We start from the raw sequence: 230,686 nt of genomic DNA, 5'->3' as shown, positions 1-230,686 counted from the left end.
GGCCGTTCCGGTTTCAGTATTCCGGATGACTTCGGCGTGCTGCACGGCAATATTTTCCGCCATTTTGTCAACTCAGAAACCTATAAATCCAACTTCCGCAAAGCGCCGGTAATTTGCCTCAGCGTCTCCAGCAAAAATATTTACCGTCGTACCGGTAACCAGCATCCGGTGCTGGGCATTGAGTATCAGCAAAATGAATCTTCATTGACCGATCTCTATTTCGCCAAAATGGGACTCAGGGCGCGTTATTTCATGCCGGCCAACAGCGTGGCGCCGTTCGCCTTCTATTTCGCCGGTGATTTGCTCAGTGATTACAGTAATCTGGAGCTGATCAGCACCATCAGTACCATGGAAACCTTCCAGAAGATTTACCGCCCGGAGATTTACAATGCGAATTCACCGGCGGGCATTGAATATCAGCCAGACCTGCATCATCAGGATCACTCGCTGACCAAAATTGTTTACGATCGCGAAGAGCGTACCCGCCTGGCGATTGAGCAGGGCAAATTTACCGAAGAGCAGTTTATTAAGCCTTACCACAGCATTCTGAAACAGTGGTCTGATCATTTCGCTCTTTGATTAACGAATAAATAAGGTTATTGATTAATGAAAACATTATTACCAACGTCAACGGCTGGCAGCTTACCAAAACCTTCCTGGCTGGCGCAGCCAGAGACATTATGGTCGCCGTGGAAATTGCAGGGCGATGAGCTGATTCAGGGCAAGCAGGACGCACTGCGTTTATGTCTGGACGACCAGCAGCAGGCCGGTATTGATATCGTCAGCGACGGTGAGCAAACGCGCCAGCACTTCGTCACCACCTTTATCGAACACCTTAACGGCGTTGACTTTGAAAACCGTAAAACGGTGCGCATCCGTAATCGCTATGATGCCAGCGTACCCGGCGTCGTGGGCGAAGTGAGCCGGCAGAAACCGGTCTTTGTCGATGATGCTAAATACCTGCGTCAGCTGACGCAGCGTCCAATCAAATGGGCGTTGCCTGGCCCGATGACCATGATCGACACGCTGTATGACGATCACTATAAAAGCCGTGAGAAGCTGGCCTGGGAATTCGCTAAAATTCTCAACCAGGAAGCGCGCGAATTAGAAGCCGCTGGCGTTGATATTATTCAGTTCGACGAGCCCGCGTTTAACGTCTTTTTCGACGAGGTGAATGACTGGGGCATTGCCGCTCTGGAAAGAGCCATTGAAGGCCTTAAATGTGAAACCGCAGTGCACATTTGCTACGGCTACGGCATCAAAGCCAACACCGACTGGAAAAAAACGCTGGGCACTGAATGGCGTCAGTATGAAGAGATCTTCCCGAAACTGCAGAGTTCCGGCATTGATATTGTATCGCTTGAGTGTCAGAACTCACGCGTGCCGATGGATTTGATTGAACTGATTCGTGGTAAAAAAGTCATGGTTGGCGCGATTGATGTCGCCACCAACACCATCGAAACACCGGAAGAAGTGGCTGCCACGCTGCGTAAAGCGCTGCAGTTTGTGGATGCCGATAAGCTTTATCCAAGCACCAACTGTGGCATGACGCCACTGTCGCGTCATGTGGCTTACGGTAAGCTGCAGGCATTAAGTGCCGGCGCAGAAATTGTGCGGAAAGAACTGCAGGGCTAACGCGTAACGCCTTATTTGTCTCTTACTCAGTCCGCAGGGTTTAAATATCCTGCGGCCTGAGCGTCGGTAATCAACATCCTTGCCGTGCCGCCTGTCTGGCCTCGCTAAATTATCCTTTATAAATACACGCTCCGACCATTACAAATTCCCCATTTTTATCTGATTCCTGCTCTGCATCTACTCCGGCGGGCAGCCTGAATATCATCGTCTATACTCAGCAACGCGAAGTGATATATGCCGCTGCTTTTCACGCTGCGCTGGCGTTAATTTGATTAGCCCGCGCGAACAACAGCCGCATTGACTCATCAGTACACGCTTTTTTCTGTGCTTTCATCCTTTAGGGACTTCCTGGTATGTTGCAATCTCAATCCTCCCGTTTGGGCAGTTTACTGCTGCTGCTGGCGGCACTCATCGGCTTTGCTGTCGCGTTGTATGCCTGGCTCACGCCACTCACCGGTGTTACCGGCACCATTGGCGCGCTGGGCGTCGCCATTGCCAGCGTCGTCCTGGCGGTGCTGACCTTTCTGCTGCGCGCGGCCACCGGCCGTGCCGGGCGCATTTTCCTGATCGTCATCACGCTGCTGCTGCTATGCGCGATCGGTTTTGCTGCCGCGCTGCTGCATCAGGGGATCATTACGCTGGCGATGGTCATCGGGCTGATGGGTCTGATTATGCTGGCGCGCAATCCGGCGCATCGCGTTCGCCACGCCACTGCACAAGGAGCTAACCGTGCATAATGAAAAATACATTCCGCTGCTCAAAGTCGGCATGACCGCCCTGGCGCTGCTGATGGCACCTGCCACGCTACGCGCCGAGGATAAAGCCGCTGAGGCGTCGATGGGTACGCAGGAGAAACTCAACGTGGATGCGGCCGATCAGCAGGCGCCCGGCACCACGCACGCCACTGATGATGTCTCCAGCGGCAAGCGCGACGGCGAGAAAGTGGCCTCTGCCAGCCAGCCGGCCACGCCGCTGGTGCCCTCCACGGCGACGTGGGACAGTTTTCACGGCCAGCTCAACGCGCAGAAATACAGCCCGCTGAAACAAATCACCGCTGACAACGTCAGCAAGCTGAAAAAAATCTGGGAGTTTCACACCGGTGACGTTTCGGATGGCAAGGGCGACACGCCGGCGACCGTCTGGTCCGCCACGCCAATTTTTGCCAACGATACGCTGTACATCGGCACGCCATTTGATCGGCTGATTGCGCTGGATCCGGGCACCGGCAAGGAGAAGTGGCACTACGATACTAAAGCGCCACGCCAGGCGCTGACGCAGCCGGTGCTGAAAAATCGTGGCGTCTCCTACTGGCAGGCGAAAAATCCGCAGGCAGGTCAGGCCTGCCAGAAAATCGTTTATATGGGCACCGTTGACGGCAAGCTGTATGCCCTGGATGCTGATTCCGGCAAGCCGTGCGAAAACTTTGCGGATAAAGGCGTGCTCAACGTCAACCAGTGGAATACGGTTAACGCTAAATTCCCGCTGTCTCTGCTCCAGCCGCCGACGGTGGTGGGTGAACACCTGATCGTTGGCTGGGCGGGCAAAGACTGGGCTTACGCAGAAGCGCCGCCGGGCACGGTGTTTTCAATCAACGCGCAGACCGGGGCACGCGAATGGACCTTTGACGCCATCCCGGCCAGCATTCGCCCGCGCACCGGCACGGCTAACGTCTGGACCCACATGTCGGCCGATGAAGCGCATGGCCTGGTTTATCTGCCGGTGTCATCACCTTCGCCAAACTACTGGGGCGGCAACCGCGTCGATCCAATTCCGCTCGGCACCTCCACGACTGCGCTGGATGTAAATACCGGCAAAGTGGTGTGGTCGCGACAGTGGGTGCATCATGATGTGTGGGATTACGACATCAACTCAGCACCGACGCTGATGGACATTACCGTGAACGGCAAGCAGATTCCGGCGCTGATTCAGGCCACCAAGCAGGGTTTCCTGTTTGTGGTCAATCGCCTGACCGGTGAAGATGTCTGGCCGATTGAGGAGCGTCCGGTGCCGCAGGGCGATGGTTCGGTGCAGGGCGAGAAACTGTCGCCGACCCAGCCGTTTCCGACCAAACCGGCACCGCTGCTGGATCAATCCAAAAAACCGGCGATCTGGAAACTGGCCGATATTGTTGGTGCCGGTCAGTGCTCACGCCTGTGGGATAAACTGAGCTATGACGGCATGTACACGCCGCCGACCACCAAAGGCGAAGGCGCACTGACCTATCCGGACAGCGCGGGCGGCGTGCAGTGGGGCGGCGTGGCGTTCGATCCGCAAAAACAGATCGCCATCGTGAATACCTCTCACATCGTGCAATACGTGAAGTTGTACAGCCGCGCCGATTACGACAAGGCCGATAACGGCTCGGGTAACGAGAGTGGTTTCGCCCCGCAGGAAGGTGCGCCTTACGGCCTGCGCCTGATGGTGGCGAATAACTGGCTCGGCATGCCGTGCTGGCAGCCGCCGTTTGGCGAGATCGTGGCGCTGGATATGCACACCGGTGATGTGAAATGGCGTCGTCCGGTCGGCGCGTCGCAGCAGTACGGCTTCTTCATGCCGGAAAGCTGGGGCTCGCCAACCATTGGCGGTCCGGCAGTCACCGCCGGCGGCGTGATCTTTATCGGTGCCTCAATGGATGCCAAAGTACGCGCCTATTCACTGGATAGCGGCGAAGAGCTGTGGTCCGATCAGGTCGAAGCGCCCGCGGTTGCCAACCCCTCGGTGTATGAATACAAAGGCCGGCAGTATGTTGCCTTTGTCGCCGGTGGTAACACCATCCTGAAGGATCAGGTGGGCGATCAGGTGGTGGTTTACGCACTGCCGGAATAACCCAGCGCAGTAAACCAACAAAGTGGGGCCACGGTGCCCCACTTTTTTTATGCCCGCAATAAAAACGGCGGCCATTGGCCGCCAAAACCTCAACAGGTGGTTGCCGTTGAGGAAGCAGTGGTACTGATGAATCTTTAACCTTTTACACCGCCTGCCGTCAGGCCGCTCACCAGCCAGCGCTGCGCCAGTAAAAACACCAGCGTGATGGGAATGGCGGACAGCACGGCCGCCGCGGCGAAATCGCCCCACAGATAGTTCTGCGGATTAAGATACTGCTGCATCCCGACCGCGAGGGTATAGCTGTTGACGTCGCGCAGCAGCAGCGAGGCGACCGGTACTTCGGTGACCGCAGCGATAAACGCCAGGATAAACACCACCGCGAGGATCGGCACCGAAAGCGGCAGCAACACCAGACGAAACGCCTGCCACGGCGTGGCACCATCCAGCGCCGCCGCTTCCTCCAGCGAACCATCAATGGTTTCGAAATAGCCCTTAATGGTCCAGACGTGCAGCGCGATGCCGCCCAGATAGGCGAAGATCACGCCGCCGTGGGTATTGAGGCCGAGAAACGGCAGATATTGCCCCAGCCGGTCAAACAGCGCATAGAGCGCCACCAGCGATAGTACCGCCGGGAACATCTGAAAAATCAGCATGCCCTTAAGCAAACTGGCGCGACCGGCGAAGCGCATGCGGGCAAACGCGTAGGCGCAGGTGGTCGAGAGCGCCACAATCCCCAGTGCAGTAATGGCGGCGATCTTCACCGAATTCCACAGCCACAGCAGCACCGGGAAGGGCGGCGGCGTCACGCGACCATCGGCATGGGTGACGCTGAACCCGAGCGCCAGCCGCCAGTGTTCCCATGAAATCTGTTCCGGGATCAGACTGCCGGTGGCGAAATTGCCGCTGCGTAGCGAGATGGCAATCACCATCAGCAGCGGGAACAGAATTGCCGCGATAAACAGCAGCAGCAGCAGATGCGTCAGTAGCAGACGCAGCTTCTGCGATTTCGGTTGTACCATGGCCATAACGCCTCCTTAATCAAACTTCATGCGTAGCGCTTTCAGGTTAATCACCGCCAGCGCACCGACCAGCAGGAAGATCAGCGTGGCGATGGCTGCCGCCAGGCCGAAGTCCTGACCGCCGCCGCCCTCAAAGGCGATGCGCCAGGTGTAGTTGACCAGCAGATCGGTGTAGCCCGCCGGCGTAGTGGTGCCGAGTCGATCGGGGCCACCATTAGTCAGCAGCTGCACCAGCACGAAGTTATTAAAGTTAAAAGCAAAGCTGGCGATCATCAGCGGCAGTAGCGGTTTCAGCAGCAGCGGCAGCGTAATCAAAAAGAAATTCTGCAGCGGCCCGGCGCCATCCATCGCGGACGCTTCATAAAGATCGTCCGGGATCGCCTTGAGCAAGCCCATGCACAGGATCATCATGTAGGGATAACCCAGCCAGGTATTGACGATCACCAGCATGGCGCGCGCCAGTGTCGGATCGCTGAACCACGCTGGCTTGAAGCCAAACAGCGCATTGAGCATGACGTTGATTTCGCCAAAACTCTGGTTAAACAGCCCCTTGAAAATCAGTATCGAAATGAATGCCGGTACCGCGTAGGGAAGAATCAGCAGCACACGATAGATGGCCTTGCCCCGCAGCGCTTCCCACTGCACCAGACACGCCAGCACCATACCCACCGCGACCGTCAGCAGCACGGTCAACAGCGAAAACAGCAGCGTCCAGCCAAATATCGCCAGGAACGGTTTCTGAATGCCTTCGTCGGTGAACACGCGGGCAAAGTTTTTCCAGCCCGCGCCAACGGTAAAGCCGGGGCTGAGCTGTTCGCTGGCCCAGCTGCCATCGGCGTTGATCTGCTGATAGAACCCCGTGTCCCGGTTGGCCTGATAGCGGGCGCCGTTTTGCTGATTTCTCAGCTGTCCCGGTGCGTCCAGCACATACAGCGGCCGCGTGCCGGAAAACTGGCGCAGCGAACTCATCACCAGCTCGCGACCGTCCGGCAGTCGGGCAGTTAACTGACTCAGCGCCTGACGGTTTTGGGTAATGATTTTTAAGCTGGCGCGCGCGGTGGTGGGCAGCGCGGCTGGCGTGAGGCTGAGCTGCTGTTCACCACCCAGCGTAAACGGCGCAGACAGGAAGCTGTTTTCGCCCGCGCTGAGCGCCAGCTGCCAGCGTTCGCCCTGCGGATAAAGCGCGAAGTTCATCGCGTTCCCGGCCTGATACTGGCGACTCAGCAGCACCTGCTGCGCGCGCGCCTCACTGAGCTGATTGGTGCTGCTGTAGTTAGTGAAGGCAATGGCGACGGTACAGGCCAGTGGAAACAGGACGAACAGCGTCATGCCGGCCAGTCCCGGATACACATAGCGCCAGGCATAGGCGCGCCGGTTGGTGTAAATCCACAGGCCTGCGGCGCTGACTACCAGCGTGACCAGCGCAAACAGGTATTCACCCTGAGCATACATCAGCACCAGAAGGTAGCCGACCAGCAGACAGCCGATCCCGACCAGCAGGCTGCGCAGCACCAGGCTGTGCCGTCTCTTTTGCGGTATTCCTGACATGATACTGTGTTCCTTAACAGCCAGTGGCGAGCCGACAGCCGTCGGCTCCGTAACAGCATTACTTATTGAGACGCGCCTGCGCATCCTTCAGCGCCGCATCGACGTTTTGACGACCACTCAGCGCATTCAGCGTCGCGGTGCGCATCGCATACCAGAAGGCCGCCATCTGCGGGATGTTAGGCATGATGTCGCCATTACGCGCATTGCTCATGGTGGCGGCGATGCGCGCGTCTTTCTCCAGCGTTTGCTGGAATGACTTCAGGGTGACCGCGCCCAGCGGCTTGTCCTTGTTAACCGCGTTGAGACCGGCGTCGGTCAGCAGATAATTTTCCAGAAACTCTTTGGCCAGCTCTTTATTAGGACTGGCCGCGTTGATGCCCGCACTCAGTACGCCGACAAAAGTTTTGGTTGGCTTGCCGTTCAGCGTCGGCAATAGCGTGACGCCGTAGTTGATGCCGCTTTTGTCGATATTGCTCCACGCCCACGGACCGTTAATGGTCATCGCGGTTTGTCCCTTATTGAAGGCCGCTTCGGCAATTGAATAGTCGGTATCGGCGATGAGGATTTTGGCTTTCACCTGATCGACGAGGAACTGCATGCCTGCTTTCGCGCCGGCGTTGTCGACGCCGGTATCTTTCACGTCATAGCCGCTATCGGTCTTTTTGAAAGCATAGGCGCCACCGGCGGCCAGCAGCGGCCAGGTGAAATAGGGTTCCTGCAGGTTAAACATGATGGCGCTCTTGCCTTTGGCGCGCAGCTGCTTATCCAGCGCCGCCATCTCTTCCCAGCTTTTCGGTGGGGTGGGCAGCAGATCTTTGTTGTAAATCAGCGACAGCGACTCCACAGAAACCGGATAGCCAATCAGCTTGCCGTTGAAGCGCACTGCATCCCAGGTAAACGGAAACAGTTTTTGCTGGAAGTTTTGATCCGGTGTGACTTCGGCCAGCAGTCCTGACTGGGCATAGCCGCCAAAGCGATCGTGCGCCCAGAAGATGATGTCCGGCCCGTCACCCGTCGCGGCGACCTGCGGATATTTCTCTTCCATTTTGTCAGGATGTTCAACCGTCACGCTGATACCGGTGTCCTGCTCGAATTTTTTGCCTACCTCGGCGAGGCCGTTATAGCCCTTATCACCGTTGATCCAGATGACCAGTTTACCTTCTTCAATTTTGGCCACGGCCGAAGCCGAAAACAGTACGGCCGTAAGGGCGGAAAGGGCCAGAACGCGTGCGCCGGTTTTCATTGTCATAACTCCATCCTGTTAGCGGAAGCGGAAATCATCAGTGGCATCATTGTGCGGCGTTATGCCATTTCCTCATCCTCCTGCGCTCTACGCCCAACAGCACTAAGCCGTGATCGCGCTTGCAAAACAGCGCCTTAATACGCGCTGGCGCACACTATTGATGCGTCAGCTCTGCGTGACAGCTCACAAAATTGCCGTGAACGTCGCACCGGCGCGGCTAGGGGGCGCGTACTCCTCCTCCCGCCTCATCCCCCAGTAAAAACCCACACGGTGGAGGATGTTGCGCCGTCTGCGCCTGCCCATAGTGGTCGCCGGAGTCTGCCTGCGGTGCTGCAGGCAAGCATGAGCCTGCGAAGAGGAAAGCATCATGGCGAGCGTTGCGTTACACCATGTCACCAAGGCCTGGGGTGATACCGAGGTATCAAAAGACATCAATCTGGAGATCGGCGAAGGGGAATTTGTGGTGTTCGTCGGTCCATCCGGCTGCGGCAAATCAACGCTGTTACGCATGATCGCCGGCCTGGACACCATCACTCGCGGCGATCTGCTGATTGGCGGTCAGCGTATGAACGATGTTCCGCCCGCTGAGCGCGGTATCGGCATGGTGTTTCAGTCTTACGCCCTTTATCCGCACCTTTCGGTGGCCGAAAACATGTCGTTTGGCCTGAAGCTGGCTGGCGTAAAGCGTGCTGAGATCCAGCAGCGCGTCAATCAGGTGGCGGAGGTGTTACAGCTGGCGCACCTGCTGGAACGGCGACCCAAAGCGCTATCGGGCGGACAGCGGCAGCGCGTGGCCATCGGGCGCACGCTGGTGGCCGAACCGCGTGTGTTTCTGCTCGACGAGCCATTGTCCAATCTTGATGCCGCGCTGCGCGTACAGATGCGCATTGAAATCTCACGCCTACATAAACGCCTGAAGCGCACCATGATTTACGTTACGCACGATCAAATCGAAGCGATGACGCTGGCCGACAAGATCGTGGTGCTGGACGCCGGTCGCATCGCCCAGGTCGGTAAGCCGCTCGAACTCTATCACTATCCCGCTAACCGCTTCGTTGCCGGCTTTATCGGCTCGCCGCGCATGAATTTTCTGCCCGTCAAAGTGACCGCCACCGCCATCGATCAGGTGCAGGTGCGCTTGCCCAACGATCAGCTTGTATGGCTGCCGGTGGAGAGCGCCGGCGTCCAGATCGGCAGCAACATGTCGCTGGGTATTCGTCCGGAACATCTGCTCTCCAGCGACATCGCCGATGTCACGCTGGAGGGCGAAGTGCAGGTGGTTGAGCAACTCGGCCACGAGACGCAGATCCATATCCAGATCCCCGCCATTCGTCAGAACCTGGTGTACCGCCAGGAGGACGTGGTGCTGGTAGAAGAGGGCGCCCTGATGGGTATTGGCCTGCCGCCGGAGCGTTGTCACCTGTTCCGCGAGGACGGGAGCGCCTGCCGCAGGCTGCATCAGGAACCCGGTGTTTAGCCCTGCAAAACAATAAAAGCAATGACCTCAGGAGATAGAAAATGTTAACTCTGCGCAAACTTCCCGTCGCGATTGCCATCGCAGCGGGTACGCTCTCCGCTCAAGCCATGGCGGTCGATTTTACGGGTTACGCCCGTTCGGGTATCGGCTGGACCGGCAGCGGCGGTGAGCAACAGTGCTTTCAGGCTACCGGCGCGCAAAGCAAATACCGTCTGGGCAACGAATGTGAAACCTATGCTGAACTGAAACTGGGTCAGGAAGTGTGGAAAGAGGGCGATAAAAGTTTCTATTTCGATACCAACGTCGCCTATTCCGTTTCCCAGCAGAATGACTGGGAAGCGACCTCACCGGCCTTCCGTGAAGCCAACGTTAAAGGTAAAAACCTGATCGATGCGCTGCCGGGTTCCACCATCTGGGCCGGTAAACGCTTTTATCAGCGTCATGATGTTCACATGATCGACTTCTACTACTGGGATATCTCCGGTCCGGGCGCCGGTCTGGAAGATGTCGATCTCGGGTTTGGTAAGCTCTCGTTCGCCGCGACACGCTCTTCCGAAGCGGGCGGCTCTTACACCTTCTCCAGTGACCAGATCCGTGATTACGCCACCAGTACCGCCAATGACGTTTTTGATGTGCGTCTCGCCGGCCTGGAAACTAACCCCAATGGCGTGCTGGAACTGGGTGTCGACTATGGCCGCGCCAACGCGCGTGACGGCTATCGCTTAGACGACGGCGCGTCGAAAGATGGCTGGATGTTCACCGCGGAACACACGCAGAGCATGCTGAAAGGCTACAACAAGTTTGTGCTGCAGTACGCCACTGATGCGCTGACCTCGCAGGGCAAAGGCCTGCCGCAGGGCAGCAACATCAATAACAACGGTAATATGTACCGCATCCTCGATCACGGTGCGATCTCGCTGGCCGATCGCTGGGATCTGATGTACGTGGCGATGTACCAGAACGTCGATCTGGATAACAACCGCGGAACCGAGTGGTACACCGTCGGCGTACGTCCTATGTACAAATGGACGCCGATCATGAGCACCCTGCTGGAAGTAGGCTATGACAACGTTAAGTCACAGCAGGTCAGCGAACGCAACGGCCAGTACAAAATTACCCTGGCGCAACAGTGGCAGGCTGGCGACAGCATCTGGTCACGTCCGGCGCTGCGCCTGTTCGCCACCTACGCCAAATGGGATGAGAAGTGGGGCTACAGCAAAGACGCCTCCGGCGATATCACGTCGCTGGCCGCGGCGGACAGCAGCGGCAACGGTCTGTTCACCAACAGCCGTGGCGACAACGATGAGTGGACCTTTGGCGCACAGATGGAAATCTGGTGGTAAGGCGCTACGCAGGTTAAGCAAACATCCGCCGTGCGCCAGACGCACGGCGTTTTCGGACAGCGGCGGCCATTGCCTGGCCTACGCCGCTGCCTGACAACTTGTTGGGATAACACAATGAAAAAACATCTTATCGCCTTCTGCCTGAGCAGCGCGCTGCTGACCGGCGTCATTATGCCAGTTCAGGCCGACATCAATCTGGTACCGCAGGATCTTTCCGCGGCACCCGCCATTCCCACCGCCCGGCTGCAGCAGCTCAGCTGGCAGCCGGTGGATGCAACGCGTGCACAAACCACCACGCTGACACAAAGCGCAACGCCGCTGGATGTACGTGGCTTAACAGGGGCCATCGCGGCTTACAGCCTGCCTGCCAATCAGGGCGAGCTGACGGTTACGCTAAGCAGCGAGGTGGTACACAATCAGGTCTTTGCGCCCAATGTGCTGGTACTGGATGAAAACCTGCAGCCGGCCGCGTGGTTTCCGAGCCGCTTCTTTAGCTATCAGCAGCCCGGCGTGATGAGCGCCGACCGGCTGGAAGGGGTGATGAAGCTGACGCCGGTGCCGGGCCAGCAGAAGATCTATTTGCTGGTGTTCACCACCGACCAGGATTTAACCCAGACCACGACGCTGCTGGATCCGGCCAAAGCTTATGCCAAAGGCACCGGCCATGCGGTACCGGATATTCCCGATCCGGTGGCGCGTCACAGTCGCGACGGCAAAATCAAACTGAAAGTAGCAACCAGTTCCGGCTCGTCGATTCTGGTTGGCCCGCTGTTTGGCTCAGCCGCGCCTGCCGCTGTCACCGTTGGCAGCACCCGGCCGGCCATGGCCGCCACGACGGCGCGCGCGCCAGCGCCTGAACCGGCACCGCTGGTGAATGAGACGGAAAGCTATTTCAATCAGAGCATTCGTCAGGCGGTGCAACAGGGCAATATCGATAAAGCGCTGAAGCTGCTGGATGAAGCAGAGCGTCTGGGATCGACATCGGCGCGGCAAACCTTTATCAGCAGTGTTAAAGGCAAGGGGTGAAACTGCCCCGACAGTGCTGAGTTGCCCCACCTGGTGCGCTTCGGCGCACCTTTTTTATGGCACTCCGACCTGCACGCAGCAGGTCGGTTTCGTGCTACTTACGCTGACGCTGACGTGATTGTACCGCCGTGAGCAACGCATCGATCCTGTCATCCTCCGCCATCGCTTCCAGCGTTACACTCAGTTTACGTCGCCAGTTGGGATACTGATCGACGGTGCCCGGCACGTTGACCGGCAGTGCCATATCCAGCCACTCTTCCGGCTGCAAACCGAGCAGCGCACATTGGCTGCGGGCCAGATAGCGATGGATCGCCTGACTAAGCTGATGACTCATGCGGACGCTGGCCCGCCGGAAGCGGCGGCGCGGCGGCAGGTCACCGCTGCGCAACAGCGTACGCAGCAACGCCTGTTTAGCCAGGCGCCGATCGCGATACAGGCCAGCGAGAATCGCCCGATCGGGGTAAAGCCCCAGCGCACTGCCCAGCCGCAAATCGTCACTTTGCCACCAGCCGCGCAGCGTCGGCATATCATGGGTGGTGGTAACGGCCATCGCCTGACGCGGCCACGTCGCTGGCGCGCGGAAGTGGCGCTGCGATTCCTGCTCAAAGTAGAGCACTTTGTAGGAGTACACCCCGGCGTCGCGCAGTTTATCAACGATGGCTTCCGGCACGGTGCCCAGATCCTCGCCAATCACCATGCAACGATGGCGCTGGCTCTCCAGTGCCAGAATCGCCAGCAAATCATCCACCGGATAGTGCACATAGGCACCGTGCGCCGCGCTTTCGTCCTTCGGTATCCACCATAAACGCAGCAGCGCCATCACATGGTCAATGCGCAGCGCGCCGCAGTCGCGCATGCTGGCGCGCAGCAGGGCGATCCACGGCTCGTAGCCGCGCGCGGCCATCACCTGCGGGTCCATCGGCGGCAATCCCCAGTTCTGACCGAGCGGACCGAGGATATCCGGCGGCGCGCCAATGCTGGCGTCCAGGCAGTAAAGCTGCCGATCGCGCCAGGTTTCCGCGCCATCCGCCGCCACGCCCACCGCCAGGTCGCGATACAGCCCGATCGCCATCTGCTGCTGCTGACACAGCTGCCAGCAGGCGGCGAATTGCTCTGCCGCCAGCCACTGCAGCCACATGTAGAAACGCACCTCGTCGCTGTGCTCGATGCGGAACGCCAGCACTGCCGCACTGTTCGCCTGCTGCCATTCGCCCGGCCAGTGTTGCCAGCCATAACCCGTGCCATCCTGGGCGCTGCGCGCCGCGTGCAGCGCATCAAACAGCCCCTGATGCAGCAGGCTGTCGCCCCCGGCACGCACAAACTCCGCAAACGCCTGCGCCTGTCCATCATCTGCCGTGCGCCGGCGAAACTGCTGCCAGGCAAGCCGTAGTCCCTGCAACTTAAGCCCGGTGACGGCAGTGTAATCCACCCACGCGGCGTCTCGCGCTGACCGGAGCGCCTGCTGCGTCTTCTCAGCTTGCCACCAGGCCTGCGCCGCGTCGCTGAGGCCAAAATCTGCCACGGCGCTTACGTCGATATAGAGGATGTTGAGCCAGCGCCGGGAAGAGGGACTGTAAGGGCTGGCGCTCTCCGGTGCGGCAGGAAACAGCGCGTGCAGCGGATTGAGCCCGACAAACGCGCCGCCGCGCCGCGCGGTTTCAGCGATCATCTGCCGCAGATCGCCGAAATCCCCGATGCCCCAGTTAGCCGCAGAGCGCAGCGTATACAGCTGAATACAGCTGCCCCACAGCGATTCGCCCGCCAGCAGTTCCGCAGGTTCGTAGCAGCGGCGGGGTGCCACTATAATCGGGCAATAGTGACACTGTAACTCCTGGGTCAATGTCAGCTGGTGATAACCGGCGGGCAACGCGGGCAACACCAACGCTTCACCCGGCTGGCAGCGCCCGGACCAGTTTTCGCCGCTTTCGCTCGTCAGCTGCCATTCCGCATCGGCGCTGAGCACCGGTGCCAGACTCAGTGGCTGTCCAACATAAAAAATCACCACCGGCGGCAGCGGTGCGGAGCCGTTCGCAGGGGCCTGCATCAGCGCAGCGAGACGCTGATGGGTAAGAGCAGAAATCTGCTGCGGTTTTCCGTGCGCATCAATATATTCCGCAGCAATAAGCGCGTCAGCACGGCGATCAAGAGCATCTTTGGGTTTCATGGCGTTCCTTAGCGGCTGGCCTGCCAGATACGTTGCTGATAGTCACGAATGGCGCGATCGGCACTGAACATGCCGCAACGCGCGGTATTGAGGATTGCGGCGCGCGTCCAGGCCTCAGGATCGGCCCACAGCGCTTCAACCTGCTGCTGCGCGTTGAGATAGTGGCGAAAATCAGCCAGTACCAGATAAGGATCGCCGCCTTGCGCGCCCAGGCTGTTGACCAGATCGCTGAACGCCGTGCGGTCGCCGTTACTGAAGGTGCCATCTTCCAGCGCGGTCAGCGCGCGATCCAGCTGCGCGTCCTTACTGCGCCAGTTCAATGGCGAGTAACCGGCCTGTTTCAGCGCGCTGACCTGCTCTACGGTATGGCCAAAGATGAAGATATTCTCTTCACCGACCTGCTGCGCGATTTCAACGTTGGCCCCATCCAGCGTACCGATGGTGAGTGCACCGTTCAGCGCCAGCTTCATATTGCCGGTACCGGATGCTTCTTTGCCCGCAGTAGAGATCTGTTCCGAGAGATCGGCGGCCGGGATCAGGCGCTCGGCAACCGACACGTTGTAATCAGGGATAAAGACAATTTTCAGCCGGTCGCCGACGCGCGCATCGTGGTTAATGGTCTCTGCTACTTTATTGATGGCGTAGATGATGTTTTTCGCCAGCGCATAACCCGGCGCCGCTTTGGCACCAAACAGCATCACGCGCGGAGCCAGATTGGCCTGCGGATCGCTGACCAGCGTTTGCCACAGCGCAATCATGTGCAGCAGCATCAGGTGCTGCCGTTTGTATTCGTGCAGCCGCTTGATTTGGACGTCAAACAGCGCATCAGGCTGCACCGCAATGCCGGTTCGGGCGGCGATCCACTCTGTCAGTGCCTGCTTGTTGTGCTGCTTAATGGCGCGATATTCGGCGCGGAAGGCGGCGTCATCGGCGAATGGCGTCAGATCCTGCAGCGCATCGAGATCGTTAAGCCACGGACGCTGCAGCGTTTTGTTGATCAGCGCCGCCAGCGCCGGATTGCACTGGTTGATCCAGCGACGCGGCGTGATGCCGTTGGTGACATTGTGAAACTTCTCCGGCCACAGCGCGTGATACTCGGGGAACAGGTCCTGTACCACCAGCCGCGAGTGCAGCGCCGCCACGCCGTTGACTGCAAAGCTGCCGACCACGCACAGATTTGCCATGCGCAGTTGCTGATCGTGCACCAGCGCCAGTTTTGACCAGATCGCCTGATTACCCGGCCAGCGCGCCTCAACCTGCTGTTTTAGCTGCGCATTGAGCGTATTGATGATCATCAGATGGCGCGGCAGCAGGCTGCGCACCAGGCGCAGGTTCCAGCACTCCAGCGCTTCCGGCATCAGCGTGTGGTTGGTATAGGCGAAGGTGCGCTGGGTAATGCGCCATGCGTCCTGCCAGCTGAGCCGGTGCTCATCCAGCAGCAGGCGCAACAGCTCCGGGATGGCCAGCGTCGGATGCGTATCGTTCAGCTGGATCACTTCATAATCCGCTAACGTTTCGATGGATCGTCCCGCCGCATGATGACGGCGCAGAATATCCGCCAGCGTACAGGCACACTGGAAATACTGCTGCATCAGACGCAGCTTTTTGCCTGCCTGATGGTTGTCATTCGGGTAGAGCACTTTGGTCAGTTTTTCCGCCTCAATGCCTTGCTGTTCTGCACGCAGAAAATCGCCGTTATTGAAACGCTGGAGATCAAACGGTCGGGCATGCTTTGCCTGCCACAGACGCAAGGGCTGCGTGATGCCGTTGCGGAAACCGACCACCGGCAGATCCCAGGCTTCACCCTGCACAACAAAAGCAGGCTGCCAGTGCGCCACGCCGTCAATGGTGGTCACGCTGCCGCCCAGTCCGACCTGCACGTCAAGCGCCGCGTTGTGGCGAAACCAGGGATAACGATCGCGCTGCCAGTCATCCGGCTGTTCGTGCTGCGCGCCCCCGACAAAATGCTGGCGAAACAGACCGTACTGGTAGTTCAGGCCATAGCCGAGCGCAGGCTGGCCGGTGGTCGCCATCGCATCGAGAAAACAGGCGGCCAGCCGTCCCAGACCGCCGTTGCCCAGTGCCGGATCGGTTTCACGCTCCAGCACGTCACTCAGCGTCACGCCTGCTGCGGCCAGCGTCGCTTTAACGCCGTCGTACCAGCCGAGATTCAGCAGATTGTTGCCGGTCAGCCTGCCCAGCAGAAACTCCATTGACAGATAATTAACGTGGCGCTGTCCGCCAGCGGCCGGCTGCACCGGTATATCCGCCAGCAGTTCGGCCAGCGCGCCGCTCAGCGCGTGCCACCACTGGTCGGGGCTCATTTCCTGCGCATCCGGCAGGCCAAAACGTTGCCACTGGCGCACCAGCGCGGCAGAAAAACGGTCAGGGTCAAATGTGGGCAGTGCCATAGGGAAACTCCAGTCGAATAAATAGGGTTACAGGCAGTGTGACGCTGCCGCCAGGCGGCTACCTCCTCCTGTAAAAAATTCCACGGGGAGGACAGGGAGGGTGGAGAGGCTGAGGTAAATCTGAAAGCGCGGCAGGAGTGTGATAACACTCGCTTTTGTAAAGCGTAACTAATCAGTTCGCTTGCATTCAGTAACCGAATCTCCGAACGTGTATGACTATTAATTACGAAGCGTAAAAAAATGATGCGCTGAACGTTAACGGAGAAGCGTGCGCCCATGTTGATACCCTCAAAACTGAGTCGTCCCGTTCGTCCTGAAAGCACGGTTACCCGCGATCGTCTGCTGCAAAAGCTCAGCGCAGCGGCGAATTACCGGCTGGTGCTGATTGCCAGCCCGGCGGGCTACGGCAAAACCACGCTGGTATCGCAGTGGGCGGCTGATAAAAGCGAGCTGGGCTGGTATTCATTAGACGAGGGCGACAATCAGCCGGAGCGCTTCGCCGATTACCTGATCGCCGCGCTGCAGCAGGCTACCCGCGGCGCATGCAGCCGCAGCGAGACGCTGGCGCAAAAGCGTCAGTACGTGAACCTCAATGCGCTGTTCGCCCAGCTGTTTAATGAGCTGGCCGCGTGGCAGCAGCCGCTGTGGCTGATCATCGATGATTATCATCACATCACCAATCCTGCCGTGCATGAAGCGATGCGCTTTTTCCTGCGCCATCAGCCGGATAACCTGACGCTGGTAGTGCTGTCCCGCAATCTGCCGCAGTTGGGTATTGCTAATCTGCGCGTGCGTGAACAACTGCTGGAGCTGGGCAGCCAGCAGCTGGCCTTCACCCATCAGGAGGCGAAACAGTTCTTCGACTGCCGCCTGAGTGCGCCGCTCGCGCCGGATGAGAGCAACCGTCTGTGTGATGATGTAGCAGGTTGGGCGACCGCGTTACAGCTGATCGCACTGTCCACCCGTCAGGGCGCGGCATCGGCGCAGGACTCCGCTCGCCGGCTCTCCGGTATTAATGCCAGCCACCTTTCCGATTATCTGGTCGAGGAAGTGCTGGATAACGTCGATGCCGCCACGCGCCATTTTTTGCTGAAAAGCGCGTTATTGCAGTCGATGAATGATGCGCTGGTCGCCTGCGTGACCGGTGAAGACAACGGGCGCATGCGGCTGGAAGAAATTGAACGTCAGGGGCTGTTTATTCAGCGCATGGATGATTCAGGGCAGTGGTTCAGCTATCACCCGCTGTTCGGCAGCTTTTTGCGTCAGCGCTGCGAATGGGAGCTGGCCAGCGAGCTACCGGCCATTCACCGCGCGGCCGCGCAAAGCTGGATGGCGCAAGGTTTTCCCGGCGAGGCGATTCATCATGCGCTGGCGTCCGGCGATACCGATATGCTGCGCGACGTGCTGCTGCAGCATGCGTGGACGCTGTTCAACCGCAGCGAACTGGCACTGCTGGAGCAGTCGCTGAATGCGCTGCCGTGGCGCACGCTGCTGGCCAGTCCGAAACTGGTACTGCTGCAGGCCTGGTTGATGCAGAGCCAGCATCGCTTTTCTGAAGTTAACCGGCTGCTGGCGCGCTTTGAGGAAGGCTGCGACTGCGAAATTGACGCCGCGCTGCAGGGCGAATTCAATGCGGTGCGCGCACAGGTGGCCATCAATCACGGCAACGCCGACGAAGCAGAGCGGCTGGCACGGCTGGCGCTGGAAACGCTGCCGGAAACGCGTCGCTACAGCCGCATTGTGGCCACCTCAGTGCACGGCGAAGTGATGCATTGCAAAGGTGACCTGACCAACTCGCTGGCGCTGATGCGGCAAACCGAACAGATGGCGCGCCGCGATGAAGCCTGGCACTACGCGCTGTGGAGTTTGATTCAGCAGAGCGAAATCCTGTTCGCGCAGGGCTTTTTACAGTCAGCGTGGGAGATTCAGGAAAAAGCGTTTGTGCTGGTGAGTGAACAGCATCTGGCGAACATCCCGCTGCACGAGTTTTTACTGCGCATCCGTGCGCAGCTGATGTGGGCGTGGGGCCGGCTGGATGAGGCCGAACACGCCGCGCGCGCAGGCATCAAAGTCCTGAAAGGCTATCCGCCCCAGCAGCAAATCCAGTGCCTTGGGCTATTGATTCAGTGCTCGCTGGCACGCGGCAATCTGGATAATGCGCGCAGCTATCTCAGCCGGCTGGAAAACCTGATGAATAACGGCGTGCTGCACAGCGACTGGATTGCCAACGCCGACAAAGTGCGGCTGATCTACTGGCAGATGACGGGCGATGCGCAGAGCGCCAGCCACTGGATGCGCCATACCGATAAACCCGCCTTTGCCAACAATCATTTTTTGCAGGGCCAGTGGCGCAATGTGGCGCGGGCGCAGATCCTGCTGGGCAACCTCAGCCAGGCCGAAGTGATCCTCGATGAGCTGAATGAGAATGCGCATGCGCTGCGGCTGATGAGTGATTTAAACCGTAACCTGCTGCTGCTTAATCAAATCTACTGGCAAACCGCGCGCAAAGCGGAGGCGCAGCAGGCGCTGCTCGAAGCGCTGAAGCTGGCACGCAGCACCGGCTTCGTCAGCCACTTCGTGATTGAGGGCGAAATGATGGCGCAGCAGCTGCGCCAGTTAATTCAGCTCAATACGCTGAGCGAACTCGATCAGCATCGGGCCCGGCGCATTCTCAGTGAGATCAACAAGTATCACCGGCATAAGTTTGCCCATTTCGATGAGGGCTTCGTCAGCCGGCTGTTGAACCACCCGGATGTGCCGGAGCTGATTCGCACCAGTCCGCTGACCCAGCGCGAATGGCAGGTGCTGGGGCTGATCTATTCCGGCTACAGCAACGATCAGATCGCCGGCGAGCTGGACGTCGCGGCAACCACCATCAAAACCCATATCCGTAATCTGTACCAGAAGCTGGGCGTCACCCATCGCGCCGAAGCGATGCACCAGGCGCAGTCAATGCTGAAACTGATGGGCTACGTTTAAGGCAGAAGTCGTGTGGCGGTGGATCTCATTACCTCGCAGAGCGCGTATAACGCTGGGCATGACTTGATATATGCATGAGGGAGTGAAATACTTGTAATGACATTTGTATGTACAAGAGGTGTAGGACATGGGCAGCATCAACCTGCGTATTGATGATGAACTCAAAGCACGTTCTTACGCTGCGCTTGAAAAAATGGGGGTGACTCCCTCTGAAGCGCTTCGTCTCATGCTTGAGTATATCGCCGAAAATGAACGTTTACCGTTCAAACAGACACTGCTGAGCGACGAAGATGCTGAGCTGGTCGAAATAGTGAAAGAGCGGCTTCGCAATCCTAAGCCAGTTCGTGTGACGCTGGATGACCTTTGATGGCCTATTTTCTGGATTTTGACGAGCGGGCACTAAAGGAATGGCGAAAGCTGGGCTCGACGGTACGTGAACAATTAAAAAAAAAGCTGGCTGAAGTACTTGAGGCACCCCGTATTGAAGCGAACAAGCTTCGCGGTATGCCTGACTGCTACAAAATAAAGCTCAGGTCTTCAGGTTATCGCCTTGTCTATCAGGTGATAGACGAGAAGGTGGTGGTTTTCGTGATTTCGGTTGGTAAAAGAGAACGCGCGGAGGTTTATAACGAGGCCGTGAAGCGCATTCTCTAAAACTAAGCCGGGTATTTCTGTTTCACCTTTAAAGTATCATTCTGCTTTAAGCTAACAGAGTCATCGTATTGCCACTGAATCTGCTCCAGACGCTCCCCGGCGTGCACTGAACCACAACTCAGCTTTGTGCCGCGAGCTGGCGCGTAAGCCACGCATCCAGCTCGCTTTCCGGCAGCGGGCGCGCATAGAAGTAACCCTGCGCCTGATCGCAGCCGTACTCCGCCAGCGCAGCAACGGTGTCGACATTCTCTACGCCTTCAGCCAGTACGGTGTAATCCAGCTGTTTCAGCATGGTAATGATGCTGCGCGCGATAATCCGCGACGCGGTATCTGAGGCGATTTCGCTGATCAGCGCGCGATCAAGCTTGATCACATCCAGCGGCATCCGTCGCAGGTAGCCGATATTGCTGTAGCCGGTGCCAAAGTCATCCAGCGAGATGCCAAACCCACGCAGCTTGAGCATCTCCAGCCCCTGTAGCGCGGCGGGACTGTTAATAATCTGCTCGGTCTCCAGACATTCAATGCCCAGCAGCGAGGTCGGCAGGCGGGCCTGCAGCATCTTCGTTTCCAGCGCATCGGCAAAACCGGGATCTGAGAAGTCGCGACTGCTGATATTGATGGTCACCGGCAGCTGGAGGGGGCTGTGCTGCAGGCGTTTTAACCTGGCGATCGCCTTGTCGGTCACCCAGCTGGTTAAGGTGCTGAGCAGCTCGGTCTGTTCCGCCAGCGGGATAAACAGATCGGGAGCGAGTTCGCCGCGCTGCGGATGCCGCCAGCGCACCAGTGCCTCCAGTCCAATGGGCCGGCCACTGTTCAGGCAGATCTTCGGCTGGAACGCCAGCCACAGGCCCTGATCCTGTTGCAATGCCGCAGCCAGATCGTTCATCAACAGAAAGTCCTGAGTGCGGCGCTGATCGGCTACCAGGCTGAAGCTCATGGCGGGCACCCGGTTGCCAATCGCCTCATGCAGGGCACTTACCGCCCGGCGCAGCACTTCCTGCGCGCGAAGTTCTGCTGGAATGAAAATGACTTCGCCGGTAAAGCAGGTGAGGGCGACAGAGATGCCCGCGTCCAAATCCGCGCTGATCCCTGCCAGGTTTTCTGCCACCGATGAGGCGGTCAGCGGGCTGTTGTCCATGGTGAGAATCGCAAAACGCCCGGTGGCGACGGTATAAATGATGTCGTCCGCACCGGGCTGCAGGCGCAAAGGCAGTAACGTGGTGACGTGCTTCAGCAGGCTTTCCACCGGCCCCATGCCCATGGAGCGCGCCAGCTCATAGGCACGCGGCATATCAATGCAGTCGATCAGGATCAGCCGCTGCGGCGTACGGTCCCCGATGGAGGCCAGCCGCTGCAGGTCGCGAATCAGGCGCTGGCGGTTAGGCAGTGCCGTGACCGGATCGGTGAAGCCGGCACAGTGCCACGCTTCGAGGAATGACATCACCAGATCGGCCAGCAGCTGTAATACCTTCACCTGATCAGCGCTGAACGGGTGTGGCGCGACGTCCGTGACGCACAGCGTGCCCAGCACATAGCCATCGCGATGTCTGAGCGGTACACCGGCGTAAAAGCGGATAAAAGGGGCACCGATGATCAGCGGATGGCGGGCAAAACGCGCATCCAGCAGGGTGTCGGGGATGACTACCGCGCCGTCACTGTCCACGGCGTGTCGGCACAGCGAATCCTCGCGGGACGAATGCTCCAGCGCAAAATTGTGGGCGGCGCAGATATGCTGATGTTCATCATCCAGAACGGAGACAAAGCTACCCGGAATACCCAGTGCCTGACTGGTCAGCCGGACAAAGTTTTGTAATACGTCGTCACGGCTTTCGTCGCGACTGCGCAGCGCCTTCAATGCCCGTGCGCGGCGATCGTCGTCACCGTTGAAATTCATCAGCATAATTTCCTCCGCGCCGGCCTGGTTCCGGTGCGAAATTTAACAGCAAAAAGTACAGTATGCGGCCTGCAACACACTGCCGCTGGCGTGGTTAATAAGCGTAAATATTATAATGGTCTTTCTCATGGTAGGCTTAACACTGGCATCTGTCATTTTTATTTTCTTTAACGAAATTTTTAAGCAGAGACGATTCTGATAATTTATCGTAATATATTTATCAGTCTGATTGATAACAGGTTACGCGTCCTTACTGCTAACTCTAATTAAGTAGAAGGTGCAGGCATTTGACATTGCCAATGAAGACGTTATTAATTTCTGGCAGGGATGAATCGGGTAATAATGCTGGTTTTTAGTGGTTGATGAGCAAAATAATAGTATCGCTGCGTATTATTATCCTGATAAAAAACGCACCTGTCGGTATATTTATCATACTGGCTAATGTTATATAAACGTATTGTTCAGTCTGCACTGTCACCGCAAACAGCAGATTTCCCTCTCAAATTATTCCCCGTTAATCAAACTCAGCAGGTGTAACACCGTTTTGGCCGGATGATTACGCCGCCAGGCGAAGGCAATGTCGGTGAACAGCGTATTATTTTCAATGTCACGAAATACCAGCTGTGGATTATTGACGCAGCACAGTGAAGCCGGCACCAGCGCAATCCCGCAGCCTGCGCCCACCATGCCGAGCGAGGAGGTAATCTGCGGAGCCTGCTGAAAGCGTGTTGCATCAAAGCCGGCGCGCAGACAGGCACTGACGATTAATTCGTACAGGCTGGGCGCAACCTCGCGCGGGAAAATAATCAGTGATTCTTCGGCCAGCTGCGTTAGCGCAACACTTTGCTGCTGGCTGAGCGCATGGCTGGCCGGCAGCGCCACTTTCATCTCCTCCGTGGCGATCACTTTCAGGTTAAACGCCTTACTGCTCTCACACGGCAGACGAATGAACGCCGCATCCAGCAAACCTTCCCCTAAGTCCTGCATCAGCAGCGCCATGTTCTCTTCCCGGGTGATGAGCTCCATCGCCGGGTAGCGCGTTTTGAAGGCGCGAATCAGATCAAACACCGGCGCGCCAAACGCCACCGAGCTGGCAAAACCCAGTGACATCTGGCCGCTCATGCCGCGCGCCACGCCGCGCGCCTTTTCCAGCGCCATATCGGCCAGCTGCACAATCGCTATCGCATCGGGCAGAAACGCGCGGCCCGCATCGGTCAGTTCCACGCCGCGCGTCAGGCGCTTCAGCAGCGGCGTGCCAATCTCGTGCTCCAGCCGCTGGATTTGCTGGCTGAGCGGTGGCTGCGACATGCCCAGCAACTCGGCGGCGCGGGTAAAGTGCTGCGTTTCAGCAACGGCAACGAAATAACGCAGGTGGCGAAGTTCCATATCAAAAACGTCTCGAAATTGGCAGTTTTCACTATTGGATTCTGTGAGCTATGTAGCCCACCATGATATTAACACGGCTTAACTATCTGATTGTGAGGCAGCAAATGTGTAACTTTGTATCTGATTGTTCATGCGAAGATCAGCTAAAGGCATCCGTCACTCAACTGGGACAGCAATCACCAGAAAAGGTTATCTATCAGACCTCCCTGATGAGTGCGCTGCTCAACGGCGTTTATGACGGTTCAACCACCGTCGCGCAGCTGTTACAGAAGGGCGATTTTGGCCTCGGCACGTTCAATCAGCTGGATGGAGAACTGGTGGCATTTGACCGGCAGGTTTATCAGCTGCGCGCCGATGGCAGCGCCAGCCCGGCACGGCCTGAACAACAAACCCCGTTCGCCGTGATGACCTTCTTCAAACCGGAACATCAGCACCGCTTTGCGCATACCGCCACGCGCGATGACGTCCATCAGGTGATTGATCGCATCATCACCTCCGATAACCATTTCTGCGCGCTGCGCCTGAGCGGTCGCTTTGCCTCGGTACAGACGCGCACCGTGCCCTGCCAGTGCCGCCCGTATCGCTCGATGCCGGAAGTGCTCGGCAATCAGCCCACCTTCGATTTTCGCCAGCGCGACGGTGAGCTGATTGGATTCCGCACGCCGCAATATATGCAGGGTATTAACGTCGCCGGCTATCACGAGCACTTCATCACCGACGATCGTCAGGGCGGCGGGCATATCCTCGATTATGTGCTGGAGCAGGGCACGCTGACGTTTGGTGCCATCAGCAAGCTGGTGGTCGACCTGCCGCAGGATCGCGAGTTTTTACAGGCCGATCTTAATCCTCAGGATCTGGATGCCGCGATCCGTTCCGTCGAAAGTTAATCGCAGAGGTGATCATGAAACAGCTTAAAACCCAGACGCTGTGGAACAGTGGCGCAGACCTGGTTGTCGCTCAGCTGGAAGCGCAGGGCGTAAACCATATTTTTGGCATTCCCGGTGCCAAAATCGACAAGGTGTTTGATTCGCTGGTGGATTCTTCCATTCAGCTGATTCCGGTGCGTCATGAGGCTAACGCGGCGTTTATGGCCGCGGCAATGGGCCGCCTGACCGGCCACGCTGGCGTAGCGCTGGTGACTTCCGGGCCCGGCTGCTCAAACCTGGTGACCGGCATGGCCACCGCCACCAGCGAAGGCGATCCGGTGGTGGCGATCGGCGGGGCGGTTAAGCGCTCCGACAGTGCCAAACAGGTGCATCAAAGCATGGACACGGTGGCGATGTTTCGCCCGGTGACCAAATTTGCCGTGGAAGTCACTGATGCCTCGGCGCTCGCGGAGTGCGTATCGAACGCGTTTCGCCATGCCGAAAACGGGCGCGGCGGCGCATCGTTCCTCAGTCTGCCACAGGACATTGTTGACCAGCCGGTGTCAGGCAGCCTGTTACAGCGTTCAGGACACATCACGCTGGGCGCTGCGCCCGACGCGCTGGTGAATGCCGTAAGCCGCGAGATTGCACGGGCGAAAAATCCGGTGATTCTGCTGGGCCTGATGGCCAGCCAGCCGGAGAACAGCGCGGCGATTCATGAACTGCTGAGCAAAAGCCGTATTCCGGTGACCAGCACCTATCAGGCGGCGGGCGCGGTGCGGCAGGAGCACTTCTCACGCTTTGCCGGCCGGGTTGGCCTGTTTAACAATCAGGCCGGTGACCGCCTGCTTCAGCAGGCGGATTTGATTATCACCATTGGTTACAGCCCGGTCGAGTATGAACCGGCTATGTGGAACAGCAGCAACGCCTTGCTGGTGCACATCGACGTGCTGCCCGCCGAGACCGATAACCACTATCAACCCGACGCCGAGCTGGTAGGCGATATCGCCGGGACGGTGCGCAAAATCGCCGCGCAAATCACGTCGCCGCTGCAGCTCAGCGACGCTGCCGCCACCATTCTGCAGGATCGGCAGCAACAGCGTCAGCTGCTAGCGATGCAGGGTGCCAGCCTCGATCAGTTCGCCCTGCATCCACTGCGTATCGTCCGGGCGATGCAGGATATCATTAACAGTGACGTCAGCCTGACGGTCGACATGGGCAGTTTTCATATCTGGATTGCCCGTTATCTTTACAGCTTCCGGGCACGGCAAATCATGATTTCCAACGGGCAGCAAACCATGGGCGTGGCGCTGCCGTGGGCGATTGGCGCCTGGCTGGTCGATCCGTCCCGTAAAGTGGTTTCGGTGTCGGGCGACGGCGGCTTTCTGCAATCCAGCATGGAGCTGGAAACTGCCGTCAGGTTAAAGGCCAATATTCTGCACATCATCTGGGTCGACAATGGCTATAACATGGTGGCGATTCAGGAAGAGAAGAAATACCAGCGTGTCTCCGGTGTGAACTTCGGGCCGGTGGATTTCAAAGCTTACGCGCAGGCGTTTGGTGCCGCTGGATTTTCGGTGAACAGCGCCGCTGAGCTGGAACCCACGTTGCGGCGGGCGATGGAGGTGGAAGGACCGGCTGTGGTGGCCATCCCGGTAGATTACAGCGATAACCCGCTGCTGATGGGGCAGCTGCACCTCAGCCAGCTGCTTTGATCGGCTCCAGTCCGGACCGGCCGTCATCGTCACGGCGGTCCGGAATAATGCGCTATTTAGCACCTGGCTTGCCGGATGGGGTTAAAAGCTCTGCCAGTCCGCGTCCATGCCGTGCCCGGCGGCCACGGGTACAGCTGCCGGACGTTTCAGCGCGGAGACCGTTTTCGGGCGCTCAGCAGGTCGCGCGGATGCGGCCAGTGAAAACTGATTCACCAGGCCGGACAGGGTTTGCGCCTGATCCTGCAATGACGCCGATGCGGCAGAGGCCTCCTCTACCAGCGCCGCATTCTGCTGCGTCACATCATCCATCTGATTGATCGCCAGGTGCACCTGCGAGATGCCGGTGTTTTGCTCTTCCGCAGCCGCCGCAATTTCGCTGACTAAATCATTCACCTGGCGGAACGCGGTTTTCAGTCCGGCCATGTTCTCTTCCACTGCTTCGGCCTGTACCGCACCCGATTCCACCAGGCTGTAAGAGGTATCGATCAGCTGTTTGATCTCTCTGGCCGCCTGGGTCGAACGCTGTGAGAGGTTGCGCACTTCACCCGCGACGACCGCAAAGCCCTTACCGTGTTCACCGGCGCGTGCCGCTTCGACAGCAGCGTTAAGCGCCAGGATATTGGTCTGGAAGGCAATGCCTTCGATCAGCGTGACAATTTCGGTGATTTTTTTCGAGCTGGAGCGGATCTCCGCCATGGTGCTGAGCATATTGCCCAGCGACACCGCGCTGGCGTCTGAAAGTTCTGTCGCGTTACCGGCCAGACGATTGGCCTGGCGGGTATTGTCGGCCGTCTGACGCACGGTTTCGCTCAGTTCCGCCATACTGGCCGCCGTCTGTTCCAGCGAGGCGGCCTGCTGTTCCGTCCGCGAGGAGAGATCCTCGTTGCCGGCGGCGATTTGTGCCGACGCCGAACTGACGGCGTGAGAAGCGGTACTGACCTGCGCCAGCGCGCTGCCAACCCGGTCAAGCAGCTGGTTAAAGGCGCGGGCCATGTTGCCGACTTCGTCTTTTTTGCTGTCATCGGCGGTGACGCTCAGGTCAAGGCTGCTGCCAACGTGATCCATCACCTGACCAATCGCTTTCAGGCTCTGACGAATGCGCACCAGAGTTAACGCGGTGAGCGTACCCAGTAACAGCAGTGTCACCGCGACGCCGGCACTCAAACCCCAGAATGTGCGGTGATAGATCTCCTGGTTGACCACACGCAAGCCGTCACCCAGCGACAAATTAAGCGCCATCTGCTGGCGATAATCATTTTTTAACTGGCTGATGGCGCCGCCAATACCGCTTTCGGCTTCCAGCATGCCGAGTGTGACGTCATCCTGATGAGCATGTGAAGCAGCAAGAAACGCCGGCAACCGCGACTCCACCAGCCGCAGCGTCGCCAGGCCTTTAATGGTGATCTGCTTGTCTTCGTCGCTGGAGATATCATTGGCTAAATAATATTCTGCCAGCGTTTTAATATCGGCCAGGCGCTGGGCGATCTCTTTCTCGACCGGCGGCATGCGCGCATTGTCAGTCTGGCTTTGATGCTTATACAGCGACAGAGAGAGTTTATTGCTGCGATCGATCAGCTCGGATAAATCGCGAATAGAAGGAATTGCGTTAGCCTGTACGTATTCAAAACGGTCCTGAAAACCGCCCAGCAGTCGCACAGAAATAATACCCGTCACCACCAGTGAAGCTGAGAGCAAAATGAAAGCCAGGGTAAGTCTTTGAGTAATATTCATCATCTGTTTACCTGGAAAAAAGTTTAAAAGGAAGAACACAACAACTCAGCGTTAATCGGCATCACATCACAAAAGGTTATTTCAAAAATTATGAATAAATTAACTTCTCAGGATCATTAATTTTGAAGTAATTAAATAACTTTCAAAATGCGTTGCGTATTATTTTGCGCTAATTACCTGCTTCTTACGGTGGGCTATCCACTCACGATACTGGGCCGGCGTCATCGCCATCACCTGATGGAAGGCTTTACGAAAGGCGGTGTCTTCGCTGTAACCGCACTGCAAGGCGGTCTGACGCACGCTGACGTCGGTGCTGGCCAGGATGGTACAGGCCAGTTCAATGCGGATGCGGGTAATAAACTCTTTTGGCGTTTCCTGCGACAGGGCTTTCATTCTGCGCTGCAGGGTGCGCCCGGTAACGTTCAGTGCGACTGCCAGCTGCGCGGCATTGATGGCGGGATTTTCCAGGCGGATGATCTCCTGCGCCCGCACCAGAAACGGCGTGCTGCTTTTCCCCGTACCCGGCGAGCCGGGAAGGTGGGTGTGCAGCACAGGGTTATCGGCCAGCGACATCTCCCGGGTAAGGTCCGCCACCGCCTTGCCGGCGCTTTTTTCAATGATATACAGGGCCAGCGATATCCACGAAAAACAGCCACCGCTGGTAATGACGCGATCGTCTTCCTCCAGCGTCTTGCCTTTCGCCAGTCGCGCCTGTGGATAGCGCGCCTGCAGCATATGGCTGACCCACCAGGTGGTGGTAAAGGAACGGTCATTCAGCAAACCCGCCTCGCCGAGGATCACGCCACCGGTGCCCGCAGCAGCCACCCAGACACCCTGCTGATAGAGTTTGTTAAACCAGCCAGCAGCCTGACGGATACTGTCGAGGTTGATCGGTTGCAGGTCGGGCCCCAGCAACATGCCGGGCGCAATCACCACATCAACCGCACCGGCCCCCTGAAATGAGCTGTCGATGTGAATCAGGCGGCCTTCCGTATCCCACACCGGATCCCCGTTGGCGCTGACAATCAGCGTTTCAAAAGCTTTATCGGGAAAGCGTGCGGCGTGCACGGGGGAAGAGGCAATCGCTTTATTGGTTATCCAGAAAAGGTCGGTCATTCCGGCAACGGCGGACAGTACGCTGCCTTCCAGGGCGAGTATGGCGATACGCATAAGGTTTTTCCTGTGTTCAGATTGTCGTGATTTGCGTGAAAAATGTGACATTTTCCGCCGCTGAAGCTTTGTGGCCTCAATAGCGGACTCTTAGTTTATCTGGCCCTGGCGGTTGTCATCGGAAAAGAAACCGGCAATGTGCGGATATCAGACCAGCAGGGAGGCGAAAAGGGCGCAGGGATGAGGCGATGGGATTGGGCAAAGTCGCGGTGTGTGACAGGCAACAGGGCGCATAGCCAGCGCCACCACCATCGTGGCGCTGGTCCTGACGTTAGCTGAATCTTTCCGGGCGGAAGGTCGCCAGCATCGGGTGTTTGACGCCGGTGAGCATCTCCTGCGTCAGTATCTCACCGAGGATCAACGCCAGCGTGGCGCCGGAATGGGTGAAGACAACAAAACAGCCGGGAACCTGCTGCAACTCACCGACCACCGGTTCGCCATCGCCGGGAATCGGCTTGAGACCGATTTTCCAGCTGCTGGCTTTCAGCGGCGCGCCGTCAGCGATCAGGTTACCCGCTTCCGCCATCAGCTGGTTAATGACTGCGGTATCAATGCTGTACTGCCCGTCGGCCTGCGCGACGATGTGCTCTTCATACCAGTCATGATCGATGGCGATGGTGTTGCCGGGATTAGGCCGGACCGCCGCGCGCGGCGTATTCATTACCACCTGCAGCCGGTGATCGCCGGGCTGGCTGGTTACCAGCATCGAGACCGGAGAACCGTTGGGGATGTGCACGCCGAGCGGGGCAACCACTTCCGGCGTCCACGGGCCACACGCTACCAGTACGCGATCGGCCAGCAGCTCACCGCGTTTTTCGCTGCGAATGCCGCTGGCCCGGCCGTCTTTGGTGATCACGCTGGCTTTACCGGCGTTCTCAACGATCTCTCCGCCCAGCGCGCGCAATGCCTGAACCAGATGCTCAACCAGATGCGGCAGGCTGACCCAGCCTTCACCGGGGTTGGCAATCGCCACCTGACTCAGACTGGCCGGATTCACCTGTGCATCGACATCACCGACCGTGGCGCGATTGATCAGCTTTGAGTCGTAGCCCTGCGCTTTTTCATAGTGATGACGCGCTTTGGTGCCCGCTTCATCGTCTGCGGCCCAGTAAATCGCGCCGTCGAAGCGCAGCCAGTCGAGCTGCGGATGACGGGCAAACAGCGTGCGATAGCGGTCAATGCCCGCCATGCGCAGCGCATGGTAAGGCTGCGAACGCTCGCCCGCGGAGTTGAGCCAGGAGAGGGATCGGCCGGTGGCGCCGGAGCAGAGTGCCGCTTCCGTCACCAGCGTGACCTGCGCGCCCGCCTGCGCCAGCTGCCAGGCGGTTGAGACGCCGAGGATGCCGCCACCCAGCACGATGACGGTTTTTGCCACGGTTTTGTCAGACATCATTCATTCCTTCTGTTAAAAAATGTTCGCCCTTCAGGCAATACGTACGCGATGCTGCCGATGGAGCTGCTCAATAAGCTGTAAAACGCCGAGCGCTTCACGCGCATCAACCGGCGGCGGCCCGCCATGTATCAGGGCGTTGGCTAACAGCTGATAGAAAGCGGGGTAATGACCACGTTCAATCGGCACCGTTGTGGTTGCCCCGACCGTGCCGGCCCGGGCAACGTTTTCTGCTGGCGTCACGCCGTACTGGCTGTCGCCGGGCGACATGCCAGCCGCCAGCTGCGGCTCCTGATTGTCCAGCCCCCAGTGGGTGAAGGCGCCTTTACTGCCCAGCAGGTGAAAGCGCGGCGCATTCAGTGCCGCCTGGCCATTCATCCACAACCGCGAGCGCACGCCGTTGTGGTGCAGCAATGAGACAAAACAGTCCTCGTCGCTGTCCGATTGCGGGCCGGAATGGCGCGCCAGCTCTGCCGTGGCATTGGCGACCGGGCCAAAGAGCTGGATGGCCTGGTCAATCAGATGGCTGCCGAGATCCAGCAGCAAACCACCGCCCTGCGCCAGCGTGACGCTGTCACGCCAATTGCCGAATCCCTGCGGTCGCCACCATTCGAAACGCGACTCAAAACTCCTTACGGTGCCGAAGGCTTCCTTGTGCACCAGGCGCTGTAATGTCAGAAAGTCACCGTCCCAGCGTCGGTTATGAAACACGGTGAGCAAGGTATTGGCCTGCTGCGCGGCAGCGATCATCATTTCTGCCGCCTGCACGTCTGGTGCGAACGGTTTATCCACCACCAGATGGATCGCGCGCTGGCTGGCCTGCACAGCCTGCTCCGCGTGTTGCGCCGGCGGCGTGGCCAGCACGATGAGATCGATGCCGATCTCGCCGCCATCAATGGCCTTAAGCAGCGCAGGCCAGTCCGGCAGCACGCGCGCCTGGGGGTAACGTTGCTGCGCGGTCGCTACGCGTTGGGCATCGCCTGTGACGATAACGTCGAGACGATAGTCGGAGTTATGGGCAAGCAGCGGTGCATGAAACACGCTGCCGGCGACGCCAAATCCCACCAGCGCCGTGCGGACTGGGCCGCTAACCTGAAGATGTGTCATTACAGCACCTCCGACAGAAAACGCTGCAGGCGCGCGGACTGCGGACGGTCAAAGATTTGTTCCGGCGTGCCGGCTTCCACGATTTCACCTTCATCCATAAACACCACCTGGTCGGCCACGCGCCGGGCGAAGCCCATCTCATGGGTCACGACCACCATGGTCATGCCGCGCTGGCACAAATCGGCCATTAACGTCAGAACGCCTTTCACCAGCTCAGGGTCGAGTGCCGAGGTGGCTTCATCGAACAGCATCACTTCCGGTTCCATCGCCAGCGCGCGCGCTATTGCCACGCGCTGCTGCTGGCCACCGGAGAGATCGCGCGGCCGGTGATCGGCTCGCTGAGCAAGTCCCACTTCGGCCAGCCGCTGACGGGCAATCTCCAGCGCTTCGGCTTTCGGGCGGCCTTTCACTTTCCACGGTGCCAGCGCCACGTTTTCCAGCGCGCTGTGATCGGGAAACAGGTTGAAATGCTGAAACACCATGCCAATTCTCAGCCGCAGCGCATCGGGCTTGTCCTTCAGCACAGAACGCCCGGCAAGTAAGACATCGCCGTTCTTCGGCTCATGCAGGCGATTGATGCCGCGCAGTAGGGTGGATTTTCCCGATCCCGAGGGACCGATGATGCAGGTGGTAGTGCCCGGTTCGATGCTCAGCGACACATTGCGCAGCACCTCAATCGGGCCGTACGCCAGCGTCAGATTGCGCAGCTCGAGGCTGGCGCCGTGAAATGCAGATGGCATGGCCATATTAATGTCCTCGCTCGCTGGTAAGGGAGACCGCCGGAACCACGTTGCGCTTTTGCTGCACTTCATCGAGCTCCTTCAGGCCGCTTTGTGGCGCGGTGGCGCGGCGACGTCCGGTACGGTAGCGGACGTCAATGTAGTTCACGGCGTGGGTGAGCGGCACGGTGATCACCAGATAGAACAGCCCGGCCAGCATCAGGGGTGACAGGTTGCCGCTCAGCACGGCGGCATCCTGGCCGACGCGGAACAGCTCACGCTGACCGGTCATCAGGCCCAGCAGATAAACCAGCGACGAGTCTTTGATGATGGCGATGAACTGATTGACTATCGCCGGCAACACGCGGCGGATGCCCTGCGGAATGATCACCAGGCGCATCGCCCGGCCATAGCTCATTCCCAGCGCCCGGCAGGCTTCCATCTGCCCCTGTTCCACGCTCTGGATACCGGAGCGGAAAATCTCGCCCATGTAAGCGCTGGCAATCAGGCTCAGGGCAAAAATGCCGAGCGGATACGGCGTCGGACCAAATAGCTGATAGCTAAAACGCGCCAGACCCTGACCAATCAACAGAATGGTGAGGATGGAAGGCAAGCCGCGAAACAGATCGGTATACAGCCGCGCGGGCACGCGCAGCCAGCGCGAGGGCGAGATGCCCATCAGCGCCAGTATCAGGCCGAATAACGTGCCCAGCACGGTGGCCGCCACGGAGATAATGATGGTGTTAACCAGTCCGGTTGCCAGCAGCTGTGGCAGGACGTCCATCATCGATGGAATATCAAAAAACGTACGGGAAAGAATAGTGATCAGATCCATAGCCGATTCTCGGTTGCGGGTGACGGACATGCGCCGTCACCGGATGCAGTCTCACGCATAACGATGCGCAGGGTTATTGGCCACCGGGCAGATACTGTTGCGGCATTGGCGAACCCGGGAACCACTTCTGGTACAGCTGTTTCCAGGTCCCATCCTGCATCGCCGCTTTGATGGCTTTATCCAGCGCCGCTTTGAACTCGGGCTTGCCTTTGGCGATGGCGACACCCGCAGGTGCGTCAAATGAAGGGATGTTCGCCGCCGTGACCAGCTTAAAGCGGGTGGCATAATCTTTGGCGGCTTCGTAGTCGAGGAACATGGCATCAAGCGTGCCGTTATTCAGCGCGGACACCGCTGCGTTGTTATCGGGGAAACGCACCAGATCGGTCTGTTTGAAGTGCTGCAGCGCATAGTTCTCCTGCAGCGTGCCCTGAATCACTCCGAGCCGTTTATGCGCCAGGGTTTCTACGTTTTTCACCCCGGAATCGCTGCGGGTCAGCACTGTCAGATAGCCCGCAAGATAGCCGGTGGAGAAATCGACGGTTTTTTCGCGCAGCGGCGTGATGCCAATCGCGGCGACGCCGGCATCATACTGGCCATTTGCCACCGCCGGCAAAATGGCGGAGAAGTCCTGACCGATAAAATCCACCTGATCGATGCCCATGCGATGCGCCACATTTTTGAAGAATTCGACGTCAAAGCCGGTGAAGTTGCCGTTTTTATCGGTGAAGGTGTAGGGCTTCGCGTCGCCGAGGCTGGCAACGCGGAGATGACCGGGTTCGATCAAACCCCAGGGATTACTGTCGCTGGCGGCATGGGCGCTCCAGCTGGCGGAAACCAGCATTGCCGTGCCGAACAGGGCGGCGGTCAGGTGATTGAAACGTTTGTGCGATGTCATAAGGCTCTTCCGTCTGTGCAGGTGAAACTTCAGAGTTCGCCAAGCCGGTTTATTGTTATTGAGACCGGTCTCAACGCGGGGCAAAATGAAACCGGCTCTGGTTGTGAGACCGGTCTCATTCGGATATACTGATATTAAGCACACGCTATCAGCAGCGTCAATTATGTTGTTATCAACTTGTGATTCGAAATAATTATGACCAATGAAAATGCTCGTTCACGCGGTCCGACCGTTGCCGACGTCGCCCGCGCCGCCAATGTTTCCAAAGCCCAGGCGGCACGCGCGCTGGGCGGGTATGGTTCCGTCAGTGAAGATGTGCAGACGCGGGTGAATCAGGCTGCTGAAGCGCTGGGATACCGACCGAACGAGCTGGCGCGCAGCATGAACACTGGCCGCTCCAATACTATCGGGGTGATTGTCGGCGACATTGAAAACCCGCACTTTGGCCTGGCGCTGCGCGGTATGGCGGATGTTGCGCGCCAGGCGGGCTTTCACCTGCTGCTGAGTAACAGCGATGAAACGCTGGAGGAGGAACGGGAAGCAGTGCGCGTGATGCTGGATAAGCGCGTCGATGGCATCATCGTCGCGCCGTGCAGCTCATTGTTTGAGGATAACGAGCATCTTCGCCAGGTGCTGGCAGAAGGGCGTTCATTAATGATGTTCGACCGGGCAGTGCAGGGGATGGAGGTGGAGACCATCCAGGCGAACTTTGTCGCAGTGGCCAAACAGGCGACGGAGTTATTACTGGCGGCCGGGCATCAGCGAATTGCTTATCTCTCCAGCATGCGCAGCGCTGCACCGTATTCGCCGGCAATCACGCTGGGCCCCACGCCGGTGGCGCAACGTGTTAGTGGAATGATTGATGCCTACCGGGCCGCAGGTAAGGAACTGGATCCGGCGCTGATTCGGCTTAATGCGCTCAGCGAAGCCATCATCGAGCAGATCCTGACTGAACTGCTGGCGCTCGCCGAACCACCCAGCGCGCTGATTGCCTCCGATAACCTGATTGCGATGGGCATCCTGCGCGGTCTGGCCAAACGCGGCCTGCGCGTACCCGAAGATATCTCTTTTGTGATGTACGACGATTTTCCCTGGACCGAGCTGATGTCACCGCCGCTAACCGTGGTCGCTCAGCCGGTGTATGAAATGGGTCGCGAAGCCGCGCGCCGGTTAATTTGCCACATCCGCCAGCAATCCGCCGGCGCCTTACCCGCGTTTGACAGCTGGATGGTGGTGCGCGGCTCAGTGGGGGCAAACCCGTCGGCCCGGTGATACAATGTGCCGCGGCGGGCTTGTGCTAATTACTGCCTGCTGTTTTTTTTGGTCGCCATAAATGGCGACCCTACAGAAAACGGCGCAGTTTTGTCCCTTCTTACGCACCAGTGAAGCATTGGTTTTACTGGTTACACCACTACTTCTCATGATGAAAAAATAGATCTGAAGGTGACTCTACTAAGGAAAAAATACCATTATGATTTCAAATGATAATGTTCTTAATGCATCATCCTTCATGTTGCTATTTTTGTTGTTGCTGTTGGATGTCTGTTTTTTTATCTTTGTTTATAAAAATCTTGGCAGCGCTAAGGTAGGTAAGGATTCTTTTCTTTATTTCAATTATATGTTTTTTAAACGTGATGCTTTATCAGACAGTGCATTGATTTTTCTTGTTCTTGGGTATGTGGCGGCGGCGATAGCTGAATATCGAAGAGGGTTTGATGATTTATCTTTAATATCTAATTTGTCTGGAGGAATGTCATTTCTTCTTTTCGCACTCTATGGGAAGTATTTTTACCAGGGGTTAATTGAAGATAAAAAGCCATTTTTCTTTATCAGGGTTTTCCTGACAAAATCAGACCTGTCTTTTGGTGCGATTTTTCTTTGGCTATCAAGGCTTGCGTATATAACATGGTTAACAATATTCATTAGCCATTAAATAACGGTTAAGAATATAACCGCAACTGCCACCTTATACAGTAATAATAAAGATCCATAAAAAGGGGTAACATGAGAGACTCAATTTCAAAGCTATTGTCAATTTGCAGCAATGAGTTAGCAAAGCCTTTCGATGATATTTATGGCACTCTTAAGCTCGAACCTTCATCAAAGTTTCCTGATTATGTTGCTCTGTTGAAAATGCGCAATGGGTTTTATGGTTTTGAATCAGCGCTACATGTCTTTCCAGGAACACACGAACAAGATGATTTTAATGTCTTTTCCTGGAATGAAGAAAAATTATGGCGCGAAAGCTATGGTGGTATGACAGATGGTCATTTCTTTTTTGCAGAAGATGCATTTGGTGGGCAATTTTCTTTAAAGGAGGATGGAATATACTCATTTGATCCCGAGACCGGTGAAAGCCAAAAAATGTGTGAAAATTTATCTCAGTGGTGCGATGCTATTCTAAATGATTATGACTTTCTGACAGGTCATTCGTTGATGCATCAATGGCAGATCACGCACGGAAAAATTAAGCAGAATCAGCGGTTAGTGCCTGTTATTCCTTTTGTTTTGGGTGGTGAGTTTTCAGTTAAGAATTTGCGTGCTCAGCAATCTGTAACAGCAATGCGAGCAAGGGGAAGTATTGCAGTTCAGATTAGAGATGTGCCAGATGGTGGAACTATAAAACTGAATGTTGATGACTGAGAAACGCTTAGATGCTTCTGAATGAATCCTGTGTAGTGGAAAGAAGAATTTCCCTAAGCGATGCTATTTTTTATTCAATGCCGTAAGCGATAGATGCAAGCATTGTTGAGCAGATGACAGCAACGCACATCGTCAGTATAAATATAACACCGTGGTGACAAACGGACCGGTGGGATAAGTTTTCACATAGGGTAGCCGTGGTGGAAGACGTTGTGAGCCTGGTAAGAGGCGTGAAGGGCGAAACTGAAGGATTGAAATACGCGATTAGATATCTGATTTAACATAATCATGATTATGCGCACTTAGGCCCGAAAGGTAAATCATTAGCATCCATACACAACTCCATTAGTTTAAGGCTGCCAGTTATGGCGCACTCACCATATTTAAACCCTCCGCGGCAATAATGGAAAACACTTCGTCCAGTTGTAGTTAGTCTTCGCCAGAATCAGTTCTCCCGCCACCTCAGCAAAATTGATATCCTGACGTTCATAAAAGAATTGACGCAAAACTGCGGGTAAAAACTCAGCGCTGTAGCGCAGTAACGTGCTGTGCCAGAATGGTGCCGGCAACGGGCTGTTGCCATGCCGCATCAGCAATTCATTTTTCCAGTCTGAATCCAGAATCTTGTCGCAGAATGACTGGCGCATGGCAATCGCAGGCGTATCAGGTATACCCGCAAGCAATAACTGACTGGGCAACGCCACTAAGCGCAGATCCCGGATAACGATTTTTTTCGCAACAAATTCCTGCCAGATTGTGGTCAGTTGCGCCACTTTCGCTGGTAAACGCTCATTGATGTTGTAAAGCGGCAAGGTCAGAGGCAAAAAAGTAAAATGAAGACCTTGCGCTGGCAAGGTATCGGCAAGCGGATCAGCCTGTGTGAGTCGTTGCAATTCATCAATCAGACGTAACACCGGTAAGGAAACTGACGGCTTTATCCCTGCGGCAAGCGCCAGTTTTACCGGATCGTAATAGTTCTCTTCACGGATGTTCCCGATGCCTGCATTTTTCGCCCACAGCGCAATGGTGTTCTCGTTTGCAGAACGGTACCGGGTTTGCAGACTGATTGGTTGCATGTCAGACCTTAGGGTATTTGGATGAGCGCAGATAATTAATTATGAAACGTTTTTTAGCAGATACTCCAGCCTGATTGTGGTGAAAACGCGTGATTATCTCATGCCTATTCAACCCCGCTTAAACGATGCGCGATTTGTCTTCGCTCTGACGGAGCAAAGCGTCTACAATGCCGGCGAAATTTTTACTGATGAGGATACACAATTGGACACCTGTCCCACACGATTACAATCGGTGCCGATGCTGAGATAGCCTCATCGCTGTCTTAGCCCTGCGTTAAGACGGTGGATTTCCCTCCCCCCTTTTTCCTGCGTTCTGTCTGGCCCCGCTGTAATCCATTCTTATAACCCTGAATATCCATTGCCCGGCGGTGATGGAGTGAGGTCTGACATGGACTGGAAAATCTTTTTATTGCGCGTCACGGTCGCGCTGATTCTGGGCGCGCTGATTGGCAGCGAGCGCCAGCTGCGTCAGCGCCTGACCGGGCTGCGCACCAATGCGCTGGTCAGCACCGGTGCCTGTTTGTTTGTGCTGATGACGCAAAGCGTACCGGGAATTGCCGCAGATGCCTCGCGCGTGGCGGCCTATGTGGTTTCCGGCATTGGCTTCCTCGGCGGTGGCGTCATCATGCGCGATGGCCTGAATGTGCGCGGCCTTAACACCGCCGCCACGCTGTGGTGTACCGCGGCGATTGGCGTGTTATGCAGCATGGGCTTGTTGCTGGAGGCAGGCATCGGTTGTGTGGTTATTCTGTGCGCCAACATCCTGCTACGCGAGATGGCACAGGGCATCAATCGGCAGAGCATCATTACTGCGGAAGACGCCAGCCAGTATTACAAAGTACAAATCATTTGCCTGGCGGCCGATGAGGTGCAAGTGCGCAGCCTGATGCTGCATAGCCTCGGAGGCAGCGGCCTGCGGCTGCAATCTCTGCACAGTGAAGATCTGGAACCGTCACACCGCATGGCGGTGAATGCGGAAGTGCTGGGTAAACCCAGCCTGACCGATCAGCTGGAAAATCTGGTCAGCCGTATCAGTCTGGAAAAAGGCGTCAGCTCGGTCAGATGGCAGGTATGTGAGCCAGAGAGCGATTGAGTCGGGGCTGCGCTACCTGCCAAAGCGCAGCCGCAGCGTTGCCGGCAGCACGGTGTGCAGGCTGCCGGGTTCATCGCCGTTAATCATGGTAGTCAGCAGCGTAAAACACTCCTGCGCCAGGCGCGGCACATCCTGCTCGACGGTATCAATCGGCAAAGTCAGCGAGTCATACAGATAGTGATCGTCAAAGCTGGCGACGCGGATATCGCTGTGCAGCAGGTGGTGCTGGCTCATGTAACGTAACACCCCTTCCAGCAGTCCGCAGGCAGCGGTAAAAATCGCTTTCGGCGGACGCCCCAGCCGGGCGCACAGCGCGGCGAACATCTCATAACCGCTGCTGGGATGATAATTGCCGTGAATAATCCACTCCGGGCGCGGCGTGATGCCCGCCCGCTCCAGCCCCTGCATAAAACCGGCCAGACGGTCTTTGGTGGGTGACAGACGCGGCTGACCGCCGAGAAAGTAAATTTCATCCGGATTGGCGCGCGCCAGCCGTTCCACCAGCTCGGCGGTCGGCGTGACCGAATCGGTCATCACCAGCGGCAGCTGCGTGTCATTAACGTAGCGGTCAAACAGCACAACTGGCAGTTGGTCACTCAGCTTCACGTAGTCACTATCGCTTAACATGCTGGACGCCACAATCAGTCCGTCCACCTGACGCGCCACCAGGTTATCTACTACCACCCGCTCCTGCCCGGCGTTTTCGTCAGTGCAGGAGATCAGCAGCTGCAAGCCAGCCTCGCGACACAGATTTTCCAGCGCGTGTGAGAACACCGCAAAGCCATAGTTGGTGATCTCCGGCACCACTAAACCCAGCGTATGGCTGCGATTATCACGCAGCGAGCGCGCGTGAATACTGGCCTGATAGTGATGCTCGCGCGCCAGCGTTAACACGCGTTCGCGCGTCTCTTTCGCCACGCGCAACTCTTTGCCACGGCCATTCAGCACCAGACTGGCGGTGGCTTTGGACACCCCCGCCAGCGCAGCAATATCCGCTATGGTAACGCGTTTGGTTTTTCTCACGTCAGTGCATCGGTTAAGGAAACAATGACTTATTCTACCATGCACGGGCGCAACGACCAGTAGCGCGCCGTCACTTCTGCGTGTCCGGTCAGGGTTAATTGCGCCGGATGCGCCGGGAAGTAGCGGCTGCTCATCACCCCTTCGCCTTCATTAATGAAAATCTCAACGCTGGAGTGATCGCACAGCAGCTGGAGCTGACTCACCGCGCCGCGCCAGTAACGGAACTGCCACTCGCCGTTTGCCAGACTGCGGCGTGCGAGCCGCAGCCCGTCAGCGCGCCATTCCAGCCGTAACTGGTCAGCAAAGTTCAGGGTGATGTCGCCCTGCCCGCTCAGCAGCAATTCCAGCCGCTGCGCATCGATTACCGGCGCATCGCCGGCTGGCCCCTGATAATGCTGTTCAGCGTTGCGCAGTGCCTGCAGTTCAGTGACCGGCCGCTGGAACAGCCGGCCATCACGCGTGCCCAGTTCGCGCACGCAGGTCATCTGATGGATCCAGCCATTGGCCACCGTAGGCTGCAGCATCTCCTCGCCATCCGGCACGCCCAACCAGCCCACCAGCAGCCGGCGTCCGTCGGCGGTTAGCGTGGTTTGCGGTGCGTAAAACTCGAAACCGGCGTCAAGCTCATGCAATTCGCCATGGCTAAAGCGGGCGTTAGCGTAATCAAGATCGCCGGACAGCCACGCGCTGGGATGCGCATTGAGAAAACGGTGCTGTTCCCGGGCAAGCCCCTGCGGGCAGCAAATCAGGAAGGTGGTATCGCCGAGGGTAAACATGTCGGGGCATTCCCACATATAACTGGCTGCCGCCAGCCCGTTCAGGCCGCTGCCGGCAATCTCGCCCAGATTGTGCCACTCACGCAGGTCCGCCGAGCGCAGCAGCAACACTTTGCCCTGCTTTTGTTGATCCTGCGCACCCAGCACCATGAACCAGTGTTCGCCATGCCGCCACACTTTCGGATCGCGCACGTGTCCGGTGTAGCCGTCGGGCAGCGCGATCACCGGCCCGAGCTTGTCAAAGCCGCCCTGAGGGTTTTGCACCGCCAGACATTGCCACGCGGTGCGCGCGCCATCGGCAAACTTCACGTTGCCGGTATAGATCAACGTCAGCGCGCCGTTATCATCGACGGCACTGCCCGAATAGCAGCCGCTGCGGTCATACTCTTCATCCGGCATTAGCGCTATGGGTTCATGCTGCCAGTGCAGCAGATCGGCGGAACTCCAGTGGCCCCAGCATTTATGCTGATGCTTACAGCCCAGCGCATTCCACTGATAAAACAGATGGTAACGCCCGGCGAAGTGGATAAAACCGTTCGGATCGTTAAGCAATCCGGTTACGGGTGCCAGATGCCAGCCCGGATAATGCGGGTCGCTCAGCGCGCGCGGCTGACCGCGCATCACCGCCTGCAAAATATCGGGTAACAATGTAGAAGCCGTCATTATTCCGCGTCCGTTTTGTATTTGAGCAGATAAGAGATCATAAATGCACTGCTGAACGCGATCACCATGCCAATCGCATAGTTAAGCAACGAACTGGCCTGCACAATCGCCATGCCAGGCAGACCGGTCAAACCGACAGCCGTCATATACACATGCACCGACACCACCCAGGCCCCGCCCAGCGCGCCGCCGATCAGGCCGGCGATAAAGGGTTTCATAAAGCGCAGGTTGATACCGAAAATCGCCGCCTCGGTAATACCCAGCAGCGCTGAAAAGCCGGACGGCAGCGAAATGGCTTTGATTTTTACATCTTTAGTTTTAAACCACACCGCCAGACAGGCACCGCCCTGCGCCACGTTAGCCATCGCCCAAATCGGCAGCAGAAAGTTGACGCCAATCGCCGGATTGCCCAGCAGCCCGGCTTCAATCGCATGGAAGCTATGGTGCACGCCGGTGATCACGATAACCGAGTAAAGCCCGCCAAACACCAGTCCGGCCAGCCAGCCGGCATGGGTAATCAGCGTGCTGAGGACGAATGAAATACCGTCGCCCAGCATCCGCCCTGCCGGACCAATCACCAGCAGCGCAACGAAGCCGGCGATAATCACCGTCAGGAACGGCGTCAGGATCAGATCCAGCGCGTCCGGAATTACCCGGCGCAGCTGCTTCTCCAGCACACTCATAAACCACACCGCCAGCAGCACCGGAAACACCGTGCCCTGGTAGCCGATCATCGCCACTTCGATACCGAAAAAGTTCATGGTATGGAAGCCGGCCGCCACCCCCCAGGCGTTGGTGAGCGCCGGATGCGTCAGGATGCCGCCGAGCGTGGCACCGAGGAACGGGTTACCGCCAAACTCACGTGCCGCAGTAAAGCCAATCAGGATTGGCAGGATGATAAAGGCCGCCGAGCTGCACATATCCAGCATGATATACAGCGCGTTGTCGGGGTTAACCCAGCCGTAGGTTTTAACCATGCCGAGCAGTCCCATCAGCAGGCCAGAGGCCACAATCGCCGGGATGATCGGTACAAAAATGTTCGACAGCAGACGCGCAATGCGCTGGAACGGATTGAGCTTGCGCGCAGCGATATCCGCCGCTTCCGACTTGCTGGTTTCACTGATGCCAGCTTCGCGGATAAACGCGGCATACACTTTATTCACCACGCCAGTACCAAAAATCACCTGCAGCTGTCCGGCATTGCGAAAACAGCCCTTCACGCCCTCCAGTTTGCCAATCGCTGCGGTGTCGGCTTTGGCGTCATCCACCAGCACCAGGCGCAAACGTGTGGCACAGTGCGCCGCACTGGCGATATTTTCCCGGCCTCCCAGCAGCGGCAGCAGCGACCGGGAAAGAGTAATAAAATCCATAGTAACCTCTGTTTTTGGTTGTTATGCCATCATGCGCTAAGCGGCCCGCACGCGGGCCGTTTCATCAGAACCAGGTTTCCATTTGCACGCCAAAGTTCCACTCGCCACCGGATTTAAAGCCGGTGCTGCCAAAGGCGTCATCGCTGGCGTAGTTATCCAGACGATGATCCCAGTCCATCCAGCTGGCGAACAGGCGGATTTCCGGACGCTTGAGGAATTCGCCCACATCGCTGGCTTTGAGCGTGGGGGCGACGGTGAGCTTGTAGAAATTGCCGCTGACGGCCTGGCGATTGTTATAGCCTTCAGGCCGCAGATCCATGTACTGATATGAGCCTTCATACTGCATCTCAAAGTTCTGCGTAAATTCCTGAATCAGGCGCAGGTTCACGGTGGCCCACTCATAGCTGTCGCCTTTGACATAGCGGTCTTTGCTGCTCTGCGCCAGCAGCGCCGGCGCGATGTGCCAGCCAGCGCCCAGCGGCGTCATCCCGTAGCTGGCGAGCCGCCAGGTATTCGCCTGCGGCAACAGCGCGCCGTCGGAACCGATGCTCTTCACTTCTGCGCCGAGGCCATGACCGTACAGCAGCGCGGTTTTCGCTGAACCTTCACCCAGGCCGTAGAAGCTGTCGTTGTGCAATCCGACCAGGGCGTGCACACCGTCACTGGCGGCATCACTTTTCACGCGATTGCCGTCAATATCGGTGCGCTGATCGTTATCTTTCGCGCGCATGCCGCTCACCATCAGCTGCAGTGGCCCGACGAAGTTATTCAGCGACAGAATGTAGTTTTGCGCGGTGTTGTCGTTATTTTCGATGTCCCCGAAGGTGCGGCCATAAATCGACAGGTTGCTGCGGGCGTCATCGCCCCACCTCATGTCGTAAATACCGGCCCCGGTTCCGGCAAGGAACACCACATCGGAATCGATCCAGTGGATGTCGAAGTTATCGCGGTCGAAACGCTTACCGGCCCACACCGTGGAGTCTTTGAACGCACCGGTGAAGGTCGGTAGCTGCCCCAGTTCGACAAACGCCTGACGCAGGTTGAGATCGCTGCTGGCGGCAGTCCAGTCGTTGTAGGTGCGCTGTCCGTCGGCCAGCATCGCCTTGAAGCGCGTGGTGGCACCGTTGGCCAGCGTTTGTTTATGTTCGAGGTTAAGTTCAACGTAGGTATCCGGCTCATTGCCGAGCCGCCCGACGTGACCGCCGGTCTCACCGGCTGGCGTGACGGTGGGCCCGCCCTGAGTTTTCGCAGCGGAGCTGTTCATCAACAGGCCGGAACGCGCGTAGCCATGAAACTCAAAGCCCTCTGACTCGCTGCTGGCGGCGGGCGCAACAGGCTGAGCGGCGCGCGGTTCGGTCTGTGCGACGGCAACTGGCGTCGGGTTCTGCTGCTGCACCGCAGCCAGCTTTTGCGCCTGCTGTTCCGCCGCCTGCGCGCGCTGCTCCGCCACGCTGGCACGCTGTTCAGCCGCGGCCAGCCGTTTTTCCATCGCCGCCAGACGCGCTTCAATACTGCTCATGTCGTCTGCCGCCCAGACTGAGCCTGAGCCTAATACGGTACTAAGGGTTATAGCGATTATGCTTTTTTTCACTGTTTTGCGTCCCTGAGGCAAGGCTATCATCAGATGTATTTTTTTGCTAAACCGGTTTAGGCACCGCATCATAGCGGTGCCATTTTTTAAAGCGCAATGGATTTTGCTAAACCGATTTAGTGGATGTGAGATACATCGCAAAACAGGGAAAACGGCGGGGTCAGATACTGTGCTGCTGTAGCTGTTGATGGTTGGGTAACGCGGTCATCGCGCCTTTGGCGGTAGTGGCCAGCGCCCCGCACGCCTGCGCCGTGCGCAGGCAGGCCGCCAGCTGCGCTTCATCCGCCGGCAAACCCCGCTGCGCCAGTTCCCACAGCAGTCCCGCCACGAAGGCATCGCCGGCACCGGTGGTATCCACGCTGATCACCGCGCGCGCGGGATAGTGAGTTTGCCGGCCATCAAAATAAGCACGCACGCCAGCGCTGCCCTGCGTGACTAATAACAATTTAAGAGAGAAGCGCTGCGCCAGTTGCACGATGCCGCTGTCAATGTTGGCGGTGTCCGTCATAAAGGCCAGTTCTTCCATAGAGAGCTTCACCACATCCGCCCGTTGCAGGGCCGCACTGAGGCATTGCAGCAACTCCGCCGCATCGGACCACAAATCGAGACGGATATTGGGATCGAAGCTGACAAAACCGCCCGCCTCGCGCACGCGCTGCATGGCGGTTAACGCCGCCGTGCGCGACGGCTCGGCGAGTAACGCAATCGAACAGCAGTGCAGCCACTCGCCACACTGAAACCGCGGCAAATCGTCTGGCGTGAGAAACAAGTCGGCGCTGGGGCGCACCATGAAGGTAAAGGTGCGCTCGCCCTGCTCATCCAGGGCCACGACCACCGTGGAGGTGCGCTGCTGCACATCTTTGCGCATATGGGAAACATCCACCTTTTCCTGCGCCAGCGTGCGACACAAAAACTGGCCAAAAGGATCGTCACCCACCCGTCCGATAAATCCGCTGTTACCCGCCAGCCGGGCGATACCCACTGCCACGTTGGCGGGCGCGCCGCCGGGACACTGCAACAAACGGCCCGCGTCATCAGGCAGCAAATCCACTACGGCATCACCCAGACACCAGATACGTTTCATCATAATTCAGTCTCATTTAATCGCTAAAACGGTTTAGCAAAGCATGCATATTAATCATGAACGCGGGTATTTGTCACCGTGAACAGTCCGGCAGGCTTCAGACTTGTCCGTTGCTGGGATCGGTTTCGCCCTGCCGCATGGTCGTCTGCGTATTGACGTCTATGCTTAAAGTTTTCCAAAACCTTATAAAAATCGGTGTCATTGAGATTTCATTTCGCCAATTGTCCGGAGGCAACGGCATGAGCAACCCACGCGATGAGAAGACGCAGCGGTATTCACCGCAGCAGGAAGAGACAGAGCGAGCCCGGCTGACAGCCGGTGCCGGTTCCGCCGCGCCGGCCCCCGTCACGGTGCCGGTCACGCTGCAGGTGAACGGCGAACCTCAGCAGCTTAACGTGGATACCCGTACCACGCTGCTGGACGCGCTGCGCGAACATTTACATCTGACCGGCACCAAAAAAGGCTGCGATCACGGTCAGTGCGGTGCCTGTACCGTGCTGGTCAATGGCCGGCGCATCAACGCCTGCCTCACTCTCGCGGTGATGCAGCAGGATGCCGAAGTGACCACCATCGAAGGCGTCGGCACGCCGGATGATCTGCATCCGCTGCAGTCCGCGTTTATCCGCCACGACGGCTATCAGTGCGGCTACTGCACGCCGGGGCAAATCTGCTCCTCGCTGGCGGTGCTGCAGGAAATTGCGGCGGGCATTCCCAGCCATGTCACGGGCGATCTGACCGCCGCGCCAGCGCTGAGCGATGAAGAAATTCGTGAGCGCATGAGCGGCAACATCTGCCGCTGCGGCGCTTATGCCAACATCCTTGCCGCCATTGAAGAGTACGCCGGAGGCCAGAAAGCATGAGAGCCTTTACCTTTGAACGGGCAGCGACGCCCGCACAGGCTGCCAGCAGCGCGATGCAGCATCCGGGCGCACGCTTTATTGCCGGCGGTACCAATCTGCTCGATTTGATGAAGCTGGAAATCGAAACCCCGTCGCACCTGATTGATGTTAACGGACTGGCGCTGGACAGCATTGAACCCACCGCCGGGGGCGGCTTACGTATCGGTGCGCTGGTGCGCAATACCGATCTGGCGGCAGATGCGCGCATCCGGCGCGATTATGCCGTGCTGACGCGCGCGCTGGTGGCAGGCGCTTCTGGCCAGCTGCGCAATCAGGCCACCACCGCCGGCAACCTGCTGCAGCGCACGCGCTGTCCCTATTTTTACGATGTTAATCAACCCTGTAACAAGCGTCAGCCGGGTACGGGCTGTGCCGCACGCGAGGGATTCAGCCGCCAGCATGCGGTGGTGGGTCTCAGCGAAGCCTGTATTGCCACCCATCCCAGCGATATGGCGGTGGCGATGCGACTGCTGGATGCGGTGATTGAAACCGTCAGCCCTGATGGCAGCCAGCGCGCCATTCCCATCGCTGAATTCTACTGCGCACCGGGCAACACGCCGCATATCGAAACCGTGCTGCAGCCGGGTGAGCTGATCGTCGCGGTCACCCTGCCTGCACCGCTGGGTGGCACGCACATTTACCATAAGGTGCGCGATCGCGCTTCGTACGCCTTTGCGCTGGTCTCGGTGGCAACGGTTATCCTGCCTGAGGGTAGCGGCCGGGTGGCCGTCGGCGGGGTGGCCCATCAGCCGTGGCGCAGCGCGGCGGCGGATGCTGAACTTCCTCACGGGGCGCAGGCGGTCTGCGATGTGCTGTTTGCTGATGCGCGTCCCACTGAAGCCAACCGATACAAACTGTTGCTGGCGCAGCGCACGCTCGCCTCAGCGATCGCGGAAGCGAGGAGCAACGCATGAAATTTGACACACCAGCAACCGCCAATCCTATCGACCAGCAGCGCGTCGTCGGCCAGCCGCTGGCACGCATCGACGGGCCGTTAAAAACCACCGGCTCGGCGCATTACGCCTATGAATGGCACGCTGAAGCACCGGATGCAGCCTACGGTTATGTGGTCGGCGCGCCAGTTGCCAAAGGCAATATTCTCTCGATTGACACCCACGCCGCAGCACAGGCACCGGGCGTGCTCGGCATCGTCACCGGAGCAACCGCCGGTAAGCTCAACAAGGCAGAGCGCAACACCGCGACGCTGCTGGCAAATAATAAAATCGAACACTACCACCAGGCCGTGGCGCTGGTGGTGGCGGAGACCTTTGAGCAGGCACGTGCAGCCGCGCAGCTGGTTAAGGTTAACTGCCAGGCTGAAACGGGAGCTTACGATCTTGAAGCGGCCCAGCCAGAGGTGACAACGTCACCCGAAGGTGAGCCGGATAAAACACTGGGCGATGTCGATGCTGCCCTGCACAACGCAGCCTTTACGCTGGACGCCACCTACACCACGCCCGATCAAAGCCATATGGCAATGGAACCGCACGCTTCCATGGCGCTGTGGCAGGATGATCACCTGACGGTCTGGACCTCGAATCAGATGATTAACTGGTGCCACACCGACCTGGCGCACACGCTCGACATGCCGATGGAAAAGGTGCGCGTGCTCTCTCCTTACGTCGGCGGTGGCTTCGGCAGCAAACTGTTTTTACGTAGCGATGCGCTGCTGGCGGCTCTGGGTGCGCGCGCCGTGGGACGCGCGGTGAAAGTGATGGTGCCGCGCCCGATGATCCCCAACAACACCACGCACCGGCCAGCAACGCGGCAGCGCATCCGATTAGCTACCGATGCACATGGCCATCTCACCGCCATTGCCCATGAAAGCTGGTCCGGTAACCTGCCGGGCGGAACGCCGGAAACTGCGGTGCAGCAGACTGAATTACTCTACGCCGCCGCCAATCGGCTTACCGGACTGCGCCTCGCCGAACTCGATCTGCCCGAGGGCAACGCAATGCGTGCGCCAGGTGAAGCGCCCGGTCTGATGGCGCTGGAGATTGCCATGGATGAAATGGCCGCCATCGCCGGTATCGACCCGGTTGAGTTTCGCATCATCAATGATACACAGGTCGATCCGCTGCATCCGGAGCGCTTCTTTTCACGCCGCCAGCTGGTGCAATGCCTGCGCACCGGCGCCAGCAAATTTGGCTGGGCGGAGCGCTGTGCTAAACCCGGGCAGCGGCGCGAGGGGCGCTGGCTGGTGGGCATGGGCGTGGCAGCCGGTTTCCGTAACAACCTGCTGGCACCCTCTGCCGCGCGCGTGCAGCTGGATGCGCAAGGCACAATCACTGTCGAAACCGACATGACCGATATCGGCACCGGCAGCTACACCATCATTGCCCAGACGGCAGCCGAGATGATGGGCGTGCCGATTGAGCAGGTCAGCGTACGGCTCGGCGATTCGGCGTTTCCTGTCTCGGCGGGTTCGGGTGGCCAGTGGGGAGCCAATACTTCCACGGCCGGGGTTTATGCGGCCTGCGTCCGGCTACGCGAGAAGGTTGCCGCACAGTTGGGTCTGGATGCGGAAAGCGCAGAGTTTGCCGATGGGCACATTCACGCCAACGGGCAGCGCCTGCCGCTCACTGCGGCGGGTCCGCTGATGGCGGAAGAGACCATGGAATTCGGCGATCTGGACAAAACCTTCCAGCAATCCACCTTTGCCGGTCATTTTGTCGAAGTGGCGGTCGATAGCGCCACCGGCGAAGTGCGCGTGCGGCGCATGCTGGCGGTATGTGCCGCGGGGCGCATTCTCAACCTTAAAACCGCGCGCAGTCAGGTGATCGGCGCGATGACCATGGGCCTCGGCGCCGCGCTGATGGAGGAGCTGGCGGTGGACACCCGGCTCGGCTACTTCGTCAATCACGACATGGCAGGCTATGAAGTGCCGGTACACGCCGATGTGCCTGAGCAGGAGGTGATTTTCCTCGATGACACCGATCCGGTCTCTTCGCCGATGAAAGCCAAAGGCGTCGGTGAACTGGGGCTGTGTGGCGTCGGTGCTGCGCTGGTTAATGCGGTCTACAATGCCACCGGCGTTCGGGTGAGAGACTATCCGGTGACGCTGGATAAGTTACTTGCCGCGCTGCCCGATCAGCCGTAATGCAGGTCCCCTCCGCCAGGGCATGCTGGCTGGCGGAGGGTGGAAAAGCGTAAGTGGCTGAGCCGTCAGGACTGGTTAACAGGTCATCAATCTGATAATATTGAGACCTGTTAACCAGTCTGGAGAGACGTATGCCAAACATCATTCTCAGCGATATGAGCGCCAGCGTCAGTGAATTAAAAAAGAATCCTATGGCGACCGTCAATGCGGGAGAAGGCTTGCCGGTGGCGATTCTCAATCGTAATCAGCCCGCCTTTTATTGTGTTCCCGCACAACTTTACGAGCAAATGCTGGAAGCGCTGGACGATCAGGAACTGGTTAAAAAGGTAACTGAACGCCACCAGCAGCCGCTGATTGAAGTGGATTTGGACAGCTTTCTGTGACATGGACAGTTAAGTTCAGGGAAGAAGCCCTGAAGGAGTGGCATAAGCTGGATAAAGCCATTCAGCAGCAGTTTGCCAAAAAGCTCAAAAAATGTTGTGAAAATCCTCATATCCCCTCAGCCAAATTGCGTGGCATTAAAGACTGCTACAAAATTAAACTCAGGGCTTCCGGGTTTCGCCTGGTTTATCAGGTGATTGATGACCAGTTGATCATCGCCGTGGTCGCGGTGGGTAAACGCGAGCGCAGCGACGTTTATCATCTTGCCAGTGACAGAATGCGCTAACGCGTGACGCCGGCCATCTGCGGCCAGCGTCACTGCGGTGGTTAATGCTCTCAGCGCCCCGCTTCCTGAGCGACTCCGCACCAGTGCACCAGCGTTAGCGCAATGGCTTTGGTACAGGCCACCAGATCGGCAATCGGCACATGTTCGTTAGGCTGATGCGACAGCGCCGGATCGCCGGGACCAAAGTTGACCGTCGGCGTCTGGCCCAGCGTGCTGGGCAGGCCAATGTCGCTGTGGGCACCAAAGCCGGCCAGCTGCGGGCTCAGTGCCGCGTCACTCACGCCCTGCTGAAAAGCGCTGACAAAAGGATGATCGGCCGGGATCTCGGCGCAGTCGGCGTCCAGTATCCACTCCACCCGCGCCGGATGCTTTGCCAGATAGGGATCCAGCGCGCACACCTTCGCCACGTGCGCCTCAATCTCCTGTTTTACCTTACCGCCCAGCCCCATCTCATCCTTTTCTGCCGGCAGATACTGCACGTCTATGACGATCTCGGCGCGGCCGGCAATCGACGCCGGATGCTCGCCCACTTTTAGCTGCGTCACGATAATCTGGTTGGGCAGATTCATGAGTGGATGGTTTTTGTCGGGCTGCGTCTGCCAGCGGCGGTTCAGCACATCGAGCCCGTCCAGCATCTGGCGACACAACATCACGGCATCAACCGGACCGCTGCTGTCCCAGCTGTTCGGCGTTAATTCCGCATGGCCGCCGATGCCATCCAGAATGATGCGCGCCCACAAAATGCCGTGGCAAATCGGCGCGATGCGGTTGGCAGTGGGCTCCGTCATGATACCGGCATCGGCTTTGAAGCCGCGATCCACCATTGCCAGCGAGCCCATGCCGCCGATCTCTTCATCCACTACCGTGGTGAACACCACGTCGCCGGCCAGCTGCACGTTGAGATCCTGCAGCAGCTCCACCGCCATCAGCATGCAGGCCACGCCACCTTTCATGTCCACCGCGCCGCGACCATACACTGCCTCGTTGCGGATCTCCGGCACAAAAGGATCGCTGTGCCAGTGCTCAGCCGGACCCGGTGGTACCACGTCAATATGGCCGGTAAGCATCAGCGACCTGCCGCCACCGGATCCGCTCAGGGTGCCGCCCAGATTCGGCCGGCCTTCGAAGGTGCGGCCTTTATTGGCGCCCGGGCGGCCCTGATACTTCTGGTATAGCGCCGGGCCATCCGGATCCCACAGATCGGTGTCCATGCCCAGCGCCATCAGCCGCTGCTGCAGATAGCGCTGGCAGTCGCGCTCGCCTGGCCCGGCCTCGCGCGGATCGACCTTTACCACCGAGGGAAACGCCAGCAGGTCGCATAATGTCTGCGCGATACGCTGCGCGCTGGCATCGACGTGTGCGCTAATTTTTTCAGTCAGACTCATGTGTTATCTCCGATAGATAAAAAGTCGTTGTGCCATTAACACCATGATTAACAGCATGCCCACCACGCCCAGTTGCCACACGCTGTTCAGCCCCAGCTGCAACATGCAGGTTTTGAGGGCGACCAGCATCAGCGCGGCGGCGAGAACGCCGATGACGCTGCCGCGCCCGCCAAAGATCGCCACGCCACCCAGCAGCGCGGCAGTCAGCGATTCCAGCTCAAGATTGACGCCAATTTCCGGGCGGGCGCTGCCGAGCCAGCACAGCGAAATAAAGCCGGCGCAGCCCGCCAGCGCGCCGCTCAGGCAGTAAACCAGCAGCCGCAGGCGATCGACTGGAATGCCCACCAGCCGCGTGGCGTGCTCGTTGAAGCCGCAGGCGTAGATCCATTTGCCCCACGCGCTATTGCTGAGGATCAGCCACGCCAGCAGAAACGCCGGGATGACACTGGTTAAGAAAGGCAACGGAACGGACAGCATGGCCGCCCGGCCCCACTGCGTCAGCAGCGGCGGCACGCCGGCCAGCGCCGCACCGCCGGTTAATGCCAGCGCCAAACCGGAGAACAGATAAAAACTGCCCAGCGTAACGATCAGCGGCCAGAGGCGTAAGCGCGCCACCAGCAGGCCGTTCAGCGCGCCAGCCAGGCTACCGCTCAGCAGGCAAATCAGCGGCAGCCAGCCGGGCGCAATGCCCTGATCGAGTGCCAGCATGCCGATGACCGCCGAGAGCGAAACGTTACCGCCAACCGACAAATCAATGCCGCCGCCGCCAGTCATCACCACCAGCGACTGCCCAAGCGCCACCAGCGACAGCAGCGTGGCAAACTGCAGGATGGAGGTCAGCGACCATGCCGCCAGCATCTGCGGCAGCACAATCGCGATGGCGCCCAGCAGCAACAGCCACAGCGCCAGCAGCAGCGTCAGGTCGGGGGCTTTGCGCCACAGTTTCATGCCAGCCTCCTTAGCGATAACAGCCGCCCACTGGCTGCTTCACTGCTCAGCACCAGCAACAGCACCGCCCCGGTGACCACGGTTTGCCACAGCGAGGGCACGCCAATCAGCAGCAGGCCATTTTGCAGAATGCGCAACAGCAGCACGCCGAGCAGCGTGCCGAGCAGACTGCAGGAGCCGCCGGTAATGCGCGTGCCGCCCAGCACCACCGCGGCAATCGCCTCCAGTGCCAGCGTGCCGCCGACGGTCATCTCCACGTTACGATAGGTGGCGATGTAGCAGGTGGCGGCCAGGCCGCACAGCACGCCGCTGAGGGCAAAGGTCGCAACACGCACCCGGGTCACCGGAATGCCCGCCAGCCGCGCTTTTTCTTCGGAGTTGCCGGCGGCCAGCAGCCATAACCCGTACGGCGTATGGCGCAGCGCCAGCCACACCAGCGCCCAGGCCGCGACAATCAGCCAGGCCATCAGCGGCAGTCCCAGCAGCGGCCGCATCAGCGCATGCGTCAGATCGCCTGGCAGACCGGAAAGCCACTGCCCGCCCAGCAGCACAAACAGCGCCGTGCGCCAGACGCCGAACAGCCCCAGCGTGCCAACAATCGCCGGAATGCGGCCAATCACCACTACCAGCGCGGTGATCAGCCCTGCCAGCAGGCCAATAAGCGGTCCGGCCAGCGCCGCCAGCAGCGGGGATTGCAGCATCAGCAGTTGTCCGACGCCCCACGCGGCCACGCCCATCACCACGCCCACCGACACATCGACGCCGCCCATGGCGATCACCAGCGTCATACCCAGCGCGATCAACAGCAGTTCGCTGCTGTTGCGCAGAATGGTTAGCAGGTTGTCAGCGGTAGCAAACCACGGCGAAAACAACGTAAAGCAGGCGCCAGCCAGCACGGCGATCGCCAGCAGGACGATTTCCCGCGAAGTCATATGCATCACAGGCCTCGTCAGAATTTGAACTGGTCGACGTTATCTTTGGTGAACACCGCCGGCTTGCCGAGCAGCAGCACACCGGTTTTGCTGTCAAAGGTCACCGGTTGGGCAAAGCCGGGAACGTGATTTTCGGCGGCAAACGCTTTCCCGTCGATCAGCTGTTTGCCCGCCCACACCGTCAGATAGCCAAGCTTTTCCGGGTCCCACAGCACGGTGTAGCCAAACGCCCCGCTTTTCAGGTAGGCGCGCGCGGTGTTCGGGCTGCAGAAACCGCTGCCAATCACCTTGCCGTTTTTGCCGGCGGTTTCGATGGCCTGCGCCACGCCCGGACAGGTTGTGGAGGCCATGGCAATCACCCCTTTCAGATCGGGGTTAGCGGACATCAAATCGGTGGTGATTTGCGCCGCGCGGCTGGCGGAGCCGCCGGCGTACTGGGGTTTGAGCAGCGTAATGTGCGGGTATTTGCTTTTCACCCGCTGCTGCATAAAGCCAATCCAGCTGTTGAGGTTGGACGCGGTAGCTTCGCCGGAGACGATGCCAATTTTGCCGCGCTCGCCGACGCGTTTGACCATCTCATCGATCACCGTATCGCCCAGTCCCTCATCGGTGGCCTGCGCCACATAGACCGGCCGCCCGCTGTCGGGTGCATCGCTGTCGCTGGTGAACAGATGCACATTACTCGCCTGCGCCTGCGCCATCACCGGCGCAATACTGGAGGCATCCAGCACGCTGATGCCAATCGCATTGACCTTCTGCGCAATCAGGTTCTGCACGATCTGCAGCTGATCCATCGGGTTGGTATCTACCGGACCGCTGTAGACAAACTCCACGCCGAGATCGTGCGCGGCGCGCTTGCCGCCCGCCTCCATCGCCTGAAAATAGGGAATACCGATGATTTGCGGCACGAAGGCCACCTTTTGTGCCGCGAAGGCGTAACCCGATACCAGCAACGACAGCGAACAAACAGCAGTAGCAATGCGATGCATGATGATTTCCCCTGGTGTGAGTGCTTAGGTGTTTTCGAAAATGCGCGCATCAGGATGCGCACCGGTAATGAGTGCAACGATTTCGTCTGGCGTGGTGTCCGCGTGACGGCGCTCGGCGATTTTGCGGCCGCGACGAAACACCACCATGCGATCGGCCACGGCAAACACATCGCTGATGTTGTGGCTGATCAGCACCACGGCGCAGCCGCGTTCCGCCAGGCGGCGCGTCAGCTGCAGGACTTTCTGCGTCTCCGCGACCGCCAGCGCGGCGGTGGGTTCATCCATGATCACCAGCTGCGCGTTGAGATTGAGTGCGCGGCAGATCGCCACCGCCTGGCGCTGGCCACCGGACAGACTGCCGACCGCCGCTTCGGCATCGGAAATGTGCGCATCGAGTTCGGTCAGCAGTTGATCCACCGTTTCGCGCATCGCGCGGCGGCGCAGAAAAGGAATGCCGAGCACGCGGCGCTTCAGCTCGCGGCCAAGAAACACGTTCTCGGCAATCGACAGATTCTCTGCCAGCGCCAGCTCCTGATAGATGGTGGCAATACCGTGCTCGGCGGCCTGGCGCGGCGAGGTGAATTTCACCGCCCTGCCGTCTACCCACAGCTCGCCGTCGCTGGCGCTGTACGCGCCGGATAACACTTTGGTAAAGGTCGATTTGCCCGCGCCGTTGTCACCCAGCAGCGCCAGCACTTCGCCGCGATGGATCGACAGATTGACCTGGCTGAGCGCCGTTAGCGCGCCGAAGCGTTTACCGATGTTGCGCGCTTCGATGAAACAACTAGTCATGGGCGCTCTCCGGGTAAGCCGCGCTGTGGAAATCGATCTCCCACTGCAGCACGCGGGCGTAAAGCTGCGACAGCTGCGCCTGTTGCGCCGCGCTGAGCGTCAGTGCGCACTGGTCCAGCTCGGTTTTCAGCCACTGCGCCTGCTGATGGAACTCGTCTTCGGCATGCATCTCTACCCAGCGGCGTACGTCAGCGTCCTGCTGCGATTGCGCGCTGACGCGCAGGCACCAGTGGTAATACATCCACTCGGCACCGAACATCAGGGTGATGATTTCCGCATAGCTGCCCTGCTGCGCGACTTTCAGCATGCCATCGCGGAATGCGCTGACGCCGGGCAGATCGTCCGGATAATCCGCTGGCCGAATGCCGCGCCGCGCCAGCACCGCCTCAAACCAGGCGATTTGCGTATCCACCAGCGCATTGAGCACGCCAATCAGCCAGCGCTGCTGACGAATGCCGGGCGCCTTGCTCACCGCCAGCGCAAAAATAGCGATGGCGGTGGCGACGAAGTTACCCTCAAACACCAGATAACGATTAAACACGCTGGCCGGCAGCCGATCGTGCTCAATGTCGACGACAAAGCGGTGCTGCTGCATCGCCTGCCACAGCGCCTGATGCTGCGTCAGCAGCCGATCGCTGAAGCTTTCCATCACGCCTCCTCCAGCGCAGCCTGCGCCACCGCCATGAAGTGCTTCACGCGCGCCAGTTCCACCGGGTTCCACCACACGCCATCGACTTTCAGCGTGCTGGCGACAATCACCCCCTGTGTGCGGCCAAGGATCTGGCAGACGTTGTCCGGCGTTACGCCTGAGCCCACCAGCAGCGGCAAGGCAGTTGCGGCGCGGATTTCGTCGATTTCACTCAGCGTGGCGCTGTCGCCGGTGCGCTGGCCGGTGGCGATCACCGCATCGGCTTCGAAGAAGTCGACGTCACGCGTTAGCTCCTGAATCGAGCGGTCGGCGACAATGGCGTGGCTGCCGTGTTTAACATGGCTATCGGCAAATACGCGGATATGATCGGCCCGCAGCTGATTGCGATAGCGCAGCGCTTTAGCGGCTGCCCCTTCGATAAAACCTTCATTGGCGATATAGGCATTGGCCCACTGGTTAACGCGCACAAAATCCGCCCCGCCGGCTAATGCCGTGGCAATCGCCGGGATTGCCGCATTGGCCAGCACGTTAATTCCCAGCGGTGCAGCAAAACGCTCGCGAATTTTATCGGTGATCACCGCCATAAATGCCGCCGTTTCCGGACCAATATCGTCGGGCTTGGCAAAGGGAATATCGCCATGATTCTCAACGATTAAACCGTGCACGCCGCCAGCCAGATAATTATCCGCATCGCGCAGGGCGCAATCGATAATTTCACTCACCGGTTTTCCGCGATATTTAGGCGAGCCGGGAAAAGCATCGCAGTGAATAACCCCAATCACCGCTTTACTGCGTGAAAAAATATCTTGTATCGCGTTACTTTTTTCTGCTGATATAGAAGCCATCTCTTTCACCTTATTAACGAGAAAACTATGCGTGTCTATGTTGCAGGCAATATTGTGGTGGATGAAACCTGGTCCATCGATCAACTCCCTGAAAAAGGCGCCTCAATTCATGGTAAAAAAATTGCGCAGGATATCGGTGGCAAAGGCGCCAATCAGGCAATCATACTTTCGCGTTGCGGCATCGACACGCGCTTAATTAGCGCCACTGGCGATGATATTAACGGCCAGTGGATCCGCGAACGCATCCGGCACGAGAAATTAACCCTACTGCCGTCTCAGTTTTTGTCTGCTCACAGTGACACCTCAATTATTTTTAATAGCAGCGATGGCGATAATGCCATTATTACTACCACCGCCGCGGCCGACGCGCTGGCAGCGGATATTATCCTGGCTCACTTAGCCGATGCCGCTGCCGGCGATATTCTGCTGCAGCAGGGCAATTTTTCTGCAGATAAAACCCGCCGGTTATTTAGCTGGGCAAAAGCGCACGGCTTAACCACGGTATTTAATCCTTCACCGGTCAATCCGGACTTCGCCGATCTCTGGCCACTGATTGACATCGCGGTGGTCAATCAACCGGAAGCCGATCTGCTGCAACCCGCCGGCGTTAACACGCTGGTGATTACCCAGGGTGCTGCCGGTGCGCTGCTGATACGCGGCAATCAGCGCGTGTTCTGCCCGGCGATTAACGTCGCGGCCGTCGATACCACCGGCGCCGGTGACACCTTCCTCGCCGTGCTGCTGGCATCTGCCCTGCTGCGCGGCGTCGCGCCCGACCTGCTGGCGCTGCAGCATGCCAGCGCGGCGGCGGCGATCACCGTCAGTCGCACTGGCACGCTGAACGCGTTTCCCTATGCTGATGAATTACAACGTATTCTGGCGCAGCGCTAAGCCTGGGCGCAGACGTTCGCGTCTGCGCCTGGCGGTTACTTAAACAGCGAACGGTAGCTGTCGACGTTGGCTTTGGTCACCACCGTGGCCGGAACCAGAATGGTTTTGCTCACGGTTTTGCCGGCCGTCAGGCTATTCAGCGCTTTCAGCGCTTCTTCACCCATTTTCTTTGGATCCTGCTGCAGCACGGCGGTAACGTAGCCACCGTCAATGCCGCTGATGGCTTTTGCCGTCAGATCCCAGCCGAATACTTTGATGTCCTTCTGCCGCCCCTGATTTTCCACTGCGGCAATGGCACCCAGCAGCGCCGGCTCGCCGGTGGCATAGATCGCGGTGAGATCCGGGTTGCCGGTAATCAGGTTTTCGGCGGCGGTCATGGCGTTGTCCTGAATATTCTGGCCATCGACCACATCGGCGACCGTTATCTGGCTGTTGCTTTTAATCGTCTCTTCAAAGCCTTTCTGGCGCTGGTTTTGGATGGCCGAATTGAGCGCGCCGACAATTCCCAGTCGCGCTTTGCCGCCCATCTCTTTCGCAACATAATCGACAAAGTATTTACCGAGGATTTTTCCACCTTCGAGGTTATCTACGCCCACCTGCGCTGCCTGCGGACCGGCAGGCAATACGGCATCAATCGCAATCACCGGAATATTCGCCGCTGCGGCTTCTTTTATCGCTGGCATAATACCGTTGACATCGATTGCATCCACCAGAATGCCTTTCACTCCCTGCTGAATATAGTTTTCAATCGCATCGTTTTGCGCCACGGGATTATCGTTGGCGTTATAAATCACCAGCTGTTTACCGCTGGCTTTGGCTGCTTCCTGCGCGCCCTGATTCATCAGATTGAAAAACAGCGCCTGCTGATTAATCTGGACTAACGCATAAGTGGGTGCGGCGTGAGCCTGAACGCATAATGAACCTGCGGCGAGTAAACCACTCGCAATGAACAGTGAACGCAGTTTTCCGCTGAAAGATGACATCATTGAGTTCCTCGTCGGGAATAATAATAACCAGCGCTTCTCAGCGACGTACCGCTGAGCGTTTTTTTTGGCAGGTAAATATCAGTTCAATGATTCTGAGCACGGCGATAATGCCGTGTTTTGATGCCGCCGGCGTTGTCTTTTTCGGCATCCCATCCACTGGGAGTGCGGGGTGAAAAAAACAATGTCGGGTTGGGAAGTTAATCCCGGTACTGCGGTAAACGCTTTATACAATTCGCCCGACGAATTTTTTTGTCAAGTGTTTATTTCTCCAGCAACGCAATCGGGAAAGCGCTGTATTAGTCGCGCTTAACTGTGTTACAGATAAGCCACCCCGGCAAACATGGCGAAATGGATGAGTACAAAACGCGTGTTGTTATCTGACGTGGCAAAGCTGGCTGGCCTGTCAAAAGCCACGGTGTCACGCTATCTGAATCACAGTATTGTGCTGCCGCAGGACACCGTTGACCGCATTGAAAGCGCGATCCGCACGCTGGACTATCGCGGTAATTCTCTTGCGCGGCGTTTAAGCAAAGGCGGCAGCGAAACCCTGGGCCTGGTGCTGCCGGATATCACTAACCCGTTTTTTGCCGAACTGGCGGATGCCGCCGAAGAAGCGGCGTCGGCACACGGTTACAGTCTGGTGCTGTGCATCACGCGCAACAACCCGGACAAAGAGGCGCAGTTTATCCGCTGGCTGGATACGCGCCAGGTAGATGGCCTGCTGTTCACCACCAACCGGCCGGACAACGGCCTGCTGCGCGACGAGATCCAGCGCCAGCGCCATGTGGTACTGCTGGATGAAGACATTCCCGGCAGTAACGTGCCGAAGGTCTTTGCAGATAACGTGCAGGGTGGCCGCATGGCCACCGAGCAGCTGATCGCCGCCGGGCACACGCAGATTGCTTTTATCGGCGGCCCGGAGCAGCTGATGAGCGTGCGCGAACGCTATCTTGGCTTTTGCACCGCGATGCAGCAGGCCGGTTTAACCGTACCGCCGCAATGGGTGATGTATGGCAACTACGAACGCGAATTTGGTCAGCAGGCGTTGCAGCACCTGTTCCGCTGCACGCCGCGCCCTAGCGCCGTGTTCGCCGCCAGTGACTATCTGGTGCTGGGACTGCTCGACGGTTTGCGCGCCATCGGCCTGCAGGCACCGGCGGCGCTGTCGCTGGTCGGCTTCGATGACGCCAACTACAGCGATCTGACCCAGCCGCGTATCTCCACCATCCGCCAGCCAGCGCGCCAGCTGGGCCACACGGCGGTAAGCATTATGCTGCGCCTGCTCAACAACGACAGCAGCATCCCGATGGAGACACGTTTACCGGTGGAATGGATTGGTCGCGATTCGGTGGGATTTGTTAGCGATGTCCCAAAATGAGGCAAAACTGCACAATCATGGCGCAAAAAGTGAGCGATTTTTTCCGTTAGCGGTATAGTGAGTAAACCGGTTTACTTGCTGATTACATAACATACGATGTATTACAACAAGTTAGCCGCGAGTGCAGTGCCTGTTATTCAGGCTGGCATGGATGCTGCAATGTCATACCTGGCGAGTAAATATCATTGTAGCGTTTACCCTGTTGCTGTGAATTAAGGTTTTATCTGACAGGTAAACCGGTTTACTAGATTGTAAATCGTGTCAGATAGCCTCTTTTCGCGACCGGCTAAACATTTCCCACAGGCGTTGATGGGAGTGATCCAATGCAGCAATTACCAGCTCTTCCGGCCCGGGTGGAGATGATTAACATCACCAAAACCTACGGCTCAATTCGTTCTCTGCGCGGCGTCAATCTGCAACTGGCCCCCGGTGAAGTGCTCGGTCTGGTGGGCGACAACGGCGCCGGCAAATCGACGCTGACCAAAGTGCTGTCCGGCGCGGTGATCCCTACCAGCGGCGCGATCCGCATTGATGGCGAGCAGCAGCACTTCAGCAATCCGGCGGATTCGCGCCGTTGCCATATCGAAATGGTTTATCAGGATCTGTCGCTGTGCGACACGGTCGACGTGGCCGGTAACCTGTTCATGGGCCGCGAACCGACCAGACGCATCCTCGGCGTGCCGTTTCTCGATCAGGCCACAATGCATGCGCAGGCGCGTGAGATGCTGAAAGGCCTCGGCATCTCGATTCCCGATACCCGTCTGCTGGTGCGTAACCTCTCCGGCGGGCAGCGTCAGGCCATTGCTATCGCCCGTGCCGCCGCGTTCGATCCTAAAGTGCTGATTATGGATGAACCCACTGCCGCGCTGGCGGTAGCGGAAGTCGAAGCGGTGCTGGAACTGATTCGCCGCGTGTCGGCGCGCGGCGTCAGCGTGATCCTCATCACCCATCGGCTGCAGGATCTGTTCCTGGTGTGCGATCGCATCATGGTGATGTACGAGGGCACCAACGTGGCCGACCGCCGTGTGGCGGACACCAGCCTGAGCGATATCGTCAACCTGATCGTAGGTGAGAAATTTACCGCGCAGTCCGCGGCAGCACACTGAGGTAACAGGATGAGCATCATGAATTTAGGCAGTTCACGCATGATCCAGCACTCTCTGCCGCGCCGCTTGTTGCATAACCATTCGGGTGTGGTGAGCATCGCGCTGTTTTTTGTCTTTTGCTGCGTGGTGTTTTCGCTGATCACCAGCAACTTTCTTACCAGTACCAACTGGCTGAATATCATCCGGCAAAGCGCGCCGCTGCTGATCGTCGCCACCGCGATGACGCTGGTGATTACTACCGGCGGCATCGATTTGTCAGTCGGCTCAACACTGGCGCTGGTGGGCGCGCTGTCGGCGATTGCGCTCAATAACTGGGGCCTGCCGTGGCCGGTGGTGCTGATTGGCGGGCTGCTGCTCGGCGCGCTGGTGGGCGCCATCAACGGCTTCTTTATCGCCTGGGAAGGGATACCGGCATTTATCGTCACGCTGGCCACGCTGGCAGTGGTGCGCGGCATCGCGCTGCTGGTGACGCAGGGCTATTCGATTCCGGTGCCGGCTGACAGCCTGTTCACCTTTATGGGGCGCGCCTGGGTGCTGGGGATTCCCATGCCGGCGCTGATCGGCATCGTGGTGTTGCTGGCCGGTCACATTGTGCTTAATCACCTGCGCTTTGGCCGCTACGTCACCGCCATCGGTGCCAACGCGGAAGGCGCACGCCGCAGCGGTATCAATACCAAAGCGGTGACCATGAAAGTGTACATTCTCAGCGGTATGGCGGCGGCGCTGGCTGGCATGATCATCACCGCGCGCCTCGGCAGCGGCTCCTCTAACCAGGGCGAAGGTTTTGAACTGCAGGTGATTGCCGCCGTGGTGCTGGGCAGCACCAGCCTGTTTGGCGGCTTTGGAACCGTGATCGGTACGCTGCTCGGCGCGCTGTCGATTGCCATTATCCAGAACGGCCTGATTTTATCGCATATCTCACCGTTTTATACCCAGATCGCCACTGGCACCATCATCCTGCTCGCCATCTGGCTCAACACCCGCATTCTCAACCCGAGCCGCGCGCCCGCCAAAGGATAGCCCATGAAAGGATCAATTTTTCGCCATGCGGATCCGTTGCCGCTCGGCGTCAGCAGCGGTCAGGTAATGACGGTACTCGGTCCGCTGCCGGTGGCGGAGATGGGCGTCACGCTGATGCACGAGCACATTTTACTGGATGCCTCCGGTAAATGGGTGCCGCCCTGCTGCTGTAGCGACCGCCACATTGCTGAAATGCCGGTGCGCATCGAGAACCTCGGCGAGCTGTCGCTTAACCCGCTGATGAGTCGCGACAACTGCCAGCTGTTTGACGTCGACACCGCAATTGACGAGCTGATGAAATACCGCGCGCTGGGCGGCGAAACGGTGATCGATCCGACCAATATCGGCATCGGCCGCGATGGTAAAGCGCTGCAGCGCATTGCTCGTCTCACCGGCCTGAATATTGTGATGGGTACCGGCCTGTATCTGGAGCCGTCGCATCCGGAGTGGGTAAAAACCATTAGCGTGGAACAGCTGACCGACAAGCTGATTTACGACCTCGGCGGACTGCCGGAGAAGCCGGAGGTGCTGGCCGGGCTGATCGGTGAAATCGGCATATCCAGCCGCTTCACGCCCGATGAAGAAAAATCGCTGCGTGCCGCCGGGCGCGCCAGCGCGGCCACCGGCGTGCCGATTCAGGTGCATCTGCCGGGCTGGGAGCGGCTCGGCCATAAGGTGCTGGATATTCTGGCGCAGGAAGGTGCCGATCTGCGCCACACCGTGCTGTGTCACATGAACCCCAGCTTTGCCGACAAAACCTACCAGCGCGAGCTGGCGGATCGCGGCGTGTTCCTCGAATACGACATGATCGGCATGAGCTACTACTACGCCGATGAATCGGCGCAGTCGCCGTCCGATGAGGAAAACGCGCGCGCCATTTGCGAGCTGATCGACGACGGTTATTTGCAGCAGATTTTGCTGTCCCAGGACGTATTCCTGAAGACCATGCTGACGCGCTACGGCGGTCACGGCTATGGCTACATCCTCAAACATTTTGTGCCGCGCCTGAAACGTCATGGCGTCAGCGGCGAACAACTCGAAACCCTGATGATCACTAATCCGCAGCGGGTGTTTGGCGGATAAACGGAGAAGTTGGCATGCAAAAGAACGTCTTGCTGGTCGGTGAATCCTGGACCAGTACCGCAACGCACGTAAAAGGCTTTGATCAGTTTGCTACCGCCACCTGGCACAGCGGTGCGGCGGATTTTCTTGCCGCGCTGCAGGAGAGCGCCTATGCCGTCACGCATATGCCGGCCCACGCCGCCGCCACTGATTTTCCGCAGACGCTGGAGGATTTGCAGCGCTGGGACGTGATTATTCTGTCCGATATCGGTGCCAATACCCTGCTGCTGCATCCGGACACCTGGCTGAAAAGCCGGCGCACGCCCAATCGCCTGACGCTGATACACGACTATGTTGCCGCGGGTGGCGCATTAATGATGGTGGGCGGCTATTACAGTTTTCAGGGGATTAACGGCGGCGCACGCTATCGCAATACGCTGGTGGAGAAAGTGCTGCCGGTGCGCTGTCTGGCCTGGGATGACCGTATCGAAACGCCGGAAGGCAGTTACGCTGAGGTGACAACGTCACATAAAGTGGTTGCCGGTCTTCCCGGCGACTGGCCGTGGCTGCTCGGTTACAACGAAGTGGAGATGCAGCCGGAAGGCACACTGCTAGCCACCGTGGCGGGCACCGGTCATCCGCTGCTGGCGGTGCGCGAATATCAGCAAGGCCGCTCGCTGGTGTGGACCAGTGACATGTCAGCCCACTGGCTGCCGGAAGAGTTCAGCCGCTGGTCGGGCTATCGCCAGCTGTGGATCAACTGTCTCGACTGGCTGACGGAGCGTGACTGATGGCACCGCGCTCACTGCCTCTGGCGCAGCAGCTGCTGAGCTTTGACACCATCAATCCGCCGGGCAATGAGCTGGCCTGTGTGCAATTCCTCGCCGCGTGGCTACAAGAGCAGGGCTTCGTTGTCGAACTGACGGGGTTTGGCGAGCAGCGCGCCAACCTGATCGCCCGCCTGCCGGGCCAGATGCCGGGCAAACCGCTGGCCTTTACCGGCCATCTGGACACCGTGCCGCTGGGTAATCAGCCGTGGCAGTTTGATCCCTTTGGTCACGATATTGATGGCGACCGGCTGTACGGGCGCGGCGCCAGCGATATGAAAGCGGCGGTAGCGGCGTTTGTGCTGGCCTGCGTGCAGCACAAAGCTGCGATTATGGCCGGGCGCGGCGTGGTGCTGCTGCTGACCGGCGGTGAAGAGACCGGCTGTCACGGTGCCCAGGCGCTGATCGCGGCCGGGCAGTTGCCCGAGGTCGGCGCACTGATCGTGGGCGAGCCGACTGCTAACCAGCCGGTGATCGGCCACAAAGGCGCGCTGTGGCTGCGCTGCGAAACGCGTGGCAAAACCGCGCACGGTGCCATGCCGGAGCTGGGCATCAACGCCATCTACCTGGCGGGTGATGCGCTGGGTAAGATTCGGCACTTTTCACCGGGCGCGCCGCATCCGCTGATGAAACAGCCGACGCTGAACGTCGGGCGCATTGAGGGCGGTCTTAACATTAATTCGGTGCCGGACCGCGCCGCGTTTGATGTGGATATCCGTAGCGCGCCCAACCTGCAACACGCGGTGATTCGCCAGCAGCTGGCGACCTTTCTCGGTGACAGTGTGCACATCAGCACGCTGGTCGATCTGCCGGCGGTGCTGAGCCCGGAGCGGCACCAGTGGATTCAGTCGGTGTACCGTGCCTGCGAAGCCGTGACGCAGCAACCTGCGGAAGCGCGCATCGTGCCCTATTTTACCGATGCCTCGCTGCTGCTGCCGGCGCTCGGCGATCCGCCCTGCATTATTCTCGGTCCCGGTGATCCGACGCAGGCGCACCAGACTGATGAATACTGTCTGGTGAGCCGTCTGAGCGAGGCAGAGCAGATTTACGGGCAGCTCATCGCTGACTGGATGCGCTGAGTGCCGGCTAAAAACGGATTTTTTCCCGCTGCGCCGCCGGAAACGCGCAGCAGCCTGTTACACTCGTCGGCTATAACAACTTTTTAACGTTAGCGGCGCATTGTGCTGGCGTTATTACGCAGGATAGTCGCGGTTATGCCCGTCAATTTTGACCTCAACGATCTCTACGCCTTCCGCGCGCTGGTGGAGTACGGCAACTTTCGTCTGGCGGCGGAGTCGATCTGCCTGTCGCAGTCAGCGCTCAGCCGCAGAATTGAGAAGCTGGAAGCGGCGCTCGGCACCCGGCTGTTTGACCGCACCACGCGGCGCGTCACGCTAACGCTGTATGGCCAGAACTTTGCTCAGCGCTCGGAGCAGTTGCTGGATAATGTCGAATCGATGCTGGCCGACGTCGAGCGCGCCAGCCAGGATCGCACCGGCCTGATCACCGTCGCTACCGTGCCTTCGGGCGCTTACTATTTTATGCCGGAGGTGATCCGCCGCTTTCAGGCGCGTTACCCGCGCGTGCGCATCAAGCTGATAGACAGCAGCGTCGGCAACGTGATGGATGCAGTCAGCAGCGGACAGGCCGATTTCGGTATCTGCTTTGCGCGCAATCTTCCGTCGGAGCTCACCTTCACGCCGCTGGTGGAAGATGTTTACGTCGCCGCCTGTCGCCACGATCATCCGCTGGCGACGCGCCAGCAGCTCAGCTGGCAGGAGTATTTTGCGCAGGATTATGTGGCGCTGGATAAGGTGTCAGGTAACCGCAATCTGCTGGACAACGCGCTGGCGCACATTACGCCCGCCCGGCAAAGCATCTGCGAAACGCGCCATGTCACGACGCTGCTGGGGATGGTAGAAGCGGGCATCGGCATTGCTGCCGTGCCCGCGATGTCGATGCCGGCGAACGGGCATCCGCTGCTGCGCCAGCTGGCGCTGACCGATCCGCAGGTCACCCGTTCGGTGGGATTAATTCGCCGCAGCGGACGTATGCAATCTTACGTCGCTGCGGAACTGGAAAAGCTGATTATCGAACAGTCTCATCACGCTTAACGCGCGGTTTGCAACGTCAGCGCGCGGCGGCGATACAGGTACAGCGTCGCCAGCAGCGCACAAATCGCCGCAAAGCTCATCCAGTAACCCGGTGACGCTTTGTCGCCGGTGTATTCGATCAGCGCGGTAGACACCACCGGCGTGAAGCCGCCAAACAGCGCCGTTGCCAGGCTGTAGGCCAGCGAGAAACCGGCGACGCGCACTTCTGCCGGCATCACTTCGGTCAGCGCCGGGATCATCGCACCGTTATACAGGCCGTAAATAAACGACAGCCACAGCAGCACGCTCAGCATCATGCTGAAGGTCGGCGTCTGCGCCAGCAGCGTCAGTGCCGGATAGGCGGTCGCCAGCGCCAGCAGCGTCATCGCCAGCAGCACCGGTTTACGCCCAAAGCGGTCCGACAGCGCACCGCCAATTGGCAGCCAGATAAAGTTGGAGATCGCCACCAGCAGCGTCACCAGCAGGCTGTCCGAGGCGCTCAGCATCAGCACTTTTTTGCCGAAGGTAGGTGCATAGACGGTAATGAGGTAGAACGCGGTGGTGGTCATCGCCACCATCAGCATCCCGGCAATCACCACCGGCCAGTTTTGTAACAGCGTGCTAAATACCTGACGCATATCCAGATGATGACGGCGCGCGCTGAACTCCTGCGTTTCCTCCAGACGGCGACGCAGAATAAAGATAAACGGCACGATCAGGCAGCCAAACAGGAATGGAATACGCCAGCCCCAGGCGCTGATGGCGCTCTGCTCCAGCGCAGCATTGAGCGCGAAGCCCATTGCGGCCGCGACCATGATGGCAACCTGCTGACTGCCGGATTGCCAGCTGGTGTAGAAACCTTTGCGCCCTGGCGTGGCAATCTCTGCCAGATAAACCGACACGCCACCCAGTTCTGCCCCGGCCGAGAAGCCCTGCAGCAAACGGCCAATCAGCACCAGCAGCGGCGCCCACAGGCCAATCGACTGGTACGACGGGATCAGCACGATCAGGAAGGTGCCCGCCGCCATGATCGACAGCGTGACGATCAGCCCTTTGCGCCGGCCAACCTTATCGATATAAGCGCCCAGCACAATCGCGCCAATCGGCCGCATCAGGAAGCCGGCACCGAACACCGCAAAGGTCATCATCAGCGACGCGAATTCGCTGCTGGCGGGGAAAAAGGTGTGCGCGATATAGGTGGCATAGAAACCGAACAGGAAGAAATCGAACTGTTCGAGGAAGTTGCCGGAGGTGACGCGGAAAATAGCGCCAACCCGGGCTCGGGTGGTCATCGGTAAGGCAGAGGAATGCATAAGTATCTCCAGTTTGTCCCTGGCGCTGTTATCAATCGCGCCTGCTTCGGAAGACTGGATCAGAACGTTAAGGTTAATAAGCGCAATAAACGCATGGCGTGATGCATCTGACGCATTAATCACTGCCGGCAATGGGCTGTCCTCAATATTAACAATGAGTTAACAAAGCCAGACCCGTTTTTACTTCGCTCAGGCCCGCCGGCACTACAATACAGATTTGTGACCAGCTTCAAGCCGCCCACCGTGCGCCTGGCGCATCACAGGATTAACACATCTCTTTTTTCGCATATGTAGTTGACTTCATCACGTCGCCGCACCACACTATCGGCTTTCCATCCAGGAGGTATTATGTCGCCGCTAACGCCACTGCAGCTGTTTAAAAACCTTTCCGACGAGACGCGTCTGACGCTGGTGCTGCTGCTGAAAGAACGCCAGGAGCTGTGCGTGTGCGAGCTGTCTGCCATCCTGCAACTACCGCAGCCGAAGATTTCCCGCCATCTGGCGCTGTTACGCAACAGCGGTTTGCTGAGCGATCGTCGTGACGGCAAGTGGATCCACTATCGCCTTTCGCCGCATATGCCGGTGTGGGCAGCGACGGTGATCGAACAGGCATGGCAATGTCAGCGCGATGCGATCCATGCCCTGCTGCTGCCGGTGCAGCGCGACCAGCTGACCACCGATGGCCGGGCGGTGTGTCTGTAAAAAATTTTACCCTTACATATTCGATTTACCATATATGATACGAACACAACCTGACTTTCCGGAGGAAACATGTTACTGGCAGGGACTATTTTCGCCATTACTTTACTGCTGGTGATCTGGCAACCGCGCGGGCTGGGCATTGGCTGGAGCGCCAGCGCCGGCGCGCTTCTGGCGCTGCTGACGGGCGTGGTGCATCCCGGCGATATCCCGGCGGTGTGGCAGATTGTCTGGAACGCCACCGCCACCTTTATTGCGGTGATCATCATTAGCCTACTGCTTGATGAGGCCGGCTTTTTTGCCTGGGCGGCGCTGCACGTGGCGCGCTGGGGCGGTGGCAGCGGTAAAAAATTGTTCTCCTTTATTATCCTGCTGGGTGCCGCAGTCGCCGCGCTGTTTGCCAATGACGGCGCCGCACTGATTCTGACGCCTATCGTGATCGCGATGCTGCTGGCGCTGGGTTTCAGCCGGGGGGCCACGCTGGCGTTTGTCATGGCGGCCGGGTTTATCGCCGATACCGCCAGTCTGCCGCTGGTGGTATCCAATCTGGTTAACATCGCCTCGGCCGACTATTTCCGGCTCGGCTTTGGCGATTACGCCTCAGTGATGGTGCCGGTCACGCTCGCGGCAGTACTGGCGACATTGCTGATGCTGCATCTGTTTTTCCGCAAAGAGCTACCGCTCAGCTATGATCGCGTCCGGCTGACGTCGCCTGCAGCGGCGATTCGGGATCGAGCTACTTTCCGCGCGGGATGGCTGGTGCTGCTCTTGTTGCTGGTCGGCTTTTTTGCCCTTGAGCCGCTGGGCGTGCCGGTGAGTGCCGTGGCCGCCGCAGGCGCACTGATACTGTGGCTGGTGGCGCGGCGGGGTCAGGTGATTGACACGCGTAAAGTGCTGCGCAGCGCTCCGTGGCAGATTGTGGTGTTTTCGCTCGGCATGTACCTGGTGGTGTATGGTTTGCGCAACGCCGGGCTGACCGTCTGGCTCACCGGCTTGCTCAACGATTTTTCTTCCACTGGCCTGTGGGGCGCAACGTTTGCCACCGGCTTCTTCAGCGCCCTGCTCTCCTCCATCATGAATAATATGCCGACGGTGCTGGTGGGCGCCCTGGCGATTGATGCCAGCACGGCGCAGGGCGTAGTGCGCGAGGCGATGATTTACGCCAACATTATCGGCTGCGATCTGGGTCCGAAAATCACTCCGATTGGCAGTCTGGCAACGCTGCTATGGCTGCACGTACTGGCGCAAAAAGAGATTCGCATCAGCTGGGGCTACTATTTTCGCGTCGGCATCACCCTGACGTTACCGGTGCTGGCCGTGACGCTGGCAGCTCTGGCGCTGCGCCTTTCCCTCTGACCGTGAAGAGACTGACAATGACTAATATTACGATCTATCACAACCCGGACTGCGGCACCTCGCGCAATACGCTGGCACTGATTCGCGACAGCGGCGTCGAGCCCACCATTGTGCTTTATCTGGTTACGCCACCCACGCGTGAAACGCTGCAGCAATTGATCGACGCCATGGGGATTGGTCTGCGCGCGCTGGTGCGTCAAAACACCGACGCCTGGCAGGCGCTGGGGCCCGTACGTGAAACGCTGAGCGATGAGCAACTGCTGGATGCCATGCTGGCGCAGCCGATTCTCATCAACCGCCCGATTGTGGTGACGCCACTGGGAACGCGTCTGTGCCGTCCTTCTGAGCAGGTGCTGGATATCCTGCCCGATGCGCAGCGCGGTCCGTTTACTAAAGAGGATGGTGAGGTGGTGATTGATGCGCAGGGCCGGCGCGTCAGTCTTTAGTCGGTCAGAAATCGTCCGGGATAATCTGCTTCAATCGCGTGTACCTGGTCATAACGGCCAAACAGGCGATAGCGATTGCGGGCAATCAGGTTGTAGATCAGGTTAGTGAGCCCGTCCGGCAGATAACGCAGAACGCCACAGGCGCGCCACGGCCAGGGCAGCGAGTACATAATGCGACAGATGGCCTGCGCGCGCAGCCAGTGCTGCCCATCGCGCAGTAACACGATAGTGCGGATGTTATCGTGCGGTAATCCGGCGCGCTGCAGCAGCTGTTTGCCGCGCTCGCTCTGGATCGCCGCAAAGTGATAATCGCGCGGCAAGCGGTGGCGCAGCAGAAAAATCACCCAGGCATTACACAGCTTGCATTGTCCATCATAAAGAATGATCGGCTGGCCGGACTCGGGTTGTACGGATGATGACACCTTACCTCCGCATTGCAGATACAAAAAAACCGGTGAGGCGACACGCCCCACCGGTTCTATTATATGTCACTTATCAGAAGCTGACTTTAACGCCCGCCACCGCGCTGGTGTCGCTGTAGCTGTGATTGCCCAGCTGCTGCGCCACGCCGCCCCACAGATTGACGTTCGCGTTCAGCCGCGCGTCCACGCCCAGCTTCACCTCGGCGGCGTTACGCGTGCCCGCCTGCTGGATGTTCACGCCGTTCAGCGCGGTGCCGAACGCCCTGCTGTTGTGCAGCCAGTTGGCCTCGGCGTACGGCTCGATGGCGCTCTGCGCCTGCGGGTCCAGCAGCGTGCGCAGCGAGGCGCGCACGCCGAGGCGGCTCTGCAGGTTGTCCTGGCCGGTGGCCTGCACGCGGCTGCCGTTCTGCTCTTTCACGTCGTCCGCCTTCACGCCCTGCCAGTTCAGCTGCGCCTGCGGACGCAGCCACAGGCTGGTGCTGTCGCTCAGCGTTGCCACTTCGGCGCGGTAGCCGCCGGCCAGCGACGCGCTGATGCCTTTGGATTTATACGACTGCTGGCCGATGTCGTCGCCCTTCACGCTGTTGTTAAACCAGCCGTAGCTCAGTGAGCTGTCGACGAACGCGCCGCTCTGCTCCGCTGCGTTCTGTAGCCAGCTGCCGTAAACGCCCAGGCTGTAGCCGTTCACCTGGCCTCTGGACTGGTAGCCGCTTACCGCCGAGCGCGATTTGCTCTGCGCGTTGCCGTAGCCGGCCATCGCGCCGAGGCGCAGGCTGTCGCTGCCGGTCAGCGTGCCACTCGCCACGTCGCCGCCCAGCTGGATGGCGTAGCGGTTGGTGTCGGACTTCAGCTGACCGCTGCTGTCTTTCACCCGGCTGTGGCCGGCGCTGTTGTGCAGCCACAGGCGCGTGCTCTGCCGCTGGCCGTTCACGTCGGTGTAGAAGGTTTCCGCCGGACGGTCGTCCATGCTGGTGGTAAACAGCGTGTTGGCCGCCGCCAGGTTGGCGCTGTAGCTCGCCGCTTCCGGACGCACGATCATGTTGTGCTGATTTACCGGTGGCTCGACGATCTGGCCGCCTTCGCCCTCGCCCGGCGTCACCACCGGATCGGGCTCGCTGCCGTTTTTGTCACTCACCAGATACCAGCCGTGCTGATCCGCGCCCTTCACCAGGTTGTAGTCATAGGCACCGGCGACAATACGCCCTTTCTGACGGAACTCGCCGTTGTTAGCGCCGTCCACCTGAATGATGTTCAGGCCCTGGATAGTCTGCGCGCCGCTGCCGCCGGCGTTGTTGACCACCACGTCGGTGCTGCCGCTGCTGTCGCCGAGGATGTGCAGTTTATCGCTGGCGGAGTGGTCGTCGCCCAGCGCCGCGTTCATCACCAGCGTGCTGTTGTCGCCGCTGTAGTTACCGTTGACCGTCAGGGTGCTGAAGCCGGCGCCGTCGTGGGTGAAGTTCAGCGTACTGTTGCTGGCGCTCAGCGCGTCGACGCTGCTGTTGCCGGTGATGTTCCACTGGCTGTTGTCGCTGAGCGTCAGCGTGTGCAGGCCGGATGACGCACCGGTCCACGCCGAGCTGCCGCTCAGGTTGATCTGGCTGTCGGTGGTCTGGCTGCGGTCAATGTCTACGTTGCCTTCAAACAGCGAGCGGTTGCTGCCGTTCAGTACCACCGAGCCGGCGGTTGAACCTTGTGCGGTGTTATAGCCGGTTTTCAGCAGCGTGCTGCCGCTCAGCACCGAGTTGTCGGCGTCGATGTTCATGCTGGTGCCGGTCAGCACGTTGACGGCGGTGCCGCCGGTGGCGGTGATAGCGGTATTCGCCAGTTTAATATCCGCCAGCGTGGCCTGCGTCGGGGAGAGAATACCTGTAGCATTCTCGCCGGAAACCCTGATATTTGAATTAGTTAATGACAAGGCATTGGTTAAATCAAAAATATAATTATTCTGCAAGCTGATAGCGGCGTTATACCTTTCGGCATCGATACCGCTTTTATTAATAGTGATGTTATTTCCCGTGAATGTGCTGCCATCCTGTACAAGGATGCCATAGCCACCGCCGCGAGCCACTACGGAAACATCGCTCGCATTGGTCGTGGCAGAAAATGCGGTAAGCAGCGCTGATTTACTAGCATCAGTAACAATCTCAACATTCCTGAGATTAGCAATGCTGCCGTACGTGACATAAGCTACATATCCGGCTTCATGCCCCATCTCAATGCGGCTGTCTGTCAGGTTCAGTTCTGTACCGTCTGCGGACGCAGAGATACCTGAGCCGCTGCCAGTGACTGTAATATTAGTGTTAGCGGCAGTAAGCGTTGATTTCCCATCAGCTTTAAGACCATTGGCTCCGCCACCACTGGCAGCTATGGTCGTGTTATCGATATTTAACTGCGAACCCTCACCGCTTACATAGACAGCATCAGCATTTTGGCCGGAGGTCGTGATTTCTGCTCCTGAAACATCAAGATGTGCGCCGCTCGCGGTATATACACCATAAGCATGGTCGCCATTGGTGCTAACCTGCACATTGCTGGCGTTTAAAGCTGAAGCGCTGCCGGCATACAGACCAATCGCGCTGGCTCCGGCGGTTGTGAACGTACTGTTCTCCAGGTTCACTTTAGTACCGGTATTGTTAGCGGTCACGCCATTCGACTGGTCACCGCTGGTTCTCACCCGTACGCCGCTGGCACTGAGCTTGCTGCCGGAACCCGCGGCCAGGCCGTAGGCTTTCATCCCGGTCGTGGTCACGTTGCCGCCCGTCATCGTCAGTTCACTACCTTTGTCAGCGACCATCACAGCATAAGACTGGTCGCCGCTGGTGTTCACCTGCACATCACTGGCATTGAGTAGGCCGCCAGATCCCGCCACCAGACCGTAGGCCCTGGTACCGTCGGTAGTAACGCTGCCGCCGGTTAAATCGATCAGCGAACCCGCCGCGCGCGAATAAGCACCATACGCGCCGTCGCCGTGAGTGACATAGTCGGTGTCAGTGCTGTTGATGATACCTGCTGAAGAGGCATACGCGGCGTGGGCGGTCTGGCCGGAAGTTTCCACCTTTGTGCCGTTGGTCTTCACAGCGCCGGTCAGGCTGGCCACGACGCCGTAGCCGCCGGTACCGGTAGTGGTCACGTTGCCGCGCGTCATCTCCGCAGAGGCAGCGCCGACGGTGGAAAACACACCGTAGCCGCTGGTGCCGGCATTCAGCACCGTCACGTCGGTGGCGCTTGCCTTGCCGCCATTCTGCACCAGTAGTCCATAAGCTTTGTCACCGGTCGCCTGCAGCGTCTGATTATTCAGTTCAACCGGCTGCGCCGGATCGCTGATGGTGGCACCGTTGGCCGCCAGCGCCGCCGGTGAACCGGCCAGCAGCAGCGCCGAGCCCAGCGCGCCGCCGATCAGTGCTGATTTATTCGCCGCTTTACCGGAGCAGGATGATTTGACTTTGCCGCGCGCCAGTTCCGAGGTGACGACATAACATTGCAGGGCATAATTCCAGATAACGCGATAGCTCTTGTTCATATTCTTTTCCTGATTCAGGTTAAAGCAATCCCTTCCGGCAATAAGCGGAATAAGCGGTTATTAACGGGCAGGCGCGGAATACACAGCCATCACGCTATTTACGGTGATGCGCTGTCTTACCGGCCTTAATTAATCTCTGCCAGAGCGGCTGATGGGAAAATATTCGCAAAATCGCGGAAGGGTGAATATGAGAGCACCGGCATACGGCTGTAGTCGCAGGACTACAAAAAGTAAGTCGCCGCGCTATGTTCCAGATCAATTAATTCTGTGTTAACACGTCAGGTGAGCAGTAAACAAAAGCGGAGAACGCGGGCGGGCATAAAAAAACGGCCCCCGTTGCGGGAGCCGTTGAGCATCAGAAGCTGACCTTCACGCCGGCGATGGCGCTGGTGTCGCTGTAGCTGTGGCTGCTCAGCTGCTGCGCTACGCCGCCCCACAGGTTGACGTTGGCATTCAGCGTGGCATCGACGCCCAGCTTCAGCTCACCGGCGTTGCGCGTGCCGGCCTGATGGATGGTAACGCCGTTCATTGAGGTGCCCAGCGCGCGGGTGTTGTGCACCCAGCTGGCCTCGACGTACGGCTCCACGCTGCGCCCCTGCTCCAGCCCGGAGCGCAGTGAGGCGCGCACGCCGACGTGGCTCTGCAGGTTATTTTCACCGGTGCCGCGTACGCGGGTGCCATTGCCTTCCGTCAGGTCATCGCCCTTCACGCCCTGCCAGTTCAGCATCGCCTGCGGACGCAGCCAGAAGCCGGTCGACTCGGAGAGCGTCGCCACTTCGGCGCTGTAGCCGCCGGCGAGCGACGCCAGGATGCCCTTCGACTTGTAGGACTCCTCGCCGATGTCCTCGCCCTTGATGCTGTTGTCGAACCAGCCGTAGCTCAGCGTGCTGTCGATAAACGCGCCGCTGCGCGCCGCCGCGTTCTGCTGCCAGGTGCCGTAAATGCCCAGGTTGTAGCCGTGCACCTGACCGCGCGACTGATAGCCGCTCACCGCCGAGCGCGATTTGCTCTGCGCGTTGCCGTAGCCGGCCATCGCGCCGAGGCGCAGGCTGTCCGCGCCGTGCAGCGTGCCGGTTGCCAGGTCACCGCCCAGCTGGATAGCGTAGCGGTTGGTGTCGGTTTTCAGCTGGCCGCTGCTGTCTTTCTGATGGTTGTGACCGCCGCTGTTGCGCAGCCACAGGCGGGTGTGCTGCTGCCGGCCGTTCGCGTCCGTGTACTGCGTGACGCCCGGGCGATCGTCCATGCTGGTGGCGAACAGCGTGTTGGCCGCCGCGAGGTTGGCGCTGTAGCTCGCCGCTTCCGGGCGCACGATCATATTGTGCAGCTCCGCCGGCGGCGCGATGATGTCACCGCCGGTGCCTTCGCCCGGTGCGGTCACCGGATCGGTGTTAACCGGATCGGTTTCGCTGCCGTTTTTGTCGCTCACCAGATACCAGCCGTGCTGATCCGCGCCTTTTACCAGGTTGTAGTCATAGGCACCGGCGACAATACGCCCTTTCTGACGGAATTCGCCGTTGGTCGCGCCGTCCACCTGAATCAGTTGCAGGCCCTGAATGGTCTGCGCGCCGCTGCCGCCGGCGTTGTTCACCACCACGTCGGTGTTGCCATTGACGTCGCCCAGCACGTGCAGCCGGTCGGTGGCCGAGGTGTCGCCGCCCAGCGCCGCGTTCATCACCAGCGTGGCATTGTCCGCCGTGTAGTTGCCGTTGACGGTCAGCACCGTGAAGTTCGCGGTATTGTGCGCCACGTTGATCACGCTGTTGTTCGCGGTCAGCGCATCCACGCTGCTGTTGTCCATGATGTTCCACTGGCTGTTGTCGTTCAGCGTCAGCGTATTGAGGCCGGATGACGCACCGGTCCACACCGAGCTGCCGCTCAGGTTGGTCTGGCTGTCCTGCGTCTGGCTGCGGTCGATGTCCACGTCACCGATGAACAGCGAGTGGTTGCTGCCGTTCAGTACCACTGACCCGGCGGTTGAACCTTCTGCTGTGTTATAGCCGGTTTTCAGCAGCGTGCTGCCGCTCAGCACCGAATTATTAGCGTCGATGTTCATGCTGGTGCCGGTCAGCACATTGACGGCGGTGCCGCCGGTGGCGGTGACGCGGGTATTGGCGAGTTTAGTGTCCGCCAGCATGGCCTGGCTCTGAGAAAGAATGCCGGTGGCATTTTCGCCTGTAATATTAATATTCGAATCAGCCAGATTAAGGTAATTGATTAGGTCCGGGTTATACACATTCTGGATGTTGAGCGCGGCGTTAAAGCCATCTTTATCGATACCACTTTTATCAATGGTGATATTCTGCCCGGTGAATGTACTTCCATCCTGCACCAGAATTCCGAAACCACCGCTGCGTGCCTGTACAGAAACATTTTCGGCATTGATATCGCCTGAAAATGCTGATAACAGCGCTGAATTGTTTGCATCAGTGACAATATCTACGTTCTTCAGATTTATAGTACTGTTGTCATAGCTAAACGCTGCATATCCGCCCTGCTGACCGACTTTTATCCGGCTGTCAGAGAGACTCAGCACCGTTCCGGAACCATTGGCGGCCACGCCTGAACCACTGCCGGTAACTTCTATTTCAGAGTTCGACGCATTCAGCGTCGATTTTGGATCTGCAAGCAGGCCATTAGCACCGGCGCCAGTAACCACAAATGTACTATTGTCCACGTTGAGCACAGAGCCCTCGCCGCTGGCGTAGCCGCCATGTGCATTCCGGCCAGAGGTGCTGACGTGGGCATCTGAGGCGGTCATCGTCCCCGAGCCAGCGACGTACAGACCGTGGGCATCCTGCCCGCTGGTCGCAACCTGCACGCCGCTGGCGTTGAGTTTGCCACCGGAAATCGCTGCCAGACCGTAGGCGTTGGTACCGCTGGTCGTCACTGCTCCACCTGCCAGCGTAACTTCTGTCCCGGCCAGGTTAGCAAAAACACCAAAGGACTGGTCGCCATGGGTGACCACATTTACGCCATCCGCAGTCAGGCTGCCGCCGGAACCCGCCACCAAACCATAAGCCTTGGTGCCACTGGTGGTGACGCTGCCGCCTGTGATATCGATCAGCGAACCCGCAGCGCGCGAATAAACACCATAGGCACTGTCGCCGTGCGTTATATAGTCTGCGTTCTGGCTGTTAATGATACCGGCCGAAGAAGCGTAGGCGCCGTAGGCGGTTTTTCCGGTGGTTTCCACGCGGGTGCCATCGAGTTTTAAAGTGCCAGTCCGGCTGGCGACCACACCGTAGCCGCCATCGCCCGTGGTTTGCACGCTGCCGCGTGTCATCTCAATCGCAGAAGACGCAAGGGTGGAGAATACACCGTAGCCGTTATTGCCACCATTGAGCACGATGACATCCGTGGCGCTGGCCTGCCCGCCATTCTGCACCAGCAGCCCATAACGATCGTTACCGGTCGCCTGCAGCGTCTGGTTGCTCAGTTCCAGCTTATCCTCAGGGCCGTTTACCATTGCGCCATGAGAAGAGGCCAGCGCCGCCGGTGAACCGGCCAGCAGCAGCGCCGAGCCCAGCGCGCCAATAATCAGTGATGATTTATTTGTCGCTGCACCAGAGCAGGAAGACTTCACTTTGCCGCGCGCCAGTTCCGAGGCCACGACATAACATTGCTGGGCATAATTCCAGATAACACGATAATTTTTGTTCATGCTTTTTCCTGATTCTGATTATGTCGAACCCGGACGGATACGACCTAACGGTTTAAACGGCGGCGATGCGATAAGAATTTTCTCCTCCACCTGATACCGCAAAATAATTAAAGCTACGGGATTGGGCTGAATTCTAACGTTGAGACAGGTCTTGACCTCTTTAAGACCTGTCTCAAAACCAATCGCCAGACAAATAAAAACCATCAGGTTACGCTGTAGGCTGAGGACTACAGGTTTGCTCACCTTGAAATTTAAATAACTCAAAAACAATGCTTCCGCGCAACCTGAGTGCGCAGAGAATAAACGCCACATCTCCCATTGCAACCCGCAATGCAGCATGGTTAATTCAGCGTTCATTCATTTACCCGAATTACTGCATGTCTGGTTTATCACCTAAATACAACAACAACGACTAATTTATTTATCAAATAATTCACCTGGCGCAGATCTCATAACTTACCCATAACATCAACCATTCAAAGAGTTACGGTAAACCACTGTTATTTAATAACTAATTTTTTTCGCCCTCAGATGCTATGTTAACTTTTTAAAAACTTACGAACCTTTAATCTTCAGCACTTAAGTTTAATAAACTCGCGCCGTTTATCCTTAGTGAATAATCTTTATGCTAAGCAGAAAAGTCGCAGGCGAGATTTTAATATTGTAAATAAGACAGTCAGTAATCAGCTGTAAGTTATGGACTACATTTAAAAATAAACACCTGCAAACAGAATGGTCTTGAGTTGATTAAGATGCCGTTATATAAGTGTGCTTTTGAACGAGCGTGCTCAGATTAATTAAGAGAAAGGCAGTGCGTATGGCTAACTTTGTTATTGTTGATGATCATCCTATTGTGCGCGTGGCGATACGGCTGGTGCTGGAAAATGCCGGACATCGTGTTTCAGCAGAGGCTGGCGACGGCGACAATATATTTAGCCTGGTCAAAGAACAGAGCGCTGATGCGGCAATTATTGATATTGATCTGCCCGGCATTGGCGGTATTGAAGCGGTTAAGAACCTTCGCACCGCCGGATCGTTAATCCCGGTGATTGTGATGAGCGGGAAAAACGCTGAGTTTTATGCTTATGAGAGCAAAAAAGCCGGTGCCAATGGCTTTATCAGTAAAAAGAACAATCTCAATGATCTGGCCCACGCCGTCGACGCGGTGCTTTCCGGCTACGGCTATTTTCCGCTGCGCCTGAGTCATCAGGCGGAGGGCGATCAGCTGGTCCAGGACAGCGACAAGCTGCTGCTGCTGTCGCACCGTGAATACGAAGTGCTGCGCTACCTCGGTGAAGGCACCGAGATCGTCAAAATCGCCAACCGCATGAAGCTCAGCAATAAAACGGTCAGCACCTATAAAGCCAGACTGATGGAGAAGTTATCGCTGAAAAATCAAAAGGATTTACTCGATTTCACCCGCCGGAACCAGATTAACTGATGCGACTTTTTTTCCTGTATGCGCTGTGCTGCGCGCTGCTGCTGGTCGCCCCACTGCGCGCGGCGGTGCAGCAGCTTAATTATCAGCCTAACGATTTGCCGACGATGCCCGCGCCGATGCTCAATGACAGCGACTGGCACTGGCTGGGGCAAAAGCGCGACAGCGTGATTGGCATCTATGGGCCGGATCGGCCACCGATGCTGCGCACCAATCCTGAAGGAAGAGTGTTTGGCTACATTCCCGATGCGGCTTACGCTGCGCTGCACAGCCTGGGTATCAGTTTTCGCGTCAAACATTACGACACCGCGCCCGAAGCCTTTGCCGCGCTGGCGCGCGAAGAGCTGGATATGATATTTGTGCCGGCCGGTGAGGCGGTGCCGGCGCATGTTAACGACACCATCAGCGTAACCGCGCTGAAAGCCAGTCCGGTTCGGGTGGTGCGCAGCAGCAGTAACCCGCTGGCCGGTCAGGAGTTTTTACCCGGCCCGGCGATAACATCTCCTTACAGCCAGCTGCCGCAGGTCGCGATGGGCACCCTGCCCTATGCCGATGTGCCGGCGGTGGAAGCCTATTACCTGATTGAACGCAACTATCTGAATACGCTAACCATCGATCACATTCTGCCCGATCTCAGTTCGCCGTATCGCTTTGTGGTCAACAGCAAAGAACACGTGCTGGCGCGGGCGATGCGCATTGCATTTGACGCCCTGCAGCGCCACGCGGCCGGTGAGATCATTGCCGCACGCTGGGATATCGCTAATATCACGCGTTTTGTCACCACGCCGCTGGCACTGACGCCCACCGAGCAGGCCTGGCTGCAGACGCACAACCAAATCAACATGGCGGTCACGGACCTGGTCGCACCATTCTTTATTAAAAACGCGCAGGGCGAAATCACCGGCATCGTGCCGGAGTTGCTCAACCTGATTGAAATGCGCACCGGACTGAGCTTCAACTTTGTTGAAATCAGCGACAGTCGCGATCTTACCGCGCGGATGAAACGCGGCGATGTCACGATTGCTGCACCGCTGATCTGGAGTCAGCAGCGCAGTCGTGAGTTTTTGATGACCACACCATTTATGTTCACGCCGGAAGTGCTGGTGACCAACACGGCCGCGCAGGATGCGCCGCCAAAACGCGCCGCGCTGGTGCGCGAGCAGGATGCCTCCCACTGGTTTCTGAGAAAATATCCTGATGTGTCAGTGGATTATGTTGGCAATCCCAGCCTGGCGATGCAGTGGGTGGCGGATGGGCAAACCGACGCCACCATTAATACGCTGGTGGGCGCGCGCTACCTCTCTGAAGGCCTGTATCCCGGCAAACTGCGCTTAACCGAGCTGAAACCGGCGCAGGAAGCAGCTATCGCTTTTGGCGTCAGCCGCAGCGAACCGGAACTGCAGGACATCATGAACAAAGCGCTGGCCGCGATTCCGGCCGGCATGATGACCGATGTATTAACCCACTGGCAGGCCACGCCCGCCGCGCATTTCGACACCTGGAAGCTGTACCGCAAAGAGTTTTATGTCGGCGCGCTGGGCGCAGCCACCATCATCGCCGTCACCTTTGTCTGGGCAGTGTTGCTGATGCGGCAGGTCAAACGCACGCGCCGCACCAAAGCGCTGCTGCGCCAGGAAATTCAGCTGCGCGATCGTCTGATCAATGGTCCGCCGCGGCCGTTTTATGTGGCGTCGCTGGATGGGATGATCGTGCACACCAATCCGGCGTTTACCCAGTTTTTCACCCCGGAAGAGCAAACCCATCTGGGTTATTCGCTGTATGACTGTCGCCATCCGCTGTATCACGTGTGGCAGCAGATCGACAAAAACATCCAGCCCGGCGACATTCCGGAAGAGGCGGAATTTGTTATTGATGACGGGCGGCAGAAGCGCCATATCCGCCACTGGATGACGTCGTACACCGGCGATGAAGTCGGCAGCGGCGGGCTGATTTGCGGCTGGCAGGATGTCACCGACTACCTGCAATTGCTGGAAGATCTTTCGCTGGCACGCGAAGCCACCGAGCTGGCCAGCCAGAGCAAAAGCGACTTCCTCGCCACCATGAGCCATGAAATTCGCACGCCGCTCAGCGCAGTGATTGGCCTGCTGGAACTGCAGACGCAGGAAGGCCGCGCCGATACCGAACTGATTCGCGTGGCGCACGAAGCGGCGGTCAGCCTGATGGATATCGTCGGCGACATTCTCGATATGGCGAAGATTGAGTCGGGACGCATGACGCTGCAGCCGCAGTGGGTTAGCCTGCATGCGCTGGTGCGCCCGGTGATCTGTGCCTTTGACGGCCTGGCGCGGCAGAAAGGCATCAACCTGAACCTGATGCTGCCGGTCGGCGATGACGATCTGTTTTGCGATGCCAGCCGCGTACGCCAGGTGCTGTCTAACCTGGTGGGTAACGCCGTCAAGTTCACCGATCAGGGTGAAGTGAAGGTTACGGTGGGTCTGACGCCGCTGGAGAGCCATACCGAGCTGCGAATTCAGGTGGCCGATACCGGACGCGGCATCGATAAAGCAGCGCAAAATGCGCTGTTCCGCCCGTTCGAACAGGCGGGCCTGTCGGATAACGCCGGCACCGGGCTAGGCCTGTTTATCTGCCAGGAGATCACCCGCCTGATGGGCGGCAGCATTTCTCTGGAGAGCGAACCCGGCGTCGGCACCGTGCTCAACGTCGCCGTGCCGGTCAGCGTGCGTGATATCGCTACCCCGCTGCCGTCTCCGGTCGCGGAACCGTTGCCCGCTGCGCCGCAGGTCGCGCTGAATGTGCTGATCATTGACGATCATCCGGCCAACCGCCTGCTGATTTCGCGTCAGCTGACGCTGTTAGGTCATAGTTTCCGCGAAGCGAACAACGGTGAAGAAGGCCTGGCGCAGTGGCGGCAGCAGAAGCCGGATGTGATCATTACCGATTGCAACATGCCGGTGATTAATGGCCTGGATATGACGCGCAACATCCGCCGGGAAGATAAGCACACCTACATCATCGGTATCACCGCCAACGCGCAGCAGTCGGAGCGTCAGCGCTGTCTCGAAGCGGGCATGAACGAATGCGTGTTCCGGCCGGTTAAGCTGGCGCAGTTAACCACGATTCTGAGCCAGATTCACAGCGCCAGCGCGTTGTCGGTCGGTGATGATTTTTCTGACTGGGTGGATATCGCCGAAATCGAGAAATATATGCCCAACAGCCCCGGCGCGATCGCGGATTTTCTCGACATCGTGATTAATGAAGCACGCACCGATCTGACGCAGGCGATTGACGTGGTGCAAAGCGGCGATCTCGCCACTGCCGCCAGCCTGTTTCATCGCATCACCGGATCGCTGCGCGTCACCGGCATCCGTCAGCTGACGGAGCAGTGCGAAATGCTGGAAGAGCTGGCGGAAATGCAGGAAGACAGGGAAATTATCCTGCTGCATTTGCGTGAAGCGCTAACGCTGGTGGACAGGATGGAAGCCTCGTTGCGTCAGCAAACCACACCCGCCCAGGCCGGCGCGCACTGATTGTGCGCCGTCAGGCGGTTTTGATCAGCTTATGCAGCAGCGGATGAGTAATCTGCTCAAACATCCCGGCATTATTAAATGCCCGCGCCGCCAGCATCGCGCCGTGCACGCTGGCCATCAGCGTTTTGGCTTCGTTTTCGGCGCTGTCGCTGAGCTGGAAAACGCCGCTGGCGACGCCTTTGCTCAGCTGGCGCGCTAACCAGCCGGAGAGATCGCTGAAGTGGCCGCTGACTTCCGTGGCAACATCCGGCGGCAGCGTGGGCATTTCCGCCGCCAGCATCGCGCAGATGCAGAAAGGTGAAGTTCCCTCTTTAATGCAGTGCGCCCAGTAATCGACGTAGGCTTTCACTTCGTTCAGCGGATCGTTGATCTGTTCATCCATCGCCTGCATGCCCGCCTGCGCCTCAGCACGATATTCCTCCACCACCGCTTTCACCAAATCGGCTTTGCCGGGAAAATGGTGGTGAATGCTGGCTTTGCGGATATCCACCTGGGCGGCAATATCGGCATAGCTAAAGCTTTTATAGCCGCCGGCGGTGAGCAACTGGCGGGTGCAGGCCATGATTTCGCGGGCTTTAGAGGAACGGGCAGTCATAACGCAATCCGGTAGAACAAAAGAGATCGGTCAACCTACTGGCAGGCAGAGAAGAAGTCAAGCCAGCGGCCTGGCGTGCAGCGCGCACTTTTTTTATTTTTTCAGCAATAATTTCATCGCTGATTCGTCTACCTCATCACCAACCCTGTTTGTCACCGTAATGAGGAACCCCAATGAGAGATTTTGACAGGCATCAGCATCCCCGTGGTCACCACTTTGGTCATCACCGCATGGCGAAACCGCTGCTGCTCGGCGTGGTGCTGTTTGCTGCCCTTGGCCTGCTGGTGATGTCGCTGTGGAATGCGCTGCTGCCGGAACTGACCGGCGTAAAAAGTATTGGCTTCTGGCAGGCGCTGGGACTGCTGGTGCTGTGTCGCATCCTGTTCGGCGGGCTGGGCTTCCATCCCGGTATGTTTGGCATGGCGCGTCGCCGCATGCATGAACGCTGGATGCAGATGACGCCGGAGCAGCGTGAAGCCTTTATGCAGCAGCGGCGCGAGCGGTTTGGCGGCCGTGGTCATCATGGCGGACGCTGTGACTGGCACGATCGCCGCAGCCAGCGTGACGATCCGCGCCCGCCCGCGGACGATGCGACCGCCAAATCCCCGGATGCAGAGTAAACGGCATGGCGCAGGATTCGCGGCTGCTGACGGCCCTCGCCGCCTGCCGCACTAAGCTCAGCGCCTTTATTCGCGGCCGCAGCGAGCGGCACGATGAGGCCGAAGATATTCTGCAGGAGATCAGCTGGAAACTGCTGCAGGTGGAACAGCCGGTGGAGAACGTCAGCGCCTGGCTGTTTCGCGCCGCGCGCAACGAGATCACCGATCGGTCACGAAAAAAACGCGAGCTCTCGCTGTTCAACGCCGCCGGAGACGAGGATTTTCCCGAGGATGAAATTGCCGAAACGCTGTTTGGCGTGGCGCAGACGCCGGAGGATGAGTATCTGAAGACGCTGCTGTGGGAAGAGCTGGACGATGCGCTCGCGGAACTGCCTGCTGCGCAGCGCGAGGTATTTGAAAAAACCGAGCTGCTCGGCTTCAGCTATCAGGATCTGGCCGCCGAAAGCGGCGACAGCGTACAGGCGCTGCTTTCGCGCAAACATAAAGCGGTTCTGTTTCTGCGCACCCGGCTGCGCAGCCTGTACGACGAACTCACGGCCTGACCTGCGCAACCCGATAGCCAAACGGCCATCGGGTTGCGTGCTTTACCACCAGGCCGCGGTGGGCTGCGGCTGTAACAGATCGACGCCCTCGCCCAGCATCGGCAGACACAGTGCAACCTGATGCTCCGCCGCCAGCTGGACGATTTGGGTAAACGGATCGTCCCAGCGGTGAAAAGCTAAATCAAAAGCCGCGTTGTGAATCGGAAACAGCCAGCGCGCGTTGAGGTCCTGAAACGCGCGCAGCGTGTCCTGCGGCAGCATATGAATGTCGGCCCAGCGCGCATCGTAAGCGCCGTTTTCCAGAAACGCCGCATCAAACGGACCGTATTTCCGGCCAATCGCTTTGAAACCGTCGAAGTAACCGGAGTCACCGCCAAAAAACAGGCGGAACTGGTCAGAAATCAGCGTCCACGAACACCACAACCGTTTGTTGCTGTCGAACAAGCCACGTCCGGAAAAGTGCTGCGACGGCGTCGCGACAAAATGGATGCCGCCGATATCCCGCGACTGCCACCAGTCGAGCTGGATGACTTTCTCTGGCGCAACGCCCCACTTAATCAGCAAATCGCCGACGCCGAGCGGCGTGAGGAAGTGCTTCACCCGATCTTTCAGCTGCATGATGGTGTGGTAATCGAGATGATCGTAATGGTCGTGCGACAAAATAATGCCTTCGATCGGCGGCAGATCGGCCACGGCAATCGGCGCTGGCTGAAAGCGCTTTGGTCCCAGTCGCTTAAAGGGCGAGGCGCGCTCGGCGAATACCGGATCGGTCAGCCAGAACTGGCCATTGAGCTTCAGCAACAGCGAAGAGTGGCCAAGGCGAAAGACGCTGTTGGGCGCGGCCTGTGCCAGCGCGGCGGCCGTGATGGGCTGCACCGGCAGCGCGGCAGGTGGCTGGGTGTCTTTCGGTTTATTGAACAGGAAATCCCACAGCATTTTGCGGTAGTCGCCAAAGCTTAGCGACTGACGCGGCTGGACATTGCGAAACTTTTTGCCATCAAACTGAGCGGAGTGCGGATACTCCCTGATTGCACCCCGGCAGAGGCTGGAACCCTTCAACATAGCGCGGATACCTCGAAAAAGAGAAAGCTGGCTGGCAGCAGCGGTAAACATCTGCGGCTACGTTAACCGTTTTAAGCCGCGCGCGTCCTCACATTACGAGCCATCGCACAGCCGGTAACGCAGAATTTCACTGCCGGTGTGGCCTTCCTTTGGCGGATGACAGGGCGGCAGCAGGCAGGTAAAGTAACGCTTTTGCATGATTTTACGAGGGAAAATGAACACGCTTTTCGTTTACGGCACGCTGCAGCCGGGCCAGTGCAATGCGCATATCCTGGAAAACATCGGCGGTGAGTGGCTGGCAGGGACGGTCGCCGGCACTTACTATGCTAACGGCTGGGGCGCGGCCGCCGATTTTCCCGGCATCGTACTTGATGAGCACGGCGCGCGCGTGCCAGGTTATCTGTTCATCTCGGAGCGGCTGGCGCTGCACTGGCCGATGCTGGATGAGTTTGAAGATGGCTACGACCGGGTGCCGGTTGAGGTCACCACGACCGACGGCCAGCAGCGGACGGCGTGGATTTATCAGCTGCAACCACAGCAGGACATCGCGCGCTAACCTCGTACCTTGCCTACACTGATCCTCACCAGACTGTGAGGAGAAGACATGATCACCATTTGTACCGCCTGCGGCACGTCTTATCAGCAGCAGCAACCTGCCCTTACGCAGTGTCGCATTTGTCAGGATGAACGCCAGTTTGTGCCGCACGGCGGGCAGCAGTGGATCGATCAGTCTGCGCTGCGCGCCTCGCATCAAAACCAGTGGCAACAGCTGGAGCCCGGGCTGCTCAGCCTGCAAACCGTACCGGATTTTGCCATCAACCAGCGCGCCTTTGTGCTGCAAACGCCGCACGGCAATATCCTGTGGGATTGCATCGCGCATCTGGATGACGCCACCGTCACGCTGCTGCGTGCGCTCGGCGGCCTGCACGCCATCGCCATCTCCCATCCCCACTATTACAGCACCATGCAGGACTGGGCCGACGCGTTCGACGCGCCGGTGTATTTGCACGCCAGCGACAGCGAGTGGATCATGCGCGCATCGCCCCGTCTGCAGCCCTGGCACGGCGACAGCTGTGATCTGCTGCCGGGCGTGCGGCTGTTACGTCTGGGCGGCCACTTTGCCGGCGGCACGGTGCTGCACTGGGAGCATGATGGCGGCGTGCTGCTGAGCGGCGATATTTTGCAGGTAACGCCCGGTGCCAGTGCAGTTTCGTTTATGTGGAGCTATCCCAATATGTTACCGCTGGCCGGCGCCACGGTGACGGCCATGCTGCAGCGGTTGCAGGGCGTGAAGTTTACGCGCCTGTACGGCGCGTTTGCCGGCCGCGAAATTCTCGCGCGTGCCGATGAGGCAGTACAGCAGTCGGGCCGTCGCTATCTGGCCTGTCTGCAACATCCACAGCCGTAGCGCTTACACAGCCGCGCTGGATAAATACCAGGCGATCGCACCGCGCACGGATGTACAGACGTCTGGACGTATACTATAGTCGGTTTCCTGCAAACATAAGGAAACCTGCAAACAATGAAAAAAACATGGCTTACCGCCCTGCTGGCGGCCTCTGTCACCCTGCTCAGCGCCTGTGACAACCACAACGACAACAAAATCAAAGTGGCGATCAATACCGGACCGGATGAGGCGCTGTGGCAGACCGTGAAGCAGGTGGCACACGATAAATATCAGCTCGATGTTGATGTGGTGGCGTTTAACGATTACGTACAGCCGAACGAAGCGCTGTTCAATAAAGATGTGGACGCCAATGCGTTCCAGAGCCTGCCTTATCTGGAGATGCAGTCCAAAGAGCGCGGATATAAATTTGCCGTCGTGACCAATACCTTCGTGTTCCCGATTGCCGGTTATTCACGCAAGATTAAATCACTGCAGGATCTGCCGGATGGCGCTACCGTGACCGTGTCTAACGAAGCGACCACTCTGGGGCGTAGCCTGCTGCTGTTGCAGGCGCAGGGCCTGCTGAAGGTGAAACCCGAAGCCGGTCTGCTGCCGACCACGCTGGACATTACCGATAACCCGAAAAAGCTGAAGATTGTGGAAGTGGATACGCCACAGCTGGCGCGCACGCTGGACGATCCGCAGGTTTATCTGTCGATCATTAATAATAACTTTGCCGCGCTGGTGAATTTATCCGCCTCGCGTGACGGGATGTTTATGGAAGGCAAAGCGTCGCCGTACGTGAATGCGATTGTGGCGCGCGAAGATAATAAAGACAGCCCGAACGTGCAGAAGCTGAAAGAAGCGTTCCAGTCCCAGCCGGTGCTGGATAAAGCCAACGAGATTTATAAAGGCGATATTATTAAGGGTTGGTAAGGATTACCTGCCTGTTGATGCAGGCAGGAACAGGATTACCGCACCCATCGTAGCGGCGCAATTTATTGCGCTACCTACAGCGGTGCGGTCATTTAAAACGCGCGATAAATCGCGCCGCTACTATGTGTGCAGGATGGTGGTGCCGAAATACAATGCCGCACGGATCGTAGCGGCGCAATTCATTGCGCATTCCGGCAACTGTGAAATGTTTAACTTAGCGCGATAAATCGCGCCGCTACATATTGTGCGGTCGGAGGGTACGGATATAATTTTTGGTACAAAGTCTTAGCATCGCTATTTCCTGCATTTTTAATCATCTCGCTATCTGCGCTCCCCCATCCCATTTTCTGCCAGCCAGCCCGCTTCTGCTGCTGTCTGAATCGTCTACACTTCAGGTTGAAAAAGCCGCAGCGGTGTAAAAATGGCGTAAAAATTTGGTCGATTGGTATAAAAATCGCGTACAAAAAAACGCCAACCCCTACCGATTACGCCGCTGAAACGCTATCTTCGCCAGCATAAAAGTGGGTGATTGCGACACGCCAGTGCGGTTGATGGCGCTCGCCCTTTCTCCCTGAAAAAACAGGAAATGTATGAGTCAATCAGAGAAACAGTCTCTGCCTGCTGGCATGCTGGCCGCCGCCGGCATCGTGTTTGGTGATATCGGTACCAGCCCGCTGTATACACTGAAAGAATGCCTGTCGATTTTGCCGGACGGCGCGCCGTCGGCGCTGGCGGTGATGGGCTTTCTGTCGCTGATCTTCTGGGCACTGACGCTCATCGTCACGCTGAAATATGTCTGCTTCGTGATGCGCGCCGACCACGACGGCGAAGGCGGTATTCTCACCCTGATGTCACTGGCACGCCGCAACGTTGGCCGCAAAGCCGGGCATATCATCGTGCTGGCCGGTCTGATTGGCGGCGCATTTTTCTACGGTGATGGCGTGATCACCCCGGCCATCTCGGTGCTGTCGGCCATTGAAGGGATTCAGGTCGTCTCGCCCGGGCTGGAAAAATATGTGGTGCCGCTGGCGCTCACCATTCTCGCGATGCTGTTCATTATTCAGAAACACGGCACGGAAAAGGTCAGCCGGGTGTTTGGCCCGGTGATGTTTGTCTGGTTTGTGGCCATCGGCGCACTTGGCATACGCGGTATTCTGCTCAACCCGGAAGTGCTGCACGCGCTCAGTCCGTCCTATGCGCTGACCTTCCTGCTCAGCCACAAAGCGCTCTCGCTCGCGGCGATGGGCATGGTGGTGCTGGCGGTGACCGGCGCGGAAGCGCTGTATGCGGATATGGGCCACCTGGGCAAAGCACCCATTCGTCTCGCCTGGCTGGTGATCGCCATGCCGGCGCTGATACTGAATTACTTCGGCCAGGGCGCGCTGGTGATCGCCGATGCGCAGGCGCTGAACAATCCGTTCTTTAATCTGGCTCCCGGCTGGGCGCAGATTCCACTCATTGTGCTGTCAACGCTGGCCACGGTCATCGCGGCGCAGGCGGTGATTTCCGGCGTCTATACCCTGACGCATCAGGCCATTCGCCAGGGCTTTTTACCGCCGATGCGCATCATTTTCACCTCGCATACCGAGTCCGGGCAGATTTACATTCCGGTGGTGAACTGGCTGCTGTTCACCGCCGTGATGCTGATTGTGCTGGCTTTCCGTCAGTCGTCCGCGTTGTCCTCGGCTTACGGCATTGTGGTGACCGGTACCATGGTAATCACCGCCTGCCTCGCGGGCGTGGTGGCACTGCGCAACTGGCGCTGGCCGCTGCCGCTGGCGCTGCTGTTCCTGCTGTGTATGCTGGTGGTCGACGTGCCGCTGTTCATCGCCAACCTGATGAAACTGCTGTCCGGCGGCTGGGTGCCGGTGCTGCTGGCGCTGACCATGATGGGATTGATGCTGATCTGGAGCAGCGAGCGTAACCGCCTGATTCGTCGTCTGAATAACGACCAGGATGGCCTGCTGGCACTGGTAAAATCGCTGGAGAGCAATCCGCCGAACCGCGTCGAGGGCACCGCCATCTTCCTCGCGCGTAAAGAGTTTGAAATTCCCCAGGCGCTGTTGCACAACCTCAAGCATAACCGCGTGCTGCACCGCCGCGTGGTGCTGTTGCATATCCGCACCACTGATACGCCGCGCGTCTATAACCAGCAGCGCATCAGCATTACGCAATTGTCGCCGTCGTTCTGGCAGGTCACTGCCGCTTACGGCTGGCGTGAAGTGCCGTCGATGGCCGAGATTCTGCATCTGTGTGGACTGGAAGGTTTTGGCTGCACGGTGAATGAAGCGTCATTTTTTACCGCGCACGATACGCTGGTGATGAAAAAACGCCGCGGTCTGGCGCGGGTGCGCGGCGGGATTTTTCACTTCTGCCAGCGCAACGCGCTGCGCGCCCATGAGCAATTTCATATTCCGCCCAACCGGGTGATCGAACTGGGCGGCCAGCGCGAATTTTAAGCTGCAGGGCCACGGATGGCTGGATTTGCCCGCATATGACGCACCGACTTTTTTGATGGCAAATGTAAGCAGATGAAAAAATATTAGCGAAACATTACCGGAGTTGTGGCGGAACTTTTCTTAACATCTGATTAGCAATTAAAGCTAAAACGCATAACCTCAAAAGGTGTTTATTAACCCTACCGGCATGATGATTCACCGTGCGCTTTGCCGGAATGTATAAACCAATAAACAACGATCTCAGGATCGGTTAATTCACTTCCGGCTCTGTTGTTATTTTTGAGGAGTAAGACCATGAAAGCGTTAATTAACGATGTGATTTCCATTTTTACGCCGCAAAATGTTAAACCGGTTTTAATTCGCGCCGATTTGACGCACCGCGAATTATCCTCAATCCATCCGGCGGGTGTCACCTCCGTAAGCTGGGCCACGTCAATGGAAGAGTTAACAGACGCCATTGTGAAAAAAGCCCAGGCGGCCGGCGCCGTCGGTTATCATATTACCGACGTTGAATCACATGAGCCGGGCCACGACGGCCAGCATGTGATGGCGGCCACTGCCACGCTGTATCACATCAATGACAAGGTGGCTTACGGCTGATGCCGGGATTAACGCGTTTTTCTGTTTATGGCCTGCCCGTCATTTCTGGCAGGCTTTTTTCATTAAAATAGGCGGCGAGAAAATCGAGAAAAACTTTAATACGCTGCGATTCTGCGGCGCGTTGCGTATACACCGCCCAGATATTGGCTTCCTGATACCACTGCGGTAATACCGCCACCAGCTCGCCCGTCGCCAGATACGGCGCCACATCCCACGCTGAACGCAGCGCAATACCATGCCCCTGCAACGCCCAGTGCAGAATCACCTTGCCGCTATTGGAAGAGTAATGGCTGTTCAGGCGACACAACACCTGCTGCTCGCCATTGGTCAGTGCCCAGTTACCAAATGAATTATCGCGCTCATTAATGATCAGACAGCTGTGATGAATTAACGCATCCAGCGAGGCTGGCATACCGGCGCGGGATAAATACGCCGGCGCGGCACATAAAATGCGCCGGTTAGCAATCAGCCGGCGGGCAATATAGGAAGGATTGAGATCATCGCCAACGCAGATTTCCACATCCGTGCCGCTCTGTAGCAGGTCGAATGCCCGATCGCTTAGCATCAGTTTAATATTCAGCGACGGATGCTGGTGAATAAATGCCGAAACCGCATCTGACAAATAGTCCTGACCGAAACCAAACGAGCAGCCGACGGTAATTTCCCCGGTCAGCTCGCCGCGCCACTGACGGAAATTATTGAGAAAGCCATCCATTTCCTGCACTACCTGCAGCGCGCCCTCAAGCGCTTTTTCACCTTCCGGCGTCAGGCGCATCACGCGGTTAGTGCGGAAAAACAGCCGCGTCTCCAGCTGTTTTTCCAGAATGGCGATGCGTTTACTGATGTAAGACGGTGACTGACCCAGCTCAATCGCCGCGCGGCCGAAACCGTCATGCCGCGCCACGCTGATAAACACGTACAGGTCTTCAATCGACGGCCAACCCTGTAACGGCTTCTGATAACTTTTTCCGGCAAGCAGTATTTTCATAACAGCACATGGTGAGTGAACGCCACGTGGTTATAACACAGATCCCAGGAAGCGCTGAAGCGAGTGCAGAAACCGCTCTGGCACCTCTTCCTGCGGTGAATGGCCGCACGGTAACGCCTCGCCCTGCACCTGCAGCGCCTTGTCCTGCCAGGTGTGCACCACATCATACAGCTGACCGACCGTGCCCTTTTCGCCCCACAGCAGTAACAGCGGGCAGGCAATGCGCCGGTCGCTGTCAGCGGCATCGTGTTGCAAATCAATGCTGGCGGCGGCGCGATAATCTTCACATACCGCGTGGATCATCGCCGGATCCTGATAGCAGCGCAGATAATCTTCGAATATCGCCGCTTCGGTCGCACCCGGCGTTTTCAGCTGGCCATCAATGTGTTTACGCAAAAAGAACGCCGGATCGTGACCAATCATGGTCTCCGGCAGCGGGTGCGGCTGAATCAGGAAGAACCACCAGAAATAGCGCGTGGCGAACGCCTGATCGGTCAGCGCGTACATGGTGGCAGTGGGTGCGATATCGACAAACACGCAGCAGCTGACTTTCTCCGGATGATCGAGCGCCAGCCGGTGCCCGACGCGCCCGCCGCGATCGTGGCCGACAAACGCCACGCGCTGCAGGCCAAGCGCGTCGATCAGCTGACTGATATCCTGTGCCATGCTGCGTTTGGCATACGGCAGATGTTCAGCATCGCTGGCGGGCTTGTTGCTGTCACCGTAGCCGCGCAAATCCGGCAGGATCACCTGATAATGCTGCGCCAGCTGTGGTGCGATTTTACGCCAGGCCAGATGATTTTGCGGATGGCCGTGCAGCATCAGCAAAGGCGTGCCCTTGCCGCCGCTGGCCACGCGCAGCGTAACGCCATTATCCAGCGTCACATCCTGCAGGGTAAAACCGGCGATAAACGGCGACGGGCCGCGATCGATAATCTTACTCATGGTTGCTCCCTGGTGCGCTGCAGCCACGGGCGCTGCGCAAAGTGCTGCGCTTCAAACTGGCGGATATCCGCTTCATATTGCAGCGTCCAGTCCACCGCGCTGCCGCCACCGATCAGCATTTCGCGCTTCAGGGCACTGACCGTAAAGTGAATCACTTCATCCGCGAACTGAATGGTTTGCTGCTCCAGCGACACGCTGATGGTGTTGCGCTGCGCATCGGCGGCCACCGCGCTCAGACGCTGATAATCCGCCTCGCTCAGGCTCAGCGTCAGCACGCCGTTACGCTGGCAGTTGTCGTCAAAAATGCCGGCGAAGCTGGTGCCGATAATCGCGCGGATGCCCAGCTGATTCAGCCCCCACACTGCATGTTCGCGGCTGGAGCCACAGCCAAAGTTGGCGCCGACCAGCAAAAACGTCGCGTTCTGCCAGCCCGGCTGATTGAGGATGAAATCAGGGTTTGGTGCACCGTCGGCCAGAAAGCGCAGGTCAAAGAACACGCCGCGGTCCAGCCCCTGCCGGTCAATGCCTTTGAGAAACTGCTTGGGCATAATCACATCGGTATCGATGTTAGCAGCCGGCAGCGGTGCCAGCTTGCCGGTGATGGTAGTGAAAGCTTGCATATTAAACCCCGGATTGCAGATAGTGACGAACATCAACCAGATGGCCCGCCAGCGCAGCGGCGGCGACCATCGCCGGACTCATTAAGTGAGTACGCGCGCCCGCGCCCTGACGGCCGGCAAAGTTACGATTGGTGCCCGATGCGCAGCGATCGCCCGGTGCCAGCACATCTTCGTTCATCGCCAGACACATCGAACAGCCCGACTGACGCCACTCGAAGCCAGCGTCGATAAAGATGGCCGCCAGCCCTTCCGCCTCCGCCTGCTGCCGCACCTGGGTTGAGCCCGGCACGATGATGCCGCGCACGTGCGGCGCGATTTTGCGGGTGCCAATCACCGCTGCCGCGGCGCGCAAATCTTCAATGCGCCCATTGGTACAGGAGCCGATAAACGCGTGGGTGATGGCAATGTTGGCCAGCGGCGTGCCGGCTTGCAGCCCCATGTAGTGCAACGCATTTTTCATCGCCTGCTGTTTCACCAGATCGGGTTCGTCAGCCGGATTAGGCACGTGGCCGCTGATGGCGCAGGCCTGATCCGGGCTGATGCCCCAGGTGACTTTCGGTTCCAGATCGCTGCAATCAATGGTCAGTTGCCGGTCAAATACCGCATCATCATCGCTGCGCAACGTGCGCCACTCGGCCAGCGCCTGCTGCCACAGTTCGCCCACCGGCATTTGCGGTTTGCCGGCAATGTAAGCGTAGACCTTGTCATCCGGCGCGATAATCGCCCCGCGCGCGCCGGCTTCCACTGCCATGTTACACAGCGTCATACGCCCTTCCATGCTCAGCGCATCGATCGCGCTGCCGGAAAACTCAATCGCATACCCCGTAGCGCCGGATGCGCCAATCTGTTCGATCAACGCCAGCACGATGTCTTTGGCGGCACAGCCAAACGGCAGCTCGCCGGTGACTTCAACGCGCATGGTTTTCAGCGTGCGATATATCAACGTCTGTGTCGCCAGCAGGTGCTCGATTTCCGAGGTGCCGATGCCGAACCCCAGCGCACCAAACGCCCCGTAAGTGGTGGTATGGCTGTCGCCGGCGGCAATCACCATGCCCGGCATCACCAGCCCCTGCTCGTGCGCCACCACATGTTCAATGCCCTGTCGCGGGTCAAGCACGTCAAACAGCTCGATGCCAAAGTGTTCAGCATTTTTGCGGAAGTAATCGACCTGCAGCTGACCGCCAGCGTCGGTCATCGCCGCATCGCGCACTGGCCGCGTCGGGTTCACGTGGTCAACGTTGAGTAGAATGGTGGCCGGATGGCGCACGCGCCGCGACCGGTCGCGCAGACCGCTAAACGCCTGCGGGCTGGTGTATTCATTGAGGATTGACCGGTCGATATAGAGCAGCACGTGCCCCTCATCGTCCAGGTGACGTACCACATGCTGTTCAATCAGCTTTTCATACAGGGTTTTGCCCGCCATGCTCATGTCCACGCGAAAGTTAAACAAGTCATCAGAGACCTTAGGGTAAACCCATTCGGCGTCAGATCATCAACACGCTCCGTGCAGTGATAGTGCATGATTTGTCATCGCGGCAGCGGATTTAATTTGACCTAAGTCGTGCCCGTCGTTATAAATAATAACCGCGCTCCGTTAGCGGATATATTGTTGCTTTTTCCCGCATTTCTGCTGTATTCCTGCCGTTTATTTCGCCATCCCGCTTTTATGAAAGTTAATTAATTGCCATCAATAGTTAATTAACTAAAAACAAGTTAATCTTTTCGTAACAATCTTTTAATTTGCCAACCGAATTTTTAACGTTCATCTGCAAAGAATAAACAGGACTGGCATGACTCAGACCAAAAAACTTGTGTCCGCGCTTTCGCTGACGGCACTGCTTGTCTCTTCAGCGGTTCACGCTGAGAACGCACCAGAAAAAACCGACGTGCTGCTGATTGGCGGCGGTATCATGAGCGCCTCGCTCGGTACCTGGCTGCAGGAGCTGCAACCGGGCTGGAAACAACTGATGGTTGAGCGTCTCGACGGCGTCGCGCTGGAATCCTCCAACGGCTGGAATAACGCCGGTACTGGCCACTCTGCCAACATGGAGCTGAACTACACGCCAGAGCGTGCAGACGGTTCCATCGATGTGAGTAAGGCGCTGGAAATCAATGAATCGTTCATGATTACCCGCCAGTTCCTGACCAGCCAGGTACAGCGTGGCGTGCTGCACGATCCGCGTTCGTTCATCAACTCCACCCCGCACATGAGCTTTGTCTGGGGCGACAAAAATGTCGAATACCTGACCAAACGCTATGCGGCGCTGCAGAAAACTACCCTGTTCCAGGGCATGAAGTTCTCTACCGATCACAAGCAGATCGAGCAGTGGGCACCGCTGGTGATGGAAGGTCGCGATCCGAATCAGAAAGTAGCCGCCACCTGGACGCCGGTGGGTACCGATGTGAACTACGGTGAAATTACCCGTCAGCTGATCGGCAGCCTGCAGAAAGATCAGAACTTCAAGCTGGAAACTTCCTCTGAAGTCACCGATTTCAAACGCAACAGCGACAACTCCTGGCACGTCACCATCAAAGACGTGAAGAGCGGCGCAAACCGTGAAGTGGATGCGAAATACGTATTCATCGGCGCGGGCGGTGCGGCGATCAAGCTGCTGCAAAAAACCGGTATTCCTGAAGCCGATAACTACGGCGGTTTCCCGGTGGGCGGTTCGTTCCTGATGACCGAAAACCCTGAAATCACCAGCCGTCACCTGCAGAAAGTGTATGGTCAGGCTTCCGTAGGCGCACCGCCAATGTCGGTACCGCACATCGATGCCCGTAACCTCGACGGTAAGAAAGTGGTGCTGTTTGGGCCGTTTGCCACGTTCTCGACCAAATACCTGAAGAACGGTTCGCTGTTTGATCTGCTGAGTGCCACCACCACCAGCAACTTCATGCCGATGACGCACGTGGGCATCGATAACTTTGACCTGGTGAAATACCTGATTGGTCAGGTGATGCTAAACGATGACGACCGCTTTGCCGCGCTGAAAGAGTACTACCCGAACGCGCGTAAAGAGGACTGGAAACTGATTCAGGCCGGCCAGCGTGTGCAGATCATCAAGAAAGATGCTGAGAAAGGCGGCGTGCTGAAGCTGGGTACCGAAATCGTGACCGATCAGCAAAAAACCGTGGCGGCCCTGCTGGGTGCTTCACCGGGTGCATCTACTGCGGCACCGATCACCCTGAACGTGATGCAGAAGCTGTTCCCGCAGCAGTTCGCGTCACCGGAGTGGCAGCAGAAGATCCGCGCTATCGTGCCAAGCTTCGGCCAGAAGCTGAACGGCAACACCGCGCTGACCCAGCAGGTATGGGATAACACCGCATCCGTGCTGCAGCTGACCAAACCGCCAGTGATTAACATGGACGATCAGCAGTCGGCACCTGCGCAGGCCAAACCGCGCGAAGAGTCCGCCAAGCAGGATATGGCGCTGTAATACGCCATCGCTGAGTCAATCGAACCGATGCCGGTGCGCGAGCAGTCGCCCACCGGCATTTTTTTGTCTGGAATCTGATGATTGCTATGTCAGGTTGCGCAATAAATTGCGCCGCTACGGTTTGTGCGCGCTGTGTTTTCTACACCTTGCAACCGCACCTGGTGTAGCGGCACGATTTATCGTGCTGGTTGTCCATCGCACTGCTGCCTGTTGCGCAATAAATTGCGCCGCTACGGTTTGTGCGCGTTGTGATTACTGCATCTTGCAACCGCACCTGGTGTAGCGGCACGATTTATCGTGCTAGTTGTCCGCTGCGCTGCTGCCCGATGCGCAATAAATTGCGCCGCTACGGTTTGTGCGCGTTGTGATTACTGCACCTTCCAGCCGCACCTGTTGTAGCGGCACGATTTATCGTGCTGGTTGTCCATCGCACTGCTGCCTGTTGCGCAATAAATTGCGCCGCTACGGTTTGTGCGCGTTGTGATTACTGCATCTTGCAACCGCACCTGGTGTAGCGGCACGATTTATCGTGCTGGTTGTCCGCTGCGCTGCTGCCCAATGCGCAATGAATTGCGCCGCTACGGTTTGTGCGCGCTGTGATTACTGCACCTTCCAGCCGCACCTGGTGTAGCGGCACGATTTATCGTGCTAATTCAAAGGTTGCAAGACAACAGTACGTGCGGGCGTTGTAGATCTTCCGTAGGGTGCGCATTCATGCGCACCTGGAAAATAATTACGACTTTACGTAATCCGAATAGGCATTTTGCAGCGCGATGTGGTCGGCAATATATTTCGCATCGTGCCACACGCCGTAAATAAACGACGACGCCCGGTTGACCAGATTGGGCAGGCCAAGGAAATAAATACCGCGCTCGGCAGAAATACCGCGCTTGTGGAATGGCAGGCCCTGTTCATCAAATGCATCCACCTGCAGCCAGCTGAAATCAAATTTAAACCCGGTAGCCCAGATAATGGTGCTGATGCCCACCGCCTGCACGTCCAGCTGCATCAGCGGATTTAACAGGCAGTCCGGATCCGGCAACAGCTCCCACGCCTGCGGCTCGGCCGGTAAATCCAGCCCGTTGCGCTCAATGTACGCATCCGCATCGCGCAGCACCTCGAAATAGGCTCTGTCACCTTCGGCGATATTCTCTGCCAGCCCCGGCGCAAAGCGCAGCACGCCGTTATCCCAGCGCTCGGTGATGCCGACCAGCGTAATGCCCATATGGGCCAGCCGGCGGAAATCCACGGTTTTACCGCCTTCATAGCCGCTGACGGCAAAGGCCACGTGCTGTTTCTTCGGCTTGATTTTGACCTCGTCCCACAGCCCCAGCGCGCCAAGCCACCAGCAGTAATCGCGAGCGCGATAGGCGCGTGGCGGGCGGTAGTGCTCGCCGACCGACAGAAACACCTCGCGGCCGGCCTGACGCAGCTCCTCGGCAATCTGGGTGCCGGACGCACCCGCACCCACCACCAGCACCGCACCGGGCGCCAGCTGCTGTGGATTCTTGTACGCCGATGAGTGGATCTGCTGCGGCACCGCGTCTTCAGGCACGATGGCCGGGAACGCGGGTTTCTGAAACGGCCCGGTGGCAGCCACCACATTATCCGCGTCGAATTCTCCCGCCGACGTCACCACCCGGAAGCCGCTGCGTCCGGGCAGCCGCGTCACCTGCTGTACTTCAACCCCGGTGCGCACCGGCGCGTTGAGCATCTTTGCGTAATCCTCGAAATACTGCGCCATGCGCTCTTTCGGCGGAAACGCCTCCGGTGAAATATTATCAAACTTCAGCGAAGGAAAGCGGTCGTGCCACGCCGGGCCGTTAGCCACCAGCGAGTCCCAGCGTTCGGAGCGCCAGCGCTCGGCAATGCGGCTGCGCTCCAGCACCACGTGCGGGATCTGCATCTGCGCCAGATGTTCGCTCATGGCGATACCCGCCTGGCCCGCTCCGACGATCACGGTATTGATTTTTTCTACTGACATAGGTCATCCCCGAATAGTTGGCATGCCACCAGCGCGGCGCAAATATTGCGCCGCTGGCGATTAACACCAGGTTGTCATGTTTAACGGCAGCTTAATGGCACAGCGAAATTAATGCCCGGCCTCAACGTTTAATATTTTTCCCAGCCCGAAAAACTTATTGGCGATAATTAACATCACGGCGGTCACCACAATATAAATAACCGACAGCGCCGCCAGCGTCGGGTCGGCAAATTCACGCACGTAGTTGTACATCGCCACCGGCAGCGTCTGCGTCGCCTGGGTGGTAATAAACAGCGAGGCGGTGAATTCATTGAATGAGAGAATCGCCGCGAACAGCCAGCCACCAAACAGGCCCGGCAGAATCAGCGGCACGGTAATGGTCCATACCACGCGCAACGGCGATGCGCCTAGGCTGGCCGCCGCCAGTTCGATCCGCTGCTCGAGATTTTTCAGCGATACATAGACGCTGCGCAGCACGAACGGCAGCACTAATACCACGTGGCAGAAAATCACCAGCGCATAGCCGCGTCCCAGATTGAGCTGCGACACCAGCATCAGCAGGCCGAGGCCAATGGTGAAATGCGGAATAAACAGCGGCGACAGCAGAATGCTCTCCAGCACCTGTTTGCAGGGAAAGCGATAGCGCTCAATGGCAATCGCCAGCGTGGCACCGATGATCACCGCCAGCGTTGACGCCCATGCTGTGACAATCAGTCCGGACCAGAAGCCGTGACGAAAATCGTCGTAGCTCAGCGCCCGCTCAAACCAGCGCAGCGACCAGCCTTTCGGCGGGAAGAACAGCACGGAGGTGCTGCTGAACGACGAGATAAACACCACGACGGTGGGCAGCATGACAAACGCCAGAATGGCGATCACCAGCAGTTTACCCAGCAGCGCAATCAGTTTGTCGTTGTGAGAACGGGTCATATCAGTGCCCTCCCATGGCGTGCAGGAAGCGCGTCATGCGCTTCAGCGCCAGCAGCAGCAGAATGGTCAGCAGCAGGCCAGCAATGCTCAGCGCTGCGGCAAACGGGAAGTTCATCGAGGAGAAACCCAGCTGATACACCAGCGTAGCCACGGTACTGACGCGCCCGCCGCCAATCAGTTGTGGCGTCGCGAAAGCGCTGAAGGTCCAGGCAAACGCGGTGGTCAGGCTGGCGATGATGCCAGGAATGGACAGCGGAATGGTCACCGTCAGCAGCGCGCGTACCGGCCCGGCACCAAGGCTGGTGGCGGCTTTTTCGTAGTCCGGATTGATGTGTGACAGCGCCGTCGCCAGCATCAGCACCATGATCGGCATGGTGACATGCACCAGCGCGACCACCACGCCGGTCTGGGTAAACATAAACTGGATTGGCTGGCTGATGATGCCCAGCGCCAGCAGCAGGCTATTAAGAAAGCCGCTGTTACCCAGCACGATAATCCACGAATAGGTGCGCACCACTTCCCCCAGAAACAGCGGAGTAATCGCGATGATCAGAATGGTGGATTTGATCCATGCAGTGCGGGTGCGCACCAGCGCATAGGCCAGCGGGTAACTCATCAGCAAACCAAATAAAGCCGTTTTGGCGCTGAGCAGCACGGTATTGAGAAACGCGTCGCCGTAGATGCGTTTGAACAGGCCACTGAAATTGGCCAGCGTAAAGCCGCCGACATCCAGCGAGCCGGGGATGTATGCACGCACGCTGAACTGCATCACCGCAAACATCGCGACGACCAGCCCCATCGCGGTCAGCGTGGCGGGAAGAATGAACCAGGGTAAAAATGTCGGTTTTTTCGTCATGGACGTTACTGCCTGCATAGGTGTTACCGGCTACGGCGAGGCACCCGCCCCGCCGCAGCACCAGGACAATCAGTGAGACATGATGTTTTCAGAGAACCACTGACGCCACTCGGCGGTTTTCTCCGCACGCAGTTGGGGATCGGTATTGATGGTGGCATTCCACTGCGCCGGCGTGGTCAGCATGCCTGGCAGCTTCGCCAGCTCCGGATCGATATGCGCGTTGGTCACCGTCGGGCTACCGCGATAGATCTTCGCCACCTGCTGCTGAATTTCCGGTTTCAGTGCGATGTTGATGAACTTGTACGCCAGATCGGCATGTTTGCTGCCTTTATTAATGCCGACGGTATCCACGCCGAGGATCGCGCCCTCTTTCGGTATCGCCAGCTTAATGTTGACCCCTTCCGCAATCATGCTGTAGGCGTTCATTGACAGCATCACCTGCACCGGCGTTTCTCCGGTGGAGATCAGCTGCTGGCTGTTGGCATCATCGGTGTAGAACGATTTGATGTTAGGAATCAGCGCTTTCAGCTTCGCCTGGCCCTGCTGCCAGTGCGCCGCATCGCTGCCGGAGAGTTTGGCGGCCACGGCGATGATGTGGCTCGGATCCCAGTCGGGCAGCGCCAGCGTGCCTTTCAGCTCCGGCTTCCACAGGTCGTTCCAGCTGGTGAAGGTTTCCCCTTTCGGCACCAAATCCGGACGGTAGCCAATGGTGTAGACGTAGCCCCACACGCCAAGATGATACGGGCTGACTTTCGCCTGCTGCACCAGGTTGACCGCGTTAGGGATTTTGCTCATGTCGAGCTTCTCGAACAGGCCGCTGTTGGCATACAGATAGCCGACGTGCGCGGTGGTAAAGGTCACGTCAGTTTCCGGCGAACCGCCCGCCAGTTTGGCTTTGTTGAGGCGATCGATGGTGCCGCCGGTGACGAACTGCACTTCGACTCCGGTCTCTTTGGTGAACTCTTTAGCGATGGTTTGATCGATCAGATCTTTAAAGCTGCCGCCCCAGGTGCTGACAATCAGCTTGTCGGCGGCCATGGCATTCCCTGCGCTCAGAATTCCCGTGGTTAACAACGTTAAGGCACACATCTTACGCAACATATTTTTGTCCCCAGTGAATGAAAAGGCTGTTATCGCTGCTCTGAACCACCGTTGATTCGCCACGGCGCGCTGCGCCAAAACAGTGCGAAAGTGAAAAGCAGGTGTCACAGCGATTCTGCCGCTGGCCGCTGCTGCGGTAAAACAGCCTTTTCCTCGCCGTTGCATCGGAATTTCTGACGCTAAAAAAGTCGCTGCTTTGCAACGGATTTTCTTAAGCCTTAGTGAGGCAGAAGCGAATGGGCGTGAAGGGTCAGGCAGGGGATTATGCTGCTATTCGCTGTCCGGCATGATAAATGCATGGAAACAGGGGTAAATAGAAAAGCCGGCGCGACAAGATCGCGCTGGCGACACCAGGAGAATCTGCATGCTCAGTCGCATCACCCAGCGCCAGCTGGAATACTTCGTCGCGTCCGGCGAAGCCGGCAGCATTATTGGCGCATCCGAACGTATTCACGTGTCGTCACCGTCGATCTCGGCCGCCATTACCCACATCGAATCCGAGCTGGGGGTGCAGCTGTTTGTGCGCCACCACGCGCAGGGCGTGTCGCTCACCGCCATTGGCCATCAGGTATTAAAAGAGGCGAAGCTGATTCTGGAACAGATGTCGAATCTGTATACCATCGCCTCAGAGTCGCTGAACAACGTGCGCGGCCCGCTGCGCGTCGGCTGTCTCGACACGCTGGCGCCGATGCTGACGCCGGAGCTGGTGTTTGGCTTTGGTCGTGCCTTCCCCGGCGTGCGCATCACGCTGGTGGAGGGCAATCATGAACAGCTGCTGAAACAGCTGCGCGCCGCCGATATCGATATCGCGCTGACCTACGATCTGGTGCCGGCCAGCGACATCGCGTTTCAGTCGCTGGCGCAGCTGCCGCCGTATGTGATGGTCGGCGAACATCACCCGTTTGCCAGTCAGTCTGCGGTGACCATTCAGGATCTCGCTACGGTGCCGATGGTGCTGCTGGATATGCCGTGGAGCCGCGAATATTTTCTCAGCCTGTTTAGCGAAGCGGGCGTCACGCCCAACATTGTGATGCGCTCCGGCAATATGGAAGTGGTACGCGCGATGGTGGCCAACGGCGTGGGATTTGGCATCGCCAATGTGCGGCCCAAAGCCAATCTGTCGCAGGATGGCAAACGGGTGATCCGCGTGCGCCTTGCCGGCGTGAACCGGCCGATGTTGCTGGGATACGCCACGGTGGCCCATGTGCAGCAATCGATGGTGGTCAACGCCTTCGCCGAACGCTGCCGCATGTTCATCTCCGATCAATACATTCCCGGCATGGCCGCGCCAAGCTACTTCGACCCGCAGGTGGTGCGCGTCGCCTGACGCGCTCAGTAACCCCGCGCGGGAAACACCTGGTTGAGCACCGGCTCGCCGCGCATCACCCGCTGGATGTTATCAGCCACCTGACGCGCGGCGCTGGCCGGGATCGCTACCGACGCCAGATGCGGGGTGATCAGCACATTTTCCATGCCCCACAGCGCATCGTCGGGCGGCAGCGGCTCGCGATCAAACACGTCTAATGTGGCGTGCCCGATCTGTCCGCTCTGCAGCGCCGCGGTCAGCGCGGGCTGATCGACAATCGCGCCGCGCGACACGTTGATCAGCGCGCAGCCCGGCGGCAATCGCGCCAGGCGCTGCGCATCCAGCAATCCGTGGGTTTCCAGCGTGAGCGGCAGCATCACCACCAGAATGTCGCTGCTGGCCAGAAACGCATCCAGCGCCTGCGCACCGCTGACGCAGTGAATGCCGTCCAGCGCTTTGGGCGACCGCGACCAGCCGCGTACGTCAAAGCCCTGACGCGCCAGTTCGCGCGCCGCATACGCACCCAGTTCGCCCAGCCCCAGCACGCCCACGCGAATCGACGCCGGCTCGCGCGGATGCAGATAGTGCCAGCGATGTTCACGCTGCGCGCGCTCAAATGCCGGTATGTCACGCGCGTAACGCAGCACGGCAAACAGCACGTAACCGGCCATCATGCGCGCCATATCCGGGTCCGATAGCCGGACGATCGGGATGTCAGGCAGGTCGTCGCGCCCCACCAGCGAGTCGACGCCCGCGCCCAGATTCACCAGCAATTTCAGCTGGCGATACGGGGCAAAAAAGCCGCGCGGCGGCTTCCACGCCAGCGCAAACTGCACGCTATCGGCATCCGCAACCTGATCGGCACGGCAGATAGTGACATCCGGTAATTGTGGTGCCAGCAGCGCCGACCACGCCTCGAAGCTGTCGAACTCGCTATAAAACACCAGCGTCGTCATGCGCTGGGCTCCTGTAGCAGCGTCGCCAGCGCATCGATAGCCAGTTCATAACCCAGCGCGCCCAGCCCGGCGATCACGCCAGTGGCGGCTTTCGACACCAGCGACTGATGACGAAACGGCTCGCGCTGCCAGATATTGCTCATGTGCGCTTCGATGATCGGGCCATCGAACATCAGCAGCGCATCCAGAATCGGTACCGAGCGATACGACAACCCGGCGGCATTGATGATCAGCCCGTCCGCCTGCTGGCGCGCTTCCTGAATCCAGTCCACCAGCACGCCTTCATGGTTGCTCTGACGAAACTGCAGCCTGAGGCCGTGTGCGTCGGCGCGCCGCTGACAGCGCTCGCCGATGCTGGCGAAACTGTCGCTGCCGTAGGTACCGTGGCGATCCATGCCATACAGATTGGCATTCGGCCCATTGAGAAAGAAAATCTGAGACATTGCGGCTCCGTTACAGGTGCGGGCGCGTCGCGGCCATTGCCGGGTGCGCGTCAAAAAGGGCAAACCAGGCGGCGCTCTGCGGATGCGTGGCGCGCCAGTTGAGTTCAGCAAAACGGAAGTCGAGGTAGCCCAATCCGCAGCCGATGGCGATCAGCCCGAGATCGTCAGGCGTGCGGCTGAACGCCTCCGCCTGCTGCTCAATGGCCGCCAGCGCAGCCGCCACTTTGGTCAGCTGCGCATCGCGCCACGCTGACCACTGCTTTTCCAGCGGGCGGGCGCTGGTTTCGTAGCGCGCCAGCAGCGCGGCGTCCAGCAGCCCATCACCCAGCGCCTGGCGCGTAAGGCACAGCCAGCGCGCCTCGCCGTCTGCCGGCAGCAACTGGCCCGCGGCGCGGTGGTTAAGGTATTCGCAGATCACACGGCTGTCGTATAAACATAGCCCCTGTTCAGTGCGCAGCGCTGGCACTTTGGCCAGCGGATTAAACGCGGCAATGCGCGCATCGCGCTCGACGGGGTGCGCCGCCGACGCCAGCAGGGTGATCTCCGGCGCCAGACCCAGCAGCCGGGCGCACACCATCACTTTTCGCACGTAAGCCGAGGTAGAAGCGTAATAAAGTTCCATCATGGCATGGCCTCCGCATCTGGCAGCAGCAGCACTTTGCCGATATTCGCATTGGCTTCAAGGATGCGGTGCGCCTGCGCGGCGGCCGTCAGTGGCAATCGCTGATGCACCTGCGGTGTGATGCGCCCGGCGGCCAGTAAAGGCAGCAGATGGGCGCGCACGCACTGCGCCAGACGCGCTTTTTCCGCCGCGCTTTTCGGTCGCAACGTGGAAGAGGTCAGGCTTAGGCCTTTGCGCATGATCAACTGTAAATCGATCTCCACCGTGGCCCGCTGCATAAAGGCGAGGCTGACGTGCCGCCCGCCCGCTGCCAGCACGCTGAGGTTGCGCGCAATGTAGTCGCCGCCGACGTTATCCAGCACCACATCCACGCCGCGTTCCCGGGTCAGCGTCTGAATCACCGCCACAAAATCTTCGCTATGGCGATCGATGGCGCGCCACACGCCCAGCTGCTGCAGCGCGGCAATTTTTTCCGCACCGCCGGCGGTGGCAATCACCCGCGCGCCACAAGCCTGGGCGCACTGGATCGCCAGCGTGCCCACGCCACTGGCCGCGCCGTGAATCAGCACGCTGTCGCCCGGCATCAGACGGCCCAGCTCAAACAGGTTGTGCCAGACGGTAAACGCGGCTTCGGGAAAGCCCGCCGCGTGGCTGAGCGGCAGCGTGTCCGGCACCGGCAGGCACAGGTCGGCGCGCGCCACGCAGTATTGTGCATAACCGCCGCCGCTCAGCAGCGCCATCACCGCCATGCCCGGCTGCAATTCGCTGACGCCTGCGCCGAGCGCAACGATGACGCCCGCCGCTTCCAGCCCGAGAATATCGCTGCAGCCTGGCGGCGGTGGCATGCCGTTGCGCTGCAGAATATCAGGCCGGTTAACCCCTGCGCTGACGACGCGCAGCAGCACTTCGCCCGGTCCCGGCTGCGGCACCGGACGCTGCACCGCAGTCAGCACCTCTGCACCACCCGACTGCGCGGCGATGATCGCCGTCATGGTTTCCGTTGCCATGCGTTAACCCTGTGCCTCGCTGGCGAAGGCGCAAACGCCCTCGTCATCAAACGTCAGCCCCACCACGCTGCCGACCGGCCAGCGCGTCAGCGACTCCAGTCCGGACTGGCGGGCAAACAGCGACGCACTGCCGAGCGCCGGAATATCAAGATGCACGTCAACGTGGTCGCCCTGAAACACATGCGTCAGCACCGTGGCGCTGAGCAGCGCCTGCGGACCGAGCGGCGCCAGCTGCACATTTTCCGGACGCACATACACATCGAGCCGGTCGCCGACGCTGGCCTGCACCCGTTTGGCCGGCAGGCGCAGCGTGTTGCCGCCCAGTTCCAGCAGCGCGCTGGTGTCACGGCCGGCGTAGCGGCCCGGCAGAATATTCACGTCACCGACGAAGCTGGCGACAAACGGATCCTGCGGGCGGCGATAGATCTCATCAGGCGGACCGATCTGGCGCACGTGCCCGGCCGACATCACTACCACGCGGTCGCTCATGCTCAGCGCTTCGCCCTGATCGTGGGTAACAAAGACCGTGGTCACGCCGAGTTTGCGCTGAATCGCTTTCAGCTCGACCTGCATGGATAAACGCAAATTTTTGTCCAGCGCGGAGAATGGCTCATCCAGCAGCAACACTTTCGGGCGAATCACCAGCGCGCGTGCCAGCGCCACGCGCTGCTGCTGCCCGCCAGACAATTCACGCGGCTTGCGCTGGCCGTAACCCGCCAGCTTCACCAGCGCCAGCGCCTGCCCGACCCGCTCGGCGATTTCCGCTTTCGGCACGCCGCGCATACGCAAGCCGTAGCCGACGTTTTTCTCCACCGTCATGTGCGGAAACAGCGCGTAGTTCTGAAACACGATGCCAATCTCGCGCTGATAGGGCGGGATTTCCGTTACCAGGTCGCCATCGATAAAAATCTCACCGCCGTCGGCTTCGGCAAAGCCGGCCATCAGGTTCAGCAACGTGGTTTTGCCGCAGCCGGACGGGCCGAGCAGCGTAATAAACTCACCTTCGTGGATGGTGAGAGAAATTTTATGCAGCGCGATGGCATCACCAAAGCGCTTCAGGACGCCATCCAGCTGCACCGCCACGTTGGCCTTATGCGGTGCCGATGACAGCGGCTGCGGAAACGGGGTTACTTCTACACTGACCATACAATCTCCGGATTCGGACGGGGTGGCTCGTCGCGGGTTCATTCGCACATCCAGGTCGCCAGCCGGCGTAACAGGCTGTCACAGGCGTCCAGCTGTGCGAGGGTGATAAATTCGTCGGGCTTATGGCCCTGCTCCATACTGCCGGGACCGCACACCACACAGGGGATGCCGGCGGCGGCAAACAGTCCGCCTTCAGTGCCAAACGCTACGGTGCCGAAGCTGTCGCTGTCGCTCAACCGGGCAATCAGCTGTGCCGCGGCACTGTGCGCGGCGGTATCCAGCCCTGGATAGGCGCTGAGCGGCGAGAAGCGGATGGCGCTGGCGGGCTGCACCGCGCGCATCTGCGGCTCCAGCGTCTGCTGCGCATACGTCACCAGCTCGTCTGCCACCTGCTGCGCATCCTCTTGCGGCAGCGTGCGTACTTCGAAATCAAAACTGCAGGCGTCAGGCACGATGTTCAGCGCGCGTCCGCCGTGGATCACCCCGGTTTGCACGGTGGTAAATGGCGGATCGAAGCGCGCATCCTGTCGTTCAGGCGCCGCCAGACGTTCACCGATGACGGTTAAGCGCTGGATCAGCTTCGCGGCGTATTCAATCGCATTGACGCCCTGCGGCGCGTACGCCGAGTGGCAGGCCGCGCCCTGCACTTCGCAGCGCATCGCCAGCTTGCCTTTGTGGCCCAGCACCGGACGCAGTTCTGTCGGCTCACCAATCAGGCAGATCGCCGGTCGATCGCTGCGCTGCGCCAGCGAATCCACCAGCGAGCGCACACCGAGGCAACCCACCTCTTCGTCATAGGAGATAGCCAGGTGCAGCGGCTGACGCAGCGGCTGGGCGAGAAAATGCGGCACGGCGGCCAGCATACAGGCGAGGAAGCCTTTCATGTCTGCCGTGCCGCGTCCGTACAGCTTGCCGTCGCGTTCGGTCAACGCAAACGGCGGCACCGTCCACGTCTGGCCATCAACCGGCACCACATCGCTGTGGCCCGATAGCATCACCCCGCCGCTGCCGGCTGGCCCGAGCCGCGCATAGAGATTGGCCTTGCTGCGTTCTGCGTTGTGCATCAGTTCACAGGTCACGCCGAGCCCGCTGAGGTAGCGCCAGCAGAAATCGATCAGCGCGAGATTGGATTCGCGGCTGGTGGTGTCGAAAGCCACCAGATGTTCGAGCAGGTTACGGCTGGTCAACATCGCGTCTCCTCACGCTTATTCATCGCCCGGCACGCCGTAACGGGGTGCCAGCGTGGGATTGAGCGCGCGCGTCAGGTAATCCTGCATCTGCGGCTGATAGGCCAGCCACAGCTGATGAAGTTCCGCGATGGGATCGCCCTCCGTCCAGTCAACGCGCAGATCAACCAGCGGCCACGACGGTTCGCCCACCACTGCCAGCGCCGCCGAATGAACCGGCCCGGCTTCGCCTCCGGCGGCCATCCCGGCCTGCATGGCCGCGATTAACCGTGCGGCCAGTTCGCCCGGCTGCTGCGTAAACGCGCTGACCATCGCCGCAATCACCTCGGGATTCGCCAGCAAATTACCGGCCGCTACGCAGTCGCTGCCGCACAGCGCGTGATTCACCCCCAGCGTGTGCGTTCCACTGAAGCAGGCACTGCTGCCGTCGGCCGCCAGCACCGTAAGCTGGCGATAATCAAAAAAGTCATCGCTGGCAAGGCCGCTCTGCAGCGCCTGCTGCGCCGTCTCGCCCTGACTCAGCCGATCAAGGATGCGCGGGCCCAGCGCCGGCAGCGTGATGTTCTGCGTGGAGACCGCGCCGACGCCGGCGCGCAACCACGGACAGCGTGCGCCGACCGCAATACTCGACGAGCTGACCGCGATGCCCAGCTGGCCGGTTTGCGCGCAGCGTCCAACAATCGATAACGTCATGATGCGGCGCTCCTTATTGCGGCTGCCAGTCGTCGGGGATCACCGCAATCACGTCGATCTCCATCAGCCACTGCGGCTGGCCCAGTCCCGAGATCACCAGGCCGGTGGAGATGGGAAACACGCCTTTGAGCCACTTGCCCACCACCTGATACACCGGCTCGCGATAGCGCGGGTCGATGATGTAGGTGGTGGTTTTCACGATGTGCGACAGGTCGCTGCCCGCTTCTTCGAGCAGTTGCTTCACGTTTTTCATCGCCTGCTCGGCCTGCGCTGCCGGATCGCCCAGCCCCACCAGGTTGCCTTCGAAGTCGGTGCCAATCTGACCACGCACGTAAACGGTGTTGCCGGCGCGCACGGCCTGACACAGGTCGTTGTCCAGCGACTGATTAGGATAGGTATCTTTGGTGTTGAATTTGCGGATGCGGGTATGGGTGCTCATGGTGCCTGCCAGCGTTTAATTGGTTTCCGCAAGGTATACCGGGCTTAGCGCAGCAGGGAAAACAGCATTAACTGAGGTGTTGCTTTAAAAAATCCGAAGGAGTGCGGCAGGCCAGCTGGCCCGCCGGTGAGTGATTAATGCGCAGCCTTATTTAGCCGCATAAACCGCATCACAAAATGCTTTGCGCGCGCCCAGTTTGGCTGACAGGCGTGCAGCCGCTTCGCGCATCAACACGCCTAACTCTTCATCTTTGCGATTCAGCGTCAGACGCGAAACCGGGCCGGTCAGCGCAAGCGCAGCGGTCAGCCGGTCATTTTCGGCGAATACCGGTACGGCAAAGGCCGCGATGTGCGGATCGCGCGCGCCCGAGCTGAATATTGGCAGCGACGGCAGCGCATCGAAGAGATTTTCATTCATGCCCCAGAAACGCAGCACCTTACTGATGGCTGAGTTATCGAGCGGAAAAATTGTCCCCGGCAGGCGCGTATGACGCAGGCCATCAGACGATTCAGCACGAAACAGGCACAGACGCTGGCCGTTATCCAGTACGTACCAGCTGGCGCTCTCGTTGGTCGCCGTTGCCAGTGCCTGCAATTCCGGCTGCACCACGCTGGCCAGATGGAATGATTGCTCATAAAGCTTGCCGAGGTATAACAGACGCGGGCCGAGCGTGTAGACCCCGCTGTCACTGCGCACCACATAGCCCATCCTTTCCAGCGAGTTCATCAGACGATAGACAGTGGTTTTGTGATAGCCGGAAAGCTGCGACAGCGCAGTCAGCGACAGGCTCTCTTCGCCCGGCTTAAAACAATCCAGCAGCGACAACGCCTTCTCCACCGCATTAACGCCTTCATTTCCCATTTTTTCCTCCTGATTTGTGCCGTCCTGAGTGTACCTGAAAACTGTGAGTCACATCGTGTTTACATCACAAACACCTTCGTAACACTGGCATGCGGCGTCAGATCGTCGATATAGTTGTTTTATATTGTACAACATTGTTGTACCAGGTAAAACAAACCACGAGGTGAATTATGTCTGTCTCTGCAAATAACCTGATCAACCGCAACATCGAGCGCGTCAGCGCCCTGTCCGTCAGCCAGGCCGCCGCATTCCAGGCGGCGATTCTGGCCGATGTCGCCGGTCGTCGCGGCACTCTGCATGGCCGCGTTAAGCCGCTGTCGCCGCAGATGAAAGTCGCCGGGCCGGCCATCACGGTGGAAGTGCGTCCGGGCGATAACCTGGCGATTCACGCAGCGCTGGCTATCGCCCAGCCGGGTGATGTGCTGGTGGTGGACGGCAAAGGCGACATCAGTTGCGCGCTGCTGGGTGAAATCATGGCTACCCAGGCCGAAGCGTCCGGCATCGCCGGCATCATCATTGATGGCGCGGTGCGTGATGCTGACGCCCTCGCGCAGGGCAGCTATCCGGTGTTTGCTGCCGGCCTCAACCCGAGCGGCCCCACCAAAAGTATTCCCGGACGCGTTAACCATCCGGTGTCGGTGGCCGGTGCGTCGATTGAGCCGGGCGACCTGGTGGTCGGCGATGCCGATGGCGTGGTGGTGATCGCTAAACAGGATGTGGAACGCATCATTGCCCTGGCGGCGAAGAAGCTGGACGCCGAAACGCGCCGCATCGCGGGTATTAAGCAGGGTGATTTGCGTCCGGGCTGGCTGGAAGATGCCCTGCGTGCGGCCGGTATGTTAGCAGAAGGAGAATCTCTGTAATGAGCAACGTAAAAACTATCCTCATCACCGGCAGCGACCTGGCTGCTGAAGCCGTCGAGCTGCTGCAGGACTATCAGCTGATTTATGCCGGACGCCAGCCGCATGAAGCCGATTTGATCGCGCTGTGTGAGCGCCATAATCCTCAGGCGATCATTGTGCGCTACGGCAAAATCAACGGGCGCATCATGGACGCCGCGCCGGCGCTGCGCGTGATCTCCAAGCACGGCAGCGGTATTGACGTTATCGATCAGCAGGCAGCGGCGGAACGCCAGATTGCGGTCCGCGCGGCAGTGGGTGCCAATGCCGCTGCCGTGTCGGAGCATGCCTGGGCGCTGATCCTCGCCTGTGCTAAATCCGTGCCGCAGCTGGACCGCCGGATGCGCGATGGACACTGGGATAAAGCGCAGCATAAATCGCTGGAGCTGGAAGGACGCACGCTCGGCCTGGTCGGTCTGGGCGCCATCGGCAGCCGCGTGGCGCGCATCGGCCAGGCCTTCGGTATGCAGGTGCTGGCCTACGATCCTTATGCGCAAACCTTGCCGGCTGGCTGTGAAGCGGTTGAATCACTGGATGAGCTGTACAGCCGTGCCGATGTGGTGTCGCTGCACTGTCCGCTGACGGACAGCAATCACCAGATGATCAACGCGGCCGCCCTCGCCCGTTTTAAGCCTGGCGCGATTCTGGTCAACACCGCGCGCGGCGGACTGATTGACGATCAGGCGGTGGCGACCGCGCTGCAAAACGGCACGCTGCGTGCCGCCGGGCTGGACAGCTTCACCAGCGAGCCGCTGACTGCACCGCATCTGTGGCAGTCGCTTAACAACGTGATTATTACGCCGCACATTGGCGGCGTGAGCGACAATGCTTACGTGCGCATGGGCACCGGTGCCGCGCGCAACGCGTTGCAGGTTCTGCAGGAGCAGGAGGCGGTATCATGACCGTGCTTACCGTACCGGAGGTGCGCGAGTTAACGCTGTTTTCGCGCCTGCCGGAAGCGTTCCGCCGGCCGGACGCCGGCAATGTCTGGGCTGCCGCCAATCGCGGCGGCCAGCTTACCGACTCCTTTCTTGAAGGCCCGGTGTGGCATCCCTCCGGCTGTCTGTATGTCACCGATATTCCCTATGGCCGCATCTTTCGCGTTGATATGAGCGGCAACTGGGAGCTGGTGGTGCAGTATGAAGGTGAGCCCAACGGCATGAAGCTGACCGATCCGGACACGCTGATCATCACAGATTACCGTAACGGCCTGATGAAGCTGTCAATCAGCAGCGCCACTATCACGCCGTGGCTGACGCGGCGTAACAGCGAAAGCTTTCGCGGCGTCAACGATTTAACGCCTGACAGTCGCGGCAATCTCTATTTCACCGATCAGGGCCAGACCGGGCTGCACGATGCCAGCGGACGCGTCTATCGGCTCAGTCCGGATGGCCGGCTGGATCTGCTGCTGGATAACTGCCCGAGCCCGAACGGCCTGGTGCTGTCGCCGGATGAGAAAATCCTCTACGTGGCGATGACGCGCGGCAACTGCGTGTGGCGCGTGCCGTTGCTGGCGGATGGTTCGGTGAGCAAAGTTGGACTGTTCTTTACCTCGCACGGACCCAGCGGGCCGGACGGGCTGACCATCAATCAGCGCGGCGAACTGCTGATCGCCAATCCCGGCCTGGGGCGCGTCTGGCGTCTTAACGATCTGGCTGAACCGGAAGAGATTCTGCTCAGTCCGCTGGGTCGCTCCACCACCAACCTGTGCTTCGGCGGGGCCGACCTTAACCAGCTGTTTATCACCGAATCGGTCAGCGGCAGCATCCTGACCTGTACCCAGAACACGCCAGGCCGCGCGTTGCCGGCCATCGATACCTCGTTTCTCTGACTACAACTCTGCGTCATCCGAACGCACCGGAGATTACTATGACCCTGCACTCAACATCCAGCCCTGCGCCGGCTCAGCCGGCTGCGGTGCCACCCCGCCATGAAACGCTCAGTGAACAGGATTTCCAGGACAGTGAGCAGGCGGCCGCCAAAGCCTTTCGTCGCATTCTGCCGTTTATCTTTATCTGCTATGTGGTCAGCTACCTTGACCGCACCAACGTCAGCTTTGCTGCGCTGGGCATGAACGCCGATCTCGGCATCACCGCCGAACAGTTTGGCTTTGGCGCGGGCATGTTTTTTATCGGCTATTTCCTGTTTGAAATTCCCAGCAACCTGATCATGCAAAAAGTGGGCGCGCGCATCTGGATCGCGCGCATCATGATTTCGTGGGGGTTGATTTCGATGGCGACCGCGTTCATCAGCGGCCCCGTCAGCTTTGCCATTGCGCGCTTCTGTCTCGGCGTAGCAGAGGCCGGCTTTACCCCCGGCATCTATCTGTTCTTTACCTACTGGTTCCCTGGCAGCTGGCGCGCCAAAATCACCGCCGCGTTCCTGGTCGGCATTCCGGTGGCCAATATCATCGGCTCACCGATTTCCGGCGCGCTGATGCAGATCACCGGCCATGAGCATATCCGCAACTGGCAGTGGCTGCTGTTGATTGAAGGCTTACCGGCGGTAATCCTCGGCGTTATGTGCCTGTTTGTGCTGAGCGACCGGCCGGAGAAAGCGCGCTGGCTGGCGCCGCGTGAACAGCAGTTGCTGAGCCGCCGGCTGGCCGATGAGCAGCAGCAAATCGCGGCAACGCACGGTTCCCAGATGCGCGACGCGCTGCGCAATCCGCTGCTGTATCTGCTGGCGTTTATTAACTTTTGCGGCATTGTGGGTTCGATCGGCGTGGGACTGTGGATGCCGCAGATCATCAAACAGCTCGGTGTGAGCCATACGGCAACCGGCTTTCTTGCCGCGCTGCCCTATGTCTGCGGTGCCGTGAGCATGCTGTTGTGGGCGCGCCGCGCTAATGCATCAGCGCACCGTATTCGCTGGATCAGCGGCGCGCTGGTGATCGCCGCCTTAGCCCTGATGTGCAGCGCGCTGAGCGATGCGCCGGTGATCAAAATGCTGGCGCTGTGCTGCACCGTCAGCGGTATTCTGGCGTTTCAGGCCTCGTTCTGGGCGCTGCCTTCCGGCTTTTTAACCGGCAATGCCGCGGCAGGCGGCTTAGCCATGATTGTCTCGATTGGTAATCTCGGCGGCTTCTTCGGCCCGTCGCTGATCGGCTATGTGCGTCAGTCTACCGGCGGCTTTATGTGGGCGCTGTTGGCGGTGGCGGCAGTCCTGATGATTGGCGCACTGGCGGTTGCCATGGTGAAAGATCCGTGGCGCCAGCGCAGCGCTGAGCAGAGATAATAACGCCGCGTTTCCCGGTGTGCCTGTGGCGCATCGGGAAACGGATGTTTTAAAGGATGAAAGCAGGATAACGTCAGACGTGATGAGCCAGATGCGTGCCCTCCCTGGCACAGGCTCATGAGATTATTTCCCGGTGCTGGCCACCGGCTGTTCCGCTTCAACGTGCAGCTTTTTGCTGCGTCCCATCAGCAATACCGCAATGCCGCCCGCCGCACACAGCAGCGCCAGAGGAATCATCGCCATCGCATGGCTGCCGGTTTTCTCATTGATGATGCCGTAAACGTTCACCATCAGCCCGCCACCAATCAGGTTGGCCATCGCGCCGATAGCAGCCAGACCGGCCGCTGCGGTGGTTGAGGACATCCAGCCCGAGGCCAGCGCCCAGAACGGCCCTTTCATCGAGTAAGCACCAATCAGCACCAGTGACAGAATCACCACGCTGCCCGCCACCGTATCGGTCAGGAACGCCGCCAGCAGTCCACCGGCAATCAGGAACAGCGTCAGCGCAGTGTGCCAGCGACGCTCACCGCTACGGTCAGAGCTGCGGCCCCAGACAATCATCAGAATCGATGCCAGACCATACGGGATCGCATTCATCAAACCGGTGGTGAAGTTATCCAGGCCAAATGATTTCAGCAGCTGCGGTGACCAGACGCTCAGCGTCGAACCCGCTGCCGACGCGCCGGCGTAAATCAGCGCCATCACCCAGATATGCTTGTGGCGCAGCAGCTGCCACAGCGTGATATGACCAATCGCTTTACGCTGTGCATTCTCTTCAGCCAGTTTGCCGCTCAGCCAGTTGCGCTGTTCGCTGGTCAGCCAGTGGGCATTTTCCGGACGGTTGCTGAGCAGGAAGAAAGCCAGCACACCCAGCACAATCGCCGGGAACCCTTCGATGATAAACAGCCAGTGCCAGCCGCGCAGGCCGAACCAGCCGTCCATCGTCAGGATTGCGCCCGAGATCGGCGAGCCAATAAAGTTGGCTGCCGGGATCGCCACCATAAAGGTCGCAATCACGCGCGCGCGATATTTCGCCGGAATCCAGTAAGTCAGATAAAGGATCACGCCGGGAAAGAAGCCGGCTTCGGCGGCGCCCAACAGAAAGCGCAGCACGTACAGCATTTCCGCACTGCTGACGAACGCGGTGCACACCGAGACAATGCCCCAGGTCACCATGATGCGCGAAATCCAGATTTTGGCGCCAATCTTCTGCATCGCTAGGTTGCTTGGCACCTCAAACAGAAAATAGCCAACAAAAAACAGGCTGCTTGCCAGGCCAAACACCGCTTTGCTCAGCCCGAGGTCTTCATTCATTTGCAGGGACGCCATGCCGATGTTGCCGCGATCGATAATGGCGATCAGATAGCAGACGATCAGGAACGGCAGAATGCGCCAGATGACGCGTTTTACGGTCTGCTGCTCAATATCGGGCACAGCGGCCGCGCGGGTTATCTTGTCAGACATAGAGTTCCTCACAGAGTCATGGCTTAACGCAAATCGGCCAGTGTTGTTGTTTTACTCTGTACAACATGCGTGTACATAGTAAAACTATTATGTTTGGCCGCGCGACCCTGCGCAGAAAAATGTGTCCGGGCTGCGTGATTTGTCACAAAAAGGTAGCCAGTTGATTATGGATATGTGATGCAGCTTTCAGTTTCTGCTGCAGCACGGGAAAATACCAGCATTCATTCTGCCAGGCGACAGTGGAATTAATTTGCAACATCTTGCCGTTTACCCGCGGCGTCATTCTGCGGTATACCCATTGCCTCACCGCGTAACGCGCTTATCAGGATGCAAAAATGTTCGTAAAGCACTATGACGTAGATGAAAGCCATATCGATTTTCAGGGCGTGGTCGACGGGCTGTACTACCCGTTTTACATGGAGTGGACGCGCCACGCTTACATGCGCGAGGCGCTGGGTATCGACATTGAAGAAGAGTTCAGTCAGGGCAAGATTTACATGGTGCTGGAGTACACGCTGCGCTTCCGCAAGAGCCTGGTGAAAGGCGATAAGGTGGAAGTCACCTGCGCGCTGGAGCAGAACGAGAAGCGCAATCGCGTGAACTTCGTGCAGCAAATCAAGGTCGACGGCGTGGTGTATGCCGAGGCCACGTTTGTTGCCACCTGTCTCGCCAATGGGCGTCCTTCAATGCCGGAAGCGGTAACGCGCGCGCTCGGCCTGTAACGTTACACACTATGTGGCAGCAGCCTGCTCTATGCCTGCTGCCACTCTGCAACCAGCGTCTCCACCAGCTGTGCCGCCGGCAGCGCGCGCACCCGCGCCACCCCCTGACCCGCCCACTGCGCACCGAAGCCGTCCTCGCCGTGCGCTGCTGCCGCTGCCGCCAGGGCTTTTCCCAGCGCATAGGTCAGCGGATAGTCGGGAATCTCCTCCGGCGTTACGTCATAGCACAATTCACAAAATGCGTTGCGCACGCAGCGCGCCTGACGCCCGGAGATCGCCGCCGTCATTACCGTGCCACGCTCGCCAGCTGCCAGCAGCGCGCGACGATAGGCCGCACTGGCCGCCGATTCGGGACACAGCACAAACGCCGTACCGAGCTGTACACCGCTGGCACCCAGTTTCATCATCGTCGTGATGCCGGCACCGTCCATCACGCCGCCCGCTGCCACCACCGGCAGCGTGGTGTGCTGACGAATCGCCTGCACCAGTGCAACGGTCGAAAGCTGCTGGTCTGGCGCGCCCGGATCAAAATGGCCGCGATGGCCACCGGCTTCATAGCCCTGCGCCACAATGATATCGATACCGCTGCGTGCAATTGCCCGCGCTTCCTGCGGACTGGTGGCGGTCGCCAGCGTGACAATGTCACGTTGCTTTAGCCGGGCGATGGCCGTGGCATCGGGAATGCCGAAATGGAAACTGACCGCCGCCGGCCGCGCCTGCTCCAGCACCGTCAGCATCGCCTCATTGTGCAAAAAGCTTTGATAGATCTCCGTTAGCGCCGGCGGCAGCGCCGTCTGGTACTGCGCAAACTGCGGACTGAACCGGCTGATCCACGCCGCCTCGCGCGCGGCATCCCGCCTTGCCGGCGCGTGACAAAATACGTTGACGTTGATCGGGCCACGCGTCAGTGCCTGGGTGTGGGCAATCATTTCTGCCGCCTGCTGCGGCGTCACCGCGCCGACGCTAATCGATCCCAGCGCTCCGGCATTGGATACCGCTGCGGCCAGCTGCGGCGTGGCGACACCGGCCATCGGTGCCTGAATCAGCGGATACTGCAGTTTTAACAGCTGGCACAGCGCGGTCGTCATGGTGGTTTTTCTCCAACCCGTCATCAGGCGTTGATTGCGTCACGTCTCGGGTATTAACATACATTTAACATGCATCTTTTAACAAGCCTGCCGGGCACTTTTCTTACCCGCACGCGCGGCGTTGATCACTTTTTTCTCACATTTTTAACGCCACGGTCGATAATCAAAGTTGCATAGCAAAATCAGCTTTCAGCTTGCGCTGTAACAACATCAGGCAGGTAACACCATTACACACCCCACCTGCGCACATCGGTGCGCAGCGAGACAGCAGCCTGTGCCTGTGGCACGGCTGTAATGGACAACCGGGGAAATCATGCGGTGCCGTCCACTGGACGCGCCGAATGCGTTAGCACGCGCGCATCTGCGCCTGCATTTCGTTCAACAGCATACCAAGCGCCTGAGGTCTCTCATGTTCGGGGTGAAAAAATCGAGCCTTTCTCTGCCATTTGCCAAAAGTGGCGACGTTGCTAAGGATATTGAAGCGATAAAGCAGCATGTTGCGTGGATTGAGTTTTCACCGGCCGGTGAAATCCTCAGCGCCAATGCACAATTTTTACAGGTCACCGGCTATCAGCTGCATGAAATTCAGGGACAGCATCACCGGATTTTCTGCAGCCCTGCTTATAGCCAGTCTTCCGACTATTACGCCTTCTGGCAAACGCTGGCAGCCGGCGAATCGGTGAACGGCATTTTTGAGCGTTTCAACAAGCAGCATCAGCGCTTCTGGCTCAGCGCGACCTATTTTCCGGTGAGCGATGAGCGCGGCAAAGTGTACAAAGTGATCAAGGTTGCGAGCGACATCACCGCGCGTCATCAGGAGCTGGAGCATAAAGAGGCGGTGATAACGGCGCTGGATCGTTCGATGGCGGTGATTGAATTCACGCCGGACGGTCACATCATTACCGCCAACGCCAACTTCCTCACCCACATGGGCTATACCCTGCCAGCCATCGCCGGCCAGCATCATCGCCTGTTCTGCTTCGACAATTTCTACCGCGAGAATCCGGACTTCTGGCGCAAAATCGGCAACGGTCAGCATTTTGTCGGTCGTTTTGAACGTAAGACTGCCAGCGGCGAGCGCATCTGGCTGGAGGCGAGCTACAACCCGGTATTTGACGGCGACGGTAAGGTCTACAAAGTGATTAAGATCGCCTCGGATATCACCGCGCGCGTCGAGGCGGCGAAGCGCGTGGCGGATATCGCGCTAACCACCTCTGAGCAGACCTCACAAATTACCGATAACGCTAATGAAGTGCTGGATGAAACGGTGCGTAACTCCGGGCTGGTGGCGCAGCAGGTGAATGCCGCCGCCGAAATTGGCGCGCAGCTCACCGCCTCGGCCAGGAGCATCAGCGACGTGGTGGAAACCATCAACCTGATTGCCTCACAGACCAACATTCTGGCACTGAATGCCGCCATTGAATCGGCACGCGCTGGCGAGGCCGGACGTGGCTTCAGCGTGGTGGCAGGTGAAGTGCGCCGCCTGGCGGCCTCGACCGCCAGCGCCACCAAACAGATTTCCGTAGTCGTGGAGCAAAATGCCGACCTGATCCAGCAGATGTATCAGCAGCTGGATGAGGTCAGGCAATTTGTGGTGACCGAACAGGAGAAGATCAGCGTGCTGTCGCGCAGCCTGCGGGAAATCAACAGTGGCGTACACGAGTTTGTGAACGTCATTCACCGGCTGGATGTGTGATAGCTTACGCGGGAGCGCAGGCTCCCGCGCGATTACAGCCCGCTGCCCGCCTGCGGCGCGGGCTGCCGCTTCCACTTCAGCGCATTACGCAGCGCCGGTTCGGCATATTTGCTGATCAGCCAGGCAACGTAATACAGTACGCTGGCCACCACCACCGGCAGCATCGTCATCACCGCCTCATTTTTGATATAGCCATTAAGCTTAATCAATATCGCGATCATTAAATTTTCATGAATCAGATACAGGGCGTAACTGACAAATCCGATGGCGGTGAAAAAGCGCAGGGAAAGCCAGCGCTCAATCTGTCTGGAATAAAAGCTGGCGATAAAAAACAGCATCACCAGTAGCAGCGGTATCACGGCGACCACGCCGCTGTTTTTAACGTAGTAGCTGAAATTAATCAGCAAGGCCAGCGCAGTCAGCGCGTAGTGATAACGTTTATCGCGCCCGTGCAGACGTTCATAAACCAGACAGCCGACCATAAACCAGGCGTAGTGAATAAAACCGAATTTTGAAATTACATCGATTAATAACGGATGGCCGAGTGATTTCAATACCGATGAGGCGGAAAGTAATAACATCGGCACAATCAGCGCCGGCAGACAATATTTACGTCCGAAGGTGAAATAAACCGCGCCAATAATCAGATAAAACAGCGCTTCAACATAGAGAGACCAGAACGATCCGGCCATGGAGCGGAATTCGATGCCGGTCAGTTGCGTCAGCGTTTCAGGATTAACAAAGATCAGGCCGGGCAGCAGGTTGCGGCTTTCCGGTGTCATCAGCGACCACTCCGGAAAAAAGCCGCCGGCAAGGTACAGCAGCAGACTGGCTATCAGCATTGCCGGAAACAGGCGCAGCCAGCGTTTTTTGAGAAAGCTGAGGTAGCCGGACGGTTTATCCAGCGTCATAAATATGACAAAGCCGGAGATCATAAAAAACAACTGCACGCCAACCCAGCCAAAGGCGACCAGCGGAATATGCTGCGTGCTCGCGACGTAAGGTAACAGTTCAGGCCAGCGCGCATAGGCGTGATAAGCAATCACCAGCAGGATCGCTAATCCGCGCATGCCATCAAGATGCGTAATACGTGGTTGCATAAGTTCCCTCTGAAAAGAGGAGCAGATGAGTTTCAGCAAATTAGCACTGACAAAGATTTACACTCAACCAGAATAGTCCTAGATAGTGCAGCATTAATTAAAGATAAAACTCTGCCAGCCTGAACGTTTAATCACGCTCTGATAAATTATGGCTGTAATATATTCACAGTCATAATTCTTAAATAAACGCTAAGCTATTAGCGCAACGGGAAAAATTTACCGGCATTCGCCGAATTGCCCTGATGCAAACGCAGCGGCAGGGCCTGTTATTAACAGACCTTATGCAGATCTGATTGCGCCACGGCATCGTCGGGCTTCTGGCCGAATATGCGATCTGTTTTTGCCGCTCCGCTCACGCTTTTTTTACTTTTTCGCCCAGGTTCGGCGCAGTCATGCCGATACTCATAACGTACTTATGAAATATCATTTTACTGGTTTGTGATAAGTCTATGATGGCGAAACGTTCACTGATGGATTTCCCGACCGATGGTCGGATGCGCGGACTGATGCGCCAGCCGATGCTGCTGATGGTGCTGCTGATTTTTCTCTCCTTTATGGTGGCGCTGGTGACGCTGTGCTTTATCGCCAGCGATCTCAACCAGCAGGAGGCGCGGCAAAACCGCCTGCTGCTGGAGAAAGCGTTGCAGACGCGTCAGGAAGTGATGCAGTTTCACCTCTCCGATAATGCAGAATGGGGCGAAGCCTATCAAAACCTGCACCGCACGCTGAATACTGACTGGGCGTGGACGCGGCAGAATCTGGGTGAGTCGCTGTTCCAGACCTTTGCCTACGAGGGCGTGTTTGTCATCGCGCCGCGCGGCGATACGGTTTACAGCGTGATCGACGGTCAGCTGCAGCAACGCGATTTCACCGACTGGCTCGGTCGCCAGCAACTGCCCGCGCTGCGTCAGCAGTTACAGCACAATGACGGTAAGGCGCTGTCGCGCTTTGTGGTGGTAAACCAGCAACTGGTGCTGCTGTGCGCCGCATGGATCACTACCGGTGGCGATAACAGCGTGCCGCAGGTGCCCGGCCCGCCATCGCTGATGATCTTTGCCGATCGCCTGACGCCGCAAAAATTACAGCAGCTGGGGCACGAGTACGGCATCAACGCGCTGCGGGTGGAATTCGCTGCACCCCGCGCGCCAGTGGCGGAAAGCCTGCGCCTCGCCGCCGACGGCCATGACGCCACGCTGCGCTGGACCAGCAGCAACCCCGGCGGTAAATTGCTGACCGCCCTGCTGCCGCTGCTGGTGATCGCCATGCTGATCACGCTGTATGGCGCCATCATGCTGATGCGCAACGCGCTACGTAAGGCGCAGCTCAATGATGAAAATACGCTGCTGCTGGCGCAAAGCCAGCGGGCGCTCAGCGCCAGCGAACGCCGCTTTCGTGATATCGCCGAAATTACCACCGACTGGATTTGGGAGATGGACGACCAGCTGCGCTTCAGCTGGGTTTCCGGCCGCTTCCCGGTAGTGACCGGGTTTACCAGCGAGGAGTGGCTGCAGCGCACGCTACTGGATTTCCTGCTGTGCGATGAGCACCAGCGCGCCCGGCTTTTGCAGCTGGCAGACTCGGGCGGTCAGCTCACGCTGAACGGCTGCCGCTATCTCTCCGCCCAGCATCAGCCGCGCTACTGCAATCTGACCCTCAAGCGCGTTACCCTGGCGCATGGCGTCAGCGGCTTTCGCGGCAGCGCCAGCGACGTAACGCTGGAAGTTGAAGCGCAGGCGCGCGCGCACTATCTGTCGCACTTCGATGAACTGACCGGACTGGCCAACCGCGTGCAGATGCGCGAATTCCTCACGGGGCAGCTGAGCCTGCCGCTGCCGGCGCAGCCGCTGCTGGCGATGATTATGATTGACCTGGATAAATTCAAACCGGTCAATGATCTCTACGGTCATGCGGCGGGCGATCAGGTGCTGCATGCGGTATCAGATCGTATCCGGCGCACGCTCAACGGCAACGGCCTGGTGGCGCGGCTCGGCGGCGATGAGTTTGTGGTGATTCTGCCGGAGGCGGGCAGCCGCGAGCAGGTCGACGCGCTGTGTCAGCAGCTCATCGCCCAGCTCAATCTGCCGTTCCCGGTGTACGACAACGACATCCACATCGGCGGCAGTCTCGGCATCGCGCTGGCCCCGCAGGATGCCGACAACGCCAGCGATCTGCTGCGCTTCGCCGACATCGCCCTGTATAAAGCGAAAAACAGCGGCCGCAACCAGTGGATATTTTTCGACCGTGACATGGAAGAGAAAATTGTGCAGCGGCGCGAAATGGAGCATGAGCTGCGCGCAGCGCTGCAGGAGAACCAGCTGCGGCTGGTCTATCAGACGCGCTATGACCTGATCGCGCAGCGCATCAGCGCGGTCGAGGCGCTGGTACGCTGGCAGCATCCGCGGCTGGGCTTACTGATGCCCGATCAGTTTATTCCGCTGGCCGAAGAGACTGGCCTGATCAGCGCGCTGAGCGACTGGGTGCTGCTCAATGCCTGCGAGGATATCGCCCGTTACCGGCCGGAAATGGCGGTTTCAGTGAATATTTCCGCCAGCGAGTTGCAGGATAGCGCCTTAGCCGAACGCATCACCCGGGTGCTGCAGCTCAGCGGTCTGCCGAGCCAGCGGCTGGAAATTGAAGTCACGGAAAACGCGCTGCTGAGCGATCCGGATAAAACCCTGGCGGTGATGCAGGCGGTGAAAGCGCTGGGGGTGAGATTTCTGATTGATGATTTTGGCACCGGCTATGCGTCGCTGTGCTACCTGCGCGCCTTCCCGTTCGACGGCATCAAAATCGATAAATCCTTTATTTTTCCGCTGGCCGATTCGCCCCAGGCGCGCCAGGTGGTGGAAAACATGATCGGACTCGGCAAAGCCTATTCCCTGTCGGTAACCGCGGAAGGCGTGGAAACGCCGGTGCAGATGTCGCAGCTGCAGGAGCTGGCGTGCGATGCCATTCAGGGTTACTACATCGGACGACCGCTGCCGCTGCCGCAAATCTCGACCGAGCCGCCGCAGAGTGAACCGGCGCTGCACATGAATATTTAATAAAAGGTGGCGATCCCTCGCCAGAGGTGATTACAGCGACTGGTGCGCGGTTTCTTTGGCTTTCCATAAGGCAAACAAAGTAATCGCCAGCGCCAGCGTCACATACAGTGACACCCACAGCGTGCTGCCCAGCTCTTTGTACAGCGAGGTAATGATCAGCGGGGCAAAACCGCCGCCGATGATGCCGGCCAGCGTATAGGCCAGTGACGAACCGGCATAGCGCACGTGGCTCGGGAACTGCTCGGTGACAAACGCCGCCTGCGGACCGTACATCACGGCGTGAATCAGCAGGCCAATCACCACCGCCAGCACAATCAGCCACGGCTGGGTGCTGTCGAGCAGAACAAAAAACACAAACGACCAGACAATAGCCAGCAGCGCACCGGCAATGTACACCGGACGGCGGCCAAGGCGGTCGGACAGCGCGCCAAACAGCGGCACCGTCAACGCGTTGCCAATCGCGCCGACCATCGTTGCCATCAGCGCCAGCGGACGTGGCAGCTGTAATACGGTGGTGACGTATGTCAGGGTGAACACCACCACCAGCGCGTACAGCACATCAGAGCCGATGCGCGAGCCGCCGGCGATCAGCAGTTCACGTGGATAGCGCAGGAACACCTCTTTCAGCGGCGTGTGGCTGGTTTTCTCCGCCTGCTGCATCGCCACGAAAGTCGGGGTTTCTTCCACGCCGCGCCGCAGCCACAGGCCGAACATCACCAGCAGCAGACTGAGCAGGAACGGGATGCGCCAGCCCCACTCCTGAAACTGCTCGCCGCTGAGTGACAACGTCACTAAAGTGATAAACCCGGTGCCAATCAGCGTGCCGCAGGAAGGCCCGACCTGGGCGAACGAGGCGTTACGCCCGCGCTTACTGGCTTCGCCGTGCTCCATGGAGAGCAACACCGCGCCGGCCCATTCGCCGCCCAGCGCGATGCCCTGCACAAAGCGCAGCGCCACCAGCAGAATCGGGCTCCAGATGCCCCATAGCGCATAACCGGGCAGCATGCCCATCAACGCCGTGGTCACGCCCATGATCACCAGCGTGGTGATCAAGACCGCCTTGCGTCCGGCGACATCCCCGAGATGGCCAAAGATAAAACCACCCACCGGACGTGATACATAACCGACCGCGTAAGTTGAAAACGCCAGAATGGTCCCGACCAGCGGATCGAAGCTGGGGAAAAACACATGGTTAAACACCAGCGCCGCCATGATGTTGTAAACGGTAAAGTCGTACCACTCCAGCGCGGTGCCGATGGAGCTGGCCGCGGCAAGACGGCCGGTGTGGGTTTTCCCTGCTGCGGCACGCGCGGCGTGCGGCAGAGTAGAATCAGTATTCGCCATGAGCCATCTCCTGTTTAGTGAGCTGCCAGCTAAGCGCATAAAATTCAGCGCGGGCATTGAGCGCCTGTGACGCGGCGGCCGCCAGTGTCTGGCAGGCATCGGCGCACGAACAGCTGAGCAGCAGCATTGGCCGCATGGCGCGCTGCGCCCGATCTTCCTGCGGCAGCGGCGTGCTCAGCGTGGTGTCCGGCGTGAGTAAGCGCGAGGCGATATAGCCCGGCACCGTGGCAACCTGCTGCTGCCAGGCGTTGAGCGTTGCAGTTTCAATGCCAGCCTGTAGCGTTAGCACCGCGAGGTGGCTGCCGCTGCCCTGACCGTGCTGCTGAGTGATGGCGCACACGCGGCGCATCGGTTTGATCATCCGCTCCAGGTTTTTTACCGACCACGGCGTCTGGCGCGTGAAAGCGGCGTAGTAATCGGCGCTGGTAAAGGTTTCCAGCGAGCGGGTTTCATACAGTCCAAGGTACTTGCGTTCAGCATTCAGCGCCTGATAGCGCGTGCCGCTGAGAAAGCCGTCGATGGCGACGCGCTCGGCGACATGTTCATGGTCATACCATTGATTGAAATCAGCTTCGTTTTCAGCGGCGACGTTGGTGGCGACGAACAGCATGCCGTGAGGATGTGTCATTTTCAGAGACTCCGTTGCAGGATGGATTCAAGCACCAGCGCCCAGCTAAGCAGCGCGGCATCGTGGCCATGGGTGGCGGCCAGCATCAGACCCACCGGCGCACTGCCGGGCTGATGACAAGGCAGGGAGATGGCGCAGCCGTCCAGCATGTTGATCACGCTGGTGTTGCGCAGCATCAGCAGGTTGACCTGGCGATAGCGCTCCGGGTCGTCGAGTTCGGCGATGGTCGGCGCAATCAGCGGCACGGTGGGCAGCAGCAGGCCATCGAACGGTGCCACCGCCTGCTCCACCCGCTGCCGCCAGTCGGCGCGCTGCTGATACAACAGTTGTGCGTCAGCCTCATTCAGCAACGCGCCGCGCTCAATGCGCATCCGTACCTGCGGGTCATAATCCGCCGCGTGCGACTGCAGCAGCGACTGATGCCACTGCCAGGCTTCCCAGGCGGTGATGCCGCCTCGGGCGTTCATGGTTTCCAGTTCCGCCAGTTCAGGCAGCGGCAGCTCGGTGAGCGTGGCACCCTGCGCGCGCAGCTGTGCCAGCGCGTAGTGCCACGCCTGGCTGACCGCGAGATCCAGCCCGTCCAGCACCCGGGTCTGTGGAATCGCAAAGTGCGCCCGCGTGATATCACGCTCTGCCAGCTGCAAAGGCCGATCGGCGATGACGCTGTCGAGCAGCCAGCAGCTGCGCACGTCATGGGCAATTACGCCAATACTGTCGAGTGCCGCCGATAGCGGTAGCGTGCCAGCCTGATTGATGCGGCTGGCGCTGGGTTTGAAGCCGGTCAGCCCGCACAGCGCCGCCGGTATCCGCACCGAGCCGCCGGTGTCCGTGCCGACCGCCGCGAGGCACATGCCGTCGGCCACCGCCACCGCCGCGCCGGATGAAGAACCGCCGGGAATGCGTTTTTCGCCGCGCTGCCATGGGTTTGCCGGCGTGCCATAGTGCGGATTGATACCGAGCCCGGAAAAAGCGAACTCGGTCATGTTGGTTTTGCCGACGACAGCGGCACCGGCCTGTTTCAGCTGCTGCACGATATGCGCGTCGCGCGCGGCGGGCGGCGCATCCGCCAGTACGCGCGAGCCGGCGCAGGTGGGTTCGTCCGCCACATCAAACAGGTCTTTGATGCTGATCGGCAGTCCATCAATCGGGCTGCGCGGCTGCTGCTGTTGCCAGCGCGTATCAGCCTGCTGCGCCTGCTGAACGGCGCGGTCGGCGTAGGTCCGCGTAAACACGCGTGCGCCTTCGCCTGACGGCTGCTCAGCGGCGCGTAGTGCCTGTTGCGTCGCGGCGCTTGCGGTGAGGTCTCCGGCGCGCAGTTGCTGGCTCGCCTGCCATAAGGTGGTCATATGCGTCTCCTCAGGCAATCACCGGCAGCGCGCCGGTGACATAGTGATGTTCCAGCGTGCGATTCAGCAGCGGATCGTGCAGCGCCATGCGGAACTCACTGGCCGGACGGATGCCGCCAATCGCGCTCAACGTGCCGCATGACATCGCAAAGCCTTCGCTGACCGGGCGATCGCCAAAGTAGCGCGCCAGCAGATCCATCGGCGTGAGCAGAGAGTCGAGCGTGCCCTGCTGATAAGTCACCCAGTCGCCGTTGACTTTGATCCACGCGCGCAGCTCCAGCCGATCCCAGTGCGGCTCAACCTCTGCCATACGCCACGCATGACCGGCGACCGGCTTGACGCAGGCCTGCTTCGACAGTGCCACGCTGAAGGTTTCCAGGTGACGATCGGTGTGATCAGAAATCAGCGACACCCAGTATTCGCCGCGATGGAAAAACACAAACGGCTCGGCTTCGCCGGAGGTTTGCTCGCCCACCACTTCCAGCGGGCTGTGCTGCGCCAGCTGCTGGGTGGCTACGCGATAAAACAGCGGGACTGCACCAGGTGCGGGCACGCCCAGCGCCTCCAGCTCCCTGATATGGTGCAGCACTGCCGCCTGGTCGCGGCCAACCCATCCGGCAATGACCAGCTGCTTAATGTCGACATCCAGCACCGGGGCGGCTTGTGAGTCGGTTGTAAAGCGTAAATGCATGCGATGATCTCCTGATGAAAAATGCGTGTGAAATTTCACTGCAATTTCAAGATAGCCATTTTCATGCCAGGTTTTTGTGTAAGATGTCTCAGTACCCAAATAAGGATCTGCGTGATGAGTGATTCAGTTGCTGAAAATGTGAAGTCACAGGCCGGACAAAAAAGCGTTTCATTGAATGAACAGGCCTATCTGGCGTTCAGGCATCGCCTGATTACGCTGCGCTATAAGCCAGGTGAATATCTCAATACCGCGCAGGTGATGGAGGATCTGGCAATGGGCCGCACGCCGGTTAACCAGGCAGTACATCGGCTGGCGACCGAAGGGTTACTGCAGATTATCCCGCGTAAAGGGGTGATGGTGGCACCGCTGTCGATTGACGATGCGCTGGAGCTGATTGAAGTGCGGCTGGTAAATGAAGCGCTGTGCCTGCGGCTGGCGACGCAGCGCGTGAATCCGGCGCAGATTGCCCAGCTACAGGCGCTGAATCAGCGCATCGCCGCCGCCAGTGTGGCGCGCGACCGTGAGCAGATGATGCTGCTGGACCGCGAGTTTCATCAGGTGCTGGCTGACATCGCCGGCAACGGTCGTCTGTCAGATATCCTCAGCATCATTCACGCCCAGGCGCAGCGCTTCTGGGCAACCACCCTGTCGAGCGCGCAGCACATGCAGGAGGTGATTGCCGAGCATGACGCAATCATTGCGGCGCTGGCGCAGGGTGACGTAACACGGGCAGAAGACGCTGCGCGCGTGCACATCTATTCGTTCAAGCAGGCGCTGCTGAACGCCTGATTTTAGCCAGGGTAAAACGGGCCGGGACCAACGGATTCACGCATAATCAGCTCGCCGGCAAAGGTTTTGCGGTTACGCATTTCGCCGCCGTCGAGCATCGACACCAGGCGTTCAATGGTTTCCTCGATCATGCCGGTCACCGGCATGCGCACGCTGGCCAGCGCCGGAATGGTATAGGGCGCCAGCGGAATATCGTCGAAACCCAGCACCGACACCTGCTGCGGCACGCGGATGTTATGCGCCGCCAGCGCTTTCAGCGCGCCCACCGCCATCTCATCGTTACTGGCGACCAGCGCGCTGAACGGTTTACCACGCGCCAGCAGCGTTTCCACTGCCGCCGCCCCGTGCTGCGCCTGCCATTTGCCTTCCACTACCAGTGCGTCATCCGCCACCAGCTGATGCTGCGCCAGTGCCGCGTGATAACCGGCCAGGCGCTCGCGCCCGGTCGGCGAGTCGAGCGATCCGGTGATAAAAGCGATATCGCGATGGCCGAGCGCAATCAGCTGCGCCACCGCCTCGGCGCTGGTGCGCTGCTGATCGGAGTAGATGCAGTAACTGTCGTGCTGACGCAGCCGCCGGTTGATCACCAGAATCGGATGGCGGTGCTGGGCAATGATGCTGTCCATCTCATCGATGGTGAGAAAACGCGGATAGATGATCACGCCATCGCAGCGCAGATCGAGCAGAAACTGAATCGCCGCACGCTCCTCTTCGGCGCTGTGTTTGCCGTCCACCAGCAGTAGCTGACGGCCCTGCTGCTCAAGAATACGCGCCGAATGCTGCATCATTTCGCTGAAATAGCTGCCGGTATACAGCGTGTTGGTGATCACCAGGCCGATGGTCTGGCTGGATTTAGTCGCCAGATTGCGCGCCAGCAAATTCGGCCGGAAGCCGGTCTCGGCAATCGCCTGGTACACCCGATCGCGCTTCTCCTGGCTGACGTAGCCGTTGCCGGACAACACGCGCGACACCGTCGCTTTTGACACGCCGGCCTTTTTTGCCACCTCAAGTATGGTTGCCATGCTTCACTCTGCTTCGCTGCTCATCGCCTCAGTGTACCTAAGCGATGAATAAGACGGGGAATTTTCTTGTCACCCTGCGCCTGCGGGTGAAGATCCCGCCGCACGTCAGCCGATCAACATCACAAAATTAAAACGAAGATAGCGATTTTTCTTGTCTGAATGAATGCGCCTGTTCATGATTTTGTGAAACCGGTTTCTCATGAACACATAACAGCCAGACGAAACCGACGTTTCCTCTACCCTACAATCAGAGACAAACATTCATGGCGACCAACTACGCTGACGCCGCACGAGCCATTGTGGCCTCGCTCGGCGGATTAGAGAATATTGAAGCCGTTACCCACTGCATGACACGCCTGCGCTTCGTGGTGAAAGACAGCGCGCGCGTCGACAACGCTACGCTGAAAGCCATTCCCGGCGTAATGGGCGTGGTGCACACCGACAGTCAGTGTCAGGTGATCATCGGCAACAACGTCAATCTCGCCTTTCAGGAAGTGATGAAACTCGGCACGCCGGGCAACAGCGGCAGCGCGCCGGTGAAACGGAAAATCACGCTGCGCAGTATCGGCGCGGGCATTCTCGATGCGCTGGTCGGCACCATGTCACCGCTGATCCCGGCGATCATTGGCGGATCGATGGTGAAACTGCTGGCGATGATGCTGGAGATGAGCGGCGTGCTGCCCAAAGGCTCGTCGACGTTGATCATCCTGAATGTGATTGGTGACGGCGCCTTCTTCTTCCTGCCGGTGATGGTGGCGGCTTCGGCAGCGCTGAAATTTAAAACCAATATGTCGCTGGCGATTGCCATTGCCGGCGTGCTGGTGCATCCCAATTTTATCGATCTGATGGCCAAAGCGGCGCAGGGTCAGGTGGTGGAATTCGCCTCGGTGCCCGTCACTGCGGTGAAATACACCTACACGGTAATCCCCGCGCTGGTGATGACGTGGATTCTGGCGCACATCGAATACTGGGTCGATCGCTTTACCCCGGCGGTGACCAAAAACTTCCTTAAACCGATGCTGATTGTGCTGATTGCAGCCCCCATCGCCATCGTCTTTATTGGCCCACTCGGTATCTGGATCGGTAGCGGCATTTCGGCGCTGGTGTACACCATTCACGGTTATCTCGGCTGGCTGTCGGTGGCGATCATGGGCGGGCTGTGGCCGCTGCTGGTAATGACCGGCATGCATCGCGTGTTTACCCCGACCATTATTCAGACCATCGCTGAGACCGGCAAAGAAGGCATGGTAATGCCGTCGGAAATTGGCGCCAACCTGTCACTGGGCGGCTCATCGCTGGCGGTGGCGTTCAAAACCAAAAATCCGGAACTGCGGCAGACGGCGTTCGCGGCGGCAGCTTCCGCTATCGTCGCCGGCATTTCCGAACCGGCGCTGTACGGCGTGGCGGTGCGCCTGAAGCGTCCGCTGATTGCCAGCCTGATCAGCGGCTTTATCTGTGGCGCGGTGGCCGGCATTGGCGGCCTCGCCAGCCACTCGATGGCCTCACCGGGCCTGTTTACCAGCGTACAGTTTTTCGATCCCACCAACCCGATGAGCATCGTCTGGGTGGCTGGCGTGATGGTGCTGTCAGTGGTGCTGTCATTCATTCTGACGCTGATTCTTGGCTTTGAAGATATTCCGGTGACGGAGACCGCGCCGCGCCCCGGTAAGTCGGAAGCGGCAAAGCCGGTCAGCGCAAACTAATAATGGACTGTGATTGAGGTGAGTGATGTCTGAAGTGACATTTCCTGCGGGATTTTTATGGGGCGGCGCATTAGCCGCCAACCAGTCAGAGGGGAGTTATCGCGCCGGCGGTAAAGGCTTAACCACGGTGGACATGATTCCCCACGGCGAGCACCGTATGGCGGTTAAGCTGGGGCTGGAGCCGCGCTTTACGCTGCGCGACGATGAGTTCTATCCGAGCCACGACGCCATCGATTTTTATCACCGCTATAAAGAAGATATCGCCCTGATGGCGGAGATGGGCTTCACGGTGTTTCGCACCTCCATCGCCTGGAGTCGCATTTATCCCAACGGCGATGAGCTGACGCCGAACGCGGCAGGCATTGCCTTCTATCGCAGCGTATTTGAAGAGTGTCGCAAGTACGGCATCGAACCGCTGGTCACGCTGTGTCACTTCGATGTGCCGATGCATCTGGTCACCGAATACGGCTCGTGGCGCAACCGTAAAATGATCGATTTCTTCGCGCGCTACGCCCGCACCTGCTTCGAAGCGTTTGATGGTCTGGTGAAATACTGGCTGACCTTCAATGAGATCAATATCCTGTTGCACAGCCCGTTCTCCGGTGCCGGTCTGGTGTTCGCGCCGGATGAGCATCACGAACAAGTGAAATATCAGGCAGCACATCATGAACTGGTCGCCAGTGCGCTGGTAACCAAAATCGCCCATGAGATCAATCCGAAGAATCAGATTGGCTGCATGCTGGCCGGCGGCAACTTCTATCCGTGGTCCTGCAAGCCGGAAGATGTGTGGGCCGCGTTACAGAAAGATCGCGAGAACTTATTCTTTATCGATGTCCAGGCGCGCGGCGCTTATCCCGCTTATGCCGCCCGGGTATTTCGCGAGAAAGGCGTGGAGATTGTCATGGCGGAAGGCGATGACGAACTGCTGCGCCACACCGTCGATTTCATCTCCTTCAGCTATTACGCCTCGCGCTGCGCGTCGGCAGAGATGAATGAACAGAACAGCAGCGCCGCCAACGTGGTGAAGTCGCTGACCAATCCGCATCTGGCGCGCAGCGCCTGGGGCTGGGGCATTGATCCCCTTGGCCTGCGCATCACCATGAATATGATGTACGACCGCTATCAGAAGCCGCTGTTTCTGGTGGAAAACGGTCTCGGCGCGCACGATGAAATCAATGCCAGCGGGGAAATTGCAGACGATTACCGCATCAGCTACCTGCAACAGCACATTCGCGCTATGGGTGAAGCGATTGCTGACGGCGTGCCGGTGATGGGCTACACCACCTGGGGCTGCATCGATCTGGTCGCGGCGTCGACCGGTGAAATGAGTAAACGCTACGGATTTGTCTATGTCGATCGCGACGACCACGGCAACGGCACGCTCAACCGGCTGCGCAAAAAATCCTTCTGGTGGTATCAGCGGGTCATTGCCAGCAACGGCCGGGATTTGGATTTTAATTAAAAAAATGCGGTGAATGGCGCTGAATGATTGTTCAATTCAGGGCCATTGCGCCACAAAGGGAATATCCAGCGGCGCCAGGCAAATCTTTTTGCGAAAAATCGCGCCGCTGCGCTAATTTTGCTGCGGGAATATCCGGCAGAAGTCAGCCTTAATACGCTTATTCTGCTGCGTTTTTATTCATTCCTCTTTTAACTCTCTATTTAAATCCGGTCCTGACGAATTTATTCTACCCTGCCCGATCGCGGTATCAGCGCCTGTACGGCAATACTCTTTTGTACAGCGCGATGGTACTATTTCCCGGTTGCTGTTCAGAGATAGCGCTATGTTACAACTACAATTAAAGGTGAAGGGCGACAGCCAGCTGCTCTATTTATTGCAGGGCCTGCGCGCATTTCTTCCCGTATTTTCTCTCATTTATCTCCTCTGTTTTCCTGCTGCTCAGGCGGCAAACAGTGCGGTTCAGCGTGACGATCAGGCTAACCGCATCGTCAGCGGCATCATCAGTTTTAGCCACTGGCCACAGTTAACACAGCCGCCACAGCTGTGCGTATTCGCTTCAGCACAGCACCTTGCGCAGCCTCAGGGCCCGACGCCGTTCAGCGTGGTGTGGATTAACCAGACCAGCGAACTCAGCCGCCAGCGCTGCGATGCCATTTACTTCGGCGATCAGACGCCGCAGCAGCAAACTGAACTGCTGGCGATGCTACAGGGTAAATCCGTCCTGTCCATCGCGGAAAACAACCCGGACTGTGCGGTTGGCGCGGCCTTTTGTCTGATCTTTAACCGCGATCACACTGCATTTTCCGTCAACCTTGACTCGCTGGCGCGCAGCGGTGTCAGAGTGAGCCCGGACGTGTTGTTGCTGTCCCGCAAAGGAAGCAAATAAGATGAAGTTTGATAGCATAAAAAATGATAAATCATCGATTCGCAATAAGTTGCGTCGTATCAGCACCGTCAATGCCGCCGTGATATTACTGCTGTGCTGGCTGCTGCTGACATCGACGTCTTTACTGTTTATTAAACGCTATGAGAAAAGAAACCTCGAACTCATTGCCGCCACACTCAGCACCAGCCTGACCGCCGCGACGGTATTTGAAGACAGCTATGATGCCCGCAACAAAATAGCCCTGCTCGGCAATGAAGGGATGTTTGCCTCCGCGAAGCTGGTCACGGCGGGCAATACCGTACTGGTGGACTGGCACGATCGCCAGCAAGAGAGCGGCTGGTATGAAACGCTACTGCGTCGCTGGATTTATCAGCAGCCGCTGGCGGTGGAAATTAATCACGCTGAAACTCAGGTCGGCCATTTAATGCTGGCCGGCACCGTCAGCGGTGCAGCCGATTTTATTCGCTATTCGGTGATGATTTTATCCATCGGTATGCTGTGCGTGCTGGTGATTTCCTGCCTGCTGAGTGAATTTCTGCATCGTGGTATTCTGCGCTCGCTGCGCAATATCACCAGCGCCATCCATTACGTGATTCGCTCTGGCGATTTCTCGACGCGCGTACCGCAAAATCCGACCAAAGAGTTTCAGCTGTTTTCGGAAGATCTCAACTCGCTGCTGAGTGAAATGCAGACGCTAAAAGCCTCGCTGCTGCGCGATAACCGTTCACTGGCGGCCAAAGCGCTGGAGGATCCATTAACCGGACTGGCCAACCGCTCGGCGTTCGTTGGCCGCCTGTCGCAGTTGCTCGATCAGCAGCTGGCGCATGAGAATTTTGTGCTGCTGTTTCTCGACGGCGATCGCTTCAAGAGCATTAACGATAACTGGGGCCATGCCGCCGGTGATGAAGTGTTGAAGGCCATTGCGGCGCGCCTCAGCGCGCTGGCGTATCAGGACGATCTGGTGGCGCGGCTGGGCGGTGACGAGTTTGCCATGCTGATTACCAGCCGCACCTCAGAAGCCGATCTGCAGCAGCTGACGGAAGATATTCGTACCGCAATCGCGCAATCGATTGTGATTTCGGAAGGCACGCAGATCACCACATCGGTGACCATCGGCTACGCCTGGTCGCAGCATGGCGATTCGGTGGCGTCGATTCTGGAGCGCGCCGATATGCACATGTATAAAAACAAAGGAATGAGTAAGATACGCGTATGAAACTGAAATCATGTTTGCTTGTTATGGTGCTGGCCTGTGTCGGCTGTCAGTCAACCGGGCGTTTTAGCGACGCGCAGATTAAAGCGATGCGCGACGCCGGCTTCAGCGAAAACGCCGAAGGCTGGGGACTGGGGCTGTCCGATAAGATCCTGTTTGGCATCAATGAATCTGACCTGACGCCCGCCAGCAAAGCCAGCATTGCGCAGATGGCGAAAAGCCTGGCCGCTACCGGCATTGAACATCTGCGCGTTGACGGCCACACCGATAACTACGGCAAAGCAGATTACAACCAGCAGCTGTCGCTGAAACGCGCCAACGCGGTGGCCGATCAGTGGGCCTCCGGCGCGGCGATTCCACGGCAAAACATCGTGACGCGCGGGCTGGGCATGAGCGCGCCGGTCGCCAGCAATAACACTGCGCAGGGCCGGGCGCAAAATCGCCGCGTCGCCATTGTGATCACGGCGCCGTAAGCGGTTAATCAGCGCGTCTGCGCATAGTCATACAGGCGATCGCGTGCGAGGTTCTTCATTTTGACTTCGCACATGATGTCGAAGCGATCAAACGACAGCGCCCAGTCATTCAGCGTCTGGTTGAAATAGTAGTCAGAATGGGCGCGCAGCTTCGGCTTTGAGGCGGCGAGTTGCTCCTGATCGGGAAAGCCGCTCTCCGGGATCAACCCTTCCTGGGCGATCGAATAGTGCAGCACCGGCCGCACGCCGCGCCACGACTCCAGAATCAGCGCCACGCGCGCATCGCTGGCCTGAATAAACTGATTCTCTTTCACCCAGTGATGGTGAATATCCAGCACCACCGGACAGAGCGCGCGCGCCTGCAAGACGTCATCCAGCGAGCAGGAAATTTCGTCATTTTCCACCGTCAGCATATTGCGGGCTTCCGGGCTGAGGCGCATAAACGCCGCGCGAAAACCCTCTATACCGCGCTTGCCGTTCATGTGGATATTGATTTTGAAATCCTGAAACTGCCTGCCGTAGCCCATCAGCACCGCGCACAGCGTGTGGTACTCGACATCATCCAGCGCCCGATCCACCACGTCATCATTATCCGAAGCCAGCACCGTATACTGGCCGGGATGGAATGACAGGCGAATGTTGTGCGCGCGGGCCAATTCGCCGCAGCGGCTAAACAGCGGCTGCAATTCGGGCAGAATATCGCCATACAGTTCAGTGGCCAGCGGCACGGTGTACAGCGGCAGCAGATCGCTGCCGATGCGCATCATGCGTAATGCATCCGGCTGCTGCGCCAGCTGTTCCAGCGTCAGAGAGAGGTTCTGCAGGTTATTTTGTGCCAGTGCCAGCAGCAGCGTGGCCGCCGCGTTACGCTCCATAGCGAGAAAGCGTGTGCGGGTGGTGGTTTTAAATGGAAATGGCTGTTTAGCCTCAGAATCAAAGTACTTACACGCAAAACCCAATTTCATTATGTTCCCCTTCAGGTCAGCTAGTGAGTCTAGCTGCCGCTGGCAATTATGCGAGGAACGCCGCGTGATTAAACGGGCAGCCGCCTTGCACGGCTGCCCGCACTGTTACACGCTCGGGTAAGTGATATTGCTGCCCGGCGCTTCACGATGCAGATGGATAAAGTTCAGGTGACGCTCGTACTGATCGAGAATGTCGATAATCACCTGCTCCTTGTTGTAGTCCATCAGATCGTTGCCCTGGCTGCCCTCCAGCAGGAAGGTTTCCAGCCGGTAATAGTGCGACTTACCGCTGCGGGCGCGATAGGTGAAGCCCGGCACCGAGTACTGCTGCGGCCACACCTGATAGACGAAATCCTGCTCCTCGCCGAGGTGCACGCGCAGATCAAGGTAGCCCAGCGGCTGGCCCTCTTCCGGCGCAACGCTCTCCAGCGATACGCGACCGCCGCGCAGCTCCAGCTCTTTGGCGACATCCTGCATCGCCGGATAGATCACGGTTTCCATCATCTGCTGGGTATAGCGCGTGCCCGGGTAGTTCATCAGGCGCGACAGCCGCTTTTTCCAGCTCAGACGATCATTGCTCGCCGGAATATAGGGCGCGGTATCACGGCTGGCGCTGGCGCGGCGATGATCTTCCACTTTGAGTGATTTATACAGCCCGGCCATCACAAAGAAAATCACGAAGCTGAACGGCAGGCCCATGATCACCGTGGTGTTTTGCAGCGCAGAGATGCCGTTGGTCATCAGCATGCCCATGGTCAGCACGCCAATCGCCACCGACCAGAAAATGCGCAGCCAGTTTGGCGCATCGCTGTTGATATCCTTCAGCTTCGAGGTGAAGTTCCCCAGCACCAGCGAGCCGGAATCCGCCGAGGTAACATAAAACAGCATGCCAGTAATGGTGGCGACCGAGGCGCTGAACTTAAACGCCGGATACTGCGCCAGCAGGCTGTAGAACCCGCGCTCGGCATGCGCCATCACTTCCTGGGCAAAACCGGCATCGCCGTGGATGATCTCGTACAGCGCCGCGTTACCGAACACCGACAGCCACAGCAGCGTGAAGGTGAACGGGATAATCAGCGTGCCGAGCACAAACTCACGGATGGTGCGGCCACGGGAAATACGGGCGAGGAACAGGCCGACAAACGGCGACCACGCCACCCACCACGCCCAGAAAAACAGCGTCCAGCTGTTCATCCACTGCGTCGGACGATCAAACGCAAAGGTGTTGAGCGTCATGCCCATAAAGCGGTTGATGTAATCACCGACGTTCAGCACCAGCGCGTTGAGCAGGAAATCCGTCTTGCCCATAAACAGCACAAACAGAATCAGACCGAGCGCCAGCGCGACATTCAGCTCCGATAGAATGCGGATGCCTTTATCCACGCCCGAGGTCACCGAAATGGTGGCAATCACCACCGACAGTACAATCAGCGCCATCTGCGCCGTCAGCCCTTCCGGCACATCAAATAACACTTTCAGCCCGTAGTTGAGCTGTACCACGCCGATACCCAGCGTGGTGGCGATACCAAAAATGGTGCCGATCACCGCCGCGATATCCACCGTGTGGCCAATCGGGCCGTTAATGCGTTTGCCGAAGATCGGATAGAGCGCTGAGCGAATGGTGAGCGGCAGATTATAGCGGTAGCTGAAGTAGCCGAGCGCGATGCCCATCAGCGCATACATCGACCAGCCGGTCAGACCGTAGTGAAACAGCGTCCACACCATCGCCTGACGCGCCGCTTCCAGGGTCTGACCGGCCCCTTCCGGCGGCTGCATATACTGCGTGACCGGTTCCGCCACCGAGAAGAACATCAAATCGATGCCGATGCCGGCGGCAAACAACATCGCCGACCAGCTCAGCAGACTGAATTCGGGTTTGGACTGCTCCGGGCCCAGCTTGATGGCGCCGTAGCGTGAACAGGCCATATAGATGACGAAGACGATATACAGCGTGGCGGCCAGCATGTAGTACCAGCCAAAAGTGGACGATACCCAGTTGACGGCGCTCTGGATCCAGCCGGCAGCGAGATCGCTGTACAAAATGGTGACAAGTGAAAATGTCAGAATCAGTCCGGCAGAGGTGTAAAACACCACGGGATTGATTCTGTCTTTTTCACTGGCAGGTGGATTAATCATCGGTTACCTCTGGTTAATTTCCTGTAATTATTCAATGAAGTAGCAGGGCCGTAGCGATCGGCCTTATCGGTATCGTTCTCCTGTTTTCCCTCCTGATTGTTCGGCACGGTTCAGTATTCACCTTCCCGTTGCGCTTTCATAACAACCGAAGCACAGTATCCTAACAAGTTTCTTTTTTATATTGAACGTGCAATCAAAAAAAGTTTTAATAGGGGTCTTACATTGCGGTGGAGCTGGAGTCATGCCAAAGGTGGGAATGCAGCCGATACGTCGTCGGCAACTGATTGATGCGACCCTGAGTACCATTAACGAAGTCGGGATCAATGACGCGACCATTGCGCAGATTGCGCGGCGCGCCGGCGTCTCGACCGGCATCATCAGCCACTACTTCAAAGACAAAAACGGTTTGCTGGAAGCCACCATGCGCGACGTGACGCGTCAGCTGCGTGATGCGGTGGCGGCACGACTGAAACCGCTGGCGGGAGCCGGCACCGAAGCGCGCCTGCTGGCGATTGTCGAAGGTAACTTCGACGACACCCAGGTGCACAGCGCGGCGATGAAAGCGTGGCTGGACTTCTGGGCCAGCAGCATGCATCAGCCGCAGCTGGGTCGCCTGGAACGCGTCAGCAGCCGTCGCCTGTTTTCCGCGCTCGCTGCCGAGTTTCGCCGCGAGCTGCCGCGTGAGCAGGCGCGGCTGGCCGCGCACGGTCTGGCCTCGCTGATTGATGGCCTGTGGCTGCGCGCCGCGCTGAGCGGCAAACCGTTTGATCTGGCGATTGCCAGAACGCTCACCACCCAATTCATTCGCCAGCAGCTGGCTGGCGCCGCGAATCACTGAGGAAGGAGCAACCATGTCCCGATTCACCGAGCAGCATTTATACATTGATGGTCAATACGTTGCCGCAGCAGCGGGCGACACATTCCAGACCATCAACCCGGCCAATGGCGAAGTGCTGGCCGAGGTCCATGAAGCCGCGCAGGCGGATGTCGATCGCGCGGTCGCCGCCGCGCAAAAAGGCCAGAAAATCTGGGCGGCCATGACGGCGATGGAGCGGTCACGCATCCTGCGCCGTGCGGTGGATATCCTGCGCGAGCGTAACGATGAGCTGGCGGCGCTGGAAACCCTCGACACCGGTAAACCGCTGAGTGAAACCCAGGCGGTGGACATTGTTACCGGTGCCGATGTGCTGGAGTACTACGCCGGCCTGATCCCGGCGCTTGAAGGCCAGCAGATCCCGCTGCGTGATACCTCCTTCGTCTATACGCGGCGCGAACCGCTTGGCGTGGTCGCCGGGATTGGCGCATGGAACTATCCGATTCAGATCGCGCTGTGGAAATCTGCACCGGCGCTGGCGGCTGGTAACGCGATGATCTTTAAACCCAGCGAAGTGACGCCGCTGAGCGCGCTGAAGCTGGCAGAAATCTACAGCGAAGCCGGCGTACCGGATGGCGTGTTCAATGTGCTGAACGGGCGCGGCGCGGTGACCGGTCAGCTGCTGACCGACCATCCGGGCATCGACAAAATCTCCTTCACCGGCGGCGTGACCAGCGGCAAAAAAGTGATGGCCAACGCGGCCGGCTCCACGCTGAAAGAGGTGACCATGGAGCTGGGCGGCAAATCGCCGCTGATCGTGTTTGACGACGCCGACCTCGATCTCGCCGCCGACATCGCCATGATGGCGAACTTCTACAGCTCCGGCCAGGTGTGCACCAACGGCACGCGCGTGTTTGTGCCGACGGCATTGCAGCAGGCGTTTGAGGCCAAAATCGCTGAACGCGTGGCGCGCATCAAAGCTGGCGATGTCAACGATCCGGCCACCAACTTTGGCCCGCTGGTCAGCTTCCCGCACCGTGACAATGTGTTGCGCTATATCGAATCCGGCATCAGCGAAGGCGCGCGCCTGCTGTGCGGCGGTAAACGTCTGAGCGGCGCAGCGTTTGATAACGGTGCCTGGGTAGAACCGACCGTGTTCACCGATTGCAGTGATGAGATGACCATCGTACGCGAAGAGATTTTCGGACCGGTGATGTCGATCCTGACCTACGACAGCGAGGAAGAAGTGGTGCGCCGCGCCAATGCCACCGAATACGGCCTGGCGGCGGGTCTGGTCACCCGGGATCTGAATCGCGCGCACCGCGTCATTCACCAGATTGAAGCGGGCATTTGCTGGATCAACACCTGGGGTGAATCCGCCGCTGAAATGCCGGTGGGCGGTTACAAGCACTCCGGTATCGGCCGCGAGAATGGCCTGATGACGCTGCAGAGCTACACCCAGGTGAAGTCTGTGCAGGTCGAACTGACCCGTTTTCAGTCGGTATTTTAATCAAGCTTAACCTGAGGAGCGACTAATGGAATTTGATTACATCATTATCGGAGCCGGATCCGCAGGGAACGTTTTGGCAACAAGACTGACCGAAGACAGCAGCGTGAACGTCCTGCTGCTGGAGGCCGGCGGTCCCGATTACCGCTTTGATTTCCGCACGCAAATGCCGGCGGCGCTGGCCTGGCCGTTACAGGGCAAACGCTACAACTGGGCGTACGAAACCGAGCCTGAGCCGCACATGAATAACCGCCGCATGGAGTGCGGACGCGGTAAAGGGCTGGGCGGTTCGTCGCTGATCAATGGCATGTGCTACATCCGCGGTAACGCCATGGATCTCGACAACTGGGCGCAGCAGCCGGGACTGGAAAACTGGACTTACCGCGACTGCCTGCCCTACTACCGCAAGTCGGAAACGCGCGATATCGGTGCTAATGATTATCACGGTGGCGAAGGCCCGGTGAGCATCACCACCTGTAAGCCTGGCAACAACCCGCTGTTCGCCGCGATGATTGAAGCCGGCGTGCAGGCGGGCTATCCGCGCACCGACGATCTCAACGGTTATCAGCAGGAAGGATTTGGTCCGATGGACCGTTTCGTGACGCCGCAGGGCCGCCGCTCCAGCACCGCGCGCGGTTATCTGGATACGGCAAAACAGCGTCCGAACCTGAAAATCATCACCCACGCCACCACCGATCGCATTCTGTTCGAGGGCAAACGCGCGGTCGGCGTGCAGTATCTGCACGGCGCCAGCGATACGTCGCACACCGTGCATGCGCGGCGTGAAGTGCTGCTGTGCGCAGGTGCTATCGCCTCGCCGCAGATTCTGCAGCGCTCCGGCGTTGGCGCGGCGGCATTGCTGAAGCAGCACGACATCCCGCTGGTGCATGATCTGCCGGGCGTCGGTGAAAACCTGCAGGATCATCTGGAGATGTACCTGCAGTACGAGTGCAAAGAGCCGGTATCGCTCTATCCGGCCCTGAAGTGGTGGAACCAGCCGAAAATCGGTGCCGAGTGGCTATTCAAAGGCACCGGTATCGGCGCCAGCAACCAGTTTGAAGGCGGTGGCTTTATCCGCAGCCGGGAAGAGTTTGCCTGGCCCAACATTCAGTACCACTTCCTGCCGGTGGCGATTAACTACAACGGCTCGAATGCGGTAGAAGCGCATGGCTTCCAGTGTCACGTCGGTTCGATGCGTTCGCCAAGCCGCGGTCACGTGCGCATTAAGTCGCGCGATCCGCGCCGGCATCCGGCGATTCTGTTCAACTACATGGCGCACGAGCAGGACTGGCATGAGTTCCGCGATGCCATCCGCATCACGCGGCAAATCATCAACCAGCCGGCGCTGGATAAGTATCGCGGCAAAGAGATCAGTCCGGGGCTGGAGTGCCAGAGCGACGAGCAGCTGGATGAGTTTGTGCGCAACCATGCTGAGACCGCTTACCATCCGTGCGGCACCTGTAAAATGGGCAGCGATGAGATGGCGGTTGTGGATGGCGAAGGTCGCGTACACGGCCTGCAGGGGCTGCGCGTGGTCGACGCCTCAATCATGCCGCTGATCATCACCGGTAACCTGAACGCCACCACCATCATGATTGGTGAGAAGATCGCCGACAACATTCGTGGTCGCCAGCCGCTGCCGCGCAGCGAAGCGGACTACTTCGTGGCGGGCGATCGCCCGGTGCGCGGCGAGCCGCTGCGCGCATAAAGCAGTGATGTCTCAGGGGGAGAACGTACGGTTCTCCCCTTTTTTTCGCCCTCTTCTCTCTCGTCACCCCGACTGCCATCAAGGCCTGTCAGACTTTGCGCCGCACGGTGCTGGTACCTGGGTTGATGTAGCAACCTAACAGTATGTTGTAACTAGAATACCTTAGCGCCTCCGCTAAGCGCCGGGCTTGTCCAGCGCCAGCGCCTGCAAAAAGCGTTGCAGGATGGCGTTGTGACGCGAGCCCTGGCGCGTAACGAGCGCGATTTGACTGTGGTAATGGAACTGCTGTGGCGCGAGGGCGCGCATCTGCTTTTTCTCCACCCACTGCGCGGCGTAGTGGTCCGGCAGGAAACCGATATAGCGCCCGGTGAGAATGAGAAACGCGATCCCTTCGCGATCGGAAGCGGTGGCACTGCAGTTCAGCTGCTGATGCAGCACAATCGCCTCCGCCGGCATGCGAAACAGCGGCGCTATTGCATCGCAGGCCGCCAGCGCGTGGTGTTCCGGCCGCTCCGCCTGGTTAAACAGCGGGTGCGCGTGGCTGCAATAGAGCTGCGCATGTTCATCATACAGCTGTGCGTACGCCAGCCCGGAGACCGGTGCCGCCATCGGCAGCGCACCCATGTGCAGGCGCCCTTCCAGCAGACCCCGCTCGATGTCCGCTGCGGTTAACATACTGATGTTGATACGAATCCCTGCCCCGCTCTCCCGCAGCGCCGCCAGTGCATGGGTGAGACGCATGCGCGGCTGCGTCACCAGATTATTGATGATGCCGATGTTGAACTCCCCGCGCAGCTGCTGATGCATCTGGTTCACCTGCTGGCGAAAATCTTCCACCGCCGCCATCATGGTCTCACTGTGTCGTAAAATTTCACGCCCTTCCTCAGTGAGCGCAAACCCGGCGCGACCGCGCTGGCACAGGCGCATGCCCAGCCGTTTTTCCAGATCGCTCATGTGCAGGCTGATGGCCGAGCGCGTAATGCCGAGCAGGCTTTCGGCGGCGGAAAAGCTGCCGCACTCGCTGACGGTTTTGAAAACGCGCAGCAGTCTGAGGTCGAAGTCGGTCACCTGGGCCAGCGTTTTCTTTTTCATTCAGGTGAGTAAATCCATAAGTGAAGACAAGTTAATTAGCATTTAACTTAACCGGCGGTGGATTGCAAACTCTGCTTATCACCCGCCGGAGAAAACCCGATGTCACAGCCGATCAATACCGCCGACCTGAATTTACAGGCGCACTGGATGCCGTTCACTGCTAACCGCTATTTTCAGCAGGATCCCCGTTTTATTGTCGCCGCGCACGGCCACTGGCTGACCGATGGCGACGGCCGTCAGATTTTCGATAGTCTGTCCGGTTTATGGACCTGCGGCGCGGGCCACACGCGCCGTGAAATCCAGCAGGCAGTCGCGCAGCAACTCGGTACGCTGGATTACTCGCCGGGCTTTCAGTACGGCCATCCGCTGTCGTTTCAGCTGGCCGAGCGCATCGCCAGCCTGATGCCCGGCAATCTCAACCATGTGTTCTTTACCGGTTCGGGGTCGGAGTCGGCGGATACTGCGGTGAAAATGGCGCGCGCCTGGTGGCGGGCCAAAGGCCAGCCCAATAAAACCCGGCTGATTGGTCGCGCGCGCGGCTATCACGGCGTGAACATCGGCGGCACCAGCCTTGGTGGAATTGGCGGCAACCGTAAGGCCTTTGGTCAGCTGCTGGAGGTTGATCACCTGCCGCATACGCTGCAGCCAGAGCTGGCGTTCACCCCCGGCCAGCCCGCCACGGGCGGCGAGGAGCTGGCGGACGAGATGCTGAAGCTGATTGAACTGCATGATGCTTCGACTATTGCCGCGCTGATTGTCGAACCGCTGTCCGGATCCGCCGGCGCGATTATTCCGCCGCACGGCTACCTGCAGCGCCTGCGTGAGATCTGTACGCAGCACGATATTTTGCTGATTTTTGACGAGGTGATCACCGGCTTTGGCCGCATGGGACGCTGGAGCGGCGCGGAGTATTTTGGCGTCACACCGGATCTGCTCAACTTCGCCAAACAGATTACCAACGGTGCCATTCCGCTGGGCGGCGTGGTGGCCAGCAGCGAAATCTATCACACCTTTATGTCTCAGCCGCTGCCGCAGCACGCGGTTGAGTTTGCGCACGGCTACACCTATTCGGCGCATCCGGTGGCCTGCGCGGCCGCGCTGGCGACGCTGGACGTGCTGGAAAACGAGGCGCTGATTAGCCAGTCGGCCGAACTGGCACCGCATTTTGAACGCGCGCTGCACGGGCTGCGCGATTGTCCGCAGGTGGTGGATATCCGCAACTGCGGGCTGGTCGGTGCCATTCAGCTGGCACCCCGTGAAGGCGACGCGACCGTGCGGCCGTTTGAAGCGGGCATGGCGCTGTGGAAAGCCGGCTTTTACGTTCGCTTTGGTGGCGATACGCTGCAGTTCGGCCCGATGTTTGATACCCAGCCGGCCGAACTGGACCGGCTATTTGATGCGGTAGGCGAAGCCCTGCACGGCCTCAGATAATCTCAGTGCTGTAGCTGACCGGCTGCGGCGGAATAAATGCCTGCACCGGCGTCAGTTCGCCGCGGTATTTGCGCAGCTGCACCACGGTGATTTGTCCGCTACAGCCCTGCGCCAGCGATGAAGTGCCGATATCCAGCGTCAGCACATTCGGATTGCCGTGGCGGCACAGCGGTCGCAGCGCGGTGGGATCGACCGGATCGTACCAGGCGCCGGTCGGCAACTGCACCACACCCGGCATAATGCTTTCGGTAACGCGAGCGCTGGCCAGCACGTGACCGCGCTGATTGTACAACTCGATAATGTCGCCGTCGGTAATGCCGCGCGCGGCGGCATCGTGTGGATGCAGGCTGCACACCTCACGTCCTTCGCGTTTGCCGCTCAGGCTGTAGTCACCAAAATCCAACTGGCTGTGCAGACGCGTGGCCGGCTGATTCGCGATCAACCACAGCGGATGTTCCGCATCCGGCTGCTGCTGCTGCGCGCGCCACACCGGATGGCCGGGGCAATTTTCATAGCCAAAGCTGGCGATGGTGGCGGAAAAGATTTCGATTTTGCCGCTCGGCGTCGGTAGCGGTGCCGCCGCCGGATCGGCCCGAAACGCATTGATCATCCGCCCGCCATCTTTCAGCTGCGGCAGTTCAATCACACCCTGCAGCCAGAACTGGTCGAAGTCAGGAATCGTCACCTGATGCGCGGCCAGTTTTTCCTGCAGCTGCGCATAGTGATGGCGCAGCCAGCCGCGGGCGTCGCGTCCTTCGGTGAATGCCTCTTCACGGCCTAAACGACGCGCCAGTTCAGCAAAAATGGTGTAGTCATCCTGCGCCTGCGCGTAAGGTTGCGCCACCGGCTGCATGGCAAACAGATGACGATCGGTCGGCGCACCGCCGATATCTTCACGCTCCAGCGTCATGGTGGCAGGCAGCACGATATCCGCATGGCGCGCGCTGGCGGTCCACGCGGTCTCGTGCACAATCAGCGTATCCAGCTGGCAAAACGCCTGCCGCAGCCGCGCCAGATCCTGATGATGATGGAACGGATTGCCGCCCGCCCAGTAGGCCAGACGGATGTGCGGATAGGTCAGACGCCGGCCGTTGTAATCAAACTGCGTGCCGGGATGCAGCAGCATATCGGCGATGCGCGCCACCGGAATCAGCCGGTCAATACCGTTCCTGCCCTGCGGCAGCGCCGGGAAACTCACCAGATTATGATGCTTACCGTAATGGCCGAGTGCGCCGAGCGCATAGGTGTATCCACCGCCCGGCAGCCCCGGCTGGCCCAGCGCGGCCGCCAGCACCAGCCCCAGCCATACCGGTTGCTCTCCGTGTTCCGCGCGCTGCAACGCGTGCGCCACGGTAACCAGCACGCGCTTGCCGTGCAGCTGACGGGCAAAATCGGTGATTTTTGCCGCGCTGACGCCACAAATCTCAGCCGCCCACTGCGCGTCGCGTCGCGTACCGTCCTCTTCGCCGCGAATATAGGCGACCATTTGCTGCCAGCCGACGGTGTAACGCGCGAGGAAAGCCTCATCGGTGCGCTGCTCGTCAATCAGCACCGACAGCAGACCGAGAATGAAGGCCGCATCGGTACCGGGGCGCAGCGCCAGCCACTCTCCCTGCGCCTCATCGGGCAGATCGCTCTGCAACGGGCTCACCGAAATAAAGCGTGCGCCGCGCTCTGCCGCCTGCTGCATAAAGCCGCGTTCGGTATGTTCGCTCAGACCACCGCTTGCCACCTGCGAGTTTTTCAGCGCCAGGCCGCCGAACGCCAGCACGATCTCGCTATGCCGGGCGATCTCTTCCCAGCTGACGCCGCGGCGGGCGATCTCATTCATGTCGCCGACGATATGCGGTAACAGCACCGAAGCCGAACCGGAACTGTAGCTGTTCACCGAGCGCACATAGCCACCCATCACCGTGTTAAGAAAGCGGTGCACCTGGCTCTGCGCGTGATGAAAACGGCCGGCACTTGACCAGCCATATGAGCCACCAAAAATGCCTTCCGGCCCATACGCATCACCGACGCGCTGCAGTTCGCGCGCCACCAGCGTGTAAGCCTGCTCCCAGCTCACCGCCACATAGTCGTCATTACCGCGACGTGGATCCGCGCCGGGCCCATTTTCCAGCCAGCCACGGCGCACCATCGGTTGCGCCACGCGCGCCGGGTGATACAGGACATTGTAAAAGTTTTGCAGCAGCGGGCTGGGATCGGGATCGCCGTGAAACGGTTCGATGGTCAGCCGATCGCCCTGCTGGCGGGCAGTAAAAGCACCCCAGTGGGCGCTGTGCATCACCGGTTTTTGCGTCATCATGCTTCCTGGAGTCAAAAATGAAAAACGGTGCTTACAGCACCGTTGCAATAAAGTTTCTTACCCGTCCGTTTTCCGGATCGTCGAGCACCTGCTGCGTCGGCCCCGCCGCCACAATCCGCCCGCCTTCCATAAACACGATGTTATCGGCCACCTCGCGCGCAAAACCGATCTCGTGCGTCACGATCACCATGGTGATGCCGGAGTGCGCCAGCTGTTTGATCACCTGCAGCACTTCACCCACCAGTTCCGGATCGAGCGCAGACGTGGGCTCATCAAACAGCATCACGCCGGGATCCATCGCCAGCGCACGGGCGATTGCCACGCGCTGCTGCTGACCACCGGAGAGATTCTGCGGCCACTCTTCTTCGCGCCCGGCCAGACCCACCTGCTTAAGCAGCGACAGCGCTTTGCTGGTCGCCTGCTGGCGGCTCTGTTTTTTCACCCGCATCGGCGCATCGACAATGTTTTGCAGCACGGTGCGGTGCGGGAACAGGTTGAACTGCTGAAACACCATGCCGATTTCGGCACGCTGACGCGCAATCTCGCTGCTGCTCAGCTCGTGCAGCGCCTGGCCTTTCTGCTTGTAACCGATGATCTCGCCACCGATACGAATCGTGCCGCCATCCAGTTTTTCCAGATGATTAATGCAGCGCAACAGCGTCGATTTGCCTGAGCCGGACGGTCCGAGGATCACCGTCACCGAGCCAGCCGGGATATCAAGATTAACTTCATCCAGAATAGTGACGCCGGAAAAACGTTTGGTCACCTTACGTAAGGCGATCGCTTCAGCCATTGCTTACGCTCCTTTCGGCTTTAGGCGCGGAGAAACCGGGCAGCGACTTGAGTAAACTGCGCTTTTCACGGCGCGTGACGCCACGGCCAAAGTAGCGCTCGACGTAGAACTGACCAACCGACAGTACCGAAGTCATCAGCAGATACCACAGCGTCGCCACCAGCAGCAGCGGGATCACTTCATAGGTGCGCTGATAGATGATCTGCGCCGAAAACAGCACATCCTGCAGGGAGATCACCGATACCACCGCCGTGGTTTTCAGCTGGCCGATGATTTCGTTACCGGCCGGCGGCATGATAGCGCGCATCGCCTGCGGCAGTACGGTATGGCGGAAAATCTGCGCCGGACGGTAACCCAGCGCACGGGCGGCTTCCAGCTGGCCGTTGCCAACGCTCTGAATCCCGGCGCGCACGATCTCAGCCGCATAGGCAGACTGATGCATTACCAGCGCGATCACCGCCGCGCTGAACGGGCTGACCAGCGCATTAGACTGGGTACTCCAGATCTCACCCAGACCCGGCAGCGACAGCGAAATGGTCGGGTACAGCGCCGCGATGTTGTACCACAGGAACAGCTGTACCAGCATCGGCACGCCGCGGAAAAACCAGGTATAGAACCAGCTGACGCCGACCAGCACCGGGTTGGATGACAGGCGCATCAGCGCCAGCACCGTGCCAAAGGCGAAGCCCAGCACCACCGAAATCGCTGTCAGCTGCAGCGTCATCAGCACGCCCTGCAGGATTGACTCGCCGGTGAAGTTTTCCGCAATCACGCCCCATTCGAAGCGCGGATTGTTGATCATCGAATGCGCCATCGCCACCACGCACAACAGCACCACCAGCGCACTGAGCCAGCGTCCGTAGTAGCGTTTACCGACGATTTTCAGATCGTCGGTGTGGTCGTGAAAGTCACTCATTGAAAGATATCCTGATTACGTTTTGACTCTTTAACCGCGCCAAAGCCGATGCCCCAGTTATCCAGGATCTTCTGGTAGCTGCCATCTTTAATCAGCGAGTTCAGCGCTGCCTGTACGGCAGGTTCAAGCGCGGAATCTTTCGGGAAGGCGACCGATACCGGCGCATCATGCACGGTGATTTCGCCGCTCATGGTCAGCGGTTTGATCACTTTCACCTGCCACAACAGGCCTTCGTACGGACCGAGGAACATCGGCACACGCCCGCTGACCACGGCCTGAACACCCGCCGGGCGATCCGGGAACACTGACACTTTAATCGGTTTTTTCCCGGCCGCTTCACAGGCTTTGCTGGCCTCTTCCAGACGGGTCACCTGAGTGGTGCCGGAACCGGCGCCGACTTCTTTACCGCACACCTCGTCGAGGGTTTTGAACGGCGCGACGTTGGCGTCTTTCCGCGAAATAATGCCGAGACGGCTGGCGTCGTAGTAACTCACGAAGTCGATAATTTTGGCGCGCGCCGGCGTGGCGTTGATGTTGGACAAGGCCACATCGTAGCGGCCGGTTTTCAGTCCCGGAATGATGTTGTCGAAGCCGCCGGTATCACGCCACTGCACCTGAATGCCGAGACGCTCACCGACCGCGTTCATGATGTCAATTTCACGGCCGGCCAGCGTTTTATTGTCTTCTTTATAGAAGGTGGTGGGCGGCGTGTTTGGGTTGGTTCCTGCCACAATATAGCCACGCTTCGCCACGTCGGCGGGCACCAGGCTTTTCAGCGCGGCATCAGCCTGTACATGCAGTGAGCTGTCGGTTGGGACGGATTGTTCGGCGGCAAACGCGGTGTGCGCACTGAGAGCGAGTGCGAAAAGGGTGATACCTTTTGCGAATTTCACTGGAACCTTTCTCCTGATATTTAAAATGTTTCCCGGCAGGGAAAAGGCGTCGAGGTAGCGATGTATTTTTCCCTTTGCCCATGTCGCGTAAAGCCGCGCGGCGCAAAGGATTGTCATCCTCAAAACGTCCCGCAGCCATTCTCAGGAAGATAGGCAGCGATCACAAATGCGAAAAACAGATATCTATTGCCGAAATCCGGCAATAGGGTTCTTTGCAGGCCTGAATGCGGACCTTTCATCGCGCAAAAATCAGATTGTTACCGCAAATCAGGCACCTGCTTATCCTGCCATGCTGAATGATTTGCTTATTAGCCATAACGTTCCTGTCTAAGCCAGCGTATCGCCCTGCTGACAAAAACTGACAAAAAAGCGGCCCGTCGAGGCGATTTGCGCAGGAATGTAAAGAAGTTGCACACCAATATACAATGCAAACCATTCTCATTATCATGCGCATTTGCTTACAAATGTTAACGCATCAGGGAGATGATATAAGTGAATGTAACTGTATGTGGCAAAAAGCGTCCGGTCGCACTGTGCCTGGCGGGCCTGTTAACCTCACCGGTGTTTGCCGCTGAACCCACGGAGAAGCTGGCCGACGATGAGTCGATGATTGTGACGGCAGAGCAGGAGCTGAAGCAGCAGCCGGGGGTTTCCACCATTACCGCTGAAGACATCAAAAAAAGTCCGCCCGTTAACGACCTCGCGGACATCATCCGCAAAATGCCCGGCGTTAACCTCACCGGTAACGGCGCCAGCGGCAGCCGCGGTAATAATCGCCAGATCGACATTCGCGGCATGGGCCCGGAAAACACTTTGGTGCTGATCGATGGCGTGCCGGTCACCTCCCGTAACTCGGTGCGTTACAGCTGGCGCGGTGAGCGCGACTCACGCGGGGATACCAACTGGGTACCACCGGAAATGGTGGAACGCATTGAGGTGATACGCGGTCCGGCCGCTGCCCGTTATGGCTCCGGTGCCGCCGGCGGTGTGGTCAACATTATTACCAAACGCCCGACCAATGACTGGCACGGTTCGCTGTCGCTGTTCACTAACCAGCCAGAAGATGACAAGGAAGGTGCCACCCGCCGCGCGAACTTCAACCTCAGCGGTCCGCTGGCCGGTGAGGCACTCACCATGCGGCTGTACGGCAACCTGAACAAAACGGATGCCGACGCCTTCGACATCAATACCGCGCAAAATGGCGCTTACGCCGCCGGACGCGAAGGCGTGCGTAATAAAGACATCAACGGCGTGCTGTCGTGGAAAATCACCCCGACGCAGATTATCGATTTCAGCTATGGCTACAGCCGCCAGGGCAATATTTATGCCGGCGACACGCAAAACAGCAACAGCAATGCCAGCGCCAACGGGCTGGTGGAAGCGCTGTACGGCAGCGAAACCAACCGCCTGTATCGCCAGAACTACGGAGTGGTGCACAACGGCATCTGGGACTGGGGCACCTCTAAGCTTAACTTTAGCTATGAGAAAACCAACAATACCCGTCTGAAAGAAGGCTCCGGCGGCAGCACCGAAGGGATGATCAACAGCGATACGTACGCTACCAGCCGGCTGGAGAGCTATCGCGCCGGCGGCGAGATCAATTTCCCGCTGCAGCTGCTGGTCGATCAAACGGTTACGCTGGGTGCTGAGTGGAATCGCGATGAGCTTAACGATCCGGCCTCGGTACAGGCCACCAGCGCACCGGGCGTCGATTTCGGCGGCGTTTCCAGCGACGGTTCGCAGCGTGACAGTAAAAACAGCGCCACCATCAGCTCGCTCTATTTCGAAGACAACATCGCCGCCACCGACTCCACCGAAGTGATTCCCGGCCTGCGCTTTGACTATCACAATCAGTTTGGCGCTAACTGGAGCCCGAGCCTCAACCTGTCGCAGGGCCTCGGTGATTACTTCACGCTGAAAGCCGGTATTGCGCGCGCCTTTAAAGCGCCAAACCTGTATCAGTCCACTGAGGGCTATATCCTGTCGACGCGCGGCAACGGTTGTCCGATTGGCCTGTCACGCTGTTACCTGCTGGGCAGCAAAGACCTTGATCCCGAGATCAGTGTGAATAAAGAAGTAGGCATTGAGTTCAGTAATCAGGGCTATGTGGCGGGCATCACCTGGTTCCGCAATGATTACAAAAACAAAATCATCTCCGGCACCACGCCGGTGGCTTCAACCGGCTCGTATAACCTGCTGCGCTGGGAAAATGGCGGCAAAGCGATCGTCGAAGGGCTGGAAGGCAATCTGAGCATCCCGCTGATCGCCGACACGCTGGAGTGGCGCACCAATGCCACCTATATGTTCCGCTCGGAGAGCAAAAAAACCGGCAACCCGCTGACGGTAATTCCTGAATTTACCATCAACTCGCAGCTGGAATGGCAGGCGACCGAGGCGCTCAGCGCCAACATCAACTGGACGCAATACGGCCGGCAGAAGCCACGTCAGTATGCGGAAACCAGCCTCGAGGCCAGCCGTGGTCTGTCGCAGCGTGAAATCAGCCCGTATTCCATTGTCGGGCTGAACCTCAACTATGACATCACTAAAAACCTCAGCGCCAACGCCGGTATCAACAACCTGTTTGATAAGCGCGTGTATCGCGAAAATGCCGGGGCATCGACCTATAACGAACCGGGCCGCGCCTGGTACGCCGGTGTCACGATGTCGTTCTGAGGAATGGACGCCATCGGGTAAGGTGCTGGGGATGATCACACCCAGTCTTCAGCCATCAATCCCGCAAGGCGTTGGAACTCCGGCGTGTTTTAAGCACCGCCGCCTGTGTGGCTGGCCTGCGCGCCAGCCGGATGCTCAACAGCGCGCCGGCCGCCAGACAGATCGACATACACACTATCGCCACGATGAAGGCATGGGTAATCTCTCCCGGCCCCTTGCCCGTGCCCAGCACGGCATAAAAGATCCCGCCGATAATGGCCACGCTCAGCGCCGTGCTCAGTTGCAAGGTGGAGCTGGCGATACCGGCAATCATCCCGGCCCAGGCGGGTGCCACGCGTCCGGTGACGATGTGCATCAGCGTCGGCAGCGCCAGCCCCTGGCCAAACCCCACCACAAACAGTCCCAGAGCCAGCGGCAGCGCCGCTGGTGACATCCCAACCGGCGTGCTGGCCATCAGCCATGCCAGGCCCAGCAGGCCGACCACTTCCAGCACCATCCCAGTGGCGTTAACGTAAGGCCCAATCAGCCGTCGCGCAGAAGGCGTGGATAGCGGCCCCAGCAGAAAACCCGCACCAAAGGGCAGAAAGATCAGCCCGGCGCTCAGTACGCCCTGATGCAGCGCGCCCTGTAAATAGATCGAGAACAGCAGGAAGAATACGCCAATCGAGTAGAACAGCAGCGCCAGCAGCAGGGACAGCCCCAGCCCCGGCACGCTGAAAATCGCCGGATCGATCAGCGGATCGCCGCCCTGCTTTGCCAGCCGGCTTTCATAGCGCCAGAACAGAGTGCCCAGCACCGGCACCAGCAGCAGCGATAGCCACGCCCACAGCGGCCAGCCCGCTTCCCGTCCTTCGATCAGCGGCACGATCAGCAGACCCAGCGTCATCATCGACAGTCCCATTCCGCCAAAATCCAGCTTGCGCGCGTGCTGAGCACGCGTCTCTTTAATCAACGGGATGCCAAACAGCACCACCAGCAGCGCCACCGGCAGATTGACCAGGAAAATGGCGCGCCAGCCGCTATTAAACAGGTTGAGTGAGATCAGGATGCCGCCCAGCGCCTGACCGATCACCGAGGCCAGACCAAATACCGCGCCGTACAGGCTCAGCGCGCGCGATTTCTCCGCCTCCGGGAAAATCGCCTGAATCGAGGCCAGCGCCTGCGGTGCCATAATCGCTGCAGTGATGCCCTGCAGCACGCGACCAGCGATCAGCGCGCCCGATGACCAGGCAAAGCCACACAGCGCAGAAGCCGCCGCAAAACCGGTCAGGCCAACGAAGAACATGCGCCCGCGGCCAAACAGATCGCCGAGGCGGCCACCGGTGATCAGCGTGACGGCATAAAACCCGGCATAGGACGAGATGACAAATTGCTCCGCCGAGCCGGACGTGGCCAAATCGCTCTGAATCGACGGCAGCGCCACATTGACAATAAAGAAGTCCAGCGGGGGTAAAAATGCGCCTGTCAGCAGGACGATAAACATCGCCCAGCGGCGTGGCTCGGGATTTAACGCGTGCGGATCGGACATCACAACACCTCACTAAGGAACCGATTGGTTCCAATATGGATAAAAAAATTAGTCGAGCAGACGCATTGTGCAGTCCACTACGGCATTCATTTCAGCTTCCGTTGCCCCGGTTTTACCGAGGATGCGCATCCCTTCAATCTGGCAAACCAGTAAGCGGGCCAGCACCTGCTCATCACGCTCGGGCAGTTCTCCGCTCAGCTGACCACGCACCAGTGTTGCCGCATACAGCTGCTGCAAACGCCGGAACATGCGCCCCGTGCGTTCGGCAATCTGTTCATCATGCGCGGCCATCTCGGTGGTGAGCGACACCACCAGACAACCGCGCCGCCCTTTCTCACCGCTGGAGAGCGCGGCATAACGCAGCAGCGAGGCGCGAATCGCCGCTTTAACCGCGCCGGGCTGCGCCAGAATATCCGAGGTGGCTTTCAGACCTTCGGTCATGTAGATATCCAGCGCGGCCAGCAGCAGCCCTTTTTTATCGCCGAACGCCTTGTAGAGACTGCCGCGCGATAAACCGGTCCCGGCGATCAAATCCGGTAGCGACGCCGCTTCATAGCCGCGATCCCAGAAAACGTGCATGGCGCTGCGGGCGGCCTCTTCCAGCTCAAACTCGCGCGGGCGACCGATGACGGTCAGGTTCTTCATCACTGCCCTCCCCTGTAATTATAAACCAACTGGTTCCTATCTTAGCTGCAATGCAGTGGCTATTGCAAGTCAGTCGCAGCCACTTCACGACGCGGCCGCTTATACATGGATAATCAGGGTTAAGTGATGCGTCATACAAAAAACTGACGTAACGCGTCGGCCAGCGCCTGCGGTTGCTCATCCGGGATAAAGTGACCACAGTGCGCGAGGCGAATACCGCTGACGTCGGCCGCAAAAGTGCGCAGCGGCTGGGCCATATCGGCAATCGAACCCTGATCGGCGCTCACCGCCAGCAGCGGGATCGCCAGTTTGCCCCGGGTTTGCAACAACTGACGATTCTGCTCCGCAGAGGTGCTGACTTCACGGTACGCCGCCATGCCGGCGCGCAGCGCGCCGTTTTGCTGCAGCAGCCGCACATATTCCGCCATCTCTTCGTCACCAAACACCATCGGGCTGGCTGCTTTGCGCTGTAAAAACCACTGCAGATAGAGCGCTTCACGACCGGCGATCAGCGCTTCCGGCAGATCCGGCAACAGGTGAAAAGCAAAATGCCAGGTTTTCCAGGCTTTGTCCGGCGTCGCAGGCAGCGCATCCGGCAGCGTCACGCCGGGAATGCCGGCATCCAGCAGCGCCAGTTTGCTGATGGCATCACCGTGCAGCATCGCCAGCGGCCAGGCAACCCAGGCACCCACGTCATGCGCGGCCAGGAAGTAACGCTTAACACCTAACTGCTGCAACAATCCCTGCACGCTGTGCGCCAGCGAGGTGGTGTCATAACCGCTGGCAGGCTTGTCGGAGTCGCCCTGGCCGGGCAGATCCGGCGCAATGATGAAATAGTCTGCCGCCAGCTGCGCCATCACCTTACGCCAGGCAAACCAGCTCTGCGGAAAGCCCGCCAGCAGTACCAGCACTGGTCCCTGCACCTTGCCACCGCTGACGTAGTGCAGCCGCACGCCCGCGACCGTGGCGTAAGCATGGTTAAATTGCGGCAGGTGATCGACGGGCTGTGACCAGCGCGGCGCGGCGTCCAGGGCAGGCAGTGACATAAGCGTTCTCCGGCTATTTTGGTAAAGAGTGTTTCCTTATTGGATGCGATTCTGCGCTACCGCGCCGTTACCGCGTACTGATTAAGGAAATGTTTATTTCCTTAATATTAACGACAGCCACGCGCGCCTTGCAAGCGAGTCTGTGAAATAGATCCGGAAGCGAACGGCGGAGTGAATCGCCCCGCCGCCGCGCCTGAGTGATATGCGGTTATCCCGCCTTCTTCGACGTGGGTTTCAGCGATCGATTGAGATCCTGAATGCGTTTCATGGTTTTAACCGTGCGTGCCGAACTGGCGGAGGCCACCGCCAGAATCAGCATTTCGAGGCACACCAGCACCGTGCCGTGCAGCGGCATGCGACCATTTTCACCGCCGCGCGGCACGTTAATCACCACATCCGCCTGCTGCGCAAACGCCGAATCCAGCGCGTGGGTCAGCAGAATCACCGGCATACCCAGCCGCTGCGCCTCTTTCAGCGTCGTCATGCCCTCACGGTGCGCCGATTTCTGCGCCATCATGATCAGTACATCGCCGCGCTGTAGCGTTATCAGCTGTTCTGCCAGCGCAATCCCGGCACGGTTAAGCGTCACCGCCGGCAGGCCGATGCGCCGGAACAGTCGCGCGCTGTACTCCGCCAGAATGCCGGAAGCGTTGATGCCAAACAGCGCCACCTGACGCGCTTCCAGCAGCAGTGTCACCGCAGCCGCCACCGCCTGACGGTTGACCGGTTCTGCCAGTACTTCGCAGGCGCGCTGATGGCCGCCCAGCACAAAATCGATGCCGGAGTTGATGTCACACGACAGTTCGCTGATGGTCGCGCTCATCTTCTCTTCCGAGTTTTGCGCCGGACCAAACCATGCGGCCAGCGTGGTTTTCAGATCGCGCAAACCGGCAAAGCCCAGCGCCTGCACGGTGCGCACCACGGTGGCGTCAGAGGTTTGGGTGGCCTGGGCGATATCCAATGCAGTCGCGTCTAATATAGCCTCACGATGTTCGTGGATATATCGCGCCACCGTTTGCAGGCTGGCCGATAATGTCGTGACGCGCGCACGGTAGCGTTCACCGAATACATCCACCCGATTTTTAATGTTATTTGCCGCCATTATGTTGCCTGTTAGTAATATCGCATCGTTGTGAACCGCGTCGGCAGGCCGGCTTGTAGTAAAAATTTGCGCCGCTACCGCTGCCCACTCCCTTCGCGCCTGGCTTAACCCGGCCAACTTCAAACGCTATAAAATAAATAATAAGCTGATTTAAAATAACTTTTCTGACAATCCCGGTTCAAAAGTTTCTGCCGCGTTCTGCTGTAGTATCCACACCATCATTTACGTTTACTACTACATTTTTTCATGTTTGAATGATTCTCAATTACATCTCAGCCGCCTTTTTCCGCTGACTGATGGCATAACAATGCCGGGCCGCGAATGTCCTGTTCGTCACCGGCAGCATTTTACTGATAGCTTCGTTGCGCGGAATAAATAATCCCGCAATTACACCAGGTTTATATTCGATGCAGAACAACTCACCGCGGGCGGTTAAATTAATGTGCCATCCGGCTATCCTTGCCGCTATTTACGGCGTAACGGCACTCAGCAGTACTGACAGCCTTGCCGCTGAACAAAACAGCACCCTCACCGTAACGGCACAGCAGCAAAACAGTGACGACGGCTATAGCGCCACCAGCAGTTCGGTCGCCAGTAAAACGCCGGTGTCGCGCCTCAATGAAGCCCAATCGGTGAGCGTGGTGACGCAACAGCAGCTGGAGGATTATCAGGCCGCCAGCCTCGCCGACGCGCTGCGCTTTGTCAGCGGCGTAAGCGAAGGCAATACGCTGGCAGGTACCGAAGATGGCTTTGTACGCCGCGGCTTTGGCAGCAACTCGGATGGTTCCATCTATCGTGATGGCGTGCGCAGCAGCCAGGGGTTGAATTTTGATGCCACCACCGAACGTGTCGAGGTGCTGAAGGGCTCGGCTTCGCTGCTGTACGGTATCCAGAATCCCGGTGGCGTGATCAATATTGTGAGCAAAAAGCCGCAATACACCTGGCACACCAAAGTCAGCGGTCGCGCAGCCAGCGAGGGCGGCGCCGCCGGCACGCTGGACGTCACCGGCCCGCTCGGCAACGGTTTTGCTTTCCGCCTGATTGCCGAAAAGCAGAATCAGGATTACTGGCGCAATTTCGGCAGCGATAAACACACCTTAATCGCCCCCTCGCTACAGTGGTATGGCGAGCAGGCCAGCTTCCTCATCAGCTACGAAGATTATCAATACGATATTCCCTACGATCGCGGCACGGCGTTTGGTAACGGTAAGCCGGTAGCGATTGGCTATAAAGATCGCCTGGACGATAAAGCTAACCATGCGTGGGGCCACAATAAAACCCTGAACGCGCACTACGACTGGCAGTTCAATGAGGCGTGGAGCACGCGCCTGACTTTTGGCTGGAACCAGCGTCAGTACGACAACAACGAAGTGCGGGTTACGGCGATCAACCCCACCACCGGCGTGGTGACGCGCCGCGCCGACGCCAACCGTGGCTTCAACCATAAAACCAAATACGTGGCGTGGGATGTGATCGGTTCACCGCAGCTGTTTGGCATGACGCACGATGTGGTGTTCGGCACCGATTATGAAATGAACCAGACTTACCGTGCGCACCAGTATCAGGGCAAAGCGAACACCGCCTTCAACCTGTACGATCCGCAATACGATATGCTGGCACCGCTCACCAACAGCAGCAGTGAAAACAGCGCCAACGCTAACCTGCTTAACCGCTTGCACAGTCGCTCGGTATACGCCAAAGACAGCATTTCGCTCACCGACGACTGGATTGCGGTGCTGGGCGGACGCTATCAGCACTATGAACAGCGCGCGTCAAAGGGCTTCGATCCGGTGGTGCAAACGCTGGATAGCGAGGGCAACAAGTTCCTGCCGCAGGCCGGGCTGATTTACAAACTGACGCCGGATGTCTCACTGTACAGCAGCGTGAGCAAATCCTTTACGCCGTCGACTGACGTCGACGATGACGGCAACGTCGGCAAGCCGGAACAGGGCACCACATGGGAAGTGGGCAGCAAGTGGCAGATTTCGCCCCGGCTGTTTGCCAGCGTAGCGCTGTACCGCATCGACGAACGCGATATGTCGCTCAACATTAACGGCACCACGCGCGCCATCAATAAAGCGCGTTCGAGCGGCGCTGAATTTGAGCTCAATGGGGAAGTGCTGCCGGGCTGGGATCTGAGCGCCAACTACAGCTACGATAAGGCTGAAATCGTCGACGATGGCGTCAATCCGGCGAACAATGGCAACCGCCTGCAGAATGCACCTCGTCACGCCGGGGCGCTTTACCTGAGCCATAACCTGACGCTGAACGGCATTCCCGGTGACTTCCGCGTCGGCGGCGGTGCGCGCTACGTTGGCTCACGCGCCGGTGATCCGGAGAACAGCTTTACGCTGCCGGATTATGTGGTCGCCGACAGCTTTATCGCCTGGAATAATCAGCTGTTTGGCGAGAAAACCCAGCTGAAGCTTAACCTGAATAACCTGTTCAATAAGCACTATTACACCTCCAGCGGCGGCAACCTGCGCGTGCGCGAAGGGGAAACCCGTAACATGATGGTCGAGGCCAGCGTTGAATTCTGATCGAGCGAAAAAGCCGCTGACGTGGCGTGCCTGGCTGGCAGCCCTCCTGCTGCTGGCGTTCAGCACCAGCGCGCTGGCCAGGGTGATCACCGATATTGACGGCAATCGGGTGGAGATTCCCGATAATCCGCAGCGCATCGTGCTGGGTGAAAGCCGCATGCTGTATACCCTGGCACTGCTGGCGCCGGATGACCCGTTCCGCCACATCGTCGGCTGGCCGCGCGATCTGCAAAAGTATGACAGCCAGACGTGGAACAGTTTTGCGCAGCGGTTTCCGCAGATGCTGAACATCCCGACGCTCGGATCGGGCGGCCCTCAGGCGATCAATCCGGAGCAGATTCTCGCCCTGCGGCCGGACGTGGTCATTCTGCCCAGTCTGGCGCGCTACGATGATGCCGATCTGAGGCTGGTCAGCATCCTGAATGCTGCGCATATTCCGGTAGTGAAGATCGATCTGCGCGTACATCTGTTAAAGAACACCCGGCGCAGTGTAGAGATTTTTGGTGAGGTGCTGAATCAGCAGGCGCGCGCGGCGGCATTCAACCGCTTTTACAGTGCGCATCTGCAGGTGATTGAGGAACGGCTGGCGCGCTATCACGGGCCGAAACCCACGGTGCTGTTGCAGTTGCATCTGGGACGGCGCAACGAGTGCTGCGTGACGGCGATTAACGGCAGTCTGGGCGAGCTGCTCAACGCCGCCGGCGGCGACAATATTGCTGGCAAAACTCAGCACGGCGTGTTTGGCCGTTTGAGTGAGGAGCAGGTGATCGTAGCCCAGCCTGAGTATTACTTTGCCACCGGCTTTGGCGATAACGCCAGCGCAGGCCTGCTGCGCCTCGGGCCGGACGTCGCGCCCGACGCGGTGCTGAGCAGTTTCCGCCAGCTCACCGCGCAGCAGAACGGCCTGCGTGAGCTGAAGGCGATTCGCAACGGCCATGCAGCGGCAATCTGGATGAATTTTTACCTCAGCCCGTGGCACATTGCGGTGACCGAGTTTATGGCAAAAACGCTATATCCGCAGCTGTTCGCCGACATCGATCCGCAGCAGACGCTGGAAACCCTGTTCCGTGATTTCCTGCCGATCCCCTATCGCGGCACGCTGTTTATGCGGATTCCGGCGGTGGATTAACCGTGCTGTTCATCCTGATATTTCTGTGCGGCCATTCCGGTGCGCATGAATGCGCACCCTACAGATGACCTCAGGCCCGATGCCGTTATGCATTGATGCGCCCCCGGGAATGGTCCCTGTAGGGTCGCCATTTATGGCGACCGGCGGATCCGTGAAATACCTGAAACTGCTGCGCAATTGAGCTATGTCCTGTAGGGTTGCCATTTATGGCGACCGCTGCGCTGCCTGCGGCTGGCGCTTAAACACCCAGAACGCCCAGCTGTGGTACAGCAGCGTCAGCGGCAACACAATCAATAAACCCGTCACCACAAACCCCTGCGTCACCGGCGAGGAGGCCTGCTGGTGCATCTCCAGCTGCCACGGCAGCAACCACGGATAAAGCCCGCACGCCAGCGCCGCGACCACCACGCCCGTCTGCACCAGCGTAATCATCAGCAACGCCACCATTGCTTCCCGCCACAGCGTGAGCAGCTGCAGCAGCCACAGCGCAGGCAACAGGCTCAGCAACACTTTTCCCGGCCAGCGCTGCCAGCTCTGCTGCCACAGCGCCGGCTCCAGCAGCAGCACGGCAATAAAGCAGGCCAGCGTCACCACCCACCACAGCATGGCCAGCGCCCGCGCCCGCTCCACCACCGGCTCGCCAATGCGCCAGCACAGCCAGCAGCAGCCCAGCAGCAGATCAACCGCCACCAGCCCGAGGCCGCACAGCAGCGGCACCAGCGAAAAATCAATCACAATCCCGCTGGGCGGACGCGACACCAGCATCAACCCGCTCATCCAGCCTGGCAGAAACGCTGCCAGCAGCGAGCTGACCATCAGCAGCCGGTCCAGCCAGCGTCGCCCGGTCTCGCCAGGCTGACCGCGATACGCCAGCGCCAGCCCGCGCAAAAACAGCGCCAGCAGGAATAGAAACAGCGGCACCTTCAGCGTTTGTAACAGCAGACTGTACAGCGGCGGAAACAGCGCCAGCATGCCGCCCGCCAGCAACACCAGCCAGGTTTCATTGGCATCCCACAGCGGCAGCAGGCTGTGCACCATCCACTGCCGCTCTTGTGGCTGGTCGAAACTGTACAGCAGCATCCCCACGCCGCTATCCGTGCCATCCAGCGCCAGATACATCAGCAGGGCAAACAGCAGGAGCACAGCAGAAAGTTCGACCAACATTCTCACCCTCCTCAGGCTGGCGTCTGTATGGTTTCCGCTACCGCCGTCGCCTGCGGATCCGGCAGCGGTGCCGCCAGGTGGCGCAGCAGATAACCCAGACCAAAGGCAAAACTCAGTGCGTAAATCACCACCACCGACACGAAAATGGCGACGCTGCTGCCGAGGGACATTGGCGCCAGGCTGTCGGCGGTACGCAGCATGCCGTATACCGTCCACGGCTGCCGGCCAACCTCCGTCACCACCCAGCCCGCCAGCAGCGCAACAAAGCCAGCCGGTGACATCAGCGCCAGCAGACGCAGCACGCGCCGCGACTGATCAAGACGACCGCGCCAGCGCTGCACATTGCCCGCCAGGCTGCTCAGCAGCATTAGCAGCGCCAGTCCCACCATCAGGCGAAAGGCAAAAAACACCGGCAGCACCGGCGGCAGGCTGTCGCGCGGAAATTCACGCAGGCTTTTGATGTGGCCGCTGAGGTTATGGCGCAGGTAGAGCGAACCGATAGCCGGGATCGCCAGCTCGGCGTGATTCCGCTGCTGCGCCTGATCGGGCAGCGCAAATAGCCGCAGCGGCTCGCCCTCCCCTGGTGCAGGCGGCTGCCAGCCGCCCTCGATCGCCGCCAGTTTAGCGGGCTGATAGTCACGGGTGTTTTCGCCATGCAGATCGCCCACCACCATCTGCAGCGGCAGGATGCACAGCGACACCGTCAGCGCGCTGCGCAGCATCAGCCGGCTGGCGGCCTCGCCAGCATTACGCAGCAGGCGCCACGCCGCGACGCCACCCAGCAAAAACGCCACGCTGATCCACGAGGCCAGCAGCATGTGCGCCAGCCGCCAGCCAAATGAGGGCGCGGAAATCAAACTCCAGGCGCTGTCAGGCATAAACTGACCGGCGTCATTGAGCGTAAAACCGCGCGGCGTTTGCATCCAGGAGTTAGCGGCGAGGATCCAGAAAGCGCTAAAAATCGCGCCGAGCGCCACCAGACAGGTAATGGCGAAATGCACGCCGGGTTTCACCCGATCGATGCCAAACAGCATCACGCCGGTCAGCGCCGACTCGAGGAAAAAAGCGATCAGCACTTCATACAGCATCAGCGGACCGATAATGCCGCCCGCTTTGCTGGCAAACACCGACCAGTGGGTGCCGAACTGAAACTCCATGATCACGCCGGAGACGGTGCCAATCGCCACGGTGAGCGCGAATACCTTGATCCAGAAGTGCAGCGCCTGATGCGCTTCCGGCCGCCTGCCCCATAGCCAGCGCGCTTCAAACCACACCAGAAACGGAGCCAGCCCCAGCGTCAGCGCCGCCAGAGTAATGTGCATGCCCATCGTCAGGGCAAACTGACCGCGCGCGATCAGCAGCACCCACTCCTGGCTACTCACGGCTCGGCTTACCGCTGTAGCGGGTGATCGGCTTCTCTTCGTCACCCTGCATGGCGCGCGCGAAGGTTTCCAGCGCCGCCAGCAGTGGCCGGATGCCCTGCCACAGCGCCTCATCATTCAGCAGTTTGAGCACGCCACTGACGCCCGGCGCGCTTTTCTCCTGCTGCGCCGTGTCGCTGGCCGGCTTCATCGCCAGCAGGGCATCGCGCAGCGCCAGCAGTAAATGGTTGAAACGCTCCGGCGGTACGGTGCTGAGCGTCATAAACAGCAGCGACAGGTTCTGAACCGCATTCTGCGTGCCGGGCCGGTTAAGCCCGGCGGCGACGATTTTGCCGATGTCATTGTTGGCTTTTACCATGTCATTAGCCAGGCGCAGGAAACCGTGCTGATGCAGATTCTCCAGCAGTTCGTTCAGCGCCTCCTGCGCGCTGGGTTCGGTGCGCGTCGGAGTGGGTTGATAGTGCAGCGGTTCGGCCATTAGCTTTTCTCCGGATGCGAAACGTGTTCAGGCGGCAACCGGTATTCAGGCTGCTGCCATTTTTGTTCAACGGGCAGATGATCCAGCGGCGTGCGCTGGCCGTGGCGGAAGTTGTGCAGCGGAATCGGGTGCGGCTGTGGCGCATGCGCCAGTTTACGCATCGTTACCGCAATCTCTTTATAGGCCGGGGTGTTGACGTCGGGATCGTGGTGTTCACCGGTCAGCCCGTTCACCCCCGGTTTGCCATGGTGGATAGGAATGAACAGCACATTGCCGGCCATCCGTTCGGTCACCACCACTGGCACCTCTACGCTTCCCCGGCGCGAACGCAGCTCCACCCAGTCGCCCTGCTGTAGTTGCCGCTCCTGCGCCAGCTGCGGCGAAATCTCAACAAACCAGTTGGGCGACAGCGATTTGATGCGCCCGCCCTGCCCGGTCTGATTAGTCGACTGGAAATGCTCCAGCATGCGGCCATTGTTCAGCAGCAGATCGTACTGCGCATCGGGCGCTTCCATCGGTGGCTGCCACGTCAGTGGATACAGACGCGCTTTGCCATCAGGAAAGGCGAACGCCTCGGTATACAGCAGCGGCGTGCTGCTGCCGTCGGCGTTTACCGGCCACAGCTGTGACTGCCAGCCGACGAGGTTCTCATAGCTGACCCCGGCAAACAGCGTGGCGATACCCGCAGCTTCTGCCATAATGGCGCCGGGATTCGGGTAGTGCCAGTGATGGCCGAGACGCGCCGCGACCTCCGTCAGTATCTGCCAGTCAGGCCGGCTGTCGCCGAGCGGCGCAAACGCAGGCGAGAAGTGCTGAATGCGCCGTTCGGTATTCACGAAGGTGCCCTCTTTCTCCAGGCTCGGACAGCCAGGCAGCACCACATCCGCGAACTGCGCGGTGCGACTCATGAAGATGTCCTGCACCACCATGAAATCCAGCCGGCTGAAGGCTTCGTGCACTTTGGTCGAGTCCGCATCAGAAAAGGCGGTCTCTTCGCCGATGATGTACATGGCGCGCACCCGCTGTTTATGCGCGTCTTCCACCATCATGAAGTTATCCAGCCCGGCCTCTGAGGAAAGCGCTTCCGGCGCCACGCCCCAGGCGCGCGCCCACTTTTCCCGTACCTGCGCATCGGTCACTTTTTCGTAGCCGGGATAGACATTGCTTAAGCAGCCAAAATCGCTGGCACCCTGCACATTATTGTGACCGCGCATCGGATAGCCGCCGGTGCCGGGCCGGCCGTAGTTGCCGGTCACCAGCAGCAGATTGGAGAGCGCAGTGCTGGTATCCGCACCGTGGCTGTGCTGCGTAATGCCCATCGCCCACAGCAGGCAGGCGCTGCCCGCGTTGCCGATCATCTCGGCGGCCTCAGTCAGCTGCGCCACGCTCAGGCCGGTGACTTCACTGGCCATCTCAAGGGTGAAAGGCGCCAGCGAGGCGCGGTATTCCGCCACCTGATTTACGCGCTCGCGCAGGAATGCTTCATCAGCATAACCGTGGTCAAACATGTAGCGCGCCATCGCCGACGCCCACACCATGTCGGTGCCGGGGCGGATGCGCAGATAACAATCGGCGCGCTCGGCCATTTCGTGACGGCGCGGATCGACCACCAGCAGCTTCTGTCCGCGATGTTTGTGGCTCTGTTTGATATGTGAAGCGAAAACCGGATGATTTTCCGCCAGGTTGCTGCCAACGGTGATGATCAGGTCGGTCTGCTGCAGATCGCGCAGCGTACCGGCATCGCCGCCGTAGCCCACTGTGCGAAACAGCCCTTCCGTCGCCGGGTTCTGGCAATAGCGCGAGGAGTTGTCCACGTTGTTGGTGCCGAAAATCAGACGGGCGATCTTCTGCGTCAGATAGGCTTCCTCATTACTGGCTTTACTGGAACCAATAAAACCAATCGCGTTACCGCCGTGCTGGCGTGCCACCGCGCGCAGGCCGTCGGCCACACGCTGTAGCGCCTCTTCCCAGCTGGCAGGGCGGAACTGGCCGTTTTCACGAATCAGCGGCGTGGTCAGCCGGTTCGGGCTGTTCACAAAATCCCAGCCAAATTTGCCTTTGACACAGGTTGAGATGCCGTTAACCGGCGCATCGGCCACCGGCTGGATTTTGAGGATGTCGCGATCGCGCGTCCAGACTTCAAAACTGCAGCCGACGCCGCAATAGGTGCAGACGGTTTTGGTTTTTTTAATTTCGACTTTGCGCAGCGCATCATCGATCAGCGAAATTCCGGTGATCGGCTCCATGCCGATGCTGTTTTCCAGTGATTTGACGAAATCAATCAGCGGCCGCTTCAGGTCTTCATCCATTGCGGTGAAGGGACCGGCGTCGGGCTGCATGGTTTTTTCCAGCAGCGCGTTGCACGGACAGACGGTCACGCAGTGCCCGCAGCTGACGCAGCTGGAACCGGCAATCTGCGTCCCGCCATCCCACAGCACGCGCGGGTGATCGGCGTTGTAATCAATCGACAGCGTCTCATTCACCTCGACATTCTGGCAGGCCTCCACGCAGCGTCCGCACAGAATGCACTGATCCGGATCGTAGGTATAAAACGGATTACTGTGGTCTTTGCTGTCCGGTTTGCGCTGGTAGGGGTAATACTGAATCGGAATGTGCATATCCGCGACGGTGTTATGCAACGTGCAGTCGCCGGTATTGTGTTCACATACCGTGCAGTAGAGTTCGTGGCGATTGAGGATGCGGTCCATGCCCTCCTGCTGTGCCGCCTGCAGTACCGCACTCTGGCTGACCACGCGCAAGCCCTCGGCGCTGCGTAACGTGCAACCGCGCACGGCTTCGCCATCCACCTCCACCCAGCAGACATCACAGGTTTGCAGCGGCGGCAGCGCCGGGTGATAACAGACGTGAGGCAGTTTTTTTCCCTGCTCCTGCAGAAAATCAATTAACGGTTGATTTGCGGTTCCGCTTAAGCGCTCACCATTAAATATAATGGTACATTGTGCTTCGCTCATTTAACGCCTCGTTTAAGCCATCGCTGATAATTATTCGGGCCGGCCAGCGCCGGTTATTATGTAAAGTTATGCATAGAGCTTAGAAACAAATTTTTATCCCGCAAGCAGGCCGATTCGCTTAATAATGCGCACAGCTTACGCAGCGCTAAAATAATCATTACGTTAGTGATTTTGTAACTAAAAATATCATTTCAGCCACTGCCGCCACGCTTTAATAAAGCGCGACTGCTTATTTTTTGACGTGACAAATATCACATCTCTGCCAGGCTTAATTTACTCGTTCCACTGTACAAGGAGATAGGTATGACTTCATTTACTAACAAAACGCTGATTACCCAGGAATATCCAAAGCCGCCATTCAAAAAGCAGCATCAGCCCATTCCGGGATTAGCCAGTAAGATGGAACCCCGTCCCGATCACGGTGAAACCAGCTATCGCGGCACTGGCCGTTTAACCGGGCGCAAGGCGCTGATTACCGGTGGCGACTCCGGCATTGGCCGCGCAGTCGCCATTGCGTATGCTCGTGAAGGGGCTGACGTGGCAATCAACTACCTGCCGGAAGAGGAGCAGGACGCCGCTGAAGTGGTGCAATTAATCGAAGCGGAAGGCCGTAAAGCGGTGGCTATTCCGGGTGATATTCGCTCAGAATCTTTTTGCCAGCAGCTGGTAAAAGAGGCAGCAGAAAAACTCGACGGTCTGGATATTCTGGTGAATAACGCCGGTCGCCAGCAATTTAATGAGTCAATTCGCACGCTCTCAACGGAAGATTTTGACGCCACCTTTAAGACCAATGTTTACGCTATGTTCTGGATCACCAAAGCGGCACTGGAATATCTGCCTGCCGGATCATCCATTATTAATACCTCGTCGGTTCAGGCGTATGAACCGAGCGCCATACTGCTGGATTATGCGCAAACCAAAGCCGCGATCGCCGCCTTTACTAAAGCGCTGGCGAAGCAGCTGGGCGAGCAGCAAATTCGCGTCAATGCTGTAGCACCAGGACCGTACTGGACCGCGCTGCAGGTGTGCGGCGGTCAGCCGCAGGAAAAAATCGAGAAGTTTGGTGCCAGCGCGCCACTGGGGCGTCCGGGTCAGCCGGCTGAAATCGCGCCGTTGTACGTGACCTTCGCTGAAACCACCAACAGCTTCACCTCAGGTCAGGTGTGGTGCTCCGATGGCGGTACCGGTACCGTCTGACCGGGGAATTCCACCCGCATTACGTGGCTGCCAGCAGGCGGCCACGCTGCCGTTTCTGCTGACAGGGAAGATCCATGAATAATCAAACGTTCCAGTCGCCGGTGCGCGAACGGGGCTTCGCGCGTCTCGGTGACTACGCGGCCATCGGCGAGGGCCGGTCGGTGGCGCTGATCGCGCCCGACGGCGCGATTGACTGGTGGTGCGCGCCCAACCTTGACTCCGCCCCGCTGTTTGATCGCCTGCTCGATCCCGAGATCGGCGGTTTTTTCCAGATCGAACCTGATGCCCCTTATCGTACCGAACGCGCCTACCGTGCTGACAGCAACGTACTGGAAACCCGCTTTTTTACCGATAACGGCAGCGTACTGCTGACCGAATCGCTAAACAGCACGCTGGCTGGTCGTCTGCCGTGGAGTGAGCTGGCGCGGCGCGTGGAAGGCGTTGATGGCGAAGTGACGCTGCGCCTGACGCTGCGCTTTGGCACCGTTGCCGAAACCCGCTCGCCGTGGCAGGACAGCACCGAACAGGGCGACGTCTACCACGTTGGCGATCTGCTGGCGATGCTGCGCACCAGCGAGGACTGGCAGATCGAACAGCGTGACGATGAGCAAATCAGCGCTACGCTGCGGACGGCTGCGGACAGTCGATCGCTGGTGGCGTTGCTGGTCACCGAGCGCGAACCGCTGGCGGTGCCGCCGCTGGAGGCGATCGATACCCGGATTGAAACCAGCCATACCGCCTGGTGCGACTGGACCCGCAGCCTGAGCTATCAGGGGCGCTTTGCTGAGCACGTGCGCCGCTCGGCGCTGTCGCTGAAATTTTTATGGTATTCCCCCACCGGCGCGCTGGCGGCGGCAGCCACTACCTCGCTGCCGGAAGGCATTGGCGGGGAAAAGAATTATGACTACCGCTATGCATGGGTACGCGATGCCTGTCTGATCATCAAAGCCTTTGTTTTTCTCGGTGCGCTGGAAGATTGTAAAGCGGCGTTCTCCTGGCTGTCGAAAACCATTATCCGCCACGGTACCGCGCTGCGCACCTGCTACACGCTGGAGGGTAACGAAGTGCCTGCCGAACGCTTTGTGCCGCTGCGTGGCTATCATCATTCCCAGCCGGTACGCGTGGGCAACAACGCCCGCGACCAGCTGCAGCTGAGCATGTACGGCGATATGCTGGCGACCGCCGAGTTGTTTATACGCGCCGGGCACGTACTGGATTTAGCCACCTCGCGCATGCTGGGTGCGCTGGCCAATCACTGTGCCGATCGGTGGCGGCTGAAAGACAGCGGTATCTGGGAACTGCCGGAGCAGCAGCACTATACGCATTCAAAGATGGCCTGCTGGCTGGCCCTCGACCGTGCCGTGGCGCTGGCCGAAGCGCGCCACATTGAACCGACCTGGCTGAAACGCTGGCAGCGCGAGCGCGACCGCATCAGCAGCTGGATTGAAGCGCACTGCTGGAACGAAGAGAAACAGGCGTATGTGTTTTATCCCGATAGCAACGGCAGGCTGGACGCTGCGCTGGCGCTGGTGCATCCCTATGGCAGCCGCGTCAACCCGGCACGTATGCAAGCCACCTACCTTGCCATTGAGCAGGAACTGGGACACGGTAGCGCCATGCTGTATCGCTACAGCGGCACGGAACAGGAAGAGAGCACCTTTATCGCCTGCTCATTCTGGCTGGTGGAAGCTTGGGCGGCGCTGGGAGAATGCACGCGCGCCGAAAAGGCCATGCAGCAGATCCTCGGCAAACTGTGCCAGCGCGGCAACGTGGAAACCTTCAACGAAATGTTTGATGTGCGCAGTGACGAATGGCGCGGCAATATGCCGCAGGGCCTCAGTCATCTGGCATTAATTTGCGCCGCACAGGCGCTGACAGATCATGGCTGAAATGCCCCGCCGGCTGGCGGGGCATGATGTTAAAGCGAAGGCTGTGGCGCACGAAACACCAGCAGGATACCCGCCAGAATCGCCGCCATGCCCAGCAGGCTCAGCCACGGCAGTCGGTTACCCAGCAGCAGATAGTCGAGCAGCGCGGTAATCACCGGCACCAGATAAAACAGGCTGGTGACATTTACGATACTGCCCGCGCTCAGTAAGCGATACAGCAGCAGCTGGGCCACCACGGAGATCATCACGCCGAGGAACAGCGCGGCCAGCCAGAAATGCAGCGTGAAGCTAACATGAAACGGTTTAACCGGCAGCAACAGCAGGCACAGCAGTAAACTCACGCCGTACTGCAGCGGCAGCACCTGCGCCGGATGCTGCGTCACCCGCTGCTGCATGATGGCACCGAAGGTCATGCACAGCAGCGCGGCCAGCGCAAACAGCACGCCGCTGAGCGGCAGCTGCGACGCCGCCAGACTGCGCCACACCAGCAGTATCAGCCCCGCCAGCGCGACCGTTAAGCCCAGCAACCGCCTGCCCGGCAGACGCCGCTCCACCAGGCACAGCGTCAGAATTGGCTGGATGCCCATGATGGTGGCGATCAGCCCTGGCGTCACGCCCTCCGCCATCGCCTGGAAATAACACAGCGAATAAGCGCCGATCAACACCAGGCCGGTCAGCATTACGCGCGGGCGCGTACCGGGCTGCGGCAGCCAGCGGCGGCGAAACAGTCCCACCAGCAACAGCGCAACCAGCGCGATGCTAAAACGCACCACCAGCAGTGCCAGCGGTGAGGCATTATCCAGCCCGAGACGCGAGAAAATGGCTGCGCTGCCCCACAGCAGCACAAAGCCTGACGTCGCTGCCTGCGAAGTCAGCGAAGAAGAAGAACGCATAGCATTGCTCCTGAAACAAACGTTGTTAGCGCGCTCGCTTAGCGAGGCGCAGGAAGTTCGATACTTAGCGAATCACAACGCGTGCCGGAGGTGGCGGGCAGCAAGGCGCATACAGGCGAAAGTCAGATGACGATGCGGAATCAGCAGAGAGTGTCATAAACGCGCCTGTAGCATGGGGTTGAGGCCAAACGTTAACAGATTGTTTACACCATGTCATCCATTTAGCCGTTGCGGAAACACCTCACGCAGCCAGTCGATCAGCACCCGCAGGCGCTGGGTGAGATGGCGGCTCTGCGGATAGACCACGTGGAACGGATAGTCGGACGGACGCCAGTCGGCGAGGATCTCCACCAGCCGTCCGGCCTGCAAATCCGCGGCCGCAGCGTAACGGAACGTCTGAATGATGCCCAGACCCGCCACCGCCGCGGCAAGGTGCGCGTTGCTCTCATTGACGCCAACGCGGTGCGCGGTCTTGACCTCGATTCGCTCTTCGCCGTGGCGGAAGCGCAGCGGAAAGGCGCGCCCGCTCTGCGGCGACAGATAGCTGATGATGCGGTGGCCATTGTTCAGCTCCTGCGGATACGCCGGAATGCCGTAGGTCCGCAGATAGCCGGGCGTGGCGCAGGTGATCATTTGCGCATTGCCTAAGTGCCGTGCCACCAGTGACGAATCGCTCAGCGGACCGCCGCGCACTACGCAGTCCACGTTATCACTGATGAGATCCACGGTGCGATCGGACACGCCAAGGTCCAGGGTAATATCGGGAAACCGGGCGACAAAATCGGGCAGCGCCGGCAGCAGTACATCACGCGCCGTTGAACCGCCGATATCGATACGCAGCTGACCGCGCGGCTTTGCCGTGACGCTATTGAACGCACAATCGATATCTTCCAGATCGCGCACGATGCGCAGCGCCCGCTCGTAGTAATCGCGCCCTTCTGCCGTCACCGTGACCCGGCGCGTGGTGCGCTGCAACAGGCGCACGCCGAGATGCGCTTCCAGCTCCTGCACCAGCTTACTCAGGGTGGCGTTAGGCATATCCAGTGAATTGGCGGCCCGGGTAAAGTTGCCTGCCTCGACCACGCGGGCGAACGCCCGGATTGCCAGCAATTGATCCATTGTTACCCCTAACCTGATTATCCACCCAGAGAAATAGTCCTTTCGATTTTACACCATTTATCCGTAAAAGCGGCAGCGCTACAGTGCACTTCACCGACGGCAAGGCCGTCACCACTTAACCTGATCAACTGTGGAGTACATACTATGAACCTGATTCTGCAAGACAAAATTGCTTTAGTGACCGGCGGCACCTCCGGTATTGGCCTCGCCACCGCTCAGGAACTGGCGGCACAGGGCGCACGCGTGTTTATCACCGGTCGTCGTCAGGCTGAGCTGGATGCGGCCGTCGCCAGCATCGGCGCCACCGCCACCGGCATTCGCGCCGATGCAGCACAGTTAAGCGACCTCGACGCCGTCTATGCGCAGATTGCACGCCAGGCCGGCCGGCTGGATATCCTGTTTGCCAACGCCGGTGGCGGCGACATGCTGCCGCTGGGGGCCATCACAGAAGAACATTTTGACCGTATCTTCAGTACCAACGTCCGCGGCGTGCTGTTCACCGTGCAGAAAGCGCTGCCGCTGCTGAGCGATAAGGCATCGGTGATTGTCACCGGCTCCACCGCCGCGATTCAGGGTACGCCGGGCTTCAGCGTTTACAGCGCCAGTAAAGCGGCGGTGCGTAACTTTGCCCGCTCGTGGGCGCTGGATGTGAAAGACCGCGGCATCCGCATTAACGTGGTGAGCCCTGGCCCGGTACAGACGCCAGGCTTAGGCGGCCTGGTGCCGGAAGATCAGCGCCAGGGGCTGTTCGATGCGCTGGCCGCGCAGGTACCGCTCGGTCGTCTGGGTGAGCCGGGAGAGATTGGCAAGGTGGTGGCGTTTCTCGCCTCCGACGCCGCCAGCTTTATTAATGCAGCCGAACTGTTTGTCGATGGCGGTATGGCGCAGGTGTAAGCGGGTATTGTACCGGTGCGCCGCCCGGCGCACCGGCTTTCTGCCTGAAGCATGGCTGCGGTTAACGCAGCGAATGCTCACCTGCCACCGCTGCCGGCTCGCCAGCGGTGAGCTGCTGCTCCAGCTGCTCCAGCGATATGCCTTTGGTCTCCGGCACGCGACGCAGCACAAAGACAAAGCCCGCCGCACAAATCACGCCATACAGCATAAAGCTGCCCGCTGCACCAAGTCCGGCATTGAGGATGGGAAAGGTATAAGTCAGCACAAAACAGGCAATCCACAGCGCCAGCGTGGCGACCGACATCGCCAGACCGCGAATCCGGTTGGGGAAAATTTCCGCCAGCAGCACCCAGGTGACCGGTGCCAGCGTCAGCGCATAAACCGCAATCGCCGCCAGTACCAGAATCAGCACCGGCCAGCCGGTGATGCCCAGCGTGTAGGCACCGGCGATCAGTGCATAACACAGCGTCAGTCCTCCGGCGCCGATCAGCATCAGTTTGCGGCGACCGAGCCGGTCCACCAGCGGCAGCGCCAGCACTGTTGCCAGCAAATTGATCAGGCCGGTGGCCACGATCGACTTCAGCGTACCGTTGATATCGAAACCAGCCGAAGCAAAAATCTCCTGCGCATAATTGAAAATCACGTTGATACCGCACCACTGCTGGAAAATCGCCAGCACGATGCCGGTGATGACAATCGGCAGCGTGCGCGGAGCCAGCAGCGAGCCGGCGCGGGCGCGCGTTTGCTGGCGATCCTGTTCCAGCGCGCGGGCAATCTCGCGCTGCGTCTGCTGCGCATAAGCAGGCGAACCAATTTTATTCAGCATCGTCAGCGCGCGCTGCGGCTGGCCCACCAGCATCAGCCAGCGCGGTGATTCCGGCACCCACATCATCAGCAGCAGAAACGCCAGCGACGGCACGGCAGCCGAGGCGAACATCCAGCGCCAGCCAACCTGACCGTTCCAGGTTTCACGCAGCGCCGCATGGGTTGATGCGCCGACGACCGGATCGGCAATCATCAGGTTGATCAGCTGCGCCGCCAGCACGCCAATAACGATTGTCAGCTGGTTAACCGCGACAAACTTGCCGCGCTTGTCTGCCGGGCTGATCTCCGCGATGTACATCGGGCTGAGCGCCGAGGCGATACCAATGCCGACGCCGCCGATAATGCGCCACCAGACAAACAGCGTAAAGCTGCTGGCCAGCGCGGTGCCGATCGCCGACACCACAAACAGCAGTGCGGCGACGATCAACGGCAGCCGCCGCCCCAGCTTGTCCGCTGACCAGCCGGACACCAGCGCGCCAAATACGCAGCCCACCAGCGCCGAGCTCATCGCCCAGCCGGATGCCGCCGGATCGGTGACGTTGAACCAGGCCTCATAGAAGGGTTTGGCCCCGCCAATCACCACCCAGTCATAGCCAAACAGCAAACCGCCGCAGGCTGCCACCAGACAGATGCTCCACACGTAACGCATATTCAGATGTTGATGATTGTTCACGGCCACTCTCCGCACCAGGGTCAAAGTGCGGCTATCTCACCACCGATACCGCAGGGTGAAAGTTCAGGCCCTCACAGATTTTAGTAACAGGAGTTTAGTAAACTACGCCGTACCGGGATCGGCCTCGACATAGAGATAACCGATGCCGAGGACCTGACGGGCGCGATCCAGCTGACCAAAATGCACGTTGGTGGCTTTGCTTTTTAGCGCATCGCGCGGATCAAAAGGATTGAAATCAATCTGGTGCACGATGGTCTGCAGCCAGCTCTCACCAAAAGTACAGCTGCGACCGTACAGCCAGATTTGATTGATATTCAGCGTATTAAGGAAATTGTACAGACTCATGCCGATGGCTTCCGCGCTGCGCTGCGCCCACTCGACGATCCACGGCTCGCCGGCCTGCCAGGCAGCCAGCAGCTGACGGCTGGTGGGCTGCACCGCCTGCGGCGCGCGCTGATGCGCCAGCCGCTTAAGCGTGCTGAGCGAGGCGACCGTCTCCAGGCAGCCCTGCCGTCCGCAGTTACAGCGCTCCCCGTGCGGATCAATAATGGTGTGGCCAATCTGCCCGCTGCCGTACAGGTTGCCGCGAAAGATCTCGCCGTTGATGACAAATGATGAGCCGATGCCGTAATCGACATTGATGACGCAGAATTCGGCCAGCGCATTGCGGTTCAGCCACTTTTCCGCCAGCGCCAGCATCACGCAGTCGTTATCGACGCGGACGTCAACTGCCAGCTTCTCCTCCAGCAGAAACTTCAGCTGCAGCGGGCTGCGCCACGCCGCCTGCGGCATATGCTGCGAGACGCCGGTTACCGGATCGACCTGCCCGTGCACCGCCAGCGCCAGATTAATCTGCCGCTTCGGCCAGCGTTTACAGGTCGCGCGCCACACCGTTTCAATCTCTGCCAGCAGCTGCTCTGGCGTCTGCGCGTTGATGCTGATTTGCTGATAGTCGCCCTGCGCCACCAACTGCGCATCCGCCAGCTGCAGTTCAATGCTGGTCGGCTTGACGCACAGGCACAGCGTCCACGCGCCCTCGGCTGGCAGCTGAAAACTGCCGTTGCTGTTGCCGCGCGTGCTCAGCGTGGCGCTGGAGTGCTGCACGTGGCCCTGCTCCAGCAGCTCCTGCAAAATCTTGCTGGCCGCCGGAATGGTCAGGCCGCTGAGCTGTGCCAGCTGCGATTTGCTCAGACGTTTATGACGCCACATTAACTGCATAAACAGCGCTTTGTTGTGCTTACGCACCTGGAAATTATTCAGTCCGACGGTTTTCACGCGGCCTCCTTTCGCTTCATCCGCGCTCATCTTACTAAACAGTGTTTACTGACTTCTGTGATGGTTGCGCCATCCTGCGCGCCTGCCGTGCTTTAGAGTCCCTGCTCATAACAACCCGTTCGGGCTATCCCGGTAAAAAACGTTCTGATAATGCCGGGCGAACGCTTTATCTGGCTGTGCTGACACCAACCCTACAGAGAAAACATAATGACAACATCACCTGCAACCCATCCGTGGCTGATCCGCCTCGGCATTCCGCCCGCGCTGGCCTGGGGCTATCTGGCGGTCCTGCTGTTTATGATTGGCGACGGCGTCGAGTCCAACTATCTCGCGCCCTATCTGCACGAAAACGGCTTCTCCCTGAATATCGCTGCCTGGGTAATCGCCTTTTACGGCGTCACCGTCACGCTGGGCTCATGGCTGGCCGGTTCGCTGTCAACGCTGATCGGCCCGCGTAAAGTGATGCTGGCGGGCGGCCTGATCTGGATTGTGTTTGAAGTGCTGTTCCTGGCCGTGGCGCTGCCGTCACACAGCGTGCTGCTGCTGGCACTAACCTATGGCCTGCGCGGCGTGGCTTATCCGATGTTTGCCTACGCCTTTCTGGTGTGGATTCAGTCGGCGGCCCCGGCGGAGATGCGCGGCTCCGCCACCGGCTGGTTCTGGCTGGCATTTACCGGCGGGCTGCCGACGCTCGGTTCGCTGGTAGCGATCTTCTCTATCCGCCTGGTGGGCGAATACGCCACCTTCTGGCTGTCACTGGGTCTGGTGGCGATCGGTCTGCTGGTGATGCTGCTGGCGCTGAAAGAGCGCAGCGGTTATCAGTCGCTGCTGGATGCCGAACATCGTCAGCAGGGCACGCTGCGCACGCTGATGGGCGGCATCGATATTCTGTGGCGTGAGCCGCGCATCGCTGCCGCGGCAGTGGTGCGCATCATCAACACCACGCCCTACTTCGGCTTCTTTATTTTTTTGCCGGGCTTTTTCACCGAACAGATTGGCTTTTCCCAGACCGAATACCTCAGCCTGATCACCATCATGGGACTGGTGGGCATGAGCTTTAATCCGATCGTTGGCAAGCTGAGCGACCGCATCGGCTGGCGCAAAGTGCTGACGGTGTTCGGCGGCCTGGGTTCCGGCGTCTCGATGCTGCTGATGTACTTTGTGCCGCAGTGGAGTCACGGCAGCTTTGTGCTCAGCGTGATCTGCGCCTGCCTGTACGGCATCACGCTGTGCGGCTACGTGCCCGCCGCCGCGCTGTTCTCCTCGCTGTGCCAGCCGAAGGATAAAGGTAACGCCATGGCGATTTACTGCTTCGCCGCCGGCTTGTCCACTTTCTTTGGACCGGCGCTGTACGGCGCAATCAATGCGCTGCTCGGCACACTCGGGGTGGTTTGGGGCTACGCCTTCCTGTATCTGGTGAGTGCGTTTATCTCGTGGCGTTATCTGCTCAGTCCGCTCGATCCGGGCGAGCAGCACAACCCGGCGGCGCAGCGCCTGCGCCGGTTAGATTCCATCGCATCGGAGTAAACGGAGCGTTATGAAAGAGTACGATTACATTGTGGTGGGCGGCGGGAGCGCGGGCTGTATCGTTGCCGCGCGCCTGGTCAGCGAAGGAAATGCGCGCGTGCTGCTGCTGGAGGCCGGGCGCGACGAATACCATCCGGTGCTGAAAATGCCCGCCGGCTATATGAAGTTTCTCGCCAGCGACCGGTTTCTGACGATGCATCAAACCGAAGCGCAGCCGCAGCTCAACGGACGCGGCGTGATCGTGCCGCAGGCCAAAGTGCTGGGCGGCGGTTCGACTGTCAACGCCATGGTCTACATGCGCGGCCATAAACAGGATTACGCCGACTGGAACCAGGCGCTGGGCCATCAGGGCATCGACTGGTCGTGGGAGGCGCTGCTGCCGCACTTTACCGCCATTGAAGATAACGATCACCTCGGCGCACCCAATCACGGCGTTGGCGGCCCGATGAAAGTGTCGCATCTCGGCCACTTCAGTCCGCTGAGCCGCGCCTATGTCAAAACCCTGCAGGGGCTGGGTATTCCCTACACGCCGGATTTTAACAGCGGCAATCCGTCTGGCGTCGGCTTCATGCAGCACACCATTGACGGTCAGACACGACAGCGCTGCAGCGTGGTCGATGCGTTTATCAACCCGCTGCGCCATGACGCACGGCTGACGCTGGTCACCGGTGCGCAGGTGGAAGAGGTGCTGTTTGACGGCACCTGCGCCAGCGGCGTGCGCTATCGTCAGGATGGCCAGCCGCAACAGGCGCGCGCCAGCCGCGAAGTGATTCTGGCCGCCGGTGCCTACCAGACGCCAAAACTGCTGATGCTCTCCGGCATCGGTCCGCAGGAACAGCTGAAACAGCACGGTATTACCGTGCGCCATGCCTTGCCGGGCGTGGGTAAAAACCTGCAGGACCATTACGAAGTGCCGGTGGTTGCCAGCACGCGCGGTGCGTTTGGCTACTACGGCCAGGATCGCGGCTGGCCGATGGTCAAAGCCGGACTGCAATATCTGCTGTTCAAAAGCGGCCCGGTGACCACCACCGGCGTGGAAACCTGCGCCTTTTTCGATCCGCTCGATTTCACGGCGACGCCCACCATTCAGATGTTCTGCGTGCCAACGGTTTATCTCGATCGCGATGTAATGGGGGCCGATCCCGGTGACGGTGTCACAGTGAATTCTCTGCTGCTGCGCCCCAAAGCCACCGGTGAAGTCACGCTGCGCGATAACAACGCCAGCAGCCTGCCGGTGATCGATACGCAGATTTTCGGCCATCCGGACGATTTAGCCCGCACCCTCGCCGGCTTTCGCTTTGCGCGTCAGGTGCTGGCCGCCGCGCCCATCCGCGAGATGGTCGATGAAGAGATTTTCCCTGGTGCAGAAGTCACCAGTGATGAAGCGATTGGCGCCCACTGCCGGCGCATGGTAAAGACCGGCTATCACCCGGTCGGCACCTGCCGCATGGGCCACGATGACGATCCGCTGGCGGTGTTGCACGACGACCTGCGCGTGCGCGGCGTACAGCGGCTGCGCGTGGTGGATGCCTCGATGATGCCGAATATTATCAGTGGCAACACCAATGCGGTGGTGATGGCCGTGGCGCATCGCGCTGCGGAGCTGGTTCTGCAGTCGCAGATTGTTGAGCACAAGGAGGCCGTGTATGAGTGACAAACTGGCGCGCCTGCAACAGGCGCTGGCGCACTGGCAGCTGGATGCGGTATTGCTGACGCGCCGCGATAACATCGCCTGGCTGACCGACGGGGCCAGCTATTATGTAGTGGATCGCGCCGAGACTGGCGTTGCCAGCCTGCTGATTGGCCGCGACAGCGTGCTGCTGCTGGCACCGGACAATGAGCTACCGCGCATTCTGGCCGAAGAGCCGCTGCCGTTCAGCTGTGCGACCCGGCACTATCCGTGGTACCAGTCGCTGAGCAGCGTGCTGCCGGCGGGCCATATCGGTAGCGATACGCCCATGGCAGGATTGAGCGATATCCAGCCGCAGATGATCACGCTGCGCCAGGGGCTGAGCGCACCGGAACAGCAGCGCTTTCGCACGCTGGGACAGGAGACGGCGCAGGTTGTCGAAACGGTGGCGCGCCAGCTGCGCGCGGGCGTCAGCGAATGGCAGGTCGAAGCCGACATTGCCGCCGGCTGTCTGGCGCGCGGCATTCGCCCGATGTGCACGCTGGTGGCCGCCGATGAGCGCATCGCCGCATTTAAACATCCGGTGCCGACGCACAAAACGCTGCAGCGCATGATGCTGATCACCCTCGGTGCCGAACGGCACGGTTTGCATGTCAGCCTGACGCGCCTGGTGCATCTCGGTGAACCCGACGCGGCGCTGCGCCAGCGCATTGTGACGCTGGCGGAGATCCATGCCGATATGCTGTATGCCACCCAGGTGCAGCGCAGCTGGTCAGCGGTTTTTGCCGACATCACTCAGGCTTATCAACGCCACGGTCACGCTGAGGCATGGCGCGATCATCATCAGGGCGGTCCGGCCGGTTACGGCTGTCGCGACTGGATTATCACCCCGGAGAGTCGCGGCGAGGTGCAGCCCGACACCGCCGTGGCGTGGAACCCGACGCTGAGCGGCGTGAAAAGCGAAGACACTTTTTTGCTCAGCCGCAGCGGGCTGGTGCCGCTCACGCGCAGCGACAGCTGGCCGCTGATTCGCCTGCAGCGCGGTGATAATACCTTAGAGCTGGCCGACTGGCTGATTCTCCCGACATCCTCATAAGGAAGCGACTATGTCCCCACGTTTAGCCAATAAAACCGCCATCATTACCGGTGCCGGCAGCGGCATCGGCAGCGCCATCGCCACCCTGTTTGCGCGCGAAGGCGCCCGCCTGGCGCTGTTTGATCGCGACGCACACAGCAGCGAAGCGCTGGCGGCGCAGCTACAGCAGCAGTCCGGCCAGCGCTGTCTGGCCTGCGCAGCCGATGTCACGCAGCCGCAGCAGGTTAGCCGCGCGGTACAGCAGGCGCAGCAGGCGCTGGGAGATATTGATATCCTGATCAACTGCGCTGGCGTAAACGTTTTTCGCGATCCGCTGACGCTGGACGAGGATGACTGGCAGCGCTGCATGAACACCAATCTGAAAGGGCCGTACAACCTGATACGCAGCGTCCTGCCGGCGATGCTGGCCCGTCAGTATGGCAACATCGTTAACGTTGCCTCGGTGCACGGGCACAAAATCATTCCCGGCGCCTTCCCTTATCCGGTGGCTAAACACGGGCTGATCGGCCTGACGCGTTCGCTGGGCGTGGAGTACGCCGCGCAGGGCATCCGCGTAAACAGTATTTCGCCCGGTTTGATCATGACGCCAGCCGCTGAAGCCTGGCTGGCGGGCTGTCCGGATCCGCAGGCCGAGCGCGCGCGTCAGGCGGCGCTGCTGCCGTGTAAACGCATCGGCGAGCCGGATGAAGTGGCTTACACCGCGCTGTTTCTCGCCAGCGACGAGGCGCGCTTCATCAATGCCACCGATATCCTGATCGACGGTGGGCGCAGCCAGATGTATCACGAGTGAGCCGGAATCACCGGTTACGGATGCACGCGACGGCAATGGTCGGCACCCGCCGCCACCGGATGGGCGGCGATATCAGCGCGGTCGGCGCGGATTGTCGCGGTATCGACGTCAAAGCGCTTGTCGCGGTCAGCCAGCAGCGCCGGATTGAGCTGACCGTCGGCGGTAAAGCCCATCATCAGCGTCGGCGCGCCCAGCGGCAGCGTTTTATCGCGGTCGGTATGCCAGGTGTGCCAGGTTTTTCCGTAGGTGTTGACGATTTTGCTCATCAGCGCATGCTCTGCGGCTGGCGGCAGGCCAGGCGCAATCAGCGTACCGGATTTCACTTCATAGCGATGGCTGTGCCAGTACTGCTTTTCCTGCGCCGGCAGCTGCTTAAATAAACGTTCGCTGATGATATATTCCACGCCCATTAATTTGGCGTCTTTTTTGTTACCGTCAAAAATAACCGCCTGCATCACATCGTCATTAAGAATGGTGACGTAGTGATGGGCCTCCATCTGCCCCTGCTGATTTCCGCAGTAATAATGAAAACCATCCAGATACGTATTGATCGCCTCAATCGGCGGCCGCGACTGCAACGCCGCCGCCCCGCTCTCCAGCAGCGCGGTTTTCCCCCCTACCGGCGCACCAGGTGCTGAGACCGGCGAAGCGCTGTTATTCGCGCCACAGCCGGATAATAACAATAACGCCAGCGCGCTAAATACACGGTTTCGCATTTCATCACCCCATTCTTATATTGAGTGATAAACATAGTTAATCAGCGTCAGGACGCGAGCGCAGCGGGAACACTATCCGGCGGCGAATTAAAACCGCCACGCGGTAAATATCAGGCCGCTCAGTTGGCCGCCGATTCAGTGATGAATGTGTCGGCCACTGTTAGCAGAGTGACAGGCCGAGAGGCGAAGCTGGGGGCTGGGTGAATAAGTTTCGTGAGTAAACAGACGATTCCGCTATCATGAGTGAACGCTCATAAAACAAGGCTGCACTGATGAGAGAGTTACCGCCTACCGCCATGCTGCGCGCGTTTGAAGTGGCGACGCGCCATCCGACCTTTACCGCCGCCGCTGAAGAGCTGTTTATCACCCAAAGCGCCGTCAGCCATCAGCTCAAAAACCTGGAAGAGATCTGGGGCGTGCAGCTGTTTCAGCGCGGCAAAACGCTGAGTCTGACGCCGGCCGGCGCGGCGCTGGCACCGATAGTGCGCGAGTTTTTCAGTAATCTGGAAACCACCTTAGCCGACTTACGCGAGCAGAAAGGCCGCGTGCGGCTGCGCGTCAATACCACTTACTCATTTGCGCTGAAGTGGCTGTTGCCGCGCCTGCCGGGCCTGACGCGCCAGCATCCGGAAATTCTGGTGACGCTGGAAAGCACCGATGATGCGATTACCTTCTCGCGCCAGGATTCTGATGTGGCGATCCGCTTTGGACATGGCAATTATCCGGCGCTGCACAGCGAATTTATGTTTCGTGAACAGCTGTTTCCGGTTGCCAGTCCGGCGCTGCTGCAGCGCTTCGGCACACCGCAGGAACCGGCAGAACTGCTGCGCTACCCGCTGCTGATGCGTGATGGCGCCGATCTGGTGCCAAAGTGGGAGATCTGGTTTAAACAGGTCGGCCTGACGCTGGATGCCTTACAGGAGAGCGTACGTTTTGCCGACACCAATATGACGCTGGAAGCCGCGCTGCTGGGGCAAGGCGTGGCGCTGGCGCGCAGCGGTCACGTTGAAAAAGAGCTGCGCGACGGCAGCCTGGTGCGGCTGTTCAGCGTCGCGTTTTCCTCGCCCGCCGCCTACTATTTCGTCTGTCCGCAGGGCATTGAAAGCCAGCCGCACATCGTTGATTTTCGTCGCTGGCTGCTCGCTGAATCACGTCAGGCGCAGCAGGATTATCAGTAAAGCATGAGCTTTTACTCATAGCGCAATGATAAATCTTCGCTTTCCAATCCATTTGCGGCTGCATAGCATCAGCCTATGCCTGATTACATTATTGTCTTAACGCTGTGCGCCGCGCTGCTGCACGCCAGTTGGAACACTTTACTGCGCGGCGGATCCGATCGCCTGTGGTCAATGACCATTATGTGCGTGGCGATCGCGCTGGTGTGTGCGCTCAGTACGCTGTTTCTGCCGCTGCCGGCGCGCGCCAGCTGGAAATATGCGCTGCTGTCGGCGCTGCTGCACGTCGGCTATAACCTGTGCCTGGTGCGCAGCTACCAGAGCGGCGATCTCGGCCAGACCTATCCGATTGCGCGCGGATCGTCGCCGCTGCTGGTGACCTGCGCCGCCGCGCTGTTTGCCGGCGAGCACATCGCCTTTACTACGCTGTGCGGCATCGTGCTGGTGTCCGCTGGCATTGTGTCGCTGGCGCTGCGCGGCGGCAAACTGGCGCTGCCGGGCCTGCGCTACACGCTGGCGACCGGTGCCTTTATCGCCGCGTACAGCGTGGTGGACGGCATGGGCGTGCGCGTTGCCGGCAATGCGTTTGCGTATACCGCGTGGATGTGCAGCTTGTGGGGCATATTAATGCCGGCGGTCTACATCGCGCTGCGCGACAGCAAAAGCCTGCTGCAGTGGCGACCGGGCGTGCTGAGCGCCGCGGCGGGTGGCCTGGTTTCGCTGCTGGCCTACGGCATCATCATTTACGCCATGACGGCAGCGCCGATGGGCGCGGTGTCGGCGCTGCGTGAAACCAGCGTGCTGTTTGCCGCCGTGCTGGGCGCGCTGTTTCTCGGTGAAGCATTAACGGTAAGAAAAATGCTGGCGTGTGCGGTGATTGCACTCGGCACGCTGATGATCGGTTAAGCGATGAGGAGATGGCAGTATGTCTGAACGTTGTAAAATCGCCCTGCTGGGCCCCGGTGCAATTGGTACCACCGTCGCGGCGGTACTGCATGAAGCCGGGCGCACCCCGCTGCTGTGCGGCCGCACGGCCCATGCCCAGTTAACGCTGCGCCACGATGCGGGCGAAATCAGCGTGCCTGGTCCGGTATTGCATGATGTCTCGCACGTGACACAACGCTGCGATTTGCTGTTCGTGGCGGTTAAAACCACCCAGGTCGCGGACAGCGCCGCGTGGCTGGCCACTCTGTGCGATGAAAAAACCGTGGTGTGCGCGCTGCAAAATGGCGTCGAGCAGCAGAGCCAGCTGGGGCCTTATGTCAACGGCGCCACGGTATTACCTTCGGTGGTGTGGTTCCCGGCGCAGCGCGAGCCGGATGCGTCAGTCTGGCTGCGCGCCCAGCCTCGCCTGACCTTGCCGGATGTGCCGCAGGCCGCGCGCGTAGTGGATGCGCTGCGCGATACGCGCTGTGAGGTGGCACTGGCCGCGGACTTTCTCTCCATCGCCTGGCGCAAACTGTTACAAAATGCCGCCGCCGGTTTGATGGTGCTGGCCAACCGTCGCGCCGGCATGTTTAGCCGCGGCGATATCACGCAGCTGGGATTAGCCTATTTGCAGGAGTGTCTGACGGTGGCGCGCGCGGCCGGCGCGGTGCTGGACGACAGCGTGCCTCAGGAAATTATTGATGGCTTTCACCGCGCGCCGCCCGATCTGAGCACCTCGATCCTCGCCGATCGTCAGGCCAACCGCCCGCTGGAGTGGGATACCCGCAATGGTGTGGTACAGCGCTATGGCCGTCAGCATGCTATTGCTACGCCGATTAGCGATGTCGTGGTGCCGCTGCTGGCAGCGGGCAGCGAAGGACCGGGCTGATAAAATAGGTTGCCGGACGCGCGGGAAGAAACAGCTATGCTGCAAATTGTTTATACAACGGCCAGGTTTTGATTGCGCCGCTACCAAGAGGGTGCGATGTTCAGCTGATTTAAACCATCGCCTCCGCGGCATAATCACGATGACAGCAACAGGACGCACTTATGACAGATTACGTTTTTTATCGCAAACAACAGGTTATCGCCACGCTGGAACGATCGGATGTGGAACGTGCCCGGCTGCTGATGGCGGACGGTTACAGCAAGATGGATGAAGAAATTAATGCAGCCAGCGCGCAGACGGCGCTGCGGCGGCTGGCTGATATTCGCCATGAAGAGCACATGACCGAACACGCTTTTGCCACCGGTTCGGTATTCAGCGCGGTGGTCAGCGCCCTGTTCAGACACTGACGTTATGCGCCAAACGCCCCATCAATGGTGTGCATGGCGCCGGTGACGAAACCGGCTTCGGGTCCTGCCAGCCAGGCCACCATGCCCGCCACCTCTTCAGAACGGCCATGGCGTTTGATGGCCATGAAGCTGTGCATCAGATCTTTCATCGGACCATTTTCCGGATTGGCATCGGTATCAATCGGGCCCGGTTGCACCACGTTAATGGTGATGCCGCGTGGGCCGAAATCCCGCGCCAGGCCGCGCGCCAGCCCCTGCAAAGCGGATTTACTTAGCGCATAAGACGCCATACCGGGAATCGGCATACGGTCGCCATTGACCGAACCGATGATGATGATGCGGCCGCCGGCTGGCATCTGTCGGGCGGCTTCAACCGCAGCATGATACGGCGCGTGAATGTTAATGCGGAACAGGCGATCGACCGCGTCCGGATCCTGTTCCAGCGCATCACCAAACAGGGCGATGCCAGCATTAACCACCAGCACATCCAGCGGTCCACTGTCGCGCACGGTAGCAATCACCGCATCGCGCTCTGAGCTGTCGGTATGAACGGCAGCCGAACCGGTTTCGTGCGCCAGTTTTTCGGCGGCCTCCGGCGAACCTGAGAAGGTAAAGGTCACGCTGGCACCCTCATCAGCAAAGCGACGCACGATAGCCGCACCAATACCGCGACTGCCGCCCAGAACCAGAACCTGCTTATCGTTAAAGCCACTCATTTGCATCTCCACGTGTGATTTCTTAGTATGCATTACAAAATGAGCCCGATTTAATGTCAATGCAATTTTGTAGCGAGCACTATAAAATATGAAATCACCTGGTCGTCCCCGCAACTTTGACCCCGAACACGCCGTAGCGGTTGCGCAGGGGTTATTCCATGCCAAAGGTTATGACGCCGTCAGCGTCGTCGATGTCACTGACGCGCTGGGCATCAATCCGCCGAGCTTTTACAGCGCGTTCGGTAACAAGGCCGGATTGTATGCCCGCGTTCTCGATCGCTACGCCACTACCGGCTCGATTCCCCTGGCTGAGATACTGCGCGACGACCGCCCGGTGGCCGAAGCCCTCGATGCATTACTGAAAGCGGCGGCGCTGCATTATGCCCGGGATGAGGTGTGTGCGGGTTGTCTGGTGCTGGAAGGGATTCGCTGTCAGGATCAGCAGGCGCGCGAGGCGGCCAGAGTGTTTCATCGCGCCGCTGAGGACACCATCCGGCGCTATATCGCAGCCCACTACCCACAGGACGCGCAGCGTCTGACCGATTTTGTCAGTACCGTGATGTCCGGACTTTCTGCCAGAGCGCGTCAGGGTCACAGCGTTGAGCAACTGCTGGCCAGCGCGGAGCTGGCGGGTCTGGCGGTGGCTGCAGCGCTGCAGCAATGAGTTGCTCCCAACAGAAGCAGAATGAACCCTCTTTCTCCCGGCAAACGCGCCATTGACAGGCGCCAATAAGATTCACTTGTGTATCTTAACTGGCTGCGCTAGTCTGAAAGAATAAGATTCACTCGTGTATCTTATTTCTTTTTTCCAATATTAATGGCGTGACATCAGGGCGAATGAAAAGTGGAGCGCAGAGATGACACTAATACAGGCCGCATCCGGTAATGAGAAGTTAAATACGCTGCGCCATTTCTTTAACAATCATCATGATAAATTACTTTGTACGGCAAGTGCTGATGGTCAACCTAATGTCGCTTTCATGGGAACACCCCGTCAGTTGCCCGATGGAACCATTGAGTTTGAGATAAGTGACGAGGCGTCAGTTACACTCCGGAACATCCACCAGAATAGATCCGTTGTGTTCATCGCCTGGGAGACGGGTGAAAGGGCACGAGACTACTGCGGAGCCAGGATTCATGCGCAGGTGACAGAAATACACGATAAGGGCGAGAAGCTGGAGAGAATTCGTCAGAATATCCTGCTGAAACATGGTGCGCACAAGGCAGCCGAATTGCGGGCCACAGTCAGTTGTGTGATAACCAGGGTACGACCCATCGTTGATCGAGGTCAGCCCTGGGATCAGCCACCTTTCATTGATTGAACAATTATGACACTCATGAATCAGGGAAAAAAAACCATCGCCACACGACGGCGTGGAGCTCAGCTGGAAGACGCCATCCTGAATGCGGCCTGGGACCTTTTACTGGAACAAGGCTATAACGGCTTTACTTACGAAGCCGTGGCGGCACGCGCTAAAACCAGCAGGCCGGTGCTCCACAGGCGCTGGCCACAGCGCAACGATTTGCTGCTTGCCGCGACGCAAAAAGCCTGGCAAGCACAACTCATTGAGACCCCTGACACGGGCAGCCTGCGTGGCGATGCTCTGGCCCTGCTGCGGCATGCTGATGTCGGTCGCGTGCGCATGTTGACCCTGATGAACCTGCAGATAACGGACTTTTTTCGCGAGACCGGCATCAACTTCAGCCAGTTACGGAAACGGCTAGGGGATGTCAATGAGCCAGGCCCGTGTGAAGTGATCGTCGCGCGCGCTGTGGCACGCAGTGAGTTAACGGATAAGCAATGGTCAACCCGGGTTATTAACCTGCCGCTTGATCTCTATCGCCATGAAGTGTTTATGACCATGCAGCCCGTTTCAGAAGACGTTGTGCTGGAAATCATTGATGATATCTGGCTTCCACTGCTCCGAATGCCTTAACCGCGCGGGTTTACATCAGCATCCGCCACCGACCGCTGGAACATGCGCATAATGCCGCCAAGATGCCAGTGCAGAAGTTCCAGCGCCTGTTCATCCTCGTAATTAGTTAACCGCGCCACGATCGCCTCATGATCGTTTTGCGAACCCTGAAACTCATCCGGCGTGCGCGTCAGGTGATTGAGAAAGGCACGAATGCGGTTGATGCTGGTTTTGTAAAAACCGACCAGCTCGCTATTCTGGCTGGCTTCAATCAGTGCCATATGAAACGCCGCATCGGTTTCGCGGTAGGTCTCCGGCGCGTTTTGTAATGCATCGCGTCCACGCGCCAGCTGTTCGTTCAGGCGCGCGATCAGCGCCTGACGATCATGTTGCAGCGCCAGCTTTAATGCGCCTGACTCCAGAATCTGCCGCATCTCACAGGTTTCGCGCATCTCCCGCTCATTAAACGAAAACACAAAAGTGCCGCGCTGCGGGATAATTTGCACCAGACGCTCCATCTCCAGCTTTTGCAGCGCCGCTCTTACCGGCGTCCGGCTCACGTTAAGCTGGGTGGCAATATCGTTCTCGGAAATTAATGCACCGGGTGCAATCTGGCAGTTCACGATCAGGTCACGAATATGATCGGCCAAAATGCTGCTCAGTGACTGCGGGCGGAGGATGTTTTTCGATGACCAGTCAATGATGAGTTTATCGGCGGGCATAGCGTGGCGAGCGTCCTTTAAACAGCGAGCATTTAGGGGGTCAGAATGACGATGGGCACTGTGTTTTGTAGTATACAAGAGACAGATCCCCCAAACAATAACGGGCCTGTTTGAGGGAGCGTTGGGTTATGAGGTGAACAAGTATGTCTGCTGCTGAATATGCGCTGGATTAAGTGCCATGCCCATGCCGGGTCCCTGCGGTACCGGGATTAACCCGTTTTGCGGCACCAGCGGATCGCGCAGGAAGTACTGATGAATATCGTTCCATTTCACCAGATACTCCTGATAAGGCGTGTGGATCGGCGATTGCGTGGTGCTGAAATGGGCCGTTGCGATGCTGGAATGACCGTGCGGGATTACCTGCAAATCGTACAGGGTGGCGATAGCGGCAATTTTTAGCGTTTCTGAAAGCCCACCGCACCAGTAGATATCGGGCTGAATTACATCCAGCGCCCCGGATTCAAAGAAGCGTTTGAAGCCCCAGCGCGTGTACTCATGTTCGCCTCCCGCCATCGGGATCGACAGTTTATCTTTGAGTCGTTGCATACTGCCGATTCTGTCAGCCATTACGCACTCTTCCAGCCAGCGCGGGCGATACGGCTCGATGCCCTTTGCCAGTTCAAGCAGATACGTCACATCCATCGACTGCCAGCAATCAAACATCAGATCGTAATCATCCCCCACGGCTTCGCGCAGCGTTTTTGCCAGTTCGATGTTTTTCTTCAGCCCTTCTCTGCCGCTCATCGGGCCGTGGCGGAAAAACCATTTTTGTCCGCGATATCCCAGCGCCTTATACTCCAGCGCCCGCTCGTGCACCCGCGCCATATCCTGCACCGCAAAGCCCAGCATCGATGCGTACGCCGGAATTTCTTCCCGTAACGACCCGCCCAGCAGGCGAAACACCGGTTGCTGCATCCATTTGGCACGCAAATCCCACAAGGCACAATCCACCGCGCTGATCGCCAGCATGCCATCGCCCTGACGCCCATGAATCTGCGCCCGGTACATCTGATCCCACAAACGCTCGGTGTCGCGCGGATCCTGACCCAGCAATAACGGCCGCAGCTGGCCATGAATGATTGATGCAACGGCATGCGGCACCGGCCCTGCCAGCCCGTCCACGCCCTCATCAGAAACAATCTCAAGAAACACAGTGGTAATGGCAAAACCGTCTTCCAGCTGAACGCCACCGTCATGATTATTCACGGTACGAAACTGCGCATAGATATCGGTGGGACGCGCGAGACGCTCCTCCCAGAAATCGCCCTCTCCCGGCATCACGCCTTTCACCTGAAGTAACCGGACATCAATAATCTTCATACTACTGCCCCTCACGTTGTTCATTGCTGGCCTGGTAAGCCGGTAAACGCTGACGACGGAAGATGATGCTCAGGGTAATGATCGAGAGCATCGCCATCGCCGCCAGCCAGTAAAATCCGCCGTTATAACTGCCGCTGCGGTCGCGTATCACGCCGATGACCCACGGATTCACCACACTGGCAATACTGCCCAGCGCATTGATCAGGGCGAGGCCGCCCGCCACCACGGATGCCGGGATAAACTGCGCGGGTAATCCCCAAAACACCGGCATCGCGCCGAAAAAGCCAAATGCCGAACAGCACAAAAACATCATTTTCACCAGCGAGTTATCGAACCACGCGACGCATAACAGCCCGACAAAGGAGAAGATCAGCGCCAGATAGTTGGCCAGCAGACGCGACCCGGGACGATCGGCTATACGTCCCAGCACCAGCATGCCGGCCAGACCAAATACGTAAGGGATGATGGTGATGAATCCGGTCTGAACATGACTTAAGCCGGTTTCGCTGATGATCAGCGGCAGGAAGGTGCTCACCGCACCGTTGAGGTTCGCCAGTCCGTAATAGGTGAGGCTGAACAACAACACCAGCGGGCTGAACAGCGCTTTCAGCAGACCGCCGTGGCCGCGCGACGGCAGTTTTTGCCGCTCAGCAGCCAGTGTTGTCACCAGCCAGTGCTGCTCATCTGCGCTGAGGAAGCGGGCATCTTCCGGCCGATCGGGCAACGCAAAGGGGACGATCAATCCCAGCACAATCGCCGGAATGGCCTCCAGCAGAAACATCAGCTGCCAGCCGCGCAGCCCCAGCCATCCGTGCAGTTCTAACAACAGGCTGGAAACCGGTGTGCCGATAATCAGCGCAATCGGAATGCCGGTCATAAACGAGGCGATAATGCGTCCGCGCCACGCCACCGGAAACCACAGGGTGAGATAAAACACGATGCCGGGGAAGAAACCGGCTTCAGCGGCACCCAGCAGCGCGCGCATCACATAGAGGCTGTTTTCACTCCACACAAACATATGCGCACCGGAGATGATGCCCCAGGTCACCATAATGCGGGCGATCCACCAGCGCGCGCCCACCCTTTCCATCAGCAGATTGGAGGGCAGTTCGAGGATGGCGTAAGGCAGGAAAAACAGACCGGCGGCGAGGCCAAAACTGGCGGCGCTGATGCCGAGATCGGCATTCATGGTGAGGGCGGCCACGCCGATATTGGCGCGATCGATCACCGCAATCACGTAGCAGCAATCAGGAGCGGAATCAGTCGCCACGACAGTTTACGGATCACCCGCTTTTCAATTTCAGTATCTGTACTTTGCATGGTCTTTCCCGGTGTTGGTGACATGGATAAAAAATGCACTTGTATACAAGTTCTGTTGTATACATCCGCTGAACACTCTTCAATGGGCTGAGTACGGAAATGAGATATGAAACGTTTCAGCGTGAAGCCGCTGGTAAACGTTTATAAGAGGGGCGAGCCGGGCGAAGATGAGCTAAAAACGTGGTGATTAATCGAAGTGAACAGAGTGCGCTGGCACACTCCGGGCAGGGTTATTTTATGCGAAGCCATTGTATAAACGCGCGCATGGCAGGTGACATGGCTTTACCCGCTATCCAGCAAAGTGAATAACCCGGGAATTCCATCTCCCAGGGTTGCAGAAGGCGACAAAGCTTGCCGGAGGCCAGCAATGCACTGACCCGTTCCGCCGTTAACTGGGCAATACCTGCGCCAGCAATAGCGGCCTGCCGCTGCCTTTCGCGATCGTCTACCACCAGATTTCCGTGCACGGGAATATCAAAAATTTTCCCCTCATTTAAGAACTGCCAGGGCTCTACCCTGCTACTTCCCGGCCAGCGCCAGCCGATGCAATTGTGATTGATCAGATCTTCCGGGACTTCAACCGCACCATGCTTTGCCAGATATGCTGGCGCAGCGACCACAATCTGATGGAGCGGCTTGCCTAATGGAATAGCAACAAATCCCGGTTCCAGCACCTCGCCTAAGCGCAGTGATAAATCATAGCCGCCGCGGCTCAGATCGACCGGCGCATCGCTGGTTGTGATATCCAGCTGCACGTTGGGATAATCAGTAAGAAACCCGGCAATATTGTGATCAAGAAACATTTCAGCACCCGATCGAAAAGCATGAACGCGAATCAGCCCCTTAATATCCTGGCTTCTGGCGTGTGCCTGCTGCAGGGTCTCATGCAGATTAGTCATAATGGGTGCAGTCTGAAGAAACAAGGACTTGCCATCATCGGTAAGATATACCGCCCGGGTGGTCCGGTTCAGCAAACGTTGCCCGAGTTGTGCTTCCAGCGCGGTGATTTGCTGACTGACGGCTGACGCAGATACCCCTAATATTTCCGCAGCGGCTCTGAAATTCAGTTGCTGAGCAACCACGACGAAAGCCCGTAAAGCCAGATACTCCGCGCTGTTAATCATTATTGATGTCCTTTATTAATTGCCACTTAACACACCATTAAGATACAGGAACTTCACGCCTGTAAGTATCTCGTTATAATCACTCAAATCATAATTAATAAATAATATCAGGAGCACTTTATGCTGCAGGAAAACCTTGAATTAGCGCAGAGATTACAAATTATCGAAGACAAACTGGCGATTTATGAATTGATTGCGTCACATCCTCCCAGCGCAGATACTGCAATGGCGGAATATACATTATCGGTTTATCTGGAAAAGAGTGAATTCAATCGCGGTCCTCATCTTGATGGCGCGGAGGGTGCAGAGGCGATAGCCGCCTTTATTTTGCGGCCTGAGCATGAGGAAGCACTGGCTAACGGATTAGCGCATTTTACCGGATTACCCTTGATTGATCTGCGCGGAGACAGCGCGGTAGTCACCTCTTATTTACAGTTAATTTATCTGGATGATAAAGGCGAATCACGCATGCTGGCCAATCACGGCAGCTCTCCTGGGTATCGCATACACCGCGTTGTAGTGAATCGCTGGGAGTTAAAACGCATTGCGGGCCAATGGAAAATTCATCGCAGGACGTTGATTCCGGTGGACGGTAGCGGTTTATCACGCGCATTGCTTTCCCAGGGGCTGAAAGATGTATTCAGCCGACAATCACGATAATTAACGCGACAAGACAGTCATTGAGCCAGACCACGATATGCAGCGACGTCATCAATGACAATCCGCTACGAGACTGGCTGCGCAGGTTGGTGTCCAGCATGGCAACAGTCTGGCTATTCCTTTCAGCCAAATCCTTTGGTGATGTACTTGCCAGTAACGTATGAAATTTATCAAAGTCGACATTCTTATCCTGTAGCAATGCAGCATATTTCCCTATAAATCATCGCCTCACCAAAGAATATCATGTGCAGAATGCTATCAGCTTTAAGCATCAGCATAATGGGTTATTTCAGCCGCTGCGCCTTTTGACAGTCTCATACTCTAACGCTACGCTTAATTGCAAGGATATATGTCGCAAACTTGCGTAAAGATAAAATATTTCCTAAGGTGACCGCCTTTCAGCCTCTTATAGCTTTCATTTCCCTTTGTGAAGTGCCGGCTGCGAAAGCTATAAGATCGCTCCAATTTTACTCATGGGGAGTTTATGAGCACCGGAACGATGACCAATAAACCTGATTTGACCGTTGACGATATTACCGTCATTGACAACAAATTATTGAAACGCGCCGTCAGCGCCGCAGCGCTGGGTAATACCATGGAGTGGTTTGATTTCGGCGTTTATAGTTACCTTGCCGTGATTATCGGCCAGGTATTTTTCCCGGACGCCAGTAATACCGCGCAGCTTATTGCGTCGTTTGGTACTTTTGCGGCCGCGTTTTTAGTGCGCCCGATTGGCGGCATGGTATTTGGTCCACTCGGCGATCGCTTTGGCCGGCAGAAAGTGCTGGCCTTTACAATGATTATGATGTCGATTGGTACCTTCTGTATTGGCCTTATTCCCAGCTATGCCAGTATCGGTATTGCCGCGCCGATCCTGCTGTTGCTGGCGCGTCTGGTGCAGGGCTTTTCCACCGGCGGTGAATATGGCGGTGCCGCCACCTTTATTGCGGAATACTCCACCGACAAACGCCGCGGCTTTATGGGCAGCTTCCTGGAGTTTGGTACGCTGGCCGGTTATCTGCTGGGCGCCAGCCTGGTGACCGGTATGATTGCGCTGCTGCCGCATCAGGCGATGATGGACTGGGGCTGGCGCATACCGTTCTTCCTGGCCGCGCCGCTGGGGCTGTTTGGCCTGTATATCCGCCTGAAGCTGGAAGAGACACCCGCGTTTAAAGAGCACATGGATAAGCGTGAAGAGGCCGAACATAACAAGCCGCAGCTCACGCTGTGGCAAATGCTGCGCACGCAGAGTAAGCCGCTATTGAAGTGTATTGGTCTGGTGCTGCTGTTTAACGTGTCTAATTATATGCTGACCGCCTATATGCCGAGTTATTTAACCGGCATTCTGGGGCTGAGCGAAATATCCGGTCTGCTGCTGGTGATGGTGGTGATGTTTATCATGATGCCGCTGACCTTAATGTGGGGCCATTTCACCGACCGCATCGGCCGTAAACCGGTGATTGGTTTCGGCGCGCTGGGATTATTAGTGCTGGCGATCCCGGCGTTTATGCTGATTGGTTCTGGCAACATGCTATGGGTATTTGCCGGTCTGGCCGTGCTGGGCTTACTGCATACCTGCTTTAGCGGCACCATGCCAGCGACATTACCGGCACTGTTTGTCACCGATATTCGTTACAGCGCGCTGGCTATCGGCTTTAATTTGTCAGTCTCGCTGTTCGGTGGCACCACACCGTTAATTACCGCATGGCTGGTCGACACTACGCACAATACCATGATGCCGGCGTATTACATGATGGGTGCCGGCGTGATTGGTTTGTTAACGGTATTGACACTGAGTGAGACAGCACGTAAGCCACTGAAAGGTTCATCCCCTGCGGTGGCGACTAAAGCCGAGGCGCATAAACTGATTGATAAACTGCGTAAACAGCGCAGCCGTAAAAAACAGCAGCCAGCATAATCCCCGCTGATATTCACATCAGGTGCGCTCAATGCGCACCTTTTTTGTGCCCTGCGTCAGACTTATAGCTCAGATAATCGCCCCGGGCTGCGGTAGAATGACATTCTCTGACTGTTTTTTACTCATTAAGGGTTAATGATGTCATCTGCCGTGTCTCCCGCCGTTAATCAAAAGCGCGTACTGATTGCCGGATCCGTCGGCAATTTTATCGAGTGGTATGAATTCGCCGTGTACGGTTTCATGGCCACGCTGATCGCTAAACATTTCTTTCAGCTGGAAGGAGAAAGCGCCCTCACCAGCCTGATCCTCACCTATGCGGCCTTCGCGGTGGCGTTCTTTTTTCGCCCGTTAGGGGCAGTACTGTTTGGCCGCCTGGGCGATCGCTATGGCCGTAAACCGGTGCTGATCGCGGTGCTGGTATTGATGACGCTGGCCACCGTCGCCATCGGTCTGGTCCCGGTTTATGCCAGCATTGGCGTGGCTGCGCCGCTGCTGATTACACTGCTACGCATTTTGCAGGGACTGTTTGCCGGCGGAGAATACGGTGGTGCGGTCTCGCTGATGACCGAATCGGCGCCGCCCGGCAAGCGCGGATTTTATGGCGCGTGGCAGTCGCTGACGGTGGCGCTCGGACTGCTGGCGGGCGCGGGCGTGGTGGCAGTACTGCCGCTGCTGCTGGGAGACGCCGCCATGAACGCCTGGGGCTGGCGTATTCCCTTCCTGCTGGCGCTGCCGCTCGGCGCAGTGGCGCTGTGGCTGCGTAGCGGACTCGACGAATCACCGCAGTTCAGCCAGACACCGGCGGCACCACAACAGCAGGCGTCGCTGGGTGTCACGCTGCGCGCTATCGGGCTGGGCATTGGCCGGTTAATGGTGTGGTCGGCCGCCGGTTATACCTACCTGGTGATCATGCCTACCTATCTGCAGGCCGCGCTGCATACCGGCTTTAACCAGGCGCTGCTGATTGCGGTGATCTCTAACCTCGGCTTTGCCGCCACCATCCTGCCGGCCGGCATACTCAGCGATCGCTATGGCCGCCGCACATTAATGCTGCTGGCGACGTTTTTGCTGCTGGTGCTGGCTTTCCCGCTGCTGAAAGTGTTGCAGCATCCGGAGAGCGGTATGGCGATCAAAGCGCTGGTGGTGTTTATCGCCGGTGCGCTGGTGGGCATGCTGGCCGGACCGGGACCGGCGATGCTGGCCGAGATGTTCCCGACCCGCGTGCGTTACACCGGGCTGGGGCTGGCCTATTCGCTCTCCAACGCGCTGTTTTCCGGCTGCGCAGGTCTGATCATTACCGGCCTGATGAAGCAAACCGGCAACGCCGACATTCCCGCCTGGTATGTGATGGCCACCGCTGTAGTGAGTTTTGTCGCGCTGCTTTCGCTCAATAAGGACGATCACCGCAGGCCCCTTTAACATCATGCTGCTTCATTCCTGCCCCTCATGCGATGCAGCCTTGCCAGGGTGAGCGCTCGCCCTCACCCGTATTGGCGCCGCCGGTTAGTCTGTTGACAATCAGCCCGATTAATAGTTGTATTATACAACCTTATAACCACTGGGCGTTTGTACCATGACCACTGAATCGTTAGTTAATCAGATACGTTCCGCCTCCCGACTGATGGTACGTGAACTCGGGTTTATGCGCCCGACGCTGGCGGCAACGGACTATTCGCCTTCTGCTGTCCACACGCTGCTGGAGATGGAAACCCAGGGCACAGTGACGGCTGCACAGTTAGTGGACTTGCTCGGTCTGGAAAAATCGAGCGTCAGCCGCATGCTGGCCAGACTGGTGGCGGCTGGTGAAGTGCAGGAAATCGCTGACGGCAGTGATGCCAGGATTAAAAGGCTGAAACTGACTGCGCAGGGGATGGCTACCGTTGCCAGAGTCAATCAGTACGCGGCACAACGGGTGCTGGCCGCGCTGGCCGGGCTTGAACCGGCACAGCAGCGCACGGTAGCGCAGGGACTGAGCGCTTATGCTGACTCCCTGCGCCGCTGTCGGACCGGCACGCAGCCCCTTCCCTCAGGTGCCATCGACATCGTCAGCGGTTACCGGCCCGGGATGATCGGCCGCATCGCCGAAATGCACGGCCGTTACTATGCCCGGCATCATCAGTTTGGTCACTATTTTGAAGGCAAAGTCGCCAGCGGGCTGGCAGAGTTTGCCGGACGGCTGGGAAGTGAGCGCAATCAAATCTGGCTGGCAGTGCATAACGATAATATTGTCGGTTCAGTGGCGATTGACGGAGAGGATCTTGGCAATAATCAGGCCCATCTGCGCTGGTTTATTCTTGACGAGACGTGTCGCGGTAGCGGCATCGGGCGACGCTTGCTTCATGAGGCTGTGGCGTTCTGCGATCGTCAGCGCTTTAGCGCAACGCAACTGTGGACCTTCAGTGGGCTGGATGCGGCCAGACGACTCTACGAGCAGGCAGGCTTCACCCTGACGCGCGAGTGGCAGGGCGATCAGTGGGGCAAAATCATGACTGAACAGCACTTCACGCGATGATGGCCGGGAAAGATTATCAACGGCTGATGCACTGCCGTTTCACCACCGCGTCAGGCCAGAGAAATAGCCGGATTAATGCGGAAAAACAGGTTTGAATATGAATTTCGGGTTAAGTAATAAATGGCATTAAATAAACGCAAGCTGGATTTTAAAATTATCCGGCAAAAAACCTCAGCAGTCTGCAATAACAAAACCCCGGCACATCAGTGTACCGGGGATAACCAACACTACCAGTTAAATTTATTACTATCTTCCCACTCTTTGACTTCTTTCTCTGCTTGATCTTTACCGTAGCCGTAGCGCTCCTGAATGCGGCCGACTAATTGATCGCGTTTCCCTTCGGCTACGTCTAAATCGTCATCTGTAAGCTGGCCCCATTTCTCTTTCACTTTTCCTTTGAACTGCTTCCAGTTTCCGCTGATACGATCTTCGTTCATCAGTGTTCTCCTCATTTAGGTGACAGTGCCGCCTGGCATTATTTCGCGCATCGGTTAACTGCGCAGAGATAAGCGTAGCCTATGACTGAGATTAAAAGGTGCTTAAGCGAACAAAACGGAAAATTTACGTAACGGTACTGTTTAAAGCGCAGCGGGAATTAAATCTGAAAATATAGGCTATGATTTTTCAGGGTACTCAGTGATTTATCTGCGTACCCGTTTGCTACCAGGGCATTTAGTCTTTTGTATTCAGAGAGTAAATGGTTTTAAGGAACGCGAATCGCTTGATGTCGTCCATTCCCCGTGCGGGGCTTAACGAGGCAATAGAATGGAATCCACAACGTTGGAAAAATCCTGGGGTGCTGAAATCCTTGCTGACGGCAGCGTGCGGTTTCGCCTTTGGGCACCCGGTCAGCAGCAAATTACCCTTCACGCCGATGGCCAGCAGCATGCCATGCAGCGGCAGCAGGATGGCTGGTTCAGCCTGACGCTGCGCGGGCCTGGTCACGGCAGCGAATATCACTACGAGCTGGCCGATGGCAGCACGGTGCCCGATCCGGCCGCGCGGGCACAACGCGCCGATGTCAACGGCCCTTCTCTGGTTATCGACCCTCACCATTACGACTGGCAGCAGCGTGACTGGCAGGGACGGCCCTGGCATGAAACGGTGGTCTACGAGCTGCACATCGGCACCTTTACCGCCGAAGGCACCTTCCGCGCGGCTATCGCAAAACTCCCTGCGCTGGCCGACCTCGGTATCACCATGATCGAAGTACTGCCGGTATCGCAGTTTGGTGGCACGCGCGGCTGGGGCTATGACGGCGTTCTGCTGTATGCGCCGCACTCGGCGTATGGCTCACCGGATGATTTCAAAGCCTTCGTCGATGCCGCGCACGCGCTGGGATTGTCGGTGGTGCTGGATATTGTGCTCAACCACTTTGGCCCGGAAGGCAATTACCTGCCGCTGCTGGCACCGGCCTTTTTCCATGAGGAGCGTATGACGCCGTGGGGCGCCGGGATTGCGTACGATGTGGACGCCGCGCGGCGTTATATCGTCGAAGCGCCGCTCTACTGGCTGAAAGAGTTTAACCTCGACGGCCTGCGCTTCGATGCCATCGACCAGATTGAGGATACGTCCAGCAAGCATGTGCTGATTGAGATTGCTGAACGCATTCGCAGCGAAATCCACTCTCGCCCGATCCATCTCACCACCGAAGACAGCCGCAACGTGATCTTCCTGCATCCGCGCGATGCGGACGGTGACGCGCCACTGTTCAGCGGTGAATGGAACGACGATTTTCATAATGCCATTCACGTCTTTGCCACCGGCGAGACGCACGCGTATTACCAGGATTTCGCCAACGTACCGGAGAAATCAATCGCGCGCATTCTCACCGAGGGCTTTGCTTATCAGGGCGAGCTGTCACCACAGAGCGGCCAGCGGCGCGGCGTACCCAGCGCAGGCCAGCCGCCGGTGGCGTTTGTCGACTTCATCCAGAACCACGATCAGGTGGGCAACCGCGCCCAGGGCGAACGCCTGATTAGCCTGGCCGGTGCCGATCGCACCAAAGTGCTGCTCGCCACCCTGCTGTTGTCACCGCACATTCCGCTGCTGTTTATGGGCGAAGAGTACGGTGAAACCAACCCGTTCCTGTTCTTCACCGATTTCCACGGCGATCTGGCGAAAGCGGTGCGCGAAGGACGGGCGCGCGAATTTACCGGTCACGCCGGTCATGACGAGACGGTGCCGGATCCCAACGCTGAAGAGACCTTCACGCGGTCGAAACTGGACTGGCGCAAAGTGGAAAATCCCGCAGGCCAGGCGTGGCTGACGCTCACGCGCCAGCTACTGGCGTTGCGCCAGCAGCACATCGTGCCGCTGCTGCCGGATGCACGCCAGCACAACGGCCAGGTGCTGCGCACCGCACCGGGCTTTGTCGCCGTTAGCTGGCAGTTCCCGCAGGGCCAGCTGTCACTGGCGCTGAATATTGGACAGCAGAGCCAGCCGCTGCCCGCGATGCCCGGCGAGACGCTCTTTGCGTGGCCACAGGAAAGCGGCGAACTGCCGCAGCACTCTGTCATCGTGCGTCTGGCAAAAGGAGCAGCGCAATGAGCATTCCAACCGCGACTTACCGCATCCAGTTCCGTAACGGCATGACCTTTGACCGCGCAGCGCAGCTGGTGCCCTATCTGCAGCAACTGGGCATCAGCCATCTCTATGCCTCGCCGATCTTTACCGCCACGCGCGACTCGACGCACGGCTATGACGTCACCGATGCCAATGAGATTGACCCGGCGATTGGCGGGCGCGCCGGTTTTGACCGCCTCAGCGCGGCGCTGCAGCAGGCCGGGATTGGCCTGATCCTCGATATTGTGCCTAACCACATGGCGGCGTCGCTGGAAAATGCCTGGTGGCGCGATGTGATTGAACACGGGGAAGCCAGCCGCTACGCGCGCTACTTTGATATCGACTGGTCGCGCAGGCTGACGCTGCCGTTCCTTGGCGATGATTTTGACCGCGTGCTGGCCAATGATGAACTCAGTATCAAGGCCGATCCGCACAGCGGCAATCCGGCGCTGGTCTATTACGACAGTTACTACCCGCTGACGCCCGCCAGCTGGCAGCAGCGTAAAGACGAGGTGCTGGCGCTGCGCGATCGCGCGGCCATCGCGGAACTGCATGCGCAACAGCCGTGGCAGCTAATGAACTGGCGTGAGGCGCGCAGCGCGCTCTCCTACCGCCGCTTCTTTGAAATTACCGGGCTGGTCGGCGTGCGCGTCGAAGATGAAGAGGTGTTCGCGGCTTCGCATCGCCTGATTCTTGAACTGGTACACAGCGGTGTGGTGAGCGGGCTGCGCGTCGATCATGTTGACGGGCTGGCCGATCCGCTCGGCTATCTGCAACAGCTGCGTCAGGCCGTGGGCGACGCGTGTTATATCACGGTGGAGAAGATTCTCGCAGACGGTGAGCAGCTGCCCGCCGACTGGCCGGTGTCCGGCACCACCGGTTACGAGTTTATCGCCGCGCTGTCGCACGCGCTGATTGATGATAATCAGATCGATATGCTGCATCTGGCCTATGAAGCGGTGTCTGCCGAGCGTAACGACGTCGCCGCTGGCCTGCGTGCGGCACGTGAACTGATGGTCGATCGCAACTTTGCCGGGGAATTCAGCCGCCTGCTGGCGCTGGCTACCGAGGCAGCCGATCTGGTGCATCGCAACTTCAGTGAGGCTGAGCTGCACGTGGCGCTGCGCGAACTGCTGATCGCCTTCCCGGTGTATCGCACCTACGGCCGGAAAGCCGGTATGCCGCTGGAAGGCGAAGCGTTGCTGTTACAGGTGCTGGAGCAGGTTAAACATAGCGCCTCGCCTGCGGCGCTGAGCTTTTTGCAGGCATTACTGCTGGGGGCGATCACTGAACAGGGCGAGCAGGATGCGGCGGAATTCCGCGCCCGCTTCCAGCAGCTGACCGGCCCGCTGATGGCGAAATCGGTCGAAGACACGCTGTTTTTCCGCAATCACGTGGCGCTGGCGATCAACGAAGTGGGTGCCGAACCGCTGCCGCACGCGTTTTCGCTTGAACGCTTTCATCGCGAAATGCAAATCCGCCTGCAGCACCAGCCGGATGGCCTGTCGGGTACCTCCACGCACGATACCAAACGCGGCGAGGATGCACGCGCGCGGCTGTATACCCTGAGTGAAGCGCCGGCGCTGTGGGCGGAGAATGTGACGCGCTGGCGCCAGATGAATCAGCCGCACGTGGTCGCGCTGGCGGACGGCCCGGCGCCCGAACCGCCGGTAGAGTGGATGCTGTATCAGGCGCTGGCGGGCGTCTGGCCCACCACGCTGCAGCCGGAGGACACGGCGGCACTGGACGCGCTGCGCGATCGCTTTTTGCCGTTTGTGGAAAAAGCCCTGCGCGAAGCGAAGTTACGCACCGACTGGGCGGACAGCAACGAAGCTTATGAAAATGCCGTGCTGGAGTATGCCCGCCAGCTGCTGTCACCCACCAATCCGGCGTTCCTGCAGGACTTCAGCCACGCAGTGCAGCCGTTCATCCGGGCCGGACTGGTTAACAGCCTGAGCCAGACGGTGATCAAACTGACCGCGCCGGGCGTGCCGGATATCTATCAGGGCTGCGAAGCGCTGGATTTCAGCCTGGTCGATCCGGATAACCGACGCGAGCCGGATTTCGCTCAGTTGACGGCGCAGCTGGATGTCCACGCCGCGCCGGACTTCGCCAGCCAGCAGGACTGGCTGAGCGGCCGGCTGAAGCAGCAGATGGTCGCGCGCCTGCTGCATCTGCGCCGCGACCATGCGCAGCTGTTCCGCTTTGGTGATTATCAACCGCTCAGTGCATCGGGCGAACATGCGGAAAAAGTGATCGCCTTTGCCCGTCAGGACAGCGACTACGCGCTGCTGGTGATCACGCCACGGCTGATTTTCAATGGTGCACAGTGGAGTCATACCCGACTGGCACTGCCGGAATCGCTGGCGCATCGCCACTATCGCAATGTGCTGACCGGTGAAACCGTAGTGATTAATGATGATATTACGCTGGACAATGTGAGCTATAGCGCGCCGCTGGTGCTGATTAGCCAGTAGCGTCCCCGATAAACCTGTTGTTTTACATGACTATCTATTCACTGGATGGAGAGGATTGAATGTCTAACGGTAAACCTATGGAAATCACCGCCGGATCGGGGCACCAGCTCGGCGCCAATTATGATGGCGCAGGCGTCAACTTTGCGCTGTTCTCAGCACACGCGGAACGGGTCGAACTCTGTCTGTACGATGAGAGCGGCCAGCATGAAATTGCCCGCTTCGATCTGCCGGAATATACCCACGAAATCTGGCACGGCTACGTGCCCGGGCTGAAACCCGGCGCGCTGTATGGTTATCGCGTTCACGGACCGTTCGATCCGGAAAACGGTCACCGTTTTAACCCGAGCAAATTACTGATTGATCCCTACGCCCGCGAGCTGCAGGGCAACATCGACTGGAATGAAGCGCACTTCGCTTACGATTTATTGCACGAAGATAAAGATCTGACGCTGGATACCCGTGACAGCGCGCCGTTTACCCCCAAGTGTCGGGTAATTGATACCAATGAGTTTGACTGGCAGGACCATAACCGCCCCAGCATTCCGTGGTCCAGCACGGTGATTTATGAAACCCACGTCAAAGGTTTCACCCAGCTTAATCCGGCCATTCCGGCAGAGATGCGCGGCACCTATGACGGCATGAGCCACAAATCTACCGTCGATTACATCAAAAGCCTTGGCGTGACCTCAGTGGAATTGCTGCCGGTGCACTGGTTCCCGGACGATCAGCATCTGCTGGATCGCGGACTGAAAAACTTCTGGGGCTACAACTCGCTGGCCTTTTTCGCGCCTGCCAGCCGCTATTTTGGCCCGCGCGGTATTCAGGGGTTTCGCGACATGGTGCGCGCTTTCCACGATGCCGGCATCGAAGTGATTCTCGACGTGGTGTATAACCACACCGCGGAAGGCAACGAACTGGGGCCGACGCTGTCGTTTAAAGGGATTGATAACTTCTCCTACTACCGCACGCTGCCGGATCAGCACCGTTATTACATCAACGATACCGGCACTGGCAACACGGTGAATACCTCCCATCCGCGCGTGCTGCAGCTGGTGACGGATTCGCTGCGCTACTGGGCAGAATCGATGCATATCGACGGTTTTCGCTTCGACCTCGGCACTATTCTCGGCCGCGAGCCGGAAGGGTTCGATCAGCGCGGCGGCTTCTTTGATGCCATGACGCAGGATCCGGTGTTGTCAAAGCTGAAGCTGATCGGCGAACCCTGGGACATCGGCCCTGGTGGCTATCAGGTGGGTGGTTTCCCGCCCGGCTGGGCTGAGTGGAACGACAAATATCGCGACACGGTGCGTGAGTACTGGAAAGGCGACAACGTCTCAACCGACTTTGCCGCGCGCCTGCTTGGTTCCGGCGATCTGTACGATCAACGCGGCCGCCGCCCGTGGGCCAGCGTCAATTTTATCACCGCGCACGATGGCTTTACGCTGAACGATCTGGTCTCGTACAACGACAAGCACAACGATGCCAACGGGGAAGATAACAACGACGGCCATAACGACAACCGTTCATACAACTACGGTGCCGAAGGCCCCACCGACGACGAAGGCATCAACGCGGTGCGCGAGCGGCAGAAGCGTAACTTCCTCGCCACGCTGTTTTTCTCTCACGGCACACCGATGCTGCTGGCGGGCGATGAGTTTGGCCGCAGCCAGATGGGCAACAACAACGGCTATTGCCAGGACAGCGAGATTTCCTGGCTGCACTGGGAAGATCTGCCGGCTTCCGCTGATGCGTTACGCGATTTCACCCGTCAAATCATCGCACTGCGCGCGCAGCAGCCGCTGCTGCGACGTGAAAGCTGGCGCGACGGCATGGAGATCAAATGGTTCAACGCCGGCGGCGGTTTTCAGCAGGCGGAACAGTGGGACGAGGGCTCGACGCTCGGCGTGTACATTGGGCGTCCGGATCTGCAAACCGAAGAAGGTATCTGGCACGATGTGCTGATGCTGTTCAATCCGTTTGAAGGCAATGTGCCGTTCCGCATCCCGCAGTTTGGCGAAGGCGGCTGGGTGCTGGAGCTGACCACCTCCGACAGCGCCAGTAAGGGATTGGTAATTACCAAAGAGAAGGATTTCGAGCTGGAGGGCCGCAGCCTGGCGCTGTTCCGCCGGCCGTGAATTAAGCGCGGGGTGCCGGTTTCCAGGTGCGCATGAATGCGCACGCTACGGAAACAACGGGACATGCACTCCCGGTTTCCAGGTGCGCATGAATGCGCACCCTACAGAAACAACGGGACATGCACTCCCGGTTTCCAGGTGCGCATGAATGCGCACCCTGCGGAAACAATGGGGCATGCACTCCCCGTTTCCAGGTGCGCATGAATGCGCACCCTGCGGAAACAACGGGACATGCACTCCCCGTTTCCAGGTGCGCATGAATGCGCACCCTACGGAAATAACGGGACATGCACTGTAGGGTCGCCGTTCACGGCGACCGGCTCCACGGTTAACCCGCCAGACTCTTCTGCTACCCGGCGCTAAAATTTCATTAACTAAAAACCACAATCTGCCGATGTTCTTTAATCTGCCCTTGTACCCGCCGCGTCAGGCGTCGGGGTGCGTTTAGATTAAGGATAATAAGATGAACATCTCCCAACGATTATTACTGACCTTTTCCATGCTGTTTGGCGCCATCATTCTGCAAGCCGTGCTCGCCATCTCACTGCTTTCCGGCTTCCAGGAGCGCTTTGAATATGTGCAAACCAACGCCATCCCCTCGATCAAAGACCTCAACACGTTAATTGATCGCAGCAATCAGCTGGCGCTGACGCTTTACAAACATCAGACTCAGCTGCAGGACAGCAATATGCCTGCGGTTGAAGCGGACATTGATAAACAGATCGGCGGCCTGAAATCGCTCACCGATTACTACCTGACTCACAACCTCTCCAGTGACGAAGATAAACGCCTGACCGAGCTGGCCTTTGCCAATATTCAGCGCGTGAGCGAGCGGCTGCCGGCGTTTCTCACTGCCTCGCGCGCGCATCAGAACGCCATCAGCCTTGATCTGATCGAGGGGCAGAACGGCATTGGTGCCGCCATTCGCCAGCTGGTCACCAATTATCAGCAGCAGCTGATGCTAAATATTTCTATCGGCGATGAGTTACGCGCCACCAACCTCAGCACCTTCCATGAAGTGCTGTGGACCACCATTACCGGCGTGATAGCCACAGTGATTATTTTTGGCCTGTTCGCCCTGTTCACCGTGCTGCGCATTCGTCGCAGCCTGTCCGATGTCGGCAAAGTCATGATGCGCGCCAGCGAAAATCTCGACCTGACGCTGAGCGCCGACGAAAGCCGTCGCGATGAGGTGGGCACCATGGCGCACTCTTTCAATCAGCTGATGCGCAGCGTCGCCAGTTCGTTAAGCGCCGTGCGCAGCGCGTCGCATTCGGTGAGCAGCGCATCGGTGCAAATCGCCGCCGGCAATGAAGACCTCTCTGCGCGTACCGAGCAGCAGGCTGCTTCGCTGGAGCAGACCGCGGCCAGCATGACTGAACTGAGTGAAACCGTACGTCAGACCGCCGATAACACGCGCCAGGCCAGCCAGCTGGCGGCTAACGCCAGTGCGCTGTCGGAAAAAAGTGGTACCTCGCTCACTACGATGCTGTCGACCATGGATGACATTCGTGGCAGCTCGCGCAAGGTCACGGACATTGTTTCGATGATCGAAGGTATCGCTTTCCAGACCAATATTCTGGCGCTCAACGCCGCAGTCGAAGCCGCACGCGCCGGTGAGCACGGCAAGGGCTTTGCGGTGGTGGCGGGTGAAGTACGCAGCCTGTCGCAGCGCTCAACTTCGGCCGCGCGCGAAATCAAAGGGCTAATTGAAGAGTCGCATCGACTGACTGAAGCCGGAGCCGCCCAGGCAAGCGACGTCAGCAGCAACATGCAGGTGATGAATGACGCTATCCATCAGGTCAGCGAACTGATGAGCGAAATCGCCGCGGCCGCGGTTGAGCAGAGTCAGGGCATCAGCCAGGTGCAGCAGGCGGTGAATCAGATGGATGATGTAACGCAGCAGAACGCCGCGCTGGTGGAACAGGCCTCAGCCGCGTCGCAATCGCTGCAGGAGCAGGCCGAAACCCTCAACCAGCTGGTCGCCAGATTCGTGCTGGCGGAATCCGGCGCAACGCCGGCGATCAGGCCTGCGGCAGTCAGCCACAAAGCGCCACAGCCTGCGCGCCTGGCAGTGGCCAGCGATGCCGACTGGCAGAGTTTCTAATTCCCTCCTCCTCCGCGTCGTCGCGCGGAGGGGCTTTCTCCCACTGACCAATTCCCCCCGGCGCGCTGGCGCAAGTGACATCGCCTCAACGAGCGCCAGCAAAACTGCTATTCTGTGAACCATGCTAACGGTCATCAGCAACGAAAGTGTTTCACCTCCGCATGCCCGCCGCTCCCTAAAGGAACCTTATGCACCCTCAGCAACAGACACGCGGTAAATGGGCCATCTTTGGCCTGATGTTTATTCCTGGCTTTACCTGGGCTTCCTGGGTTAGCCGCACCCCCTTTATGCGCGATGTGCTGCACGCCTCGACGGAAATGATGGGCCTGATTCTGTTTGGCTTCTCCTGTGGCTCCATGCTGGGCGTGCTGCTGGCCGGTAAGCTGGTCGCGCACTTTGGCACCAGCCGGGTGATGCGCACGGGTTACCTGATCCTGCTCGGTGGCCTGGTGCTGATGACCGTTGCGTTAACGCTCGCCAGTAGCGGGCTGGTGTTTACCAGTCTGGTGTTGCTGGGCGGCGGAACCGCGCTGATGGATGTGGTGGTTAATGTCGAAGGGGCGGCGTTTGAGCGGCGCATCGGCAAGTCAATCATGACGATCATTCACGGCTTCTTCAGTTTCGGCACGCTGATCGGCGCACTGGCGGGGCTGGCCATGACCGCAGCCGATATCAGCACCCACTGGCACTTTAGCGTGGTGCTGCTGGTTAACCTGCTGATTGCCGCCCTGGCGCTGCGCCATCTGCCCGCCACCAGCGACAGCGAACGCAGCGAACAGCCGCATCACGGCGGCTTTCTGGCCCAGGTCGGACGTGAACTGCGTGACCGCCAGCTGCTGGTGCTCGGCGTGGTGATTCTGGCGATGGCACTGGCGGAAGGCTCGGCTAACGACTGGCTGCCGTTACTAATGATCGACGGCCATAATCTCAATCATACCCAAAGCACGCTGGTCTACGCGGGCTTCACCGCCGGCATGACGCTGGGGCGCTTTCTCGGTGGGCTGGTGGTTGATCGTCTGGGCCGTGTCTGGGTACTGCGCGCCAGCGCTTTCTCCGCCGCGCTGGGGCTGACGCTGGTGATTTTCTCCGATAACCCATGGCTGGCGGCGGCGGCCGTGCTGTTCTGGGGCGTCGGCGCGTCGCTCGGCTTCCCGCTAACGGTCTCGGCGGCGGGCGATGGCCATAACAGCGCGGTGCGCGTCACGATTGCCGCCACGCTGGGTTATCTGGCGTTTCTGGTCGGCCCGCCCGGACTGGGCTTTATCGGCGAACATGCCGGATTGCGCATGGCGATGCTGCCGGTACTGATCATGGTACTGCTGGCGCTGGTGTGCGCCGGTGCGGCTGGCCGCCCGCGTCAGGCAAAAACACCGGCGAAACAATAAATCTCAGGGCACGCGCCAGCTACCCTGCCAGCCATCCGCAGTGGCCTCAAATCGCGCGCGCTGATGGGGCTCGCAGCTGACATCCAGCCACTCCACGCTGTGCAGCGTGATCTGCACCAGCGCGAAGTGCTCGTCGGGTCCGGTGCCCGCTTTTTGCGCGCTGGCAGGCAGTGCGTCATCAGGATGAGCAATCACGCTGCCCGGCCTGACCGGTGACTGAAACAACGCGTGCGAATGCGGGCGCAATGCATGCCAGGCTGCGGCACGCTGTTGTGCATCGTCAACGCGCTGAGCCGTGCCCGCCAGCCTGAGCTGAACGTTGTTGGCGGCGTCATAAGCCAGTAGCGCCACCTGCGGCTGCGCCGCGATATCCTGCATTTTGGCGCTGCGCCGATCGGCGGTAAACCGCAGGGCCGGCAGCGTGGGCAAAAACTGCCGTATCACCACGGTGCGCAGGCTGGGCTGACCGTCGGCACTCACCGTTGCCAGCTGCATCAGGGTGAAAGCTGAACGCGATGTGGTGGCAGTGCTAAGCAACTGCCAGATAACTTGCAGGCGGTCGTCGAGCGAGATCATGATTCCCTTCCTTAGCGGGCGTGAAGCGGGTTGCTGCCCGCACGTTTCAGCGCCGACAGCGCCAGCGCGCTGAGCAGTAACCCAATGACGATCAGCAGCGCGTAGCTTAGCCACTGCAGCAGCAGAATGCCCAGCACGCCACCAGCGAGAAATGCCAGCACGGTGTAGCAATGCAGTTTTAGCCGCTCAATGTAAAGCGGCGCGTCTTTCGGTGACTCTTTGCGACGCAGCACGTCGAACAGCATCGCCAGCTCAATGCCGATATCGGTTGACGTGCCGGAAACGTGCGTCGTGCGCACGCGGGCATTGGAGATGCGTGTTACCACCGCATTTTGCAGGCCCATCAGAAAGCTCAGGCTGAGAATCAGTAACACACCGCCCTCGCTGAAATGAAAGCCGCTTTCGACAATCCCCAGCACCAGCAACGCAATGCCCTCCAGCAGAATATTGATGGCGTAGATGCCGCGTATCTGCCGCCTGCGGCCGGAATTGATGATCAGCGTGGAGACAGACGAACCGGCGATGAATAACAGCACAATCAGCAGGAAGAACAGCCCGATATGCAGATTGGCTTTCGCCAGATGATCGGACAGTGACGAGACGTTTCCGGTCATGTTGGCGGAGAAGAAACCAACCGTTTCGAACGCTGCAGTGTTCAGTGCGCCCGCCACGGCGGCCAGCGTCGCCGCCAGGCGGATGTCGGTGTTGAAAGTGCGCGTATCCTCAGTGGAGATCAGCATGAAAAGGTCCCGGCCCGGCAAAAGGTTTATCATCCTCCGGCAGTCAAAAATTCTCAACTATCAGGGCTGAACATTAACGCGGTTCGCTGTCGATCAGCGCACGCCGGGCCAGGCGTTTGGGCAGGATTTGACCCTGTCACCGATAAGCCGGATAATTTGGAAACGATTCATTCTAAATAGCCGCTTTATGACCAGTAAACCCAATCCGGCGCCGGCTGCCAGAGAGCGCGGCAGACCGCGCAATTTTGATATCGACGAAGCGCTCGACAGCGCCATGATCGTGTTCCGCCAGAAGGGTTTTCATGCGGCCTCGATTGCCGATTTAGGTGAAGCGATGAACCTGACGGCGGGCAGTATTTATAAAGCGTTTCAGGATAAACGTTCCCTGTTTCTGCGGGTGTTTGAGCGCTACATCCTGCTGCGCAATGGGGACCTGCGCGCCCGTTTGCAACAGTACCCGACCGGCCGGGCGCGCATTGCTGAGCTGTTGCAGTTTTATCTCGACTCAGCCAGCGAGATCGAGGGCAGACGCGGCTGCCTGGTGGTTGGCAGTACAGTGGAACTGCAAACGCTGGATGAAGAGTTATCCCAGTTGGTGCGTGAAGCGGTATTACGCAACCGCAACTTCCTGACTTCGCTGGTTGAGCAGGGGCAAGAGGACGGATCGATTTCGCCACGACTGGATGCCGACACCGCTGCCGGATTGCTGCTTTGCGTGGCATTTGGTATGCGCGTGGTAGGCAAAATTCAGGATGTGACTAATGGCAAAGAAACCATTAATATGGTGCTCAGCATTCTGGACTGATTCGTCTGGCCTATTAGGAAATAGGCGTTTCCTAATTAATATTCGCCGCGATAACTTTTTAAACCCTGGAATCGCGCGCTTAATAATATTTATCAGTCAGTAACATATTACTTAGATTTATGTTTATTTGTTCCGGGGGTTGAGTGAAGCACGATGAATTAGAAGATGCCGATGAGATCTATCTTTTATTGGGCAAAGTCGTCACACAGATTGTACAACCGGGTGAAACCTTATCTGTTCAGCAAATAATTGGCGCGCTGTATCGCACGGGCTTGCGCTCGGAGAATCCGGCCATCCAGCAGGCCTGCGATAATGCGATCAGGCTGCTGGCCAAAAAGCTGAATTAACGCACTGCTATCAGGGTAATGATGATGCGATACGATCCTTTTCATAATAATTCTGAAGATGCATTACCATGGACTGGTGGATCGCTGCAGGCAAAGCAGCATGAGTTACTTGGCACGCTGGTGCAGGAAATTTTGTGCAGCGGCAAGTTGCTGAACCGAAAAACCCTGTTTGTCGCGCTAATAGCACGTCTCGACCAGTGCGACGATGTGATATTGAAAACGCATTACGAGGCTATTTTTTCTCTGCTGCTTGGTCGCCTGGCCGCTGAGTAATATCGCAACGCTATCCTGCCTTCCCAATATACGCGGCGAAACACATTAGCCGCGCCTGGTAATTTCCTCCTCATCAATTGCACGCTAAACCGCATTAATTGTGCAAAGAAAGCGAGTCAGGTCAGACCAGAATCCGGATTTTGTTCTACGCTTATAGCTGGACTTCAGACCAATCAGGGAAATTACTATGAAGAAACTGACTGTAGCGGCTGTGTTATTGACATCAATTTTTGCCATCGCCGGCTGTTCATCGAATCAGGCGATTAAAACCACCGACGGACGTACTATCGTCACCGATGGTAAGCCACAGGTGGATAGTGATACTGGCCTGGTCTCTTATAAAGATGCGCAAACCGGTAAAACAGAACAGATTAACCGTGACCAGATCACCAATATGAGTGAACTGAACAACTGATCTACTCGATAGGGAGAGCGACATGAAAAAAGTGATTTTGTTACCACTGGCAGCCATTGTGGCACTGAGCGCCCTGACCGGCTGTACCCGTACCAGCTACGCCATTCATACCAATGATGGCCGTACCATTGTCAGCGATGGTAAACCGCAGGAAGCGGAAAGCGGACTGCTGGGTTACGTTGATGCCAATGGTGTCAAACAGCAGATCAACAAAGCGGATGTCAAAGAAGTCTCTGAGATTCCGCATTAATCGGTTCTTATCAAGCCCGCGCAGCGGGCTTTTTTGTGCCAGAATTTTGTGATTGAACCCATACGCAGGGCCGTCGTAGGAAAGCAATCCGGCCCAACGCGGCGCCTTTGGTCAGGGACGCACGACGGTGAGTTTAAACGGCCCGCTGTTTTTCGCAGCATGCGCGACTGAATCATTCACTCTCTCAAGCGGAAACTCGGTTACGTCATAGTGGCTCAGATCAAGCAGTCCCGCGCGTATAAGGCCGCAGAGCGTAGGGACTGCCGAAGGTTCATACATCCACTGCCCTTTTACGGTAATGAGGTTACGCATTATCCAGGGATAAGGTAGCGAAAGATCGTCCCCACCCAGCATGCCAACACCGCCCATAAGGACTGCACGACCATAAGGTCTGACTGACATAATCGCATTCCGGGCGACAGAGGCCTGCGCAGACGGCGGAAGAAAATCAAGGACCGCATCAATGGGTCCCCCGGCCATGTGCTTCATGGCAGCAATATCGATCTCTGCTGTGCCTGTGAGCTTTACTGTTTCCACACGCGATCCAAAACGTTTTTTCAAATCGTTCAGCACCCGTTCACTACGGCCCGGTGCGATGACTTTATGGGCTCCCATGGCCAGGGCAGCAAGCACAGCGGAACTGCCGAAATTACCGGTTGCGCCACTGACCAGCAGGCGCTCTCCCGCTTTCAAATCCATAGTTAACAATCCGCCATAGGCTATAAGCAGCGTATTGATGGCACACCACCGCCCCGCTTCTGCAGGCGATATGTCGCCAATGGGCACTGCGTTTTCAGTCGGAATGCGTATTTGTTCAGCAAGACTGCCATTCAGGTGATATTGCTGGATTTTTTGTCCTCCTTCACCACGGGCACTCCATCCCTGAAGGACAATTTCTGGCGACAGCGCGTTGTCACGGGAACGCACCGTGGGATCGCAAAATACCCAGTCTCCTGGTTTCAGCCAGGCTGAGTCAGGGCCGGTCTGGCGAACCTTTCCGATGGCACCACAGCCCGGGATGACCGGCACAGGTAAAAGATATTTTCTTTCCCCACTCAGTACTTCATTCGTGTAGGAGAGAACGGGCGCCGCAACCACATCGACAATGACTTCCCCGGTTCCCATCACCGGTGCAGGCACATTCTTAACGTCCAGCGGACGGCCAAAGGCAGTAAGCACAGCAGCTTTCATGGTCATATTCTCCTGAGGGCATAGAACAATATGAAACCATCATAGAGCGACCCAAAACGGCGTAAAATACACTAGTTTTATACAGGTATAATTTACTACCAGGTTCAAAAAATGGTTAAGAATACTGAGCTCAGTCAGTTTTTACGTTCACGACGTGCAAGGGTAAAGCCTGAGCGACCCTCCTCTGCCGGGCCAGAAAGACGGCGAACACCCGGGCTAAGGCGTGAGGAAGTTGCGGCGATGCTGGGAATAAGTACGGAATGGTATACCAAAATCGAGCAGGGACGGGTCAGCACGCTTTCCGAACGGATAGTTAACGCCCTGGGTAAAGCTCTGCAGCTGAACAAGGCAGAATTTCTGCACCTGAAAACACTGACAGGCCGGAAAAAAAGTGCAGATGTTGAACATGAAGTCCCGGCTAGCTTATCGCATCTGGTCAGGGCGCTGAGTGAGCCTGCCTACGTCACCAATGACAGATGGGATGTATTGGTGTGGAATTTTGCAGCAGAACAGGTCATCACGGACTTCAGCCTGTTGGCTGCAAATGAGCGAAATATCATGGTTTTCATGTTCACTACAGAGGAGGCCAGATACCTTTTTGGCGACACCTGGCCTGCAGAGGCACAGAGAATGCTCGGCCTGTTTCATTCCAGTTATTCACGAAATGCAGACAACGAGACCTTCACTGCGCTGGTAGAACGCTTAAGCCGTGAATGTCCGGAGTTTGATACATGGTGGAGTGAGCATGTGATAACGGCGCCGGTGTCCGGCGAGAAAAAACTCACAGGAAAAGACGGGATAACGCGGACATTCAGCTATTCAACGTTTACGTCAAATGACTCCCCTGCACTCAAACTGGCAATTTATGTCCCGTTGTTATCTGCATCGGGCAGCAAGGTTATATGACATCATGATTCCGCCGGAGCAGTGTTAACGGGGTTTAGCTGAGTCTGCCGTAGCCTATTAAGAGCGATCTAACCTGCCGGTGATCCATGACGAAGTGGAGCGGCAGCAGCGTGAAGAAATATGTTATTACCTCCAGGAGCGCCGACATTATCTGGGGTATGTCGACTGCTGGACTGCACACGTTTTACATACATAACCCATCTGCTATTCAGTACAGGTGACAGGCTGTTTCATATTGCGTCCCGCAGGCTACCAGCGTGGTGTAGAAAACCATGAAGTCAGCCAGTCTGTTAATGCACTGATTTTTGCCGACTGCAACTGGCTTGAAGGTTTCATTAACCAGACACCATCCTCGCCTGTTGCCTGCCAGTCCGACAGCACTGGCACCAGTGAACCCTCAGCCAGTTCTTTCTGTACCAGCCAGTTGGCCGCGAGTAATATCCCCATACCCGATTGAGCGGCCAGTATAAGCCCATCCATTTCGTCACTCTCGTAACGCGTCTTAACAGGTACCCCTATCTGTTGACCGTCTTTCTCGAGTCGCCATTCGGGCCAGCTGTGCATGGGTGTGAAACCCAGGCAATCATGCTTACGAAGGTCCTGAGGGTGTGTTACAGGGGAATGGCGCTCCAGGTAATCCGGCGCGACACATAAAATGCGACTTGTATTTGCCAGCTTTCGGGCAATTAATCTGCTGTCCTTCAGAACACCAATACGTATTGCCATATCAAAATTATCACCCAGTAAATCTACGTAGCGATCGCTGCAGTGCAACACAATACGGATGTCAGGATAGGCTTTCAAAAAGAATGGTAAGGCCTGCACGACCCACTTTCGTCCGAAAGAGGCTGGAACGGTAAGGCGAATCGTCCCGGCCGGACGCGCTGCCAAATCACGGGCTTCCTCTTCCGCTTCCCGTAGCAGCTCATCTGCCAATTCAATTTTTTGCCGATAGCGTAAGCCTTCTTCTGTGGGACGTATGCGTCGGGTGGTGCGTTCCAGCAGGCGAATTCCCAGACGTTTTTCTAATGCAGCTACACGCCGGGAAACGACAGAGACATCTCTTCCCAAATCGCGCGCACCAGTACTAAAGCTGCCAGCGCGCACTACCGCAAGAAAAGCTTCCCGCTGACGATAATCGTCATCATGCATTATTGCACCTCATGCAACAGTTATTTGTTTTTCAGGCTCATTATAGCGTCAGTTCTGCCTCAAAATGGTCGTATTAATTGAACCGGGGGACACCATGAAAGCTATCCACTTATCCGCTGCAGGAATAGACGGCTTAAAAATATGTGATATTTCACCACCACAACCAGGGTATGGCGAAGTGCTGATTCGTCAGCATGCTGTGAGTCTGAATTACCTTGATTTGGCGCTGGCCACTGGTAAATTTGGCGCTGTTTCGCAGCCGGTTATTCCTGGTGCAGACAGCGCGGGAGAAATTGTTGAGTCTGGAGAGGGAGTTGTAGGCTGGCAAATCGGCGAACGTGTGGTGCCGGGTATGATGTCTCACTGGCATGCTGGAGCAATACGATCTCAACATCATCAAACATTACGCGGAGTTACGACCAACGGCGGGCTGGCAGAATACGCTGTGGTGCCTGCTGAATCACTGGTGCGTATACCCGACTTTCTCAACTGGCAGCAGGCAGCGACGTTACCCATTGCCGCAACGACCGCATGGAACGCTATAGTGCGCGGTAAAATACAGCCCGGCAGCACTGTTTTACTGCTTGGCACGGGAGGTGTGAGTCTGTTTGCATTGCAATATGCGAAGGCAGCAGGTGCGCGGGTAATCATCATTTCCTCTTCTTATGAAAAACTGGACAGAGTGAAAGCCCTGGGAGCGGATGAAGGAATTAACTATCACGAGGTGCCCGAATGGGATCAACGGGTGCTTAAGCTTACTGAGGGGCATGGCGCTGATCTCGTACTGGAATCAGTGGGCGGCTCAACATTTGCGAAATCGATTAACGCAGCAGCTCATAACGGAACTATTTTCGTTATTGGCTTTGTTGGTGGTGCTGAAGTCAGCATGCCTGTTCTGCCCGTAATGCAAAAGATGTTGAATATTGTGGGTAACAATACGGGTTCGACTTCAGATTTGCGCGCGGCGGTCAGGGCGATTGAAACCTCCACGATTTATCCCGTAATTGATCGTATTTTCACTTTTGCCGATACACGGAAAGCTTATCGCTACCTTGAGGCTGCCGGACATATCGGGAAAGTGGTTATTAGTCTGGATGCATAACGCTGAATCAGCCGGGGAGTTCATCATGGGGCCTGATACCGGCTGATTACTCCTGTCCAGTAATGATGGACACTCTTTTCCAGGAAACGGAGCCCGCTGCGCAAAAGTGCTAAATGAAACGCTGGCATAAGAGTGCAGGATTCATTTTTTTACTAAGAAGTATTGATAGTCCGATTTTCCATCAGGTGATAAGGTCAGGTTTTCCGGGAATTCTTAAACAGGATTGAGCGTGAGTATTTCAGAGAAATATGAGTGGCATAAAGATAACTACCTGATAAGTACAGACAGAAAAAAACTGGATGTGCAGGCTATCCATCTCTATCTCACGAGGTCAACCTGGGCTAAAGGGATTGATCTGGCTCTTGTCCGTGCATCCGTTGAAAACAGCCTTAATTTCGGTGTTTATCACGATGAAGCCCAGATTGGTTTCGCGCGCTTAATAACAGATTACGCTACGTTCGCTTACCTTTGTGATGTTTATATCCTGGAGGAATATCAGGGAGAAGGGTTGGGCAGATGGGTGATGCAATGCATACATGATCATCCTGTTTTTGAGCGGCTTCGCAGGATCATGTTGTTTACAACCACAGCGCCCTGGCTCTATGAAAAATTTGGCTACGAGCCTGTTAATCGGGAAAACTATGCATGGAGTATCACACGTCCTGATATTTACACTCATGCAAAAAAGACTGGCTGACCCGCGTTCCTGTCTGTCTCCAGTCTGGCGTATACAATCAGTCTGCAATGTCCGCTCCTGGCACAAAGCGGACAGACGCGGAGCATGGTCCGCTATGAGCGAAGAGTGGACATTTAATGATGACAAATAAATATCAGACATACAGTCCCGGCCACGCACTGGACGTGCGCAGCCTCAGGGCTTTCAGGGCTGCGCGTTCTGGTAAAGATCCCATCGGTTGCCATAGATGTCCTCAAACACCACCACCATCCCGTACTCCTCCTCCCGCGGCTCCTGGCAGAAGTGGACGCCTTTCTCCTTCATGGCGTTGTAATCGCGCCAGAAGTCATCGGTCTGCAGGAACAGGAAAACCCGTCCGCCACACTGGTTGCCGATAAAGCCTTCCTGCCGCTCGTTTGAAGCGCGGGCCAGGAGAATATTACAGTCGCTTTCCGGGTGCGGCGTCACCACAACCCAGCGCTTGCCAGGCTGCGGCGTATCCTCAACCAGAGTAAAACCCAGCTTGTCGGTGTAGTATTCAATCGCGCGGTCGTAGTCATCGACCACGATCGCCACGTATCCTATACATCGCTTTTGCGTTCTCATTTCTGCTCCGTCAGGTTTCAGGCAAAACAGCCCTGACACTCTCTTTTAGCATAAAAGTTTTGCGCTCCGACTGCAGCCAAGGGAGAAAGCTATACAACGCTCTCCAGTAGCTGCTTTGCCTGAAGGTATTCGTAGCTGGTCAGCTCAATCTTGTTATCGCTAAGATCGTTAAAGTACACGGATAAAGATACATCGTGATCGCATACGGTAAACGGGATATTTTTGGCGTTGAGAGCAGGCACAAAACTGAGAAACTCAGCCGCTTCTACAACGAAAGCCACCGTATGGCCGGGATGCTGATTTTTCCTGGGAAACAGGGAAAGTGATGCGCCGTGATTTCTGATAACCAGCGGCCCTCCCTGCTCAAACCAGAAATACAGCGAGTCATCGCGGGAAAAACCAAGAACCTCCTGGTACCAGCGTTCTGCCAGTTTGATGTTCTCGACGTATACGTGTATGTGGTCAATCTTCGTTATCTTCACAGCCGCCTCCCTGATTGTTATTACCAAATAGACTCTCTTAGTCATTTTTGATAAACAACCAACCAAGCACACGACAGCACTCGATTTAACATAAGACTACTGTTGCGAATCGCGCTTATCGCCGCAGCATCTGCCGCAACCGCTTCTGTTGCCAGCGACTAATCAGCCCGCGAAAAACAAACGTTCTCATACCACGAATAACCAGCAGTGCAAACCAGATCCCCGATACCCACAATGACCATACGCTGGCCGGGGCCGTAAAGTGGTTAAGAACAAGCAATAGCGCACAAACAATGACAGCGGTAATAACCGACCGGTAAAAACGGCCTTCCTCTGCGAGGTTGCTCTTCGCTTCGACAATTCTCTGGTCGAGCGCGTTATCGCCATGCGCGTCAGAGCCAGAAAGATCCGCAACGCTCACCTCAAATACAGCTGCAAGGGCGCTCAGTGTTTCCAGGCTGGGTTGATCGCCATTCTCAATACGCTGCACCGTGCGCACACTCAGTCCGGACAGTTCGGCAAGCTGTTCCTGGGACCATGCTCGCGCAAGACGCCGCGATCTAAATTTGTTTGTATTACTCATATTATGTCTCCAAATGGAAAGTGGTCAGCGCACAGTGTTGCCCAGACAATCCTGCACGCCCACGATCATAACCCGACAGTAACCTGACAACGGTCTGACATGCCGGTTTGAGAGTCTTGAATCCCAAACTTCAGGAGCATATACGGTCGGTTTTAACATACAGGTTCATATGCTACTTCCGCTGCTGGCACAAAACGGACTGGCGACAGACTGATGTCCGCTATGAGCGAGGAGCTGACACTGCTAACAGCATTCTTTGTGAATCAACAGGGAGCAGGTCATGTTAATCAACAACGATATATTTTCTCCACATGCACCTCATGTACATTGCGCCACTACACTATATAAGTGCTAACGATGATAAGTATACTTATATAAGTCTTTGCCCTTAGCTTTTGGATTAACTTGTTGAAGTTTCAATAAAATAATGATAAATAAAAAAGAGTGGCAATAATAATGGATTTTAATTATGGAATGGAGATTTTTAGGTTCTATATCAGAGGCTAGGAAATCAGGCTGTAGCGGAGTTTATCTTATTGTCCATAAAGGACTTTTCAATCGTGTGGTTTACGTTGGGGTAAGTTGTAATGTAGGAAGAAGGATAAGCGAACATTACGATGGTTACCTGAGAGGAAATCGAACAATTTACGACGCGGGTCACGATGACGACGTGTATCGCTTGATGTCAGCTTATAAAATTCATAACCACACAAAATACTATCAAGCCTTAGCGAAGGATTATAAGATATGGGCATCTACGACGTTAGATTCTGCTTTGCCGAAAAACATGCTAGCAAAAAACCAAACATTTGATACTGACTGGCAGAGTATTGCATTAGAAAAATATATTCCTCAACTGGTAGTATGGGCCCTTCCAATGGTAAGTTACTGTTATTCAAATGCAAGCAGGATTGAAAGTGTAATCCAATCAAAGCTCATTAAATCTTTTGATTTGAGAGGTTTTTTTAATTTAAAACAACTAAGTATATTGGGTAAGATTGAATATCCATATATGGAGAGGGTCAAGATTTTTATTATCGACACGCCTGATTTAGACCCGGCATCCCAACTTATTTTTAGCAACCTGTATAATAAAAAAATAGATGGCAATTTCTGTAAAGAGTTCCGCTCACAGTTTAAAAGCGAGATTTTTCAGAGGGAAAGTGAAACTCTGAGAAAACGAACTATCAGGGAGCATAAGGTCTCCCTTTATGAGAATTTTGGGAAGCCCTGGACTTTAAAGGAAATGGAAAAACTTAGAGTCATGCTTGTCGATTTTGATTTGTCCCCGACAGAAATATCTGAGTATCTAGGAAGAGAGCCTCGCTCTATCTCAAAAAAAATAAGCGAAAATGATAAAGTTACTAATTATAAGTGGAGAGAGAGCGTCGGCTGGTTGTGACGTTACGTTTTGATTGAAATAACTCCATTTAGCAAGGACCGCTCCTGGCACGCAGCGGACGTTGCTGACTGAGTTGAAGGTCCGCTGTGAGCGAGGAGCGGAAGGTATCAACTGTCCCTGCAGTCGATAGTGGTATTACTAAATTTGGCGTATTGTATTGAAAGGGACAGGTCAATTGCTCGGTTGATATTTAACCTGCTGCCATAAACCCCAATCCACTTTTCATCAAGTATATTTTCCTGAATTGATTGCGCATAACATGTAATGGAGATGTTAATGGTTATTACAAAGTTAATTATTGAGGGTTTTAAGGGGTTTAAAGACCGATTTTGCATCGAATTCAATGAGTCAGTGAACATTATCGTAGGCGATAATGAAGCGGGAAAAAGTACCATCCTTGAGGCTATCAATTTAGGTTTGACCGGTTTGTATGCAGGGAAACCTGTCAAGAACAACATCAGCCAATATCTCTTTAATGACCAATTGGTGAAGGAATATCTAGCCAGTCTCGCAACCGCAGTTAGATTGCCACCGCCAGCGCTATTCGTTGAGCTCCACTTCCAAAAAACGCCTGACACTGTTTTTCTGGAGGGGGATGGTAACTGCCTGAAGTCATCCTCAGTGGGAGTTGTATTCAAAATCAAGTTTAACGAGGACTATAAGGCTGCCTATGAAGCACTCTTGAAAGTAAGTGATATTAGAACGTTGCCTATAGAGTATTACGATATTGAGTGGAAAAGCTTCAGCAGGGACGCACTTTTATCACGTAACATCCCCCTCAAGTCTGCATTTATCGATTCATCCTCGGCCAGAGGCAACAATGGGTCAAATGTTTACATCAGCAGAATAATCAAGGATTTGCTGACGGATGATGAGGTCATTAGCGTTTCTCAGTCGCACCGTAAGATGAAAGAAGCCTTCATATCAGACCAGTCTATCGAAACCATTAATAAGAAAATTATCAGTGCAAGCAAGATCACCAGTAAAAAGGTCACTATCTCAGTTGAGCTTTCCTCTCAAAAAGCATGGGAATCAAGCCTGATTACCTGCCTGGATGATGTTCCGTTTAACTACATTGGAAAGGGCGAGCAGAGCATTGTGAAGACAAATTTAGCGCTCTCGCACAATAAAGCCAAAGAGTCGAATGTCATTCTCATTGAAGAGCCTGAAAATAACCTATCGCACACCAAGCTTAATCTGCTCATTAAGACCATCAAAGACAACTGTGAAGGTAAACAGATCATCATTACGACTCACAGTAGTTTCGTTGCGAATAAACTCGGTCTTGGTGATCTGATTTTTCTCTCAAACCGCAAGACGACCAAGCTGGCTTCGTTAACACCTGGCACTAAAGAATTTTTCGAAAAGATTGCCGGTTACGACACGCTTCGAATGGTTTTGTGTAAGAAAGCGATTCTGGTTGAAGGCGATTCAGACGAGCTTGTGGTTCAGAAGGCCTACATGGATACGAACCATGGACGACTACCCATTGAGGACGGGATCGAAGTTATTTCAGTAGGGATTTCTTTTTTGAGATTTCTGGAAATAGCCGCGATTATCGACAAACCTACCCGCGTCGTAACGGACAATGATGGCGATATTGCCGCAATTCAGAAAAAATACAGTACTTATCTGGGCGCGAATATAAAACCACACATTGATATCTGTGTTGACCCGATTGTTGATACCGGTATGCTGATGGTGGGCACAAAAAAATACAATTACAATACTCTTGAGCCCAAATTGCTGAAGGCGAACAGTCGGGCAAGCCTTGATGCCGTTTTAGGGACTACACATACTTCTGATGATGACTTACGCATTTACATGCATGCGAATAAAACAGATTGCGCATTGAAGATATTTAACTATACGAATACTGCGGCGCTCAGCATACAATATCCGCAGTACATTCTGGATGCGATCAAATGAACAAAGTCATCATCGCATCTGCTGGAGCAGGTAAAAGTACCTTTGTAGTCAGTGAAGCATTAAAGGCTGTCACTTCAGGAAAGCGTATTCTGATTACCACGTTCACCGAGGCATGCCGGGATGAAATAAATGTCAAAATCATTAAAGAGAATGGGTGTGTCCCGCCTAATTTGTATGTGATCACCTGGTTTTCCTTTCTGATTAAACATTGGATAAAACCCTATCAGGGGTGTCTATTTGACTATGACGTCAAAGGAATGCTCCTTTGCAGTAGCAAATCCGGTGTAAAGCCTTATAAGGTAGCGGGGAGACCCATCTACTGGGGGGAGAAAGATTTCAGGCAGCACTATTTCAGTTCTGATTTTAAGCTTTACTCCGATAAAATGGCCAAACTTTCTCTTCGCTGTGATGAGAAGTCGAACGGAAAAGTCGTCGCTCGGTTGGGATCGTGCTTTGATGAAATTTATGTGGATGAGGTTCAGGATCTTGCTGGTTACGATCTTGAAATTCTTCAAACACTGTTCAGGTCACCCATTAAAATCACGCTGGTCGGCGACCCGCGTCAGGCCACTTACAGTACCGTCAATACCGAGAAAAATGCGAAGTACAAAAAAGCTGCCATCGTGAATTTCTTTGATGACAAGGCGGCAGGGGTCACAGTTGATGATAAAATGTTGAATGAGAACTTTCGGTGCTTTCATGAAATCAATGATTTTGCCAACAAACTTTATCCTGCCTTTGCCCCTTCAGCCTCTAACGTTTGTGAAATATCCGGTCACGACGGAGTCTTCTTGCTGCCCGAAAAATTACTGAATCACTACCTAGAAACGTATACTCCAGTGCAATTGCGCTGGGATAAAAGGCGTACCGTTGATGAACGTTATCCTGTCTTAACCTTTGGTACATCTAAAGGCCTGACATTTGAACGTGTGATCATCTTTCCTACCGAACCTATGCTGAAGTGGTTCCAGGATAATAGCACTGCACTCACTAATGATTCACGAGCCAAGTTGTATGTTGGTCTGACTAGGCCAGTTAAAAGTGTTGCGATTGTCTTTAATGGTGGCGCAGCTTTTAACTCTAATGGGATTAAAATTTACACTTCAGGGTAGGACCATGATAGCCCTAAAATTCTTACTTAGCTTCTTGTTATCACTGAGCTAAGGCTAGCACTAAGCGGCCGAACTAACAGAGCAGAAGGTATGCTGTGAGCGAAGAGCGGACATTCAAAAACTGATATTTGTTAGATTGATTACAGGGAACTAAATGATTAACATCTGCTCTTTCGGACCAAGAAAATGACTGTTAACGATTCTCTCTTCGCATTCTCTCTCGCAGCATTGTTACTTACCCTGACCCCCGGCCTTGATACTGCACTTATTCTGCGCACTGCTTGTGCAGAGGGCGGCAAAAAGGCTTTTCACGCTGCGCTTGGCATTGATGCTGGCTGTTTTTTATGGGGGACGCTGGTCGCATTAGGCCTTGGTGCTCTTCTGGCGGTCTCAGAAATGGCTTATACGATGCTTAAAGTTTGTGGCGCGGTCTACCTGAGCTGGCTGGGTTTACAACTGCTGATACGTCCCCGATCAGCTTTTATTAATGGCGATGATGACAATGGTTCTCAGGGGAACTGGTTTATCAGAGGAATGTTGGGGAATGTGCTAAACCCTAAAATGGGCATTTTCTATGTCTCCTTTTTGCCGCAATTCATACCTGCCGGTCACTCTCCTTTGATATGGACTTTTATCCTGGTCAGCATCCACGTGGCGATTGGGACTATATGGTCAGTCACACTCATTTTATGTACGCATTTTGCGTCAGCCATTTTGAAGAAAAATCGCGTTGTCCAGATGATGGACAGAGCAACAGGGGGCTTATTTTTATGCTTCGCGGCTAAACTTGCTATGAGCACAAGATAGCCCGCTGGACTGGCTGAAAACGTCCGCTCCTGGCACGAAGCGGACTGGCGACAGACTGATGTCCGCTATGAGCGAGAAGCGGACATCGTGTTAAAGATAATATCGCCTAACTCAAATGACCACTTGAACCTAACGTTCAAGTAGATGTGTGGCAATTCCCCATCTGAGCGCAGTGCATTTTCCATCCAAAAAATCGAAAACGGAGTAACTCGCATTGGGGTGAGCGTACCGGGTAAAGTTATCGATAGTCCCTTCTTTAAGTATTGCCAGCACTCCCTGACTGACATGCCCATGCGACACGATACATACGCACTGATGTTCTTTGGTGTCTTGCAGATTTTGTAAGAAACTTATCACTCGTTGAGTTGCCTGTGCTAATGGCTCTCCCTCTGGCGGACAATACTCTGCATCAAATTTGAATAACGCATTTGCATCTTTCGGATGGTGTTGAAGGAGCTGTGCCGTTGACATGCCTTCAAATTGACCAAATGCCTGTTCTTTAAGGGCTGTTTCAGCAACCAATGAGCAACTAAAGCACTCAGACAGGCTCTGCCCCATTTGCCAGGTACGACCAAGTGGAGAGGCGTAAACACGTTCAACCTGATAATCACTCGCGACAAATGCTGCGAGTAAGGCTGATGTTTGGCGCTCCCCCCGGAGGGTCAACGTACTATCGCTTTGCCCCTGAATAATACCTCTCTCATTCCACTCTGTTTCTGCGTGTCGAACAAGAATCACTTTCATCTTTAGTGGACCATGCATGTTGTTGATTTAAATGTCCTGGAACAAACATACCAGCCAGCTGTAGCGGAATGCTTTCTGTTACGGACGAAAAACAGGAAAAAGTTTAGCTGAATGCAAACCGGGATGGCCTGTCTCACGAAGGATGCATCGAACGTAGATAATGTCGGCTCCTGGCACAAAACGGACATTCAGCATGCATTTTTACAAAGTACCAACATCCCAATGGTCAGTATGTGAAAGCATATAACCCTTCACTCGTCCCGTGTTTATAAGCCCCAATACCGCACACCTTTTTTTTGAGAATAACTGCTTAGCCCAGTGCTGACGCGGATATGAGCATTCCCGCACTTTCTGGGCATAAACAGAGAAAAGGTAGGATATGGCACGATTTATATGGCTGTAACCGGCTACGCCGGGCGTACGGCGCCGTCCAGCTTCACACCTGAACGCTCTGCATGCCTTAAAAATAAGGTAAAAGATCGTTCATATGGAGGAAACCTATTTTTCAAGAGGCTCAATCAGGAGTGCTGATACGGAGAGATTGTCATTCAGCTACCGTATTTTTATTGTGGGAGTTGCGATCTGCTTCAGGGCTCTGGTCGATATTTATTGCCCTGGCTAACTCCTCCATTGCCCGTGTTGCTGACCGGAGTCGGTCATCACCCATCATAATGGATAACTTATCTTTAGCTGATTTCCATACAGGCAAGGCTTCTGCCATGAGCTGGTATCCGGAATGCGTCAGATTTAGCCGCTTTCCTGCGCGGCCGCGTCCACCTTCGGAACGGACTAAACCTCTCAATTCCATGTTCTGAACATTTCGGCTCAGGGTTGTCGCATCAACTCCCGCGCTGACCGCAAGATCAACTATTGTGGCGCCCTCGAAAGCTCCAATTCCAACCAACAGGCTAAATTGCTCGGCGGTGAGACCGAGCGATTTGAAACAGACATTGTAGTAGCGCGTGACTGCGCGCGCCGTGGCACGAGCCTGAAATCCCGGACATTCAGCTGCTATTTCCCTGAAATATTTTGGATCAAAACCGCTCATGTAGTACCTCTTGAAATCCCGATCAACGAATAATAGTGTATATGCATTATTTAACAACAGGAGAAGCATTATGCCAGCGTACGTGCACATCAATCTGCGTGTTATCGACCCTGACAGGCAGTCTAAACTCGCTCCCCGGTTTCAGGCAGCTCTGAAAGAAGCCGGCGGGCGAATTCTGCATTTTGGCTCCGTGTCGGAAGTTCTTGAAGGCGATGAAGTGCCTCTGCCATTAGCTGGCGTATTTGAGTTTCCAACTCTTAACCAGGCGTTAGCCTTCTACAACTCTGAAAAATACGCCCCCATCAAGGCCGAACGCCGGGAAGCTCAGGAAGCAAGGATGTTCATTGTCGAAACCGACTGAGATCTTTTCCCGGAATACAGACAGATTCTTTTGAGTCCGTCCTGTGCCTCATAAGGCTTTGCCAGGAAACCAAAAATATCCTGCGCAGAGCCTGTTTATTATGAAGACAAAACCTACATCCCTGGATAGGGTGTAAAAATAAGATTCATATAAATCAGTCGTTAAGTGCAACTCTTGATTCCAGATCACAAAAATTGTTGCCGTTTTCAGAACGCCATAACACCGATGACCCCGTTTTCGCATCAGTGCACCGATGGCTACCATTTCAGGTTTGCCCATGAGACACATTTCCTTGTAGATATTACGCATCCGTTTATTGTTAATTTTTCCGCATTGGGCAGACATGCAGAGCTTTGTTCTGAGCTGAGGCGGCCGATTTAAGATATGCGTGGCCGTCCCCGAACGTTTTTCAAGAGGCACCACGCCCGGAAAAGCCGCAGCCTGATCTGCTGATTCAACGTTATGGCTGCGCAGCACAACCAGCATGTGCATCCCCAGTTGGGGCCAGACAGATTTAATCGACGTCAGCAGCGCACAATCCCGTTTCAGGACTGAGCTGGCCTGAATGTCCGCTTTAACCTGCCGTTCAATATTTCTCACTTCTTCATGGAGCAGCTGCGCCATTCTGATTCATGAACCGATGACGTCTGCAGGCGTGTTAGTAGACTGATATTTTTCGAGCCGGTTTTCCCCCCGCATAACGTCAGCCAGCAGCTCGTCCCAGCAATACCGACTGGAAACATGATTTCACTCCTCTCACATAGTTTCTGAGCTGCAGAACCTGATGGCTTCATTTGTTGCCCCCCTGGTGAAAGACGTTCTGATTTCCGCAATGAGCGGAAAGCGGAGTGCTGCAGAGTCTGAAAAACTCATATTTGATTGAAGATCATTCATCTGAAATCCGGCATTCCATGGGAATACCGAATCTCAGTTAACTTTTGATGGTTGTATACTCAGACCGGGCGTTCTTTTGGTGCTGGCAGTGAATAAGCAGGAAAATCACTGTAGCCCCGCTCATCTCCGCCAAAGAAAGCGTCACGATTGTAGGCAGCGAGAGGAAATGCGTTTCTTATACGCTCTGGCAGGTCCGGATTGGAGGTAAAGAGACGACCAAAAGCAATCAGGTCGGCCTCACCTTTTTGCAGCGTATTCCCGGCATCCTCTGGTTTAAAGCCGCCCGCCGCAATAATTTTCCCCTGATAAAAAGCGCGCAAATCGCGGCTGGCTACCGGCTCCGCATAATAGCCAGCCTCCCTGTCTTCCGGCCCCACGATGCGGGGCTCGATAACATGCAGATAGGCCAGGTCAAACAGGTTCAGCCGCCCGACCAGATAACGGAAAGTGGCTGTCGGATCGCTGTCATGCATATCACCGTATATCCCGCTGGGAGAAATACGCACAGCAACGCGCCCCGGCCCCCAGACATCAGTCAGTACGCTAACGGACTCAAGCAGAAAGCGCGCACGGTTTTCAAGGGAGCCGCCATAACTGTCAGTGCGCTGATTGCTGCCATCCAGCAGAAACTGTTCAGGTAAGTAACCGTTGGCGGCATGTAGCTCAACGCCATCAAATCCTGCATTTCTGGCCCGAATGGCTGCCTGCCGTAACTCCTCCATGAGCTCATGAATTTCATCCAGTTCCAGAGCGCGAGGAACGGGAAAAAGCTTGCCCTCATAGGATCCCCGTTCATTTTTCACCACGCCATAAGTATCTCTGGCCATGAGCGCTGAAGGCGCGACGGGCTGACGTCCCGCTGACAGTTCAGGCAGGGACTGACGACCCGGGTGCCACAACTGCAGTACAATCTGAGCGCCTCTGGCATGCACGGCTTCCACCAGGCGCTGCCATCCCGCCTGTTGCTCGTCAGTAAAGATTCCCGGTGCATCTTCATAGGCATTCGCATAGGGCGAAACCGCCGTGGCCTCAGCGATAAGGAGCCCTCCGAGACTCGCTCGCTGGCGGTAATATTCTTTCATCAACTTGCCGGGAACACCGCCCGGTTCGGTCCTCATGCGCGTGGTGGGCGCCATAACGACGCGATGGTTCAGATGCAGTTTTCCTGCAGTCACAGGTGAGAATAAAGGGTTCATTAAATCTACCTCACGTTGAGCCAGAGCACATGGGCCCTGGCGCAATATCAAATGAATTCAGTGATGCCAAATAATCTAAGTCAATATCCGACAGGCTTACTGCCGGGCCAGTGTGTGGGCAACCTGCGCGGCACTGATACCTTCCAGCGCCAGGCCATAACCCAGCCCCTCATCTACCAGACGCTTAAGACGCTGAGTCAGTGCAATCCGGGTGTAGCGCGAGGTCAGTGGCGGAAGTGCAGCAATCCCGTCGGCAATTTCGTGAGCGCGGGCCAGAAGCTTATCAGCGGGCACAATTTCGTTTACTACGCCCCAGTCTTTCGCCGTTTCCGCATCAAGCACCTGACGGGTCAGCAAAAAGTGGCGGCCCCGGAGCGATCCAATAACTTCTGGCCACAGAATGTGCACGCCGTCACCGGGGACGATCCCGAATTCGAAATGCGGTTTATCCTGAAAAACGGTTTCCGGGGTGGCCAGAATGGTATCGGTCAGCAGGGCATATTCGCTGTGAAGCAGCACCGGGCCGTTTAGCGCGGTAATCATCGGAACTTCGATATCCAGAATGTTGTTCAGCACCTTTCTGCCTTCGCGCAGAATTTTGTCGAAACCTGCCGGGGTGAAGAAATCAAATCCTTCCGGACTGATTGCGTCCATAAAGGCATCACCCGAACCGGTCAGGATCACTGCGCGGTTTTCACGGTCTTCGCCGATGGCATGGAAGAGCTCGACGAACTGCTCGTGGGTATGGCCATCGAAAACCAGTTTTTCACCGGCAGTATGGAATTTAACCTCCAGTACGCCATTGGGTTTACGGGTCAGGCGGGCATTAGGAAAGGCATAACGATAAGTTTCAAACGTAGACATAGTGGCGATCCTTGTTGTTACCAGACCGGAGTGGCTGGACATGAAACAACACTATTCCATTCCAGTTACATTGGGATCGCCCGGAGATTAGATAACAACTATTCCTGAATGGAATATCATGTTCTACTCTCCCCCATGATGGTTTCAACAAAACCAGCAAACTGCCGGGCTTTGGCACTCGCCAGTCGTCCGTTAGGGAATACGGCCCACAGGTCAATGTCAGGCAGTTGCCATGACGTCAGCACCTTCTGAACGGTTCCATTTCTTAATTCCTCGGCAAACATCCAGTCGGAGGCAATACACAACCCCATATGGCTTAGCACGGCAGCTCGCTGTCCTTCAGCGGCGCTGACGCGGATGCGACCGCTCACGGCAGTGGACACAACGGCACCCTGCCGGGTGAATGACCAGAGGCTGGGCTGTGGGTGATAGAGAATTGCCTGATGTTCTGCGAGTTCAGCCGGCGTTTTCGGCTCCCCCCTTTCTGAGAGATATTCCGGCGTGGCAATCACTGAGCGGGGTCCTGTTGCCAGCTTTCTGGCGACGACACCTGAGTCGGGCAGATTTCCCATACGCAATGAGATATCAATACCTTCAGCAATCAGGTCGATCACTCGGTCATCCAGGATCACGTCCACATCCAGTTCCGGATGCTCATCAAGGAACGCCGGAAGGCGGGGAATGATATGCAGCCGTGCAAAAGTGGTTGCGGCTGAAATCCGCAGCTTTCCGGACAGGCCTTTTCCTGCTCCCCGGGCGGCCAGTTCAGCCTCTTCGGCTTCCTGCAGGGCGGCCCACGCACGCTCATAATAGCGCTGCCCGGCCTCGGTGGGCGTCAGGCCGTGGGTCGATCGGGTCAGTAAACGGGTCTGTAATCGCGACTCCAGCTGAGCAACAATTTTGGAGACCGCAGGCTGGCCCACGTTTAGCTGTCTGGCAGTTGCAGAGAATGAGCCTGTATCCACAACCCGAATGAAAGTGGCCATTGCCTGAAAGCGATCCATTTTATTCCTCTGAAGAATAGATGTTATCCGTTGAGCATATCTACCATTCCTGTCTCATGCCAGCCATTATCATTTTCAGCTTGCCGGGGCTGGCCCGGCAAACCTCTCAGCAGGAAATGATCATGATTGATATTTATGCTTTCGCCACGCCTAACAGCATCAAGGTGCCTGTCGCACTCGAAGAACTCGGTTTTGAATATGTTTTACACCCGGTGAACGTTCGTAAAGGGGAACAGAAGTCAGCTGAATTTCTGGCCTTAAACCCCAACGGCAAAGTCCCTGTGCTTGTTGATACTGACGCCTTATCTGAGCCGCTGGTACTGACGGAGTCGGCCGCCATCCTTATCTATCTTGCTGAAAAAACGGGGAAGCTTTTACCCGCTTCAGGCCCGGCCAGGTCACGGGTATTTGAGCAGCTGTTCTTTCATGCTTCAGGACTGGGACCGGCTTTCGGTCAGGCAGGTTTTTTCCAGCGTCAGGCATCCGAACCACAGCCGCTGGCAATTCAGCGTTTCACTACAGAAGCAGACCGCACCCTTAAGGTGCTGGATACCCTTCTGGCTGACCGCCAGTTTGTTGCCGGAAAGGAATACAGCATTGCTGATATTGCGCACTTCGGCTGGCTGTGGCGTCGGGAGTTTGCCGGGGTCAGTTTTGAAAACACACCAAATGTGGCTCGCTGGTTTGATGAAATGATTAACCGTCCCGCCGTACAGCGCGCCACAGAACGCATTAACGCGCTTGTCCCCCGGTAAGTGACTGTTGTAAAGCCGCCCGGAAATTAAGAGATCACCCTAAATAACTTTTCAGAGAAAACATCATGATGCTGCAGGCAAAGCTTGACGCTTTTAAGGCGGATTTTGAAGCAGGTAAGCCCCCCTATAATATCCCTCAACCGGTGGCGGAAATTATGCGCCGCGCGACGGATGAACTGATTCAGTCCGGCGCCGCTACGCATGCGCTTAAGGCGGGAGATAAGGCGCCTCTGTTTACGTTAAACGATCCGCAGGGCCATGCCGTTTCCTCTGCCGGATTGCTGTCAAAAGGTCCACTTGTGCTGAGTTTCTACCGTGGCGTCTGGTGCCCTTATTGCAATATGGAACTGCAGGCGCTCAATCAAGCGCTTCCCACATTTCAGGCGCTGGGCGCAGCACTTGTCGCCCTCTCCCCCCAGACGACGGCTAACAGCCGTAAATCCATGCGTCACAATAACCTCAGCTTTCCGATTCTGTCTGACCCACACAACAGCGTGGCGGATGCCTTTGGGCTGCGTTTTAACCTGCCGGATTATCTGATTGAACTGTACAAAGGACTGAAGAACGACCTGCCTATTTTCAACGGAGATGAGAGCTGGACGCTTCCTATGCCTGCCCGCTATGTCATCGATCAGGAAGGCACGATTATTTATGCTGAAGTGAATCCCGACTATACGCGCCGGCCGGAGCCGGAAGAGATGCTGCCCTCACTGCGTCGCATCCGCAGCATGTGAAATCATCGTGACCTCTCGCAAAAAAATGCCGGAGCGAATTAACAGGAGTCAAAAATGAAGAGAACATTTTTAATCACAGGCGCCAGCAAAGGCATCGGGCTGGCGCTTGCCCGCCGTCTCGCCGGGGCAGGTCATGAGGTGGTCGGTATAGCACGAGGTTCCCGGGACGATTTCCCAGGCACCTTAATCAGCGCAGATCTTTCCAACGCCAGGCAGACACAACAGACTTTCGAAGAGTTAAGTCAGCGATTCGCATTTGACGGGATCGTCAACAATGTGGGTCTGGTTAAACCTCAGCGTCTCGGCGATATAGATTTAGCGACTTTCGAAGACGTTATACGCGTCAATCTCTATCCCGCTGTACAGGGAACACAGGCCATTCTCGCTGGCATGAAAGACCGGGGCTGGGGGCGAATCATCAATATTTCCAGCCTGACGGTGCTTGGCAGTGTTGAACGGACAGCTTATGCCGCTGCAAAAGCGTCTCTGATCAGCTTCACCCGTAACTGGGCACTGGAACTCGCTCAGACAGGTATTACGGTGAACGCGGTGGCACCGGGGCCGACTGAAACAGAGCTTTTTCGGGCGAATAACCCGCCAGGCAGCGCAGGTGAAGAGCGCTATCTCAGGGGAGTACCAATGAGGCGATTTGGCAAGCCAGACGAAATTGCGGCTACTATTGCTTTTCTGATGTCACAGGATGCCGGCTTTATAACCGGCCAGACCCTCTTTGTCGATGGCGGGGCATCAGTGGGTCAGCAGCTTTTTTAACGCGACAGTCATCGCGGATTTACTTTCCTGTGGCTCCTGTAGCGGCAGTTAAATGTCCGCGCCTGAAAACCAGGCGTATCAGCTCTGGCTCAGGTGGGAAGCGGACATTTATGCCTGTTTTCACTGTTT

At 57.8% G+C, this 230,686-nt stretch carries 201 protein-coding genes and 1 pseudogene (1 of these 202 running past the window's edge); 102 read left to right on the top strand and 100 right to left on the bottom strand.

Translation table 11 applies throughout. The features are described 5' to 3' along the window. The 4 genes from AC6I8P_RS21045 to AC6I8P_RS21030 form a co-directional block, all read left to right on the top strand. Nucleotides 1-579, top strand: partial view of a DUF1852 domain-containing protein gene (locus tag AC6I8P_RS21045; protein ID WP_498031341.1) — the 3' portion only. Its footprint begins 405 nt before the window's first position; the window shows 579 of its 984 coding nt (coding positions 406-984); the start codon falls outside the window, past its left edge; the stop codon is at nt 577-579. Between the two features lie 27 nt (nt 580-606). Next, the gene (locus AC6I8P_RS21040) at nt 607-1,635 is read left to right on the top strand and encodes a methionine synthase (RefSeq protein ID WP_021509410.1); all 1,029 of its coding nucleotides are present in this window, start codon (nt 607-609) and stop codon (nt 1,633-1,635) included. Between the two features lie 353 nt (nt 1,636-1,988). Then, nucleotides 1,989-2,372, top strand: a complete 384-nt coding sequence (locus tag AC6I8P_RS21035; RefSeq protein WP_031280087.1) for a hypothetical protein — start codon at nt 1,989-1,991, stop codon at nt 2,370-2,372. A gap of 31 nt (nt 2,373-2,403) precedes the next feature. After that, nucleotides 2,404-4,461: a pyrroloquinoline quinone-dependent dehydrogenase gene (locus tag AC6I8P_RS21030; RefSeq protein ID WP_498031347.1), complete on the top strand. Its 2,058-nt coding sequence runs from the start codon at nt 2,404-2,406 to the stop codon at nt 4,459-4,461. Between the two features lie 134 nt (nt 4,462-4,595). On the opposite strand, the gene malG is transcribed toward AC6I8P_RS21030, so the two are convergent. Genes malG through malE form a run of 3 tightly spaced genes read right to left on the bottom strand, consistent with a single transcriptional unit; the run spans nt 4,596 to nt 8,277 of the window. Continuing rightward, complete coding sequence (gene malG, locus AC6I8P_RS21025) at nt 4,596-5,486, bottom strand: maltose ABC transporter permease MalG (RefSeq protein ID WP_498031340.1); 891 nt, start codon at nt 5,484-5,486, stop codon at nt 4,596-4,598. Nucleotides 5,487-5,495: 9 nt separating this feature from the next. Further along, a complete protein-coding gene (malF, locus tag AC6I8P_RS21020) occupies nt 5,496-7,028 on the bottom strand; it encodes a maltose ABC transporter permease MalF (RefSeq protein ID WP_498031339.1) in 1,533 nt (510 codons plus the stop codon). 58 nt (nt 7,029-7,086) lie between these two features. Next, nucleotides 7,087-8,277 (bottom strand): maltose/maltodextrin ABC transporter substrate-binding protein MalE, encoded by a 1,191-nt coding sequence (malE, locus tag AC6I8P_RS21015; protein WP_498031338.1) that lies wholly within the window; start codon nt 8,275-8,277, stop codon nt 7,087-7,089. A 361-nt stretch (nt 8,278-8,638) separates the two neighbouring features. Here malE and malK point away from each other — a divergent pair, with 361 nt between their 5' ends. From malK to malM, 3 genes are all read left to right on the top strand, one after another. After that, nucleotides 8,639-9,748, top strand: coding sequence for a maltose/maltodextrin ABC transporter ATP-binding protein MalK (gene malK / locus AC6I8P_RS21010; RefSeq protein WP_498031337.1), 1,110 nt, complete (start codon nt 8,639-8,641; stop codon nt 9,746-9,748). A 41-nt stretch (nt 9,749-9,789) separates the two neighbouring features. Continuing rightward, the gene (locus AC6I8P_RS21005) at nt 9,790-11,091 is read left to right on the top strand and encodes a maltoporin (protein ID WP_058759162.1); all 1,302 of its coding nucleotides are present in this window, start codon (nt 9,790-9,792) and stop codon (nt 11,089-11,091) included. Nucleotides 11,092-11,205: 114 nt separating this feature from the next. Beyond that, nucleotides 11,206-12,117, top strand: coding sequence for a maltose operon protein MalM (gene malM, locus AC6I8P_RS21000; RefSeq protein ID WP_058781477.1), 912 nt, complete (start codon nt 11,206-11,208; stop codon nt 12,115-12,117). 94 nt (nt 12,118-12,211) lie between these two features. Here the strand turns inward: malM and malQ are convergent, their stop codons facing one another. Both malQ and malP read right to left on the bottom strand, forming a co-directional pair. Next, nucleotides 12,212-14,281: a 4-alpha-glucanotransferase gene (malQ, locus tag AC6I8P_RS20995; protein ID WP_150059017.1), complete on the bottom strand. Its 2,070-nt coding sequence runs from the start codon at nt 14,279-14,281 to the stop codon at nt 12,212-12,214. A gap of 8 nt (nt 14,282-14,289) precedes the next feature. Continuing rightward, nucleotides 14,290-16,692, bottom strand: coding sequence for a maltodextrin phosphorylase (gene malP / locus AC6I8P_RS20990; protein WP_498031336.1), 2,403 nt, complete (start codon nt 16,690-16,692; stop codon nt 14,290-14,292). A gap of 276 nt (nt 16,693-16,968) precedes the next feature. On the opposite strand from malP, the gene malT reads away from it, so the two are divergent. The 3 genes from malT (at nt 16,969) to AC6I8P_RS20975 (ending at nt 20,325) form a co-directional block, all read left to right on the top strand. Continuing rightward, complete coding sequence (malT, locus tag AC6I8P_RS20985; RefSeq protein WP_150059019.1) at nt 16,969-19,671, top strand: HTH-type transcriptional regulator MalT; 2,703 nt, start codon at nt 16,969-16,971, stop codon at nt 19,669-19,671. 127 nt (nt 19,672-19,798) lie between these two features. Continuing rightward, nucleotides 19,799-20,038 carry a type II toxin-antitoxin system antitoxin RelB gene (gene relB / locus AC6I8P_RS20980; RefSeq protein ID WP_058759167.1) on the top strand — a complete coding sequence of 80 codons (240 nt, stop codon included), beginning with the start codon at nt 19,799-19,801 and terminating at the stop codon, nt 20,036-20,038. Further along, on the top strand, nt 20,038-20,325 hold the full coding sequence (locus tag AC6I8P_RS20975; protein WP_021509424.1) for a type II toxin-antitoxin system RelE family toxin: 288 nt from the start codon (nt 20,038-20,040) through the stop codon (nt 20,323-20,325). Before relB ends, AC6I8P_RS20975 begins: the two co-directional genes overlap by 1 nt. Nucleotides 20,326-20,443: 118 nt before the next feature. Here the strand turns inward: AC6I8P_RS20975 and AC6I8P_RS20970 are convergent, their stop codons facing one another. Together AC6I8P_RS20970 and AC6I8P_RS20965 are read right to left on the bottom strand one after the other, a co-directional pair. Beyond that, complete coding sequence (locus AC6I8P_RS20970) at nt 20,444-22,225, bottom strand: EAL domain-containing protein (protein WP_498031335.1); 1,782 nt, start codon at nt 22,223-22,225, stop codon at nt 20,444-20,446. Between the two features lie 498 nt (nt 22,226-22,723). After that, entirely contained in the window at nt 22,724-23,605 is an 882-nt protein-coding gene (locus AC6I8P_RS20965; protein ID WP_282954383.1) for a LysR family transcriptional regulator, read from the bottom strand. A gap of 104 nt (nt 23,606-23,709) precedes the next feature. On the opposite strand from AC6I8P_RS20965, the gene budA reads away from it, so the two are divergent. After that, nucleotides 23,710-24,492 carry an acetolactate decarboxylase gene (gene budA / locus AC6I8P_RS20960; protein WP_031280091.1) on the top strand — a complete coding sequence of 261 codons (783 nt, stop codon included), beginning with the start codon at nt 23,710-23,712 and terminating at the stop codon, nt 24,490-24,492. A 14-nt stretch (nt 24,493-24,506) separates the two neighbouring features. After that, complete coding sequence (alsS, locus tag AC6I8P_RS20955; RefSeq protein ID WP_021509428.1) at nt 24,507-26,186, top strand: acetolactate synthase AlsS; 1,680 nt, start codon at nt 24,507-24,509, stop codon at nt 26,184-26,186. Between the two features lie 81 nt (nt 26,187-26,267). Here the strand turns inward: alsS and AC6I8P_RS20950 are convergent, their stop codons facing one another. The 7 genes from AC6I8P_RS20950 to AC6I8P_RS20920 all read right to left on the bottom strand — a co-directional run bounded on the left by AC6I8P_RS20950 (nt 26,268) and on the right by AC6I8P_RS20920 (nt 34,033). Further along, nucleotides 26,268-27,917, bottom strand: a complete 1,650-nt coding sequence (locus AC6I8P_RS20950; protein WP_498031346.1) for a methyl-accepting chemotaxis protein — start codon at nt 27,915-27,917, stop codon at nt 26,268-26,270. A gap of 159 nt (nt 27,918-28,076) precedes the next feature. Then, nucleotides 28,077-29,087: a GlxA family transcriptional regulator gene (locus tag AC6I8P_RS20945; protein WP_072208995.1), complete on the bottom strand. Its 1,011-nt coding sequence runs from the start codon at nt 29,085-29,087 to the stop codon at nt 28,077-28,079. A gap of 271 nt (nt 29,088-29,358) precedes the next feature. Continuing rightward, entirely contained in the window at nt 29,359-30,477 is a 1,119-nt protein-coding gene (locus tag AC6I8P_RS20940; RefSeq protein ID WP_498031345.1) for an NAD(P)/FAD-dependent oxidoreductase, read from the bottom strand. Nucleotides 30,478-30,510: 33 nt separating this feature from the next. Beyond that, entirely contained in the window at nt 30,511-31,584 is a 1,074-nt protein-coding gene (locus AC6I8P_RS20935) for a Gfo/Idh/MocA family protein (RefSeq protein WP_498031334.1), read from the bottom strand. Further along, nucleotides 31,584-32,330 (bottom strand): amino acid ABC transporter ATP-binding protein, encoded by a 747-nt coding sequence (locus AC6I8P_RS20930; protein WP_021509433.1) that lies wholly within the window; start codon nt 32,328-32,330, stop codon nt 31,584-31,586. Before AC6I8P_RS20930 ends, AC6I8P_RS20935 begins: the two co-directional genes overlap by 1 nt. 1 nt (nt 32,331) lies before the next feature. Further along, the gene (locus tag AC6I8P_RS20925; protein ID WP_021509434.1) at nt 32,332-33,138 is read right to left on the bottom strand and encodes an amino acid ABC transporter permease; all 807 of its coding nucleotides are present in this window, start codon (nt 33,136-33,138) and stop codon (nt 32,332-32,334) included. Between the two features lie 73 nt (nt 33,139-33,211). Continuing rightward, nucleotides 33,212-34,033: an ABC transporter substrate-binding protein gene (locus AC6I8P_RS20920; RefSeq protein ID WP_058759175.1), complete on the bottom strand. Its 822-nt coding sequence runs from the start codon at nt 34,031-34,033 to the stop codon at nt 33,212-33,214. 195 nt (nt 34,034-34,228) lie between these two features. Between AC6I8P_RS20920 and AC6I8P_RS20915 the strand changes: the two genes are divergently transcribed. The 3 genes from AC6I8P_RS20915 to AC6I8P_RS20905 all read left to right on the top strand — a co-directional run bounded on the left by AC6I8P_RS20915 (nt 34,229) and on the right by AC6I8P_RS20905 (nt 36,676). Next, nucleotides 34,229-35,305 carry a LacI family DNA-binding transcriptional regulator gene (locus AC6I8P_RS20915; protein ID WP_498031333.1) on the top strand — a complete coding sequence of 359 codons (1,077 nt, stop codon included), beginning with the start codon at nt 34,229-34,231 and terminating at the stop codon, nt 35,303-35,305. Nucleotides 35,306-35,504: 199 nt separating this feature from the next. Continuing rightward, nucleotides 35,505-35,966: a hypothetical protein gene (locus AC6I8P_RS20910; protein ID WP_498031332.1), complete on the top strand. Its 462-nt coding sequence runs from the start codon at nt 35,505-35,507 to the stop codon at nt 35,964-35,966. Between the two features lie 71 nt (nt 35,967-36,037). Beyond that, entirely contained in the window at nt 36,038-36,676 is a 639-nt protein-coding gene (locus AC6I8P_RS20905) for an SMI1/KNR4 family protein (RefSeq protein WP_498030110.1), read from the top strand. Nucleotides 36,677-37,059: 383 nt separating this feature from the next. Here the strand turns inward: AC6I8P_RS20905 and AC6I8P_RS20900 are convergent, their stop codons facing one another. Then, entirely contained in the window at nt 37,060-37,752 is a 693-nt protein-coding gene (locus AC6I8P_RS20900) for a hypothetical protein (RefSeq protein WP_498031331.1), read from the bottom strand. A 388-nt stretch (nt 37,753-38,140) separates the two neighbouring features. Between AC6I8P_RS20900 and AC6I8P_RS20895 the strand changes: the two genes are divergently transcribed. Then, entirely contained in the window at nt 38,141-38,845 is a 705-nt protein-coding gene (locus AC6I8P_RS20895) for an MgtC/SapB family protein (RefSeq protein WP_498031330.1), read from the top strand. Between the two features lie 12 nt (nt 38,846-38,857). On the opposite strand, the gene AC6I8P_RS20890 is transcribed toward AC6I8P_RS20895, so the two are convergent. The 5 genes from AC6I8P_RS20890 to cscK all read right to left on the bottom strand — a co-directional run bounded on the left by AC6I8P_RS20890 (nt 38,858) and on the right by cscK (nt 45,355). Continuing rightward, nucleotides 38,858-39,868 carry a substrate-binding domain-containing protein gene (locus AC6I8P_RS20890; protein WP_498031329.1) on the bottom strand — a complete coding sequence of 337 codons (1,011 nt, stop codon included), beginning with the start codon at nt 39,866-39,868 and terminating at the stop codon, nt 38,858-38,860. 29 nt (nt 39,869-39,897) lie between these two features. Then, complete coding sequence (locus tag AC6I8P_RS20885) at nt 39,898-41,307, bottom strand: sucrose-6-phosphate hydrolase (RefSeq protein ID WP_498031328.1); 1,410 nt, start codon at nt 41,305-41,307, stop codon at nt 39,898-39,900. Next, entirely contained in the window at nt 41,307-42,677 is a 1,371-nt protein-coding gene (locus AC6I8P_RS20880; RefSeq protein WP_498031327.1) for a sucrose-specific PTS transporter subunit IIBC, read from the bottom strand. Before AC6I8P_RS20880 ends, AC6I8P_RS20885 begins: the two co-directional genes overlap by 1 nt. A 64-nt stretch (nt 42,678-42,741) precedes the next feature. Then, complete coding sequence (locus tag AC6I8P_RS20875; RefSeq protein WP_498030108.1) at nt 42,742-44,298, bottom strand: carbohydrate porin; 1,557 nt, start codon at nt 44,296-44,298, stop codon at nt 42,742-42,744. A gap of 130 nt (nt 44,299-44,428) precedes the next feature. Then, on the bottom strand, nt 44,429-45,355 hold the full coding sequence (gene cscK, locus AC6I8P_RS20870; RefSeq protein ID WP_498031326.1) for a fructokinase: 927 nt from the start codon (nt 45,353-45,355) through the stop codon (nt 44,429-44,431). Nucleotides 45,356-45,591: 236 nt separating this feature from the next. Between cscK and paoA the strand changes: the two genes are divergently transcribed. The 5 genes from paoA to AC6I8P_RS20845 all read left to right on the top strand — a co-directional run bounded on the left by paoA (nt 45,592) and on the right by AC6I8P_RS20845 (nt 50,018). Continuing rightward, nucleotides 45,592-46,212 (top strand): aldehyde dehydrogenase iron-sulfur subunit PaoA, encoded by a 621-nt coding sequence (gene paoA, locus AC6I8P_RS20865; protein WP_021509446.1) that lies wholly within the window; start codon nt 45,592-45,594, stop codon nt 46,210-46,212. After that, a complete protein-coding gene (locus tag AC6I8P_RS20860; RefSeq protein ID WP_498031325.1) occupies nt 46,209-47,165 on the top strand; it encodes an FAD binding domain-containing protein in 957 nt (318 codons plus the stop codon). Before paoA ends, AC6I8P_RS20860 begins: the two co-directional genes overlap by 4 nt. Further along, complete coding sequence (paoC, locus tag AC6I8P_RS20855) at nt 47,162-49,351, top strand: aldehyde oxidoreductase molybdenum-binding subunit PaoC (RefSeq protein WP_498031324.1); 2,190 nt, start codon at nt 47,162-47,164, stop codon at nt 49,349-49,351. The genes AC6I8P_RS20860 and paoC overlap by 4 nt, the downstream gene beginning before the upstream one ends. A gap of 131 nt (nt 49,352-49,482) precedes the next feature. Next, nucleotides 49,483-49,734 (top strand): type II toxin-antitoxin system Phd/YefM family antitoxin, encoded by a 252-nt coding sequence (locus AC6I8P_RS20850; RefSeq protein WP_058770150.1) that lies wholly within the window; start codon nt 49,483-49,485, stop codon nt 49,732-49,734. Then, the gene (locus AC6I8P_RS20845) at nt 49,731-50,018 is read left to right on the top strand and encodes a type II toxin-antitoxin system RelE family toxin (RefSeq protein ID WP_058770149.1); all 288 of its coding nucleotides are present in this window, start codon (nt 49,731-49,733) and stop codon (nt 50,016-50,018) included. The genes AC6I8P_RS20850 and AC6I8P_RS20845 overlap by 4 nt, the downstream gene beginning before the upstream one ends. A gap of 50 nt (nt 50,019-50,068) precedes the next feature. Here AC6I8P_RS20845 and AC6I8P_RS20840 read toward each other — a convergent pair whose 3' ends face one another. Genes AC6I8P_RS20840 through AC6I8P_RS20810 form a run of 7 tightly spaced genes read right to left on the bottom strand, consistent with a single transcriptional unit; the run spans nt 50,069 to nt 56,558 of the window. Next, complete coding sequence (locus AC6I8P_RS20840) at nt 50,069-51,403, bottom strand: M20 family metallopeptidase (protein ID WP_498031323.1); 1,335 nt, start codon at nt 51,401-51,403, stop codon at nt 50,069-50,071. 3 nt (nt 51,404-51,406) lie between these two features. Continuing rightward, nucleotides 51,407-52,351: an ABC transporter permease gene (locus tag AC6I8P_RS20835; protein WP_498031322.1), complete on the bottom strand. Its 945-nt coding sequence runs from the start codon at nt 52,349-52,351 to the stop codon at nt 51,407-51,409. Further along, complete coding sequence (locus AC6I8P_RS20830) at nt 52,348-53,289, bottom strand: ABC transporter permease (protein WP_264444630.1); 942 nt, start codon at nt 53,287-53,289, stop codon at nt 52,348-52,350. Before AC6I8P_RS20830 ends, AC6I8P_RS20835 begins: the two co-directional genes overlap by 4 nt. An 11-nt stretch (nt 53,290-53,300) precedes the next feature. Next, a complete protein-coding gene (locus AC6I8P_RS20825; RefSeq protein ID WP_058758760.1) occupies nt 53,301-54,272 on the bottom strand; it encodes an autoinducer 2 ABC transporter substrate-binding protein in 972 nt (323 codons plus the stop codon). Between the two features lie 24 nt (nt 54,273-54,296). Continuing rightward, entirely contained in the window at nt 54,297-55,064 is a 768-nt protein-coding gene (locus tag AC6I8P_RS20820; RefSeq protein WP_058775029.1) for an ATP-binding cassette domain-containing protein, read from the bottom strand. Then, entirely contained in the window at nt 55,057-55,713 is a 657-nt protein-coding gene (locus AC6I8P_RS20815) for a TenA family protein (RefSeq protein WP_282954366.1), read from the bottom strand. Before AC6I8P_RS20815 ends, AC6I8P_RS20820 begins: the two co-directional genes overlap by 8 nt. Further along, nucleotides 55,713-56,558: a BtpA/SgcQ family protein gene (locus AC6I8P_RS20810; protein ID WP_058758763.1), complete on the bottom strand. Its 846-nt coding sequence runs from the start codon at nt 56,556-56,558 to the stop codon at nt 55,713-55,715. The genes AC6I8P_RS20815 and AC6I8P_RS20810 overlap by 1 nt, the downstream gene beginning before the upstream one ends. Before the next feature lie 27 nt (nt 56,559-56,585). Between AC6I8P_RS20810 and AC6I8P_RS20805 the strand changes: the two genes are divergently transcribed. After that, nucleotides 56,586-57,449: a PfkB family carbohydrate kinase gene (locus AC6I8P_RS20805; RefSeq protein WP_264444621.1), complete on the top strand. Its 864-nt coding sequence runs from the start codon at nt 56,586-56,588 to the stop codon at nt 57,447-57,449. A gap of 35 nt (nt 57,450-57,484) precedes the next feature. Here AC6I8P_RS20805 and AC6I8P_RS20800 read toward each other — a convergent pair whose 3' ends face one another. Continuing rightward, a complete protein-coding gene (locus tag AC6I8P_RS20800; protein ID WP_058758765.1) occupies nt 57,485-58,435 on the bottom strand; it encodes an ABC transporter substrate-binding protein in 951 nt (316 codons plus the stop codon). A 340-nt stretch (nt 58,436-58,775) separates the two neighbouring features. On the opposite strand from AC6I8P_RS20800, the gene AC6I8P_RS20795 reads away from it, so the two are divergent. From AC6I8P_RS20795 to psrA, 7 genes are all read left to right on the top strand, one after another. Further along, nucleotides 58,776-59,813, top strand: coding sequence for a LacI family DNA-binding transcriptional regulator (locus AC6I8P_RS20795; protein WP_058775032.1), 1,038 nt, complete (start codon nt 58,776-58,778; stop codon nt 59,811-59,813). 359 nt (nt 59,814-60,172) lie between these two features. Next, complete coding sequence (locus AC6I8P_RS20790) at nt 60,173-60,919, top strand: ATP-binding cassette domain-containing protein (RefSeq protein WP_021509459.1); 747 nt, start codon at nt 60,173-60,175, stop codon at nt 60,917-60,919. Nucleotides 60,920-60,937: 18 nt separating this feature from the next. Continuing rightward, nucleotides 60,938-61,939 (top strand): ABC transporter permease, encoded by a 1,002-nt coding sequence (locus AC6I8P_RS20785; RefSeq protein ID WP_164861075.1) that lies wholly within the window; start codon nt 60,938-60,940, stop codon nt 61,937-61,939. A 3-nt stretch (nt 61,940-61,942) separates the two neighbouring features. Continuing rightward, entirely contained in the window at nt 61,943-63,022 is a 1,080-nt protein-coding gene (locus tag AC6I8P_RS20780; RefSeq protein ID WP_498027879.1) for a phosphotriesterase family protein, read from the top strand. A gap of 14 nt (nt 63,023-63,036) precedes the next feature. Continuing rightward, a complete protein-coding gene (locus AC6I8P_RS20775; RefSeq protein ID WP_498027878.1) occupies nt 63,037-63,792 on the top strand; it encodes a glutamine amidotransferase in 756 nt (251 codons plus the stop codon). Further along, complete coding sequence (locus AC6I8P_RS20770) at nt 63,792-64,907, top strand: M20 family metallopeptidase (protein WP_498027877.1); 1,116 nt, start codon at nt 63,792-63,794, stop codon at nt 64,905-64,907. The genes AC6I8P_RS20775 and AC6I8P_RS20770 overlap by 1 nt, the downstream gene beginning before the upstream one ends. Nucleotides 64,908-65,042: 135 nt before the next feature. After that, complete coding sequence (gene psrA / locus AC6I8P_RS20765) at nt 65,043-65,942, top strand: L-proline-binding transcription factor PsrA (protein WP_059012271.1); 900 nt, start codon at nt 65,043-65,045, stop codon at nt 65,940-65,942. Here the strand turns inward: psrA and AC6I8P_RS20760 are convergent. Then, nucleotides 65,939-67,234 carry an MFS transporter gene (locus tag AC6I8P_RS20760; RefSeq protein WP_021509465.1) on the bottom strand — a complete coding sequence of 432 codons (1,296 nt, stop codon included), beginning with the start codon at nt 67,232-67,234 and terminating at the stop codon, nt 65,939-65,941. The genes psrA and AC6I8P_RS20760 overlap by 4 nt on opposite strands. A gap of 348 nt (nt 67,235-67,582) precedes the next feature. On the opposite strand from AC6I8P_RS20760, the gene AC6I8P_RS20755 reads away from it, so the two are divergent. The 3 genes from AC6I8P_RS20755 (at nt 67,583) to arsC (ending at nt 69,735) form a co-directional block, all read left to right on the top strand. Next, on the top strand, nt 67,583-67,936 hold the full coding sequence (locus AC6I8P_RS20755) for a metalloregulator ArsR/SmtB family transcription factor (protein WP_021509466.1): 354 nt from the start codon (nt 67,583-67,585) through the stop codon (nt 67,934-67,936). 69 nt (nt 67,937-68,005) lie between these two features. Then, nucleotides 68,006-69,289, top strand: a complete 1,284-nt coding sequence (locus tag AC6I8P_RS20750) for an arsenic transporter (RefSeq protein ID WP_125310976.1) — start codon at nt 68,006-68,008, stop codon at nt 69,287-69,289. 17 nt (nt 69,290-69,306) lie between these two features. Beyond that, nucleotides 69,307-69,735: an arsenate reductase (glutaredoxin) gene (arsC, locus tag AC6I8P_RS20745; RefSeq protein WP_498031321.1), complete on the top strand. Its 429-nt coding sequence runs from the start codon at nt 69,307-69,309 to the stop codon at nt 69,733-69,735. On the opposite strand, the gene AC6I8P_RS20740 is transcribed toward arsC, so the two are convergent. The 4 genes from AC6I8P_RS20740 to AC6I8P_RS20725 all read right to left on the bottom strand — a co-directional run bounded on the left by AC6I8P_RS20740 (nt 69,732) and on the right by AC6I8P_RS20725 (nt 77,695). Beyond that, complete coding sequence (locus AC6I8P_RS20740) at nt 69,732-70,157, bottom strand: thiol-disulfide oxidoreductase DCC family protein (protein WP_058758774.1); 426 nt, start codon at nt 70,155-70,157, stop codon at nt 69,732-69,734. The two genes, arsC and AC6I8P_RS20740, sit on opposite strands and share 4 nt — an antisense overlap. Nucleotides 70,158-70,230: 73 nt before the next feature. Beyond that, nucleotides 70,231-73,677, bottom strand: coding sequence for an autotransporter outer membrane beta-barrel domain-containing protein (locus AC6I8P_RS20735; RefSeq protein ID WP_498031320.1), 3,447 nt, complete (start codon nt 73,675-73,677; stop codon nt 70,231-70,233). 355 nt (nt 73,678-74,032) lie between these two features. Continuing rightward, nucleotides 74,033-77,338 carry an autotransporter outer membrane beta-barrel domain-containing protein gene (locus AC6I8P_RS20730; protein WP_498031319.1) on the bottom strand — a complete coding sequence of 1,102 codons (3,306 nt, stop codon included), beginning with the start codon at nt 77,336-77,338 and terminating at the stop codon, nt 74,033-74,035. Nucleotides 77,339-77,356: 18 nt separating this feature from the next. Beyond that, nucleotides 77,357-77,695 (bottom strand): hypothetical protein, encoded by a 339-nt coding sequence (locus AC6I8P_RS20725; protein ID WP_238562302.1) that lies wholly within the window; start codon nt 77,693-77,695, stop codon nt 77,357-77,359. Between the two features lie 460 nt (nt 77,696-78,155). Between AC6I8P_RS20725 and AC6I8P_RS20720 the strand changes: the two genes are divergently transcribed. Next, nucleotides 78,156-78,779, top strand: coding sequence for a response regulator (locus AC6I8P_RS20720; protein ID WP_125310970.1), 624 nt, complete (start codon nt 78,156-78,158; stop codon nt 78,777-78,779). Then, entirely contained in the window at nt 78,779-82,285 is a 3,507-nt protein-coding gene (locus AC6I8P_RS20715; RefSeq protein ID WP_498031318.1) for a response regulator, read from the top strand. The genes AC6I8P_RS20720 and AC6I8P_RS20715 overlap by 1 nt, the downstream gene beginning before the upstream one ends. A 10-nt stretch (nt 82,286-82,295) precedes the next feature. Here the strand turns inward: AC6I8P_RS20715 and AC6I8P_RS20710 are convergent, their stop codons facing one another. After that, nucleotides 82,296-82,880 (bottom strand): TetR/AcrR family transcriptional regulator, encoded by a 585-nt coding sequence (locus AC6I8P_RS20710; RefSeq protein ID WP_498031317.1) that lies wholly within the window; start codon nt 82,878-82,880, stop codon nt 82,296-82,298. A gap of 173 nt (nt 82,881-83,053) precedes the next feature. On the opposite strand from AC6I8P_RS20710, the gene AC6I8P_RS20705 reads away from it, so the two are divergent. Together AC6I8P_RS20705 and AC6I8P_RS20700 are read left to right on the top strand one after the other, a co-directional pair. Further along, nucleotides 83,054-83,500, top strand: coding sequence for a hypothetical protein (locus AC6I8P_RS20705; RefSeq protein WP_498031316.1), 447 nt, complete (start codon nt 83,054-83,056; stop codon nt 83,498-83,500). 5 nt (nt 83,501-83,505) lie between these two features. Further along, on the top strand, nt 83,506-84,042 hold the full coding sequence (locus AC6I8P_RS20700) for an RNA polymerase sigma factor (protein ID WP_260641167.1): 537 nt from the start codon (nt 83,506-83,508) through the stop codon (nt 84,040-84,042). Between the two features lie 42 nt (nt 84,043-84,084). On the opposite strand, the gene AC6I8P_RS20695 is transcribed toward AC6I8P_RS20700, so the two are convergent. Continuing rightward, entirely contained in the window at nt 84,085-85,104 is a 1,020-nt protein-coding gene (locus tag AC6I8P_RS20695) for an MBL fold metallo-hydrolase (protein ID WP_498031315.1), read from the bottom strand. Between the two features lie 214 nt (nt 85,105-85,318). Between AC6I8P_RS20695 and AC6I8P_RS20690 the strand changes: the two genes are divergently transcribed. The 5 genes from AC6I8P_RS20690 (at nt 85,319) to AC6I8P_RS20670 (ending at nt 90,486) form a co-directional block, all read left to right on the top strand. Beyond that, nucleotides 85,319-85,660, top strand: a complete 342-nt coding sequence (locus AC6I8P_RS20690) for a gamma-glutamylcyclotransferase family protein (RefSeq protein WP_498031314.1) — start codon at nt 85,319-85,321, stop codon at nt 85,658-85,660. A gap of 48 nt (nt 85,661-85,708) precedes the next feature. Continuing rightward, the gene (locus tag AC6I8P_RS20685) at nt 85,709-86,512 is read left to right on the top strand and encodes an MBL fold metallo-hydrolase (RefSeq protein ID WP_498031313.1); all 804 of its coding nucleotides are present in this window, start codon (nt 85,709-85,711) and stop codon (nt 86,510-86,512) included. A 114-nt stretch (nt 86,513-86,626) separates the two neighbouring features. Beyond that, entirely contained in the window at nt 86,627-87,427 is an 801-nt protein-coding gene (locus AC6I8P_RS20680) for a MetQ/NlpA family ABC transporter substrate-binding protein (RefSeq protein ID WP_021509481.1), read from the top strand. Nucleotides 87,428-88,017: 590 nt separating this feature from the next. Then, nucleotides 88,018-89,886 carry a low affinity potassium transporter Kup gene (gene kup, locus AC6I8P_RS20675; RefSeq protein WP_238562298.1) on the top strand — a complete coding sequence of 623 codons (1,869 nt, stop codon included), beginning with the start codon at nt 88,018-88,020 and terminating at the stop codon, nt 89,884-89,886. A gap of 294 nt (nt 89,887-90,180) precedes the next feature. Further along, nucleotides 90,181-90,486, top strand: coding sequence for a YdgH/BhsA/McbA family protein (locus AC6I8P_RS20670; RefSeq protein WP_021509483.1), 306 nt, complete (start codon nt 90,181-90,183; stop codon nt 90,484-90,486). A 25-nt stretch (nt 90,487-90,511) separates the two neighbouring features. Here the strand turns inward: AC6I8P_RS20670 and AC6I8P_RS20665 are convergent, their stop codons facing one another. From AC6I8P_RS20665 to leuC, 4 genes are read right to left on the bottom strand one after another with little or no spacing between them, the layout of a single operon-like run. Next, nucleotides 90,512-91,474 carry a LysR family transcriptional regulator gene (locus AC6I8P_RS20665; RefSeq protein WP_021509484.1) on the bottom strand — a complete coding sequence of 321 codons (963 nt, stop codon included), beginning with the start codon at nt 91,472-91,474 and terminating at the stop codon, nt 90,512-90,514. A 30-nt stretch (nt 91,475-91,504) separates the two neighbouring features. Beyond that, nucleotides 91,505-92,419, bottom strand: a complete 915-nt coding sequence (locus tag AC6I8P_RS20660; protein WP_104093591.1) for an alpha/beta fold hydrolase — start codon at nt 92,417-92,419, stop codon at nt 91,505-91,507. Further along, nucleotides 92,416-93,039, bottom strand: coding sequence for a 3-isopropylmalate dehydratase small subunit (gene leuD, locus AC6I8P_RS20655; protein WP_058770124.1), 624 nt, complete (start codon nt 93,037-93,039; stop codon nt 92,416-92,418). The genes AC6I8P_RS20660 and leuD overlap by 4 nt, the downstream gene beginning before the upstream one ends. 1 nt (nt 93,040) lies before the next feature. Further along, nucleotides 93,041-94,462 (bottom strand): 3-isopropylmalate dehydratase large subunit, encoded by a 1,422-nt coding sequence (leuC, locus tag AC6I8P_RS20650; RefSeq protein WP_498031344.1) that lies wholly within the window; start codon nt 94,460-94,462, stop codon nt 93,041-93,043. A gap of 367 nt (nt 94,463-94,829) precedes the next feature. On the opposite strand from leuC, the gene mqo reads away from it, so the two are divergent. Continuing rightward, complete coding sequence (gene mqo / locus AC6I8P_RS20645; protein WP_021509488.1) at nt 94,830-96,476, top strand: malate dehydrogenase (quinone); 1,647 nt, start codon at nt 94,830-94,832, stop codon at nt 96,474-96,476. Between the two features lie 733 nt (nt 96,477-97,209). Here mqo and AC6I8P_RS20640 read toward each other — a convergent pair. The 4 genes from AC6I8P_RS20640 to AC6I8P_RS20625 form a co-directional block, all read right to left on the bottom strand. Continuing rightward, nucleotides 97,210-98,460 carry a flavin-containing monooxygenase gene (locus tag AC6I8P_RS20640; RefSeq protein ID WP_498031312.1) on the bottom strand — a complete coding sequence of 417 codons (1,251 nt, stop codon included), beginning with the start codon at nt 98,458-98,460 and terminating at the stop codon, nt 97,210-97,212. Nucleotides 98,461-98,568: 108 nt separating this feature from the next. Then, nucleotides 98,569-99,387 carry an ABC transporter permease gene (locus tag AC6I8P_RS20635; protein ID WP_498031311.1) on the bottom strand — a complete coding sequence of 273 codons (819 nt, stop codon included), beginning with the start codon at nt 99,385-99,387 and terminating at the stop codon, nt 98,569-98,571. Between the two features lies 1 nt (nt 99,388). Continuing rightward, entirely contained in the window at nt 99,389-100,243 is an 855-nt protein-coding gene (locus AC6I8P_RS20630) for an ABC transporter permease (RefSeq protein WP_021509491.1), read from the bottom strand. Nucleotides 100,244-100,312: 69 nt separating this feature from the next. Then, a complete protein-coding gene (locus AC6I8P_RS20625) occupies nt 100,313-101,344 on the bottom strand; it encodes a polyamine ABC transporter substrate-binding protein (RefSeq protein ID WP_058758799.1) in 1,032 nt (343 codons plus the stop codon). A 364-nt stretch (nt 101,345-101,708) separates the two neighbouring features. Here AC6I8P_RS20625 and AC6I8P_RS20620 point away from each other — a divergent pair, with 364 nt between their 5' ends. Continuing rightward, nucleotides 101,709-102,671, top strand: a complete 963-nt coding sequence (locus AC6I8P_RS20620; protein ID WP_021509493.1) for a LysR family transcriptional regulator — start codon at nt 101,709-101,711, stop codon at nt 102,669-102,671. Nucleotides 102,672-102,676: 5 nt separating this feature from the next. On the opposite strand, the gene AC6I8P_RS20615 is transcribed toward AC6I8P_RS20620, so the two are convergent. The 9 genes from AC6I8P_RS20615 to AC6I8P_RS20575 all read right to left on the bottom strand — a co-directional run bounded on the left by AC6I8P_RS20615 (nt 102,677) and on the right by AC6I8P_RS20575 (nt 110,004). Next, complete coding sequence (locus AC6I8P_RS20615; protein ID WP_275029918.1) at nt 102,677-103,606, bottom strand: 2-hydroxyacid dehydrogenase; 930 nt, start codon at nt 103,604-103,606, stop codon at nt 102,677-102,679. Then, complete coding sequence (locus AC6I8P_RS20610; protein ID WP_058758800.1) at nt 103,603-104,049, bottom strand: type II 3-dehydroquinate dehydratase; 447 nt, start codon at nt 104,047-104,049, stop codon at nt 103,603-103,605. The genes AC6I8P_RS20615 and AC6I8P_RS20610 overlap by 4 nt, the downstream gene beginning before the upstream one ends. Nucleotides 104,050-104,059: 10 nt before the next feature. After that, nucleotides 104,060-104,674 (bottom strand): glutathione S-transferase, encoded by a 615-nt coding sequence (locus tag AC6I8P_RS20605; protein ID WP_238562293.1) that lies wholly within the window; start codon nt 104,672-104,674, stop codon nt 104,060-104,062. Then, nucleotides 104,671-105,678 carry an NAD(P)H-quinone oxidoreductase gene (locus AC6I8P_RS20600; RefSeq protein WP_275029915.1) on the bottom strand — a complete coding sequence of 336 codons (1,008 nt, stop codon included), beginning with the start codon at nt 105,676-105,678 and terminating at the stop codon, nt 104,671-104,673. The genes AC6I8P_RS20605 and AC6I8P_RS20600 overlap by 4 nt, the downstream gene beginning before the upstream one ends. A 3-nt stretch (nt 105,679-105,681) precedes the next feature. Next, complete coding sequence (locus AC6I8P_RS20595) at nt 105,682-106,824, bottom strand: ABC transporter ATP-binding protein (RefSeq protein WP_498031310.1); 1,143 nt, start codon at nt 106,822-106,824, stop codon at nt 105,682-105,684. 38 nt (nt 106,825-106,862) lie between these two features. Next, entirely contained in the window at nt 106,863-108,014 is a 1,152-nt protein-coding gene (gene argE / locus AC6I8P_RS20590; RefSeq protein ID WP_159377757.1) for an acetylornithine deacetylase, read from the bottom strand. A gap of 15 nt (nt 108,015-108,029) precedes the next feature. Further along, on the bottom strand, nt 108,030-108,704 hold the full coding sequence (locus AC6I8P_RS20585; protein WP_021509500.1) for a DUF1028 domain-containing protein: 675 nt from the start codon (nt 108,702-108,704) through the stop codon (nt 108,030-108,032). 13 nt (nt 108,705-108,717) lie between these two features. Next, nucleotides 108,718-109,143 (bottom strand): RidA family protein, encoded by a 426-nt coding sequence (locus AC6I8P_RS20580; RefSeq protein WP_021509501.1) that lies wholly within the window; start codon nt 109,141-109,143, stop codon nt 108,718-108,720. Between the two features lie 147 nt (nt 109,144-109,290). Next, a complete protein-coding gene (locus tag AC6I8P_RS20575) occupies nt 109,291-110,004 on the bottom strand; it encodes an IclR family transcriptional regulator (RefSeq protein WP_021509502.1) in 714 nt (237 codons plus the stop codon). Between the two features lie 170 nt (nt 110,005-110,174). On the opposite strand from AC6I8P_RS20575, the gene AC6I8P_RS20570 reads away from it, so the two are divergent. The 4 genes from AC6I8P_RS20570 to AC6I8P_RS20555 are packed head-to-tail and all read left to right on the top strand — an operon-like array spanning nt 110,175 to nt 114,140. Then, nucleotides 110,175-110,867 carry an RraA family protein gene (locus AC6I8P_RS20570; protein WP_058781426.1) on the top strand — a complete coding sequence of 231 codons (693 nt, stop codon included), beginning with the start codon at nt 110,175-110,177 and terminating at the stop codon, nt 110,865-110,867. Next, nucleotides 110,867-111,805 carry a hydroxyacid dehydrogenase gene (locus AC6I8P_RS20565; RefSeq protein WP_498031309.1) on the top strand — a complete coding sequence of 313 codons (939 nt, stop codon included), beginning with the start codon at nt 110,867-110,869 and terminating at the stop codon, nt 111,803-111,805. The genes AC6I8P_RS20570 and AC6I8P_RS20565 overlap by 1 nt, the downstream gene beginning before the upstream one ends. Next, on the top strand, nt 111,802-112,734 hold the full coding sequence (locus tag AC6I8P_RS20560; protein WP_498031308.1) for an SMP-30/gluconolactonase/LRE family protein: 933 nt from the start codon (nt 111,802-111,804) through the stop codon (nt 112,732-112,734). The genes AC6I8P_RS20565 and AC6I8P_RS20560 overlap by 4 nt, the downstream gene beginning before the upstream one ends. 38 nt (nt 112,735-112,772) lie before the next feature. After that, on the top strand, nt 112,773-114,140 hold the full coding sequence (locus AC6I8P_RS20555; protein WP_021509506.1) for an MFS transporter: 1,368 nt from the start codon (nt 112,773-112,775) through the stop codon (nt 114,138-114,140). A gap of 123 nt (nt 114,141-114,263) precedes the next feature. Here the strand turns inward: AC6I8P_RS20555 and AC6I8P_RS20550 are convergent, their stop codons facing one another. Continuing rightward, the gene (locus AC6I8P_RS20550; protein WP_498031307.1) at nt 114,264-115,604 is read right to left on the bottom strand and encodes an MFS transporter; all 1,341 of its coding nucleotides are present in this window, start codon (nt 115,602-115,604) and stop codon (nt 114,264-114,266) included. 335 nt (nt 115,605-115,939) lie between these two features. Here AC6I8P_RS20550 and AC6I8P_RS20545 point away from each other — a divergent pair, with 335 nt between their 5' ends. Then, nucleotides 115,940-116,326, top strand: coding sequence for an acyl-CoA thioesterase (locus AC6I8P_RS20545; RefSeq protein ID WP_021509508.1), 387 nt, complete (start codon nt 115,940-115,942; stop codon nt 116,324-116,326). A gap of 29 nt (nt 116,327-116,355) precedes the next feature. Here AC6I8P_RS20545 and AC6I8P_RS20540 read toward each other — a convergent pair whose 3' ends face one another. After that, nucleotides 116,356-117,414 carry an NAD(P)H-dependent flavin oxidoreductase gene (locus AC6I8P_RS20540; protein ID WP_498031306.1) on the bottom strand — a complete coding sequence of 353 codons (1,059 nt, stop codon included), beginning with the start codon at nt 117,412-117,414 and terminating at the stop codon, nt 116,356-116,358. A 409-nt stretch (nt 117,415-117,823) separates the two neighbouring features. On the opposite strand from AC6I8P_RS20540, the gene AC6I8P_RS20535 reads away from it, so the two are divergent. Then, nucleotides 117,824-119,110, top strand: a complete 1,287-nt coding sequence (locus tag AC6I8P_RS20535) for a methyl-accepting chemotaxis protein (protein ID WP_215800954.1) — start codon at nt 117,824-117,826, stop codon at nt 119,108-119,110. A 32-nt stretch (nt 119,111-119,142) separates the two neighbouring features. On the opposite strand, the gene AC6I8P_RS20530 is transcribed toward AC6I8P_RS20535, so the two are convergent. After that, nucleotides 119,143-120,210 (bottom strand): acyltransferase family protein, encoded by a 1,068-nt coding sequence (locus tag AC6I8P_RS20530; protein WP_498031305.1) that lies wholly within the window; start codon nt 120,208-120,210, stop codon nt 119,143-119,145. Between the two features lie 449 nt (nt 120,211-120,659). On the opposite strand from AC6I8P_RS20530, the gene AC6I8P_RS20525 reads away from it, so the two are divergent. Then, the gene (locus tag AC6I8P_RS20525; RefSeq protein WP_477529992.1) at nt 120,660-123,254 is read left to right on the top strand and encodes a bifunctional diguanylate cyclase/phosphodiesterase; all 2,595 of its coding nucleotides are present in this window, start codon (nt 120,660-120,662) and stop codon (nt 123,252-123,254) included. A gap of 30 nt (nt 123,255-123,284) precedes the next feature. Here AC6I8P_RS20525 and AC6I8P_RS20520 read toward each other — a convergent pair whose 3' ends face one another. From AC6I8P_RS20520 to AC6I8P_RS20505, 4 genes are read right to left on the bottom strand one after another with little or no spacing between them, the layout of a single operon-like run. Continuing rightward, on the bottom strand, nt 123,285-124,598 hold the full coding sequence (locus AC6I8P_RS20520) for an MFS transporter (protein ID WP_132463711.1): 1,314 nt from the start codon (nt 124,596-124,598) through the stop codon (nt 123,285-123,287). Continuing rightward, nucleotides 124,585-125,226, bottom strand: a complete 642-nt coding sequence (locus AC6I8P_RS20515) for a hypothetical protein (RefSeq protein WP_498031304.1) — start codon at nt 125,224-125,226, stop codon at nt 124,585-124,587. The genes AC6I8P_RS20520 and AC6I8P_RS20515 overlap by 14 nt, the downstream gene beginning before the upstream one ends. A 2-nt stretch (nt 125,227-125,228) precedes the next feature. Further along, nucleotides 125,229-126,572, bottom strand: coding sequence for an amidase (locus AC6I8P_RS20510; RefSeq protein WP_498031303.1), 1,344 nt, complete (start codon nt 126,570-126,572; stop codon nt 125,229-125,231). Nucleotides 126,573-126,582: 10 nt separating this feature from the next. Beyond that, complete coding sequence (locus AC6I8P_RS20505; protein WP_104187226.1) at nt 126,583-127,263, bottom strand: DUF2848 domain-containing protein; 681 nt, start codon at nt 127,261-127,263, stop codon at nt 126,583-126,585. A 114-nt stretch (nt 127,264-127,377) separates the two neighbouring features. On the opposite strand from AC6I8P_RS20505, the gene AC6I8P_RS20500 reads away from it, so the two are divergent. Then, complete coding sequence (locus tag AC6I8P_RS20500) at nt 127,378-128,052, top strand: GntR family transcriptional regulator (RefSeq protein WP_058770544.1); 675 nt, start codon at nt 127,378-127,380, stop codon at nt 128,050-128,052. A 2-nt stretch (nt 128,053-128,054) separates the two neighbouring features. Here AC6I8P_RS20500 and AC6I8P_RS20495 read toward each other — a convergent pair whose 3' ends face one another. Then, nucleotides 128,055-129,074 (bottom strand): LacI family DNA-binding transcriptional regulator, encoded by a 1,020-nt coding sequence (locus AC6I8P_RS20495; protein WP_059011305.1) that lies wholly within the window; start codon nt 129,072-129,074, stop codon nt 128,055-128,057. A 263-nt stretch (nt 129,075-129,337) separates the two neighbouring features. Between AC6I8P_RS20495 and ascF the strand changes: the two genes are divergently transcribed. From ascF to yfiB, 5 genes are all read left to right on the top strand, one after another. Beyond that, a complete protein-coding gene (gene ascF, locus AC6I8P_RS20490) occupies nt 129,338-130,777 on the top strand; it encodes a PTS cellobiose/arbutin/salicin transporter subunit IIBC (RefSeq protein ID WP_481658157.1) in 1,440 nt (479 codons plus the stop codon). A 25-nt stretch (nt 130,778-130,802) separates the two neighbouring features. Next, entirely contained in the window at nt 130,803-132,239 is a 1,437-nt protein-coding gene (locus AC6I8P_RS20485; protein WP_481658156.1) for a 6-phospho-beta-glucosidase, read from the top strand. A gap of 322 nt (nt 132,240-132,561) precedes the next feature. Then, complete coding sequence (yfiR, locus tag AC6I8P_RS20480) at nt 132,562-133,125, top strand: regulatory sequestration protein YfiR (RefSeq protein ID WP_429278761.1); 564 nt, start codon at nt 132,562-132,564, stop codon at nt 133,123-133,125. Nucleotide 133,126: 1 nt separating this feature from the next. Further along, entirely contained in the window at nt 133,127-134,341 is a 1,215-nt protein-coding gene (dgcN, locus tag AC6I8P_RS20475) for a diguanylate cyclase DgcN/YfiN (RefSeq protein WP_481658155.1), read from the top strand. Continuing rightward, nucleotides 134,338-134,811 carry an outer membrane lipoprotein YfiB gene (gene yfiB / locus AC6I8P_RS20470; protein WP_481658154.1) on the top strand — a complete coding sequence of 158 codons (474 nt, stop codon included), beginning with the start codon at nt 134,338-134,340 and terminating at the stop codon, nt 134,809-134,811. Before dgcN ends, yfiB begins: the two co-directional genes overlap by 4 nt. Nucleotides 134,812-134,819: 8 nt before the next feature. Here yfiB and AC6I8P_RS20465 read toward each other — a convergent pair whose 3' ends face one another. Then, a complete protein-coding gene (locus tag AC6I8P_RS20465; RefSeq protein ID WP_481658153.1) occupies nt 134,820-135,776 on the bottom strand; it encodes an apurinic/apyrimidinic endonuclease family protein in 957 nt (318 codons plus the stop codon). A gap of 105 nt (nt 135,777-135,881) precedes the next feature. Beyond that, on the bottom strand, nt 135,882-137,912 hold the full coding sequence (locus tag AC6I8P_RS20460; RefSeq protein ID WP_021509525.1) for a choline transporter: 2,031 nt from the start codon (nt 137,910-137,912) through the stop codon (nt 135,882-135,884). Between the two features lie 241 nt (nt 137,913-138,153). Between AC6I8P_RS20460 and betI the strand changes: the two genes are divergently transcribed. From betI to betA, 3 genes are read left to right on the top strand one after another with little or no spacing between them, the layout of a single operon-like run. Further along, nucleotides 138,154-138,750 (top strand): transcriptional regulator BetI, encoded by a 597-nt coding sequence (gene betI, locus AC6I8P_RS20455; protein WP_481658152.1) that lies wholly within the window; start codon nt 138,154-138,156, stop codon nt 138,748-138,750. A 13-nt stretch (nt 138,751-138,763) separates the two neighbouring features. Further along, nucleotides 138,764-140,236, top strand: a complete 1,473-nt coding sequence (gene betB / locus AC6I8P_RS20450; protein ID WP_481658151.1) for a betaine-aldehyde dehydrogenase — start codon at nt 138,764-138,766, stop codon at nt 140,234-140,236. Between the two features lie 25 nt (nt 140,237-140,261). Continuing rightward, entirely contained in the window at nt 140,262-141,941 is a 1,680-nt protein-coding gene (gene betA / locus AC6I8P_RS20445) for a choline dehydrogenase (RefSeq protein WP_021509528.1), read from the top strand. Between the two features lie 174 nt (nt 141,942-142,115). Here the strand turns inward: betA and AC6I8P_RS20440 are convergent, their stop codons facing one another. Next, nucleotides 142,116-143,033: a LysR family transcriptional regulator gene (locus AC6I8P_RS20440; protein ID WP_481658150.1), complete on the bottom strand. Its 918-nt coding sequence runs from the start codon at nt 143,031-143,033 to the stop codon at nt 142,116-142,118. Nucleotides 143,034-143,132: 99 nt separating this feature from the next. Here AC6I8P_RS20440 and aptA point away from each other — a divergent pair, with 99 nt between their 5' ends. Continuing rightward, complete coding sequence (gene aptA, locus AC6I8P_RS20435) at nt 143,133-144,464, top strand: omega-aminotransferase AptA (protein ID WP_150360213.1); 1,332 nt, start codon at nt 143,133-143,135, stop codon at nt 144,462-144,464. Here the strand turns inward: aptA and AC6I8P_RS20430 are convergent. The 4 genes from AC6I8P_RS20430 to AC6I8P_RS20415 are packed head-to-tail and all read right to left on the bottom strand — an operon-like array spanning nt 144,457 to nt 149,374. Then, nucleotides 144,457-146,769, bottom strand: coding sequence for a molybdopterin-dependent oxidoreductase (locus AC6I8P_RS20430; RefSeq protein WP_498031343.1), 2,313 nt, complete (start codon nt 146,767-146,769; stop codon nt 144,457-144,459). The genes aptA and AC6I8P_RS20430 overlap by 8 nt on opposite strands. 34 nt (nt 146,770-146,803) lie before the next feature. Then, nucleotides 146,804-147,565 carry an amino acid ABC transporter ATP-binding protein gene (locus tag AC6I8P_RS20425; protein WP_058758829.1) on the bottom strand — a complete coding sequence of 254 codons (762 nt, stop codon included), beginning with the start codon at nt 147,563-147,565 and terminating at the stop codon, nt 146,804-146,806. Further along, nucleotides 147,558-148,481 (bottom strand): amino acid ABC transporter permease, encoded by a 924-nt coding sequence (locus tag AC6I8P_RS20420; RefSeq protein WP_021509533.1) that lies wholly within the window; start codon nt 148,479-148,481, stop codon nt 147,558-147,560. The genes AC6I8P_RS20425 and AC6I8P_RS20420 overlap by 8 nt, the downstream gene beginning before the upstream one ends. Next, the gene (locus tag AC6I8P_RS20415) at nt 148,478-149,374 is read right to left on the bottom strand and encodes an ABC transporter substrate-binding protein (protein ID WP_021509534.1); all 897 of its coding nucleotides are present in this window, start codon (nt 149,372-149,374) and stop codon (nt 148,478-148,480) included. Before AC6I8P_RS20415 ends, AC6I8P_RS20420 begins: the two co-directional genes overlap by 4 nt. Before the next feature lie 492 nt (nt 149,375-149,866). Here AC6I8P_RS20415 and AC6I8P_RS20410 point away from each other — a divergent pair, with 492 nt between their 5' ends. After that, nucleotides 149,867-152,047: a TonB-dependent siderophore receptor gene (locus AC6I8P_RS20410; RefSeq protein WP_498031302.1), complete on the top strand. Its 2,181-nt coding sequence runs from the start codon at nt 149,867-149,869 to the stop codon at nt 152,045-152,047. A 55-nt stretch (nt 152,048-152,102) separates the two neighbouring features. Here the strand turns inward: AC6I8P_RS20410 and AC6I8P_RS20405 are convergent, their stop codons facing one another. From AC6I8P_RS20405 to AC6I8P_RS20390, 4 genes are all read right to left on the bottom strand, one after another. Next, the gene (locus AC6I8P_RS20405) at nt 152,103-153,575 is read right to left on the bottom strand and encodes an MFS transporter (RefSeq protein ID WP_498008396.1); all 1,473 of its coding nucleotides are present in this window, start codon (nt 153,573-153,575) and stop codon (nt 152,103-152,105) included. A gap of 48 nt (nt 153,576-153,623) precedes the next feature. Beyond that, nucleotides 153,624-154,220: a TetR/AcrR family transcriptional regulator gene (locus AC6I8P_RS20400; protein WP_058770527.1), complete on the bottom strand. Its 597-nt coding sequence runs from the start codon at nt 154,218-154,220 to the stop codon at nt 153,624-153,626. A 131-nt stretch (nt 154,221-154,351) separates the two neighbouring features. Continuing rightward, nucleotides 154,352-155,266 (bottom strand): alpha/beta fold hydrolase, encoded by a 915-nt coding sequence (locus AC6I8P_RS20395; protein WP_394521918.1) that lies wholly within the window; start codon nt 155,264-155,266, stop codon nt 154,352-154,354. 208 nt (nt 155,267-155,474) lie between these two features. Continuing rightward, nucleotides 155,475-156,368 (bottom strand): MurR/RpiR family transcriptional regulator, encoded by an 894-nt coding sequence (locus AC6I8P_RS20390; protein ID WP_058770525.1) that lies wholly within the window; start codon nt 156,366-156,368, stop codon nt 155,475-155,477. A 440-nt stretch (nt 156,369-156,808) separates the two neighbouring features. On the opposite strand from AC6I8P_RS20390, the gene AC6I8P_RS20385 reads away from it, so the two are divergent. Then, nucleotides 156,809-158,908, top strand: a complete 2,100-nt coding sequence (locus AC6I8P_RS20385) for a TonB-dependent siderophore receptor (protein WP_498031342.1) — start codon at nt 156,809-156,811, stop codon at nt 158,906-158,908. Then, nucleotides 158,898-160,037, top strand: a complete 1,140-nt coding sequence (locus AC6I8P_RS20380) for an ABC transporter substrate-binding protein (protein ID WP_498031301.1) — start codon at nt 158,898-158,900, stop codon at nt 160,035-160,037. The genes AC6I8P_RS20385 and AC6I8P_RS20380 overlap by 11 nt, the downstream gene beginning before the upstream one ends. A 204-nt stretch (nt 160,038-160,241) precedes the next feature. Here AC6I8P_RS20380 and AC6I8P_RS20375 read toward each other — a convergent pair whose 3' ends face one another. Genes AC6I8P_RS20375 through fdhF form a run of 4 tightly spaced genes read right to left on the bottom strand, consistent with a single transcriptional unit; the run spans nt 160,242 to nt 166,033 of the window. Next, entirely contained in the window at nt 160,242-161,201 is a 960-nt protein-coding gene (locus AC6I8P_RS20375) for a cytochrome d ubiquinol oxidase subunit II (protein ID WP_141496062.1), read from the bottom strand. Nucleotides 161,202-161,212: 11 nt separating this feature from the next. Further along, nucleotides 161,213-162,583: a cytochrome ubiquinol oxidase subunit I gene (locus AC6I8P_RS20370; RefSeq protein WP_394521919.1), complete on the bottom strand. Its 1,371-nt coding sequence runs from the start codon at nt 162,581-162,583 to the stop codon at nt 161,213-161,215. Next, nucleotides 162,576-163,061 carry a hypothetical protein gene (locus tag AC6I8P_RS20365; RefSeq protein WP_021509544.1) on the bottom strand — a complete coding sequence of 162 codons (486 nt, stop codon included), beginning with the start codon at nt 163,059-163,061 and terminating at the stop codon, nt 162,576-162,578. The genes AC6I8P_RS20370 and AC6I8P_RS20365 overlap by 8 nt, the downstream gene beginning before the upstream one ends. Then, nucleotides 163,061-166,033 (bottom strand): formate dehydrogenase subunit alpha, encoded by a 2,973-nt coding sequence (fdhF, locus tag AC6I8P_RS20360; RefSeq protein ID WP_498031300.1) that lies wholly within the window; start codon nt 166,031-166,033, stop codon nt 163,061-163,063. The genes AC6I8P_RS20365 and fdhF overlap by 1 nt, the downstream gene beginning before the upstream one ends. A gap of 303 nt (nt 166,034-166,336) precedes the next feature. On the opposite strand from fdhF, the gene AC6I8P_RS20355 reads away from it, so the two are divergent. Next, nucleotides 166,337-167,230, top strand: coding sequence for an SDR family oxidoreductase (locus AC6I8P_RS20355; protein WP_021509546.1), 894 nt, complete (start codon nt 166,337-166,339; stop codon nt 167,228-167,230). Nucleotides 167,231-167,304: 74 nt separating this feature from the next. Further along, on the top strand, nt 167,305-169,119 hold the full coding sequence (locus AC6I8P_RS20350; protein ID WP_498031299.1) for a glycoside hydrolase family 15 protein: 1,815 nt from the start codon (nt 167,305-167,307) through the stop codon (nt 169,117-169,119). 29 nt (nt 169,120-169,148) lie between these two features. Here AC6I8P_RS20350 and AC6I8P_RS20345 read toward each other — a convergent pair whose 3' ends face one another. Next, the gene (locus AC6I8P_RS20345) at nt 169,149-170,012 is read right to left on the bottom strand and encodes a DMT family transporter (protein WP_498031298.1); all 864 of its coding nucleotides are present in this window, start codon (nt 170,010-170,012) and stop codon (nt 169,149-169,151) included. Between the two features lie 213 nt (nt 170,013-170,225). After that, entirely contained in the window at nt 170,226-171,131 is a 906-nt protein-coding gene (locus AC6I8P_RS20340) for a LysR family transcriptional regulator (protein ID WP_058758841.1), read from the bottom strand. Nucleotides 171,132-171,275: 144 nt separating this feature from the next. Here AC6I8P_RS20340 and AC6I8P_RS20335 point away from each other — a divergent pair, with 144 nt between their 5' ends. Next, nucleotides 171,276-172,025, top strand: coding sequence for an SDR family oxidoreductase (locus AC6I8P_RS20335; protein ID WP_058758842.1), 750 nt, complete (start codon nt 171,276-171,278; stop codon nt 172,023-172,025). Between the two features lie 61 nt (nt 172,026-172,086). On the opposite strand, the gene AC6I8P_RS20330 is transcribed toward AC6I8P_RS20335, so the two are convergent. Both AC6I8P_RS20330 and AC6I8P_RS20325 read right to left on the bottom strand, forming a co-directional pair. Further along, nucleotides 172,087-173,523, bottom strand: coding sequence for a sugar porter family MFS transporter (locus AC6I8P_RS20330; RefSeq protein ID WP_498031297.1), 1,437 nt, complete (start codon nt 173,521-173,523; stop codon nt 172,087-172,089). A 102-nt stretch (nt 173,524-173,625) separates the two neighbouring features. Further along, nucleotides 173,626-174,798 carry an ROK family protein gene (locus tag AC6I8P_RS20325; protein WP_459732467.1) on the bottom strand — a complete coding sequence of 391 codons (1,173 nt, stop codon included), beginning with the start codon at nt 174,796-174,798 and terminating at the stop codon, nt 173,626-173,628. A 207-nt stretch (nt 174,799-175,005) separates the two neighbouring features. On the opposite strand from AC6I8P_RS20325, the gene AC6I8P_RS20320 reads away from it, so the two are divergent. The 4 genes from AC6I8P_RS20320 to AC6I8P_RS20305 are packed head-to-tail and all read left to right on the top strand — an operon-like array spanning nt 175,006 to nt 179,841. After that, nucleotides 175,006-176,325, top strand: a complete 1,320-nt coding sequence (locus AC6I8P_RS20320; protein WP_021509553.1) for an MFS transporter — start codon at nt 175,006-175,008, stop codon at nt 176,323-176,325. 10 nt (nt 176,326-176,335) lie between these two features. Then, nucleotides 176,336-177,979 carry a GMC family oxidoreductase gene (locus AC6I8P_RS20315; protein WP_498031296.1) on the top strand — a complete coding sequence of 548 codons (1,644 nt, stop codon included), beginning with the start codon at nt 176,336-176,338 and terminating at the stop codon, nt 177,977-177,979. Then, nucleotides 177,972-179,051, top strand: a complete 1,080-nt coding sequence (locus AC6I8P_RS20310) for a M24 family metallopeptidase (RefSeq protein WP_498031295.1) — start codon at nt 177,972-177,974, stop codon at nt 179,049-179,051. Before AC6I8P_RS20315 ends, AC6I8P_RS20310 begins: the two co-directional genes overlap by 8 nt. Nucleotides 179,052-179,061: 10 nt before the next feature. After that, nucleotides 179,062-179,841 (top strand): SDR family oxidoreductase, encoded by a 780-nt coding sequence (locus tag AC6I8P_RS20305; RefSeq protein ID WP_498031294.1) that lies wholly within the window; start codon nt 179,062-179,064, stop codon nt 179,839-179,841. Nucleotides 179,842-179,855: 14 nt separating this feature from the next. Here AC6I8P_RS20305 and AC6I8P_RS20300 read toward each other — a convergent pair whose 3' ends face one another. Beyond that, nucleotides 179,856-180,557, bottom strand: coding sequence for an OBAP family protein (locus AC6I8P_RS20300; RefSeq protein WP_498031293.1), 702 nt, complete (start codon nt 180,555-180,557; stop codon nt 179,856-179,858). A gap of 272 nt (nt 180,558-180,829) precedes the next feature. On the opposite strand from AC6I8P_RS20300, the gene gcvA reads away from it, so the two are divergent. The 4 genes from gcvA (at nt 180,830) to AC6I8P_RS20280 (ending at nt 183,955) form a co-directional block, all read left to right on the top strand. Then, nucleotides 180,830-181,735: a transcriptional regulator GcvA gene (gene gcvA / locus AC6I8P_RS20295; RefSeq protein WP_141496073.1), complete on the top strand. Its 906-nt coding sequence runs from the start codon at nt 180,830-180,832 to the stop codon at nt 181,733-181,735. A 75-nt stretch (nt 181,736-181,810) separates the two neighbouring features. Beyond that, complete coding sequence (locus AC6I8P_RS20290) at nt 181,811-182,638, top strand: EamA family transporter (protein WP_104093550.1); 828 nt, start codon at nt 181,811-181,813, stop codon at nt 182,636-182,638. 19 nt (nt 182,639-182,657) lie between these two features. Then, a complete protein-coding gene (locus AC6I8P_RS20285) occupies nt 182,658-183,548 on the top strand; it encodes an oxidoreductase (protein ID WP_498031292.1) in 891 nt (296 codons plus the stop codon). A gap of 161 nt (nt 183,549-183,709) precedes the next feature. Continuing rightward, nucleotides 183,710-183,955 carry a hypothetical protein gene (locus AC6I8P_RS20280; RefSeq protein WP_498031291.1) on the top strand — a complete coding sequence of 82 codons (246 nt, stop codon included), beginning with the start codon at nt 183,710-183,712 and terminating at the stop codon, nt 183,953-183,955. A gap of 2 nt (nt 183,956-183,957) precedes the next feature. Here the strand turns inward: AC6I8P_RS20280 and bdcA are convergent, their stop codons facing one another. Beyond that, nucleotides 183,958-184,671: an SDR family oxidoreductase gene (gene bdcA, locus AC6I8P_RS20275; protein WP_132463630.1), complete on the bottom strand. Its 714-nt coding sequence runs from the start codon at nt 184,669-184,671 to the stop codon at nt 183,958-183,960. Nucleotides 184,672-184,759: 88 nt separating this feature from the next. On the opposite strand from bdcA, the gene AC6I8P_RS20270 reads away from it, so the two are divergent. The 3 genes from AC6I8P_RS20270 to AC6I8P_RS20260 all read left to right on the top strand — a co-directional run bounded on the left by AC6I8P_RS20270 (nt 184,760) and on the right by AC6I8P_RS20260 (nt 186,608). Continuing rightward, nucleotides 184,760-185,335: a TetR/AcrR family transcriptional regulator gene (locus AC6I8P_RS20270; RefSeq protein ID WP_238562257.1), complete on the top strand. Its 576-nt coding sequence runs from the start codon at nt 184,760-184,762 to the stop codon at nt 185,333-185,335. A 193-nt stretch (nt 185,336-185,528) separates the two neighbouring features. After that, nucleotides 185,529-185,993: a pyridoxamine 5'-phosphate oxidase family protein gene (locus tag AC6I8P_RS20265; protein ID WP_058770508.1), complete on the top strand. Its 465-nt coding sequence runs from the start codon at nt 185,529-185,531 to the stop codon at nt 185,991-185,993. Between the two features lie 6 nt (nt 185,994-185,999). Beyond that, the gene (locus AC6I8P_RS20260; protein WP_081316064.1) at nt 186,000-186,608 is read left to right on the top strand and encodes a TetR/AcrR family transcriptional regulator; all 609 of its coding nucleotides are present in this window, start codon (nt 186,000-186,002) and stop codon (nt 186,606-186,608) included. On the opposite strand, the gene AC6I8P_RS20255 is transcribed toward AC6I8P_RS20260, so the two are convergent. The 4 genes from AC6I8P_RS20255 to AC6I8P_RS20240 form a co-directional block, all read right to left on the bottom strand. Further along, complete coding sequence (locus tag AC6I8P_RS20255; RefSeq protein ID WP_498031290.1) at nt 186,605-187,387, bottom strand: GntR family transcriptional regulator; 783 nt, start codon at nt 187,385-187,387, stop codon at nt 186,605-186,607. The genes AC6I8P_RS20260 and AC6I8P_RS20255 overlap by 4 nt on opposite strands. A gap of 48 nt (nt 187,388-187,435) precedes the next feature. Continuing rightward, nucleotides 187,436-188,629 carry an enolase C-terminal domain-like protein gene (locus tag AC6I8P_RS20250; protein WP_058781387.1) on the bottom strand — a complete coding sequence of 398 codons (1,194 nt, stop codon included), beginning with the start codon at nt 188,627-188,629 and terminating at the stop codon, nt 187,436-187,438. Between the two features lies 1 nt (nt 188,630). Continuing rightward, nucleotides 188,631-189,899, bottom strand: coding sequence for an MFS transporter (locus AC6I8P_RS20245; protein ID WP_498031289.1), 1,269 nt, complete (start codon nt 189,897-189,899; stop codon nt 188,631-188,633). 280 nt (nt 189,900-190,179) lie between these two features. After that, complete coding sequence (locus tag AC6I8P_RS20240; protein WP_262264767.1) at nt 190,180-191,073, bottom strand: LysR family transcriptional regulator; 894 nt, start codon at nt 191,071-191,073, stop codon at nt 190,180-190,182. A gap of 120 nt (nt 191,074-191,193) precedes the next feature. Between AC6I8P_RS20240 and AC6I8P_RS20235 the strand changes: the two genes are divergently transcribed. Then, a complete protein-coding gene (locus AC6I8P_RS20235; RefSeq protein WP_104187173.1) occupies nt 191,194-191,733 on the top strand; it encodes a nuclear transport factor 2 family protein in 540 nt (179 codons plus the stop codon). Here AC6I8P_RS20235 and AC6I8P_RS20230 read toward each other — a convergent pair. Then, nucleotides 191,714-191,932 (bottom strand): hypothetical protein, encoded by a 219-nt coding sequence (locus tag AC6I8P_RS20230; protein WP_498031288.1) that lies wholly within the window; start codon nt 191,930-191,932, stop codon nt 191,714-191,716. The two genes, AC6I8P_RS20235 and AC6I8P_RS20230, sit on opposite strands and share 20 nt — an antisense overlap. A gap of 285 nt (nt 191,933-192,217) precedes the next feature. Here AC6I8P_RS20230 and proP point away from each other — a divergent pair, with 285 nt between their 5' ends. From proP to AC6I8P_RS20215, 3 genes are all read left to right on the top strand, one after another. Further along, nucleotides 192,218-193,651 (top strand): glycine betaine/L-proline transporter ProP, encoded by a 1,434-nt coding sequence (proP, locus tag AC6I8P_RS20225; protein WP_031280122.1) that lies wholly within the window; start codon nt 192,218-192,220, stop codon nt 193,649-193,651. A 138-nt stretch (nt 193,652-193,789) separates the two neighbouring features. After that, on the top strand, nt 193,790-195,070 hold the full coding sequence (locus tag AC6I8P_RS20220; RefSeq protein ID WP_376738782.1) for an MFS transporter: 1,281 nt from the start codon (nt 193,790-193,792) through the stop codon (nt 195,068-195,070). Nucleotides 195,071-195,224: 154 nt separating this feature from the next. Further along, nucleotides 195,225-196,163 (top strand): bifunctional helix-turn-helix transcriptional regulator/GNAT family N-acetyltransferase, encoded by a 939-nt coding sequence (locus tag AC6I8P_RS20215; protein ID WP_104187170.1) that lies wholly within the window; start codon nt 195,225-195,227, stop codon nt 196,161-196,163. A 227-nt stretch (nt 196,164-196,390) separates the two neighbouring features. Here the strand turns inward: AC6I8P_RS20215 and AC6I8P_RS20210 are convergent, their stop codons facing one another. Beyond that, the gene (locus tag AC6I8P_RS20210; protein WP_021509571.1) at nt 196,391-196,600 is read right to left on the bottom strand and encodes a CsbD family protein; all 210 of its coding nucleotides are present in this window, start codon (nt 196,598-196,600) and stop codon (nt 196,391-196,393) included. A gap of 328 nt (nt 196,601-196,928) precedes the next feature. Here AC6I8P_RS20210 and treZ point away from each other — a divergent pair, with 328 nt between their 5' ends. The 5 genes from treZ (at nt 196,929) to AC6I8P_RS20185 (ending at nt 206,832) form a co-directional block, all read left to right on the top strand. Then, the gene (treZ, locus tag AC6I8P_RS20205; RefSeq protein ID WP_346303144.1) at nt 196,929-198,713 is read left to right on the top strand and encodes a malto-oligosyltrehalose trehalohydrolase; all 1,785 of its coding nucleotides are present in this window, start codon (nt 196,929-196,931) and stop codon (nt 198,711-198,713) included. Further along, a complete protein-coding gene (treY, locus tag AC6I8P_RS20200; RefSeq protein ID WP_498031287.1) occupies nt 198,710-201,205 on the top strand; it encodes a malto-oligosyltrehalose synthase in 2,496 nt (831 codons plus the stop codon). Before treZ ends, treY begins: the two co-directional genes overlap by 4 nt. A gap of 59 nt (nt 201,206-201,264) precedes the next feature. Then, the gene (gene glgX, locus AC6I8P_RS20195) at nt 201,265-203,340 is read left to right on the top strand and encodes a glycogen debranching protein GlgX (protein WP_021509574.1); all 2,076 of its coding nucleotides are present in this window, start codon (nt 201,265-201,267) and stop codon (nt 203,338-203,340) included. 463 nt (nt 203,341-203,803) lie between these two features. Then, nucleotides 203,804-205,447: a methyl-accepting chemotaxis protein gene (locus AC6I8P_RS20190; protein ID WP_275029804.1), complete on the top strand. Its 1,644-nt coding sequence runs from the start codon at nt 203,804-203,806 to the stop codon at nt 205,445-205,447. Between the two features lie 188 nt (nt 205,448-205,635). Next, nucleotides 205,636-206,832: an MFS transporter gene (locus AC6I8P_RS20185; protein WP_459747922.1), complete on the top strand. Its 1,197-nt coding sequence runs from the start codon at nt 205,636-205,638 to the stop codon at nt 206,830-206,832. 3 nt (nt 206,833-206,835) lie between these two features. On the opposite strand, the gene AC6I8P_RS20180 is transcribed toward AC6I8P_RS20185, so the two are convergent. Both AC6I8P_RS20180 and AC6I8P_RS20175 read right to left on the bottom strand, forming a co-directional pair. Further along, nucleotides 206,836-207,408, bottom strand: a complete 573-nt coding sequence (locus AC6I8P_RS20180; protein ID WP_498031286.1) for a pyridoxamine 5'-phosphate oxidase family protein — start codon at nt 207,406-207,408, stop codon at nt 206,836-206,838. An 11-nt stretch (nt 207,409-207,419) separates the two neighbouring features. Beyond that, nucleotides 207,420-208,148: a YoaK family protein gene (locus AC6I8P_RS20175; protein WP_010615793.1), complete on the bottom strand. Its 729-nt coding sequence runs from the start codon at nt 208,146-208,148 to the stop codon at nt 207,420-207,422. A gap of 187 nt (nt 208,149-208,335) precedes the next feature. Here AC6I8P_RS20175 and AC6I8P_RS20170 point away from each other — a divergent pair, with 187 nt between their 5' ends. The 5 genes from AC6I8P_RS20170 (at nt 208,336) to AC6I8P_RS20150 (ending at nt 210,238) form a co-directional block, all read left to right on the top strand. After that, complete coding sequence (locus tag AC6I8P_RS20170) at nt 208,336-208,953, top strand: TetR/AcrR family transcriptional regulator (RefSeq protein WP_058758865.1); 618 nt, start codon at nt 208,336-208,338, stop codon at nt 208,951-208,953. Nucleotides 208,954-209,096: 143 nt separating this feature from the next. After that, the gene (locus AC6I8P_RS20165; protein ID WP_021508701.1) at nt 209,097-209,300 is read left to right on the top strand and encodes a hypothetical protein; all 204 of its coding nucleotides are present in this window, start codon (nt 209,097-209,099) and stop codon (nt 209,298-209,300) included. An 18-nt stretch (nt 209,301-209,318) separates the two neighbouring features. Beyond that, complete coding sequence (locus AC6I8P_RS20160; protein ID WP_125310694.1) at nt 209,319-209,573, top strand: biofilm development regulator YmgB/AriR family protein; 255 nt, start codon at nt 209,319-209,321, stop codon at nt 209,571-209,573. Between the two features lie 187 nt (nt 209,574-209,760). Then, the gene (locus AC6I8P_RS20155) at nt 209,761-209,988 is read left to right on the top strand and encodes a YgdI/YgdR family lipoprotein (protein ID WP_021508703.1); all 228 of its coding nucleotides are present in this window, start codon (nt 209,761-209,763) and stop codon (nt 209,986-209,988) included. Nucleotides 209,989-210,010: 22 nt separating this feature from the next. After that, nucleotides 210,011-210,238 carry a YgdI/YgdR family lipoprotein gene (locus tag AC6I8P_RS20150; RefSeq protein WP_021508704.1) on the top strand — a complete coding sequence of 76 codons (228 nt, stop codon included), beginning with the start codon at nt 210,011-210,013 and terminating at the stop codon, nt 210,236-210,238. 111 nt (nt 210,239-210,349) lie between these two features. Here the strand turns inward: AC6I8P_RS20150 and AC6I8P_RS20145 are convergent, their stop codons facing one another. Next, nucleotides 210,350-211,429, bottom strand: a complete 1,080-nt coding sequence (locus AC6I8P_RS20145) for a zinc-binding dehydrogenase (RefSeq protein ID WP_275029791.1) — start codon at nt 211,427-211,429, stop codon at nt 210,350-210,352. A gap of 111 nt (nt 211,430-211,540) precedes the next feature. On the opposite strand from AC6I8P_RS20145, the gene AC6I8P_RS20140 reads away from it, so the two are divergent. Further along, nucleotides 211,541-212,335: a helix-turn-helix transcriptional regulator gene (locus AC6I8P_RS20140; protein WP_275029789.1), complete on the top strand. Its 795-nt coding sequence runs from the start codon at nt 211,541-211,543 to the stop codon at nt 212,333-212,335. Nucleotides 212,336-212,584: 249 nt separating this feature from the next. On the opposite strand, the gene AC6I8P_RS20135 is transcribed toward AC6I8P_RS20140, so the two are convergent. Then, on the bottom strand, nt 212,585-213,487 hold the full coding sequence (locus AC6I8P_RS20135) for a LysR family transcriptional regulator (RefSeq protein WP_498031285.1): 903 nt from the start codon (nt 213,485-213,487) through the stop codon (nt 212,585-212,587). A 94-nt stretch (nt 213,488-213,581) separates the two neighbouring features. Here AC6I8P_RS20135 and AC6I8P_RS20130 point away from each other — a divergent pair, with 94 nt between their 5' ends. Continuing rightward, nucleotides 213,582-214,589 (top strand): zinc-dependent alcohol dehydrogenase family protein, encoded by a 1,008-nt coding sequence (locus AC6I8P_RS20130; RefSeq protein ID WP_104187753.1) that lies wholly within the window; start codon nt 213,582-213,584, stop codon nt 214,587-214,589. Between the two features lie 229 nt (nt 214,590-214,818). Then, a complete protein-coding gene (locus AC6I8P_RS20125) occupies nt 214,819-215,286 on the top strand; it encodes a GNAT family N-acetyltransferase (RefSeq protein WP_481658128.1) in 468 nt (155 codons plus the stop codon). 183 nt (nt 215,287-215,469) lie between these two features. Here AC6I8P_RS20125 and AC6I8P_RS20120 read toward each other — a convergent pair whose 3' ends face one another. The 3 genes from AC6I8P_RS20120 to AC6I8P_RS20110 form a co-directional block, all read right to left on the bottom strand. Next, entirely contained in the window at nt 215,470-215,871 is a 402-nt protein-coding gene (locus AC6I8P_RS20120; protein WP_278427175.1) for a VOC family protein, read from the bottom strand. Nucleotides 215,872-215,960: 89 nt separating this feature from the next. After that, on the bottom strand, nt 215,961-216,353 hold the full coding sequence (locus AC6I8P_RS20115) for a VOC family protein (RefSeq protein WP_166711452.1): 393 nt from the start codon (nt 216,351-216,353) through the stop codon (nt 215,961-215,963). Between the two features lie 115 nt (nt 216,354-216,468). Beyond that, a complete protein-coding gene (locus tag AC6I8P_RS20110) occupies nt 216,469-216,936 on the bottom strand; it encodes a helix-turn-helix domain-containing protein (protein WP_481658126.1) in 468 nt (155 codons plus the stop codon). 469 nt (nt 216,937-217,405) lie between these two features. Here AC6I8P_RS20110 and AC6I8P_RS20105 point away from each other — a divergent pair, with 469 nt between their 5' ends. The 4 genes from AC6I8P_RS20105 to AC6I8P_RS20090 all read left to right on the top strand — a co-directional run bounded on the left by AC6I8P_RS20105 (nt 217,406) and on the right by AC6I8P_RS20090 (nt 222,186). Beyond that, a complete protein-coding gene (locus AC6I8P_RS20105) occupies nt 217,406-218,338 on the top strand; it encodes a GIY-YIG nuclease family protein (protein WP_481658125.1) in 933 nt (310 codons plus the stop codon). Nucleotides 218,339-218,614: 276 nt separating this feature from the next. Continuing rightward, entirely contained in the window at nt 218,615-220,267 is a 1,653-nt protein-coding gene (locus AC6I8P_RS20100; RefSeq protein WP_498031284.1) for an ATP-dependent nuclease, read from the top strand. Beyond that, the gene (locus AC6I8P_RS20095; protein ID WP_498031283.1) at nt 220,264-221,379 is read left to right on the top strand and encodes a UvrD-helicase domain-containing protein; all 1,116 of its coding nucleotides are present in this window, start codon (nt 220,264-220,266) and stop codon (nt 221,377-221,379) included. Before AC6I8P_RS20100 ends, AC6I8P_RS20095 begins: the two co-directional genes overlap by 4 nt. Nucleotides 221,380-221,565: 186 nt before the next feature. Then, nucleotides 221,566-222,186, top strand: a complete 621-nt coding sequence (locus AC6I8P_RS20090) for a LysE family translocator (RefSeq protein ID WP_480309373.1) — start codon at nt 221,566-221,568, stop codon at nt 222,184-222,186. 129 nt (nt 222,187-222,315) lie between these two features. Here the strand turns inward: AC6I8P_RS20090 and AC6I8P_RS20085 are convergent, their stop codons facing one another. Together AC6I8P_RS20085 and AC6I8P_RS20080 are read right to left on the bottom strand one after the other, a co-directional pair. After that, nucleotides 222,316-222,930, bottom strand: a complete 615-nt coding sequence (locus AC6I8P_RS20085; RefSeq protein WP_127835229.1) for a histidine phosphatase family protein — start codon at nt 222,928-222,930, stop codon at nt 222,316-222,318. Nucleotides 222,931-223,474: 544 nt separating this feature from the next. After that, nucleotides 223,475-223,978: a MarR family winged helix-turn-helix transcriptional regulator gene (locus AC6I8P_RS20080; protein WP_481658122.1), complete on the bottom strand. Its 504-nt coding sequence runs from the start codon at nt 223,976-223,978 to the stop codon at nt 223,475-223,477. A 70-nt stretch (nt 223,979-224,048) separates the two neighbouring features. On the opposite strand from AC6I8P_RS20080, the gene AC6I8P_RS20075 reads away from it, so the two are divergent. Then, complete coding sequence (locus tag AC6I8P_RS20075) at nt 224,049-224,339, top strand: DUF1330 domain-containing protein (protein WP_104187151.1); 291 nt, start codon at nt 224,049-224,051, stop codon at nt 224,337-224,339. A 189-nt stretch (nt 224,340-224,528) separates the two neighbouring features. On the opposite strand, the pseudogene AC6I8P_RS20070 reads toward AC6I8P_RS20075, so the two are convergent. The 4 genes and pseudogenes from AC6I8P_RS20070 to AC6I8P_RS20055 form a co-directional block, all read right to left on the bottom strand. Continuing rightward, nucleotides 224,529-225,059 (bottom strand): annotated as a pseudogene (locus AC6I8P_RS20070) (transposase); the annotation flags it as partial. A gap of 233 nt (nt 225,060-225,292) precedes the next feature. Then, nucleotides 225,293-226,429, bottom strand: a complete 1,137-nt coding sequence (locus AC6I8P_RS20065) for an alkene reductase (protein WP_058758869.1) — start codon at nt 226,427-226,429, stop codon at nt 225,293-225,295. Between the two features lie 96 nt (nt 226,430-226,525). Further along, on the bottom strand, nt 226,526-227,293 hold the full coding sequence (locus AC6I8P_RS20060; RefSeq protein ID WP_058758870.1) for an enoyl-CoA hydratase/isomerase family protein: 768 nt from the start codon (nt 227,291-227,293) through the stop codon (nt 226,526-226,528). A gap of 116 nt (nt 227,294-227,409) precedes the next feature. After that, nucleotides 227,410-228,297, bottom strand: coding sequence for a LysR family transcriptional regulator (locus tag AC6I8P_RS20055; RefSeq protein WP_238562240.1), 888 nt, complete (start codon nt 228,295-228,297; stop codon nt 227,410-227,412). A gap of 122 nt (nt 228,298-228,419) precedes the next feature. On the opposite strand from AC6I8P_RS20055, the gene AC6I8P_RS20050 reads away from it, so the two are divergent. The 3 genes from AC6I8P_RS20050 (at nt 228,420) to AC6I8P_RS20040 (ending at nt 230,557) form a co-directional block, all read left to right on the top strand. Next, nucleotides 228,420-229,052, top strand: coding sequence for a glutathione S-transferase family protein (locus tag AC6I8P_RS20050; RefSeq protein WP_058758896.1), 633 nt, complete (start codon nt 228,420-228,422; stop codon nt 229,050-229,052). Between the two features lie 65 nt (nt 229,053-229,117). Continuing rightward, complete coding sequence (locus tag AC6I8P_RS20045) at nt 229,118-229,786, top strand: peroxiredoxin-like family protein (RefSeq protein ID WP_058758872.1); 669 nt, start codon at nt 229,118-229,120, stop codon at nt 229,784-229,786. A 54-nt stretch (nt 229,787-229,840) separates the two neighbouring features. Beyond that, entirely contained in the window at nt 229,841-230,557 is a 717-nt protein-coding gene (locus tag AC6I8P_RS20040; RefSeq protein ID WP_058758873.1) for an SDR family oxidoreductase, read from the top strand. Nucleotides 230,558-230,686 lie beyond the last annotated feature (129 nt).

Source organism: gamma proteobacterium symbiont of Lampromicra miyakona, from assembly GCF_059730895.1.
Note: the sequence above shows the minus strand (reverse complement) of the source record. Positions and strands in the feature narration are given on the sequence as shown.

Excerpts from the sequence above, each read along its gene's own strand:
- AC6I8P_RS20815 (WP_282954366.1), bottom strand. The coding sequence starts at position 55,713 with ATGGAAAGCTTCAGCGATCGGCTGCTGACGCAGCATCAGGCGCTGTGG.
- AC6I8P_RS20775 (WP_498027878.1), top strand. The coding sequence starts at position 63,037 with ATGCAAAAGAACGTCTTGCTGGTCGGTGAATCCTGGACCAGTACCGCA.
- AC6I8P_RS20535 (WP_215800954.1), top strand. The coding sequence starts at position 117,824 with ATGTTCGGGGTGAAAAAATCGAGCCTTTCTCTGCCATTTGCCAAAAGT.
- AC6I8P_RS20500 (WP_058770544.1), top strand. The coding sequence starts at position 127,378 with ATGAGTGATTCAGTTGCTGAAAATGTGAAGTCACAGGCCGGACAAAAA.
- AC6I8P_RS20550 (WP_498031307.1), bottom strand. The coding sequence starts at position 115,604 with ATGTCTGACAAGATAACCCGCGCGGCCGCTGTGCCCGATATTGAGCAG.
- kup (WP_238562298.1), top strand. The coding sequence starts at position 88,018 with ATGAGTCAATCAGAGAAACAGTCTCTGCCTGCTGGCATGCTGGCCGCC.
- malG (WP_498031340.1), bottom strand. The coding sequence starts at position 5,486 with ATGGCCATGGTACAACCGAAATCGCAGAAGCTGCGTCTGCTACTGACG.
- AC6I8P_RS20145 (WP_275029791.1), bottom strand. The coding sequence starts at position 211,429 with ATGAAAGCTGCTGTGCTTACTGCCTTTGGCCGTCCGCTGGACGTTAAG.
- AC6I8P_RS20240 (WP_262264767.1), bottom strand. The coding sequence starts at position 191,073 with ATGATTAACAGCGCGGAGTATCTGGCTTTACGGGCTTTCGTCGTGGTT.
- AC6I8P_RS20185 (WP_459747922.1), top strand. The coding sequence starts at position 205,636 with ATGCACCCTCAGCAACAGACACGCGGTAAATGGGCCATCTTTGGCCTG.
- AC6I8P_RS20220 (WP_376738782.1), top strand. The coding sequence starts at position 193,790 with ATGTCATCTGCCGTGTCTCCCGCCGTTAATCAAAAGCGCGTACTGATT.
- AC6I8P_RS20720 (WP_125310970.1), top strand. The coding sequence starts at position 78,156 with ATGGCTAACTTTGTTATTGTTGATGATCATCCTATTGTGCGCGTGGCG.
- AC6I8P_RS20155 (WP_021508703.1), top strand. The coding sequence starts at position 209,761 with ATGAAGAAACTGACTGTAGCGGCTGTGTTATTGACATCAATTTTTGCC.
- AC6I8P_RS20885 (WP_498031328.1), bottom strand. The coding sequence starts at position 41,307 with ATGACGGCTTCTACATTGTTACCCGATATTTTGCAGGCGGTGATGCGC.
- AC6I8P_RS20060 (WP_058758870.1), bottom strand. The coding sequence starts at position 227,293 with ATGTCTACGTTTGAAACTTATCGTTATGCCTTTCCTAATGCCCGCCTG.
- proP (WP_031280122.1), top strand. The coding sequence starts at position 192,218 with ATGAGCACCGGAACGATGACCAATAAACCTGATTTGACCGTTGACGAT.
- AC6I8P_RS20755 (WP_021509466.1), top strand. The coding sequence starts at position 67,583 with ATGTCGCCGCTAACGCCACTGCAGCTGTTTAAAAACCTTTCCGACGAG.
- AC6I8P_RS20050 (WP_058758896.1), top strand. The coding sequence starts at position 228,420 with ATGATTGATATTTATGCTTTCGCCACGCCTAACAGCATCAAGGTGCCT.
- AC6I8P_RS20040 (WP_058758873.1), top strand. The coding sequence starts at position 229,841 with ATGAAGAGAACATTTTTAATCACAGGCGCCAGCAAAGGCATCGGGCTG.
- cscK (WP_498031326.1), bottom strand. The coding sequence starts at position 45,355 with ATGATGAAACGTATCTGGTGTCTGGGTGATGCCGTAGTGGATTTGCTG.
- AC6I8P_RS20685 (WP_498031313.1), top strand. The coding sequence starts at position 85,709 with ATGATCACCATTTGTACCGCCTGCGGCACGTCTTATCAGCAGCAGCAA.
- AC6I8P_RS20560 (WP_498031308.1), top strand. The coding sequence starts at position 111,802 with ATGACCGTGCTTACCGTACCGGAGGTGCGCGAGTTAACGCTGTTTTCG.
- AC6I8P_RS20825 (WP_058758760.1), bottom strand. The coding sequence starts at position 54,272 with ATGCATCGCATTGCTACTGCTGTTTGTTCGCTGTCGTTGCTGGTATCG.
- AC6I8P_RS20690 (WP_498031314.1), top strand. The coding sequence starts at position 85,319 with ATGAACACGCTTTTCGTTTACGGCACGCTGCAGCCGGGCCAGTGCAAT.
- AC6I8P_RS21005 (WP_058759162.1), top strand. The coding sequence starts at position 9,790 with ATGTTAACTCTGCGCAAACTTCCCGTCGCGATTGCCATCGCAGCGGGT.
- AC6I8P_RS20805 (WP_264444621.1), top strand. The coding sequence starts at position 56,586 with ATGCGTGTCTATGTTGCAGGCAATATTGTGGTGGATGAAACCTGGTCC.
- AC6I8P_RS20340 (WP_058758841.1), bottom strand. The coding sequence starts at position 171,131 with ATGGATCAATTGCTGGCAATCCGGGCGTTCGCCCGCGTGGTCGAGGCA.
- AC6I8P_RS20090 (WP_480309373.1), top strand. The coding sequence starts at position 221,566 with ATGACTGTTAACGATTCTCTCTTCGCATTCTCTCTCGCAGCATTGTTA.
- AC6I8P_RS20640 (WP_498031312.1), bottom strand. The coding sequence starts at position 98,460 with ATGTCAGTAGAAAAAATCAATACCGTGATCGTCGGAGCGGGCCAGGCG.
- AC6I8P_RS20515 (WP_498031304.1), bottom strand. The coding sequence starts at position 125,226 with ATGACACATCCTCACGGCATGCTGTTCGTCGCCACCAACGTCGCCGCT.
- leuC (WP_498031344.1), bottom strand. The coding sequence starts at position 94,462 with ATGGCGGGCAAAACCCTGTATGAAAAGCTGATTGAACAGCATGTGGTA.
- glgX (WP_021509574.1), top strand. The coding sequence starts at position 201,265 with ATGTCTAACGGTAAACCTATGGAAATCACCGCCGGATCGGGGCACCAG.
- yfiB (WP_481658154.1), top strand. The coding sequence starts at position 134,338 with ATGAAACTGAAATCATGTTTGCTTGTTATGGTGCTGGCCTGTGTCGGC.
- AC6I8P_RS20390 (WP_058770525.1), bottom strand. The coding sequence starts at position 156,368 with ATGGCGGCAAATAACATTAAAAATCGGGTGGATGTATTCGGTGAACGC.
- AC6I8P_RS20750 (WP_125310976.1), top strand. The coding sequence starts at position 68,006 with ATGTTACTGGCAGGGACTATTTTCGCCATTACTTTACTGCTGGTGATC.
- AC6I8P_RS20105 (WP_481658125.1), top strand. The coding sequence starts at position 217,406 with ATGGAATGGAGATTTTTAGGTTCTATATCAGAGGCTAGGAAATCAGGC.
- AC6I8P_RS20945 (WP_072208995.1), bottom strand. The coding sequence starts at position 29,087 with ATGCGTATCGCCATACTCGCCCTGGAAGGCAGCGTACTGTCCGCCGTT.
- AC6I8P_RS20875 (WP_498030108.1), bottom strand. The coding sequence starts at position 44,298 with ATGATAGCCTTGCCTCAGGGACGCAAAACAGTGAAAAAAAGCATAATC.
- malQ (WP_150059017.1), bottom strand. The coding sequence starts at position 14,281 with ATGAAACCCAAAGATGCTCTTGATCGCCGTGCTGACGCGCTTATTGCT.
- AC6I8P_RS20600 (WP_275029915.1), bottom strand. The coding sequence starts at position 105,678 with ATGGCAACGGAAACCATGACGGCGATCATCGCCGCGCAGTCGGGTGGT.
- AC6I8P_RS20305 (WP_498031294.1), top strand. The coding sequence starts at position 179,062 with ATGTCCCCACGTTTAGCCAATAAAACCGCCATCATTACCGGTGCCGGC.
- AC6I8P_RS20595 (WP_498031310.1), bottom strand. The coding sequence starts at position 106,824 with ATGGTCAGTGTAGAAGTAACCCCGTTTCCGCAGCCGCTGTCATCGGCA.
- AC6I8P_RS20095 (WP_498031283.1), top strand. The coding sequence starts at position 220,264 with ATGAACAAAGTCATCATCGCATCTGCTGGAGCAGGTAAAAGTACCTTT.
- AC6I8P_RS20920 (WP_058759175.1), bottom strand. The coding sequence starts at position 34,033 with ATGACATCGCACAAACGTTTCAATCACCTGACCGCCGCCCTGTTCGGC.
- AC6I8P_RS20610 (WP_058758800.1), bottom strand. The coding sequence starts at position 104,049 with ATGTCTCAGATTTTCTTTCTCAATGGGCCGAATGCCAATCTGTATGGC.
- aptA (WP_150360213.1), top strand. The coding sequence starts at position 143,133 with ATGTCACAGCCGATCAATACCGCCGACCTGAATTTACAGGCGCACTGG.
- AC6I8P_RS20785 (WP_164861075.1), top strand. The coding sequence starts at position 60,938 with ATGAATTTAGGCAGTTCACGCATGATCCAGCACTCTCTGCCGCGCCGC.
- AC6I8P_RS20530 (WP_498031305.1), bottom strand. The coding sequence starts at position 120,210 with ATGCAACCACGTATTACGCATCTTGATGGCATGCGCGGATTAGCGATC.
- AC6I8P_RS20110 (WP_481658126.1), bottom strand. The coding sequence starts at position 216,936 with ATGAGTAATACAAACAAATTTAGATCGCGGCGTCTTGCGCGAGCATGG.
- AC6I8P_RS20620 (WP_021509493.1), top strand. The coding sequence starts at position 101,709 with ATGCTCAGTCGCATCACCCAGCGCCAGCTGGAATACTTCGTCGCGTCC.
- AC6I8P_RS20950 (WP_498031346.1), bottom strand. The coding sequence starts at position 27,917 with ATGAATATTACTCAAAGACTTACCCTGGCTTTCATTTTGCTCTCAGCT.
- AC6I8P_RS20485 (WP_481658156.1), top strand. The coding sequence starts at position 130,803 with ATGTCTGAAGTGACATTTCCTGCGGGATTTTTATGGGGCGGCGCATTA.
- AC6I8P_RS20540 (WP_498031306.1), bottom strand. The coding sequence starts at position 117,414 with ATGACGACCGCGCTGTGCCAGCTGTTAAAACTGCAGTATCCGCTGATT.
- AC6I8P_RS20630 (WP_021509491.1), bottom strand. The coding sequence starts at position 100,243 with ATGACGAAAAAACCGACATTTTTACCCTGGTTCATTCTTCCCGCCACG.
- AC6I8P_RS20375 (WP_141496062.1), bottom strand. The coding sequence starts at position 161,201 with ATGTTGGTCGAACTTTCTGCTGTGCTCCTGCTGTTTGCCCTGCTGATG.
- AC6I8P_RS20705 (WP_498031316.1), top strand. The coding sequence starts at position 83,054 with ATGAGAGATTTTGACAGGCATCAGCATCCCCGTGGTCACCACTTTGGT.
- AC6I8P_RS20215 (WP_104187170.1), top strand. The coding sequence starts at position 195,225 with ATGACCACTGAATCGTTAGTTAATCAGATACGTTCCGCCTCCCGACTG.
- psrA (WP_059012271.1), top strand. The coding sequence starts at position 65,043 with ATGCCCGTCAATTTTGACCTCAACGATCTCTACGCCTTCCGCGCGCTG.
- AC6I8P_RS20925 (WP_021509434.1), bottom strand. The coding sequence starts at position 33,138 with ATGGATCTGATCACTATTCTTTCCCGTACGTTTTTTGATATTCCATCG.
- AC6I8P_RS20615 (WP_275029918.1), bottom strand. The coding sequence starts at position 103,606 with ATGACGACGCTGGTGTTTTATAGCGAGTTCGACAGCTTCGAGGCGTGG.
- treZ (WP_346303144.1), top strand. The coding sequence starts at position 196,929 with ATGGAATCCACAACGTTGGAAAAATCCTGGGGTGCTGAAATCCTTGCT.
- AC6I8P_RS20505 (WP_104187226.1), bottom strand. The coding sequence starts at position 127,263 with ATGCATTTACGCTTTACAACCGACTCACAAGCCGCCCCGGTGCTGGAT.
- yfiR (WP_429278761.1), top strand. The coding sequence starts at position 132,562 with ATGTTACAACTACAATTAAAGGTGAAGGGCGACAGCCAGCTGCTCTAT.
- AC6I8P_RS20170 (WP_058758865.1), top strand. The coding sequence starts at position 208,336 with ATGACCAGTAAACCCAATCCGGCGCCGGCTGCCAGAGAGCGCGGCAGA.
- AC6I8P_RS20235 (WP_104187173.1), top strand. The coding sequence starts at position 191,194 with ATGCTGCAGGAAAACCTTGAATTAGCGCAGAGATTACAAATTATCGAA.
- AC6I8P_RS20055 (WP_238562240.1), bottom strand. The coding sequence starts at position 228,297 with ATGGATCGCTTTCAGGCAATGGCCACTTTCATTCGGGTTGTGGATACA.
- AC6I8P_RS20385 (WP_498031342.1), top strand. The coding sequence starts at position 156,809 with ATGTGCCATCCGGCTATCCTTGCCGCTATTTACGGCGTAACGGCACTC.
- AC6I8P_RS20405 (WP_498008396.1), bottom strand. The coding sequence starts at position 153,575 with ATGTCCGATCCGCACGCGTTAAATCCCGAGCCACGCCGCTGGGCGATG.
- AC6I8P_RS20910 (WP_498031332.1), top strand. The coding sequence starts at position 35,505 with ATGATTTCAAATGATAATGTTCTTAATGCATCATCCTTCATGTTGCTA.
- AC6I8P_RS20835 (WP_498031322.1), bottom strand. The coding sequence starts at position 52,351 with ATGAAACTGTGGCGCAAAGCCCCCGACCTGACGCTGCTGCTGGCGCTG.
- AC6I8P_RS20770 (WP_498027877.1), top strand. The coding sequence starts at position 63,792 with ATGGCACCGCGCTCACTGCCTCTGGCGCAGCAGCTGCTGAGCTTTGAC.
- AC6I8P_RS20345 (WP_498031298.1), bottom strand. The coding sequence starts at position 170,012 with ATGCGTTCTTCTTCTTCGCTGACTTCGCAGGCAGCGACGTCAGGCTTT.
- AC6I8P_RS20430 (WP_498031343.1), bottom strand. The coding sequence starts at position 146,769 with ATGACGCAAAAACCGGTGATGCACAGCGCCCACTGGGGTGCTTTTACT.
- AC6I8P_RS20425 (WP_058758829.1), bottom strand. The coding sequence starts at position 147,565 with ATGGCTGAAGCGATCGCCTTACGTAAGGTGACCAAACGTTTTTCCGGC.
- AC6I8P_RS20350 (WP_498031299.1), top strand. The coding sequence starts at position 167,305 with ATGAATAATCAAACGTTCCAGTCGCCGGTGCGCGAACGGGGCTTCGCG.
- AC6I8P_RS20725 (WP_238562302.1), bottom strand. The coding sequence starts at position 77,695 with ATGAACGCTGAATTAACCATGCTGCATTGCGGGTTGCAATGGGAGATG.
- dgcN (WP_481658155.1), top strand. The coding sequence starts at position 133,127 with ATGAAGTTTGATAGCATAAAAAATGATAAATCATCGATTCGCAATAAG.
- relB (WP_058759167.1), top strand. The coding sequence starts at position 19,799 with ATGGGCAGCATCAACCTGCGTATTGATGATGAACTCAAAGCACGTTCT.
- AC6I8P_RS20840 (WP_498031323.1), bottom strand. The coding sequence starts at position 51,403 with ATGAGTCTGACTGAAAAAATTAGCGCACACGTCGATGCCAGCGCGCAG.
- AC6I8P_RS21040 (WP_021509410.1), top strand. The coding sequence starts at position 607 with ATGAAAACATTATTACCAACGTCAACGGCTGGCAGCTTACCAAAACCT.
- AC6I8P_RS20250 (WP_058781387.1), bottom strand. The coding sequence starts at position 188,629 with ATGAAGATTATTGATGTCCGGTTACTTCAGGTGAAAGGCGTGATGCCG.
- treY (WP_498031287.1), top strand. The coding sequence starts at position 198,710 with ATGAGCATTCCAACCGCGACTTACCGCATCCAGTTCCGTAACGGCATG.
- AC6I8P_RS20265 (WP_058770508.1), top strand. The coding sequence starts at position 185,529 with ATGACACTAATACAGGCCGCATCCGGTAATGAGAAGTTAAATACGCTG.
- AC6I8P_RS20935 (WP_498031334.1), bottom strand. The coding sequence starts at position 31,584 with ATGACACATCTTCAGGTTAGCGGCCCAGTCCGCACGGCGCTGGTGGGA.
- paoA (WP_021509446.1), top strand. The coding sequence starts at position 45,592 with ATGAGCAACCCACGCGATGAGAAGACGCAGCGGTATTCACCGCAGCAG.
- AC6I8P_RS20735 (WP_498031320.1), bottom strand. The coding sequence starts at position 73,677 with ATGAACAAGAGCTATCGCGTTATCTGGAATTATGCCCTGCAATGTTAT.
- betI (WP_481658152.1), top strand. The coding sequence starts at position 138,154 with ATGCCAAAGGTGGGAATGCAGCCGATACGTCGTCGGCAACTGATTGAT.
- AC6I8P_RS20585 (WP_021509500.1), bottom strand. The coding sequence starts at position 108,704 with ATGACGTTATCGATTGTTGGACGCTGCGCGCAAACCGGCCAGCTGGGC.
- AC6I8P_RS21030 (WP_498031347.1), top strand. The coding sequence starts at position 2,404 with ATGACCGCCCTGGCGCTGCTGATGGCACCTGCCACGCTACGCGCCGAG.
- AC6I8P_RS20320 (WP_021509553.1), top strand. The coding sequence starts at position 175,006 with ATGACAACATCACCTGCAACCCATCCGTGGCTGATCCGCCTCGGCATT.
- AC6I8P_RS20965 (WP_282954383.1), bottom strand. The coding sequence starts at position 23,605 with ATGGAACTTCGCCACCTGCGTTATTTCGTTGCCGTTGCTGAAACGCAG.
- AC6I8P_RS20660 (WP_104093591.1), bottom strand. The coding sequence starts at position 92,419 with ATGAGTAAGATTATCGATCGCGGCCCGTCGCCGTTTATCGCCGGTTTT.
- AC6I8P_RS20160 (WP_125310694.1), top strand. The coding sequence starts at position 209,319 with ATGATGATGCGATACGATCCTTTTCATAATAATTCTGAAGATGCATTA.
- AC6I8P_RS20495 (WP_059011305.1), bottom strand. The coding sequence starts at position 129,074 with ATGGCAACCATACTTGAGGTGGCAAAAAAGGCCGGCGTGTCAAAAGCG.
- AC6I8P_RS20580 (WP_021509501.1), bottom strand. The coding sequence starts at position 109,143 with ATGAGCACCCATACCCGCATCCGCAAATTCAACACCAAAGATACCTAT.
- AC6I8P_RS20665 (WP_021509484.1), bottom strand. The coding sequence starts at position 91,474 with ATGAAAATACTGCTTGCCGGAAAAAGTTATCAGAAGCCGTTACAGGGT.
- AC6I8P_RS20700 (WP_260641167.1), top strand. The coding sequence starts at position 83,506 with ATGGCGCAGGATTCGCGGCTGCTGACGGCCCTCGCCGCCTGCCGCACT.
- malM (WP_058781477.1), top strand. The coding sequence starts at position 11,206 with ATGAAAAAACATCTTATCGCCTTCTGCCTGAGCAGCGCGCTGCTGACC.
- AC6I8P_RS20180 (WP_498031286.1), bottom strand. The coding sequence starts at position 207,408 with ATGATCTCGCTCGACGACCGCCTGCAAGTTATCTGGCAGTTGCTTAGC.
- AC6I8P_RS20555 (WP_021509506.1), top strand. The coding sequence starts at position 112,773 with ATGACCCTGCACTCAACATCCAGCCCTGCGCCGGCTCAGCCGGCTGCG.
- AC6I8P_RS20810 (WP_058758763.1), bottom strand. The coding sequence starts at position 56,558 with ATGGCTTCTATATCAGCAGAAAAAAGTAACGCGATACAAGATATTTTT.
- AC6I8P_RS20150 (WP_021508704.1), top strand. The coding sequence starts at position 210,011 with ATGAAAAAAGTGATTTTGTTACCACTGGCAGCCATTGTGGCACTGAGC.
- AC6I8P_RS20670 (WP_021509483.1), top strand. The coding sequence starts at position 90,181 with ATGAAAGCGTTAATTAACGATGTGATTTCCATTTTTACGCCGCAAAAT.
- AC6I8P_RS20520 (WP_132463711.1), bottom strand. The coding sequence starts at position 124,598 with ATGGCGAATACTGATTCTACTCTGCCGCACGCCGCGCGTGCCGCAGCA.
- ascF (WP_481658157.1), top strand. The coding sequence starts at position 129,338 with ATGGCGACCAACTACGCTGACGCCGCACGAGCCATTGTGGCCTCGCTC.
- budA (WP_031280091.1), top strand. The coding sequence starts at position 23,710 with ATGTGTAACTTTGTATCTGATTGTTCATGCGAAGATCAGCTAAAGGCA.
- AC6I8P_RS20400 (WP_058770527.1), bottom strand. The coding sequence starts at position 154,220 with ATGAAGAACCTGACCGTCATCGGTCGCCCGCGCGAGTTTGAGCTGGAA.
- AC6I8P_RS20285 (WP_498031292.1), top strand. The coding sequence starts at position 182,658 with ATGTCTGAACGTTGTAAAATCGCCCTGCTGGGCCCCGGTGCAATTGGT.
- leuD (WP_058770124.1), bottom strand. The coding sequence starts at position 93,039 with ATGCAAGCTTTCACTACCATCACCGGCAAGCTGGCACCGCTGCCGGCT.
- AC6I8P_RS20130 (WP_104187753.1), top strand. The coding sequence starts at position 213,582 with ATGAAAGCTATCCACTTATCCGCTGCAGGAATAGACGGCTTAAAAATA.
- AC6I8P_RS20355 (WP_021509546.1), top strand. The coding sequence starts at position 166,337 with ATGACTTCATTTACTAACAAAACGCTGATTACCCAGGAATATCCAAAG.
- AC6I8P_RS20970 (WP_498031335.1), bottom strand. The coding sequence starts at position 22,225 with ATGCTGATGAATTTCAACGGTGACGACGATCGCCGCGCACGGGCATTG.
- AC6I8P_RS20795 (WP_058775032.1), top strand. The coding sequence starts at position 58,776 with ATGGCGAAATGGATGAGTACAAAACGCGTGTTGTTATCTGACGTGGCA.
- AC6I8P_RS20625 (WP_058758799.1), bottom strand. The coding sequence starts at position 101,344 with ATGTTGCGTAAGATGTGTGCCTTAACGTTGTTAACCACGGGAATTCTG.
- AC6I8P_RS20895 (WP_498031330.1), top strand. The coding sequence starts at position 38,141 with ATGGACTGGAAAATCTTTTTATTGCGCGTCACGGTCGCGCTGATTCTG.
- AC6I8P_RS20365 (WP_021509544.1), bottom strand. The coding sequence starts at position 163,061 with ATGGCCGAACCGCTGCACTATCAACCCACTCCGACGCGCACCGAACCC.
- AC6I8P_RS20570 (WP_058781426.1), top strand. The coding sequence starts at position 110,175 with ATGTCTGTCTCTGCAAATAACCTGATCAACCGCAACATCGAGCGCGTC.
- AC6I8P_RS20315 (WP_498031296.1), top strand. The coding sequence starts at position 176,336 with ATGAAAGAGTACGATTACATTGTGGTGGGCGGCGGGAGCGCGGGCTGT.
- AC6I8P_RS20605 (WP_238562293.1), bottom strand. The coding sequence starts at position 104,674 with ATGATGGAACTTTATTACGCTTCTACCTCGGCTTACGTGCGAAAAGTG.
- AC6I8P_RS20335 (WP_058758842.1), top strand. The coding sequence starts at position 171,276 with ATGAACCTGATTCTGCAAGACAAAATTGCTTTAGTGACCGGCGGCACC.
- malP (WP_498031336.1), bottom strand. The coding sequence starts at position 16,692 with ATGGCACTGCCCACATTTGACCCTGACCGTTTTTCTGCCGCGCTGGTG.
- AC6I8P_RS20045 (WP_058758872.1), top strand. The coding sequence starts at position 229,118 with ATGATGCTGCAGGCAAAGCTTGACGCTTTTAAGGCGGATTTTGAAGCA.
- AC6I8P_RS20460 (WP_021509525.1), bottom strand. The coding sequence starts at position 137,912 with ATGATTAATCCACCTGCCAGTGAAAAAGACAGAATCAATCCCGTGGTG.
- AC6I8P_RS20695 (WP_498031315.1), bottom strand. The coding sequence starts at position 85,104 with ATGTTGAAGGGTTCCAGCCTCTGCCGGGGTGCAATCAGGGAGTATCCG.
- AC6I8P_RS20820 (WP_058775029.1), bottom strand. The coding sequence starts at position 55,064 with ATGACTAGTTGTTTCATCGAAGCGCGCAACATCGGTAAACGCTTCGGC.
- AC6I8P_RS20715 (WP_498031318.1), top strand. The coding sequence starts at position 78,779 with ATGCGACTTTTTTTCCTGTATGCGCTGTGCTGCGCGCTGCTGCTGGTC.
- AC6I8P_RS20760 (WP_021509465.1), bottom strand. The coding sequence starts at position 67,234 with ATGCATTCCTCTGCCTTACCGATGACCACCCGAGCCCGGGTTGGCGCT.
- AC6I8P_RS20850 (WP_058770150.1), top strand. The coding sequence starts at position 49,483 with ATGCCAAACATCATTCTCAGCGATATGAGCGCCAGCGTCAGTGAATTA.
- betA (WP_021509528.1), top strand. The coding sequence starts at position 140,262 with ATGGAATTTGATTACATCATTATCGGAGCCGGATCCGCAGGGAACGTT.
- AC6I8P_RS20310 (WP_498031295.1), top strand. The coding sequence starts at position 177,972 with ATGAGTGACAAACTGGCGCGCCTGCAACAGGCGCTGGCGCACTGGCAG.
- AC6I8P_RS20510 (WP_498031303.1), bottom strand. The coding sequence starts at position 126,572 with ATGACCACCTTATGGCAGGCGAGCCAGCAACTGCGCGCCGGAGACCTC.
- AC6I8P_RS20135 (WP_498031285.1), bottom strand. The coding sequence starts at position 213,487 with ATGCATGATGACGATTATCGTCAGCGGGAAGCTTTTCTTGCGGTAGTG.
- AC6I8P_RS20075 (WP_104187151.1), top strand. The coding sequence starts at position 224,049 with ATGCCAGCGTACGTGCACATCAATCTGCGTGTTATCGACCCTGACAGG.
- AC6I8P_RS20065 (WP_058758869.1), bottom strand. The coding sequence starts at position 226,429 with ATGAACCCTTTATTCTCACCTGTGACTGCAGGAAAACTGCATCTGAAC.
- AC6I8P_RS20395 (WP_394521918.1), bottom strand. The coding sequence starts at position 155,266 with ATGTCACTGCCTGCCCTGGACGCCGCGCCGCGCTGGTCACAGCCCGTC.
- AC6I8P_RS20290 (WP_104093550.1), top strand. The coding sequence starts at position 181,811 with ATGCCTGATTACATTATTGTCTTAACGCTGTGCGCCGCGCTGCTGCAC.
- AC6I8P_RS20800 (WP_058758765.1), bottom strand. The coding sequence starts at position 58,435 with ATGATGTCATCTTTCAGCGGAAAACTGCGTTCACTGTTCATTGCGAGT.
- AC6I8P_RS20175 (WP_010615793.1), bottom strand. The coding sequence starts at position 208,148 with ATGCTGATCTCCACTGAGGATACGCGCACTTTCAACACCGACATCCGC.
- AC6I8P_RS20635 (WP_498031311.1), bottom strand. The coding sequence starts at position 99,387 with ATGACCCGTTCTCACAACGACAAACTGATTGCGCTGCTGGGTAAACTG.
- AC6I8P_RS20860 (WP_498031325.1), top strand. The coding sequence starts at position 46,209 with ATGAGAGCCTTTACCTTTGAACGGGCAGCGACGCCCGCACAGGCTGCC.
- AC6I8P_RS20940 (WP_498031345.1), bottom strand. The coding sequence starts at position 30,477 with ATGTCTGACAAAACCGTGGCAAAAACCGTCATCGTGCTGGGTGGCGGC.
- malT (WP_150059019.1), top strand. The coding sequence starts at position 16,969 with ATGTTGATACCCTCAAAACTGAGTCGTCCCGTTCGTCCTGAAAGCACG.
- fdhF (WP_498031300.1), bottom strand. The coding sequence starts at position 166,033 with ATGAGCGAAGCACAATGTACCATTATATTTAATGGTGAGCGCTTAAGC.
- argE (WP_159377757.1), bottom strand. The coding sequence starts at position 108,014 with ATGTTGACCAGCCGTAACCTGCTCGAACATCTGGTGGCTTTCGACACC.
- AC6I8P_RS20100 (WP_498031284.1), top strand. The coding sequence starts at position 218,615 with ATGGTTATTACAAAGTTAATTATTGAGGGTTTTAAGGGGTTTAAAGAC.
- AC6I8P_RS20120 (WP_278427175.1), bottom strand. The coding sequence starts at position 215,871 with ATGAGAACGCAAAAGCGATGTATAGGATACGTGGCGATCGTGGTCGAT.
- AC6I8P_RS21035 (WP_031280087.1), top strand. The coding sequence starts at position 1,989 with ATGTTGCAATCTCAATCCTCCCGTTTGGGCAGTTTACTGCTGCTGCTG.
- AC6I8P_RS20830 (WP_264444630.1), bottom strand. The coding sequence starts at position 53,289 with ATGCATATGACTTCGCGGGAAATCGTCCTGCTGGCGATCGCCGTGCTG.
- AC6I8P_RS20905 (WP_498030110.1), top strand. The coding sequence starts at position 36,038 with ATGAGAGACTCAATTTCAAAGCTATTGTCAATTTGCAGCAATGAGTTA.
- AC6I8P_RS20790 (WP_021509459.1), top strand. The coding sequence starts at position 60,173 with ATGATTAACATCACCAAAACCTACGGCTCAATTCGTTCTCTGCGCGGC.
- AC6I8P_RS20210 (WP_021509571.1), bottom strand. The coding sequence starts at position 196,600 with ATGAACGAAGATCGTATCAGCGGAAACTGGAAGCAGTTCAAAGGAAAA.
- alsS (WP_021509428.1), top strand. The coding sequence starts at position 24,507 with ATGAAACAGCTTAAAACCCAGACGCTGTGGAACAGTGGCGCAGACCTG.
- AC6I8P_RS20730 (WP_498031319.1), bottom strand. The coding sequence starts at position 77,338 with ATGAACAAAAATTATCGTGTTATCTGGAATTATGCCCAGCAATGTTAT.
- AC6I8P_RS20190 (WP_275029804.1), top strand. The coding sequence starts at position 203,804 with ATGAACATCTCCCAACGATTATTACTGACCTTTTCCATGCTGTTTGGC.
- AC6I8P_RS20420 (WP_021509533.1), bottom strand. The coding sequence starts at position 148,481 with ATGAGTGACTTTCACGACCACACCGACGATCTGAAAATCGTCGGTAAA.
- AC6I8P_RS20300 (WP_498031293.1), bottom strand. The coding sequence starts at position 180,557 with ATGCGAAACCGTGTATTTAGCGCGCTGGCGTTATTGTTATTATCCGGC.
- AC6I8P_RS20710 (WP_498031317.1), bottom strand. The coding sequence starts at position 82,880 with ATGACTGCCCGTTCCTCTAAAGCCCGCGAAATCATGGCCTGCACCCGC.
- AC6I8P_RS20575 (WP_021509502.1), bottom strand. The coding sequence starts at position 110,004 with ATGGGAAATGAAGGCGTTAATGCGGTGGAGAAGGCGTTGTCGCTGCTG.
- AC6I8P_RS20680 (WP_021509481.1), top strand. The coding sequence starts at position 86,627 with ATGAAAAAAACATGGCTTACCGCCCTGCTGGCGGCCTCTGTCACCCTG.
- AC6I8P_RS20080 (WP_481658122.1), bottom strand. The coding sequence starts at position 223,978 with ATGAGCGGTTTTGATCCAAAATATTTCAGGGAAATAGCAGCTGAATGT.
- AC6I8P_RS20975 (WP_021509424.1), top strand. The coding sequence starts at position 20,038 with ATGGCCTATTTTCTGGATTTTGACGAGCGGGCACTAAAGGAATGGCGA.
- mqo (WP_021509488.1), top strand. The coding sequence starts at position 94,830 with ATGACTCAGACCAAAAAACTTGTGTCCGCGCTTTCGCTGACGGCACTG.
- arsC (WP_498031321.1), top strand. The coding sequence starts at position 69,307 with ATGACTAATATTACGATCTATCACAACCCGGACTGCGGCACCTCGCGC.
- malF (WP_498031339.1), bottom strand. The coding sequence starts at position 7,028 with ATGTCAGGAATACCGCAAAAGAGACGGCACAGCCTGGTGCTGCGCAGC.
- betB (WP_481658151.1), top strand. The coding sequence starts at position 138,764 with ATGTCCCGATTCACCGAGCAGCATTTATACATTGATGGTCAATACGTT.
- AC6I8P_RS20085 (WP_127835229.1), bottom strand. The coding sequence starts at position 222,930 with ATGAAAGTGATTCTTGTTCGACACGCAGAAACAGAGTGGAATGAGAGA.
- AC6I8P_RS20915 (WP_498031333.1), top strand. The coding sequence starts at position 34,229 with ATGACCAATGAAAATGCTCGTTCACGCGGTCCGACCGTTGCCGACGTC.
- bdcA (WP_132463630.1), bottom strand. The coding sequence starts at position 184,671 with ATGAGTGGCTTTAACGATAAGCAGGTTCTGGTTCTGGGCGGCAGTCGC.
- AC6I8P_RS20270 (WP_238562257.1), top strand. The coding sequence starts at position 184,760 with ATGAAATCACCTGGTCGTCCCCGCAACTTTGACCCCGAACACGCCGTA.
- AC6I8P_RS20880 (WP_498031327.1), bottom strand. The coding sequence starts at position 42,677 with ATGGATTTTATTACTCTTTCCCGGTCGCTGCTGCCGCTGCTGGGAGGC.
- malE (WP_498031338.1), bottom strand. The coding sequence starts at position 8,277 with ATGACAATGAAAACCGGCGCACGCGTTCTGGCCCTTTCCGCCCTTACG.
- AC6I8P_RS20565 (WP_498031309.1), top strand. The coding sequence starts at position 110,867 with ATGAGCAACGTAAAAACTATCCTCATCACCGGCAGCGACCTGGCTGCT.
- AC6I8P_RS20930 (WP_021509433.1), bottom strand. The coding sequence starts at position 32,330 with ATGGCCATGCCATCTGCATTTCACGGCGCCAGCCTCGAGCTGCGCAAT.
- AC6I8P_RS20140 (WP_275029789.1), top strand. The coding sequence starts at position 211,541 with ATGGTTAAGAATACTGAGCTCAGTCAGTTTTTACGTTCACGACGTGCA.
- gcvA (WP_141496073.1), top strand. The coding sequence starts at position 180,830 with ATGAGAGAGTTACCGCCTACCGCCATGCTGCGCGCGTTTGAAGTGGCG.
- AC6I8P_RS20465 (WP_481658153.1), bottom strand. The coding sequence starts at position 135,776 with ATGAAATTGGGTTTTGCGTGTAAGTACTTTGATTCTGAGGCTAAACAG.
- paoC (WP_498031324.1), top strand. The coding sequence starts at position 47,162 with ATGAAATTTGACACACCAGCAACCGCCAATCCTATCGACCAGCAGCGC.
- malK (WP_498031337.1), top strand. The coding sequence starts at position 8,639 with ATGGCGAGCGTTGCGTTACACCATGTCACCAAGGCCTGGGGTGATACC.
- AC6I8P_RS20280 (WP_498031291.1), top strand. The coding sequence starts at position 183,710 with ATGACAGATTACGTTTTTTATCGCAAACAACAGGTTATCGCCACGCTG.
- AC6I8P_RS20545 (WP_021509508.1), top strand. The coding sequence starts at position 115,940 with ATGTTCGTAAAGCACTATGACGTAGATGAAAGCCATATCGATTTTCAG.
- AC6I8P_RS20440 (WP_481658150.1), bottom strand. The coding sequence starts at position 143,033 with ATGAAAAAGAAAACGCTGGCCCAGGTGACCGACTTCGACCTCAGACTG.
- AC6I8P_RS20780 (WP_498027879.1), top strand. The coding sequence starts at position 61,943 with ATGAAAGGATCAATTTTTCGCCATGCGGATCCGTTGCCGCTCGGCGTC.
- AC6I8P_RS20260 (WP_081316064.1), top strand. The coding sequence starts at position 186,000 with ATGACACTCATGAATCAGGGAAAAAAAACCATCGCCACACGACGGCGT.
- AC6I8P_RS20525 (WP_477529992.1), top strand. The coding sequence starts at position 120,660 with ATGATGGCGAAACGTTCACTGATGGATTTCCCGACCGATGGTCGGATG.
- AC6I8P_RS20900 (WP_498031331.1), bottom strand. The coding sequence starts at position 37,752 with ATGCAACCAATCAGTCTGCAAACCCGGTACCGTTCTGCAAACGAGAAC.